Origin of the sequence: Marinobacter sp. (genome assembly GCF_965229985.1) — a bacterium.
Taxonomy (GTDB): domain Bacteria; phylum Pseudomonadota; class Gammaproteobacteria; order Pseudomonadales; family Oleiphilaceae; genus Marinobacter.
Map to the genome: position 1 here is coordinate 2,466,854 of NZ_OZ245935.1, position 230,686 is coordinate 2,697,539.

Consider the following 230,686-nt stretch of genomic DNA (forward strand, 5'->3'; position numbering starts at 1 on the left):
GGGGATGTACCCGCACACTTTCTGGGTCAGCGCATTCGCGGCGCCATTCGGTGGAGCCGTCAGGCCTTTCAGTCCCTGAACGCCAATATCGAGGAGTATGTGCATGAAGAGAGTCGTGCCCTGCCAGGGCGACGGGAACTGGAAGCAACGTTCGAGGACATCGACGAACTGAACTTGCGCACCGAGAGACTGGAAGCCCGGCTGAACCTGGTTGAAAACCGCGGCAAGACTGACGAACCGGAGAACCTGTGACCCGCCTGCAACGCCTGTTTCGAATTGCCTGGGTATTCTGCCGCTATCGGCTGGACACGTTCCTGCCAATCGCAGAACTGCCTGCGCCCCTGAAGGTGTTTTTCCTGCTTGCGCCGTGGCACCTGTTCCCCAAACCCAAGCTGGACAGGGGTGATCGACTGCGGCTGGCCCTCGAGGAACTGGGCCCCGTGTTTGTAAAGTTCGGCCAGATACTCTCTACCCGACGGGATCTGTTGCCAGATGACATGGCCGAATCCCTGAAAAACCTTCAGGACCGTGTGCCGCCGTTTCCGAGCGATGAGGCCCGGGGCATTATCGAAACCTCGCTGGGCGCCCCGGTGTCGGACCTGTTTGCCGAATTCAGCCCGGACCCGCTGGCCTCCGCGTCGGTTGCCCAGGTGCATGCGGCCACGCTGCTCAACGGCCAGAAAGTGGTGGTGAAAGTACTGCGCCCCGGTATCGAGAGGGTCATCCGCCAGGACCTGGCCCTGATGTACCTGATGGCCGGTCTGCTGGAAAAATACTGGTCCGAGGGCAAGCGCCTGCACCCGGTGGAAGTGGTTGCCGACTACGATGCCACCATCCACGACGAACTGGACCTGCAGCGCGAGGCCGCCAACGCCAGCCAGCTGCGCCGGAATTTCGAGAACTCCTCGCTGATCTATATTCCGTTCATCGACTGGGACTACACCCGCAAATCAGTGCTGGTGATGGAGCGCATTCACGGCATCCCCATTGCGGATACCGCCGCCCTGAAGGCCGCTGGCGTCGACATGAAGGTACTGGCGGAAAAAGGTGTGGAAATCTTCTTTACCCAGGTGTTCCGGGACAGCTTCTTCCACGCCGACATGCACCCGGGCAACATCTTCGTGGATACGTCCAACCCGTCGGACCCGCGATATATCGCGATCGATTTCGGGATCGTCGGTACCCTGGCACCGGATGACCAGAGCTATCTCGCCCGAAATCTTCTAGCCTTTTTCCGCCGCGATTACCGGCAGGTTGCGCAGCTACATATCCAGTCCGGCTGGGTGCCACCCGACACGCCAGTGAACCAGTTTGAGGCCGCCATTCGTACTGTCTGCGAGCCCATTTTCGAGAAGCCGTTAAAGGACATCTCTTTCGGCCACTTCCTGCTACGCCTGTTCCAGACAGCGAGGCGATTCAACATGGAAGTGCAGCCTCAGCTCGTCCTGCTGCAGAAAACCCTGCTGAACGTGGAAGGCCTGGGCCGCCAGCTTTATCCGGATCTGGATTTGTGGAGTACCGCGCAACCCTACCTAGAAACCTGGATGCGCAAGCGGATTGGCCCATCGGGGCTGATCAAGTCCCTGCAATCCCATCTGCCCTCCTGGCTGGAACAGTCGCCGGAAATGCCCCAGCTGGTGCACGATGCCCTTCTCCAACTGCGGCAGGCCGGGCCCACCGAGCCCCAGAACCGGGCTACACTGGAGTTGCTCCGCGAGCAGCAGGTCCGAACTGAGCGGCGCTGGCGACGGGCGACACTGGCGGTACTTCTGATTGCCGGAGGTATTCTGGGCACCCAGCCTGAAGGCCGGCAGTGGCTTGAAAACGTGCCGACCTGGAGTTGGGCGCTATTTGCCATCGCCGGCGGAATCATGCTCCGGGGCAGCCGATAACCTATAAAGATTTCAGGATTCACAAAAATGCAAAACAGCTCGGATAACGTCGAGACCCCTGACTGGCTGGATGCCATTCGTTGGACAGAGGACGGCCTGGTGCCGGCCATCGCCCAGGACGCCGAAACCGGCGACATTCTGATGATGGCCTGGATGAACCGTGAGTCGCTCAGGCTGACCGCCGAAGAAGGCCAGGCCGTGTATTGGTCCCGTTCCAGAGGCAAGCTCTGGCGCAAGGGGGAAACCTCGGGGCACCAACAGGTTATTCGGGACATTCGACTGGACTGCGACGAGGACGTCATCCTGCTGAAAGTGGAACAGAAAGGCGGCATCGCCTGCCATACTGGCAGACGCAGCTGCTTCTACCGGACACTGAAAGACGGTCAGTGGGTCAGTGTTGACCCGGTGATCAAGGACCCCGGCACTATCTACGGCAGCAACTGAGCTACGGCAGCAACTGAGGAGCACGGACAGTGAGTGATGTACTGGAAAACCTGGCACGGGTTCTGGAAGCCCGGAAGGAAGCAGACCCGGAAACCTCTTACGTAGCCAGTCTCCACGCCAAGGGTCTGAACAAGATTCTGGAAAAAGTCGGGGAAGAGTGCACGGAAACCCTGCTGGCCGCCAAGGACGCGGAACACTCCGGTGAAACCCGGGACGTGGTTTACGAAACCGCCGACCTGTGGTTCCACAGCATGGTGATGCTGTCGAGACTGGGCCTTGGCCCGAAAGACATCCTGGACGAGCTGGCCAGCCGGTTCGACCTGTCAGGCCTTGAAGAAAAAGCGTCGCGGGACAAGTGAGCGGTAGTACCTCCAAAGGGGTTTCCGCGTAACCGTTCTGGTAACGTACAATGTCATTGAACAGAAACATTAAAACGAGGACCCCGTAATGGGTATCAGCATCTGGCAATTACTTATCGTACTCGGCATTGTCATTCTGTTGTTCGGAACCAAGAAACTCCGCAACATCGGCAGCGACCTCGGTGGCGCCATTCGCGGCTTCAAGAAGTCCATGAGCGATGAGGACTCCAAGACCGAGAACCAGGACTCCCTGGAAGGCAAGGAAGAGGAGCAGCCGCAAAAACAGGCTGCGGCCGAAGACAAGCCCCGGGACAAGTCCCACAGCTGAGACCAGGCTGAATGTTCGATATCGGCTTTCTTGAGCTGCTGATCTGCGGCGTCATCGCGCTGTTGGTACTCGGCCCCGAGCGTCTGCCCACGGCTGCCCGTGCTGCGGGCCGCTGGGTGGGCGGTGCCCGACGCATGGTCAGCCAGTTCACCTCGGAACTGGACCGGCAGCTCAAAGCCGATGAGCTCCGTGAGGAGCTTCGCAAGGCGGGGGATGTTGGCCTGGACGATGTTCAGAAAACCGTGCGCGGCGCCCTGGACGAGGCTAAAAAGTACGAGCACATGATCCTGCCCGAGAACGAGACCCAGAAGCCAAGACCAGCACCGGCGACACGACGTGTCTCTGGCCAGGCAAAGGCCTCCGAGGCTCCGCCACAGGATCAGGCTGATACCAGTGATGCCTCGCAGACGCCGGATACAGGCGCTGCCGGGAAGGAACAACCCAAAAGCGAAACCCCGCAAAGTCCGCCGGATAACCGTTCATGAATGCAAAACCCGACGGCAACCAGCTGCCTCCGGAACAGCAGGAAATGCCACTGATCGAGCACCTGCTCGAATTGCGCAATCGCCTTCTGAAAATGGTTCTTGCGGTGCTGGTCTGCTTCGCTGCCATTTATCCGTTTGCCAACGAGCTGTACCTGTGGCTGTCTGAACCTATCCGTTCCCTGTTGCCCGTTGGCCAGACCATGATCGCAACGGATGTTACTTCGCCCTTCTTCGCACCACTGAAGTTGGCCCTGGTGCTGGCCGTGTTCGCAGCCATCCCGATCATTCTCTACCAGCTCTGGAGTTTCATCGCCCCGGGACTGTACGCCCATGAAAAGCGGCTGGCCTTTCCACTGCTCTTTACCTCGGTAATCCTGTTCTATGCAGGTGCGGCATTCGCCTATTACGTGGTTTTCCCTCTGGTGTTCGGCTTCTTTACCGCGATAGGACCGGAAGGCATCGTCGAATTACCGGACATCACCAGCTACCTCAATTTCGTGCTCAAGATGTTCTTTGCCTTCGGTGTCGCATTTGAGATTCCGATTGCCACCGTATTGCTCATCCTTACCGGGGCCACCACACCGGCGGATCTGGCAGCCAAGCGCCCCTACGTGGTGGTGGGCTGCTTTATCATCGGCATGCTGCTAACGCCGCCTGACATCATTTCCCAGACCCTGCTGGCAGTACCCATGTGGATCCTGTTCGAGATCGGCATCCTGTTCGGGCGACTGGCGAAACGGGAAGTCGCAGACCCGGACAGCGATGAGCCCGCCGGCGAATGAATCTGGCGTTACTGTTTGACGAAGATTTCGTAGCGCCTGACCGGGCCGTCCTGCGTGGCCGGCGTCTGGCTCACCTGCAGTCTGTCATCAAGGTAACTGCCGGCGATACGGTGCCGGTGGGCCGGGCGGGTGGCCAAATGGGAGTCGGCGAGGTCGTCCGGCTTACCGATACCGAGGCGGAACTCAAGGTCACGCTGGACCAGTCTCCCCCTTCACCACTTCCGCTCACCCTGGTGCTGGCCATGCCCCGGCCGAAGATGTTCCGCCGTATCCTGCAAACCTGCGCTGCACTAGGTGTGAAAGACCTCTGGTTGATCAACAGCTACAAGGTGGAAAAAAGCTTCTGGCAGACGCCGTGGCTTTCCGATGAGCAGCTCCGGGAGAACCTCACGCTGGGACTGGAGCAGGCCAAAGACACCCTGATGCCACGGGTCCAGATCCGCAAGCTGTTCAAACCCTTTGTGGAAGACGAGTTGCCGGCACTATTGGCAAACAAGCAGGCCCTGGTAGCGCACCCCGGTACAAACACCCCCTGCCCGGTTCACCTGAACCAGCCGACGGTACTCTGCGTTGGCCCGGAGGGTGGCTTTACAGCTTACGAAGTGGGCAAACTTGAAGAAGCCGGTTGCCAGAGTGTGCACCTCGGTCCCCGCATTCTGCGGGTGGAAACCGCAGTACCGGTCCTGGTCAGCCGGCTGTTTGACGCCTGCCTCTAGAGCCCCGGTCTTCTCAGGCGCTCCTCGCCTGCCACCATCGCGTCAGTGGCGTAATAATGGCGACCAGTAACGCGCCAGCTGCCACACCGAACAGGCCATTGGCTATCGTTGGCACAAGCATCCCAACCACACCACTAAAACCTTCCGCAAAGTGATGAATGGCGTCGTAAACCGGAGTAAAGCCGTGGGTGAGAATGCCACCACCCACCAGAAACATCGCCAGAGTGCCAAGAATGGAGAGCGTTTTCATCAGATAGGGAGCCAGCCACAGAATGCCTGAGCCCAGTTTCTGGAGCACAGGATTGTCTTGCTGACTGAGGTAAAGGCCGCCATCGTCCAGTTTTACGATCCCCGCCACCAGGCCATAAACAACGACTGTGATCATGATAGCGACCACGGCCAGCACCATAAACTGCATGCCGATGGTCTGGGTCGTTACCGTTCCAAGGGTAATGGCGATAATCTCCGCAGAGAGGATGAAATCGGTGCGGATCGCACCCTTGATCTTGTCCTTCTCGATTGCCCGCAGATCGACTTCCGGATTCTTCAGGGCCTCATGCAGCTCCCCTTTGCGCTTCTGATCTTCCTCCCGATGCAAAAACTTGTGCACCAGTTTCTCGAACCCCTCGAAACACAGGAAGGCACCGCCGAGCATCAGCAACGGCGTGACCAGCCAGGGCATGAAAAAACTGATCGCAACAGCCGCCGGCACCAGAATGGCCTTGTTGATCATCGAACCACGGGCGACGGCCCAGACAACCGGTAACTCCCGCGCAGGTTTCACGCCAGTCACCTGCTGGGCGTTGAGTGCAAGATCGTCACCCAGAACACCCGCAGTTTTCTTGGTGGCGGTTTTGGTCATCAGGGCGACATCGTCCAGCACGGTGGCGATGTCATCGATCAGAACCAGAAGACTGCTTCCTGCCATTGTAAAATTCCTTTTCTGTTCAGCCGTTAAGACCCATGGCCTCGGCAGCAATGCGATTTTTGACCGGCCCCAGCTGGTTGAGCCAGCGCAGGCCGGTGTTGCGCAGCCAGCGAACCGGCAGCTCATCACGGCCAAACAACTGTTTGAAACCCTCCATGGCGGCCATCATGGTCAGATTTTCGCCTTTTCGGCGGCGCTGGTAGCGCGCCAGAACCAGTTCATTGGCTGGACTCAGGCCGGTTTTCCTTGCCCGCGAGAGCTCGTCCAGCAGTGCGCGCACATCGCCGTAGCCCAGATTGGCGCCCTGCCCTGCCAGAGGATGGATGGTATGAGCTGCATCGCCTACCAGGGCAAAACCGGGCGCAATGTAGTCTTTGGCGTGGCGCTGGCGAAGCGGAAAGGCGAACCGGTTGGAAACGGCTTCAACCGTGCCAAGCTCACGCTCGATGGCGCGCTCAAGTTCGGCGGCAAACTCACTGTCGCCCAGAGACATCAGGCGCCGGGCTTCCCCGGTATCCTGGGACCAGACAATGGAACAGAAATGCTTATTGCCAGACTCGGTCAACAAGGGCAGGAACGCCAGCGGACCGGTCGTTGAAAACCGTTGCCAGGCGGTAAAACGATGGCTCTGGGCGGTTCGCACCGTGCACACGATAGCCTGTTGATCGTAGTCCCACTCTCGGGTTGGCAGGCCTACCCACTGACGCAGACGGGAGTTAGCACCGTCACAGCCCACCACCAATCCGGCAGATAAGGCTCGGCCATCCTCCAGCTCAACCGTGTAACTTTCAGAAAATCGCTTGCAGCCAGTAATCCTCGCGCCCTCGATGAGCTCAACGGGGCTTTGTTCCAACGCCGTGAACAGCGCCCGCACGATGCTGCGGTTTTCGACAATCGTTCCGAGAGCCCGCGCCTGTAGTTCTGCGGCCTCGAACTGTATACGCCCCGTGCCGTCACCATCCCAGACTGTCATGGTCTGATAAGGACAGTGTCGGCCCGCGGTAACCTCGGACCAGACTCCGAGCTGCTCCAGCAACTGCTGGCTGGCGACCGAAATGGCACTGACCCGCGGCTCGAAATCTGCAACGGTGGTGGCAGGGTCCGGTGCCTGAAGCAGGGTTTCGTGATCAGCCCCCTCCACCAGTGCCACCTGCCAGCCCTGGCGCGAGAGCCCGAGAGCCAGGGCGGAGCCGATCATGCCACCGCCGGCCACAAGAATATCGAAGGTTTTCACTTCACTCATGACCTGGTGCCTCCCGGTTCAGGTTTCCGGGCCGGTCAATCACCGCCCGGCGACCACCCAGGCCCATGGCCTTGCGGGCAAACCAGCGTTTCGCACCCGGCAGCAGGTCAAGGCCCACCAGTCCGGCATCGCGGGCGGCAGTTACCGGCAGCATGGACTGCCCGAACAGGCGAACAAGAGAATCGGAGAAGCGCACCGTCTGCTGCCAATCCTGACGATGCAGGGCCTGGTAGCGCTTGAGCACCTCAAGATCGCCGATGGATCGGCCCTGCTCTTCCGCCAGCCGGAACTGCTCAACCAGTGTCATCAGCCCTCTCAGGGCCAGATTGAACCCCTGGCCTGCTACCGGATGCAGGGCATGGGCGGCATTGCCCACCAGCGCAACCCCGGGGCGCACCGGCTCGTCCACGGTGGTCAGGGTCAGCGGGTAATGATGACAGGCACCGATGCGGGTAAACCGGCCCAGACGCCAGCCAAACCGGTCCTGAAGCCAGCGACATTTCTCGTCGTCTGGCAGCTCCAGAACCTCCTCCAGGGCCTCATCGGATAACGTCCAGACCAGTGCCGACTGGTGCCCGGCACGCGCGGGAGAACCATGGGGCAGGAGCGCCATGGGACCGGCATCGGTGAATCGCTCAAAGGCGGTGAAGCCGTGGCTGTCACTGGTGGAGACATTGGCGATCAGGGCGTTCTGGCCATAGCTGTGACGATCGGCCCTGAAGCCAAGTTTCTCGCGCAATCCTGAGCGACCGCCATCTGCGACCACCAGACAGCGAGCCGTCAGCTCCGGGGCATCCTCGCCATCCTCCGACAGCCGGACCCGGACTCCGCCGGGGATAGGCGTCATGTCCGTTACTTCCGCCGGCGCCCGCCACTGGACGTTGGTGTCCAGAAGCTCACGCATGAGGCACAGACCCATCCAGCGATTGTCCGCTACGTAACCAAGCGCCTGCTGACCATGCTCGGCGGCATGCAGCCGGGTAGCGCCGAAATGCCCCCGATCAGAAACATGAATATGTTCAATGGGCGTGGCATGCTCGGCGAGCCGGTGCCAGAGCCCCAGCTCTTCGAAGATTAACCGGGAGCCCCAGGCCAGCGCGGTGGAGCGGGCGTCGTAGCTGGGCTGGTAGCTCTCCGGCAGGGCATCGGGTGAGAGCGGAAACGCCTCGACCACGGTCACCCGAAGCGACGGCACCATCCGCGCCAGCGCCAACGCCAGGGTTGCTCCGGCAAGGCCACCACCGGCAATGATCAGATCGGTATCAGGCTTGGTCACAGGGTGTCAGTCCGCCATCAGGGCTTCGATTTCGGCAATGGTTTTCGGTACCGCTTCGGTCAGCACACGGCAGCCGTCTTTGGTCACCACCACGTCGTCTTCGATGCGAATGCCGATGCCACGCCACTTCTCATCTACGTCGGTATTATCCGGCGCAATGTACAGCCCCGGTTCAACCGTCAGGGCCATTCCGGGTTCCAGCTGGCGCCAGGCATCACCGATCTTGTAATCGCCCACATCGTGCACATCCAGCCCCAGCCAGTGCCCGGTGCGATGCATGAAGAAGGGTTTGTAGGCTTCGTTGGCAATGGCGTCTTCCAGGGTGCCGGACAACAGCCCCAGATCAATCAACCCCTGGGTCAGCACCTCCAGCGCCGCCTCATGGGGCCGGTTCCAGTGATTTTCCGGCGACACAGCCTCAATGGCCTGGTATTGCGCTGCCAGCACCACCTCGTACAGGGCCCGCTGCTCATTGCTGAACTTTCCGCTGACCGGGAAGGTGCGGGTAATGTCAGAGGCGTAGCACTGGTATTCACAGCCGGCATCGATCAGTACCAGATCGCCGTCTTTCAGCGGTGCACTGTTCTCGATGTAATGCAGGATGCAGCCATTAGCGCCCCCACCCACAATCGAAGGATAAGCCGTTGAGCGGGCGCCATGCTCCATGAAGGTGTGGATCAGTTCGGCCTCAAGGTTGTACTCGAAGCCGCCCTTGCGGGCCCGCTTCATGGCCCGACAATGGGCTTCGGCGCTGATCTGGCCGGCTTTGGCCATGATCTTGATCTCATTGGCGCTCTTGTACAGCCGCAGGTCATGAAGCAGGTGCTCCAGGGCCACGAATTCGCCCGGCGGGTGAGCGCCACTGCGAACCTTGCTGCGAATCATCTTCACCCAGTCCATGACCCGGGCGTCAAAATGATCGTCCTTGCCCAGGGGATAGTAGACCCGGCTGCGACCTTCAATCATGCCCGGGAGGATGTCGTCGATGTCTGCAATCGGAAACGCATCGTCCAGGCCATACCGTTCGATGGCGCCTTCCGGGCCAACCAGGAAACCGTCCCAGAGTTCCTTCTGCGGATTACGCTCCTTGCAGAACAGAACCGATTCTCCGTGCTCACGCCCCGGAATCAGGGCCAGCACAGCCTCCGGCTCACCAAAACCGGACAGGTAATGAAAATCACTGTCCTGGCGAAACGGGTGCAACACATCCCGATTACGGACACGCTCCGGGGCGGCCGGAATGATCGCGATGCTGTCTGGCGCCATACGCTCCATCAGCTTGCGACGGCGCTCGGCAAACTCCTTTACGGGAATCATGGAGTTCATAGTCTCTCCTGCAATCAGGACCCGGCTCAGTGCAGGGTCGGCGAATCAGACTTCGGCGGTTCGGGGGCATTGAATTCGGTAAACACGGCGAGCGCCCCCAGCCGGATGTATTCGGTAATCTCCAGCAACTGCTGCTCGCTCTCGTCGTCCGCTTCTTCCTCTTCGGACAACTGACTGATAGCCACCATATCCTCGATCAGCTCCCGGATCTCGTCTGGCGCCTGGCCAAGGGACTCGCCGGCCGACAATGCCATACCCTCGAGAAATCCGCGAACCCAGGAAACCAGGGCCTCCAGCCGCTGCTCGATGGCGTAGTCATCATCCGGCAATAAAGGGTGGAAACTCATGTCGGCCGATTTCAAGAGCTCCAGGGTCTGCTCATAGGCCTTGTTCATAAAAGGAGCGAGATCGTCAGACTCCTCGGCCGCATCTTCAGCCAGACCCATGTGCTCACACACCATTGCCAGCCACTCCGGTTCTTCAATACGGGATCCGGCCGCCAGGCGGCCACAGAGCGCGCCGTGCAATTCGGATGGGTGGCTGAATGCCTTGTGAGCAGTAAAAACGTTGGCCCAGCGCTCAAATTCTGCTGCGCGGGCAGCACCGGAAGTGTCGGTTTCTGACATGAAACAGGCGGATCCTGTGTTGGTGAATTAAAGGTCTACTTTAGCATTCAGGCGATGCCAAGGCACTGCCTGTTGATTTTTATCCGGGGAGAGAACAATATGTTATAACGTAACACTAGAGACCGCGAGACATTGCCATGACTTCTTCAAAGGTAACCAGCGCCATCCTGGCCGCGACCATTCTGACTGCCGGCTCCACGTTCGCCAGCGACAACCCCGGCGCTCACCAGCACGGTCACGCCGAACTGCAACTTGCCATCGATGGCAACCAGATTGATCTGATTTTCACATCACCAGCCTACAACCTGCTGGGTTTCGAACACCGTGCCCGGACCGAGAAACAGAAAGCGCTGGTCACGGAAACCACCAACTGGCTCGGTGAGACCCCCCTGGTGGACACCGCCGAGGCTGGCTGCGAAGTCATGAATGCGGTGGTGCACCATCAGGCGGGCGGTGACGATCACGGACACGACCATGGTCACGCCCATGACCACGAGGACAAGCATGAGGACGAGAAAAGCTCCACCCACTCGGATTTCGAAGTTACCCAGACCCTGAACTGCTCCGGGCTGGATGCTTCCGAGGAACTCTCTACACCTCTCACAGCGCGCTTTCCCGAGATTGAACACCTGAATGTCGAGTGGGTCTGGTCAGGGGGCCAGGGTTCAGGCCGCCTGGAGCGCGGCGAGACCAGCTTCAGGCCAGGCACCCAATAATGGGGCTCGCCAGCTATTCCTCGTAGGGCTCAACCTCGGTTGCGACCATAGAGTACGAAGAGGTGCCAATGTCGTTCTCGGTACGGTCGATCACCAGCTTGCCTTCGATCCAGACCGGATCGTACAGGGCCTCAAGCGTGAAACCTTCCTTGTACTTGACGTGAATGATCTGATTCGGGGGAGGTGGCGGCACATGAATACAGGCGCCGTAGTAGGGCACCAGGAAAAACTCCAGTATGCGCATATCCTCGGTCGTCTTCAGGGGCACCACGAAGCCGGGGATGCGCCCTTCCACATCGCCCATCTCCGGCACAACCCGACCGGTCATGATCTCGTCCGGCAACAGCGGCGGGCCATCGCCCTCATGCTCAATCTCTGGCATATTCTCCAGCAGCGCCAGATCCTCGGCCGGCATCAGTTCAAGCCAGTCAATCTCCCGGGTTTCGGCTTGGCCAAATGCCGGGAGCAAGAGCACCAGGACAAGCGCGGCAAGAGAGGGCAGCGCAAAGCGCAAACGCGCCGGGGCAAACATCATTGGACCACATACTCCTGATAGTGAAATTCGCAAACCGCCATCATACACCGGGCAGACAGCAACCAACATGACCAGCAAGACAGACTCAACCAGAAACAGTTCCCGGAGCACGGAAACCGCCATCGAAGTCAGCGGGCTTGGTTTTTCCTGGGACCCGGTACAGGCGCCCCTCAGTTTTCCGGATATCGCTCTGAAACGTGGTGACCATCTGTTCCTGCACGGCCCCAGCGGCAGCGGCAAAAGCACACTACTCAGCCTTCTGGCAGGCATGCTTCGCCCGGACACTGGCTCTGTACGGATATTGGATACCGACATCCATCAATTGGGCGCCGGCGCCCGGGACCAGTTCCGGGCCGACCACATGGGTGTTATCTTCCAGCAGTTCAATCTGGTGCCCTACCTGAGCACCCGGGCCAACGTCACCCTGCCCTGCGGGCTTTCTGAGCTGCGCAAAAAGCGAACTGAACCTACAGTCGCAGACGAAGCTGAGAGATTACTTGCCGCCCTGTCGATTCCCGAAGATCACTGGCAGCGGAAAGTCACCAGGCTGAGTATTGGCCAGCAACAGCGGATCGCCGCTGCCCGGGCCCTGATTGGCGCCCCGGGCCTGATTCTCGCGGACGAACCCACATCGGCACTGGATGCTGACAACCGTGACCGGTTTCTGGAACTCCTCCTGAATCTTGCCCACCGGCATAACACCTCGGTGCTGTTTGTCAGTCACGACCAGTCCCTGGCCCGCCATTTTGGGAATCAGCTGGAACTGCGGGGTGACCGGACATGAAAGCACGCCTTGCTCTGACGCTCGCAATGGCCAGCCTGTGGCACCGGAAAAAGGTACTGGCCCTGGTCTGCCTGACGCTCACTCTGAGCGTTTCTCTATTGCTGGGCATCCAGTACCTCCGTACCGAGGTCAAACAGTCCTTCACCAGTACCATCAGCGGTACCGATCTGATCGTCGGTGCCCGCAGTGGCCAGCTGAACCTGCTGCTGTACACCGTGTTTCACATTGGCGATGCCACCAACAACATTCGCTGGTCGACCTACCAGAGCCTGAAAGAGGATACTCGCCTCGAGTGGCTGATTCCGATTTCCCTGGGAGACAGCTACCGGGGCAATCGCGTGGTCGCTACCGACGAGAACTTTTTGAAGCACTTTCGTTACGGCCGCGACCTGCCGCTCGAACTGGCAGAAGGCCAGTGGTTTGAAGGGGTCTTTGATGTTGTGTTGGGCGCTGGCGTGGCACGGTCGCTGGCGCATCAGGTGGGCGAAGAAATTGTTCTGTCCCATGGCGGTGGGCGAACCAGCTTCTCCAACCATGAAGACACGCCGTTTACCGTTACCGGCATACTGGCACCCACCGGGACGCCGGTGGACCAGGCAGTGTATATCGGCCTGGACGGCATGGAGGCCATGCATGTGGGCTGGGAGTCCGGGGTCGCAATACCGGGCCGAACGCTCACCCGGGAACAGGCGGAAGACCGTGATTTCACACCCGATGCCATTACCGCCGCGTTTGTCGGCATCGAAAGACAGGTGCTGACTTTCCGGATACAGCGGGAAATCAACCAGTTTTCCGATGAACCGCTATCAGCCATCCTTCCCGGAGTTGCCCTGAGCGAACTCTGGCGACTGATGGGCCAGTTTGAGAGGGCGCTGCTGGGCATTACCGGTTTTGTTGTGATTACCAGTCTTATAGGGCTGATTGCCGTTCTTCTGACCCTGCAGGCCCAGCGAGCCCATGAAATTGCCGTACTGCGGGCAACCGGTGCCTCTCCGGCACTGATCGCCTCGCTGTATATCCTTGAGTGCGTGGCCCTTGCCCTGGCGGCCTGTGTGCTGGCGCTGGTCATTGGCATGGCCGGCCTCTCATTGGCCAGCCCCTGGCTATTGGCCAACTATGGCCTGCAGATCGCGCTTCGCCCCCTGACTGCAACCGAGTGGGCGCTACTGGCCGCAGTTCCTGTGGCCGCCTTTATAGTGGCTTTGATACCGGCTTTCGGCACTTGGCGCCAAAGTCGCCGACTGGGATTTGGCGAGGCCGCCGATCAGTGATGCGCATCACGCAGGGAACGCAATGACAAGCCTGTAAATTGACCGACTTAGCGTCCACACTTATAGTTAGTTGCAATTACCTCAAACCACTGCTGGGCACGTCATGGAACAGTCCGAAGTACAGGCATTAGCGGACAAGCTGGACAGGCTGATTGAACGCTGTCAGAAACTTGAGCGGGACAACGCCACATTGCGGGAACTGCAGGACGACTGGAACCGGGAACGGGCCCAGCTAGTGCAGAAAAACGATCACGCGAAGCACAAGATCGAAGCCATGATCAGCCGCCTTCGGGCCCTGGAGCATCACTGATGGCACAGCAATCCACCACGGTTGAGGTAAAAATCCTCGACAAGGAATATCTGGTCGCCTGTCCCGAAGAAGAGCAGGAAGCGTTGCTGCGGGCTGCCCGTCACCTGGACAGCAAAATGCGCGAAATCCGCGCCAGCGGCAAGGTTTTCGGCACAGAACGCATTGCCGTTATGGCGGCCCTGAACATCACTCACGAACTGCTCGAGCGCGACACCATGTCAGATGCCACCAGCACTCTGCTGCGTGCCATGGACAACAAACTGGACGGTGCCCTGGGCGATGGCTCCGGCCGATAATTCCGCAGAGAATCTGAGACAGGTGTTGCAATCGGCCCCGACACTGCCCGTATAATGGACTTAACTTCCTGGGCTGTTCGGGATAGTCGGATACGTCCTCGAGCCGATGCGCATTACCCAGGTGGCTACTTCAGGGCATTGTGAGCACGTCCCCGACAGGGGAAAGCCTAATATGTCACAGCGGCCACCGACCTTGAACTTTGGGTTCAAGGGCAACATCCGATAACGGCAGCCCGGGAAGCTTTATTTTGAGCCAGTTTATCGAGCCTCAACCGTTCCAGTCCCATCCGGATACCCTCTCACGCAGTGAACTTCGCAAACGCCTGCGGCAACATCGGCGCGAACTGAATTTTGAGCAACAACAACAGGCTGCCGAGTACCTCGCCCTGAACCTGCTCAAGAATCCGGACCTGCACCGAGCGCGGCACATTGCCATCTATCTGCCCAACGACGGTGAAATTGACCCCCATGTCTATCTCGACATCGCACGTCGCAAGGGCATCCGCTTCTATCTGCCGGTACTGCATCCAATTCATGAAGGCAGATTGGTTTTCAGCCCCTACTACGACGGCGTAGAACTCACCGCCAACCGGTTTGGCATCCCCGAGCCAGCGTTCAGCAAAGGCCTGCGCCGCCCGGCCTGGGCACTGGATGCGGTACTGTTTCCGTTAGTGGGTTTTGACGAACAAGGCGGAAGACTGGGAATGGGAGGCGGGTTCTACGACAGGACCTTTGCTTTCAGCCGGATACGGCCAAGACTGGCCCCGAAGCTGATTGGCCTGGCCCATGATTTCCAGAAGGTTAAGAAGCTGCCAATTGAGCCTTGGGATGTGCCCCTGCACAGCGTGGTAACCGATAAGCGCTGTTACCGGTTCAGCGGCTGATTCATGACCTGAACGGAACCAACCAGATTGGCGGCTCGTGCCTCTTTATCTTCGGAGGCGTGAATGGATGTGAAACCAGTAATCACAAGGCCGATGGCAAAAATCAGCACAATGGCTTTGATGATGTCAGGCTTGCCGCCCATGGCTTCAGTTCCTCAAGATGCAGTTTCAAAAATGTTGGCAAATCAGTGAGCTATTCTTGACTTCAAGAATCAGAGGAAAGATTAACACCTATCCTCATTTTTACAATTTTTGACAGATTAAAATTAGGTAAGCTTTTCGATCGGCGCTCGGCCAGCATCGGGTAGAGGCTTCCAAAACACGCTCCTTGCGGCACATCCATGTGGCGCTTGGGCTCCGCCATCCATGGCTCCGCACAGTTTTGGAAGCCTCTACCCGACCCTGGCCTACTCCGAGTTAACTTGAACGCGCGTTACCCTGACCAAGAAACAGCTGATAAGCCTCGTTGTCCGTCATGTTCTCGTAACGGAAGCCAACCTTATCCAGCATTTTCTCGAAGTCCTGCACTTCGTCGTCCTCCACCTGAGCACCCAAAAGCACCCGGCTGTAGGCCGCACCGTGGTTCCGGTAATGGAACATTGAGATATTCCAGCGGGTACCCAGTGACATCAGGAATTTCAGCAACGCCCCCGGGCGCTCCGGGAACTCGAACTGGAAGACTTTCTCGTTGGTGATGGTCGGCGCGTGACCGCCCACCATGTGGCGAATGTGCTGTTTGGCCAGGTCACTGTCGGTCAGGTCGACCACCGAGTAGCCGCTCTCCCGCAACTCCTGAACCAGGTCCTCGCGGCCGTGACCTCCTGCCGCAATCTGGATACCCACAAAAATCGTGGCATTGGTGGCATCGGCGTAGCGGTAGTTGAACTCGGTGATGCTGCGTTTGTGCAGCGCATTGATAAAGGTCTTGAAGGCACCCGGTTTCTCCGGGATGGTCACCGCCAGGATCGCCTCGCGCTTCTCGCCCACTTCCGTGCGCTCGGAAATGTAGCGCAGGCGGTCGAAGTTCATGTTGGCACCGCTCAGGGTGGCAATCAGGTTTTCGCCCTCTACCTTCTCACGCTCGATGTATTTCTTGATGCCTGCCACGCCCAGGGCACCGGCCGGCTCGGCGATGGAGCGGGTGTCCTCGAAAACATCCTTGATGGCAGCGCAGATTTCGTCAGTGGACACGGTGATCACCTCGTCCACGTGATCCTTGCAGATTTCCCAGGGATACTTGCCGATCTGCTTGACCGCCACGCCGTCGGCAAAGATGCCTACCTCGTCCAGTACCACCCGTTTGCCCGCCTTCATGGCAGCCTGCAGGCAGTTGGAGTCCTCGGGCTCGACACCGATCACCTTGATTTCCGGGCGCAGGTACTTGATGTAGGCGGCCATGCCAGCAATCAGCCCGCCGCCGCCAACACAGATAAAGATCGCGTGGATCGGCTTGCTGAACTGCCACATGATCTCCATGGCCACAGTTCCCTGCCCGGCAATGACATCCGGGTCATCGTAGGGCGGGATGTAGGTATAGCCGTGCTTCTGGATCAGCTCTTGGGCATGGGCTGCGGCTTCGTCGAAAGCGTCGCCTTTCAGAACCACTTTGGCACCATGATCACGGACCGAGCGTACCTTGATCTCGGGCGTGGTCTGGGGCATCACGATCACCGCCTTGATACCCAGGTTCTTGGCTGCCAGCGCCACACCCTGAGCATGATTCCCGGCGGAGGCACAGATCACGCCCTTGGCTTTCTGTTCTTCGGAAAGCTGGGCAATCCGGTTGTATGCGCCACGAATCTTGAAGGAAAACACCGGCTGAAGATCTTCACGCTTGAGCAGAATATTGTTGCCAAAGCGCTTGGACAGACTACGGGCTTCAGTCAGGGGTGTTTCGATGGCCACGTCATAGACGCGCGCATCGAGTATCTTCTTGATGTAGCGTTGCGGCATAACTGTTCCGGCTTCTGGTTGGTTTACGGTCGATGGTCGGCTGAAAAAACCAACAGTGTAGGAAGTTTGCACGGCAGCCGTCTATAAGCAGAGCTCGCTAAAGCGCTATAATGCAGAGAAACCCAACCTGATTTGCATCCGGAGCTTCCAATGAACCAGGACGAACTGAAAAAAGCCGTCGCCAAAGCCGCCATCGACTACATCGCGCCCCGCCTTGATAGCGACAGCATTATCGGCGTTGGCACCGGAAGCACGGCCAACTTTTTCATCGACATGCTCGCCGACCTGAAGACCGACTTTGATGGCGCGGTGGCCAGCTCCGAAGCCACCGCCGAGCGCCTGAAAAGCCACGGCATTCCGGTGTACGACCTCAACAGCGCCGGTGAGCTCGAGTTCTACGTGGATGGCGCCGATGAGGCCAATGAACGCCTGGAACTGATCAAGGGTGGCGGGGCTGCACTGACCCGGGAAAAGATCGTCGCGGCGGTTGCCAAAACCTTCATCTGCATTGCCGATGATTCCAAGATGGTCGGCATTCTTGGCGGCTTCCCGCTGCCGGTGGAAGTCATTCCCATGGCCCGCAGCCATGTTGGCCGGGAAATCGTGAAACTGGGGGGCGACCCGGTTTACCGGGAAGGGGTTGTCACCGACAACGGCAATATCATTATCGACGTCCACAATATGGATATTTCCCAACCGATCCGGATAGAAGAGCAGCTCAACAACATCGTGGGCGTGGTCACCAACGGCCTGTTCGCACGCCGCCGCGCGGATCTTCTGCTGCTGGGAACCAAAGATGGCGTGAAGAGCATCTCGAGCGAAGGCGCCTGACCGCCTCTCTGGCGCTCCTCGACTGTCGAAGCTGGCCTTTCGGGCCAGCTTTTTTATTGCCTGGCGCGCCAACAACCAAGCGCTTGCTTGGTAGCGATATTTGGGCGACACTGCTCTGCATTGATTCCGATCAGAGGGAGCGTCACCGTGTCCGATTACTTCAACGAAACCCACCAGCAGGTCCGCGCGACCGCCCGAAAGTTCATCGAAACCCACGTGCTGCCGCACATCGACGACTGGGAAGAAGCGGGTGAATTTCCCCGGGATCTCTACAAGAAGGCCGGGGATGCGGGTTTATTGGGCATTGGTTTTCCCGAAGCATTGGGCGGCATCGGGGAAGGCGACATTTTCCTCAAAGTGGCTGTCTCCGAAGAGCTGATGCGCTCCACCTCCGGCGGCCTGGTGGCTGGCCTCGGCTCCCTGGATATCGGCCTGCCGCCGGTCGCCAAATGGGCAAAGAAGGAAATCCGGGAACAGATCGTGCCGCCGGTACTGCGTGGCGAAAAGATCGCCGCCCTTGCGGTGACCGAACCCGGCGGTGGTTCCGATGTTGCCAACCTGAAAACCCGGGCAGTCCGGGACGGCGACCATTACATCGTCAACGGCAGCAAAACCTTCATCACCAGCGGCATGCGCGCAGACCACTACACCGTCGCCGTGCGCACCGGTGGCGAGGGCCACGGCGGCATCAGTCTGTTGCTAATCGACCGGGACATGCCCGGTTTCTCCACCGGCAAGAAACTGCGCAAAATGGGCTGGTGGGCCAGCGATACCGCCGAGCTGTTTTTCGAGGACTGCCGCGTGCCGGCTGACCGCCTGATCGGCGCCGAAAATGCCGGCTTCATCGCCATCATGAGCAACTTCCTGTTCGAGCGTCTCAGCCTGGCCATCATGGCCTACATGACCGCCCAACTCGCCTACGAGGCCGCCCTGGACCACACCCAACAACGCAAGGCGTTCGGCCGCAACATTGCCGGTTTCCAGGTGACCCGCCACAAACTGGTGGATATGGCCACCCAGATCGACGTGGCCCGGGAATACACCTACCGCTGCGCCGCCCTGATGCAGGCCGGCAAGAACCCCATCAAGGAAGTGGCCATGGCCAAGAACTTCTCGGTGGATGTCTGCGAAAAAGTCACCCGGGAAGCGGTGCAGCTTTTCGGTGGCATGGGGTATATGCGGGAAACCGTGGTCGAGCGCCTCTATCGGGACGCCAAGATTCTCTCTATTGGCGGCGGCACCACCGAGATCATGAAAGAGCTCATTGCCAAGCAGATCAAGCTTTGAGTCTTGAGTTCTGCGTTAGCCCGCTTGTCCTGACCCAGCCGGCCAGACTTGGGGGCGGGGTCCTGTCAGTAACCTTTCCAAAACACGCTACGAGCACATCCATGTGCGCTTGTTTCGGGCCATCCTTGGCCCTCTACAGTTTTGGAAAGGTTACTGACACGACCCGTTCGAACACTGAGTGATCCGCCTTCTACTGATCTCCCTTATCTATCAGGGATCACCTTTGAGTGTTGCTCAGAGGCTGGGGCGGCTATCTGGCAGGGCTTTCCGAAAACGTGGAGCGCCAGGGATGGCGCGACCGAGCCCTACATGGACGTATTCACGGGCGTTTTTCGGAAAGCCCTGCCAGATAGCCGCTTACACCAAACTTAAAGGCCAAGCGATACCGGCAACCAACCCAAAAACCAACGACCAAGGTTTAGTTTCGAACTGCAGGATACTCCCGTATAATTGCGCCCACTTTTTAACCGCAGTTAAACGTACCTTTAACGTACCAGGAAGGATCGCACATGCAATTCGACAACATCCCCGCAGGCAAGAACCCGCCTGAAGACATCTACGTTGCCATCGAAATCCCGGCCAACAGTTCCCCGGTGAAGTACGAACTGGACAAAGACATGGGCGCCCTGCTGGTAGACCGCTTCATGGCGACCCCCATGTTCTACCCGGCCAACTACGGCTTCATCCCCCACACCCTGGCCGACGACGGTGACCCCCTGGACGTGCTGGTTGTAACCCCCTACCCGATCCAGGCTGGCTCCGTGATTCGCTGCCGCCCGGTGGGTGTCCTGAACATGGAAGACGAAGCCGGTGGCGATGCCAAGCTGGTTGCGGTTCCCCATGACAAGCTGACCACCACCTACCACGACGTCAAGGAAATCGACGATCTGCCCGAGCTGCTGCGCGACCAGATCAAGCATTTCTTCGAGAACTACAAGACCCTTGAGCCAGGCAAGTGGGTGAAGGTGCAAGGCTGGGACAACGCCGACGCCGCCAGGAAAGCCATCGTGGATTCCGTGAACGCCTACAAAGGCTGAGCCGGGCTCTTCTTGGTTTGATGGCATAAAAAAACCGGGCTTCGCGCCCGGTTTTTTGTTTCTGGATAAACCCTGGCTGGCATCAGCCCCGGGACAGCAGATCCCGCATATCACTGATCGCTGAGTTGGCCCGGGAAAGGTAAGCGGCCATGGTCAGTGAATGGTTGGCCAATACGCCAAAGCCACTGCCATTCAAAATGACCGGGCTCCACATTTCACCCTGGGCACCCTCCAGCTCGATGATTACCTGCCGGACACTGGCCATGGCATTCTTGTCCTGGAGCACTTTCCGGAAATCCACTTCAATTGCCCGGAAAATGTGCAGAAGCGCCCAGGCACTTCCGCGAGCCTCGTAAAACACGTCGTCAATTTTGGTCCAGGGCGTTTTCACATCTTCTCCGGTCGCTTCCTCAGCAAGAGGATCACCGGAGTTCATGGTGATCACCGAGTCTGATACCGAGGCCTTGCCAACGCTCTCACCAAGAGTACGGGACAGACTTCCGAGGCGAGTCTCCAGATCCGCCAGCCAGTTGCTCAGGTTATCGGCGCGGGCGAAGAACTGGGCGTCAGCCTGGTCCGGGCTCGACAGCCGATCAAGGTAACGTTTGAGAGCGGTGATGCCCCGACGGTACTCAGCCTCGGTAGACGGAATTGCCCAGCTTTCACTATCAAAGTGGAACTGGGGCTCTGCGATGGTCAAATCTGTATCTTCCGCGGATTGGCTCTGGGACCGGCTGATGTCTTTGCGCATGGCACGAGACAGGTCACGGAGCTGGACCAGCACGCCATATTCCCAGTTGGGCATGTTATCCAGCCACAGTCCAGGCGGGAAAATATCGTTGGAGATGTAGCCACCGGGCTTGTCCAGCAGGGTTTCTGCAATTCTGATCATGGTAACGGTTGTGGCGAATCCGGTAATGGGCTCTCTCTCCATGGAATTGGCAACCGAGCGGGTGTGTTCGCGCACCGAGAAGGTGTCCGGCTCGCTGCTCCAGATCATGCCAAGCACCAACGCCACCAGCAGGTAGACCACAACCAACGCCAGAATCAGTTTACCGATTACACCGCTACCACCAGCATAATCCTGAACATCGTCTTTCTTGTCCTTGAAGTACTGTCTGATTTTGCCTGGCATATGACTTTTAATCCCCTGTCTGTTGGTTGTCAGCGGCAAACGGCCGACCAAGATGGTAACCCATGGCTCCGTCGATACCCAGTTTACAGAGTACCGAGTATTCCGCGGCAGTTTCCACTCCTGTGGCGAACACTTTCACGCCACGGCTGTGTGCGATGGCTACAACGGACTCTATGTAGAAGCGGTTGTCTTCGTGGGTGTCGATATCGTGAATGAAGCTGTTATCGATACGCAGGCCCTGAAACCTCAGATTTCTCAGGTAACTGAATGGCACACCTCCAACGCCAAAGCGGTCGACCAGTACCGGAACACCCAGACGCCCCAGCGCCCTGACCAGCAAGCCCACCGCTATGCGGTGGTGGTGAATGGCCTGTTCTGAGATACCGATCCAGAGATTCCGTGCCAGTGAACCGGCCTGCTGCAGTTGCTCAAGCAAGTCCGTACGGAAGGTCTCGCTGGCGACGGACGCATTGCCGAGCGAGACGGCCAGTGGCTGGTCCGGCAAATCCTTCAAACGATCAAGTACCCGCTGAACCAGCAGGCGATCAATATCGGAAATCAGCCCGAAGCGCTCGGCCATTGGCACAAAGGTGCCTGCCCTCAAAGCGCCTTCGGCGGAATCAATGCGGGAGAAGACCTGATGGTAAACCGGCATGAGCCGGCCTTCGTTGACCATGGGCTGGAGCCACAGCGACAGTGTCTGCTGGCGGATCGCCTGGCTGATAATCACCCGCCAGGTTTCAAGATTGTGATGGCCATCCTTCTCGGGATCGGCCAGGTGACAGCCCGCGCCGTTGCCGCTCTGGGCGGTCCGCAGCGCCTCATCCGCAGCCGCCATGAGATCGCGGGCACCACGGCCTTCCAGCGTTCGGGCCATCCCGGCATGTACGGCAGTATCCATGGGTGAGGCAAGATCCGAATACACTCCGTCGAGGTCATTCACCAGTTGCCGACACCAGACTCCGGCGTCTGCCGGCATCACGCCGGGAAGGAAAACGGCAAACTCGGCACCGGTCCTGCGCCCGGCAAAGGACCCGGAATGCTGCATGACGAAATCGGCAATCACCGTCGCTATCCGCAGCAGCAGCCGGTCCGCTTCGCTCCGGCCATAAGCCTGGTTATAACCGGAAAAATCCGCCAGCTGAATCAGCATGAGAATCCCGGGCGCGGCCTTTTCCTCGGATTCCACTTCCACTTTCAGACGCTGGTCGAAGGCACTCCGGCTGGCCAGCCCGGTGACCGAATCCTCGTTATTGACCCGCCGCAGGTGCTGAATGAGTTTGGCCTGCCCCTCGAAAAGCTGGCCCAAATCATCCGCCATCTGGTTCATGGCGTCGGTCACCTGGTTGATTTCACGGGTCGACTTGATGGAAACCCGCTTCCTGAAATCCCTCTGGCCGAGTGCCTTTGCCTGATCCTCAAGGGCGTGCAGCGGGCGCAGGGTGCGACGAAGCAGGAGGAAAACTGCAAATAGCCCGATACCCCCGATGACAGCCGTACTGGCAGTCAGACCGATGGTGATTCGCCACAGATCTTCGTACGCTCGACCGGGGTGGCTGATTACCTGAACAGTGCCTAGGCGGCTCCAGCCGCGGACCACTTCTGCCTCGGCTACCGGCAGGGGAAGATCCGCAAAAGAACGGAACCAGGAGGGTACAGCCACCTCACTGAGAGTCATGGCTCGCCCTGCAACCTGGTCGCCCTGATGATTCAGGTAGCTGACTGAGAGGTATCGCCCACTGTCGAACACCGCGTCAATCAGTGAGGCCGAGGCAACCGGGTCACGGCCGTCAATGGCGTTGGAAAGGGACAAACCTATGGCCGTTGCCCCGTCACGGGCATGACCGGCCAACTGGTCCGAGACATAATCCCGGAAATACCCGTAGCTGGTAATGAAAACCGCCCCCAGCAGGGTTACGAGCAAACTTCCAGTCAACACCAGAAGCATCGTTCGCAGGGTTACCACGCCCTGCTGCTTGCGCTTTATGGGGATTTGCTTCCGTGCCATGGGGAGCTTCTCCGGATTGGCTGTGAGCCAGCCGGCCAGGTGATTGTGACCTGCACCGCAGAGTTGACAAACATTTACATAGCGCAACCTACGCCGACAACATTAAACACTATAGACTCTGCAAAAGGACTAAGGTTGAAAAATCGTCCGCACCGGGGAAGGACGACCAATAACGAAAAAGAGACAGGCCCGAGCAACATGAACGACGAAAGCCAGAAAGAAAAACTCAGGCAGCATTTCGCACGCCGTGTAACAACCCAGGCCCGGGTTGTTCTCGACACCTGGCAGAAAATTCACGAAGACCGGGACAAGGCCGCTGCCCACCGCAACGAGTTTGCTGCCGCCGCCGATAAGCTGGTGCGTTACGCCCAGCGGTTCGAAATGGACAGCCACGCCAGGGCCGGGCAGACCACGCTGGAACTGATCAAACAGTGGGAACCGGGTTCAGCACTGGACGATACCCTTGAGCGACAGCTGCAGGATGCCATCGAGACTCTATCCCAGAGCACCCTGCGCAGGACCGACCTCAACAGTTCCGAGTCGCCCCACCAGTTCCGCCGCACCCCGGTCTACATCGCTCTGGCCAACCAGGAAATGGCAAGCCGCCTGATCCGGCAACTGGAGTTTTTCGGCTTCCGGGCCTCGGCCTTTGCCAACGCCGATGAACTCACCGAAGCCTGCGCTCTCCATAAACCCGAAACCATCCTGGTGGACGTCAATTTTGGCGGTTCGGCCAACGCCGGCATTACCACCATCGAGCACCTGCAGGAACGCCACGACACGCCCATCCCCATTATCTTCATGAGCGACGAGGACGGCTCCATCGAAACCCGACTGCAGGCCTCACGTTGTGGCGGGGAAGAGTTCTTCTATCCTGCCGTCGACCCCGGCCAACTGATCGAAAAGATCGAAACCTACACCCACGGCAACACCGTGGAGCCCTACAAGGTTCTGGTTCTGGACGACTCCCGGGCCCAGGCCAAGTACATGGAAACGGTGTTGAAAAAGGCAGGCATGACTGCCCACATCATCACCGACCCGATGCAGATTATCCACGCCCTGGAGGAGTTCTCTCCGGAGATCATCATCCTGGATATGTATATGCCCGGCTGCACCGGCATGGAAATCGCCCGGGTGATCCGCCAGCAGGATCGCTTCCACAGCGTGCCCATTATTTACCTGTCGGCCGAAGAAGACGTCAGCAAACAGCTCCATGCCATGAGCCTCGGGGGCGACGACTTCCTGACCAAACCAATCGACCCGAAACACCTGATAGCCACTATCCACAACCGTGGGCGCCGGGCCCGCTCCCTGCTGGCGCTGATGATCCGTGACAGCCTGACTGGCCTGTTCAATCACACCCATACGCTACACCTGCTGGACCAGGAGATTGTGCGGGCTCGCCAGAAAGACCAGCCGCTGTGCTTTGCAATGATCGACATCGACTACTTCAAGAAGGTGAACGACACCTTTGGCCACCCGATTGGCGACCGTGTATTACGAAGCCTGTCGATGTTCCTCAAGCAGCGCCTGCGCAAGACCGATCACATTGGCCGATACGGCGGAGAGGAATTTGCCATCATCCTGCCCAATACTCGCCCGAGCGATGCCCGGAACGTACTGAACGAAATCCGGGAGCGCTTCTCCGAGCTGCAACAGCCGGCCGGCGACCGGGAATTCAACGTCACCTTCAGTTGCGGCATCGCAGCCTGGAATGACGACACCTCCCAGGCATTGTGCGAACGGGCAGACCGGGCGCTCTACAGTTCCAAGGAAATTGGCCGCAACTGCGTGACTCTGGCGGATTCCTGATGCCGGGCCGTCCCGGCCCGCATCCATCTGCGCAAAACTCTCACGACAATTTTCGGTCGGGCATGGCTCAGTCACTGCCCGGCTGCTACCTTTTATGAAACCAACGTCGTATAGAAGTTCGTTCCGCCGTTCACGACAATGATTGTCATCAGCGGAAAGATCCCGTTTCGATTCATTTGCCGTCTTTTTACGACCAATGGACAACAGGGACGATTGTCAAAAAGTGTTGATCTGAACAAAACAAGCACGCACCATTGGGGGAACATGCCGTTAAGTTCGGCGATCCTGTAAAAAGACACCAAGGCAGACAGCACCATGTCGACAATTCTCGTACTCCATGGACCCAACCTGAACATGCTCGGCACCCGCGAGCCGGAGGTCTATGGCTACGAGACTCTGGCGGATATCGACGACCGGCTGCGTTCACAGGCGGCAGAGCGCGGGCACCATCTGCTCCACCTGCAATCAAACGCCGAATACGAACTGATTGAACGGGTTCACGAGGCCCGGGCGGAAGGCGTGGATTTCATCATCATCAATCCAGCCGCTTTCACCCACACCAGCGTTGCCCTGAGGGATGCCATGCTGGCTTCGGGAATTCCTTTTATTGAAGTGCATCTTTCCAACGTGCATGCACGGGAACCGTTCCGGCATCACTCCTATTTCTCGGATATCGCCGAAGGCGTTATCTGTGGGCTGGGCAGCCAGGGGTACGACCTCGCACTCCAGGCGGCCCTGAAACGCATTCACCGATAGACCTGACAAAACGGGACTGGACTGACTATGGATATTCGTAAAATCAAGAAACTGATCGAGCTGCTCGAGGAATCTGACGTCGAGGAGCTGGAGATTCACGAAGCGGACGATTCGGTGCGTATCTCCCGCCGCCGTGAGCCGGCCGCCGGAACCCAGTACGTGAGTCATTACCCGGCCCCGGCACCCCAGGCCGCTGCGCCTTCCGCCCCGGCTCCGGCTGCGGAAGAATCCTCCGCACCTGCCGCCCCGACCGGCCATACCCTGAAATCCCCGATGGTAGGCACGTTCTATCGCTCCCCATCGCCCACTGCCAAGGCGTTCGTGGAAGTCGGCCAGACCGTCAATGTCGGTGATGTAGTCTGCATCGTGGAAGCCATGAAGATGATGAACCAGATCGAGGCGGACAAAAGCGGAACCATCACGGAGATTCTGGTGGAGAACGGCCAGCCGGTTGAGTTTGACCAGCCCCTGGTCGCCATTTCCTGAACGGGGTAATAGTTACTCATGGCCATGTTAGAGAAAGTACTGATCGCGAACCGGGGTGAAATTGCCCTCCGGATTCTGCGCGCCTGCAAGGAACTGGGCATCAAGACCGTGGCAGTGCACTCCCAGGTCGACCGTGATCTGATGCATGTACGCCTGGCTGACGAGTCGGTCTGTATTGGCCCGAACAGTGCCACCGACAGCTACCTGAATATCCCGACCATTATCAGTGCTGCGGAAGTCACTGATTCCGTCGGTATTCATCCCGGCTACGGCTTTCTTGCCGAAAACGCCGATTTCGCCGAGCAGGTTGAGAAAAGCGGCTTCCGGTTTATCGGACCGAAGGCCGACACCATCCGGCTGATGGGCAACAAGGTGTCGGCCATCAATGCCATGATCAAGGCCGGCGTTCCGACCGTACCGGGATCGGATGGCCCGCTGGATGACGACGAAGAACGGACCTTGCGGATTGCCCGCGAAATCGGCTACCCGGTCATGATCAAGGCCGCTTCCGGCGGTGGTGGTCGCGGGATGCAGGTGGTCCACTCAGAGGCGGCTCTGCTGAAAGGTGTCCAAATCACCCAGAGTGAAGCCAAGAATGCCTTCGGTGACCCGACCGTGTACCTGGAAAAATTCCTGGAAACCCCGCGACACGTGGAAGTCCAGGTTCTTGCTGACATGCACGGCAACTGCATCCACCTGGGCGACCGCGACTGCTCCATGCAGCGCCGGAACCAGAAGGTCATCGAAGAGGCCCCAGCCCCGAACATTAACCCGGAATCCCGGGAGCGCACACTCAAGGCGTGCACCGATGCCTGCAAGGAAATCGGTTATGTGGGCGCCGGCACCTTCGAGTTCCTGTACCAGGACGGCGAGTTCTATTTCATCGAAATGAACACCCGGGTCCAGGTTGAACATCCGGTGTCCGAAATGGTGACCGGCGTGGATATTGTCCGCGAACAACTGCGCATCGCCAGCGGCCTGCCACTGCAGTACACCCAGGATGACATACGCATTTCAGGCCACGCCATGGAATGCCGGATCAACGCGGAAGACCCGAAAACCTTCGTTCCCAGCCCGGGCAAGGTTTCCCATTACCACGCCCCCGGCGGCAATGGCGTCCGCGTCGATTCCCACCTTTACAGCGGTTACACGGTTCCACCCTTCTACGATTCGCTGGTGGCCAAGCTGATCACCTGGGGCGATGACCGCGAGATCGCACGACGGCGCATGAAGAATGCGCTGGACGAACTGGTGGTCGAGGGCATCAAGACCAACCAGCCTCTGCATCGGAAACTGGTACGCGATGGTGGCTTTAAACAGGTAGACTTCACCATCCACTACCTTGAGAAACTGATGCGGGATTAATCATGCCCTGGATACAACTCCAGATCCCGGCTGATCCGGACAATGCGGATCAGCTGGAAGATCTGCTCATGGAGGTGGGCTCTGACGCCGTCTCCATGGAGGATGCCGCCGACCAGCCCCTGTACGAGCCCGACCCGGGCACCACCCCTCTCTGGAGCCAGACTACCGTGACCGGATTATTTGATTCCGGCCGGGATATCGAGCAGCTTTGCGCCGATATCCGGGATGCCTGGCACCAGCAAACCCAGCAGGCGCTTCCCGAAATCGAAGTGACACTGGTTGAGGACAAGGACTGGGAACGGGCGTGGATGGACGATTTCCAGCCCCTGAAATTCGGCGAGCGGCTCTGGATTGTTCCCAGCTGGCATGACGCCCCGGACCCCGATGCCGCGAACCTGATGCTGGACCCCGGCCTGGCCTTCGGCACCGGTACCCATCCCACCACAGCCCTTTGCCTGGAATGGCTCGATGGTCAGGACGCTTACGGCAAGCAGGTCATCGATTATGGCTGCGGCTCGGGCATTCTTGGCCTGGCAGCCCTGCTGCTTGGCGCAGACCATGTTATTGGCGTTGATACTGACCCCCAGGCTCTGGAAGCCAGTCGCGAGAACGCCCGACGCAATGGCGTCGACGACAGCAAGCTGGACCTGTTTCTGCCCGAAGACGAACCCGAGACCAAAGCCGACATCATGCTCGCCAATATCCTGGCCCAGCCCCTGATCGGCCTTGCCCCTCACCTTGCATCCCGGACCAGACCCGGCGGCAACCTGGTGTTGTCCGGCATTTTGTCCAACCAGGCCCGGGAAGTGATGGCCGCTTACGAGCCCTGGTTCGTGATGGACGAGCCCGAACAGCGGGAAGAGTGGATACGCCTCACAGGACGGCGCAACGACAGATGACGAAACCGGTCTTAACGACTAAACTCCGACACTCGTAGCCCAGTCGCTTTCAGGAAGAAGCATGACCCAGAGCAGCCTGCAGACACAGTGCCCGAATTGCCAGACCCGATTCCGGGTAACCGAAGAACAGCTTGGCATTGCCAAGGGCAAGGTACGCTGCGGGAACTGCATGAAAGTGTTCAACGCCATCGAACACCAGGTTATCCCCGGCGGGGGCGAAAAAACACGAACCTCACCCGCCCCTGAGAAACCGGCGGACACCCCATCTTCGGCCGACCCTGGCGTAAGTGAGGAAGATTTTGTCTTTGCTGACAACCCGGAAGAGGATGCGGCGGAAGGCCGTTACGCCGGCACCAAGCTGACCTTTTCCGATGACGAGCTCAGCGACAGCTTCCGCAGCTTCGACGAGCGCGACGAAGCGGACTACAAGGACGCTGACACTGACAGTTCCGACGAGGAGGTCGATGAAAGCTGGGCCGAAGCCATTCTGCAGGATGACGAGCCAGCATCAAGGAAACCGTCTGCTGCGAAGCCCCCGGAACCGGCCCCCGAGCCCGAACCGGAAGAACCAGCGCCCGAGCCGGAAACCAGACCGGAACCCGGCCCAGAACTGAGTCTTGAAGAAGAACCAGTGTTCGAGCAGGCAGCAACACCCTCTTCCGCTGGCACCCGGCCGACCAAGGAGTCTGATCCGTTCGATGACTTTGTGGACGAATCCGGTTTCGATTTCGATGAACCGGATCGACCGGCCGACGCCTTCCATGCCGACCCGCCCTTCCGGGACCTGCGTCGCGACCCCGTTGCCGTCGATTCGGGCGGAAGCGGCATCCGGACCATAGTGTGGAGCGTAATTGTGCTGGGCCTGATCGGCGTTCTGATTGCCCAGGTAACCTGGTTCCAGTTCGACCGCCTGTCCGCCATTCCCGAGTTGCGGCCATTCTATGAAAAAGGGTGTGAACTGGCCGGCTGCGAGCTCAAACCGCTGATCAATGTTGAGGCGATACAGAGCCGGAAACTGGTGGTTCGGACCGACCCGGATAACCGCTCGCAACTGGTAGTCGATGCTGTGATCATCAACCGGGCCGACTTCGAACAACCGTTCCCTGCCATTGCCCTGACCTTTTCCAACCTGAATGGCGATGTGGTTGCCCAAAGCCTGTTCACGCCCCAAGAATACCTGGCCGGCGAAGGCAGGGAGCTGGACGCCATGCCCACGGATACGCCCGTGCGCATTGCCATCAACATCCGGGATCCCGGTCGTGACGCAGTGAATTACAACATCCTCTTCCGCCCCCACGCACCCTGATGCAGTAAGGAAGTATTTACTCGACAGCCATTACCGACGGCCATCGCACAGAACAAAAGTCAACCAGAAAGGGCGAAAAATAATCAATTTTTTCACCGCCCTGCCCCTTCAATCATGGTCCACCCGGCGGTATCATTACCGCCCTTCGGATGCTGGATCGGTTACTTATTGAACAACCGCTCAGCCCGACCTTTGCTTAACCCGCTGTGACACGGACTCAGATCATGCTGCCAACGGCAAAAATCGGGCCGTACACCTTGCCCAACCCTTTGATTGTTGCGCCCATGGCTGGCGTAACAGACCGCCCTTTCCGTCTTTTATGCCGGAGGTTGGGCGCTGGCCTGGCGGTGTCGGAGATGGTCATAGCGGACAGCAAACTCTGGCATACGCGCAAATCCCGGACACGCCTTAACCATCAAGGTGAGCCGGAACCCCGCTCGGTGCAGATTGCCGGCGGTGATCCGCAAATGCTGGCCGACGCCGCGCGTCAAAATGCGGAGTTTGGTGCCCAGATCATCGACATCAATATGGGCTGCCCGGCCAAGAAAGTCTGTAACAAGGCTGCCGGCTCCGCCCTGATGAAAGATGAAACCCTGGTTCGCGACATTCTTGAGGCGGTGGTTCAGGCGGTTGATGTTCCCGTCACCCTCAAGATGCGTACCGGATGGGACCGGGACAACCGCAATGCGCTGGTCATTGCCCGGATGGCGGAGGACGCCGGCATTCAGGCTGTTGCCATTCATGGCCGGACCCGTGCGGATAAGTACGAGGGCAACGCCGAGTACGACACCATCGCCGATGTGAAATCCCGCATCAGCATTCCGGTGTTTGCCAACGGGGATATTACATCGCCGGAGAAAGCCCGGGACGTGCTTCACCATACCGGTGCCGATGGGTTGCTGATTGGCCGTGCCGCCCAGGGCAGCCCCTGGATTTTTCGGGAAATCCGGCATTTCCTGGAAACCGGCAGCCACATGGCCGCACCGGAGCTGGATGAGGTCGAGGATATTCTGACCGAGCATCTCCAGGCACTGCACGCCTTCTATGGCGAGACCATGGGTGTGCGTATTGCCAGAAAACATGTGGGCTGGTACTTGCAGTCCCACGATCCGGGTAAACAGTTCCGCAAACGCTTCAACGCCATCGACGATGCGCTGGAGCAGAGAGACACGATTCAACGGTATTTTGCAGGCTTACGAAATGGAGAGGTATTCGCAGCATGAGCGCTGAGACTTTGGCAAACGACAACCTGAGCACCCCGGCCAACGATGATATCCATCAGTTGCAGACGGTGAACAGCAGCGGCAACACCGTCACCCTGCGCGACAGCGTTGAGGTTGCCCTGAAAAACTACTTCGCCCAGCTGGACGGCGCTCCAGTGACCGAGGTCTACCAGCTGGTCCTGTCCGAGGTGGAAGCGCCACTGCTGGAGCAGGTGATGAAATACACCCGCAACAACCAGACCAAGGCCTCCACCATGCTGGGCCTGAACCGCGGGACCCTGCGCAAGAAGCTGAAGCAGTACGGTCTGCTATAATCCAGACACCCTGATTTGAAGAGGGCCTCCCGGACACCATTCGCGAGGCCCTTATTCGTTCATCTCCAGCGAAGAAAGTGACCCATGGCAAACCAGGCTAACACCTCCGTCCGTCGCGCCCTGATCAGCGTGAGTGATAAAACCGGCATCGTCGCATTCGGCCGTGCCCTGACCGAACGCGGCGTTGAGCTGCTCTCCACCGGTGGCACCTACCGGCTCCTGAAAGAAAACAGCATCCCAGTAACGGAAGTCTCTGACTACACCGGTTTTCCCGAAATGATGGATGGCCGGGTAAAAACCCTGCACCCGAAGATCCATGGCGGGATTCTTGGTCGCCGCGGTACCGACGACGCGGTAATGTCCGAGCATGGCATCAGCCCCATCGATATGGTCGTGGTCAATCTCTACCCCTTCGAGGAGACCGTGGCGAAGCCGGACTGCGATCTGCCGACCGCCATTGAAAACATTGATATCGGCGGACCGACCATGGTTCGCGCCGCCGCCAAGAACCACAACGACGTCGCGATCGTGGTGAAGGCCTCCGATTACAGCCGGGTTCTGAAAGAGCTGGATGCCAACGATGGCCAATTGACCTACAGCACCCGCTTCGATCTCGCGGTCAAGGCGTTTGAGCACACTGCTGGCTACGATGGCGCCATCGCCAACTACCTGGGCGGTCGCACGCCGGACAACGACAACGCTGATTTCCCCCGCACCTTCAACGCCCAGTACGTGAAGGTCCAGGACATGCGTTATGGCGAAAACCCGCATCAGCGCGCCGCGTTCTATGCCGAGCGCAACCCGAAGGAAGCCTGCGTGGCCACGGCCAAACAGCTTCAGGGCAAAGAGCTGAGCTACAACAACGTAGCCGACACCGATGCTGCCCTGGAATGCGTGAAGCCCTTCGCGGATCCGGCCTGCGTGATCGTCAAGCATGCCAACCCCTGTGGTGTGGCGATCGGCGCCGATATCCGTCAGGCCTACGACCTGGCCTTCGCCACCGACCCCACCTCGGCCTTTGGCGGCATCATCGCCTTCAACCGTGAGCTGGATGCGGAAACCGCCAAAGCCATCATCGACCGCCAGTTTGTGGAAGTGATCATCGCACCCACCGTTGCTCCGGAAGCCGTTGAACTGGTATCCGCCAAGAAAAACGTTCGTCTGCTGGCCTGCGGTGAGTTTGACGGTGATCGTGCACGCTCCATGGACTACAAGCGAGTAACGGGTGGCCTACTGGTACAGGACCGTGACCTGGGCATGGTGGCCATGGAAGACGTTAAGGTGGTCACAGATCGCCAGCCTTCCGAGCAGGAACTCAATGACCTGCTGTTTGCCTGGGAAGTGGCCAAGTACGTCAAATCCAATGCCATTGTCTACGCCAAGGCCGGTCGCACCATCGGTGTGGGCGCAGGCCAGATGAGCCGGGTCTACAGCGCCAAGATTGCGGGCATCAAGGCCGCCGATGAAGGCCTGGAAGTGAAAGGCTCGGTGATGGCTTCCGATGCTTTCTTCCCGTTCCGGGACGGCATTGACGCAGCCGCAGCAGCAGGCATTACCGCTGTCATCCAGCCTGGTGGCTCCATGCGCGATCAGGAAGTAATTGATGCGGCCAACGAACACGGCATCGCCATGGTCTTCACCGGCATGCGTCATTTCCGGCATTAAGGGAAGGTTTGGGAGTGTCGGATTACGCCGTTGGCTAATCCGACCTACGAACTGAAGCTCGAATACAGTAGGTCGGATTAGCCAACGGCGTAATCCGACAAAACAGGAATACGCTCATGAATATTCTCGTTATTGGCTCCGGCGGCCGTGAACATGCCCTGGCCTGGAAAGCCGCACAATCCCCCAGGGCAGACCGTGTATTTGTGGCCCCCGGCAACGCCGGCACGGCACGGGAAACAGGCCTGGAAAATGTCGATATCGATGTAATGGATCTGGACGGCCTGGCCAACTTCGCCGCCACCAACAATGTCGGGCTTACCATCGTCGGCCCAGAGGCGCCGCTGGTGGCAGGCATCGTGGATAAATTCGAGCAGCGTGGCCTAAGGGTCTTCGGCCCGAGCGCTGGCGCTGCCCAACTGGAGGGCTCCAAGGCCTTCACCAAGGATTTTCTGGCCCGTCAGAAGATCCCGACAGCCGGCTACGGCAATTTCACCGACGTGGACGAGGCCCTGGCTTACGTTCGCCAGCAGGGCGCCCCGATCGTGGTCAAGGCCGATGGCCTGGCCGCCGGCAAAGGCGTGATCGTTGCCATGACCCTGGAAGAAGCCGAAGACACTATCCGCGACATGCTGGCTGGTAACGCGTTCGGTGATGCCGGCAGCCGCGTGGTCATTGAAGAATTCCTTGAAGGCGAGGAAGCCAGCTTCATTGTGATGGTGGATGGCGAGCATGTGCTGGCCATGGCCACGTCCCAGGATCACAAACGGGTTGGTGATGGCGATACCGGTCCCAACACCGGCGGCATGGGCGCCTACTCGCCGGCTCCGGTGGTCACTGCCGACGTGCATCAGCGCATCATGGACGAGGTGATTTACCCCACCGTGCGCGGCATGGCGGCCGAGGGCCACCCCTACAAGGGTTTCCTCTACGCGGGTCTGATGATTGACAACAGCGGTGCCCCAAAGGTGATCGAATTCAACTGCCGCTTCGGAGATCCGGAAACCCAGCCGATCATGCTGCGAATGAAGTCCGATCTGGTGGAACTGTGTGATGCGGCCATCGACGGCAAGCTGGACCAGTGCCCCTCCGAGTGGGATGACCGCGCTTCCGTGGGCATCGTGTTGGCAGCCGGTGGTTACCCCGGCAGCTACAACAAGGGCGACGCCATTTCCGGTCTGCCGGAGACCGAGACCGAGGGCGAGAAAGTGTTTCACGCCGGCACTCGTCTTAATGGCGACCAGGTGGTCACCAATGGCGGCCGAGTGCTATGCGCCACTGCGCTTGGCAACACCGTCACCGAGGCCCAAAAACGGGCCTACGAACTGGCCTCGCGGATCCAGTGGGATGGCGCGTTCTACCGCAAGGACATCGCTTTCCGGGCCATTGCCCGCGAGCAATCCTGACGTCTGGCCAAAACCAGTCCGCGAAAACGCAGCCCGGTCATTGACCGGGCTTTTTTATGGGGTAATGTAAACGCCTCGCAACGGATGCCGATGAGCCGCCCGAAAGGAGCCCCAGATGCAACGCCCCCTATCACTGAACCTTGTTTTCGTTCTGACTATCTCACTCCTTCTGAGCGCCTGCTCACGCCAGGGCATTTACGAGACGGCCATCGGGCTTGAGCGGTCCTCCGCAGGCCTGGAAGCGGACACCGTGGCTGTCGATAACCTGGAGATCGCCTACCTGAGAAATCACCAAGCGGTTAATGGCGACACCATTGTGATGATCCATGGCTTCGGGGCCAACAAAGACAACTGGACCCGTCTGGCCGGTCACCTGACCGACGATTTCAATGTCTACGCGATCGACCTGCCTGGGCATGGTGACAGCAGCAAACCCCTGGATATCGGCTATCGCCTGGAAGATCAGGCAGGGTACGTCGCGCAGATTCTGGAGGCACTTTCCGTCGATGATGCCCATATTATGGGCAATTCCATGGGAGGTGCGATTACTGCACTCTATGCTGCCAACCATCCCGGGAAAGTGAAATCAGCCGTGCTGTTCGATCCTGCCGGCATTCTGGAGTACGAAAGCGAACTGGTGGATCTGGTGATGGAGGGGGACAACCCGCTGATTCCCAAAAAGCCCGGTGACTTCGAGCGGCTCATGGAGTTTGCACTTGAGAAAGAACCCTTTGTGCCCTGGCCTATCATGGGCGTTATGGAAGAGCGGGCCATTGCCAATCGGGAAGTCAACGAGGTCATTTTTGCGGCCATTCGTGATGCCGGGTTCGAGTCAGACTTCCGCAATGCCATTACCCGGATTCAGGCCCCGGTCCTGATCATCTGGGGCAAGGAAGACCGGGTCATTAACTACCGAAACGGCGAGGTGTTCGCGGCAGCAATCCCGAATGCCAGGCTGGAGCTGATGGACGGTATCGGCCACGCACCGATGGTGGAGGCCCCGGCCGAATCAGCAAAGCTGTTCCGGACCTTTATCGGCCAGCCGGCTGACTGATGCCCGTTTAAACAATAGTATCCACATTCCACCTTCAGCGACTACAAGGGCACGGCAAAACAGGGTAGCCTAGCAACCATTGTGCTTTTGACCTCCGAACTGATACCCGATGCCTGAAGCGATCTGGATTACCTTTGCCTTCGGCCTTGGCCTGCTGGTCAAGCTTGTTGGTCTCCCTCCCCTTGTCGGCTACCTGGCTGCAGGCTTTGTGCTCAGTGGCATTGCCGAGGCAACCGGTGTTGTGATTGAGGAGACCGACGTTCTCCAACACATCGCGCACCTTGGGGTGCTCCTGTTGCTATTCACCGTGGGGCTGAAACTTAAGCTCCGCTCCATCGTCAGCCCGGAAGTAATTGGCGGCAGTCTGCTGCATTTCGGAATTACCTGTGCGGTATTTACACCCGGACTGTACCTGCTCATGGATATCGAATGGTCAACAGCCTTCATGCTGGCCATTGCCCTGTCCTTCTCGAGTACGGTACTGGCCGCCAAGGTGCTTGAATCCAAACGGGAACTGCGGGCGTTCCACGGCCGGGTCGCCATCGGCATCCTGATCATGCAGGACCTGATTGCCCTCGTCGTTATGAGCCTTGCGGCCGGGAAAACACCCTCCGAATGGGCGCTGATTGTGTTCGGGCTGCCGTTGCTTCGACCTCTCCTGTTCAGGCTGCTGGATGCCAGTGGTCACGACGAACTGCTGGTGCTCCTGGGACTGCTGCTTGCGCTTGTTGTAGGCGGACTTGGCTTTGAGGCGGTCGGTCTGAGCTCCGAGCTTGGCGCGCTGGTTTTCGGCGCCATGCTGGCAAATCATCCTCGCTCCCAGGAGCTTTCCAAATCGCTTTGGAGCGTCAAGGAAGTGTTCCTGGTGGGTTTCTTCCTGCAAATTGGAATTGGCGGTCTGCCCGATGGGGATGCACTCCTCTTTGCTGTGATCGCCGGGCTGGTCCTGCCGCTGAAAGGCATCTTGTTCTTTTTCCTGCTGCTGGCCTTCCGCTTGCGGGCCCGCAGCGGCTTCCTGAGTGCGCTGGCACTCACCAACTACAGCGAATTCGGCCTGATTGTTGCGAGTGTTGCCTTACCTGAATGGCTGGTGCCTCTGGCGATTTCGGTATCACTGTCGTTCCTGGTCTCGGCACCCATCAACCGATTTGCCCACGGTCTCTATGAACGTTACGCCCAGGGGCTCAGCCGGTTTGAAGGCAGCAAGCATCATCCGGATGAACAACCGCTGTCACTGGGCGACACCCGGGTTCTGATCATGGGCATGGGGCGGACAGGAACCGCCGCCTACGACTGGCTCTGCGATGATCAGCCGAAACTGATGGGGCTGGATTCCGACCCTGCGAAGGCCCTTCAACACCAGAAAGAAGGCCGCAACGTGGTCTTTGCTGACGCCGAAGATGCTTCTTTCTGGAACGGCCTGCACATGCCTGCGGTGCAATCTGTAATCCTTGCAATGGGTGATATCGAGGGCAAATTGATCGCCGCACGAATGCTCCGGAAGCTGGGCTTCAAGGGCTTTATCGTGGCCCATACCATGTACGAGGATGAAGCAAAACAGATCCGGGAAGCCGGCGCCGACGAAGCCTATCTGACCATGAGCGAGACCGGCGTTGCCCTGGCCAGCCACCTGATAGACAAGACACCCGCGAAACCATCCGGGCAATGGGCAAACCCGAGTAATCGGAGCGGCCAGAACAGCCCGTCGGTTACTCCTGTTCAAGCGCGCAGGTCCGGAACCCGGTATAGACATCATTACGCAGGGGCAGGTAAGCCTGCCGGTAGGTGCCCCTTATCAGACAGGATGATGTTGCGCAGCCGCCACCTTTGGTGACTTTGTGATCGCCGAACTGCAGGGTGGACATGAAAGGGTACATATCCACCTTGAAGCCGTCGTAAGGCAGGAACTGGTCGCTGGTCCATTCCCAGACCGTACCGGTCATCTGCCGACAGCCAAAGGGACTGTCACCATCGGGAAAATCAAACACCGGGTTCTGGGCCATGGCGCGCCCGTTCAGATCCGCCAGTTGCTCGGTTGGCGTCGAGTTGCCCCAGGGGAAACGCCGGAAGGGCTCGCCCGGGCGATTCCCCAGGGCCGCCACTTCCCATTCATACTCCGTCGGCAGGCGACGCCCTGCCCATCGACAATACGCCTCCGCCTCCCAGAACGTCACGTGGGTGACCGGTGACTCCGGATTCAGGGGCTGCCACCGATCGAACACCCGCTCCTGCCACTGCTCATCATGCCAGCGCCAATAAAGCGGGTGACGGGGGGCCCGAAACAGCGGTTCTCGACTGCCATGAACAAGGGCCACATCGGATTCAGTCTGAAGCCATTTCTGCCCCCCGAAAGACCAGAGAGCGGGTCGCCGATAGCCACCGTCTTCCACGAACTCCAGGAACTGGCGATTACTGACCAGGCATTTTGAAATGGCGAACGACTCGAGCTTCACGGTAAACCGTGGCTTTTCATTATCAAAGGCAAAGTCTTCACTGGCATACCGCTCCGAGTCACCCGGCATGCCGATGAGCCACTCCCCTGCCGGAATCACCGCGTCGCCGTGATGCGGCGCGCCAGGTGCCGGACGAAACAGATCGGTGCCGGGAGGTGCCGGGTAGCCAACAGTCTGACGGCACCAGATCATCGACTCGATGTGCATGTTCTGGTGGTAGATCGCGTATCGGTATAGATAAAGGGCCTGGTCGGTTAACGGCTCTTTTTCGATCCGCTCGGCCACGCGATCATAGATTAGATTGAAATACTCGAGGGTTTTCTGTCGCCCGGGAAACAACTCCCGATTCCAGCGATCCCGATGCTCGATATGGAACGAATCCCAGAGATCGTCCATGGATGGGTCGTTGCTTGGCGTGCCATCCAGCAGGTTGAATACGAACACCTCGTAGAAGAAAGCAGCGTGGCCCATTTCCCACAACGGCGGATTGACGCCCGGATGGTAGGGAACGTCCAGCGCGACCTCCGGCAGCGAACACACCAGGGTCTCGGCGCGCTTCCTTGTCCATTCAAGCTGATCCAGCAATTCCGCCTTTGCCTGATCGATTTGCTCAATCACTGTCATTGCCAGCCACTCGTAAAAAATACAGTTAACTCAGCATACCAGAGAGTTCAAAGCCGGGTTAAACGGCCTCACCCCCAGACAGCCAGAATGACAGGGACCGCCACCAGGGTCACCAGTAAAGACAGCGGCAGCCCCAGGCGCCAGTAATCGCCAAACCGGTAGCCACCGGGCTCCATTACCAGCGCGTTGGATTGATGGCCCACCGGGGTAAGAAAGGCACAGGAGGCGCCAATCGCTACCGCCATCAACATGGCATCTGCGGCAATGCCCAACTGGCCCGAAAGACTCAAGGCAATAGGGGCAACCAGGATGGCAGCCGCCGCGTTGTTCACAACGTTCGAGAGCAACATGGTACCCACCAGGACAATCGTAACGATCATCCAGGCATCGCCCCCGGAGCCAAGCATCAGCATCCAGGACGCTATCAGCTCCGCCCCACCGGTGGTTTCGAGTGCCTTGCCCACCGGAATCATTGCCGCCAACAGAACGATAACGGGCCAGTCGATCGCCCGGTAAGCTTCCTGGTTGCTGAGTACACCACTGAGAACCATGGCAACGGCGCAGGCAACCAACGCGATCGGTGGCGATAACCAGCCAACGACGATTACGGCGATGGCAGCCACAAACAACCCGCCAGCCAGAAGCGCGTTGCGTTCCCGTCCAAACCGGAGGCCTCTCTCGGCCAGCGGCAGGCAGCCGAGCCCCTGAAGGGTAACTCGCAAGGTTTCCTCCTCGCCCTGGACAAGAAGAATGTCGCCGGCCTGAAACCGAATATCACCCAGGCGTCGCTGCAACCGTTGCCCCTGGCGGGCAACAGCGACAATATTGAGACCATTCTGTTCACGAAGATTGAGCCTGTTAGCGGTTTTCCCGATCAAACCGGATTCTGGTGTGATCACCGCTTCCATCAAGCGGACGTCACCCTCGGACAATGACTTTTCACGCGGTTTTTCCGGGACCTCCTCATCGTCGTCGGGCTCTTCGGAGGAAGACTCCTCCACATTCGCCAACTCAAGCCCGGTGCTGTCCAGAAATTCCTGCAATGCATCGGTATCCGCCTCCACCAATAGCAGATCGCCGCCGCGCAGAACGGAAAACGTCGATGGTGCCAGTGACCGCTTGTCATCCCGGATCAGCGCGAGCACCACCACATCCTTCTCGGCGTCAGCGCGTGTCAGCAGGCCATGCAGTGTTGCGCCAATATGCGAGGAATCGTCCGGAACCCGAAGCTCGGTAACATAATCCCCCACGCTGAACAGCTTGCCGCCGTCATCGGGTTTCCCCCGTCTGGGGGTCAGACGCCACCCGAACAGTGTGATAAAGACAATGCCAGCCACGGTTATTGCCAGGCCCACCGGCGCGAAATCAAACATGCCAAAGGAACCCGTTTCCCGGTAACTGGCAATGATGATATTCGGAGGCGTGCCGATCAGGGTCATGGTCCCGCCCAGCAGGGAGCCAAACGCCAGGGGCATCAGCAGCAGGGAGGGAGACCGCCCGGCTTCCCGGGACATCCAGATCGCCACCGGCATCAGAAGTGCAAGCGCACCGACGTTGTTGATGAAGCCCGAGCACAGGGCCACCACCGAGGTCAGCATCAACACCTGTAGCGTTGGTCGGTGCCCCACTTTACCGAGCAGGCGTGCCAGGCGGTCAACCACACCGCCGTTGACCAGACCCTGGCTGATCACCAGAACCGCAGCCACAGTCACAACAGCCGGGTGGCCAAAGCCATCGAATAACTGATCCGCAGGCACAATGCCGGTGATAGCGACGGCCAGAAGTGCCAGCAGCGACACCAGATCAAAACGGATCCGGTTCCAGACGAACAATACAAGGGCGAAACCCAGTATCAAAAAAACAATTGCCTGACTGGCGCTCACTGTACCTCCATGGCTTCAGCCTCTGCCCATCCGGCTTGCAACCTGTGTCGGCAAACTTTACAGAAAACCCGGGTTGGCAGAAGCCTCTGACCCTAACCTCCTGAAAGGTCGGAAAGTGTATAAACTGGCATACAAACTGAATGTCCGCCAGCAGGAGTTGTTTGCCTGTTTCCCCCAGCCGTATGCGGTCACAGGGCAGTGATCGGATCGAGCAGTTCCGGTATTACCAGCATTTACTGAACGTTCAGCAGTTCGTTTTTTTCAAGGCACATTCTCTGGGAGAGTCGCCATGAAGGAAAAACGACCGCTTGTTTGGTTGTCGGCGGTGTACCCGGCTTTAGCTGCCAGCGGGCCCTTGCTAAGGGACTGGCAGCTTATTCATGTTCCCCCCACAGACAAATCCTGGGCAGGCGAGAGGTCCGGCAGTGGGGCCAGAGTTGGCGTGTTTGATCTGGGCTCCCTGAAACGGGATCAACTGGCCCACTTGCCCGAGTGGCTGGACACGATTCCGGTCCAGCACTGGGTTGCCACCTTGGAACCTCATCAGATCCAGAACCCGGAAATCTGTACTCTGATCAACCGTTACTGTAAGGACTACCATACACTTCCGCTCCAGGCCGACCGACTCAATGGCATTCTCGGCCACCTGTGGGGTATGTCTGAGCTTCAGGCGAAGGCGTCCCGGGCGAAACCCGCCTGTTATCACGACGTTGCTCTTGAGGGTGAGTCGGTGGCGATCCGGCAGGTCAGAGAGTTATTACGGAAATTTGCCCGCACTGAAGAATCCGTACTGATCTACGGCGAGAACGGAACCGGCAAGGAAGCCGCCGCCCGTTACATTCACGACAATTCGCCACGTAGAAACAAGCCGCTGATCGCAGTGAACTGTGCAGCCCTGCCCCGATCTTTGACCCAGAACGAGCTCTTCGGCCACGAAAAAGGGGCATTTACCCATGCCATGAGTGCCCAGAAAGGTCGAATTGAGGCGGCCAATGGCGGCACTTTGTTATTGATCGGTGTCGATGAGCTTTGCTCAGAACAACAATCGGCCATTCTGCGTTTTCTCCAGGAAGGCCTGATCGAGCGCCTGGGCTCCAATCATCCCATCAGCGTCGACACCCGGCTCATTGCGACAAGCACGCAGCCGCTTGAACAGCTGGTCAAGACCGGGGCGTTCCGAAGCGATGTGTTTTACCGGCTTGGAAGCCTGCATGTGTTGTTGCCACCGTTGCGGGAACGCAAGGAAGACATTCCCATTCTGGCCAGTCGGATACTCTCGGCCACACCTTCGGCTAAAGCCACCAGGCGCCTCACTGACGATGCATTGATCTGTCTGGCTGGCCACCCCTGGCCAGGCAACCTGAGGGAGCTGCAGAACCGCTTGCGCCAGGCATTATTACTGGGAGAAAGCCCACAGATCGGGGCCGAAGACATGGGTTTCAACGCCATCCCAACCGACAACCACGACCGCAGCCGAGAACTCTCACTGGACGCTTTTCGATCGAGAGCGGACAGACAGGCAATCTCGGTAAGTCTCGCGCTTGCCCACAACAACGTGTCAGCAGCCGCCCGGCTTCTGAACATTTCAAGGGTTTCGCTCTACCGGCTGATGGATAAGCACCGCGTGCCTCATGGCACATCAATCCGGCCGCAGAAAGACAACTGAAGGAGTTCCCCCATGAAAAAAAACACACTATGGCTCATCCCGCTACTGTCTCTGGGCTACTCCATGTTGGCAGAAGGCGCTCAGGCCGACGAGGATGCCTCGGCCGCCCCGACGAGTGTCCGGGCAACAACTGACGAAGGCCACGACCCGGCAACCGATATTGCCTCCATTACCGCAGACCGGGGCATCGTCACGCGGCCGGGCCGGTTTACCATAGAACCATCGTTTTCCCATGCCCACAGCAACTCAACGGCAGTGGCGATCGAAGGTTACACGGTGATCCCTGCCCTGCTGATCGGACTGATCAACATTTCCGAGATCCAGCGTGATATTTTTGTTGGTGCCATGTCACTCAAATACGGATTTACCAGCAAATTTGAAGCGGCGGTCCGTGTGCCATACCTGAGCATCAATGAGGATCTGAGAGAGCGTGAGGTTTTCCAGGGCACGCCGGTGGATACACTGCGTGAATCCTCCGGCGAGGGGCTCGGTGATGTTGAAGTTTCAGCCCGCTATCAGCTAACCGATGGCCTGGGCGGCTGGCCCTACGTGATTGGCGCGCTGCGGGTGAGAGCGCCAACCGGCGAGGGGCCCTACGACGTTGACCAGAGGGTCATCGAGGATAGTCAGGGCAATCCGATTGGCATCGAACTGGAAAGCCGGCCAACAGGCTCAGGCTTCTGGGCATTCGAGCCCGGACTCTCATTCATTTACCCGACCGACCCGGCCGTGTTGTTCGGCAACCTGAGTTATGTCTGGACCCTTAAAGAGGAGCAAGGCTTTGAAAACGGAGGCACGGTCGACCCCGGCGATATCGTGCGTTTTGGCTTCGGGATGGGGTTCGCCTTTAACGAGCGCACGTCGTTCAGCCTCGGCTATGATCACTCGGTTATCCGAAAAACCACGTTCGAGAGGAACATTGATCTCTTTGAATCCAATTTCGACCGTATTCAGATCGGGTCACTGTCATTCGGGCTGTCCCAGCGCCTGTCGCAGTCCACATCCCTGAGCCTGACGGTGAGCATTGGCGTTACTGAAAACGCGCCTAACAGCGAGATTACACTCAAGCTTCCGATCAGCCTCTAGGGAGGAATCGAGAATCTCTCAGCGGCCAAGCAACTGAATCAGTTGATCACTGAACCGGGCCGGGAGCTGATTCCCGGCACCCAGATTGTTCAGCTCGATATTCAGCTGATGCATATTCTGTATCACAGTGCTATCCAGGCTGTTCTGAACCACCGTCATCCAGCCGTTGGGACCCGCCATATTGCTGGCTACCCGTGCACCACCGCTGCGGTTCGCGCTGATCACCTCCAATACGGTCTCCATCTGGTGATCAAGCAAACGGTCATTGACGGGCTGGTTCAGGTTGGGAATGGTCAATCGATTGATCACCAGGGTGTCACCGTTAATACCAACGATTTGCTCAAGACCAATACTGATCTCCAGGTTATCCATCAGGAAGCCGCCACGATACTCCGAAAGCTCCGTGTCACTGATGGGGTCAACCCCGGGATTCAGTTCAGCCCGGGTAACCGGCGACAAGGTTGTGCAGGCAATAGCCAGCAATGCGACCTTAGGCATCCTGCCCTTCATGATTATCACCATTCCCTCGCGGAGGGCCAGTATGGCAGCGTGTGGCCGAGAGATGGCCCACCGAGGCCTTTTTCCAATGGCGCCCTGGCCACCTGGGGCCAACGACCATCGGCGAGAAAGTGATCGCGCCCCCGATCAAGGTGACTGCGAATTACAAAGGCGGTGCCATCCCAGTACTCGCTGAATTTTGAGTAGGAATAGATTTTCAGACCCCGGGCGGGGTCTCCTATCAACACCTCGTCTTCACTGATGCCCTTGATCAGCACGAAATGACGGAAACCCTCAATGTTCAGCAACACAATCATCGGCAGGCGAACCTTCTCCCTGAGCCCGGCCAAGGGCAAGCGGAATCCATCAGCCTGGTACCCTCTGGATGCCAGGTAGCGCTTCATATCGAGCATGGAGAACCCATGCCGGCGCACCTTTTCCTCATCTGCCAACGCCAGCATTTCAATGAAAACATCGTGCTCGCTGACCTGATCCTCGTAATGAAAGCTCAATAACGAGGCGACCGCTGCGGAGCCACAGCTGAAGTCGTACTGCTGTCGCAGGACACTGTCAAAACGACGGCTTTCGAAACTGTTCACCGTGAGCCGGATATCACCGCCAATACCCGGCACCATGACCGAGCCGGCAAATGCGGTGGACCATAGCAGCCCGGCACTCGCGCAAACCGCGACAAGAACCTTCCTGGTCATGGTCCACCTCCGTCAGTGATTGATCAGTATGTTGATCTGGGTACTGTCCTGAATGACCACCTGATTACCCGTGTTCTGGATAACCGTGGCAACCCCGCTCATGTTGCCGAAAGCGTTGTCGGAAATACTGTTATCTCCGGTGACAACATTTCCGGTCAGCAGGTTGTCGGAGACATTCGCATTCTGCTGGTTATTGTTAACCTGCAATTGCATCGAAACTCCCTGGCGACCACTTGCATCCGCCAACTGATCCTCCGTCAGGGTCATGGCATCCATCCACTGCTCGGCCGAAACAAATCCCGATGTTCCGAGCAATAATGCCAGCAAGGCAGCCTTCAGTTTCCCTCTGATGACGTAACCCATGGCAGTTCTCCCGGAATAACCGGGCCGCACCCGTTTAGATGCGGCCCGGATTCCTTACTGGCCGGTGGACAGGTTGGACATTACACTGACATTCGCCTGCGTAACGTTGCCATTGCCTGCATTCTGGGCAAAGGCGCCAACACCGGTGAAGTTCGCTGAACCGCCAGAGATTTCATTGCGGTTCCGGGCATCGGTGTAGGACGCTCTGCCGTTGGCATCGCCGTAGGTGGTTGAAGCACCCGATACACTGCCGTCCAGATCAGCGTTGTTCAGGAACACATCCAGATCCAGAGCCAATGAGTTATCGGAGCTGTCGTTTCCGCTGTCGGAGATAGTGGTATTCCCGCTATCGGCAATGTTGGTTGAGTTGTCGGAGCTGTCATTGCCACTATCCGAGACGGTGGTATTACCGCTATCGGCTACATTTGTGGAGTTGTCGGAATTATCGTTTCCGCTATCCGCGACGTTCGTGGAATTATCAGAGCTGTCATTCCCACTGTCTGCCACATTGGTGGAGTTGTCGGAGTTATCATTTCCGCTATCGGCCACCGCGGTGTTGCCGCTGTCAGCAACATTCGTGGAGTTGTCGGAATTGTCGTTTCCGCTGTCGGCGACGTTGGTGGAATTATCCGAACTGTCATTCCCGCTGTCGGCGACGTTGGTGGAATTATCCGAACTGTCATTCCCACTGTCGGCCACACTAATAGAGTTGTCCGAACTGTCGTTCGCACTGTCTGCCACATTGGTGGAGTTGTCGGAGTTGTCATTTCCGCTATCAGCCACGGCGGTATTACCGCTGTCAGCAACGTTGGTGGAATTGTCCGAATTGTCATTGCCGCTGTCGGAGATCTTGAACGAATCAGCCACATCGGTGCTGTTGTCGGAATTGTCGTTCGCACTGTCCGCAACATTCGTTGAGTTATCGGAGCTATCCGTGGAGTTGTCGTTGCCACTGTCGGCAATCTTGAACGAATCAGCCACGTCAGTGCTGTTGTCCGAGTTGTCAGTGGAGTTGTCGTTACCGGAGTCAGTGTTGCCAGATTGGTCGTTGTTGGCGGTTGAGGTGTTGTCCGCATTGGTATTCGGATCTCCATCTCCGCCCTGGTCCGCATAGGCAAAACCGGAAACGCCCATTGTCATTGCGATGGCAGCTGCTAGCAGTGTTTTTTTGGTGTTCATGATGTCATTTCCTTTGAAGTTATTGGCTTTTAAGGGATCCGACCCAACCCGCTAGCCTTCGGGTAAGCCAAGGTTCAGACCCGCCAGAACAAAGGAGCGATTCCCGTGCCACAATTGAGAAACTGGAATCAGGTGTATGTTTTGAAAGGGTTTTCTTTTATTCAATCGAAAAACAACGGGCCCTGGCACCGTTGAAACTGTTTCAGGAATGAAACAGGGAGGGCAAACAAAAAGGAGGATAGGTACGTTTTATAGCGTCGTCTCAGACACTTACGTGAAATTCGCAGTGTCAGAAAAACAAAACCCCGCTCTAGGCGGGGTTTTGGGGATTGAAGCGAACCCTCGGGCCCGCTTCAGCAACACCTGAACAGTCTATTAGCCGAACTGGTTCATGGTGTTGTCTTTACCGCCGGCCTTCAGGGCCGCGTCACCAGCGAAGAATTCCTTGTGGTCGTCACCGATGTTGGAACCAGCCATATCCTGGTGCTTGACGGTGGCGATGCCCTGACGGATTTCCTTGCGCTGTACGCCGGCAACGTAGGCCAGCATGCCTTCGTCACCGAAGTAGCCCTTGGCCAGGTTGTCAGTAGACAGGGCCGCAGTGTGGTAAGTCGGCAGGGTGATCAGGTGGTGGAAGATACCTGCTTCGCGTGAACCGTCACGCTGGAAGTTACGGCACCACTCGTCGGCCAGCTGACCCAGCTCGGTGTTGTCGTACTCTTCGCTCATCAGCTTGTCGCGGTCGTAAGCAGAAACGTCCTTGCCCTCTTCCTTCCAGGCGTCGAATACCTGCTGACGGAAGTTCAGGGTCCAGTTGAAGGACGGGCTGTTGTTGTAGACCAGCTTGGCGTCGGGCACCACTTCCTTGATGCGGTTAACCATGGCTGCGATCTGACCAACGTGCGGCTTCTCGGTTTCGATCCACAGCAGGTCAGCACCGTTCTGCAGGCTGGTGATGCAGTCCAGAACAACACGGTCTTCGCCAGTGCCCGGACGGAACTGGAACAGACCGGAAGGCAGACGCTTGGGCTTCATCAGCTTGCCGTCAGACTTGATGACAACGTCGCCATTGTCGATCTGGGAAGCGTCGTCGATGTACTCGCCATCGAGGAAGCTGTTGTACTGGTCGCCCAGGTCACCAGGCTCCTCAGTAACGGCCAGCTTCTGGGTCAGGCCTGCGCCCAGGGAGTCGGTACGGGCAACGATAACGCCGTCGTCCACACCCAGCTCAAGGAACGCCAGACGAACGGCGTTGATCTTGGACAGGAAGTCGGCGTGCGGAACAGTAACCTTGCCGTCCTGGTGACCACACTGCTTCTCATCAGACACCTGGTTCTCGATCTGGATGCAGCAGGCACCGGCTTCGATCATCTGCTTGGCCAGCAGGTATGTGGCTTCGGCGTTACCAAAACCGGCGTCGATGTCGGCAATGATCGGCACAACGTGTGTTTCGTGGCTGTCGATCTGCCTGATCAGCTCTTCAGCTTTGGCGTTGTCGCCGGCTTTCTCAGCTTCTTCCAGGGCACGGAACAGGTGGTTCAGTTCCCAGGCATCCGCCTGACGCAGGAAGGTGTACAGCTCTTCGATCAGGCCGGATACGGCAGTCTTCTCGTGCATGGACTGGTCAGGCAGCGGACCGAACTCGGAACGCAGGGCAGCAACCATCCAGCCAGACAGGTAAAGGTAACGACGCTTGGTGGTACCGAAATGCTTCTTGATGGACAGCATCTTCTGCTGACCGATGAAACCGTGCCAGCAGCCCAGGGACTGGGTGTACTGGGAAGTGTCCTTGTCGTAGTTCGCCATGTCTTCGCGCATGATCTTGGCGGTGTACTTGGCGATGTCCAGACCAGTCTTGAACTTGTTCTGGGCGCGCATGCGAGCGGCGTGCTTCGGGTTGATAGCGTTCCAGGTCGGGTGCTGCTTCAACAGGGAAGCAATCTGGTCAACGTCTTTTGCGTAGGGCATGGTCTCAATCCTTTCTACGTTGGTTTTCTAAGTCGATAGGGAGAAGCGTACAGCAACTTCCGAAGCCAAAAGCCTGCTCACTTTTTGAGCAAAGCGATGACGTTGGTGGTTACTTTAGTGGTTTCAAATTTATAATTGAAATTTATATGATCTATTTTCGGCATTTTTCTGGTGAATGCCGAAAAGGTGCAGGTTTTGAGTTGGATCAACACAGGAACAGTGACTATTGTTACTGTTATTGATGAGCACTTCCTACCGGAACCCACCAGGCGCAAACAGTGTTCTATCTGCGAACTTTCAGCCATTCCCTTGTGCATGCCCTGAAGAACCTGTTTCCGATCATCGCCGTTGTTGTCTTCTTCCAGCTTGTCATTCTCCAGCAAATGCCGGAGAACACACTGGCGATGGCCATCGGGTTACTGATCGTGGCGGTGGGCGTTGCCCTGTTTCTCCAGGGTCTTGAACTCAGCATTTTTCCGGTCGGAAAAAGCCTGTCCAATCAGTTTGCCAGAAAGGGCTCCGTACCGGTTCTGCTTTCTTTCGGCTTCGCCATGGGTTTTTCAGCAGTAGTGGCAGAACCGGCGCTGATTGCTGTGGCCCAGCAAGCGGAAGAAGTCAGCGAGGGCAAAATCAAGGCCCTCACGCTCAGAATCCTCGTGGCCGTATCTGTCGGCCTGGTGGTGGCCCTGGGCGTATTCAGAACCATCTTCGGTTACCCGCTCCACTGGTTCATGATCATCGGCTATATCGTGGTGGTGATCATCACCTGGTTCGCGCCACCTGAAATTGTCGGCCTTGCCTACGATTCCGGCGGCGTAACCACCAATATCGTTACCGTTCCCCTGATTGCAGCTCTGGGCATTGGTCTGGCGGCTTCCATTCGGGGGCGCAATCCGCTACTCCATGGTTTTGGCCTGGTGGCACTCGCTGTAATGGTCCCCATGATCACCGTTCAACTCTACGGGATTGTGGTCTATTCCGGTGACACGGCAGATCCAACGGTGCTGCCAACCCTGACCCAGAATGGAACAGCCGATCAAACACCGGTTCTGCTGGGCATGCTACTCGATCTTGCCGGGATGGTCCGGGATGTCCTGCCAATCATTATCACCATTCTGTTTTTTCAGTATCTGGTATTGCGCCGGGGGCTGACCAATCCCCGCAAGATCCTGTTCGGGTTTGCGCTGGTGGTGCTGGGGCTTTATGCCTTCGTGGTCGGTCTGAAACTGGGCCTGTTTCCAATTGGCACCAGTATGGCCCGGCAGCTGATGAGCATGGAGGGCTTCGTGTTCGTCTATCTGTTCGCGTTCATGATCGGCTTTGCCACCACCATGGCCGAACCGGCATTGATCGCGATCGGGCATCAGGCGGAACAGGCGGCCGCCGGCACCATTAATGGCAATGCAATCAGAATCATAGTGGCCATCGGGGTCGCCGTGGGGATCACCCTTGGGGTCCACAGGATTATCAGTGGCGATTCAATTCACCATTACATCATTGGCGGCTATATTCTGGTAATTATTCTGACCGCGCTGGCGCCCAGGTACATCATACCCCTGGCATACGACCTTGGCGGCGTAACCACCTCAGAGGTTACCGTGCCATTGGTGACCGCTCTGGGTATTGGCCTGGCGAGCAGCATTGAAGGCCGCAACGTGCTGATCGACGGTTTCGGTCTGATCGCCTTCGCGTCCATCTTTCCGATTGTGACGGTGATGAGCTACGCCATCGTTGTTGAAATGCTTGCAAAGCAGAGGAAAACAGACTCATGAAATTTTCGGTACTGGTTGCAATCGTTCCCGAGGATCAGGAGCAGTACTGCGTCGATGTCGCAAGGGATCTTGGCGCCGGTGGCATTACCGTGCTTTCCGGTCGAGGCATCAGTAACACCGCCAAGAAAACCTTCTTCGGCCTGACCTACGATGGCAGCCAGAGCATTCTGCTGATGGTGCTGGAGAAGGGCCTTTCGCTCGATATTCTGAAGGCCATACAGAGGATTCTCATGCCAGACCATAACGATTCAAAGGGCCTTGTGTTCACGATTCCCCTCGAACACCTGGGCGGGATCGATATGTCACAGGTTGCGAAGTTCGAACAACACCTGAAAGATTCACTGTAACCGGAGAACAGCCATGAAACTGGTCAAAGATGTGATGGTGCGGGACGTAGTTACCATCTCTCCGTTTGCCAGCATCCGTGAGGCGCTTTCAAAGATGAAGCAGCATTCTTTGAAGTCTCTGGTGGTGGAAAAGACAAGCGAGCACGATGCCTGGGGGCTGATTACCTATACCAATGTACTGAAAACCGTCATCGCCGAAGACGGCGATATAGATCTTCTGAATGTTTACGACGCCTGCGCCAAGCCTGTGATCAGCGTCGGTGAGAACCTGAACGTCCGACATGCGGCGAGCCTGATGAGCAAATACCGGGTAAAGCGTCTTCTGGTTCTGGCCGACAATGATCTCAAAGGCTTCGTGGTCATGGACGACATCATGGCGGCCCTGCTCGAGAGCATCGACTGATGACCGATCAGGTCAGGCACATCACCACCAGCCGGTCGCCCGGCTGCAACTCCAGATAGTCCTTCCGGGACGGATTCAGTTGCAGGTGACGCCCACGTTCATTGGCCTTGTTGCGAAAGACACCCAGGGCAAGTTCACCTTCTGCTGCCACAGTCTTCTCCAGAACCTGAAAAGTCGCACTGGCGGGCAATGGGTAGTCCGCGGGGTCCCGGAACTGGATCTCGGCACCGCCAACGGTGAACAGCTCATCCAGCACGATCCGAAGCTCCCGCCGCAGGGCAACCTGGGCCAGAACGTGACTCAGAATCATGGGACTGATCAACATTTCACTCTGGTGCCCGTACAAAAGGTGGCGGTTATCCGGGTCACTCAGCTCCATTATCAGCTGGGGCCTTCGGGCAAACTCGGCCAGGATATCCTCAAGCTGGAGGTAACCTACCATCGCCCGAGCATCGGCCTCTTCGCCTGAGGCCAGACGGTCGCTGCTAAGCAGGATCACGGTATCGTAGCCCGCCGGCCCAATCCGGCGCAGCTCACCTTCCACCATGTAATCCGCCTCGATATGCCGACAGGTCAGGCGTTCGGAATTCTCCACGTACTGGGCAATGGCCTGTTCCCGCTCGGCTCTCGGAACCACGGAAACCAGGTCCACTTCAAAATGACGGTGTCCGTAGCTCAGAAATTCCGCGATCAGACTGGGCACCCGCCGGTTCCAGCCCAACACCAGAACCCGGTGATTCGCCTGATCGGCATGCCGGTCGACACGCACCGCTTGTCCTCTCTCCAGCCCTGGCAAGGTTGCCTTTTTGGGATCGGGTTCGGTCTCGGAGTAGTCCCGGGCCATAATGACGACGCGATCGGCCGGATCAATTCGCGAGTCTGAAGGTGCCAGCAGCTGGACGTCCCAGCCTGCATCGCGATGTTTCAGAAGCCCCAACACGATAACCTCGGGCCGTGCCGCGGCCAGCTCACCAAGCGTCATTCCGCCCAGCGATTCTCCGCCCCGGATATAGATTTCGTTGCCCTCGCCGGCCGTGAGCAACTCGTTGTAAACCTCCGACAGCCCGGGATGAAGAATGTTCTGAACCATGAGACGACTGATGGTCGCATCGCCGGCCACGACTTCCACCGCGCCGGGATAGGCCCGTTCAATCACCGGTAACTTTCGGACGTCCTGGATCTCAGCCACGACGAACGGCAAGGAAGCCTGAAAGTGTCTTGCCTGGGCGGCAATGGAAAGCAGCGCCTTAACCGTTTCCACATCCGATGTCACCAGGCTGCCGGCCTCATGGGCTGCGCTGGGAACGATCACGGCCGCTGCATCCAGGCAGGCCACCCGGTGCAGGGCATCCGGCTGGATCGCCGACCCTGAACGCAGGATGATCTGGCGGGCTCGGCGGCCGATACCTGGTTCGCTCCGAAGTTCATGAACCTGAGCCGCAGAGGCGTCCTCCGACAGCACGACAAGGTTGAGCTTCTGGGCGTCATGCTTTTCCAGAAACCGTCTCATCCGGCCGCTGGAACCCAGCAACTCGGAGAGCAGGGGCAGCGTCTGGCTGGTCCAGCCCAACACCACCACATGGTTTTTGAGTGTCACCGGCGTGAGGCCCCGCTCAAGGTCCGCCATTTTGGCAATCAACCACCGTGTCAGGATGGCCACCAGGGTGCCCATAAACACCACATAACCGCTGATGGTCAGTAGGGTTGAAACAAAGCGCTGCCAGGTCCCTACATCATCACCCAGATAACCGGGATCAGTCAGTCTCAGGAAAGCCCACCAGATGGCCGAGCCCGGCTCCTCGAAGTCACCGCCCTGGGGAACCACCAGGAGGCCGCCGATCAGCGATATCAGGCCGATAAACACACCGACCACAAGAAGCTGAAACCCGGCACCCTTCACCAGTTGGCGCTCCAGTATGAATTTCACTCGGTCGATCAGCCGGAAAGGCAGCATGTCATTCCTTTTTTTGGACGGATTCTCATCGCCAAAGGGTAAACCATTCGGAGACTTTAAAAATCAACGTTTTATCCGGAAGACTGATCAGTCTCAGTGCCGGGTCGAGAAATCAGACGCAAGGCTTCGTCCAGGGAGGAAGTATAGCGGCTAACGCCAGCTACCGGCGTAACCCCGGCGCGAGCGAGGGTTCGCAAAGGCTGAAACTGGAGATCGGCAATGACGATCTGAGTGCCGTCCCGTTCACAGGTGGCGATGAGCTTGTTCAGGGCGGACAGCCCGCCGGCATCGAGAATCGTGACGCCGTCCATATAAAGGATGAACCCGCGGGCATTGCGGGACAGAGCCGCCAGCTCACCGAAGATCCGGTCGGCGGCGGCAAAGAACAGAGGCCCGTTGATCTTGAAGACCTGCCAGCCATCGGGCAGTTTGTAGTCAGCAATACGATTGCTCAGGGTGATATCCGTGACCCGGGTCATCTGTGCCATTTCCCGCATGAACAGGACCGCCGCCAGCAAAACGCCGGTGGTGATGGCAATCACCATATCCAGCAATACCGTGAGCGAAAAACAGGTGAGAAAAACCAGAATGTCGCTGCGCGGCGCTGTTTTCAGCAGATGCAGCGACTTGGGCGCCTCACTCATGTTCCAGGCCACCATAATCAGCAAGGCCGCCATGGCCGGCATGGGCAGGTACGCCAGTAGCCCCGCCAGCGACACCAGGGCGAGTAGCACCACCAGAGAATGAACCATTGCGGATACCGGTGACTCGGCGCCGGCGCGGTAATTGGCTGCCGAACGTGCAATGGCTGCGGTCGCAGTAATGCCGCCGAAAAACGGCGTAATGATGTTGCCCAGGCCCTGCCCCATTAACTCGCTGTTGGCGCTGTGACGTTTGCCGGTCATGCCATCCAGTACCACGGCACAGAGCAGGGATTCGATAGCACCGAGCATGGCGATGGCAAAGGCTGCTGGCAGCAGATCCCGGACCAGCGACCAGGACACCCCGATCGGCGCGCCCGCTGCCCCCGCCTGCTGCCAGGGCCAGGCAAATTCCGGCAAAAAAGGCGGAATACCGGCCCCCACTGAACCATCCGGCAACAGATAGCTGAATCTTGAGCCGATAGTCTCAACCGATGCGCCCAGGGCATTCAACCACAGCGCCAGAAGACTCCCGATCACCACGGCCGGCAGGTGGGGTGGCACCGGGGTTTTAAGTTTTGGCCAGAGCAACATGCAGGCGAGGGTGACACCGGCCACAAGCGTGCTCATGCCATCGAACTCCGGCAGCGCTCCTGCCAGCAGCGCGAGCTTGTCCCAGTAGTGTTCGGGCATATCGCCAACCGGCAGGCCCAGAAAGTCCCGGACCTGCAGAGTGGCAATCACCACCGCAATGCCTCCGGTGAACCCCAGGGTGACAGACTCGGGAATATACTCAATGAAGCGGCCCAGGCGCATCAGGGCCATAAGAATCAGCAGAACGCCGGACATCAAAGTGGCCAACAGCAAACCGCCCAGCCCATAGCTCTGGGCGATGGGGTACAGAATGACCACGAAGGCGGCGGTGGGGCCGGAGATACTGAACCGGCTGCCACCGGTCAGTGCGATCACAAACCCGGCGATAATGGCGGTATAGAGCCCGTGCTGCGGCGCAACACCACTGGCAATCGCCAGCGCCATGGCCAGTGGTATGGCAATAATACCCACCGTTACACCGGCCATCAGGTCGCGCAGGAAACGGCGGCCCCGATAGGGTTCATCAATGCAGGCTTCCCGGAATGCGTGAGCCATCCGGAGTGAGAACAGGTGGGCGCGATGCGGCATGAAAGGCTCGTTAATTGCCAAGGTTCAGGAATTGCAACGGATGCCTGTAAATTATATGCTCATTTCATATCCATTCAATGTTAATCTGATTAACATATCTGAAAATCACCAGACGTGAAGAACAACCCTATGGAAAAACGCACTGCCCGCCTGACGCTGCTGATCGACCCGGACAAAAAGGCCGCCTTTGAGGAACTGTGCAAGCAGGAGGATGTAACGCCCTCCCAGAGAGTGCGCCAATTCATCCGGGAATACGTGGAAGAAAGATTGGGGCCGGACTGGCGCAAAGAACGCGAAAAAAGATCCTGACTGTGATCATAACGTAAGGAATACCATGAAAGTTCTCGCGCCCGCCCTGCTATTTGCCTCACTCTCTGCTCTGAACGGATGTACCGCCATGCCTTCTTCAAATGCTCAGGAAGCCACACTGTCGGCACCTCAAACCCAGTACGATGCCCGGATAGTGCGGCCGGAAAACAACACCGTCCTGACTCCGGAGGAGTTGGCGCAGCGACTGGTCAACACGGATGTCGTGGTTGTGGGGGAATACCATGGGCACCACGGTTCCCATCTTCTGCAGTCCCGGCTTCAGGCGGCATTGTATCGGCTGCGGCCAGAGCAGGTTCTTGCCATGGAGCAGTTCAATCTGGACCATCAGGATGAGCTGAATGGGTATCTGCAGGGTGAGATCGGCGAAACCGAAATGATTGAGGATGCCGGCGCCTGGGACAACTACCGCGGCTCCTACCGACCACTGGTGGAATTTGCACGCCAGCTCAATCTGCCGGTGATCGCTGCCAATGCGCCGGCAGACGTTGTCCGCTGTGTGGGCCGGAAAGGCCCTGAGTACCTCGGCAGTGTCTCTGAGACCATAAAGCAGAAGTTACCCGCCGATCCCTTCATGGACACCCCGGCTTACCGGGAAAAGTTCATGGCAGCCATTGGCGCCAGCCATCAGGCTGACGACACCATGAGCCAGCGGATGGAGAACACCTACAAGGCCCAGTTGCTCCGGGACAACACCATGGCCGCCCGCATTCTTCAGGCCCGGGCAGAGTATCCGGGGCACCAGGTCCTGCACCTGACCGGCACCTTCCACAGCGAAGAGGGGCTGGGAACGGTGGCATTGCTGAAACAGCGAGCACCAGAGTTATCTGTTGCCGTTGTCAGTCCGGTATTCTGGCCTTCGGACGTCAACGAACCACCACTGGACCGGAATCGCGCAAAAGGTGACTTCGTTTACTTCATCCAGCCCCTGCCCGACGAATTCCAGGACTCCGAGCGCGAACGCAAAGCCATGCAGGCCCGTTTCAGCCGATCGACCGACAAGACCTGTGACTAGAAATCGCCGCTACCGATCTGCCACGCCCGATTCGTGCTTGAGGGCTTCATCGAATATGGAAAGGTCCTGATCGCTGAACAGGACAAACCGGACAAGGCGAACAGAATTGAGATCCGCCCGGGTGTCGGCGACCGCTTTCATGGCCACGGCGGCTGCATCTTGCAACGGGTAACCAAAAACACCGGTAGAGATGGCAGGAAAGGCAATGGACACCAGCCCATGACGATCTGCCAGCAACAGGGCGTTCCTGAAACAATCCGCCAGCAAACGGTCGGATGGCTCATCAACTCCGTAGACCGGCCCCAGGCAGTGGATGACATACTGGTTCGGCAGGTTATGGGCCGAACTGATTACGGCCTGGCCTGGCCTGATGGGCGCCAGTGCGCGGCATTCCTCTGCCAGCCCCGGGCCGGCAGCACTGTGAATGGCACCGGCCACGCCACTGCCGGGCAGAAGTTCGGCATTGGCAGCATTCACGATTACATCCATATCCTGCTGTGCGGCGATGTTGCCTTTGACACACTCAACTTTCACAGCCGTCATGATTCCTCCCTTTCAGCCTGGGGCGTGAAGCGCTAATCTTGTTCCTGATCTTCAGGATAGCAGCTGTCAAACGGACGCTTTCCGGAACTTTCCGGTTGTGCAACACAGGGAACACTCCATGAAACTTCTCGCCTCACTGATTCTCGGCATCAGCGCCATTATCTCCGCCGCCCTGATCGGCAACGGCCTTACCGACCTGCGCACCGGCGACCGCTATGTCACCGTCAAGGGTGTGGCTGAACGGGAAGTGAATGCAGATCTTGCCTTGTGGCCCATCCGATTTGTTGCGACCGGGGCGTCGCTGAGTGAGGCCCAGGACAAGGCCAGAAGTAGCCGGGATGCGATCATGGCATTTCTGAAGCTGCAGGCCATTGACCAGGATGCAGTCGAGCTCCAGCGCCTGGATGTCACGGATACCAGGGCCAACCCCTACCAGGCCAATAACGGCGAACAGAAATTCATCATCAGCCAGACTCTGATGGTTCGCAGCACCGATATCGACCGGATTCGACAGGCCGCCCAGGGGGTCAGTGAGCTGGTGGACTCGGGGGTGGTGCTGTCTTCGGACTATGGCCCCTCAGGCCCCACCTATCTGTTTAACGGTCTCAACGATATCAAGCCCGAGATGATTGCCGAGGCCACCGCATCGGCCCGGGAAGCCGCCGACCAGTTCGCCCAGGATGCCAAGGCGGAACTCGGAGGTCTGCGCCGGGCCAATCAGGGCGTTTTCCAGATTCTGGCACGGGATCAGGCACCGGGCATCATGGAAGGGCAACAACCGGTGAAAACCGTTCGGGTGGTCTCAACGGTCGAGTATTATCTCCGGTAGCCGGCGAGGCTACTGCGTTGCCACCATCTCATCAGTCACCTGATATTCACCCTCCAACCAGCGCAGGATCTCGTTGGCCGCGGGGTGGTCAAAGGCATCGTAGGTATGCTGAAGACTCTGCCGCTTTTCATCACTGATCCGGCCCAGACCAGCATCCTGAAGCACCAGTAAATCTGAGTGCAGCTGGGCCGCCAGCTCCCTGCCGAGCACTTCCCGGGCTGCATGGCGGAACGCCTGACCGTATTGATAGGAGGGGCCCAGGCGATAGGACTCTGCCAGTGTGATGGCCGGAATCGCCGTTAATGTAGGCTGCAGCGCCGGATTGATTCCGTGGCCGGCCAGGTGCGCCGCATTTGCCGCGGGCCGCCCGGTGAATGCGCGAAGATGCAGGTGTTGAGACATGCGGTCACCATCATTGACCGGGTAGTTATCCCAGAGTACGGGCTTGCGCCCGAGCAGATCCCCGACCCGTTTCAGGTGCCCGGGGGATATTTCCCGGGAACACACCTCCTCGCCGGTCCAGAAGACGTTGACCGAGTGGTCCAGCTTGCGTCCGAGGGTCTCCAAATAATCCGCCGGGCGCTCTCCGAATACCCGGTCCAGCACGGGGTCATCGGAATAGTAACTGGGGCAGACACTAATGTGCCTGATGGCTGTGCGCTCACGAACCCAGTGCACTATGTCTGCCTGGATGCCAGCAAGGTCAGGAGTATCTGAGCGCATGTCATCAAACAGTATGGCCAGCTCATCAATGCCCATGCGTTCAAGCAGTGCGAGTTTTTCTGCCAACGCTGCGCGAGCCTCATCGTCAAAACGGTTGAACACCTCGAACGGGCTCAGACCCACCCCGAAACGCACCCCCTCATGCCGGCAGAAGCGCGAGAATTCCGCCAGTTCCGAAGCCATCGCCGGCGGGTGGGGCTGTTGCCATTTGCGACGGAGGAAGGCATCGGCCTTGGGGGCATAGAGATAAAATCCGTAACCGTGGGGGGCCAGAGTGCGGACCAGCTGCCGACGTTCCTGCCAGGTCCACATGGGGCCGTAGAATCCTTCAATGATGCCGAGTGTCGTTGCCATGGCCAATTTCCGCTCCGCTGGTTCCCGGGTCCGGTACAGGTAACCCATGACCCCTAATTTTGACTAGACTTACCAGTAAAGCCAACTACAAACGATCCGCCCCGGCAAGGAGCAATTCAATGGAGATAAAAACGTTCGAGGACCTTATCGAATGGACCCGGCAACTGCACGCGTATCTTTCACGATGCTTGAAGGAATCCGCCAAACTGAACAACGACGAACGTGCCAGTGCGCTGCTTGATTATCTTGCTGGCCACGAGGCCCTGCTGGAAAAAGCCGTCACTGAATTTGAGAGGCAGGCTGATCCCAAGGCCATGCACACCCGCATGTACGACTATCTGAACCATAAGCCGATCAGGGCCAGCGCCGACTCCTACACTCACTACGCCTCCATGTCGTTCACTGACATCGCCAAAGAGGTATTCCATTTCCACGACCAGGTCATGGACCTCTACGACTCCCTGATCGGAAAGGCGGAAATTCCGGAAGCCAAGTTACTGCTGGAAGACCTTCTGGCCCTGGAAGAACACGAGGCCATGCGTCTCGCCAGCCAGATTGGCCGGATGGAAGACCTCTGATCCGCCTTACGACCAAGGTCGTACACCTGGCGGTTTTTGATTTCGTTTGTTAACGATAATTGCTAACGTGAACTAGCATCAAGAGTGGTTTTTCCCCAAAAGGGGGACCCTCGACCCACAAAAAAGATAAGAGGATAGAAGAGCAATGAAGATCCGTTCTGTTCTTTCCGCGGCTGTGCTGGCTGTGGCAACAACCTTTGCCTCCACACAGGCGCTCGCCCAAGACACCTTTACACTCCGCCTTGCAGAAACCTGGGGGCCAAACTTCCCGATTTTCGGTGATACCACCAAGCGCTTTGCCGAAACCGTAGAGAAAATGTCTGACGGACGACTCAAAGTCCGCATCGACTCCGCCAACAAACACAAAGCCCCGCTGGGTGTGTTTGATATGGTCAAGGCTGGTCAGTACGACATGGGCCACTCCGCATCCTACTACTGGAAAGGCAAGGTTCCCGAGACCCTGTTCTTCACCAGCATGCCGTTTGGCATGAACGCCATGGAACAGTACGCCTGGTTCTACCATGGCGGCGGCATGGAACTGATGCAGGAAGTCTATGAGCCCCACAACATGCTGTCCTTCCCGGGCGGTAACACCGGCGTGCAGATGGGTGGCTGGTTCCGCAAGGAAATCAACTCCCTGGAAGACCTGGAAGGTCTGAAAATGCGCATCCCCGGCTTTGCTGGTGAAGTGTTTGCTGAAGTTGGCGTAAACCCCACCAACATCGCTCCGGGTGAGCTCTATACCGCACTTGAGCGCAACACCATCGATGCGGTTGAGTGGGTAGGCCCAGCTCTGGACCTTCGTCTCGGTTTCCAGCAGATTGCCGACTACTACTACACTGGTTGGCATGAGCCGGCCACCGAGCTCCAGTTCCTGATCAACAAGCGGGTATGGGAGAAGCTGCCGGCGGACCTGCAGGAAATCATGCGTGTTGCAATGCGTACCGCTTCCTACGACATGCTGGTTCATTCCCAGCACGCCAACGCCGAAGCCTGGGCCAACATTCGTGAAGAATACCCGAATGTCCAGATCAAGCAGTTCCCGGATGACATTTTCGACGCGATGTATGCCGCCAACAACAAGCTGCTGAAAGAAGCAGCTGCTGAAAGCGACATGGCTGCCAAGATCATCGAGTCCCAGCAGAACTATCTTGAGCAGAGCCGCGCTTACACCAACATTTCCGAGCGCGCTTACCTCAACACCATGGCCGAAGTCGAGTAAGATATAGGCTGAAACGGAGCCGGGATCGCTCTACGAGTGATCCCGGTTTTGTCGTTTATAGCAACTGAAAAAGCGCCAGCTCTCCTGGCGGGGGATCATCAATGCGGTGGATTATCAAACTGGACGAGGGGCTCTCGCGCCTGTCCACATTCTGTGGCTGGGTTGCCTGTGTCGCGATGATACTTATGGCAGCCAACGTCTTTTACGACGTTGTAGCCCGCTACGCCTTCAATAACGTTTCAATCGGCATGCAGGAAATGGAGTGGCACCTATATTCGGTGGTGTTCCTGCTGGGTATACCCTACGCATTGCGCACGGATGGTCATGTTCGGGTCGACGTTTTCTACACCAAGTGGAGCAACAAGGCCAAGGCCTGGGTAAACCTGGTGGGTGCAATTATTTTTGTTATTCCCTTTGCCTACCTGATCGGCATATATGGCTACGATTTTGCCCTGGACTCCTACAACATGGGTGAAGGCAGTGGCGATCCCGGCGGTCTGCCCCACCGCTGGATTATCAAGTCTGTCATCCCTATCAGTGCAGTCTTCATCGGCATTGCTGGCCTGAATATGGTCACCTATGCGATACGGGTTATGTCGGGAGAGAAAGAATACGAAGGTGAGCACAGCGCAGGAGGCCTCGCATGATCGGTATGATTATGTTCGGTGTCGCCCTGCTGATGCTGATGCTGGGCTTCCCCGTAGCATTCACCTTCGGTGGCGTTGCACTGTTTTTCGGAATATTCGCCGAGGGCATGGACCTCTTTGCCTTCATGCCCTATCGCATCATGAGCGTGATGCAAAATACCGTTCTGATGGCTGTGCCTCTGTTTATTTTCATGGGCGTGGTGCTTCAGCGCACCCGGTTGGCAGAGCAGCTGCTGACCTCCATGGGGCGGCTGTTTGGCGGCCTGCCTGGCGGCCTGGCCATTTCGACGATTCTGGTTGGTGCCCTTCTGGCAGCTTCTACCGGGGTCGTGGGCGCCAGTGTGGTGGCCATGGGCCTGATCTCGCTGCCTGTGATGCTGGCCCACAAGTATGACAAGCGGCTGGCCACCGGGACTATCTGTGCCTCCGGTACTCTTGGCCAGATCGTACCGCCCTCAATCATCCTCATCATCCTGGGTGACGTGCTTGGCCTTCCGGTCGGGGATCTGTTCAAGGCCGCGGTCTGGCCCGGCATCGTGCTGGTCGGACTATATATCGTGTATATCCTGGTTCTGACCAGACTGAAGCCTGAAACTGCTCCGGCCATGCCGGATGAGCCAGGCGTATCCCGCAAGAAGGAAATCTTCAATGCGCTGTTGGCGATCATTCCGCCGCTGGCATTGATTGTGGTGGTTCTGGGCTCGATTTTCACCGGCATTGCCACGCCAACCGAGTCATCCGCCCTCGGTGGCGTTGGCGCTGTGGTTCTGGCGATTATCTACCGGCAGTTTTCTTTCAAAATGGTGTGGGATGCGTCCAAGGACACCGTGAAGGTGACCGCCATGGTCTTCGCAATCCTGATCGGTGCCACCGCATTCTCCATGGTGTTCAGCTACACCGGCGGCGACTACCTGCTGGAAGAGTGGCTGCTCCAGCTGCCCGGTGAAAAGTGGGGCTTTATCATTCTGGCCATGGTGGTCATCCTGGTGCTGGGTTTCTTCATCGACTTCGTTGAAATCTCCTTCATCATCGTGCCGATCCTTGCGCCAGTGGCAGAAGCCATGGGCATCAACATGCTCTGGTTCGCCATCCTGATCGCGATGAACCTGCAAACCAGCTTCCTTACACCACCATTCGGGTTCTCGTTGTTCTATCTGAAGGGGGTCGCACCACCCCAGGTGCGAACAACGGATATCTACAAGGGTGTCCTGCCATTCATCCTGATACAGATGTTTGTGCTGGCACTGATTGTGATTTTCCCGGAATGGTTTGGTATGAGCTCTTCATACTGACCAAAAATACCGGGCCTCAGGGCCCGGTATTTTTTTTACCCTTCTATTTTGTGCGTCGCTATCCTTCCGATAACTCTCTTCTATTCTTGCTCAACCTGACAAAATCTCAGCCTTTTCTATACTGAACGGACAACCGGCGATTCTCAGACTGGTATTCGGGAACCCTGACGTAAATACGTCGACAAAAACATTGATGTTGAGGTTATCAAGGGAGAGCGGAGTCCATGAACCAGAGCACTGCCCAGAAACCCCGTGACAACGGGCAAGAATCCAAAAGCCACGTTCTGACGCTGCCACTGGAAAGCACACACGTTGATCGGTCACCGCACACTTATGAGCGCTGGCTGATTGCCAAGCTCATGCGTATGGCGGGATCACCTCCTCTCCGCTTCCGGCTCTGGAACGGCGATGTCATCGAACCGGAGGGCCAACACGCACAGTTCACTCTGCACCTGACCGACCCCAAAGCCCTATACGCACTGGTAACCAATCCCAACCTGGCGTTCGGCGATCTCTACAGCGCCGGTCGCCTGGAGGTAGAAGGCGACCTGCCTGACCTGATGGAAACCCTCTACCGCTCAGTTCATCGGGCGCGCCAGAAATGGCCGAAATGGCTGGAAGCCCTGTGGCGAAATCACAATCCCCGCTCAACCGGTATCTCCGAGGCCAAGGAAAACATTCACCACCATTACGACCTGGGCAACGAGTTTTACCAACTCTGGCTGGACAGCGCAGAAATGCAGTACACCTGCGCCTATTATGAGAGCCCGGACCTGTCCCTGGAACAAGCCCAGCTGGCAAAGTTGGAACACGTCTGTCGCAAGCTTCGGCTCAAACCCGGCATGACCGTGGTCGAAGCCGGTTGCGGCTGGGGCGGGCTGGCCCGCTACATGGCCCGCAACTACGGCGTCAAGGTGCACTCCTACAACATCTCCAGGGAACAGTTGGCCTATGCCAGGGAAGAGTCCCGCAAACAGGGGCTGGATCATCTGGTGGAATACGTCGAAGACGACTACCGCAATATCAGCGGACAGTATGATGCCTTTGTCTCCATCGGCATGCTGGAACACGTGGGCAAGGAAAACTACGAAGCCCTGGCCGAGCTCATCAAGCGGAGCCTGAAACCCGACGGCATCGCGCTTCTGCACAGCATTGGCCGTAATCGCCCGATGCTGATGAATGCCTGGATCGAGAAACGCATCTTCCCCGGCGCCTACCCACCGAGCATCGGCGAATTCATGCAGATTTGCGAGCACGGTGATTTCTCGGTGCTGGATGTGGAGAATCTCCGCCTGCATTACGCCCAGACCCTGAGCCACTGGATGGAGCGCTTCAACGAGAACGAAGACAAGGTAACCGCCATGTACGATGGCCACTTCACCCGAGCCTGGCGCATGTATCTGGCCGGCTCCATCGCCGCCTTCAGGGCCGGCTCCCTGCAGCTGTTCCAGGTGGTCTTCAGTCACGGCGATAACAACAAGCTGCCCCAGAACAGACAGGATCTCTACAACTTTCCTGCCGCACCCGAGGAGGCCTGATGGACTATTACGACCTGATCATCGTCGGTGCCGGCCCAGCCGGCTCCACCCTGGCCAGCGCTCTTGAGAACAGCGGCAAAAAAGTATTGATCATCGACAAGCAGGATTTCCCACGGGACAAGACCTGTGCAGGCTGGGTGACCCCTGCCGTTATGGAAACCCTTAACATTAACCCCGAGGAGTACGGCAAAGGACGAACAATTCAGCCCATTCGTCGTTTCCGCATCGGCATGATGGGCCAGCAGGCCGTTGAAAACGATCACGGCGAGGTGGTCAGTTATGGCATCCGCCGGTGTGAGTTCGACGATTATCTGCTCGGCCGCGTAAACAGCCCCAAGCGGCTTGCCACGCCGGTGAAATCCATCGTCCGAAGAGACGGCAACTGGGTGATCAACGGCACCTGGGCAGCACCCCTGGTGGTCGGCGCCGGTGGCCATTTCTGCCCGGTTGCACGGTTACTTGGCGACGGTCCGGGTGGCCATGAGACCGTCGTCGCCGCCAAAGAGGTAGAGTTTGAAATGACACCGGAGCAGGCCTCGGCTTGCGAAGCCCGAGGCGATACCCCGGAGCTCTGGTTCTGTCGCGATCTCAAGGGCTATGCCTGGGTCTTTCGCAAAGGCAATTACCTGAATATCGGCCTGGGCCGGGAGGACAACCACAAGCTGACCGGTCATCTCCAGGCGTTTGTCGATGATATGAAGTCCACCGGACGCATCCCGGAGGACCTGCCGGGGCGCTTCAAGGGCCACGCCTATCTGCTTTATGCCCATGCAGAGCGGCCTTTGGTGGACGACGGCATTCTGCTGATCGGCGATTCCGCCGGCCTGGCCTACACCCAGAGCGGTGAAGGCATCCGGCCAGCAATCGAATCGGCGCTGCTTGCGGCGGATGTGATACGGAACGCGCCGGATTATTCAGCGTCTTCATTGCAGGTCTACGGCGATGCCATTGCCGAACGCTTTGGCAACCGCGCAGCGGACACGGATCAGGGCTGGCAGGTTCCGGACTGGGTCAAGATGCCACTGGCCAGCAGCCTGATGCGCTCGCACTGGTTTACCAGAAAAGTGGTGACTGAGAAGTGGTTCCTCCATCAGGAAGTGCCGCCGTTGAAAGTCGCTGTCTGAGGCGGAAAAAAAAACCGGGCGCACCGATAACGATACTCCCGGGTTTCGTTCAGGCCCTGAACTCAGTTCGCAGTCAGTTCAATCACGTCAATACCGTACAGGGTGGTGGTTCCGCTGATTTCATTACCCACTGCCAGCAAGGGCTGCCCATTGGGGCTGTCTTCTGCGGCGATAAAGGCAATGCCCTCCGGTCCAAGATCACCCGCCATTCCGGCCTGAAGATCTGCATCGGACACCGAGAAATCGCGGTTATTCAGGTATTGAACAAATTCCGGATTCTGGGGGTTGGTCACGTCGTAGACCATGATCCCGCCAATCCGTTCAAGACCGATAAACGCGAAGGTCTGGCCGTTGATTGTGCCAACGGTCACCGCCTCAGGCTCCGGACCCTTGTCATCGGATCGGTTGTCGAAATTATTCTCATCGTTGGTAGCGTTGAAGTTGTCTGGCAGCAGACTGGCGGTGATACGTTCGAATTCGCTGCCGCTGTCGAAGACCCGCTTGCCATCGGCGGACCAGATGGAGAAAGACCGCGCGCCATAGGTGTAGATTTCGCTGTATTCGCAGTCGACTTCTGCATCTGTCGCCGGGTCACTGGGGTCACATCCATTGCTGACACCCATGGTTGAAGTCACGTTGATACGGCCAAGGTTCTCCTCCAGCTGAAGATCGGCCGCGTTTGGGAAGGCCGTGGCATCCAGGGTAAGATCTTCAAGCCGGTACTCTTCGGAGAAGCCGTCATAATCCCGGGAATCGCCTTCGTTGGCGGTGATGTAATAGGTCTTGCCGTTGTAGCCATAGCTGGTGATCGCATCCGGCATATACATGCCTTTTACCGGCCAGTTCCGGATGTTGATACCGCTGTCCCGATTGCTGGCGTCCAGCTCATTGCCAATAACGCTGTGGTCCTTGAAACCCAGGGGCAGGATCGCATTGATCACGCCGGCTTCAATGTCCAGCTCGGCAACGGCGTTGGCTTCCTGCAGGGCGACCCAGGCCGTCTTGTTATCCAGAGAGACGGCAATGTATTCCGGCTCCATGTCCTGGGCGACAGTTGCGCCCGGACCAAATACCCGCACCCCGCTCGCTTTCAGGGCTGCCTCATCGGCATTGAAGTCCTCGAATCCTGCCGTGGTTACTGTGGCCCCGGCGACGCCCGCCGACAGATCAATAATGCTGACGGATCCGACCGGATCATTGGTGTAGTCGTCGCTGGGCTCACCTTCGTTCGCTACCAGCACTTTCATGCCGTCTCGGGTAAAGGTCACCATGTCCGGCAGAGCGCCAACCGTGACCTCTCCGACTTTGCCGAGATCTGTGGTGTTGTAGAAAACCACCTTGCCGTTGTCCTGCTTGATGTCTGCCTCGATAGCCACAGCAACCAGATCTCCGTAAACAGCAACACTGTTTGCAGAGGCGCCCTCGGCGGTCGCATCAATGGTCTGCAAAAGAACCGGCTGGGAGGGATCCTGAATATCCAGTACATCCACCGTCGATGCACCGGCATTAACCACGAACAGACGCTGGTTGGCCGGGTCGTGGGCAACAATCTCGGCAGCGCCCACGTCGAACACATCACCCGGAGCCTGGTAGGTGCCCAAAACGTTGAGTTCGATCAGCGATTTACTGGTGCCATTGGCACCATCAGCGCCATCGTCACCGTCATCGGTACAGGCACTCAGGCCCAATAGGGAAGAAAGTATGGTTGCGGAAAGCAGGGTCTTTCGAAACATGACATTGCGCCTCTGGAATAGCTTGATGTAGAGAATCCCTACACACGCTAGGTCAAAGGCGTGACATTTCGGCGTCAGTTTCGAGTCACTACGATTACCAATCGATGAAAATGACAAAAAAATGGCGACCCGAAGGTCGCCATTCATTCAGTTCGCTGAACTCAGTGACCGAGATAACTGCGGTACATCCAGACAGTCTTTTCCTGCTGCGAGATATAGTCGCTCATCAGGGCAACGGTGCCCTCGTCTTCCGCCTCTCCGGCCAGGCTAAGCAATGTGCGCTGTTTGCCGATCAGTTTGGCAAAACTTTCCACGATGTTCTCCATCGCTTCCTTGCCGTCGGAAACATCTTTGCGCTCCGGAACTTCAGATCGCTCTATGTAGGTGCTGTAGGCGTGAGCCGGGCGATGGCCAAGCGTCAGTACCCGCTCTGCGATCTCGTCAATTTTTAGTAGCAGATCGTCGTACAGCTCTTCAAATTTGACGTGGAGCTCGAAGAAGTTGTCGCCCTTGATGTTCCAGTGGTATCCACGAACATTCATGTAAAAGATCTGATAGTTGGACAGCAGATCATTCAGAGAATCTGCAAGTTTTGCCGTTTTCTCGGTATCTAGACCAATAAAATTCTTACCCATAACGCGTCTCCTTGGCAGTTATGTGAACAGGATAAGCTCTAAGATACGCCCGTTGGCCGGACGCCGGGAAGTTTAGTTTGCTAATCTCGGTGATAGCGACGCTGCATAACACTATAGAACCCCCCTAAAAAGATAGCTTGGGACTATCGAAACCCTCAATACAATTCATTTAAAAATCATTCTCAACCGGCGTGTAATGGAAACATGCTCAAACGTCACCGGAGAGAACCATGAGCGCTTTAAAACTGTTCGTACACAACCATGGCACGAATGGCGACCAGTCGCTGATCAAGACGGTGACGTTCGCCCTTACCCACTTTACCGTCGCCTTTACCGTGGCTTACCTGCTCACAGGTGACATCCTCATCGGAAGCCTGATCGCCATGGTGGAACCGGCCATTAATACCGTTGCCTATTTCTTCCATGAAAAGATCTGGGCCCGCCGCCAGCGGAACGCAAGAGCTCCAGAAGGAACGATATCCCAGAGTCAGCCCCAAACCTGTTGATCCCGATCAAGGGCCGGCTCAGACACCCGGCCCACAGTCGGTGCAGCCTTCTTCTGGCGCCGGGCCGATACTGAGATTGCGGTTGAGGTCTTTCAGTGCGGTTCTCAAACCTTCCTCGATGACCGGATGATAAAACGGCATTTCCAGCATTTCAGTGACGGTCAGTCTTCGCTGGGCAGACCATGCAAGCAGATGGGCGATGTGCTCTGCGGCAGGGCCAAACATCTCGGCTCCCATAAAGAGCCCACTACCATGCTCACCGTAAACCCTCAGTAGCCCCCGGTTTTTGCCGATCACCCGACTGCGCCCCTGATCCTCGAAGGACACCTCTCCGACGGCAAAGCAACCGCGACAACGCTCGCCCACCTGGTGAATCGTCAGCCCGACCGTCGCAATCTGCGGATCGGTGAAAACCACCGCCAACGGCGTCCGGCGAAGTCCGGTTCGCACATCCGGGTAAGAAGCCGCGTTGTCGCCAGCTATCCGGCCCTCGTCGGCTGCCTCGTGCAACAGTGGCAGACTGTTATTGGCATCGCCGGCGATAAATATGTGGCTATGGCCACAACGCAGGGTATGGGGATCAAACAGGGGCATGCCCTTTTCATCCAGTTGGATCTCGGCATTCTGGATATCCAGCCCGTCGACGTTGGGCCGACGCCCGGTTGCCGCTAGCAGGTAATCGAAGGTTTCCGTCTTTTCACCAGCATTCCCATCCACGAAAGTTATGGCGACACCGTCATTAACCCGCTCAACGTTCTTTACGTCCGAATCCGGATCCAGCGGAAATTCGTCGTTGAATGTTTTCAGCGCATAGTCGCGAATGGCGTCATCCTGGATCGGGCCGACCGCCCCTCCGACGCCGAACATCCGGACCCGAACACCCAACCTGCTCAGCGCCTGCCCCAGCTCCAGACCAATCACGCCCGGACCGAATACCGCAACCGAATCCGGAAGATCCTGCCATTCGAAAATATCGTCGTTTACCACCAGCCGGTCCCCGGCTTCATTCAGAAAGCCTGGGATATTGGGCCGGGAACCGGTAGCGATGATGATACGCGCGGCCTGTACCTCGAGATTGCCGCCCACCACCAAACGATTCTGGCTGGCAAACCTGGCGTGGCCTTTCAGACGATGTGCTTCCGGAAATTTCTCAACCGAATCAATGACGGAAGAAACAAACCGGTCCCGTTCGGTTCGCACCCGTTCCATAACCCGCCTGCCATCGATCCGGGTGGCACCGGCAGAGACGCCAAAAAGGTCGCCAAGCTGCATCTGGTGGGCGTTGTCGGCGGCCGCTATCAACAGCTTGCTGGGCATACACCCGACTCTGGCGCAGGTGGTTCCGTAATGGTCGCCTTCGATCAACACAACCTTGTCGGTCGCTTTGCGCACACGCTGATATGCCACCATACCGGCGGTACCTGCTCCGATAATGGCAACGTCTACGGCTCGCTTTTCCATACAAAGGTCTCCTGGCAGGCATTCCCGGCAGTGGGGAACAGGGAAGGTTCGAAGGTTGTGATCTCAGTATAGAAGCCATCGCAAGTTTCACCCACAGCGTGAAAAAAGCATGGATTCGGCCTATGCTGTCATACTTTTCAGACCGCGGCAGGCGCAGGAGAGGAGTTGGCAGTATGCAGAGTTACTGGCCGGAATTTCTGACGGTGGCCCTTGTCCACTTGCTGGCAGTGGCAAGTCCCGGGCCGGATTTCGCGGTAATGCTCAGACAGGCGCTCTGCCAGAGCCGCAGAAACGCGCTGCTGACCGCAATCGGTATCGGCGGGGGAATTCTGGTGCATGTCTGTTACTCCCTGCTGGGGATTGGCCTGCTGATCCAGCAATCGATCATGCTGTTCAATGTTCTCAAGGTGCTGGGGGCCCTCTACCTTGCCTGGATTGCGTTGCAGTGTCTTCGGGCCCGGGCCGGTGGCGTTCATGTGGAACAGGACCCGACAGGTGGGCAATCCGGTCTTGCAGCCCTGCGACTGGGCTTCCTGACCAATGCCCTGAACCCCAAGGCAACGCTGTTTTTTGTCTCCCTGTTCTCTGTTGTGATCAGCCCCGGTACGCCCATTGCGCTCCAGGCCGGCTACGGTATTTACATGGCCCTGGCCACCGGGCTGTGGTTTGCCATGGTTGCCGTGTTCTTTACCCTGCCCCGGGTCCGCCGGGGATTTAACCGGTTTGGCCACTGGCTGGACCGGCTGATGGGAGGCGTTCTGCTGGTGCTGGCCGGCCAGCTGCTACTGTCTACAGTGAGCGGATCAGAGCCTCCGACTGGGCCCACCCCAGACATGGATCGGTAATCGAACAGCCGTAACGCAGATCATCACCGTCGTCCTGTCGGCCCGGTTCCAGGAAGCTTTCCAGCATCAGACCACGGATATGGTGGTTGCCGGCACGTTGCTGGGCCATCACTTCACGGGCGATATCCAGCTGTCGCTCAGCCTGCTTGCAGGCATTATCGTGGCTGCAGTCCACCATCACCGCGGTGGACAAGCCGGCATTCCCCAGGGTGCCGACGGCCTGTTCAATACTTGCTGCATCGTAGTTGGTAATACCGCGGCCACCGCGCAATACCAGGTGGGTGTCGGGATTCCCCTGAGTGGTTATCATGACCGGCGCTCCGGTCGCAGACACGCCAAGGTGATGATGAGGATGAGAGGCCGACTTCATGGCGTTGGTTGCCACGGCAATACCGCCATCGGTGCCGTTCTTGAAGCCGGTAGGCATGGGCAGTCCACTGACCATTTCGCGGTGAACCTGAGACTCGGTGGTTCGGGCACCGATAGCAGTCCAGCTCACCAGATCACCCAGGTAATCCATGGCGAACGGGCTCAGGGCTTCGGTTGCCAGCGGCAGTCCCATGGCCGCCAGGTTCAGCAGCAGCCGTCGGGAGCGGCGCAGCCCCTCATTGAGATCGCCTGATCCGGTGCGCTCCGGGTCGTACAAGAGCCCTTTCCAGCCGACCGTGGTCCGGGGCTTCTCCAGATACGCCCGCATAACGATCAGAAAGCGATCGCTGACCTCATCCGCCAGTACCTTCAGTTTCTCCCCGTATTCCAGGGCAGCCACCTCATCGTGAATGGAACAGGGTCCCATCACGATCAGCGTTCTCGTGTCGTTACCTTGCAGAATCCCCCGGATTGCCTGCCTCTGATCTTCTACCTGCCGGACAACAGCATCACTGGCCGGCATTTGAAGCTTGAGCTCCGCTGGCGTTGGCAGAACCACTTCCTGTCGGTGCCGGACTGGAGAATCCGCATCCTGTTGAGTCAGTTCAGTGTTCAAGGGCATGTTCATGTCAGTGTTCCCGTTTCCCTGCGTCAGAATCAAAAAAGCCCCGGCTGGGCTACCAGTCGGGGCTTCTTGAGTCCGGTGGCAGCCTGGGTTTTCTGCCGGGCTGCCTTCCTCGTTATTCGTTCGATGAAGATCCTATGGGCGGCCCCGGCTCTGGCTAAAATAAAAGCCATAACCAAACCACCAGAAAAACACAGCAGCGACCGCAGCCGCCGGCTTGGTGCCGAAAGCTTGCAAAACATTCAATTGACAGGTCGCGTGTGTCGTCTTCATGCTTTTCAATATATACCCCCGGTTTTCAACTTGGCAACCCGTACGCCGGAGTTTTTTCATTTACGGCTGAATGGTTGGGAGCAATCAATGACTGTTTTCCTCCGACGATACCCCCTGATGCTCGCATTGGCGCTTCTGCTCGGGCTGTTTTCCTACTCCGCCCTGGCCCAGGCGGAGTCACGTGCCTATCAGCTTGAAAACCGGCCCGGGGAAGACGTGGCCGTGCAGATTCGCGAGCTTTACCAGGGCTCGCCGGTGACCGTAACTGCCCGGGGCCAACAACTGGTGGTGCGCGGAGAACCAGACTTGCTGGACGAAATCGGAAGGCTTGTCGAGACGCTGGACGTGGCGCCGGTACAACTGCGAATCACCGTTCGCTCCAGAACAGACAGCGGCGGCAAGCGCTCCGGTGCCGGCATTTCCGCGTCCGGAGGCCAGGCCGAAATCTCAGCGGAACGCCGAGTTACCAGTACCGGCAGCGCCCAGGAACGAACACTGGTTATGCAGGATGGCCAGTCGGCGCATATAACTTCGGGTCAGATCCGGACCCTTCCTGTCGCCGTTCGCGGCGGCCGGAACCCGGCGGCCTTCCTGCAACAGGTCGAAACCCGCAGCGGGTTCCTGGTCAGCCCCCAGGTGATTTCCGATCAGGCGGTAGAACTGAGCATTGTCTCGTTCGAGGAGGAGCCGGCAAACATGGACGGTTATGAAACGGAGGCGGTGGTCACCATTCGGCGGGTTGAGCCAGGACAGTGGGTATCACTGGGCAGCACAGCAACCCGTTCCAGCCAGGAGCGCAGTGGCATCACCTACCAGGTGAACAGCAGCCGCTCTGAAAACCGCAGCTTTGAAGTACGAGTAGACATTCTGCCCTGACCTCAGGCGTTTCGCTTGCCCAGGAGAATCTGCTTGGCTTCATTCAGTTTGGCTGCCAGGTAATCATTTCCGCCCCGGTCCGGGTGAAGCTTCTGCATGAGCCGGCGATGAGCCATTACAATTTCCTCTTCGGTGCAGCCGGCTTTCACACCGAGGATATCGCAGGCCTCGCGCTCTGACATCTGGCCCGTGAGATCCGTGCCTGGACCGTATTGGCGGTTCGCCTGCGCCTGCCCTTCTCCCTGCTGCTTTGATCCCATGAACCGGTTGATGGCCGGGGCAAATTTCAGCAAGGCTGGCAGCTTGCGCAACAGGGGAATCACGGCCGCCACCGCCGCCGTAAGGACATGGACGCGCCCGGTCAGCACCATGAATACCAGCAAGGCGCCACCAATCACCAGGACCACCTTCCAGGTGGCCGCCTTTTTCTTTTCGGCGGACAATGCGCCCCACTGTTTCAGAATTACAAACACGGCGGCTGCCAACGCGAGCCCCAGAATCCACTGCATGGTTGATCCTCACCCTGAATACCGTCGTAATTCTGTCACCGACACCTGTTACATTACCAGTGCCCTGCGCGGAAAGCCGCCCGCCACGAAACAGCCATGATGTTTGTCAAATCCGGCAAGCCCGGAGTCTAGATAGAAATACTTACAACCCGGTGACAATAGCGACCCTGATTTTGTAGGATGCTATGCTTCCCAAAATCTGACACAGATCCTCAGGACCCGAACCATGCGCACTGCTTCCCGCTTTTTAATCGTCATTATTTTTCTAGGCGTAGTGCTCGGAGGCATCTTCGGCTACAAGTTCTACCAGTTTGGCCAGATGCAAGAGCAGATGTCCCAGCCTCAGCCACCGGCCCAGATTTCCGCGATTGAGGCCAAGAACGAAGCCTGGACGCCAGCCATCAAGGCTGTCGGCAGTGTTGAAGCCATCAACGGCATTCAGGTGGCCAATGAAGTTCCGGGCGTCATTGAGACCATCAATTTCGAATCCGGTGACGTGGTAAAACGTGGCGACGTATTGATCCGGATTGATGCAGCCATTGATGAAGCAGCTCTGCGCACACGCCGCGCCGAGGCGCAACTGGCCGAGCAGGAGTTCAAGCGGGTGTCCGACCTGCTCCCCAAGCGCGCAGTATCCCAGTCCCAGTACGATGAAGCCAAGGCCAATTTCGACGCGGCCCGCGCAAGGGTGAATGAAGCCGAGGCCCAACTGAGCAAGAAAATCATTCGAGCGCCCTTTGATGGCACGCTGGGTATCCGGATGGTCGACCAGGGCGAGTATATTGCCACCGGCACCCCGATTGTCGAGATCAACATGCTGGATCCGATCTATGTCGACTATACCCTTTCCGAGAAAAACCTGCCGAACGTGAAGACAAGCTATCCGGTAGTAGCCACTGTCGCCGCCGTTCCGGAGCAGGATTTTGAGGGATCTGTCAGCGCCATCAACACCTCGGTTAACCCGGAAACACGGACTGTCAGAATCCGGGCCACACTCTCCAACCCGGACAACCTGTTGCGCCCGGGCATGTTTGCGACCGTTCTGACCCAGCAGCCTGAGGACAACGAGGTTGTGACCGTCCCGCGCACCGCCATCTCTTACAACACCTACGGCGATTTTGTGTTTGTGGTTGAAGAGAATGAAGATGGCAATCTGGTCGTTAACCGTCGCACGGTGACCACCGGTGAAACCCGCAATACCCGTGTTGCCGTTCTGTCCGGCCTGGAAGCCGGCGAAACCGTCGTCGAGAAGGGCTTGCTGCGCCTGCGCGCAGGCCAGCAGGTGGCCATCCAGGAAGAAGACCAGAAGCAGGGGGCATCTGAGTAATGCGCTTCACTGACATATTTATCCACCGTCCCGTACTGGCGACGGTGGTCAGTCTGCTGATTCTGCTTCTGGGTGCCCGGGCGGCCATGGAAATGGAAATCCGGCAGTACCCGGAACTCGAAAGCACCACCGTGACCGTCACGACGGCCTATCCCGGTGCCAGTTCCGACCTGATCAAGGGCTTCATTACCACGCCGCTGCAGCAGGCAATTGCCGAAGCCAGTGGCATCGACTATCTGACGTCCACCAGTTCCCAGGGCACCTCCACCATCGAAGCAAAGATGGTGCTGAACTACGACGCCAACGCGGCCCTGGCAGAAATTCAGGCCAAGGTGGCGAGCCAGCGAAACGTGCTGCCAGCCGAAGCCCAGGACCCGGTGATCACCTCCACGACCGGTGACTCAACGGCCCTGATGTACATCGCTTTCTACAGTAACGAACTGGCGGTGCCTCAGATCACCGATTATCTGACCCGCGTGGTCCAGCCCCGGCTGCAGGCGCTCTCCGGTGTCGGCAAGGCGGAACTGCTGGGCCGGAAATTCGCTCTGCGGGTGTGGCTGGATCCGGAACGTCTGGCGGCGGTGGATATGACGCCTCAGGAAGTGGTCGCAAAGCTTCGCGCCAACAACTACCAGGCTGCCGTCGGCAACACCAAGGGCACCTATACCGAAATCAGCATGACCAGCGACACCGATGTGGCTGATCCGGACGCGTTCCGCAACCTGGTGGTCAAGCAATCCGATGGCACCCAGATCCGCCTGCAGGATATCGCCCGTGTTGAGCTGGGCTCAGAAACCTACGATCAGTTGGCTCTCTATAAAGGCCAGCCGGCCACCTATGTCGCCATTGAACTGGCTCCAGGCGCCAACCCGTTGACGGTCGCAGGCCTGGTGAAGGACGAGCTGCCCGATATCGAAAGCCAGCTTCCGTCCGGACTGGATGTGCGCCTGGCGTACGACGCATCGGACTTTATCGAAGATTCCATCAACGAGGTTATCCAGACACTGCTGGAAGCCATGATTATCGTTCTGGTGGTGGTGTTCCTGTGCCTTGGTTCGGTTCGGGCCTCTATCGTTCCCTCGGTTGCGGTGCCGCTGTCACTGATCGGCGGCGCCTTTATCATGCTGATGTTCGGCTTCTCGCTGAACCTGCTTACCCTGCTATCCATGGTGCTTGCCATCGGCCTCGTGGTGGATGACGCCATCATCATGGTGGAGAACGTTCACCGGCATATCGAAGAAGGCGAATCCCGCTTTGAGGCCGCGATCAATGGTGCCCGGGAGATGGCGGTTCCCATCATTGCCATGACCACCACCCTGGTGGCGGTATACGCTCCTATCGGCTTCATGGGCGGGCTGGTTGGCTCGCTCTTCACCGAGTTTGCGTTCACGCTTGCGGGCACCGTGGTGATTTCCGGCATTGTTGCCCTGACGCTCTCCCCCATGCTTTCGGGCAAGGTACTGAAACCCCATGGCAACCCCGGTAGATTCGAGCAGGTGGTTGAGAAAACGTTCAATGGCCTGGCGGCGAGCTACAAGGCTGCCCTGAGCTCACTGATGCAGACCAAATCGGTGGTGGTTTTCTTCGCCGTGGTGGTGCTGGGCTCCATTTACTTCATGGTTTCCATGAGTCAGAACGAACTGGCTCCCACGGAAGACCAGGGCATTCTGTTCTATCAGGGGCTTGGCCCCCAGACCTCGACCCTGGATTACCTGCTGGAGCACGGCGATGAAATTCAGGAGCGGATGTCTACGGTCCCGGGCTACAACGAGGACTTCATGATCATCGGTATTACCGGCCCCAATGCGGTATTCGGTGGCTTTAAGCTGGCACCCTGGAGTGAGCGGGAGATCAGTCAGTTTGAAGTCCAGCCAAAGCTGGACTCCGAGCTCAAGAATGTAACCGGTCTGCAAACCGCAGTGTTCCCGCGACCGTCCCTGCCCGGCTCCGGCGGTGGTCTGCCGTTCCAGTTCGTGATTACCACCGGCAGCAGCTATGAGCAGCTGGATCAGGTTGCGGATGAACTGCTGGGCAAAGCCATGGGCAGCGGTAATTTCATGTTCCTGCAGAAGTCCATCAACTTTGATCGTCCGATCACACGCATCAACGTCGATCGGGACCGGGTGGCGGACCTGGGCCTGTCCATGCAGGACGTTGGCCAGAGCCTGTCGAGCATGCTTGGGGGCGGTTACATCAATCGTTTCAGCATGGAAGGCCGCTCCTACCAGGTGATTCCACAGGTTGACCAGCAGTTCCGGCTGGACGCCCAGGCGCTTAATGAGTACTACATTCGGGCGGATAACGGCGAACTGGTGCCACTGGGCAGCGTCGTCAGCTTCAGCCAAGATGTTGAGCCGTCCAACCGTACCCAGTTCAACCAGCAGAACTCCCTGACACTCCAGGGTGTGGTGATGCCCGGCGTGGCCGCCGGTACTGCCATGGACTTCATGGAGCAGACCGCGGCTGAGGTTTTCCCTCAGGGCTTCAGTTACGACTACACCGGTCAGAGCCGCCAGCTGGCTACCCAGGGAAGCGCTCTGATGGTGACCTTCTTCCTCTCGCTGCTGGTGATCTACCTGGTTCTGGCAGCGCAGTTCGAAAGCTGGCGGGATCCGTTCATCATCCTGGTGTCGGTGCCCATGTCGGTGGCCGGGGCAATGGCGTTCATCGTGCTCGGCTTCGCCACCATGAATATCTACACCCAGGTGGGCCTGATCACGCTGATCGGGGTGGTGTCCAAGAACGGCATCCTGATCGTCGAGTTCGCCAACCAGTTACAGAAGGAACGCGGGCTTAACAAGGTGGATGCGGTGATCGAGGCGGCGGCGATTCGCCTGCGGCCAATCATCATGACATCACTGGCTCTGATCTTTGCCATGGTGCCCCTGCTGATTGCTATTGGCCCGGGCGCGGAAAGCCGCTTTGCCATCGGCCTGACGATCAGTGCCGGACTGGGTATTGGTACCTTGTTCACCATCTTTGTGTTGCCGGCGTTCTACATCCTGCTGGGCCGGGATCACCACGGTTCTGGCGAAGAGAAAGAGGACCACGGCTCAGAACTCGAAGAAAAGACGGCTCCGTCTCACTGAGGCGGACTGAGGTATCAGGCCCGGCCACGGCAACGTGCGCCGGGCTTTTTATTGCCGGCGGCATTCATGTCGCCACAAGCTCCGCCCGGGAAGCATCGCTGTGCCTCAGCAGATTTCGGCGCCATTGAACGGTTTCGCTGGGCAGCTCCCCAAAATGCTCCCGGTATATGGCGGCAAATCGGCCAAGGTGCGAGAACCCCTCATCCGCGGCGTACCAGGAAATGTGTGGCACCTCACACTGACAGTCAACCAACCGCTCACGAACCCGGGTCAAACGAGCCCTCTGATAGAACCGATAGGGTGTAATACCCGTTTCCCGATTCATCAGATAATAGAGGTTACGCTCGCTAACCCCGGCAAAATTCGCAAGTTCCTTGAGATCAAACTCCCAAACAGGATCCTGCATAATTTTCTCGACCACTCTCTGCAAACGACGATCAAGGGTACGTTCCGAGCACACGGCTGCCTTCCCGGGTGTCCAGGGCGTTTTCATTGAATCGAAAAGACGATTTGTTAATCCTTTCGCTTGGTCATCATCGCGGACAAAGGGCAAACGGTCGAGGTAACAGCCGATCATGACTTGCAAAACGGATAGCCAAGCCCCGGACGATCGCGGTCGCGAATCATCCAGAGCACCATTGCCTGGCTTCAAGATTATGACTTCAGTCTTGGGTGGCAAACGGAGTTCAAACCTGTCCTCGGGACGGGCAAGGAACAGCTGATCCAAGGTGCCCCAGCCTCCGCCTCGAATGTTGATTTCAGGCATGCCGGCCCCCGGAAACAAGAGTACCGGATCCGAGGCCCGGCAGCCGGAAACGTCCATGCTTTTGCCTGCTCTCAGTGAGATCACATGCCCAAGTTCACTCTCAAGCACCGACAGAGCACCGACTCTTCCGCTGCCCGAGTGGAGCCGGCAATGCATGTCATCGCAGCCGGACAACTCGCGCAGGGCGGCGAGCCATTCATCCAAGGAAGCATTGTTCAGTCTCAGGTATGCGCCCAGAGCCGACTTTCGATATGTAGGTCCCATAAATTCCTTCGTGGAAAGCCTGGGTTACTTCTATCCGAGACTGCGCCGTTCCACTAGCCAAATTTTGCAAGACCTTAATCATTGCAGGGTTATTTACTGTTATCTTGATGTTGATCAATCAGATCATCGTTCCATGTGTCCCAGGGAGCCGGCCGAGCCATCAGGTACCCTTGGCCCCGATGGCATTTCAACTCACGCAGTTTCCTATGCTGCTCACTGCTCTCTATACCTTCCGCTACCACCTCCAAATCCAGCGCATCTGCGATCGCCAAAATGGCCGAGACGATACGTGAATCACGGGATTCGCTCCCCAGCCGATGAATGAATTGTCGATCGATTTTCAGCACCTGAACCGGCAGTGTGTGCAGATAGGCCAGAGAGGAATAGCCGGTGCCGAAGTCATCGATTGCGACAACTACTCCTTGTTCACCGAATTCGCGCAGCTTATCCAGGTATTGGTGGGACAGGTTCATCAAATGGGTTTCAGTGATCTCGATTTCGGGCGACCAGCCAACCACTCGAATTCTTTCAAACAGTGGATTTAACAGAGCTTCAAGACGGGAGTCCGTGATTTGTCGGGCCGAAATATTGAGAGCAAGCCGCAGGCCACGGAGAAATGAGTGTGGGAACTCGGAGAGATCCGATTCAATGCGACGTACCAGATGCTCCGTTAGCTCGTGGATATGGCCTCGCTGTTCCGCGATCGGTACGAAATCCGCAGGTGACACGGCGCCGAACTCAGGGTGAGTCCAACGGAGCAGTGCTTCCAGCCCCGCCATCTTGCCGGTATCGAGGTGGTACTGTGGCTGATAAACAACCGAGAACTCCTCGGGCGCCGTTTTCAGTGAAACAATCAACGCCTCGGATAGCAGCTCGGCATGCCGACCTTGCTCGGTGTCGATCGCATCATAGACCCGGAAACAGGCCCGCCCCGCAAGTTTTGCTGCGTACATGGCCCGATCCGCGTTCTGCAGCAGTTCGGATGCCTGACTGCCATGGTTCGGATAAACGGCGGACCCAACAGATGCCGACAAAAAATACTCACGATGATCGACAATCACGGGCGCCCTGAAGCTCTGAACCATCCGCTGACACACGCTCTCGAGGTCATCGTCATTCTGAAGTTCGATAATGGCAGCGAACTCGTCTCCCGATAGGCGGGCCACGACGTCCCCGCGGCGAAGCACGCTCTGGATACACAGAGCTGCCTGCTGCAATACCCGGTCACCACAATCGTGTCCATGCAAATCATTAACGGACTTGAAGAAATCCAGGTCGATATACAGAACCGCGAACGCCCGGCCGTCCTGTGCCCTCTGTGAGACTCGCGCCTTCAGGAATTCCTGAAACAGCGAGCGATTTGGCAGCTCCGTCAACGGGTCGTAATAGGCCAGCGACGCGAGGCGTTCGTCATCAGCCGTCATATCGCCCACATCCATGAAAACGCCCGCGTAAAACTGGTGACTTTCGTGCTCAACCGGATAGATCGTCAACCACTGCGGATAGGTCTCTCCGTTCTTGCGCCGATTCCAGACCAGCCCCTCCCAGCGCCCTTTATGACCAATAGCCTTCCACATAGCTTGATAGAACTCACGGGAGTGAAATCCCGAACTGAGCAGCGAAGGAGACTGACCAAGCACCTCGTCCGACCGGTACCCGGTGACTGAACGGAATTTCTCGTTCACGTAAAGAATCCTGGGCTCCCTGGTTGCCAGCATGATGGCTTTTGGGTGGTTGTCTACGAGAGCCCTGAAATCTTGTTGTTGTAATGCCTGCATGCACTGCTCACTCCTTTTTTAAGCAGCCCCTGAATCATGTCCGACCAGCTCCACTTGTTAGCATAAGCAGTATCTGTCGCTGACCTAGCCACATATTGCAAAAACACGATGGTTACGACCAAAGCACAAGAAAAGATGAAGATACGTTCAATTATTGCAATATCCGGATATCGAACAGACCAGAGTCGGTTAATAGTTAGTCAAGATGACAAGCACCACCACCGAGGCAAGGATACTTCATGCGAATCAATGAACCCGTCAGCCAAAAAGAACGGGGATACCCGGACCACTACCACCTGATCACCACCACCGACCTTCGCGGCAAGATCACCGCCGCCAATGAAGAGTTTGCCGAAGTCGCGGGCTATACGATTGACGAACTGGTCGGCCAGCCCCACAACCTGATACGACATCCGGACATGCCACCGGGAGCCTTCGAGAATCTCTGGCAGACCATTAAATCCGGCGAATCCTGGCGGGGTATGGTCAAGAACCGCTGCAAGAACGGCGATCATTACTGGGTGGACGCCTTTGTCACGCCCATACGCAAAGACGGCGAGATTGTTGAGTTCCAGTCGGTTCGCACCCGTCCCCGACCAGATCAGGTTGCCCGGGCTGAAAAACTCTATGCAGCCTGGAACCAGGGCAAAGTGCCACGACGATACCTGGCGATCAGCCCACCGCTGCCACTGAAACTCGGTTGCCTTTATGGAATGCTGGCATTCGCGCTTCTCTGGTTCGGCCTGTCCGAGCTGACTCTGCCCCACCTGCTGTTATTGCAGGGGCTGGTAATGTCGGTATTCATTGTATTCTTCTGGTTGACGCTGCCGATGATGCGCAGCGCCAGAGCGGCGTGCTGCGAGGCCCATCCGGCCATGCCCTGGGTCTATACCGGCCGTAGGGATGAAGGTGCCTGGATCGAATTCGATCGCCAGAAACGGGACGCCGTCCTCCGGGCAGTGTCTGCCCGCATGCACGCCAATATCGGCAAGCTTCACGGCCGAAAGCAACGCACGGTCGAATGGGTTTCGAATTCAGTGGCCAGCATTCGCAGCCAACAGGATGACATCCAGGACATAACCCGGGCCTTCGAGGAGCTTGCAGAAAGTGTTCGTCGAGTCAGTGAGCTGACTGCCCGTACTCACGAGGCAACAGACGATGCACGCCAGTCAGCCGGTCAGTGTCGCGGCCAGATGACGTCCATGAACCAGTCATTGACGGAGCTCAGTGAGCAGCTCTCTGTCGCCAATGAACGCATGCAGGCCCTGTCTGAAAAGAGCGACGCCATCGGCATGGTTCTGGACGTAATCTCGGACATCGCCGAGCAGACCAACCTGCTGGCTCTGAATGCTGCTATCGAGGCCGCCCGCGCCGGAGAGTCAGGCCGCGGATTCGCCGTGGTTGCCGATGAGGTGCGGGGCCTGGCGCTGAGAACCCACGAATCCACCCGCAAGATCGATGAGATGATCGGAGCCCTGCAAACCGAGACCCGGGAAGTCGTTGAGGTGATCAACAACGGAACGCGCTGTTGCGAACAGACAGCCGGCATCGCCAGTGAAGCCAGCGAAACGCTGGAGGCGACACTCAGGGATGTGGATGTCATTACCTCCTGCACCCATGAGGTGGCCGGGGCTACCGAACAACAGGCCGCACTGAGCGTTCAGGTGGAACGGCAGGCAGCACGGCTTCTGGAGCTCGGTAACCGTTCCGTCCAGAGCAGCGAAAACGCCCGGGAGGAGTCGGAACATCTGGGCAACAACGTGGACCAGGCCCAGTTGCTGACCAGTCATTTCCTGCAGATGCTGTGTGACCGACTGTTGCCGGCACCGGCACCAGAGAAGCGGCAACGATTCCCCGAGCCGACGCAATAAGGTAGGCTGGCGATCAACCCTCTGACCAACCTTGGAAGATCGCTGCAACCGTGACTCTTGGAACCCTGTTCTGGCTGTTCGTGGCCGGATTCGCTGTGTGGTACTGGTGGCGCGCCAAAGCCATCAAGGATTTCGTGCTGCAGGCCGCGCGTCGCTACTGCAAAAGCATGGACGTGATGCTGCTGGATGACGCGGTATTCCTCCGTGGTCTCTGGTTCAAGCGCGACGATCAGGGCCGGATCCGCGTATGGCGCCGCTTCCTGTTCGATTTCACGTCTACCGGCGAGGAACGCTACACTGGCCGCATCATCATGCTGGGCCAGCGCATCCAGCATATGGAACTGGAACCCCACCGGTTTTCCTGAATACGCAGCCTCCCTGTCCTCACCCATTTGGGCGATTCCTGATCACGCATTTCGAACCAATAATCGACAACGCATCGACGACCGTCGGCTGCCTGAAGCAGTCGTCAACAAAAACAACAGGAGTCATAAATGCGTATTCGATTCACCACAGCAGTTCTGCTGGGGCTGGCCTTGCTGTCAGTCTCGTTTTTCAGTCACGCCAGCTATACTCAGACCCGCCATCCGATTGTCCTGGTTCATGGTGTAACCGGATTCAACACCATTGGCGGCCTGGTCAACTATTTCCACACCATCCCCTGGAATCTTGAACGCAGTGGCGCGCGGGTTTACTCCGCCAGCGTTTCCTTCGTCAACAGCAGTGAGCAGCGGGGCCAGCAACTGGCGAACTACGTCAACAGTCTCGGCCATTCCAAAGTCAACCTGATGGCCCACAGCCAGGGCGCGCCTACCTCCCGAGTGACCGCCGCCCTGATTCCCCACCGGATTGCCTCAGTCACCTCCATCGATGGCGTCAACAAAGGCTCCAAAGTAGCCGATGTGGTCCGAGGGATACTTCCACCGGGCAGCTATGTCGAGGGCGGCGCCAATGCCATCGCCAACGCCCTGGGCGACCTGGTCAATGCATTGTCCGGAGCGAACAACCCGCAGAACGGGCTGGCAGCCCTGGAGACCCTCACCACACCCGGCACAACCAGCCTCAACGACGCCCTTGGCTGGAAAGGCGTGAACCGGAATAGCTGCGCCGGCACCAGTGAGGATGTCTGGATCGACGGCAACCGCATCAAGTTCTTCTCCTGGACCGGCCGGGGCGTGTGGACCAATGTTTTCGACATTACCGATCCTTTCCTGGGTGTTACCGCCCTGGCCTTCGGCAGCGAGCCCAACGACGGTCTTGTGGGCGTCTGCTCCACCATGATGGGCCGGGTGATCGGCACCCACTACGACATGAACCATGTAGATGCCATCAACCACCTGCTGGGTGCCCGCTCTCTCTGGACCAACCCGGTCACCCTTTATCGCACCCAGGCCAACCGGCTTAAAAACCGCGGTCTGTGAGGTAACCATGAAACGGACATCCATCGAGCCCCGTCGGTGGCTGTTTCCGGGTGCCCTGTCGGCCATTCTGGCCGGCAGTGGTCTCTGGTACGGTCTTGCCGGAACAGCTCAGACAGAAGCCGAAATAACGGTTTCAGTACCAACGCAATCCGCTACTTCAGCGCATTATCCGACGCGTTCGTCCGAATCCAGCGAAAAACTGGCCACAGACAGCGCTGCCCAGGGCCCGGAGCATGCCACGACTCCGGAGTCACTCGGTCCGCAACCCTTCGCAGCCTCACTTTCAGGTACGGAAATCGACGGCGCCCTGACAGCCAATGGCAAAGGTGAGCTGGTTATCAACCTCCAGGTCCGGGATTTCTTCGATTACTTCCTCAGCACGGTCGGCGAAGTATCTCCGGAAACGGCGATTCAACAGATCGAGGCTATGGCCCGAGCTCATCTACCAGAGCCCGCTTCCTCCCAGGCGCTGACTTTGCTTGATGAATACCTTGCCTATAAGCAGGCGTCACTGCAGGTCATGCAAACGCGCCTCGATCCTGCCCGGGCAGGCAATCCGGGCTACCAACTGGGTGCTCTGGGCGACGCCCTGGCACAGCTGAAACAGCTGCGGGCGGCCACCTTCAGCTCCGAGGCGCACCAGGCGTTCTTCGGGCTCGAAGAGGCCTACAGCGAGTACACCCTGGCAACCCTTGCCATTCAGCAACGCACGGACCTGAGCAATCAGGGCAAGCAGGCTCTCGTCCAATGGCACCGCAACCAGTTGCCCGAACAACTGAGAACAACCGAACAACACCTGCATGCCAGCACCCGACAGCAACAGGCACGGACCGCTGCCATCGAGTCTGCTTCTTCTCCGGAGGCAGCCGGACGTGAACTGGCAGAGCTGGGCGTGAATCAGGACGGTGTCGAAAGTGTCGTGAGTTATCTGAAGCAGCGGGAGCAGTTTGACCAGCGTTTTCAAGACTTCCGGGAAGCGATGGACCAGGCAGACTCGTCAGGATTGGCAGAGGCCGATCTGGAGAAGCAGCGGCAGGCGTTGCTGGAGCGACATTTCCCGCAGGAGCAGGACAGGACCTGGGCACGGCTGAAGATGCTGGGCAACGGCTGACCAGAATGTGCTCGGGTTCCCGAAGAGGCGGGCCAAGGCCAGCTACAATCCAGAGACTTGCCCGCCACTGGACACGGCCATGACGACCGAGCAGATCGAACAGCAGCAGGCCGCTGGTTTTCGCAACCTGCGTTTCGCGCCAGACCTCGAAGAGGCATACCGGCAATCCCGGGCGGGTCTGATCCGGCAGCGGGCCCGGCCGGTCTCGGTAGCCGGGCTGGTCCTGTTTCTGGTCTACGCGGGTATGGATGCGCTAACCCTGCCGCCCGAGCTGGCACAGGTCACGGTATCCATCCGGCTCGCCTTCACCTGCCCGGTCATTGCCGTAGTGGTCTGGCTCGCCCACCGTCCGGTTCCCTCCGACAGTACCTTTGAACGCATCTATACCCTCGCCTACCTCCTGGGCGGTCTCAGCGTTGTGGCAATCATCGCAGCGGCGCGGCAAGTTGCGTTTCCACTGCCCTACGAGGGCATGATCCTGATGCTCATGTTCGGATACTTTGCCATGGGGCTGCCATTTTTCAGCGCGTCCCTGGTCTCACTGGTGCTGGTGATCAGCTACCTGATGATTGAGCTGTGGAACGGGATGTCCGGCTCTGCCATCGCGACCAATCTGTTCTTTCTGACGACGGCCAACATCATCGGCATGGTGGGAACCTGGACCAGCGAATACCGCCATCGCGCGCACTTCCTGGACCGTCAGTTACTGGATCGACTGCATCGGGCGGCCCGGGATGAGAGTCGGCGCAAAACCGAACTGATCACCGCAGCCAGCCATGACCTGCGCCAGCCCCTGAACGTGATCGACATAACGCTGGAAAGCCTGTCGCCCGGCAATAACGACCCTGGAAAGGATCCCGTGATCAGACAGTTAAAGGACATGATCCGGCATCTTCGCCGCCTGCTGGGCACCGTCTTTGACAGCGCCAGACTGAACGAGGGCATGGTGCGTGCCGATATCCGCCCCACGCCACTGGCGCCGATTTTCCAGGATATAAGCGATCTGCTGGCTGATTCTCCGGGCAACAGGAAGGTGAACATCGAGATTGACCACAGCGCTGGCAACCTTATGGTCATGGCGGACCCTTCCCTACTGTCCCGGGTACTCCAAAATCTAATGTTCAATGCGGTGCAACACAGCGGCGGCAATGTTATTAACCTGTCCGCACACAGAGTGGACACGCAGGTGCTGCTGGAGGTCTCGGATAACGGAACCGGTCTGCCACCCGGGCTGAACGATACCCTGTTCTCGCCCTATGTCAGGGGGCATGGCCAGACCGATTACCCGGGTCTGGGGCTGGGCCTGACGATTGTTCGCGAATTCGTTGCCCTGATGCGGGGAGCGTGCGGAGTCGACACCGAGCCTGGCCAGGGTTCGGTGTTCTGGGTACGAATACCTGCAGCCGTCACAGCCACCCGCGTGCACGAGCCAGATTCACGCACTCTGTCCGGTTATGAACACCAAGCTGGTTGAAAATCGCCTTGAGATGGGTTTTTACCGTGTGTTCGGTCAGATTCAGACTCTGGCAGATGCGTTTATTGGGGAAGCCCTGCGCGAGGAGCAGGAGCACATCCATTTGCCTTGGTGTTAACGACAGATCCTGCGCTACGGGTTCAACACCACCCGGGAAGTAACCCTCGCCACGACTCACAAACCGAACCATGCTCACCAACGCCGACCGACCGGCAGATTTCGCCAGAAAGCCACTGGCGCCGGCCGCCCTTGCCGCCCGCACTGTAACCTCATCTTCGCTGCTTGAGATAATCACCACCGGGGGTGGTTTGCGGTAACATGCCAGCCTCGGTAACAGGGCCAGCCCCGTCTCTCCCTGAAGCGCAATATCGAGCAGGATAAGCTGAAAATCGTTCTGGCGGGCCAACAGACTCGCGGCAGCCTCGACGGTGCTGGCCGTGATGACGCATTCGGCCAGCCCCTCCTGCCGGATAAGACCCGCCAACCCCTGGGAGAACAGGGCATGATCATCGACCAGCAACACCTTTTCCAGGGGAAGCGACTGAGTGGGACAACCAACAGGCTGCCCCGGTTCTGATGTGATGGCATCCATGGATGTGCCTCTGCCCGCTGTGTTTATTTTTGTTACGGCGGATGCATCACTATAGGCCAGCCGAGCCTTGCACTCCGCGGACTGCTTAACACTTTTTTACAGATCCTTCCCGGTCACCGCCATGGCGCGCGATCAATGAAACATAATTGTCATATTTCTGAAGCATCCTTCTCGGTTCTCAACCACCTGACTGGTAAAGGTTTTCGTAAAAATGCCGCGACTTACACGGATGACTGCAACACTTTCGGGACTGCTACTACCGGCCTTTCTGGCGTTCCAGGCCCAGGCCTATGATCTGGAAATCCACGGTTCCAATACCGTCGGCGCTACCCTGGCGCCAATGCTCGTTACCGGCTACCTGGAAGAGCATGGCGGCGGGCAGGTTGCAGCCAGGGGCACGGGCGTGGAAAACGAAAAGATCCTGCGAGCGCCTGTGAACAATCGGGCGGCCGAGGTACTGGTTGCAGCGCACGGATCAAGCACCGGCTTCAAGGCGCTGGCCGCCGGCGAGGCCGACATCTGGGCCTCTTCCCGCCCGGTAAAACAACAGGAAGCAGAGCAATTCCAGGCCCGCGCAGACCTCACTGCGCCCGAGAGCGAACACGTGATTGCCATTGATGGACTGGCCATTCTGGTACACCCATCCAACCCCGTCAGCAAGATGAGCATCGAAACCCTGGGCCGAGTGTTTTCCGGTCAGATCCGGAACTGGTCAGAGCTGGACGGCCCGAACCGGCCGATCCACCTCTATGCCAGGGATGACCGCTCCGGCACCTGGGACACCTTCAAATCGCTGGTGCTGGGGAAACAGTTCGAACTGGACAGCAATGCCAAACGCTATGAATCCAACGACCAGCTGTCGGATGACGTTAGCCGGGATCCGTCGGGCATTGGCTTCTCCGGCCTGGCCTCCGTTCGGGACAGCAAACTCCTGGCTATTTCGGAAGGCAATGCACCAGCCCTGCGCCCCAACCAGCTCACCGTCGCCAGCGAGGACTACCCGCTGTCACGGCGTTTGTTCATGTACACGCCGGGAAGCGATGTCCCACCGCTTTCCGCCGGTCTGATCGGATTCGCCCTGGGCCAGCAAGGTCAGGCACTGGTGGCCGAGTCCGGCTTTATCTCTCAGAACCCCATCGCAGTAAAGCCGGAATTCGACGACGCGACGCCCGAGAGTTTTCGCCGCCTGACCGGCAACTACCATCGCCTGACGGTCAATTTCCGCTTCTCAGAAGGCCGGACCAGACTCGATAACAAGGCCCGCAGGGACCTGCAGCGGGTTCAGCAGTACCTGGTCCAGAACGGCCGATCCGCTGACGATCTGCTATTGATCGGGTTTGCCGACACCCAGAGTCATGAATTACGTGCCCAGATGATCTCCGAGCTCCGGGCCCTGGCAGTCCGCAAGGCGCTTCAGGAAGTGGATGTTCCAGACGTGGCCTACACCGGCTACGGCCAGTACATGCCGGTTGGTGGCAGTGGCAGCCCGCGCAATGGTCGCGTGGAAGTCTGGATCAAATCCCGCTAGCCAAGACCAAAGTCTGACGAAAAACTGCGGCAATCACCTATCCGCCACGACATCACAGATATGTTTGGGTTTTCTATACTGACGGGGTCACTTCCAACCAACAGACAGGGACAATGGACATCCAAAACGACCACCGTTACGCGATCAACCTGAACGTTCGGGGCATTCAGCCCTCGGCCACACTTCGCATCAACGAACTGAGCAACCAGCTCAAATCCGAGGGCAAGGACATTATCAAACTCGGGCTGGGGCAATCCCCCTTCCCGGTTCCTGATCGCGTGGTGGAAGCGCTCAAGGAGCACGCCCACGAAAAGGACTATCTTCCGGTCAAAGGCCTCAAGGGCCTTCGCGAAGCCATTGCCGGCTACATCAACCGCAGCGAGCGCATGCGCTGTACCTGGGAAGATGTCCTGATCGGCCCGGGTTCCAAGGAACTGCTGTTCATGTTGCAGCTGGCCTACTACGGCGATCTCCTGATTCCGCGCCCCAGCTGGGTTTCCTACGCCCCGCAAGCCCGGATCATCGGCCGCTCGGTACACTGGCTGCCGACCCATGCCGAGAACAACTGGCAGCTAACGGCGGAAGAACTGGACATCATTTGTCGCGATGATCCCTCGCGGCCCCGGATCCTGATCCTGAACTACCCGTCCAACCCTACCGGGTGCACCTACACCGACGACCAGCTGCTGGCCATCGCCAACGTGGCCCGCAAATACCGGCTGATTCTGCTGTCGGACGAGATCTACGGTGAAGTGCATTTTGAGGGCAAACACAAATCCATCGCCCGCTATTACCCGGAAGGCACCATCATCAGTACTGGTTTGAGCAAGTGGGCGGGTGCCGGAGGCTGGCGCCTGGGCACGTTCATCTTCCCCCGGGAACTTCGACCGCTGCAGGACGCCATGGCGATCATCGCCAGCGAAACCTACACCGCCACCAGCGCCCCCATACAGCACGCAGCTATCGCGGCGTTCAACGGCGGTGACGACATCGAGGAATACCTGAAACAGTCCCGCCGGGTGCTGAAAGTTGTTGGCGAGTACATGCATCGCCGATTGAGTGAGATGGGCGCGGTGGTCCAGAAGCCGGAAGGAGCTTTCTACCTGTTCCCGGACTTCTCCGAATTTCGGGAACAACTGGCCAGGAAGGACATCAAAACCAGCCAGGCCTTCTGCCAGGCCCTGCTGGAAAACACCGGCGTGGCCATCCTGCCCGCCAGCGACTTCGGCTTCGTGCCGGATCACCTGGCGGCGCGCCTGGCTTTCGTCGATTTCGACGGCGCCGAGTCCCTGGAGCTCGCAGGCGGCGACTATGCCGAACAGGAACTGGGCGACGACTTCGTAAAACAGGCTTGCCCAAGGCTGGTCACCGCCATGGACAAGATGGAACAGTGGCTGAACAGCCTCTGATTCTGCCGTGTTAGACTGGCGCCCTCACTCTCTTACGGGATATCAACGGGGGCGCCATGTCTGATTCTGATTCTGTTTCTCTGCTCGAGATTACCGACTTTGCCGAAAACCTGGCCCGGGAGGCCGGCGAACTGATTCGCTGCGAGAGGGACGGCAAGACCCTGCGCACCGACTACAAGCACCAGACCGAACTGGTAACCCACGCCGACGTGATGGCAGACGAATTCATCACCGGAGCCATCCGCAAACGTTTCCCCGGCCACCGAATCCTTTCCGAAGAAACCATGCCCGACCTGAGCCAGGCCGAAGAACTGGACACCCCGCTCTGGATCGTCGACCCCATCGATGGCACCGTGAACTACGCCTACGGCCATCCCCAGGTGGCAGTATCCATTGCCTATGCTGAAAAAGGTCGCGTTCAGGCGGGTGTGGTGCATGCGCCCTTCCCGGGCGAAACCTTCCGGGCAACCCGCTCAGAAGGCGCAACACTGAATGGCCGCCCCATCCGGCACAGTGGCGCCACAGTTCCCAGAGACTCCCTTTTCGCCACCGGTTTCCCCTACACCAAAGACAGCCTTGAGCCGTTGGTCAAACGCCTGGACGCCATGATTCATCAGTGCCGCGACCTGCGCCGTATTGGCTCGGCGGCCCTGGATATCTGCTGGGTGGCCTGTGGCCGACTGGATATCTACTACGAGAACGTCAGCCCCTGGGACTTCGCCGCCGCACGCCTGATCGCCCTGGAAGCAGGTGCCACAGCGGGCCACTTCAGCGAAGTACCTGTGGGCTATCCTGCCGATCTCTGGGGTCGCGATATTCTGATCTCGGCGCCGGCTGTCTGGGAGCCTGTTCGGTCTATCCTCCGGTCTGCCTCTGGGTACGACTGATTGTGCTTGTGATTGCCTTCGGAGGTTGTCACTAGCCTGTTAACTTCGGGGCGGGCACGGGATAGGAACCTGCTCCCCAGAACCGCTACTAGCACATCCATGTGCGCTTGGCGCCGGCCATCCTTGGCCGTCGACATTCCGGGGAGCAGGTTCCCATCCCGTGCCGACATCGCTACGGTGATATCGCGAATTCATCTTGGGAAATTTGGTAGGTCGGATTAGACGAAGTCGTAATCCGACACAGTGAAGGTATTCCCAAAGTGTTTTGTTGGATTACGGCTTCGCCTAATCCAACCTACAGGCTTCGTGATTCTATTATTGGAGAGATATCGGAAAGGCCTGAAAGGCGGAGGCAGGAAGGGCTTTCCCGAAATGTCGGCGGCCAAGGATGGCCGACGCCAAGCGCACATGGATGTGCTCGTAGCGGTTTCGGGAAAGCCCTTCCTGCCTTCGCCTCACCACCAGAACGATCAGGCTACTTAAGAGATAGACTCAGCCCCAAACACCCTCAGCAACCAACCCCCAACTCTCATCGAAGTCAGTAGAGGGCAACCGCGAGAACGACGAGCGGATAAACCGCTGAATCCGGCCTTCGACGAACACCAGGACAAAATCTGCGCCCCGAGCGGACGTGGTTCTGGGCCGCAGGCCCTGGCGGATTTCGCCTTCCTTGAGGGTCTGGCGTACCTGGGTTTCCAGGCGCTCGAAGAACTGGGAAGCACGCTTGCGCAGGGTGTCGTTTTCGCCCATCAGGGCGTCTCCGGTCAGCACACAGCACAGACCAGGGTTACGCTCCGCGAACACCAGCACCAGATGCACCAGTTGCTGGAGGCGAACCCGCACGTCCTCCTGTTCCTGCAGGATCACCTGACAGCGGGAGAACACGGCCTCTTCGGCGAACTCGATAAGCGCCTCGAACATTTTCCGCTTGCTGGGAAAATGCCGATACAAAGCGGCCTCGGTAACGCCAACGGATTTGGCGAGGCCGGCGGTGGTGATTCGGGCGCCCGGATCGGTCTCCAGGAGTTCCACAAGAGCATGAAGAATCGCCTCGCGGCGACTGGGTTTCTGATCAGTCATGGCAGGACAGCAGCGCTCTGATTTATCGTTGTCGGGGCCGGTCGTTCAATGCCGGCCCTCGGTTATCGTTAGTCAGGATTGTGCCCGAGATCAGAAGAAGGTGCCATCAATGGGCGAGGATGCACTGGCATAGAGTTTCTTGGGCATACGGCCTGCCAGGTAGGCTTCCCGGCCAGCCTCGATGGCGAGGCGCATGGCATTGGCCATCTTGATCGGGTCTTTCGCCTGGGCAATGGCGGTATTCATCAATACGCCGTCGCAACCTAGCTCCATGGCGATGGTGGCGTCTGAGGCAGTGCCGACACCGGCATCCACGAGCACCGGTACCTTGGCGTTTTCCACAATCAACCGGATATTGTACCGGTTCTGGATACCCAGCCCGGACCCTATCGGCGCACCGAGCGGCATGATGGCCACACAACCCATGTCTTCCAGGCGTTTGGCCAGCAGCGGGTCATCCGAGCAGTAGACCATCACCTTGAAGCCATCCTTGATGAGTTCTTCGGCGGCGACGAGCGTCTCGGTCATGTTCGGGTAAAGGGTCTTTTCCTCACCCAGCACTTCCAGCTTCACCAGGTCGTGACCATCCAGGAGCTCCCGGGCCAGCTTGCAGGTTCGCACGGCATCTTTCGCGGTATAACAACCGGCAGTATTGGGCAAAATGGTATAGCTGTCCGGGGAAATCACATCCAGCAGATTCGGCTCATCCGGATTCTGGCCAAGGTTGGTGCGGCGCACCGCAACGGTAACAATCTCGGCACCGCTGGATTCGATGGCATGGCCGGTTTCCATCATGTCACGATATTTGCCGGTCCCGACGAGCAAACGGGACTGGTAGACCCGTCCGGCGATTTCGAGCGGTCTGTCTTCTGGAAGCTGGAGTTCGGATGTCTCTGTCATAGTGTTCCTGAATCGTTTGTTACGGGAGGATGGGAACCGCCGTCATGGGTGGGCTGGGCAGACTGTTCAGCCGCCGCCAATAGCGTGAACGACTTCTACACGGTCGCCATCGCTCAGGGTAAATTCCGGGTGCCGGCTTCGTGGCACAATGTCCTCGTTCACCTCAACCGCCAGCCGCTTGCCCGCGAGAGCCATCTTTTCAATCAGCGTGGCAATGGTGGCGCCATTCGGCAGTTCCATTGCATCGCCATTCACCTGAACCTGCATAGTGACTCTTGAACCTCTGTATTCATTACTTGTTCCGGCGGAGACCGGAGGTTATTACCAGCGCCCAGCCCACCATGAAGCACAACCCACCAAGGGGCGTGATCGGGCCGATCCAGCGGATATCTGTCAGCACCAACAGGTAAAGACTGCCACTGAATAACAGGATGCCGGCCAGCAAAAATCCCGCCGACCAACCCAGTAACTTCCTGGAAAGCCCCTGTCCGGCCAGCAACGCCAACAGAACCAGCGCTATGGAATGATACATTTGATATGTGACGGCGGTCTGGAAAACTTCAAGCCCTCGCTCACTGACCAGGTTGCGCAGCCTGTGTGCACCAAAGGCGCCAGCCATCACCGCCAGGAGCGCCAGAAAGCCCCCCGCCACCAGGGGAAACCCAAGGACGCGGCCTGCTGGGTGTTGTACGGACTCAGCAGTCACAGTGGATCTTTTCTCCCGTATCCAGATTCATCATGGTCAAGGTACCACCCCAGACACACCCGGTATCCAGGCCGATAAACCGGTCGCTGCCGGTTTTTCCTTCCAGGGCTGCCCAGTGACCAAACACCACACGGACATCGTCAGTACGAGGGAAATGAAACCACGGTTCGAAACCTTCCGGGGCGCTGTCGACACTCTCCTTGGCCGCCAATTCCAGGGTGCCATCCTCGGCAATAAAGCGCATGCGTGTGAAATAATTGGTAATGATCCGCCAGCGGTCCATACCCTGCAGGGTTTCATCCCACCGTTCGGGCTGGTTGCCGTACATCTGGGTGAAGTATTCCTCGGCGGAACTGCCCCGAATTACAGCTTCCACTTCCTGGGCGCAGGCCAAGGCCTGACTGACCGTCCAGATATGGGGCAGACCGGCGTGGGTCATCACCAGATTCCGGACCGGGTCGTGAACGCAGAGGTTCTGTTGCCGGAGCCAGTGCACCAGCCGGTCGTGATCTGGCGCTTCAAGGATATCGGACAGAGTATCTTTGCGGCGGGTCTGATGGCCGCCCAGCGCCACGGCGAGCAGATGCAAATCGTGATTTCCAAGCACCACCACCGCCGAATCTCCAAGGCTCTCGATATACCTCAGGGTTGCCAGTGAGGACGGGCCACGGTTGATCAGGTCGCCGGCCACCCAAAGGCGGTCACGGGAAGGGGAGAAATCCACCTTGTCCAGGACATCTCTCAGGCGTTCGTAACAGCCCTGAATATCGCCAATGGCGTAGTCAGTCATCACTTGCCTCGTTTACCGGGTTAGCTGTGCCCTTCTCTTCAAAAAGCAGATCGGCAATGGCCACGTAATCGGCCAGGGAGAGGTTCTCCGGACGCAGACCGTCATTGATGCCCAGGCTCTGGAGCTGCTCGGCCGACACCATGCCGCCCAGAGCCTTGCGCAGTGTTTTTCGGCGCGCGTTAAAAGCCGTGCGGACCACAGCCTGGAGCGTCGCCAGATCCTTCGCCGGATGGGGCAGTGTCTTATGGGGCACCAGCCGAACAATCGCCGAATCCACTTTCGGCGCCGGGCGGAAAGCGCCGGAACCCACTTCAAACAGCGGCTGCACCTTGCAGAAATACTGGGTCATGATGCCGAGGCGACCGTAATTGTTGTCACCGGGCACCGCTGCCATCCGCTGTACCACCTCTTTCTGCAGCATGAAGTGCATGTCCTGCACGACGTCCGCCTGCGCCAGCAGGTGGAAGATCAGGGGCGTGGATATATTGTACGGCAGGTTCCCGATGATCCGCAGGGGACGATCCACCATCAGCTCACTGAAATCAAATTTGAGCGCGTCCGCCTCTTGAATCCGGAACTCAGGGTAGTTGAAGAACTTGGTGCGCAGCACCGGAATCAGGTCGCGATCCAGCTCCACCACCTGAAGCCTTGGGTTCACGGCCAGTATCTCTTCGGTCAGAGCGCCCAGGCCGGGACCAATTTCCACGATGGCGTCATCGGGTTTCGGGTTAATGGCGCGGATGATCTGCTCTATGACCCCGGGATCATGGAGGAAATTCTGGCCAAACCGCTTTCTGGCCTGGTGGCCGGCTTTGTTACTCACGAACGGGTCTCTTCAATTGCAGATTTGCGACAACGAGCCATTTGCTCGCCCACTTTCAGGGCCGTATGCAGACTGCCTGCATCAGCCCGGCCGGTGCCAGCCAGATTCAGGGCGGTGCCATGATCCACTGAGGTGCGGACAATCGGCAACCCCAAGGTAATGTTGACGGCCCGCCCGAAGCCCTGAAACTTCAATACTGGCAGTCCCTGGTCGTGGTACATGGCCAGAACCGCATCGGCCTTGTCGAGCCAGTGCGGGGTAAACAGGGTATCGGCAGGTAAAGGTCCGGTCAGAGAAATGCCTTCGGCGCGCAGAGCCTCCAGGGTTGGCTCGATGGTGTCGATTTCCTCCCGACCAAGGTGACCACCTTCGCCGGCATGAGGGTTCAGGCCTGCCACCAGTATCCTGGGCCGGGCAACGCCGAAGAACTTTTTCAGATCAGCATCGAGAATTCGCGTTACCTGAGTCAGGCGCTCCGGGGTAATGGCGGCGGAAACGTCCTTGAGCGGTAAGTGGGTGGTAACAAGCGCAACCCGCAACTCGTCGGTCGCCAGCATCATGACCACACGATCCACCCCGCAGAGCTCCTGTAGGAACTCGGTGTGGCCGCTGAACGAGATGCCTGCCTCGTTGATCACACCCTTGTGGACAGGCGCCGTCACCATGCCATCAAAATCGCCACTCAGGCAGCCATTGGCGGCGACTTCCAGTGTTCTGAGTACATAGGCGCTGCTGCCGGTGTCCAGCGTTCCCGGCTGGTGATTGGCACAACCTTCCACGTGCAGCACCGACAACAGGCCTGCTTCCATTTCTGGCGCCTCGCCGGGCTGCCACGGACGCAGTTCAACCGCCAGATTCAATTGCTTCGCCCGGGCCTCCAGCAGTGGCCTGCTGGCGACCACCACCACACCCCCGGTCCTGGCCTCCAGCGCCAGCTGTAGGCACAGCTCCGGACCAATGCCGGCGGGTTCGCCGGCGGTGAGCGCCAGCACCACGGGCTTAGTCATCAGGAGACCGGCTCTTCTTCTGCAGGTGCGTCCTTGGCGTACTCGCCTTTGAACTCGATAAAGGCCTCATCGCGGATTTCCTGGAGCCAGTTCTGCAATTCGGTTTCGAACTTGCGGCGATAGATGGCCTGGCGGGCCTCGGCGTCGCGCACATCACCGCTGATATCTTTCTGGCGGCGTTCCTGCACCTCCAGGATGTGCCAGCCAAACTGGGAGCGGAACGGCCCGCGCAACTCGCCAATATCAGCCGCCAGCATGGCCTGCTCAAACTCGGGCACCATCTGGCCAGGGCTTACCCAGCCCAGGTTGCCGCCATCGGAACCCGACACCGGGTCATCAGAATACTCCCTGGCCAGGGCACTGAAGCTGGCTCCGTTCTGAAGCTGTTGGTACAGGTCGCGGATCATTGTCTCGGCCTGGTTGTCGGTGGTTGCCTCGGAAGGCCGAACCAGGATATGACGGACACGATGCTGCTGGATCATTTGCTGCTGCTCGCCACCGCGCTTGTCCATCACCATCACCAGGTGGAAGCCGCTGTTGTTTTCCAGAACTTCCGATGGCTCACCCACCGGCAGCTCCGGCACAACCGGGGCCACCAGAGACGGCAGCTGACCCTCGGCACGCCAGCCCATATCCCCGCCTTCCAGGGCGTTACTGGCATCGGACTCGGCAACGGCCACCTCGCGGAAATCACGGCCACTGGCAATCTCATTGCGCAGACGCTGGGCTTTTTCCCGGGCCGCATCCACCTCTGCATCGTCCGACGGATCGTCAACGCTGACAAAAATATAAGCAAGCCGGTATTGGGCGTTGTTGCCACCACGGGCCTCCAGGCTTTCCAGATAGTTTTCCACTTCCCGATCGGTTACCCGAACCCGGTTGCCTACCTGACGCTGCTGAACGCGACTGGTCAGCATCTCCCTGCGGATCTGCTCGCGCGCCTGGTTATAGGTCACACCTTCGGCAGCCAGCTGGTTTTCAAACTGCGCCAGGCTCATGCCGTTGCGCTCGGCGATGTTGGCCATGGTTTCGTTCAGCTCGTTATCGCTGATGCGCATGCCGGCGCGGTCTGCCATCTGCATCTGGATCGACTCGGTGATCAGTTGGTCAAGCACGCGCTCTTCCAGGACCTGCCGCGGCGGCAACGCCGTTCCCTGTGCGCTGAGCCGGCTGGTGATGGTACTGATGCGCGCCTCCAGCTCGGTCTGCAGGATGACATCCTCGTCGACGATGGCCACTACCTGATCCAGCAGCTTACGCTCGGCCTGAACAGACAACGGGGCCAAAACGGCAAGAAGAATCAGTAACGCTTGTACACCATGGCGAAGGGTCGCCTTCATAATCACCTCTGCAAATAGAATTTGAGCTTTTCTGGCGTTTTGGGGGCCTTAGTCCGGGATCCACTCAGGGAGTTCCAAAACGACGACGCTCCCTTTCATCAAAACCGTAAATGGCCTCGGAAATACTCGATGAGGCACCATCGCTGCCGCCGAGCCCCTTCAGCTGGATCTGGAACAGTATGCGGCTATCCAGCTCCCGGTCGTCGGTCAGGTAGTTCTGGTGCACCACCTGAACACTCCAACAGCAGTTATTGTATTCCAGCCCGGCCAGGGATCCGACGGTCCGGTCAAGATTGGAATCATAGACCCAGCGGCCGATCAGACTAACACGGTCCGATACCGGGAAAACCGCCGCAATATCCGACTGTTCCAATTCGCCCCGGCTGTATGTGTGCCCCACGCTTGCCAGGTACCGGTAATCACTGGAGTGGAAGGTCAACTGGCTTCGTCCTTCCTCAGTATCCCCGGTATCAGGATCCCACAGCCCGGAAGAGCGGATTTCGAGGGTATCGAGCGGGTTAAGCACGACCTCGCCCGCCAGCGGTGAACGGCTCCTGGTACCGGCACCTTCACCAAACAGCGTCACCTCGCGATCCTCAAAATACTGGACCTGGCCAATACTGAACCGGGCACGCTCGGCCCCGGTGAGCAGGTCATTGAAACGGCTGGTCAGGGCAACGGTCAACTGGTTGGCATCGCCTACCCGGTCACCGCCGGTGAAGCGGTCCGGTCGAAACAGCTGTTCAAAACGAAAGGTCTGGAGGTCAGTGTCGAAATCCGGGATATCGTTCTGATCCGGATCTGCATCGGCCCAGGCGTAATAGAGCCGGGGCTCCAGGGTCTGGTTGTAGGGCACATCAAAGAGGCTGCTCTGTCGGTCGAAATACAAGCCGTTATCCCATTCGGCAACCGGCACAGTGCGATCAAAGGTACCATCGCCCAGTACGTAGTCATCCAGGTCATAGCGTGTGTAGTCAAGGCTGACCGAAGGCCGGCTGAACCCCCACAATGCCCGCATCGGCAACGCCAGCTCCGGCCGCGCCCGGAAACGCTGGCCGTTGGCCCGGTCGAGACCGGTCAGTGCTTCGTTATCCCGGTAAAAAACTGTGTACTGGCTTTCCAGGTTGGCCTCCACAATCCCCGCACCGGTCTCCCCTGCGTAGATAACTTCCGGCAACTGGGCATAGGGCTTGTCCACGTCGGCAATGCGATCACTGATGGTCTGGTAATCGTTGAGGTAGGCATCGAAATACTGCTTGTCGCTTCGGTAGGCTACCCCGCCCTTTCTCTGCAAATGGGTTGCCTGGTTGATCTCAAGGCTGCGGTTCAGATCGCTGAGATAGTCTTCGTCGCTCACCACGGAAAAATCTCCGTAGCCCCGCCAGCCACGGCCAAAGGCAGCCCGGGTCGTGGCATCCAGGGCCCAGCGCTCACCGGATTCACCGGGATTTTCTTCCTGGAACGCCGAATCATTGCCGATGTACCCGAGCTGCAGGGTAGTTTCCCCGAGAGAACTGAGGTAGCGACCTTCAATTTCGTTGAACAGACCCCGGCCGTGAATGTACTGGGGCGTCAGTGTCGCGTCGTAATGCGGCGCCAGGTTGAAGTAGTAGGGCACGGCGAGAAAACCGCCACTGCCGGCACTGGAGGAGCCGAACTGTGGGTACAGGAAGCCGGACTTGCGGCGATCATCAATGGGAAAGCTGGCCCAGGGCCAGTAGAACACTGGCACATCCAGAACCTCCAGCCGAACATGCTTCGCGGTGCCAAATCCCTCGGCCCGATCCAGTTGGATATCCGAGGCAACAATGGCCCAGTCGTTCTGCTTCGGGCCGCAGGTGGTCAGAAAGCCATCTTCAATAACGACCTGCTCTTCACTGATCCGCGCCAGGCTGCCTGCACGACCGCGCATTTCGGGCCCGTGCAGCAGAAACGTCGCGGTATTGATGTCAAGGCGACCGGTATCGACATCATAATTCGCGTTCTCACCGGTCAGGAGGAAGCCATCACCTCGGCTGACCAGTGGCCCCTGGACTGATACCGCGCCCTGCTGCTGGCTGTACCGGGCTTCTGAACCGGTTACCTGGAAGCCTCCCTGTCGAATCCGGACATCTCCCTGGAGAAACAACTCGCGGTCAATTTCATAACGGGCATTCAGGCCGCTGGCCTCCAGCGGTTGTTCGGCATCAGCGCCATTGGCAAACGCACCGCCGACGCCATTGCTTCTACCGGACGGCAAATAACCACCGTCACAGAAAAGGGGCAACGAAGACCGCACCTCGGCTGGCAATTCCGCCCTGGGCCTCCAGTCAATTTCCGCTGCGGATGGCGCTGTCTGGGCATAACTGGCGGCACCCCCCAACCCTAGAAGCGCGGCCAGCAACACGCGGCCATACCGGCTCTGCCACCGGCTTTCCGGCGATTGCAGTGGGCGTTCGGGACATGGCACGGTGGCTGGATCCTGTTCCGGGTGAATTGGAGGACGGGCAGTATTAACCGCCGCCTAGTTTACACGTGCCCTCCGGGGTTGTTAACGGAAACTCCGCTGCAAAACCGATTTACCCTCTTTATACTCGTCTGCTAACTTTCGCTGTCAGCGACAACTTATTTTCAGGATCGCAACCCGAGCTATGGATACCCGCCTGCAGTTGCTGACCAACTGGGTCAGACAGTTCCCCGGCTTTGAACAGAGCGAAGCCGAACCGGTTTCCGGCGATGCCAGTTTTCGCCGCTATTTCCGGGTCTGGCAGCGCGCCAATCAGGCGACGGCTCCCGGTGACGGCGTGCCCTTTATCGTCATGGATGCGCCCCCGGAACACGAACACTGCGAGCCCTTTGTGGCCATCGCACGACACTGGCACCATCAGGGCATCGCCGTGCCGGAAATCATCCAGGCCGATCTGACGCAGGGCTTCCTGCTGTTGGAGGATTTTGGCGACCAGCTGATGCTTGGCCAACTGAACGCCGATTCCGCAGACCAGCTTTACCGGAACGCCCTTGAGGAATTGACCCTCATTGCCCGCCAGCCCTCCCCAAAGGATTACCCGCTACCGCCCTACGACGCCACCCTGCTCGAGCGGGAAATGGCGCTGTTTCCGGACTGGCTGCTGGAGCAGCACCTGGGCATGAGCCTGGAGAACAGCGAGCGAGCTCTGCTGGAGACCACCTTTTCCATGCTGCGGGAGAGCGCCCTGGCGCAACCGGAAGTGACGGTTCATCGGGACTACCACTCCCGCAACCTGCTGGTTCGCCCCAATGAACCGCGCCCCGGTGTCATCGATTTCCAGGATGCAGTCACCGGGCCGGTCACCTACGACGTGGTGTCCCTCCTGAAAGACTGCTACATCCAATGGCCAGAGGAGCGCATCTGCGACTGGCTGGAGGTGTTTCGCCAGAGCAGCCGGGACGCCGGCCTGCACCGGGCTGATCCGGAAACCTTCCGCCAGTGGTTTGAACTGATGGGCATGCAACGCCACCTGAAGGCCGCCGGGATTTTCGCGCGGCTGTCGATCCGCGATGGCAAGCACGGTTATCTCAATGACATTCCCCGAACCGTGCAGTACCTGATCGTTGCCAGTAGCCGGCAGCCGGCCCTGCGCCACTTCCACGAATGGCTCAGCGACACGGTCATGCCCCGGATCGAGGCGAGCATTGGCCCGGCCCCCTGCCAGGAGCGTCCGCACCCGTGAAAGCCATGATTCTTGCCGCCGGCAAAGGTGAACGCATGCGGCCACTGACTCTGGCCACACCAAAGCCCCTGCTCCAGGCCGCCGGCAAGCCTCTGATCAGCTACCATCTGGACCACCTTCGCCGGGCGGGAATCCGGGACGTGGTGATCAACCATGCCTGGCTGGGTGACCAGATTGAAGAGACCCTGGGCAATGGCGAACAGTTCGGACTGTCCATTCAATACTCCCGGGAAGGCGAGCCCCTGGAAACCGCCGGTGGCATAGTGCGCGCCCTGCCCCTGCTTGCCGATGATAAGTCTGACTGGATTCTGGTGATCAATGGCGATATCTGGAGCGATTTCGACCTGTCACAACTGACACCGCCGGCTGACGCGGACGCCCTGCTGGTTGTTACCGATAACCCGCCACATCACCCTGAAGGTGACTTTCATCTGACCGATCAGGGATGGCTCATTGGCGACGGGCCGGAGAAATTGACCTTCACCGGCATCAGCCTGTTGCACCGGAGTCTGTTCGAAGGCCTGACCGATCGGGCGGGAAAGCTGGGCCCGGTGCTGCGCAATGCCATAGGCAAAGGCCGTGTGAAAGGGCTTTATCACCGGGGACAATGGGTAGACGTCGGCACCCCGGAACGCCTCCAGTCGCTGGACAGGCAACTGGGCAACAGGGAATCCGAAAGCCATGGCAGGGAGTAAACGGCAACCGGTGCTGCCGGCCCGGATGGAAGCCGAGTTCTCCAGCCTGATGCGGGAGCTTTCTGCCTGCGGCCATCAGGCGCCGGCTCTTATCGAGCGCGCCCACCTGCCCCGCTGGTGCAGGCGCCCCCTGTTCTTTTTCCTGGGCTACATCGCCAAGTCAGAGGGGCGGGTGACCGAAGCAGACATTGGCTATGCTGAATCCCTGATAAAAGCCATGAGGCTGTCGAAGCGTCAGCGACGGCGCGCCATTGGCTGGTTCCAGGACGGCAAGTCAGCCGGGCAACTGCCCTTCATCCGCGGGCTGGCCATGCGCCTTTCCCGTCGCCTTTGGCCGGCTCCGGCCCTGAAAACCGCCATCTGCCTATGCCACGCCAGCCAGCTTAACGGCCGGCCCGGCAAACCCAGACGCTACCGCTGCGAGGATGCCATAGACCAGATTGGTCTGCCGGTGAGCGTCAGCGAGGACATCTTCGACAGCTATGCCAGCAAGGTCTGGACCCGGCATAGTGAAAACCTCTCCCGTCCCACCAGTTATCAGCAGGCGTGCGAGCTGTTGGGGGTTACCCGGCGGGATTCACTGGAGATCATTAAACGGGCCTACCGCAAGAAGGTATCCGAGTGCCATCCGGACAAGCTGGCCCAACAGCAGGTCAGCCCCCGCGATCAGAGCCTCGCCAAGGAACGATTGCTTCACTATCAGCAGGCCTGGGAACTGATAAAGCGCCACAACACCGTCCGCTAGTCCTGGCGGGACTCCAGCCAGGCAGCAACGCGGCTGGCGATCCCATCGCCCAGAGTTCCGGGCGCTGGCGTGAACCAGGGAATCGGTTGTCGCTCAAAGCCACTCATCCCGGCCCGTCGCAACCTCATCCCCATACTCCATTTGGTTTGATCATCAACGGCTCCGGACGGATAAAGCTCCAGCAATTCAGTGCTCAGCGACTCCAGACGTTCGGGCAGATCCGGACGATCAACGGGGTAAAACTGGGGGGCCACCCAGATAAGCGCAGCGGCATCAGCCCCCTCCAGTACCTGGTTGGTCACGTGTATGCTGGCTCGCCCGACTCCCAGAACAGCCGGTGTTTCATAGCCCCGCTCAGCCAACTGGGCCAGCCCTGCCTGGAGCGTCTGGCTGATCCGGCTTCGGTAGCGCGCCTCAAGGTCATCGGCACTCTCTGAAGCCATGACATCGATCATTACCGATTCCGGTGCTTCCTGCTCACCCGCCTCCGTTTCCGCCGATGGCTCTTCTGCCACGGGCCGCATCAGGACGTCACTCAGTACCGGTGAGGGCGACTCCAGCCCAAGAGTGAGCACGGCCCAGCCCCTTGAAGCCAGCCCCGCGGCCAGTGCCCCGGTCACGCCGGAAGCGGCGGTTTCGCCCTCGTCCGACAGAACCAGCACCGCGCCGCGGGCCGGCAACCTGGCTTCCGGATAGAACAGCCCCAGTGCCCGATCGCCCTCCTCAAGTTCCAGCCATACCGCTGCCTCGGGAAAGGTCTGGGTCAGGGAGCGCTCGCCGGTGCCCGTCCAGATCAGGGACCGGCTTGCAGACTCCGTAGCCGGCGCCGAATCTTCAGCCCCACTGGCCTGGTCAGCCTCGTCCTGGCCGAAGCTGGTGGACGGCATGGCAAACATCAGGGCCAGGATAAAAAACCAGAACACGACCGGCCGGCAAATCTCGAATCTCTGCACAGATACTGATCCTTTGACTGCGAAAAAACGCCACTGAGCTGTTAGACTAGCAGCCATCCTGAATGTGCGGCAGGGACCGCTGACCAAGCCATTATCCATTGTTGTGAGAGAGCCGTCATGAATCCTTACCTGATTGCCCCATCCATCCTGTCCGCCGATTTTGCCCGCCTTGGCGAGGAAGTCGATAACGTGCTGGCCGCCGGAGCCGACGTGGTGCACTTCGATGTGATGGACAATCACTACGTACCCAACCTCACCATTGGCCCCATGGTCTGCGAGGCGTTGCGCAAGCACGGCGTAACCGCCCCCATCGATGTGCACCTGATGGTGTCGCCGGTGGACGACCTCATCCGTATGTTTATCGACGCCGGGGCCAGTTACATTACCTTCCACCCGGAAGCGACCAACCACATTGATCGCTCACTGCAGCTGATCCGCGACGGTGGCTGCCAGGCGGGCCTGGTGTTCAATCCGGCCACGCCGCTGCATTACATGGATCATGTGATGGACAAACTGGACATGGTGCTGATGATGTCGGTAAACCCCGGCTTCGGTGGCCAGAAGTTCATTCCCGGCACGCTCGACAAACTCCGGGAGGCCCGCAAACGCATCGATGCCAGTAACTACAATATCCGCCTGGAAATCGACGGTGGCGTGAAGACCGAGAACATCCGGGAAATCGCCGAGGCCGGTGCCGACACCTTTGTGGCGGGATCTGCCATCTTTAACACCGACGACTATAAAACCACCATTGATGCCATGCGCGAAGAACTGGAGCAGGCCCGCAGGGTGATCAGCCAATGAGCCTGGCGGGTTTGTTCAATCCCCGCTGGCCGGGCGTTGCCCTGTTCGATCTCGACGGCACCCTCGTGGACAGTGCGCCGGATCTGGCGGCAGCGGTTGATCAGATGCTCGAACACCTTGGCCGCTCTCCGGCCGGCATTGACCGGGTGAGAAACTGGGTAGGCAACGGCGCCAGCGTTCTGGTTCGCCGGGCGCTGGCCGGCCAGGTAGATTGGGAACCGGCTCGGCCTAAAGACGATGCCCTGTTCAAGGATGCCCTGGCGATTTTCTATCACGCCTACGGCACCATCAACGGGCAGCATTCAGTGGTCTATGCCGGTGTCGAGGCCTGCCTCACGCATCTGAAGAACCAGGGCTGCCGACTGGGCATCGTCACCAACAAACCGGAACAGTTTGTGGCGCCATTGCTTGAGCAAATGGGACTGGACCACTGGTTTGATCTGACCGTGGGTGGCGACACCCTCCCGGTCAAGAAACCCGATCCCGCGCCCCTGCTTCATGCCATGGAGGCTTTAGGAGGAACCCGGGGAACTACGGTGATGGTGGGCGACTCCGGGGCCGATATTAATGCCGCACTGGCAGCAGGCATTCCCTGCGTGGCAGTCCGTTACGGATACAATTATGGGCCCGCCGTGGATACCCTCGGTGCCGATGCGGTTGTTGATTCGCTGGCCGAGCTTTTGTAATCTCACAAGGAACTTACATTGAGCATGTCTTTACGGGAGATTCCTGCCGTGCAGGGACTGAATCTGACTGCAGCGCGAGGCATCCTGACTACCCGCGCAACACGATGGTGGCGATGGCGCACCGGCTGAGCAAGCCCGGAGGCTGGCCGGCACCTGCCCGTCGAGCCCGCAGCACCTGACGGAAGCGCAGGCTTCCGTCCACAATGCAGATCAGATTTCAGGAAACCGCACCATGACACCCGAGCAATTCGCCGAGCTCGCCGACGCCGGCTTTAACCGCATCCCTGTGTACCGCGAGGTTCTGGCCGACCTCGATACGCCTCTGAGCACCTATCTGAAACTGGCTAGCGGGCCCTACTCCTATCTGTTCGAATCCGTCCAGGGCGGCGAGAAATGGGGCCGTTATTCGATCATTGGTTTGCCCAGCCACGAGGTGCTGAAGGTCTTTGACCACAAGGTCGAAATCAGCCGCGGCGGCGAGATTGTCGAAACCGAAGAAGTGGACGATCCACTGGCCTTTGTCGAGGCTTACCAGAAGCGCTTCCATGCACCGGATCTGGACGAGCTGCCCCGGTTTAACGGCGGCCTGGTGGGCTACTTCGGCTACGATACCGTGCGCTACATCGAAAAACGGCTGCGCAAGAGCTGCCCCCCGGACAAAATCGGCACGCCCGACATCCTGTTGATGGTGTCCAACGAGATCGTGGTGTTCGACAACCTGCGGGGCAAGCTACACCTGATCGTGCATGCCGATCCCGCCGAGGAAGGCGCGTTTGACAAGGCGCAGAGCCGAATTGATGAACTGGAGAACCGTCTGCACCGGCAAACCGCCGACGCGCCCCGCACGCCCGAACACCTTCGTGGCAAGACCGTGGACGAGAGCGACTTCATCTCCGGCTTTACCCAGGACAAATTCGAAGCCGCGGTGGACAAGATCAAGGGCTACGTGCTCGACGGCGATGTCATGCAGACGGTGATTTCCCAGCGCATGTCGATTCCCTTCGAGGCGCCACCGCTGAACCTGTACCGGTCGCTGCGGGTGCTGAACCCGTCCCCGTACATGTATTTCCTGGACCTGGAGGACTTCCATATCGTGGGCTCCTCCCCGGAAATCCTGGCCCGGGTGGAAGACGAGGAAGTCACCGTCCGCCCCATCGCCGGTACCCGCAAGCGCGGTGCCACCGATGCCGAGGACAAGGCCCTGGAAGCGGAACTGCTGGCCGATCCGAAAGAGATCGCCGAACACCTGATGCTGATCGATCTGGGCCGCAACGATGCCGGCCGGGTGTCGGAAACCGGAACGGTTCGGCTCACCGACAAGATGATCGTGGAGCGCTACTCCCACGTGATGCATATTGTTTCCAACGTCACCGGCCGGCTGAAAGACAACACCAGCTGCCTGGACGTGCTGCGGGCCACCCTGCCCGCCGGCACCCTCAGTGGTGCGCCCAAGATCCGGGCCATGGAAATCATCGACGAGCTGGAGCCGGTCAAGCGCGGCGTCTACGGCGGCGCCGTGGGCTATCTGTCGTTCAACGGCAACGTGGACACCGCCATTGCCATCCGTACCGCCGTGATCAAGGACAACACCCTGCACATCCAGGCCGGCGCCGGCGTGGTAGCCGATTCGGTGCCCCGCCTCGAGTGGAAGGAAACCATGAACAAGGGCCGCGCGATTTTCCGTGCGGTGGCAATGACCTACAACGATTTCGACCACTGAGGCGGAGGAACAGATTATGTTGCTGATGATCGATAACTACGATTCCTTCACCTACAACGTGGTGCAGTACCTAGCAGAACTGGGCGCCGATGTGCAGGTGTATCGCAACGATGAAATCACCATCGAACAGATTGAAGCGATGAACCCGGAACGGCTGGTGATATCCCCTGGCCCCTGCACCCCGAACGAGGCCGGTATCTCCATGGAGGCCATCCGGCATTTTGCCGGCAAGCTGCCAATCCTGGGAATCTGCCTGGGCCATCAGACCATTGGCCAGGTCTACGGCGGTGACGTTATTCGCGCCGGCCGGGTCATGCACGGCAAGGTGTCCCCGGTATTCCACAAGGACACGGGCGTATTCCGTGGCCTGAGCAACCCGCTGCAGGCGACCCGTTATCACAGTCTGGTGATTGACAAGACCACCCTGCCCGACTGCCTGGAAGTGACCGCCTGGACCCGCAACGACGACGGTTCCATCGAGGAAATCATGGGGGTTCGCCACAAGACGCTGCCCATTGAGGGCGTGCAGTTCCATCCGGAGTCTATTATGACGGAACAGGGTCACGAGCTGCTGCGCAACTTTCTGAGAACACAATAAGAGGCCGACACATGGACATGAAAGAAGCTCTCAACCGCATTGCCTCCAACCTGGACCTGTCCCGGGAGGAAATGAAGGACGTGATGCGTATCGTCATGAACGGCGAGGCCACGGACGCCCAGATCGGCGCGTTTCTGATGGGGTTGCGTCTGAAAAGCGAAACCATTGATGAAATCACCGGTGCCACCGAGGTCATGCGCGAGCTGGCCACCAAGGTAACGGTCAAGGCCGAACCTCTGGTAGACATCGTCGGCACCGGCGGTGATGGCGCCAACCTGTTCAACGTGTCTTCCGCCGCTTCGTTTGTGGTGGCCGCGGCCGGCGGCTTTGTGGCCAAACATGGCAACCGGGCTGTTTCATCCAAGAGCGGCAGTGCCGACCTGCTGGAAAAGCTAGGTATCAACCTGAGCATGAAACCGGAGGAAGTGGCCCGCTGCGTCGAGGAAATCGGTGTCGGCTTCATGTTCGCCCCGGCCCATCACGGCGCCATGAAACACGCCATTGGCCCCCGCAAGGAACTGGGCTGCCGGACCATTTTCAATATCCTCGGCCCGATGACCAATCCCGCTGGCGTTAAGCGCCAACTGGTGGGCGTGTTCAACCGGGAGCTGTGTCGCCCGATGGCGGAAGTGCTGCATCGCCTGGGGGCGGAGCACATCATGGTGGTGTGCTCTAAGGATGGCCTGGACGAGATCAGTCTGGCCAGCGCCACCCATGTGGCTGAACTGAAAGACGGCAAGGTCACCGAATACGACATCACCCCGGAGGATCTTGGCATCAAGAGCCAGGCTCTGGTGGGCTTGACCGTGGACACCGCCGACGACTCACTGAATCTCATCAAAGCAGCTTTCGGTCGTGGTCACGACGAAATGGCCGAGAAAGCCCGGGACCTGATTGCCCTCAATGCCGGCGCAGCGATCTATGTCGCTGGTTTGGCCAAGACGCCGAAAGAAGGTGTGGATATGGCCCTCGACGCCATGGGCTCTGGTCTAGCTGCCGGCAAGATGTCAGAGCTGGCTGATTTTTCCCAGTGTTTTTGAGCCTTTCAAAACGAAGGCAATAACCAAGCTCGACGGGTCGGTGGCGGGGACCTTTCCAAAACTGTCGTCAGCCATGGATGGCTGACGCCAAGCCCTACAGGGACGTATTCACGGGCGTGTTTTGGAAAGGTCCCCGCCACCGGCCCAATCACCTGATTTGCAGGCCGCTAATGACTGAACGACATTTGGACAAGACGCCGACGATTCTTCGAAAGATTGTTGATCGGAAGTGGGAAGAGATCGACGAGCGGAAACCGAGGGTTTCCATTGCAGACCTGAAAGCCATGGCTGGGGATCAACCTGCAGCCAGAGGCTTTGCCGACGCTCTGCGCAGCCGAATTGAACAGCGGGCTCCCGCTGTCATCGCAGAAATCAAAAAAGCTTCACCAAGCAAGGGCATTCTTCGGGATCCGTTCGAACCAGCAGTGATTGCCGAGAGTTACGAGAAAGGCGGCGCCGCTTGTCTGTCGGTACTCACCGACCGCGACTTCTTCCAGGGCCACGAGGACTACCTGGTCGCTGCCCGCAGTGCCTGCAGTCTGCCGGTGATCCGCAAGGACTTCATGGTCGCTCCCTACCAGGTCTACGAAAGCCGCGCCATCGGCGCCGACTGCATCCTCCTGATTGCCGCATGCCTGACCAAAGACCAGATGCAGGAGCTGGAAGGTATTGCCCATGAGATCGGGCTAGATGTACTGGTGGAGGTGCACGATGGCGAGGAACTGGATGATGCGTTGACGCTGACGACGCCTCTGGTGGGCATCAACAACCGCAATCTGCATACCTTCGATGTGTCGTTGGACACCACGTTTGAACTGCATGAACGCATCTCACAAGACCGGCTGACCATTACCGAGAGCGGCATAATGACTCGCAACGATGTCGAGGCCATGACCGGCCGTGGCATCTTCGGGTTCCTGGTGGGTGAGTCGTTCATGCGGGCGCCGGAGCCCGGAGAAAAACTCAGTGAACTGTTTTACTGATTCGGGGCGGCAACGGTCAGATTTTCCATGGACGAAGTCAGCAACAGGGAATCCGATAATCCTATTCTGATCGGCCCCTACTGGCCGGTTTTTTTCCGGTATGCCCTGCCCTCGGTAGCCGGGCTTCTGGCGTTGACCACGGCCAATATCGTCGATGGCATCTTTATTGGCAATTTCGCCGGGGCGGAAGCCCTGGCAGCCCTTAATCTGCTGATCCCCTGGTTTACCTTCCTGTTTGGTATTGCCCTGGCACTAGCCATTGGCGGCACGGTTCGGGCCGGTCGCTATCTTGGTGAAGGCCGGCCGGACGCTGCGTCGTCGATGTTCAGCAAATGCCTGATGGCAACCCTGGCCCTGTCGCTGACGGGTGCAATCGCCGGGCTGCTTTTCCACGACCCCATCTACCGGCTGCTGGGCGCTTCTGCCGAAATCTATCCCCTGATGTCCGAGTATTTCCTGGTCATCATCTGGGTGCTGGTGCCCCAGCTGGTCACCATGGTGTTGTATTACTTTGTCCGGGTGGACGGCTTCCCGGTGTTGGCGACCACGGCATTGGTGATTGGTGCCGGTGCGAACATCCTGTTGGATGCCTTGCTGGTGGGCTATCTGGATTACGGTCTAAGGGGTGCCGCCGTGGCCACGGGCCTGGCGCAGATACTGCAGTTCGCGGTTCTGGCCCGCTATTTCCGCAAAGCCGGCCGCAAGCTGATGTTCCAGTTCCGACAGACAAATTGGCGCGAGATCCCCAGAGCCTTTGGCAATGGGGTCTCTGAGTGGATCAACGAGCTGTCCGTCGGGCTGGTGATGCTGCTAATCAACTGGTTGCTGATGACCACACAGGGCGTGGCCGGTGTTGCCGCTTTCACCGTGGTGAACTACCTGATTTTTCTCAGCCTGATGATGTTCTATGGCATATCCGATGCCATGCACGTACTGATCAGCCACAACCTGGGCGCGGGCAATGCCAGGCGGATCCGCGGATTTATGGGCCGTGGAGCCGTCATCATCCTGGCACTTGCGGTCAGCCTGGTGGTCACCGCCTGGCTGTTCGGAAACCAGGTAGTCCGACTGTTTCTCGATACCTCCGCCGATCCGGCAACGGCCCGGCTGGCGGACCAGTTCCTCGAAATACTCTGGCCGCTGTTCCTGGTCAACGGCATGAATGTGCTGCTCTCGGTCTACCTGACGGCCATGCACAAGGCCCTTCCCTCGGCTATGGTCGCCTTTTCGCGAAGCCTGGTGCTGCCTGCACTTCTATTGGTTGCCATCGCCCACTTTGCGCCGGATTGGCCACTCCTTGTGGCGCTGCCCCTGGCGGAATGGCTGACCTTTGGTTTGGCGGTGGCGCTGTTTTTGCGTTTTCGCCCCCATCGCGTCGTGGCCGCCAGCGCCCAATTGTAAAAAATGTAAAACCCTTTCACATGCATTCGATTCTCATTTAGATTTGATCCAAATTTCGGATTTGGAGAGAGGACATGGGACCGTCTGCCCGGGCGATTGCCGAACAGGCCAGTTTTCAGGCCTTCCTGCACTGTTACTTGCAAGAGGTGGATTTCGGGCAGTGGCAGGTGGCCAGCGCCCGAACCGATGACGTGTCCGGGCGGTTCCTCGGCCCCTGGGTCTGTGAGCTTGTCCTTGGCAGCCAGCGCTCGCGACTGGCCATTGATGTTCTGTACCGGTCCGCCGTCGGCCGGCACCGGTATGGCCGGGTCCGGCAATGGTTGGAGGCACGTCACTGCTGGTCCGATATCGAGCCGTTCCATGCCCTCTGTCTTCTGGTGCGGGAACTCTACTCACTCTCTGCCGGCATGGTGCCCGAGCTTCGGAAAAGCAGGGAACTGGAGTTCCTCCATCGGCTCACCGACAGCTATGACGTCATGATCCGCTGTGTCGAGCATCGCAGGGGCGACGCGGCACTGCGCGACAACCGGTTTATTGCCTCGGAACAGTCCCTGCTATTTGGCCACGCCACCCACCCCACGCCGAAAAGCCGCCAGGGCATGGCCGCCTGGCAGCAGGATGCCTACGCACCGGAACTGGCCGGACGCTTCCGGTTGCATTACTTCTTGGTACACACCGCCTGCATTGAGGAGGATTCTGACGCGCCACTGCCCGCCCATACCATGGCGGAAACCCTGCTCAGCCTCGGCCAAGGCTCGCTCAATCTGCCACAGGATCATTACCTGGTGCCCGCCCATCCTCTGCAGACGGACTGGCTGCTGTTGCAGCCGGACGTCATGGCGGCGATGGATCAGGGGCTGATCCAGCCTCTGGGCGCGCTGGGGCCGGAATTCTCCGCCACCTCCTCGGTCCGGACTGTTTACAGCGAGCAGTCGGAATGGATGCTGAAATTCTCAATTCCGGTGAAGGTGACCAATTCGCTCCGGGTGAGCAAGCGCCATGAGCTCAAAGCCGGGGTGGCCATGAGCCGGCTAATCCGCAAAACCGGCTTTGCCAGTACGGAGACAAAGTTCCGGATCATTGAGGACCCGGCCTACCTGACCGTCAAACTGCCGGGGCAGTGCGAAAGCGGCTTCGAAGTCATCTTCCGAAACAATCCGTTCCCACGAGGCCAGGATGCCGGCATTGTCAGCCTGGCGGCGCTGACCCAGGATCCGTTGCCGGGCAGGCACTCGCGGCTGTCCGGCCTGATTGAAGGGCTGGCGCTGAATGAAAACCGCAGCATGACTGCGGTGGCTCGCGACTGGTTTCAACACTACCTTGACTGTGCCATTGGCCCTGCCCTGAGACTGTATGACGACCACGGTATCGCCCTGGAGGCCCATCAGCAGAACAGCTTGCTGGATATCAGCGGTGGCTACCCGCAACTCTGCTTTTACCGGGACAACCAGGGCTACTATCTGTCGGAAAGCCGGCGAGAGGAACTGCTGTCGCTGTGCCCCGATCTGCAGGAGACCCCGGAGCTGTTCTACCGGGATGCCATGATCCGGGATCGCTTCTGTTATTACCTGTTCGTGAACCAGCTGCTTTCAGTCGTTGCCCGACTGGGTGGCGACGGTTTTCTCCCCGAGATCCAGCTGCTTAAAAACCTGCGGCATTTCCTGCGCTCGCAGCGCGCCACGCTCACCGGGCCGGCTCTCGCTCTGGTTACCATGGTGCTGGAAGACAGCCGCCTGCCCTACAAAGGCAATCTCCTTACCCGGGTGCACGATGTCGATGAACTGAATGCCGATCTGGAAATGGCAGTCTACACCAGCATCGCCAATCCACTGTATCGATTGGACCAGTCGAGCCAAACTCCAAGCACGATGAACAACATGGCCGAGGTGGGTCATGATGTCGCCTGATGCCGACACCGCCGGACTGGGTCCAGTTATGGCCCTCAGCGAATCAGCCGGGCAGCGGGTCATGCGCCAATTGCTAGAGGCCCTGATGTTCGAGGGAGTCATCGGCTATGGCCTGACCAGGCCGGGCGCTGCTGGCTGGCAGTGGCTGAGTTTCACTCTGGGCGCCCTGGAGGGGCGATGCCTGGGCCGTGTCCGCGGGTTTGGTCGCCTGCGTCTCGATCTGGACACACTGATGCTAACTGTGAATGGTCGAAGGGCGGCCACCGACCTGTCGACCCTGGCCAGTCAACTACCGACCACCGAGGCCGGCCGGGACCGGCTGCTGCACGAGCTGCTTGCAACCGTCGCTAACACGCGGCGGCTCGATGCCATGCGCCACTCGTATCATTTGGCCAATCGGCGCCAGCTGCACGGCGAGGACCTGGATCGGGCTCTGCATGAGGGACACCCGTACCACCCCTGCTACAAAAGCCGCCTGGGGCTGCACGAAAACGACCTCCTTCGGTACAGCCCGGAGACGAGCGCAGGCTTCAGGCTTCACTGGCTGGCCCTGCCACGGGCCCGCCTGACCCGCCAACTGCCCGTGCCGGAGATGGCCTTCTGGCAGGCCGAGCTTGGTGCGGAGGGAGCCTACCTGTTGCGTGCAGCCTTTCATCGGGCAGGCCTGGATTGGCAACACTATGGCCCTTTGCCCGCCCACCCATGGCACTGGCAGGCGCTGAGCCAGAGTAACCTGGCGCCAATGCTGGCGTCCCTGGATATCCACGGCCTGGGCCCCGTGGGTGATCGTTACCGGCCAAGCCAGTCGTTGCGATCACTGTTCAACATGAGTGATCCAACCCGGGCTTGCATCAAGCTTCCCCTGGGCATCCATAACACTTCCTCCCGCCGGCATTTGGAACCTCACTCGGTGCCCTCGGCGCCGGTGATCAGCCAATGGCTGCAGTCTGTGGTCGATGCCGACCCCCGCTTTGCCCGGGCCTACCCGCTAAGGCTGTTGTCGGAGTATGCCAGCCTTTCCTTTTCCGCAGGGGAACCGTCCTCGCGGGAGGCGCTTGGCCTCGAAGGGGAACTGGCGGCCATCTGGCGCTCCTCCATTGCCACGCGCCTGGCCGAGGACGAGCAGACGATTCCGCTAAATGCTCTGGCGCAGTGGGAGCCGGATGGACTGCCCTTCATCCACCCCTGGGTTGAACTTTACGGGCTGCAGCCCTGGCTGGAGGCGACACTGGCAACAGTGATTCTGCCAGTCTGGCACATGCTGGCAGCCCACGGCATCGGCCTTGAGGCCCACGGTCAGAACAGCCTGCTGGTGGTCCGCAACGGCTGGCCCCAGGCCCTTATTTTGCGGGATTTCCACGACAGTGTGGAATACGCCCGGGATTATCTGCCCTCCGACATTCCGGAACCTGACTTCGGCCCGCGCCAGGGTCTTTATAGCCGGGCCCCGGACAACCAGTTCTACCGCATGTCCGGACCGGAAGCATTGCGGGAGCTGGTGATGGACACCCTGTTTATCTACAACCTCAGCGAGCTGGCGCTGGTTCTGCAGGAGGCCTATGGCTTCGATGAACGCCGGTTCTGGCGCCAGATCCACCGCCTGCTTGCCAACTATGGCGCGCAACACCCGGCATTGCGCCCCCGCCTGGCCAAGCTTGGCTGGGACCGGCCCTGGATCCGGACCGAATCACTGCTGCGGCGAAAGCTGCAAACCGACGCAGCCTCAACCAGCCACCAGGTGCCCAATGCGCTGACGGCTGAGGCGCCCTTAGTACCCAAACCCATCAACGATTACCATCAGGAGAGGTTATCGTGACCGCCACTTTGTTCCATGTCGACAATACTTCCTATAGCCAGACGGATTGTGAGCGGCTGGTCCAGCCGCTGACGACGTTGGATTCGTTTCGGGACACGTCGCGGATGCGACTGGCCGTCTGTCTGCAACGCACCGCCGACTGGCTGGCGCTCTGCCTTTGGCTGAAAGACCGGGGCGCAAGTGTGTTGCCGATCCACCCGGGCACCCCCCGCCACGCTGCACGGGCACTGGCCCTGGATACCGGATGCAACCTGCTGCTGTTCGGCGACGGCCTGGATAGCGCGTTGCCCGAGACGATAAACGACACCCCGGCACCCTCGGTGACCGGCGGCGAATTGATCCAGCTCAGCTCCGGCACCACCGGCAAACCCAAAACCATCGCCCGCTCCTGGCGGGACATAGACCTTGAGGTGAACGCCTACGTCACCCAGTTCATCGAGGCCCGGGGCTTGACCCCCGTGGTGGCCTGCCCGGTGACCCATTCCTACGGCCTGATCTGCGGTGTGTTGGCGTCCCTGGCGCGAGGAGCCCAGCCACACGTAGTCACCAGCCTGAATCCCCGCTTCCTTCTGGCCCAACTGAAATCGGTCCCCGATCATCTACTCTACGCCTCTCCCACTCTGGTGAGCCTGCTGATACAGATGCTGCCCGCGACCGAACGGCTGCATACTGTCATGCTCTCCGGGGCGCCGCTGCCGGCGCCGGTGCTGCGCCAGGTTCAGGGCCGCTGCCAGCGTCTGTGTCAACAGTACGGATGTTCGGAAGCCGGGTGTGTCGCCCTGGCCCCGGCGTTGAACGAACCCGGTCAGCTTGGCCAGCCCCTGCCCCATCTTGCAGTCCAGGCCGGGATTTCCGCCCAGTGCCCGGACGAAATCCAGATCACCGTGGAGGCCACCGGCCAGGAAATTCAAAGTCGAGACCTGGGGTACTTCGATACCCGAGGCGACCTGCATTTCCTAGGCCGCGCCGACGACACCATCAACGTCGCCGGCATCAACGTCTACCCCGGTGCCGTGGAGGACGTGTTTCTGACTTACCCGGGCATCACCGACGCTGTGGCGTTCAAGCAGCCGGACAGCTTTGCCGGGGAGCGCGTGTGCCTGCGGTTCGTGGCAGATGCAGAACTGGAGATTGACCATCTCCGGCAATGGAGCCGGGACCGACTTTCGCCCCACCAGGTGCCCGCGTTGCTGGAACAGGTCGATGCCATCCCACGCCTTGCCAACGGCAAGGTCAGCCGTCGGTTGCTGAGCATTGACGAGCCGACAGCAGCGCGCAAGCAGGAGGTGCCGGCATGACGGCTGCCCGCGACGCCATCAAGATCGTCATCGAACAGCATCTGCCCAACGCCCGCCTGGCGGCGTTCAACGGCAGCGCCCGTCTGAACGGCGATCTGGCCCTGGATTCCATCATGCTGCTGCAGCTGATTGTGCATCTGGAGCTGGAACACGGGTTGTATCTGCCCGAAGAAGCCTTGCTGGCCAATCCACCAGAGACGGTGGCAGACCTCGAGAACCTCCTTGCGGGCTGCCAGAGCGCGGAGGTGTCCCGATGATCAAGGTACACTGCTTCGTCAGTTGCGTTTGCGAGCTGATCAAGCGGACCCCGGGCGTAGACCATCGCCCCTTCTACTTTGGCGTATGGGATGCGGACTTTTCCGTCGACAGCCGGTTCGTGCTGTCCTACCACTCGCCTCATACACGCCATGACCAGTTCCGGGAATGGTACCGGTTGCTATACGGCGTGCGCATCGAGCCCTGGTACGACCATGACCAATCCAAGGAGGCCAACATCCTTCAGTTGGTGTCACTGGTGGAGAACCGACCGGAAGATCGCCAGGTGATGGTCATGCTAGACCTGTTCCGGCTGCCGGAACGGGAGAACAAGTTCCACCAGAATCCCTTCCCGCACTACGTGCTGCTGGAGGCCACCGACGACCCGGACCAGTGGTTCATGTCCGACCCCGACTTTCGCTGGGAAGGGCCACTGCCGAAGGACCGGATTCTGGATTCAGTGCGCTCACCGGCCGCGGCCGGTGGATTCTGGTTCGACGGTCTGGACATTCGCCACACGCCGGCGGAGACTGTGGCCGCCTATTTCGCCCAGTGCATGAAACCTGACACCAACCCGTTTACGGACGCGCTTCGCCAGATCTTCCGGGCCCATGCTGGAGCCCGGGCGGTCCGGCCTCTGGATCAACTGCCCGGTGCGTTTCGGGAAATACCGGTTATGGCCATTCGCAAGTACGCCTACGAACATGCCTTTGCCTGGCTGCTTGAGGATCAGGGTCTAACCGCCGAGGGCGACCCCTGGTTCGAGGCTGTGTGCGAGGACATTGATCGACTTGTGAAAACCTACACCCAGATCCAGTATCGGACCCTAAAACTCGCCATGTCCGGGAATGATGCCTTGCTGGCGGGTGTGGAAGCGCTTCTGGATGAACAGGATGACCGTGAGTTCACCATCAAGGCGCAGCTACTGGCTCTGTTTCGGCACTGGCAGAAGCATGCAGAGTCGAGGCTATGCCCTGGGGTGCCCACCAGAAAGACCGCAGAGGTATTGCCATGATTCGCTTCCACCTCTGTACCATTTCGTTTCGTCACCACCTGGTGTCGCTTCGGGAACTCGCTGCCTGGGCGCAGACGCAGGGGTTCAACGGCATCGAGCTGTGGGGCGTCCATGCCCGCCACCTTGCTGACCAGCCGGAGCTGGACGGCCACTGGCTTCGCTCTCAGGATCTGACAGTGCCGATGGTCAGTGATTACCTCCCACTGGAGGGCAGCGAGGTGGAAGCCATCCGCCACACTCGGGAACTGTGCCGGTTGGCACGTCGCTGGCGGGCGCCCAAGGTCAGAACCTTCGCAGGCCACCTGGGCAGCGCAGATGTATCGCCGGACCGGCGTCGGGGGCTGACCCGTCGCCTTCGGACTCTGGCCCAATGCGTTGCAGATGAGGGCCTTTCCCTGATACTGGAAACCCATCCCGGAACCCTGGCGGATACCGTGGAATCCACATTAGCGCTATTGGCCGACGCCGACCATCCGGCCCTCGGCATCAACTTCGATGTGTTGCACGTCTGGGAATCCGGGGCCGATCCCCGCACCGCCTTCGAGCAGCTGGCGAAGTGGATCCGGCATTGCCACTTCAAGAACATTGGGCATTACAGCCAGTTGGGCGTGTTCGCACCCGCCAACGTCTATTCGCCGGCCGGGTGTCGCGACGGCATGGTGCCGGTTCTTGAGGGCGCCTGCGACTACCGGCCGCTGTTGGCGGCGCTCGCAAACTGGCGGCGACCGGCCGAGTCCAATCCACTGGATATTTCCCTGGAGTGGTTCGGCCCTGACAGTTACCGGGTCGTGGAAAGCGACCTGCGCCAGTTGCGGCGCTTACTTGAAGAGAGTCGCCAGTCTCAGGCCGTAGCCGTCTGCCAATGAACCTCGGCCACCTCATCCCCGGAAAAGCGGATGAGGTGCGAGGCCACCACCTGACCAAGCTCTTCCAGTTCTTTCTCCGTGTCGGACTGACATTCCAGCCGCAGCGCGTTATCAACCGCTGTTAGGCGGCACACCCCAATCGAGAACGTCAGGACGCCGTCGGTTTCGGTCCACTGCGACTCGATCTTGTGGCGGAAATGCTTGGCCAAACGATTGATCAGGCGACCGGGGTTGGCACTGGTGACACGGGCATTCATGGCTGGCATCGCGAACTCCTTGGTGTGAGTGAATAGTGTGTCAAAGGGATTGACGCGCGGCAGACAGCGGATTGTCTGCCAAGACAATGGGGTGGCCCCGGGAACAGCGCTCGATACGGGCTTCGATGCCGTAGGTGTCCGCCAGCAGCCCCGGAGTCAGGACTTGCTCGGGCTCCCCGAGCTCTGCCCGGCCGCCGGGCGACAGCACCAGTGCCTGATCACAGAAACGCAAAGCCAGGTTCAGATCGTGGCTGGCCACGAGGGCGATAGCCCGGTCATTGGCGGTTGCCGCGCGCACCGCGTTCAGCACGTTGAGCTGCCAGTGCAGGTCCAGGGCGCTTGTTGGCTCGTCCAACAGCAGCAGTGGCGTTTGACGCACCAGCACCTGGGCCAACCCGACCATCTGGCGCTGGCCGCCCGACATCTCCGACAGGCGCTTCAGCGCCAGTTCGCGGATGCCCAGGGTTTCAAAGACTGCCTCGATGGCTTGCTCGGTTTCCCGCCGGCTCCAGTCACTCCGGGCCGACCGGCAGGCGCTGAATACGGTCTCGTAGGCCACGAGGGGAATGGCCTGGGGCAGCGGTTGCGGCAGGTAGCCAATCTGGCGGACCCGTTCGCCGGGGCTCTGGCGGTCGAGTTCCTGTCCGCCGAGGGCAATCGAACCGCGGGCCGGCAGAACGCCGGCGAGGGATTTGAGCAGGGTCGATTTGCCCACCGCGTTCGGTCCCACCACCGCAACCAGAGAGCCGGGCGCGATGGCCGGCAGCGAGAGTTCACGGAATACCGGATGGCGGCGGTAGCCGGCGGTCACGTTTGTCAGTTTCAGACTCACAGGGCAAGTCTCCGGCTGCGCCCGACAATCAGGGCAATGAACAGGGGAATACCCACCAGAGCGGTGACAATGCCCACCGGCAGTACCACGCCGGGCACCAGCAGCTTGCTGGCGATGGACGACAGCGACAGCAGCAGGGCCCCGGCCAGGGCGCCGCCTGGCAACAGAAAACGGTGATCCTCTCCGAGCATCAGGCGGGCGATGTGGGGCGCCACCAGCCCGATGAAGCCGATTTCCCCCACAAACGCCATGGCCGCGGCGGTCAGCAGACTGACCCGCAGCAACACCAGCAGGCGCATCCGCTCCACCCGGATGCCCAGGCTGCGGGCCTGCTCCTCGCCGCTGCGCAGCAGGGTCATGGCCCAGGCGTTGCGCAGGGAAAACGGCAGGCAGGCGGCCAGAACGACGGCAACAATCATCACCTTGTCCAGGGACGCCCGGGCCAGGCTGCCCATGGTCCAGAACACGATCTGCTGAACCGATTCGGCATCGGCGACAAACTGGATCAGGCCCACCACGGCATTGATCCCGAACAGCAACGCAATCCCGAACAGCACCACCGCATGAACCGATGCGCCCAGTGTTCTTGAGAGCAACAGAATCAGCAGGGAGGCAGCCGCCGCAAAGACAAACGCCGACAGCGGCAGAAGGATGTGCGCGGCAAGACCGAACAGCGACAGGTTGAACACGATGACGACAGAGGCTCCCAGGGTGGCTGCGGCGCCCACACCAAGGGTGTAGGGACTGGCCAGCGGGTTGTTGAGGACTGTCTGCATTTCGGCGCCCGCCAGGCCCAGGCAGGCGCCGACCACCACCGCCATCAGGGCATAGGGAAGACGTATATCCTGGATAATCACCCGGGTACCGGCATCCAGTGTGTCAGGGTTCAGGAGGCCGTGGACAACATCCATCAATCCAAGCATGGCCGGGCCGGATGCCACATCCACCAGCAGCGCCACTAGACAGCCAAGGGCCAAAGCCACCAGACAGATCACCCGGCGCACCACAAAACGGCGATACTGGCCGGCGAGGGTTTCACCGGGTTCAACCGTCTTCGCGGTTGGCAGGTGTTCCGTTGTGGACGCCAGCGTCATGGCGCCTCTCCCTTGGCGGCCACCCAGTAAGTGCCGTTCAGGGGCAGGGGCTGGAACTGCTCATAGAACGTCGCCAGGGTCTGCTCGGGTGCCAGGTGGCCCAGCTGTTCGGGATGGAACCAGCGCGCCAACGCCTGCACGGCCACCACGTTCAGCGGTGTGTTGTAGAAGTGATGCCAGATCGCAAACGCCCGCTGCTCCTGCACCGCGGTAAGCGCCGACAGTCCCGGACGGTTGGTGATGCGTTGCAGCGACTGCCGGGCGATGGCTTCCGACACGCCGGCACCCAACACCACGTAGGGTTGCTGCTGAATCGGAGTTGCCAGGCCACCGGATCCGATGGCGGTCGCCACGTAGCGATCCGGCTGATCGGCAATCAGGTATTCCAGGTTCAACACACCACTGACACCGGGGATCCGATCGGCGGCAACATTCCGGCCGCCGGCGGCTTCGAGAAACAGGCCCATCATGCCGTGGACCATGGTTTCGCAGCAGCTGTCGTGCAGGCCCACGCGGCTGTGCAGGAACACCGTCGGCCACTGGTCCCGGGGAATCGTTTTCACCACGTCGGTAACCAGCGCCAGCTCGCGTTGGTAGAAGGCGTTAAAGCGCCGTGCTTCAGCCTCCCGGCCCAGCGCCTCACCCAGCACGCTAATGCTTCTGGGGGTATTGACCAGGGGGTCCTGGCGAAAGTCCACGAACACCACCGCCACACCGGCCCGCTCCAGCCGGTCGATCAGCGCCCGGTTGTGAGCGCTGGGACCATGCCCCTCAACACTGAAAATGGCCAGATCCGCGCCCATGGCAAGGACACTCTCCAGACTGAAGCTGTCGGCCGAGGCATGACCCACCCGTGGCACCTCGGCCAGGGCCGGAAAACGGTCCAGATACTGGGCATAGCCCGCCGGATCGGTTTTTTCAAAATCCGGCAGCAGTCCAGCCAGGCGACCCACCACCTGATCGCCCTCGAGAATCGCCAGCGCCGGTATGTATCGACTTTCTCCCAGCACCACCCGCTGGACCTGATCGGGCACGGTGACCGAGCGTCCGGCCAGGTCGGTCACCGTTCTCGCCGCCTGGGCCAGGGATGCAGACAACAGCAAAGCGCCGCCCAACAGGGCGGCATGCAATGGATTCAGACGCATCGGGACCTCAGAACCGCAAGGCCAGACCAAGCCGGATATCCCGGCCGGGTTCGGGCAGGCCAATCACGCCCTCGTAGCCGGGAATGCTCTCGTAGTCCGCGTTGCTGGCGTGGTCGATGTACTGCTTGTCGCCTACGTTCTTGACGGTCAGGGTCAGGCGCAAGTCTTCGTTGCCGGTGGGCAGCCAGTGCACGAACAGGTCGTGTACGCCATAACCGGGCTTGTCGATGGTGCCGACGGAGGTTTCAAGATCGTCGATACCCTGGACAAAGCGGCCCTGCCAGCCGAACTCCAAGTTGCGGTCCCAGCGGTAGGACAGATCCGCCACCCAGGTGTCTCCGATGCTGTTGCCCAGCAGGTTGTGGACGTAGACGGTCAGCGGCTCGCCGTTGACCTCGGCCTCGTTGCTGTGAAAGCTCAGCCCGGCCTGCAGACCCTGCCAGTGATAGCTGGTACCGATGCGGTAGCCATCGGATTCCAGGTCGCCGATGTTCTGGTAGATCACCGGCCCGAACAGCGGATCGGCAATGGCATCCCGGATTTCCGAGCGATAGACCTCACCGGAGAGCGTAAAGTTGCGGTAGATGTAATCAAAACCCACTTCCCTGTTCTTCGCCTTCTCGCCCTTCAGGTCCGGATCGTTCTGGGCCCGGTCGATCTTGAAGGTGTCGTGGGTGCTCGGGCCCCGGAAGGCTTCCGCGTAGCCGGCCCTCAGGGTCAGGCCATCGATCACTTCCCAGGCCACGTTGGCGTTGGGGCTGACGTCGTTTTCACTGAAGCTCTGGTCGTTGTTGTCGTCGAGCTGGTAGTCGTCGTATCGCACGCCGGCGCTCAGCAGAAGATGGTCAGTGAGCCAGTAATCATCCTGCAGGTAGACGCCGGTAACGGTTCCGTTCTCTTCCTCGGCCCGACGATTGGCGGCACCGCCAGCATTGACCCTGTCCTCGCGATAGTCCACCCCGTAGGTCAGAGTATGGCTGCCCAGCTCGGAGCTGTTGCGAAGATCCCCACCGATGCTGCGGGTAAAGCCAAAATAGCGCCCCCAGCGATTGACCACGTTCTGTTCCAGCTCGGACTCGGTGTAATATACGGTCAGGCCCAGGTCCACCAGCGGGTTGGCCGCCGGTTCAAATCCATAGTTCACGGTTGTGGTGTCGCGGCGACCGTCCAGGTTATAAAGCGGGTTGAACCCACTGATCTGCCATTGGGGGCGCTGCGGTCGCTCGCCCTCATCGGTACGAACCTCATGGCTCAGTTTCAGGGTCTGGTCGCCCGGGAGCTGGCCGACGATCTTGGCGAAGCCCAGTTGTTGGCGGGAGTCTGTGCCGGGAATCTCATTGCCGTCGCCGTCCTCGAAGCGCTCATGGTCACTCTGGTTAACTGACACCAACGTGCTCCAGCGGTCACTCAGGCGCCCAAACAGCGTGGTGCTGGCCCGGTAACCGTCGGTGTTCGAGAAGGAACCAAACTTCACCAGGGCGCCCAACTGCTCGCCCGGGCGCAGCAGGTCTTCCGGATCCTTGGTGACAAACCGGATAGCGCCACCGAGAGCACCGGCACCGGAGGTGGCCCGACCCGCGCCGGCTTCCACCTCAACCCGCTTGAGCAGTTCCGGCTCCACCGCCAGACGGCCGGTGTGATGGAACAGCGCGCCGGCCTGGGTGGCACCGTCTATGGTGACGTTCAACAGCGGATCCTCGATACCCCGGACATAGACTTTCTGGGCAATACCGACGGAACCACCCACAGCGACCTCGGGCTGGCTGGCAAACACATCTTCAAGGTCGCTCGCCTGAAACTTTTCAATCTGCTCCTCGGTCACCACGACATCGCTCTCGGCGTTGCGCTCAGCGGTAACTTCGATCGGCTTCAAGGATTCAGTCTCGCTCTGGGCCAGCACCAGAGGGCTCGCCATCAACGTGGCGATCGCCAGGCAAAGCGGCTTGCAGCGGGGTGCAGGACGGGTCGTGGTCCGGATTATATGGGTACTCATGTGCGCTCCGTTTAATGCGACTAATTCCTATTTGGCGCACATTCTTCTTTGAAGCTTTGGTAATGTGAAGAACTTTTACATTTGTTACTAATTCTCACTAGCGTTCATAGGTAGCCATATACGCATCAACAGACCGCCAGAAGACAGATTCTCCGCGCGTATCCAGCCGCCTGTTGCCTCTACCTGGCGCCTGGCCAACGCCAGGCCCAAACCGTAACCGGTCGGCCAGTGATCCCGCGCCTTGGCCGAACGGAAGAAGGGTTTGAAGATGAGATCCAACTGCTCCAATGGTACGCCCGGCCCCTGATCGGCCACTTCGAGGCGATAACCTCGTTCGCTCGCCCTGAGACTGATCCGGACCGTCCCGCCCGCCGGCGTGTAGTTGCAGGCGTTGCGAATCACATTCTCAATGGCCTGGGCCAGTGCCCGATGACTGCTTCCGGCAAGTTCGGCCCCGTCGGGCAACTCCGCATCAATGGTGTGGTCCGGATATTCATACCGGGCATCGTCGAGGATACTGTCCAAGAGATCGATCAGGTCCAGGGTTTCTTCGCTGAGGCTGGGTTTTTCATTCTCCAGCCAGGCCAGCGTCAGGGTGTCTTCAACCAGGTTGCGCATTGTCCCGCATTCACGCTGGATGCGGGGCAGCAGATGCGGGGTATCGATTCCCTCCTGCCCGCAGCTTAAGGCCATTTCAATCCGGGCAAGCGGCGTACGCAGCTCGTGAGAGAGGTCCGCAATCAGGCGACGCTGGGTCAGGATCAGGGTGCCGGTGCGCTCAGCCATTCGGTCAAAGGTCTCTGCCAGTGCCGCAAGCTCATCATTACGGTTACCCAACATCGCCCGGACCCGCACTCCGAGGTTGCCGTCGGTAAACTGACGCGTGGCGAACTCAAGCTGACGCAGGGGGGTCATCAGGTGGCGATAGATCACCAGGCACATGATCACCAGGACCGCCAGCGGCAAGGCCAGTTTCAGCATCAGTTTGATTTCGGGAAGATAGGTTCCCGGTCGCATCCGTTCGGGCAAAAGCACCAGAAAATGTAGAGCCGGATCGGCAAAGGTCACTTCCATGATCGGGTTCTCGACAAAGTAGAGATGGATTTTCCACTCCACACTCCGGCCCAGGCGAAACCCCTCACGAAACCGATCGGTCAGCCGGCTCTCGGCCAGGGGCTGGATATCAGAACGCACCACTGCAGCCCAGGTATTCTCGCGCGCCTGCAGTTCTTCCAGCCAGCGTGCAAGGGCCTGTTCATCCCCTGACTGGTAAAGCCGCTCAGCGGTCCGGCCCCAGGCCTTGATGGTTTGCTGATGCTGCTCCGCAATGAAACTCATCTTCTGCTCGGTCTCGGCCCCCAAAAACGAAATCGTCCAGAACAGTACGAGGGTGCCCAGGGCCAGCGTGCCACACAGTTTCCACAACAGACGATGATTCACTGGAAGCAATACCCTTTGCCGTGCAGGGTTTGCAAGCGATCCGGCTGCATTCCCGCCTCGACCAGTTTCCGCCGCACCCGGCTAAGGTGCATATCCAGGCTTCGGTCGTACCGGCTGAATTCCCGCTCGAGGACCACCTGGTAGAGATAGGGTTTGCTGAGCGTTTCGCCCTGGTGCCGCAGCAGGATCCACAGCAAACGGAACTGGATCTGGGTGAGCGTAACCGGGGTCTCGTCGAAATGCACCGACAAGACTGGACGATTCAGTGTCAACGGCCCAACGGTGAGGGTATCCGGGTCGGCCCGTTGGTCCCTGCTACCCAGGGTGCGCTTGAGCAGCGCCTCAATGCGCAACATCAGTTCGGTAAAGCTGAAGGGCTTAGGCACGTAGTCATCGGCACCGCAGCTGTAGCCGAGGATACGGTCCTCCTCAGCACCGCAGGCGGTAAGCATGATCACTGGTGTCTGGTGAGTCTTGCGAAGGCGGTTTAATACCTCGAATCCATCAAGGCTGGGTAGCAGAACGTCGAGCAGTATCAGGTCAAAACGCTGACTGAGCGCGGACATCAGACCACCCTCGCCCTCGTAGCACTGGTGGGCGCTATACCCTCTCGAAACAAGCAGGCTGGTTATCTGATGATTCAGGGTGGGATCGTCTTCGACAATCAGAACCCGGGGCTTGAAACGTTCGGACGCTCGCATGATATTGCTCTTCGTTCATATGAGAATAATTATCATATGAAAAGAGCAATCATCACAGCAAGCCCCAGGGGAAATGGAGGCTCCGATAATTCTTTGCTTTACCCGGCCAGCGCTTCTTCCATGAGAGCCTGCAGGTGCGCCGGCATGCCTTCCGCCAGCTTTAACGCCGCTTCGTGCCCGCGGGGAGACATCTTGCCCCAGGTCCGGCGCACGATGCGTAACCACTTCTCCCGGTCGTAGTCCGCTTTTTCCTCGTAGAAATCCGCGAAATATCGTTCCAGAAACACCATGCAGGCAACGTCTTCCAGGAGCTGCGTGTCCTCATCCTGCCTCAGTTCACGCTTGGTCAGGATGGTCTCTACCCGCTCACACTCGGCCGGCGGATAACCACACTTTGCCATGATTTCCGCCGCCCGCCCGCCGTGCATCCGGCCACAGGCCTGACGCCACTGGTAATAGGCTTTGCGGCCTTCCGGATAGTCCTTCCGCGGCATGGTCCAACGCTCTATGTGCTGGGCCCGGCAGGCGATCTGCATGCGTTCGGACGGTTCGGATTCAAGCTCGAACAGCCAGCGGGTCATGTGCAGGCTGTAGGCATACTCCTTTGGCAGGAGTTCATCGCCAACCCGCTCCTGGTTCGGGTCGGCCTTATTCGCCAGGTCAATCGCAGCCAACGCGCATAGGAGGCTTGAATCCGTTGTGGTCATTAACGTTTCTCTTCGAGTTCCAAGGTAGCCCGGGCCTCAGGCCTGGGCCGAAGGACGGGCCTTGATGCGGTCGTACCAGGCCTGCAGATTGGTCTGCTCGGGCTGGATGCGGATACCGACGACGCGGGCAAAGGCCACAGTGGTAAAGGCATTGATGTCGGCGGCCGTGAACCGGTCGCAGCAGATGTATTCCTTGCCCTCCAGCTGCTTGTCGAGGAAGTGCATGAACTTCTCCACGTTCTTGCCGCACTCCTCGCCCCACGCCTTGATCGGGTTCATCCGGTCCTTGAAGTAACCGGTGGTGTGCTGGAAACACATGCCGGTGGGCATGAAAAAGTAATACTCGATCCAGCGCAGCCACTGTTCGAGTTGTGCTTTTTCCAGAGGGGTGTCGCCCAGCAGGCTCGGCGTATCCGGGTAGCTCTCTTCAAAGTAACGGCAGATCGCCATGGTCTCAGCAATGCAGGTGCCGTCATCCAGCTCCATGACCGGCACCTTTTTCATCGGATTCCGGGCGGTGTATTCCGGGGTCAGGTTTTCACCCTTCTGCAGATCAATCTCGATGAACTCGGCCTTGTCCAGAAGACCTTTCTCGGCCATGAACATGCGCACGCGGCGGGGGTTGGGGGCGGTTTTGGTTTCGAAGATTTTCATTATTATCGGCTCCGTTCCTTATCAATGACGGCTTTGGCAGTTCAAAACGAGAAGACTGACCGGAAAGAAGAGTTGCGTCAAGCAACCGGCGCTAGCGCGGCAACCAGTTGCGGAGCTGCTGGATAATCCACTCCGGGTCGTCGAGGGGGAGGTCATGCCCTGCATCCGGGTGCAGTTTCATGGTCCATTGCCAGCGTTCTTCCAGCGCCGCACTGCAGCGCCAATGAACAATACGGTCACCCCGGCTGGCCAGCACCAGGGCGTCTGTCAGCGGGCGCTTCTCGCCTGGCTTATAGCGGGCCGCTGCAGTCAGCTGGTTGAGGGCGTTTCGGGGGCTGACAGGGCGCTGCCGCTGGATGCTGTACCACTGTTTTGCCAGTGATAAGGGGATCTCTCGATTGGAGGTAAGCCTCAGGATGTCCCGCTCGCGATCAAACAGCTCCCGGCGCCCCAACAGGCGCAGCACCCTTGGCCAGGCTCCCGGCCGCATGCGCTGCCAGGGTGGGCTGAAGCCGGAACTGGTGTTGATCAGAACCAGATTTTGAATCTGGCCCTCGGGGGCGTGCTGGGCCCAGTCCAGTGCCACCATACCACCCATCGAGAGCGCCAGAATGCTGAAGGGTCCGGGAATATGGCTGACTTGCCTGGAAACCTTCTCCCGGATAGCCGTCACGGTTGACGGGCTGTTTTCCCGATAGTGCACACCCGTGCCAGGCAGATCAACCGTATGGAACTGGTAGTCGGGAAACGCTTCCCGCAGGCAAGACGGAAAATCTCCCCAGTGCGCGTGTTCCCTAGTGAGCCCCCGCAACAGAATCCAGTGCATACAGAAGTTCCGATAAATGGTGCCCAGACCCACTGAATCGCTAGTAAGAATCGCGATACCAGTGCATGATCGCGGCTTCCCTCAGCATGGACTCCTCCTCGCGAACCGGCAACCAGTTTTCGTGGCTGGCGGCGGCGTTGACCAGAAAGTCCATCCAGGCCAGATGGCTACGCAAAACCCGCTTGTGACGATGGGGAACCAGGGGATTGAAAAATCCATCCAGTCTCAACAGCTGACGAGGCCGCTTGCGGATCCATCGCCAGGACCCCATTTCCAGGGTGAGAGGCAGAAAAACACCGGCATTTTCACGATTGACCTGTTTGTAAAAGTAGTCCCATAAATCACCGTGAGTGAGGTAATGCCGGGACTGGGGCTCAAACCGATAGTCGTGGTTGGGATAAGCCTGTTCCCAGATCAGCTTCAGCGCCATAACCGAAGCGATCCGGCGCATGGGTCGTCTCCGGTAGGCATACGGAAACCAGATCTGATCCTGCATACCGAAGCCGGAATGGCAGTCCAGCGCCACACTGAACGGCCGCCCTGGCAGCAATCCCTCGATCACTGCCTCCAGCGCCTGGTTTTCAGGCTCCATGCCCTGTTCGGGGTCTCCGGTGTACCAGGGAAAACGGGGTGAGATCCGCTGCCCGCCGAGCAGGAACGCGCTGCGATCCTGGGCGGTGATTGGCGCATTGCGCATCAGATCCACGCCATTTGGATTACTGCGCTGATTCAGGTACATGCCGCCCGGGTTGAGTATGGGCAACAGGGTAATCCGCACCTTCTGTAACAAGCCCGCCAGATGTTCGTCCCAGGTCACTCTGGCGAGCAGCGACTTCAGCCAGGCCATCACCACCTGGCTGCCAATGCGCTCCAGCCCATGCACACCACCAACAATCAATACCGCCGGCACATCCGGCCGGGATGAGCCGATATCAACCCGGTAAATAGGCAGCAGCAGATCCTTCATGGCGATGCGCTCAACCACTTGTGTGGTTACAAGTTCCGGCGCTTCTGCCAGCAGTCGCTCAAGCCCGACCAGTTCCGGGAGAAAGGTTCGCAACAGCCGGCGCTGGCGACCATCGCGGCTGCCCTGCTCCTGGGAAATCGACGTATGGGGCGTCAGGTCGCGCAGCTCTGTCATGGCGTTCTCCGGTATCAGATCCGCGGAGTGTAACCGTTGATTGCTACAACTTATTGACAGCTCCTTGGAAGCATAACATGTCCTTTTTATAGATACATTTGGAATACGCCCTTGTAACTGAGCTGAGCTTCGTTATCCTTGTTACTAGGTATTAACCGAGATGTTCTGATTTGTTCGACCATGACAGCGACCATAAAACAGCTGTTTTCCCGATCCTTTCGGATCGCGGCCCCTTTGTATCGGCACTAACACCGACAACACCCTCCAAAAATCACAAACCCTGAAGAAGGAGAAGTGACTATGCGAAAGCTCAAGTCTGCTGCACTGCTTTGCGCGCTATCCGTACCCGTCGCGGCCCAGGCCGATTGCGGCGAGGTATCCATCACGGAAATGAACTGGGCGTCCAACACCGTCGTCACCAACGTGGCCACCTTTATTATGGAGCAGGGCTATGGCTGTGACGTCACCATCGTTCCTTCCGATACCGTTCCGGCGGTAACCTCGGTTGCCGAGAACGGTGAGCCCGACATTGTTACCGAGCTGTGGCTCAACTCCGCGGGCGAGGCCTACCTGCGCCTGGAAGAACAGGGCAAGGTTGAGCGCCTGGGCAAAGTGCTGGATCCGGGTGGCGTTGAAGGCTGGTGGATTCCCACTTACCTTGCCGAGAAGCACCCTGAACTGAAGACCATCGAGGGCGTAATGGCCAATCCCGAGCTCGTGGGCGGTCGGTTCAATAACTGCCCGGACGGCTGGGGCTGCCGTGTTGTCAGTGACAACCTGATTCGCGCCCTGGATCTGGAAGAGTCCGGCATTGACGTATTCAACCATGGTTCCGGTGAGACCTTGGCCTCCTCCATGGCGTCCGCTGTCCAGAACGAAGAGCCCTGGTTCGGCTACTACTGGGGCCCGACCGTTCCCCTTGGTAAGTACGACATGACCCGGGTTGACCTCGGTGAAATCAAGCCGGACGTGCACCAGAAAAACCAGACACCGGATGTCGACAACCCGGGTGTTTCCGACTTCCCGGCGGCCACGATCCTGACGTCGGTTACCACCGACTTCAAAGAGCGCGAGCCGGAAGTTGCCGAGATGCTCAGCAAGCTGACGTTTAAAACCGAGACCATGAGCGGCATCCTGGCCTGGATGGACGCTAACAACGCCTCGGGCGAGGAAGCTGCGGTTTACTACCTCACCAATAACAGCGACGAGTGGTCAACCTGGCTCAACGACTCCGCAAAAGAGCGGCTGGCCAACGTTCTTAACTGATCGACCTGCCCCGCCCGGGACACACTCTATCTGTGTCCCGGGCCGTTTTCCGAAAACCGTTCTGATTTCAGACGCGTGCAGGAGAGACTGACCGCCCATGGCAACCTACGACTCGCTTTTTTCATCACTGGGCCTTGAGCAGTGGTGCTCTGAAGGCAAAAGCAGCGGCCCCATGTCGATGGCCGATTTGCTGAATAAGAACAAGGGAGAGAGCGCCGAACCGGCCTCTATATGGGAGCTCCCGTTTCCGTCCATGGACGCCCTGAACGAATCCTGTGCCGCCTTTCCCCAGTCCCGGGAGCTTACCAAGGGCCTGGAACAGGGGTTTCTGGCAATAAAGGACAGCCTGAGTCTGGTTCTCGATCCATTGACCCAGCCGCTCAGCTGGTTCCTGGATGGGGCACTTTACGCCATGCTGAACACGCCCTGGTGGATCGTTATCCCCTTGTTACTGGCGGTTGTTTTCGTGGTCACCAAATCCTGGAAGCTGATGCTGTTCGTAGGCGGCAGTATCGTACTGCTGGCCTTCATCGACCATTATGATTACGCCATGCAAACCCTGGCGATCATTTTTGTATGTGCCTTCCTGTGCGTGTTACTGGGTGTACCCATAGGCATCGCCATGGCACGCAGCAATTCCCTGCAACGCATGATCATACCGGTGCTGGACATGCTGCAGACGCTGCCACCGTTTGTGTACCTGATCCCGCTTATCTTCCTGTTCAGTGTCACCGAGTCAAAGCTGTACGGTATCGCCATCATCCTCTACGCCATTGTTCCTGTGATCCGGCTAACCAACCTGGGCATCCGGCTGGTGGACAAGGACGTGATTGAGGCCGCAGACGCCTTTGGCATGACGCCCCGACAGAAACTCTACAAGGTGCAGATCCCGTTGGCGCTGCCCAACATCATGGCAGGGGTCAACCAGACCATCATGATGAGTCTAGCCATGGTTGTCATCGCATCCCTGGTGTCCGCGCCTGGGCTTGGCGTTCTGGTCCTGCGGGGCATCCGTAATCTGGAACTGGGGGTTGGCCTGGTATCGGGTCTTGGCATTGTGATCCTGGCGGTGATTCTCGACCGGGTAACCAAGGCGTCCCTGGCACGCATCAACGTCTCCCAGAAGCAGTGAGGTAAGCCCCATGGCAAAAGACATCAAGATTTCGATCCGAAACCTTTACAAGATCTTCGGCCCGACCCCGGATGTTGCCCTGGAGTATGTTCGCAAGGGCATGGGCAAAGCCGATCTGCTGGAACAACAGCGACACGTCCTCGGCCTGCGTGATATCAACGTGGATATGCACGATGGCGAGATTACCGTAATCATGGGCCTGTCCGGTTCCGGGAAATCCACCCTGATCCGGCATCTTAACCGGCTGATCGACCCTACAGCCGGTGAAATCCGCGTCGACGGCGAGGACATCATGAGCTACACCGAGGAGCAGCTGCGCAAGCTCCGCCGGGAACGTATGTCGATGGTGTTCCAGAAGTTTGCCCTGCTGCCTCACAAGACGGTGCTCGAGAACGCCGGCATGGCCAAGGACATTCGGGGCTACACAACCTCGGACTTTGAGGCCGATGCCCGTAAATGGCTTGCCCGGGTTGGACTGGAAGGCAACGAATACCAGTATCCGCATCAATTGTCCGGCGGCATGCAGCAGCGCGTGGGTATCGCCCGGGCCCTGGTGTCCGACGCCCCGATCATGCTGATGGACGAAGCCTTCTCGGCACTGGACCCGCTGATTCGCTCCGATATGCAGGACCTGTTACTGGAGCTGCAGGAAGAGCTCAAGAAAACCATCGTATTCATCACCCACGACCTAGATGAGGCCCTGAAGCTGGCCGATCACCTGGTCATTTTGAAAGACGGCGAAGTGGTGCAACAGGGGGATCCCCAGGAGATTCTGCTAAACCCGGGCGATCCCTACATTGTCGACTTCATCAGCGATATCAACCGGGCCCGGGTGCTCAGGGTACGATCTGTGATGAGCCCGCCGGACGATGGTGATTCCGAGTTTGCCGGGGATATTTCGGAAAAAGACAACCTGGAATCGGTACTTCTGAAATCCGAAGGCGACATGTCTTTGAATTTCCGGGTGGTCCGGGACGATCAGCATGTGGGCACTCTGCACATGAAAGATCTGGCCCGTGCACTGGTGCCGACAGCCGCGTCAGCCGACAGGAGCAAAACCGCGGCCTAGCACCATTTTGTTCATTACAAAACCGCCGCCAGGGTCTATGCTTCAGGTAAAGCCGACGGTTTCGGCATTCTGGTTTTATCGCCATGGCAAAACCCCTGGTTCTCTCGATTGCGCTCTTTCTTGCCGCCTGCTCGCAGCCAGAGGACCCGCCATCGCTGGTTCCTGAAACAGTAGCAAAGGCAACGAAGACAGCTCCCGCAGCGCCGGCTCCCACAGAGCCGCGTCAGAGCGTAGTTATTGCCGCTGATCCCTGGTGCCCTCACAATTGTGAAGCCGGCTCCGAGCACGAAGGATATATGATAGATATCGCCAGGGAAGCGTTTGGCCTGGCAGGTATCAATGTGGAATACGTGAATATGAGTTGGGCTCGGGCACTCCAGCAAGCCCGGGACGGCTATGTGGATGCCGTTGTCGGAGCCCTTCCCGGAGATGCACCGGACTTTGTGTTTCCCAAGGCCGCCATTGGCTACTCCAAGATTGCGCTCTACACCCACCCTGACAACAATTGGCAGTTCAGTGGCGTCGATTCACTCAGCCAGTTCACCCTGCTGGCGATCAATGGCTATGCCTATTCACCGGAACTTGATAGCTATATCGCGAAGTATCAGGACAACCCGGAAAAGGTCTGGATACTCTCGGGCCCGGCGCCGCTCAGCCGCGCTATCGAACTCCTGCACCAACGCCGCTCTGACGTATTTCCGGAAGATCGCTACGTGATGCAGTGGCAACTGGAACAGGATGGCAGCGCTGAAAGTCTGAGAATGGCCACGGTGATCCATGAGTCACCGCTGTATGTTGCATTTTCCCCGGTCGGCAGTGACTCCCTCGAGCTCGCAGCGCTCCTGTCGGAGGGAGCCAAAGCCCTGCAGAGCACCGGCCGGGTAGCGGAGATACTGGCCCGTTACGGACTATCATGGTCGGACTGAAACGCCCGCATCGTCCCGCCGTCGGCTGTCGACAGGAGCAACTCGCCGTGTTGACCAATACGAACTGACGTCACCTGACCCAAAAGGGTGAGAAACCGATCCTCCTGATTCATCAGCGCTGGCGCGCAGGCCATCCGGGTTGATGCCAATGGACCGATGGCAACGCCTTCGCCCCTGAGCTGATAGCTGCCGGTATAGCGGTTGCACGAAGCCTGACCCGCCATTCTGTTGTCCTCAAGAAACTCAATGGTGATCCGTGACCGGTCAATAATGCCTGTTCCTGCAAGATCCTCAACAACCCACACGGCGCCCCGCAAGAGGCGTTGACGATCCCCGCCACACCCGGTGAATTCGTCACTGCCAACTACCAGGCGCACCTGCGCCGGGTATTGCGCCCCAGACATACTGTCTTCGCAAAGTTGTCGGGCCACCGTGAGCCTGATGGGCAGATCATCCAGCGTCGCCACATACTCCCGACCGTGGCGATTGGCTGTTCTCAGTTCAACCGGAACACGGCGTGTGCCCTGCTCCTCGAATGGGCGTGTTAACAACAGCTCGCCTCCCTCAAGCGTCGCATGCCAGAAGGGCTCATTGCCACGGGCCTCAAAAGGCATTTCCAGGTCACCCGGCTGTAAACATTCCGGGTACGTTTGCCCCCGTATCGTCAGGGTCGCTTTTTCACCCTTGCTCCAGAAACGAGTCTGGTCATCGCCCGGGGCAACATACAGGGCTCCCGAGGCGCTTTCCTCCGGCTTGAGCAGAACCCGCCGGTCCAGATAATCGACACTGATCAGATCGCTGTCCTCATTACCGGATACGGCTATATCAAGTTGCCCGCACGCATAGCTGCCGGAAACCGGCTGACGGGTATCGGGTAGAGAGGAGCAGGCGGAGACAGCAAAGCCCGCCGCCGCGACGACGGACAGCATCAAAACTCGTCGTGAGTGCATGGTCAGTTCCCTTGTAGGCATGTTTTCGATCTACATTTTAGAAGCCAACGACGGACGAGGCCACCATGAGTATTCGACGAGACTTCTTATACCGCCTCACCGGCAGTATGCTAGAACGCTGAACCGAGGAGACGACCCCATGGCGCTGAAACTTCACCAATTTGCCATTTCCCACTATTGCGAAAAAGTCCGATGGGCCCTGGATTACAAGGGACTCAACTACGAAACGGTCAATCTGCTGCCCGGGCAGCATGTAAAAACCATCCGGAAACTGACTGGCCAGGCCTCGTCAGTACCGGTCCTGGAGCATGATGGCCAGGTGGTTCAGGGCTCAGCGGCCATCCTGGATTACCTGGATCAGACCTTTCCCGAGCACTCCCTGACTCCGAACGATCCGGAATTGCGCGAGCAGGCGCTGGCCTGGGAACGGCGGCTGGACGAGGAAGCCGGCCCCGCCATACGCTGCTACTCCTACCACCACTTCCTTCAGCGCCCCAAAATCGTGGTGCCCATGCTGGCTGCCGGTACGCCATTCTATAACCGGATAATCCTCAGCCTGGCGTTCAGTCGGGTTGATGAAGTCATGCGCCGGTGGATGAAGATCAACGAGAAAACCTCTGAAAAATCCCGGCAGGTAATGGAAGATCTTCTCACCGAGCTGGCAGGCATCTATGCCGGGCGCCCTTTCCTGGTTGGCGACCAGTTCACCCGTGCCGACCTGACGGCCGCGGCCCTGTTTGCGCCCATGTTCCAGCCAGCGCAATACCCGGTGCCCTGGCCAAAACCTGCCCGGATTCCCAGGGACATCAAGACCTGGCTGGACCAGTGGCAACAGCAGATCCGTCCCCTGGAGAAAATCTACAGTGAAAACCGCCAGCCCAACTGAGTCCGCCGGTGTCGGAATTCGTCAGCCAATCTGGCGTGAACCGACATTCCACTGCCCGGGTTACATGCCAAAATAAGCCTGTAGGAACTGGAACCCGGCGGGAACTCTATGGCTTTGACCGACATGATGCTGGCCGTACTGGAAGAAAGCGGTCTGCTTGCCCTGTGGAAGGTGGCGTCGCCCTGGCTGGCGCTGGATGAACGGCAACTGATTTTTGTGGTTGCCACCCCCGTCTTCGTGGCCGTTACGCTGTGGGAATACCTGAAGATCCGGCACAACCCAAAGCTGATGGATACCCGGGAAGCGATCAGGAACTTTGCCCTTGGTGCCGGCTACCAGGTGACCGAGCTGCTCTTCGCCGGCCTGATTGCATTTCCTGCCTACGCCCTCTGTTACCACTACCGCCTGTTCGATCTGGAACTTGATGCATTCACTGCCTTGCTGACCTTCCTGGGCGTGGATTTCTGCTTCTACTGGATGCACCGTTCCAGTCACAGGGTGCGCTGGTTCTGGGCCGCGCACGTGGTGCACCATTCTTCGGAGCGGATGAATTTTTCCACCGCCATGCGCCAGAATGCCACCAACATTTTCAACGGCATGTGGGTGTTCTATCTGCCCCTGGCATTGCTGGGTCTCAATCCTGTCTGGATTGGCGTGGCTTACGCACTGTCACTGGTGTACCAGTTCTTTATTCACACCACACTGATTGGAAAACTGCCCCGATGGGTTGAACTTGTTTTCAACACCCCGAGCCATCACCGGGTTCATCATGGCCGCAATCCCGGTTATATCGACCGTAATTACGGCGGCACGCTGATAGTATGGGATCGCGTGTTCGGCACGTTTGTCGACGAAAATGCCCAGGATCCGCCCGAATACGGAATCACCCGGCCCATCCGCTCCAATAACCTGATTGTGCTATGGACCCACGAATACGTGGACCTGTTCCGCGACATGGCGCAGCCAGGCGGATTATTGTCTCGCCTTACCCACCTATGGAAACCGCCGGAGTGGCAACGCCCCGCCACAGTGAAAAACAACAAGGAAACGGGCCGTGACACTGAACGAACATCCCCTGACGCTGAACGCTGGTGATGGCCACACGATAACCGGGACGCTCTTTACCCCGGCGGCACCGACCGCCATTCTCATTGTCAGCCATGGCATGGCCGAACACGGCGACCGTTACACACCACTGGCGCGCTGGCTCGGGGAAAACCGCATAGCTGTTATCACCTATCATCACCGGGGCCATGGCCCGAGCTGCCCTTCCGGGGACCTGGGGCACTATGCCGACCAGCATGGCTGGACCCGTGTGGTTGACGACCTGCATCAGATGGTTCAACACACCCGTGCCCGATTTCCCGGGCTGCCCGTCAACCTGCTGGGCCACAGCATGGGTTCCTTTATTGCCCAGGCCTACGCCCAGAGCCACGGCGACAAACTGGACACCCTGATCCTCAGCGCCACCAACCGCATTGACCGGGGCCAGCTCCTGGCATCCCGGACCCTGATCGGTCTGATCCGTCTGGTTCGCGGCAAGCGGCACCGCAGCCGTCTGGTGGCCCGAATGACCTTTGAGCAGTTCAATCGCAAGTTCCGCCCGAACCGAACCAATGCCGATTGGCTCAGCCGGGATCCGGACCAGGTGGATCGCTATATTGCCGACCCGCTGTGTGGTTTCGATTGCACGGTTGGCCTGTGGTGGGATTTCACTGGTGGTATGCTGCGCCTTTCGCCGGCTGCCTGGCGCAAAGATCTGCCAGTGCATCTGTTTTCAGGCACTGCAGATGCCGTCGGGGAAATGGGGCGTGGCGTCCGAAGGCACTTCCAGACCATTCGTGAGGCGGGTGTTGAAAACGTCACCCTGAGATTGTTCGAAGGCGGCCGCCATGAGATGCTCAACGAGACCAACCGGGACGACGTCCGGGATTACCTCCGGTCTTTGTGCCTGACCTCAGATTCACCGTCATCGGTCGCGCATCCGGAAATGTCACCACAAACTCAAGCCATCATTGATTGACTCTGTAAGGACGTTGCATGGGTTATCTTCGAGGCCTCAGGCTGTTCCGTACCCTGGGACTGGCTCTGTGCCTGTCTGGCTTCACCATCACCGGGGCTGTTGCTGGCGAGGTCAGTCTCGGGGCCGCCGCCAACTTTACCGACACCGCCCGGGAACTGGCGCAGCATTTTGAAGCCGTAACCGGGCACACCGTGTCCGCAAGCTTCGGATCCACGGGTAAACTCTACGCGCAGATCAGAAATGGCGCGCCCTTCGACGTATTCATGGCCGCCGACGTGCGACGGCCAGCGCTGATCGAGCAGGAGCAGGCTGGCATTTCCGGCACACGGTTCACCTACGCCCGGGGCAAGCTGGCGCTCTGGAGTCCTGCCGCCGGAGCTTTTGAAGATGCCCATAGTTATCTGGCCAGCCAGCCCTTCGCGAGGCTGGCCATCGCCAACCCGAAGACGGCCCCGTACGGCCTAGCCGCGCAGCAGGTTCTGGAGCATATGGGCCAATGGGATGTCCTGCAGCCGAAACTCGTTCGGGGGGACTCCATTGCCCAGACTTTCCAGTTCGTTGTCAGCCGCAATGCCCAGGCCGGCTTCGTGGCTCTGTCCCAGGTACGCTCCTGGGAAGATGATAAAGGCACTTTCTGGGAAGTTCCCCAGAGTTACTACCACCCCATTGATCAGCAGGTTATCCTGCTGAATCGCGGAGCCGGCAACGAGGCCGCCCTGGCCTGGATGGATTTTCTGAAATCAGACGCCGCCATTGCTATTATCCGGAGCTATGGATACGACACCGGAAATGACACGACCAACTGATGTTTGAAACCTACTGGGATCCGGTCTGGCTGACATTGAAGCTGGCCACGACGACCACTGTACTGCTGCTGTTGATCGGCACCCCTATCGCCTGGTGGCTGGCCCGGACCCGACACTGGCTTCGGCAACCGATAGCGGCCGTGGTTGCGCTGCCTCTGGTTCTGCCGCCTACCGTGCTGGGTTTCTATCTTCTGCTGGTCATGGGGCCGGAAGGCTGGGTGGGCCAGATGACGCAGTCCCTGGGTATCGGGCTGCTGCCATTTACCTTCGAAGGCCTGGTGGTGGCGTCGGTCATCTATTCCCTGCCCTTTACCGTTCAACCTCTACAGAACGCCTTCGAAGCAGTTGGTGAAGGCTTCATGGAAGTCGCGTCCACGCTCCGGGCAGCGCCCTGGGACCGGTTTTTGTTCGTCGCCGTGCCCCTGGCCCGGAACGGCTTTCTAACAGCCGCCGTACTGACCTTTGCCCATACCATTGGCGAGTTCGGCGTGATCCTGATGATCGGCGGCAACATCCCGGGCGAAACCAAGGTGCTTTCTGTCGCCATCTACGACCATGTGGAATCGCTGGAATACACCGAGGCCCACTGGCTGTCCGCCGGCATGGTGGTATTCTCCTTCGTGGTGCTGGTGACTCTTTACGCGCTTAACGGCAAAGCCCGCTCTGGAGCGATCAGATGACCGCCTCCAACACCATCCGTGCCCGCTTCCAGTGTACATTCCCCGGCTTCGGCCTCGACGTAGACCTGACCTTGCCAGGCACCGGCATCACCGGCTTGTTCGGGCATTCGGGGTGTGGCAAAACCACCCTGTTAAGGTGCATGGCCGGCCTGCAAAGCGCCCCCGGTACCATGACCGTCCTTGGCGAACCCTGGCAAACCGAGACGTTCATTCGGCCAGTCCACAAGCGGCCTCTGGCCTATGTATTCCAGGAAACCCACCTGTTCCCTCACCTGAACGTGCGCAAGAATCTGGAATTCGGGTACCGGCGCATTCCGGCTGGCGACCGACAAATCGGATTCGACGATGCCGTGCGGTGGCTTGGACTGGAATCACACCTGGACCGCATGCCTGTTGGCCTCTCTGGTGGTGAACGCCAGCGGGTGGCCATTGCCCGTGCTCTGCTGACCAGCCCAAGGCTATTGCTGATGGATGAGCCGCTGTCCGCTCTGGACCTCAACAGCAAGCAGGAAATCCTTCCCTATCTCGAACGGCTGCACGATACCCTGGCTATTCCGATTATCTACGTATCTCATTCAACCGAAGAAGTTGCCCGGTTGGCGGATCACATTGTGATGCTGGAAGAAGGCCGTGTGGTCGCGCAGGGGCCACTGAGGGATACCCTGGCCGGCATCGATAATCCGTTCCGCGTCCAGGACGACGCCGGTGCCTTGCTGGAAGGCCAGATTATCGATCTTGACGACCACTGGCACCTGGCACTTTTCCGGTTCGATGGCGGCCAGCTCTGGCTGCGATGTGACCACCGGCTAAAAACGGGAGACCAGGTTCGGGTAAGGGTACTGGCCCGGGATGTCAGCCTTGCCCTGACCGAGAATCCCGACCAGAGCATCCAGAATCTCGTGCCTGCAGTCATCGACCAGATTGATCCCGATGTGGCGCCCGGCATCAGCCTGGTTCGGCTTCTGGCCGGGCCGACGCCATTACTATCGAGACTCACCTCCCGAGCCGTCGCCCAGCTCGGTCTTGCGCCGGGCATGAACGTCTGGATGCAGATCCGATCCGTTGCCCTGATAGCTTAGCTTCCTGGGCACCGCAACCGGCTACGCTGGCTGAGCAAGGAAAAAGGCCGCTGTTGAAAGCGGCCTTCCGGAAAACAGGGTGATTGGTCAGACTCAGCGGGTGCCGTAAACCACCATGGTCTTGCCCTTGACCCTGACCAGTCCCTGATCTTCCAGGGTTTTCAGTACCCGGCCGACCATCTCCCGGGAGCAGCCAACAATACGGCCGATTTCCTGCCGGGTGATCTTGATCTGCATGCCATCCGGATGGGTCATGGCATCCGGTTCCTTGCACAGGTCCAGAAGGGTACGGGCAACACGCCCGGTGACATCCAGAAACGCCAGGTCTCCGACCTTGCGGGTGGTCTGGCGCAGGCGGGAGGCCATCTGCTCGCCGATGAAGTACAGAACCCGTGGATCCTGTTGGGCAATTTCCCGGAACTTGGTGTAGCTGATTTCCGCCACTTCGCATTCGGTCTTGGCCTTTACCCAGGCACTGCGGGAATCCATGTTGTCGAACAGGCCCATCTCACCGAAGAAGTCGCCGGCGTTCAGATAGGCCATGATCATCTCACGACCATCGTCATCCTCAATAATGACGGTTACCGATCCCTTGACGATGTAGAACAGTGAATCGCTCTTGTCACCGGCATAGATAATTGTGCTCTTGGCTGGATAACGGCGGCGATGGCACTGCGAAAGGAAATAGTCGAGATGCTTGGTTTTCTGCTCAACCGGCTTGACGATAGTGGCCATAATGCGAGTCGTGCCTCCTCAGATACTGGCGGGTCCCAATGTTTGTTATGCACCCGGCTTTCCATGCGGGTTCGTTCTTTTTTATTGCAAAACTCCGCAACTTATAACAAGAAGGTCTGTTGCGGGCAACCGGAAAGAGTATACAACATGTATCCGTGATCAGCCTGCCTGGCGAGGCCGGTTGTGCTAGCATCCGGCCAAAGGTCATCTTTGTCGGGGCTTTGACGTAAGTTGGTCCCGCGCAATCACAACGGAGAAGCATCCCATGAAAGCAACTGTAGACTGGACAGGCAATGCCAGTTTCAAAGCCACCAGCGGCAGCGGCCACAGCGTCCAGCTTGATGGCCCGCCGGACCACGGGGGCGAAAATCTCGGCCCGCGCCCGATGGAAATGCTTTTGATGGGGCTGGGAGGCTGCTCCGCATTTGATGTCATGAGCATCCTGAAGAAAAGCCGGCAGGATGTAACTGCCTGCCACGCCGAGCTTGAAGCCGAGCGGGCCGATGCGATACCGGCTGTATTTACCCGGATTCACCTGCATTTTGTGGTAACCGGAAACAGCCTCAAGGAAAACCTGGTGAAGCGGGCCGTGAGCCTGTCGGCAGAAAAGTATTGTTCAGCATCCATCATGCTGGAACAGGCTGGCGTTGAGATCAGTCACACCTACGAGGTTCACGAGGCCGATTAGCAGGCCGGACAAACCGCTTCAGCGCGTGGCATGCGCCGAATCCCCGGGGTCGGGTGCAGCGGAAATCACGGATGCTAAAATGTCATTGCAAATACTATTCAACATCACTTGCGGTGTGCATAATACGCACCCTCTCCGCCGGTCTGCGCAAAAGGTGAACAACCCGGTCAGTAGTCGGTGGCGGCCTCGGCAGAGCTCAGCAATGCAGCTCTGCAGTCATTCATCTCCACGATCCGGAGGGGCTGAGCATGGAATCAAAACTCCAGCTGCATGGTTTCAACAACCTGACCAAATCCCTGAGCTTTAACATCTATGACATCTGTTATGCGCAGACCGAAGAACAACGCACGGCTTACATCGACTACATTGACGAGATGTATAACGCCGAGCGTCTGACCCAGATTCTGACCGACGTCGTCAAGATTATCGGCGCCAACGTCCTGAACATCGCGCGCCAGGATTATGAGCCGCACGGTGCCTCGGTCACCATGCTGATCGCCGAGCATGAACTGACCCACGGCGAGGAGCCTGATAACGAGGAATCTCCGGGCCCACTGCCAGATACCATTGTGGCGCACCTGGACAAGAGCCATGTCACCGTACATACCTATCCGGAAAGCCATCCCCACGATGGCGTGAGCACCTTTCGGGCAGACATCGACGTATCCACCTGTGGTCTGATTTCACCCCTGAAAGTGCTGAACTATCTGATCCACAGCTTTGATTCCGATGTGGTCACCGTGGATTACCGGGTTCGCGGCTTCACCCGTGATGTGGACGGCACCAAGCACTACATTGATCACGACATCAACTCGATCCAGAACTATCTGACCGAGGATACCCAGAACGCGTATCAGATGATCGATGTGAACGTGTACCAGGAAAACCTGTTCCACACCAAGATGATGCTGAAGAACTTCAACCTCGATAACTATGTGTTCGGGGTGAACGCCGGTGATCTCGACCCCGCCGAAGCACAGTCCATCGAGGACCGTCTGCGCCGGGAAATGCTTGAGATTTTTTACTCCCGCAACGTCGAATGATCGCCTCCTGTGGCGCCCCGCCCGGGGCGTCACGGGTCCTTCAGTTTTTTTGATGTCACCCGCCAGATTTCTGCGTTTTATTCTCTCCTCCTATCCCGTTTAAATAGAGCCAAGAGCTAACGAGAGGAGGACACCATGACCCTGCGTTCCCTGAAACAGATTATTCCAGCCTTGGAAACTTCCGATGGAGCTGGCGTGCGCATCAAGCGCTCCATCGGTCAGCAGCAGAACATTCGCCTGGACCCGTTCCTGATGCTGGACGAGTTCGGTTCCGCCGAGGCCGCCGACTATATCGCCGGTTTTCCATCGCACCCCCACCGGGGGTTCGAAACCGTGACCTATATGATCGAGGGGCACATGCTGCACGAGGACCATCTCGGGAACCGGGGCGATCTGCGCAACGGTGGTGTGCAGTGGATGACCGCCGGCCGCGGCATAATCCATTCGGAAATGCCCCAGCAGGAAGAGGGCGTGATGCGTGGTTTCCAACTGTGGCTGAATCTGCCGGCGGCGGAAAAAATGACGGACGCCGGCTACCGGGACATTCAGCCGGAAGAGATCCCCGAGATCAGCCTCGACGGTGGCAAAGTGAAGCTTATCGCCGGTTCCCTGGAGATCGAGGGCCAGCCCCGCGAGGGGGCCGTGGTGGGCGGCAGTACTCAACCGGTCTATGCTGACATCCATCTGGCACCCAAGGGACGTCTTACCCTGCCGGTTCCGGAAGGTCACAACGCCATGCTGTACCTGTACGAGGGCACGGCCAGCCTGGGTGAAAGCTCATTGCAGCGCAGCGCCGCCAACATTCTGGCTGACAACGGCGATCAGATTGCGCTCAGTGCCGGAGAATCCGGGGCGCGACTGCTGCTGATTGCCGGTAAGCCTATCGGCGAACCGGTGGTCCAGTACGGCCCATTCGTGATGAACACCCGGGAGGAGATTGAGCAGACCCTCCGGGATTACCGGGACGGCCATCTGACCGCCTGACCGATCAGGCGAACGGCTTCCTTGCCATCAGCCGCTGCACCATGGGCCTGACAATCAGGTCCATGGCCAGCGGCATTTTTGTGCCCGGAATAACCAGGGTATCGTGTCGTGACAGACTGCTACCGGCAATCACCTGCAGCAGGTAGGGAAAGTCGACTTCCGACTGGTCCCGGAACCGGATCACCAGCATGCTCTCGTCCTCGGTGGGCACATCCCGGACGACAAAGGGATTGGAGGTGTCCACCAGGGGAATGCGCTGGAAATTGATGTGGGTATGGGAAAATTGGGGAACGATGTCGTGAACATAGTCGTCCATGCGGTTGATGATGGTTTCCACCACCGCTTCCTGACTGTATCCGCGCTTGTGGGTGTCCCGATGGATCTTCTGGATCCACTCGAGGTTCACGATAGGCACCACACCGATCAGCAGGTCCACGTACTGGGCAATGTTGCAGGTCTCGCTGACCACGCCGCCGTGCAACCCCTCGTAGAAAAGCAGATCGGTATCGGCAGGTAAGGGGCCCCAGGGCGTAAAGGTTCCTGGCTTGTGTCCGGCTTCAACCAGCCTGCGATCTTCATCGTGGACGTATTGCCGGTACCGGCCATTACCGGTGTGACCGTAATCGTAGAAAAGCGCTTCCAGCTTGTCGATGTGATTGGCAGCCAGGGCGAAGTGGTTGCGCTCACCGAACTGGCCTTTGGCCGCCAGCCTGGCCATTTGCTCACGATTGTAACGATGGAAACTGTCACCACTGACCATGGCGGCGTTCAGCCCTTCACTAGCGAACATCCGGCTGAAAATCTGGCCGGTCGTGGTGGTTCCCGCGCCGGATGAACCGGTAACCGCAATGATCGGATGGCGTTTTGACATAGGGGAAGACTGCCGGAATCAGGTGAGGCTGTCGAGTAAACGGGGCTTCTCGACCACGAAGCCCTGGGCGTAGTCCACACCCAGTTGCCGAAGCATGTCCAGAACGTCCCGGGACTCAACCTGGGACGCAATCACTTCCCGGTGCATGTAATGGGCCATATCCACCATGGAGCGAACCATCGCCCGATCGGTCTCGCTGGTTGCCAACTGGCCGGTAAAGGCACTGTCGATCTTGATCAGATCCACCGGCAACGAGCGCATGAATTCGAACGAACTTGGGCCGCTGCCGAAGTTGCCCAGACAGAACCGGCAGCCGAGTTCTTTCATCTCAACTATGAAATCGGCCACCGACTGAACGTCGTTGATCGCCGAAGCTTCGGTAAGCTCGAACCAAAGCCGCTCAATGGGCGCATCCTTCTCACTCAGCTTCTCATAGATGAATTCCAGCAGCGACTGATCGTTCATGGAGTAGCCGGACAGGTTAATACAGACACCGCCGAAGTGCCTCGGGTCTGGCGCCTGTTCCCTGAGCCAGTCCAGCATGTGACCGACCACCCAGCGATCTACCGCCTGCATACGGTCATAGCGCTCGGCCATGCGGACGAAGTCCCGGCCAGTGATCAGGGTGCCCTCATCATCGTACATGCTGATCAGCACCTCATACTGCGCCGCCATGGAGGCGTTCGCGTGCAGCGGTATGATTTTCTGGCAGCGCAGCAACATGCGCTCTTCATTCAGGTCACTAAGACTGGCAACCTTGGCGGCGATCTGCTCCTGGCGCGACTGATCTTCAGCACCCAGAGCATACTCCGAAACCTTCCCATGGCCCTGCTGCCGGGACGCTGCCAACGCCTGTTCAGAGGCCCGTAACCAGCGTTCTGCGCTGACAAGTGCCGGCAAAGTGGGAACCACACCGGCACTGGCCGAAAGCCGATAGGCCCGACCACCAAAACTGAACTCGGCGGCCTCCACTGCCCTGATCAGATCCCTGGCCGCATCGCTGGCACTCTCGGAGGGCACCAGCATGGCAAATTCATTGCCTGCCAGTCTGGCCACGGGCATACCATCACCCACGTGGCTGCGCAGAATATCCGCCACCCGTTTGAGGGTCTCATCGCCGGCCTGGTAGCCGGCAGTATCGTTCAGCAGGCGGAAGCGGCGAAGATCCAGGCGCACCAGGGAGCGCTCATCTTCCCGGCGGGCCAGTTGCTGATCCAGCATGCGTTCGAATTCCCGTCGCCCCAGAAGGCCGGTCAGTTCATCATGGGTGGAGGCCCAGGAAAGCTGGTCGTAGACCTTGCGAACCATCCGGTCGATGCTTTCATCCACCAGCGGCCGCTCATACTGGCTGTCGGGAACAATAATCCCCTTGCGCATTTGCCGGGCCAGTGCCTCAAGCTCCAGCTCCACCACACGCATGCCCTGATGGTTCACAAACACGAAACGGCTGAATCCGCGGGCAATCCAGACCAGGCGGATGTACTGGGGCTCGTTGGGGTTTTCCTGGTCCCGGAGCCAATCACCGGTGCGCAATTGCTGAGCCCGGTTGATCCAGCGCTGAAGGCTGCGCTGTTCCCGATCGGACAGCTTCTTCGTGTCCGCTTGCTCCGGCTTGGCCGGCGGCACCTCAACCAGTTCGGGACTTTTTTCCGGGCTGCGGACCAGGAACTGCTTGAGCTCGTCCCGGATTTGCGAAGACGGCATATGGTTGCTGGAAATGGAAGCCAGGCCATCCTGGATGACCCTCAGCAATTCCGGCAGGTTGATGGAACTGTTGGGATCGTCAGCGAAGGACAGCAAGGAATCGATCACCGCCAGATAATCCTGCCAGAGCTGACTGTCCGGTCCCTGCCGGATCCAGGTCAGAGAAAGCAGGTCCCGCCAACCGCCGTCCAACAGACTAAGCACGGCCTTGGGCACCTTGCGCCCGCCCAGTTTCTGATCCAGCACCTCGGACACGGCCTTTTTGGATTCGGCCACCTTCTGGGCGCCTTCTGCCGCCGCTGTAACACGCTCGACGTTCCTGCGATAGACGAGATTCTGACGGTCGATCAGAGTGTCCAGCTCCTGAACCGTATGCTCAAATACTCCGGTGTCCTGCTCAAAATCCGTGGTAATCCGCTGTACCAGCTCATCAACCCGTCGCTGAACCACCGGATTGATACGGCCACCCTTGACTCCCAATTGGGCCAGGCGGTTCATCACCCCCCGAACCGGGCTGTCCTGATCATCAAAGAACGCGGGGTCGCGCATGACAACTTTCAGAACGGGCACTTCCAACTGCCGCATACGCTGCTGTGCGTACTCACTGAGTTTAGGGCTCTCCACCACTGACTTGAAAAAGCGGTCGACCACATCGACCGTTTCCTGCTGCTCCTCATCCAGCCTGTTGTCACCGCTCGCCTTGACCTTCTCTACCACCCGGTCCTTCAACGGCGCGAGCTCTTCACCCGCTTCAACGGTCTGTGACTGCAACTGCTGAAGCTCCCGCTGGAGTTCTCCGGGCGATAGTGGTCTGGCGTTTGGCTGAAACGGCATGGGTTCCGGATCGCCCCGGGCTACACGGCTCGCGCTTAGTGTGTTGAGCAGATTGCGTACGGTTGCGAATGCAGTCTGGGCGGCCTGGGCATAGCCCCGGAATTCGCCGCCCAACATTCCGGGTTTCCGGCGTGGCTGAGCCTGTCTGGCAGGACCCTCATCCGCTTTTGGCTCGGACTTGAACCTCGCAGATGCACTCTCCTCCGCGACGGGCTCTGGCTGAACCTGCTCCTTCGTTTCCTCCGGCTTCGCCTCGGCCTGCTCGCTCAGATACTTGCTGAGATCCAGGTCTGGCAGAACGCCATGGCGAATCAGGATATCGTTCAGTTCTTTATAAAGGGGACCCAGCTGTTGCAGCACTGTCTGTTCAAACACCCGCAGGCAAACCTTCTCCACCTCCCGGGACGCCTTGAGCTGGTTAAGGCCATGGTGGAACGCTTCGCAGACCAGAGATGGCCCGAGGGGGTTGTGGTGGCCCGTGGCGTTGGCGATTCCAAGTTTGTCCAGCCGAAGCTTCAGCTGCAGCAGGTCGCCACGATACTGGGTATCCGCCTTGGTCACCATCACCCGGATGGTCAGCCAGTCCTCGAACTCGCCCTTGTCCACCACCGACAGCTCGGAGCCGGGGAATCCCTTGGGGGCGGGCTTCAACGGCGATTCCAGGCTTCGCGCCATCTGGTGCCAGATCACTCGTTGCCGGGCCTGGATCTGGCCGGAGGCGTCCATGTACTCATTGGCCTGTTGGTCATTCGAGGCTTTCTGGGCTGCCTGCTTCAGGCCCTCCACCATCTGCACGAAACAGGCGTCCATCAACGGCTCGATGAACTGGATCACGGCCTTGGCAGACTGGTGCAGGACGAACTGGACCCGGTCGCTGGGGGCACGGAGAGAGGAGCGATCCTGTCGGCGGGAGCCACCGCACTGTTGCAGCATGGCATCAACCGCTTCCGGGTTCGGACGGCTGAAATTGACCCCCATGGCGCCATCAATACGGCGAACAATGCTGACATGAAGTTCATGACGTCGGGCGCCGTCGAGGCCACGGAAACGCACAATCAGTTCCGGCGGTGTGCCGGAAACAAAAGCCCGGTCCAGCTTCTTCGAGGTTTCACTCGAATAGCGAACGAAAAGACCCTCCGCACAAAAATCGGCGATCTGGCACGGCCAGGCCTCACCGGTTCCCAGATCAATCTGGGCGGCAAGCTTGATAGGTTGGCGGGGGCTGCTACGACGTTCTCTCGGATCCATGAACTACCTGATATCTCGCAAAGCCGGAACAGTCACCGAACACACTGCCCGGTACCGACTCACGTCCCTGAAACGATGGCGGATGCCACCGGCTGCTACTATAGAGACCATGATTGTACTATAGCGGCCTGGCCCCCACAGGCAAACCAATCCACTATAACATCCTGACCCATGAAACAGCTTAGTCAGATCTATCTACTTTTGCTACTGGTAACAATGCTTAACGGCTGTTCGACCATTGGCTACTATTCGCAAGCTGTCAGTGGGCATATGTCCCTGATGATGTCGGGAGAACCGGTGGAGAAGGTCTTCTCAGACGACACAACGCCGGTGGAGCTGCGGGAAAAACTCGCTTTGGCTCAACAGGCCAGGGAATTCGCCGCTCAAAGACTGGCCCTGCCGGTGGGAGACGCCTTCAGCGACTACGTGCAGCTTGAAAGACCCTGGGTGGTGGTAAACCTGGTGGCCGTACCGGAGTTCTCGCTGGAGCCACACCGCTGGTGCTACCCGGTTCTCGGCTGCCAGGCCTACCGGGGCTACTTCAGCCTGGACGATGCGCGTGCCGAGCAGGCGCAATTCCGCGACAACGGCTTCGACACCTTCATTGGCGGCGTGACCGCCTATTCCACTCTCGGCTGGTTTGATGACCCGCTGCACACTGGTTTTACCCGCCTGGAGGAGGACCGCATGGTCGCCCTGATTTTCCATGAACTGGCCCACAGGGTGGTCTACATTGCCGATGACACCGCATTTAACGAGAGCTTCGCGACCGCGGTGGAGCTGGAGGGGCTCAGACTCTGGTTATCGGAACAGGGCAAGCCCGGCCAGTTCCGCGAAGCGTTGGGCCGTCTTGCTCGCCGCAACCAGACCCTTGCCCTGGTGGAGGACTTCAGCGCCCGACTGGAAGCCCTTTACGCCCAAGCAGACAGTTTGCCAGACCAACATCTCCGAGATCGCAAGGCCGCCATCCTCCAAGACCTGGCTATCGCCTATCAGGAACTTTCTGCGGACTGGCCTGAACCCGGACCGTTCGGGCCGGCCCCGGTCAGCCTGAACAATGCCAATCTGGCGCTGTTTCGCCAGTACAACCAGCATGTACCGGCTTTCCGGCAGATGCTTCGGAACGCAGACTACGATTTCCCGGCTTTTTACCAGGCCGTGGAGGCGCTCTCCGAAAAACCCGAACCCCAGAGGTCCGACTACCTGGCTGCCCTGTCACAGCGGTTTGAAGAACACCTTTGAGTTCCGCTGGGTGTTATAGGAGGCCAGCTTGGGCCCCGGCAGGGCCTGGACGGTGGAAGGCTGGAAGCCACGCTCCCGAAACCAGTGCTCGGTCTGGGTGGTCAGCACAAACAGCTTCTGGATGCCCTGCCCCCTGGCCAGCTTCTCGACCATCGCCAGAATCTCATCGCCCCGCCCGGCCCGGCGATAATTCGGATCCACGGCAAAACAGGACAGCTCGCCGGCACCCTCCTCGGGGTAACTGTAGAGGGCGGCACACCCCACGATGGTCCCGTCGCGCTCGGCCACGACAAACCGGTCAATCTCGGTTTCCAGCATCTCCCGGGAACGACGAACCAGAATGCCCTGCTCCTCCAGCGGCTGGATAAGCTCCAGAATCCCGCCGATGTCCTCCACCCGGGCCTGACGAAACTGCTCATAATGATCACCACTGACCAGTGTGCCAGCACCGTCCCGGGTAAAAAGCTCCTTCAGCAACGCGCCGTCGTCCACATAGCTGATGATGTGGGCCCGCCGTACGCCCTTCACACAGGCATCACAGGCCGCCCTGAGGAGGTCGGCATCGTGACCGGTCACCGCGCCGGAAGCCAGACGCTCGGACGCCTGGCGCGCCGACAGCTCCCGGATCAGGGCGCCGTCCTCTTCCTGCAAGCCGGGATCATCAATAAACACCATCAGCTTTTCGGCCTGCAGTGCCGCCGCCACCTGGCTGCCTACATCCTCGTAGGAGAGGTTGAAGGCATCCCCGGTGGGCGAATAGCCCATGGGCGGCAACAAAACAATGTGACCAAGCTCCAGCAGTTTCTCGATGCCAGCCACATCCACCCGGCGCACCTTGCCGGTATGGCCAAAATCGATACCGTCCAGCACACCCACGGGCTTGGCGGCCACATAATTGCCGCCACTCACCCGAATACGGGCATTGTGCATCGGCGAATTCACCAAACCCATGGAAAGGTGGCTCTCTAGGTAGGCACGCAGGCCACCGATGGCCTCCATCACCATGCTGAGGTGCTCTTGCGGTGTAATCCGCAGACCTTTGGCAAACGACGATTCCACGCCGGCGCCGTCCAGCCGCGCCTGGATTTGCGGGCGGGCACCAAAGGCAACGACCAGCCGCACACCAAGACTGCTCAGCAGCGCGATGTCATGGATGATGTTGATGAAGTTCCCGTGCTCAATGGCATCCCCTGGAATGGTCAGCACCACCGTACGCCCGCGGTGGGCGTTGATGTAAGGGGATGAATGGCGGAATCCATGCAGCCAGTCGTTTGATTTCAATTCGAATACTCCAAGCTTTTTTCTTTACGCGGCCCGCAATTCAGTTTGACGAACACTGTCGGGAGCCCTCTCCAAAACCGTGGAGCGCCAGGGATGGCGCGACCGAGCCCTACAGGGACGTATTTACGGGCGTGTTTTGGAGAGGGCTCCCGACAGTGTTCAGCCCCCTATTTGACCCGGACTCCAGCCTAAAGGCAAAACTGTCGGATGAGACCCTGCAGAATCTTCACGGTTGGTTCCAGTTGAGACAGCTCTATAAATTCATCGGGCTGGTGCGCCTGATCGATGGACCCGGGGCCCATAACCAAGGTTTCCAGGCCGAGCTTCTGGAGCCAGGGCGCTTCCGTGGCGAAAGCAACGGCGTGGGCGGTATGGCCAGTCAGTTTCTCACAGGCTTTGACCAGGGCCGCATCGGCCGGGGTTTCGAAGGGCGGTACCCCGTCGAAGAGCGGCTCGAATTCCAGTGACAGTTCCCGGCGTTCTGCGATTGGCTGGACCTTGCTCAGGATGGTCTGGCGCAGGGTCTCCATGTTCATGCCCGGCAACGGGCGCAAGTCAAAGTGCAGTTCGCACTGGGCGCAGATGCGGTTGGGATTGTCACCGCCGTGGATGCAGCCAAGGTTCAGGGTTGGAAACTGCACCTCGAAGTTCGGATTCCGATACTTTTCCTGCCAGCCTGACCGGAGTGCCAGCAATTCGGTGAGCGCTTCGTGCATCCCTTCCATGGCATTGCGGCCGAGGGCCGGGTTGGAAGAGTGGCCGGACTGGCCCTCGAACTTCAGACGCTCCATCATGATGCCCTTGTGCATGCGCACCGGCTTCAGGCTGGTGGGCTCGCCGATGACCGCGTAGCGGGCCTTGGGCTTGCCGGCTTCGGCCAGGGCCCGGGCACCATCCATGGAACTCTCTTCGTCGGCCGTAGCCAGTATGATCAGGGGCTGCTTGAGGTCTTCGCCCACAAAAGCCCTTGCCGCTTCGATGGCCAGCGGGAAAAAGCCTTTCATGTCGCAGGTGCCCAGCCCGTACCAGCGGTTGTCCCGCTCGGTCAGGGTAAAGGGGTCGCTCTGCCAGCGTTTGTCATCAAAGGGCACCGTGTCGGTGTGGCCGGACAGCACCAGACCGCCCGGGCCGCTACCCAGGGTTCCAATCAGGTTGAACTTTCCAGGCATCCCGGGCACTTCCAGGATTTCCACGGTAAACCCGAGAGCCTCCAGCCATTCTGCCAAGGTTCGCACTACGGGCTCGTTGCTGTGATCCCACTTCGCCGACGCGCTACTGATGGAAGGCAGCGATATCAGGCGGGCAAGCATGTCACGAATGCCCGGCACCGCTGCGGATTTGCTATCGGACTGCGACATAGTTTCCTCTCAGATTCCCACTGGAATCATTGTGCACGGCCCCGACGCCAGACTTCAAAGTTGACGATGGCCCGGATCAACATCGGATAGGCGACTTCACCACCGGCAACCACGCGGGCCACTTCCAGCTCCCGTTCGCTGACGCTCACCAGGCGGCCCTCCACGACATTGTCGTTGGATAGCGTTACCCGCACCCGGCGATCGACCCATTGACCGGCATTCTCGAGGTCTGCGGGATACCAGCTTTCAGTCTCTGGATCTTCCCTTGGCACCACCGGCTCAACCGCCACCTCTGGCGTTTCCTGAATAACAGGCTCAGCCTCGGTCAGATAGACGTCTGGCACACCTGCCCCATTATATCGAACCGGCCAGCTCAGGCCCTCGCCATCGTTCTCATCCGCTCTGACGGGAACTCCGAACATGGGCTGATCCGGTTGCAAGCTGACCGTAAGCTCACCGCCCTCGAGCAGCCACTGCCGATAAAGCGCCTTCAACTGGTCGCTGGCTGCAAGGCCCCGGGCTTCAAGTCCAGCGGACAGCGCCTCCACCACGCGCCCGGCCCATACGGTGGTTTCAATGCCGGCTTCGCGGGCGCAATAGGCGGCAACGCGGCGCATCAGGCCCCCATCGCGCAGAGTAAGGCTCATCGGCTCGGCACCTCTGGAAACGGAAAGTTCTGAATCCTGAATCCGGATTCGGGCATCAGACCAGTCCAGTTCAAGACTGCCGGTGCTGATGGTATTCAGCTCCGCATGGAGGTTTCCAGGGGTCTGGCGCACGAACCCGTCTCCGGCGAGTGCTGTGATGCCCATCCGGATCAGATCTCCACTCCCCAATTGCTGGCGGGGATCTGGCGCACAGGAAAGGACAAACAGCGCCGGATCACCATCACTGTTGGCGCCCTCTGCGGTGACCCAGTTGCGAAGCATCGTCGGATCCAGCGTCAGGCCAAGGCCATCGAGTCGCAGGATCCACTGGGCCGGCAGATTGGTCGGATCGACGAGAGCAGACAGCAAGCTGACGGGGGAGCCCGCATCAAACTCCACCCTGGCTATATCCAGCGGCTGGGTAAGCTCGAAATCCTGCCAGCTGGCGTCGTTCAGGACCAACCTGCCCTCAAGGCCGGAACTGATACTGCCCCTATGCAGCACACCATAGGGTTCCAGAGACTGTCTTGCTTCGGCCATGCGCTGGTCTGTGAACCACCAGACACCTGCCTTGAACGCAGCAAAGCCGATCAGAACCAGTATTACCAGCGTCGCAAGCAGGCGCTTCATCTGGAGACTCCTTGTCGGGTGTCGTCAGTTACGGGAAATCAGGGTGCCGACACCCTCATCGGTGAAGATCTCCAGCAGACACGCGTGAGCGACCCTGCCGTCAATAATATGAGAGGTGCGAACGCCGTTCTCCACAGCACTCAGGGCACACCGGATCTTGGGCAGCATGCCGCCATGAATGGTGCCGTCCTCGATAAGGTCGTTGACCTGTTTGGCCGTGAGCCCGGTAAGCACCTTGTCGTCCTTGCTTTTCAGCCCGGACACGTTGGTCAGCAAGATCAGCTTTTCAGCTTTCATGGCCTCGGCCACCTTGCCCGCCACCAGGTCGGCATTAATATTGTAGGAGGCACCGTCGGGCCCCACACCAATCGGTGCAATCACGGGGATCAGGTTGCTGCGGGTGAGCATGTCGATCACGTCCACATTCACACTGGCAACCTCGCCAACGTGGCCGATGTCGATAATCTCCGGCCGTTCCAGCTCAGGTGAACGGTTGACCACCTCCAGCTTGCGGGCGCGGATCAGGTTGGCATCTTTACCGGTAAGCCCCACCGCCATGCCACCATGGGAGTTGATCAGGGACACGATTTCCTTGTTGACCTGGCCGCCCAGTACCATCTCCACCACATCCATGGTTTCGGAATCGGTCACCCGCATGCCGTTGACGAAGCGCGACTGGATGTTCAGCCGCTCCAGAAGCTCGCCAATCTGAGGGCCACCGCCGTGGACAACGATCGGATTGATGCCCACAAGTTTCATCAGCACCACATCGCGAGCAAAACTGCTCTTCAGGTCTTCGTTTTCCATGGCGTTACCGCCATATTTGATGACCACGGTCTTGCCGGTAAATCTTTGAATATAAGGCAGGCCCCGGCTCAGTACCGAAGCCACCTGCATTGCTGTTTCACGATCCAGCGCCATGTTTTCGCCTTGTTAATCCTGAGTTAATACGTGTCTGAAAATCGTCGGTGGACTCAGGGATCAGAAATCCGCCACCAGATCCGGCGCCGCCTTCTGCAGCTGATCCCGGAACACAGACTTGATACGTTCCAGTGCGTCCTCTGTTTCCGCCTCAAAGCGCAGAACCAGAACTGGTGTGGTGTTTGATGCCCGGCAAAGCCCCCAGCCATCGGCGTAGTCCACACGAATGCCATCGATAGTGCTGATGTTGCCGTCACCGAAGTCGCCGGCCTCACCGAGACGTTCAATAATGTCGAACTTGGAGCTTTCGGTCACTTCGACATTCAGCTCCGGTGTGCTGATATCTTCCGGGAAATCCTCGAAGACTTCATCACTGTGCCGGTCTTCGATGCCCAGAATTTCCAGCAGGCGGGCCGCGGAATAGAGGCCATCATCAAAGCCATACCAGCGCTCGCCAAAGAAGATATGACCGCTCATTTCCCCGGCCAGGAGGGCGCCTGTCTCTTTCATTTTTGCTTTCATCAATGAATGACCGGTTTTCCACATGATGGGCCTGCCACCAGCTTCGGATATGACACCTGCCAGCCTGCGGCTGCACTTAACGTCGTAGAGAACGTCTGCACCCGGATTTCGGGACACCACATCCCGGGCGAACAGCATCATCAGGCGATCTGGCCAGATGATCTTGCCGGAATTGGTCACCACACCCAGTCGGTCACCGTCGCCATCAAAGGCCAAACCGATGTCAGCCCCTTCGGACTTAACCCGGGCAATCAGATCGGCAAGATTCGCTGGCTTGCCAGGATCGGGATGGTGATTCGGGAAATCACCATCCACATCGCAGTACAATGGAATCACCTCGCAGCCCAGCTCCTCGATGAGCATGGGCCCGAGTTCACCGGCAATGCCGTTGCCGGCATCGACCACTACCTTAAGCGGTGCAGCTACCGCTATGTCGCCAACAATCCGGTCCAGGTATGCACGACGCACATCCTCGGTGCTCTGACTGCCCCGACCGCTGGCAAAATCCCCGCTCTGAATTCGCTGATACAATTTCTGGATGGCCTCGCCCGAAAGGGTTTCACCACCCAACATGATTTTCAGACCGTTGTAGTTGGCCGGGTTGTGGCTGCCGGTCACCATAACGCCAGAGCCGGTCTGGAGTTCGTGGGTGGCAAAATAGAGTACCGGCGTGGGCACGGCGCCCACATGAATCACGTTGCACCCGGCGGCCATCACACCGCGTGCCAGGGAATCCGCCAGATCCGGGCTGGAGTGGCGGCCGTCATAACCAATGCAGAGGCTGTCGACACCTCGCTCCAGGGCCTCGGAACCAATGGCCCGGCCAATGACCTCCACGCCCTCGGCGGTCAGGGTTTCGCCGACAATGCCCCGAATGTCATAGGCCCGGAAAATATCCTGGGACAGCTCCACCTGAGGCAGGGCCACCTCTTCCACGTCCGGGGTATCACCGGACCCAAAGACCGTATCGTCGCCGCTGCCGAAGCCGAGAACGTCCTCATCGCCATCGAGCATGTCGATGTCGGGCATGTCCTTATCCTGGAACAGCGGCTCATCGCCGCCCTTGGCGGCACTGCCGCCAGACTTGCCGGAACCACCCTGCCTGGGTTTTGCCGTTTCTCCGGCCTTGGCGACCCGTTTTTCAACCACCTGGGACAACCGGTACAGTACTTCGCCGGTTGAGGCCACCATATCCCAACGAAAGGTCGGTAGTTTCACCCGCTCTCCGCCGAACACCTTGTGGGCCCATTGGATCAGGGCCGTCACGTCCTGACGCAACCCCTTCTGGGCACCGCCCAGCAGGACCCAGACGATGATGGCAGCGATCAGCACGGGAACTCCGACCAGAATGGCGATCATCACCGTGTCCACTGGCGCCGCGGATGATTTGGCGGGGGTATAGGTCACCGTCCAGTCAGGATTGGTTAGCCTTCGGGATTCAGCATTCCCGGAGCCACTGCCGCTACTGACCACTGTGCGGGATGAACCGGACACGGTCTGCACCAGCGCCAGCTGGCCACCGAGGCTGGAATTGACCACTTGAAGCAACGGCTGGATCTGAGAGGAGTCAAAGATAATCAGCAGGCTTCCGATGACCGCATTGCTTGTCGGATTACGTACCGGGGTCGCCATCTGGACAAACCAGCGGTTATCCCGTGGAAACGCATCGGGGAAGAGTCGCTGGCCGGTTTCAGCGCGTCGGGCCAGCTCAAGACCCGAGAAGCCCAAAAGTCCCTCATTGCTTGAGGTGCGCGGAATGTCACGGTAAGGAAACAGATGGACCGCCTCAATGCCTGGCAAAGAATCCGCCAGCTGCACCTCGGTTGCCGGTATCGCGTTCCGGCTATTAAGCGCCTGAATCACGTGCGGCTGGGTAGCCAGGCCATCAACGCTTTTCTGGACCTGGTCAAAATATTGGTTCAGGCGAAGCGCTGCGGCATCCGCCTCCAGGACTTTCAATGATTCGAAGCGCTCCTTTGCCGAAGGCTGGACCACCAGAAAATGAAGCAATGCAACAGCAATCACGCCCGCCAGAACCACGACCAGTGACTGGTTTACCGCCACAGAATTAAGCCGCTTGAGTTTGGGCCCCGAGGCACTGGCCTTTTCCTTTTTTGCCGCCTTCTTTGATGGTTTTTCATCAACGGACGCGTCGGCATCTTTCTTTTTACCCAGCTTCATAGTCCATCCTGCAGTTGTAATTTTATCGTCCTGGACAAGCAGTTACCCGCAAAGTATAGACGCCGGCACGCGGTTCTGCGTGGCCGGCCTCCAGCTCACCGCGTACCAGTGGAGCCAAAGCCACCGTCACCACGGGCACTGGCGTCAAATTCCGAAACCACCTCAAAATCGGCCTGGACAACGGGTACCAGCACCAACTGGGCCAGGCGTTCGCCCACGTCCACGGTAAAGCTGGTGCGCCCCCGGTTCCAACAGGACACCATCAACTCGCCCTGATAGTCCGAATCGATCAACCCCACCAGATTGCCAAGGACTATGCCGTGCTTGTGGCCGAGTCCGCTTCTGGGCAGGATCATGGCCGCCAGTGACGGGTCTGCGATGTGGATCGACAACCCGGTGCGGATCAGTTGGGTATCACCCGGCTCCAGGGTCAGCGGTTCGTCCAGGCAGGCCCTGAGATCAAGGCCGGCAGAGCCTTCGGTGGCATACTCGGGAAAGGGAATCTGGTTACCGATACGGTCATCCAGAATACGTACCTGAAGATTTTTCCTGCTCATTGGGGGTCCTGTCGATTGTGGTATCGGGTACGCTTCGCTGAATCAGCGGGCGGCCTGACCAAGATGTTCGCTTATCATTGCCACCAGCGCTCGGGCAATGTTCGTTTTGCTGTCCGGCCCGATAGACGTCTGGCCACCCGGCCAGAACACGGTTACCGCATTATTGTCGCTGTTGAAACCCAAGCCCGGTGCCGACACATCGTTGGCCACGATCATGTTGAGCTTCTTGCGTTGCATTTTGTCGGTGGCGTAGCTGGCCACGTCGGAAGTTTCCGCCGCGAACCCCACGGTAAACGGCGCATCATCACGCCCGGCAATGGTTGCCAAGGTGTCCGGGTTGCGCACCAGCGAGAGCGTCATGGCCTCACTGGATTTCTTGATCTTGTCCCCGGCACAGGTTTCCGGGCGGTAATCCGCGACGGCGGCGGTTGCAATAAACAGGTCGCAACCCTCATCAACGGCAGCCGACGTTTCCCGCAACATGTCCTCCGCCGTCGTCACCGGGCGCACTTCGACACCGGTTGGGGGCGTCAGTGCCACCGGCCCGCTGACAAGTACCACCCGGGCGCCGGCCTTGCTCGCTGCGCCGGCCAGGGCATAGCCCATTTTCCCCGAACTGTGGTTGCTGATATAGCGGACCGGGTCAATGGGTTCGCGTGTGGGGCCCGCCGTAATCACCACTGTCTTGCCAGCTAGTACCCCATCGCTTCCCTGATCAATGAGACCGAAAATCGCCTCTGGCTCCAACATTCTTCCGGGACCAGTATCGCCACAGGCCTGCGCTCCCTGATCGGGTCCCCATAACTCGATCTGGGAATCCTCCTGCAGAAGCCGGATATTTCTCTGGGTACGGCCGTTACTCCACATCGCCTGATTCATCGCTGGCACCACCGCAATAGGCGCTTCGGTTGCACAACAGACGGTGGTCAGCAGATCGTCCGCCATACCCGTGGCCAGACGGGCAATAAAGTCAGCCGAAGCCGGCGCAATCACCACCTGGTCGGCCCATTTGGCCAACTCGATGTGCCCCATGCCCGCTTCCGCTTCAGGGTCCAGCAGGGAGGTCCGAACCGGTTCGCCACTGAGGGCCTGGAAGGTGAGCGGCGTCACGAAGGCTTCCGCTCCCCGGGTCATGACCACTCGCACCTCATGGCCAGCCTTCTTCAGCTGACGCACCAGTTCGGCGCTTTTATAGGCAGCAATACCACCGGTCACTCCCAGGAGGATTCGTCTGGCGGCCATAGGGGCTCCGTTTACGCATAAAATGAAAGGCTTATAAGATAGCATGCTCAGGCCGGAGCGACAGCCTGCCTGGCCCGGCATACGTTTACCGATTGTTACTTTTTAAAGTAACCTTTGTAACCCTGAGATGCCCGTCTCGGTGCAGGAAGCGCCCGGGCAGAACATGACCAACGCAAGGAAGCCAACATGACTGACTCCACCTGGCCCACGGACGAGCGTCCGCGGGAGCGCCTGCTCGCGCACGGGGCGCAAACCCTCTCTGACGCCGAACTGCTCGCCATATTTCTACGCACCGGCACCACAGGCATGCCGGTTATGGCCCTGGCACGTTACCTGATTGAGGAATTCTCCGGGCTTCGGGGGCTGCTGACCGCCTCCCAACGCCAGTTCTGCAATGTCAAAGGCCTGGGGACGGCAAAATATGCCCAGGTTCAGGCGGCCATGGAAATGGCGCGCCGGGTCATGGATGAACCACTGCGCCAGGGTGACCCCCTGCGATCTCCCGAAGATACCCGCCGCTTCCTCACCAGTCGACTCGGAACATATCCCCACGAGGTGTTCGCCGGCCTGTTCCTGGACAATCGCCATCGCGTCATCCAATACCGTGAGTTGTTCCGGGGCACCATCGACGGCGCGGCCGTCTATCCACGGGAAGTGGTGCGACAGGCCCTGGAGGACAATGCGGCGGCGGTCATTTTCGCTCACAACCACCCCTCGGGCGTGGCAGAGCCCAGCCAGGCTGACATTTCCCTCACCCGTCGACTTAAAGAGGCTCTGGGCCTGGTGGATATCAGGGTTCTTGACCATATGGTTGTTGGCCATGGTGAGGTAATATCTCTCGCCGAACGGGGTCTGCTGTAAAGCCTGGCATTTAGCGGTGCACGCCAATGCCGGAAAACTGGCCAAATTCCCAACAATTTTTTGCGTTGGGGGGCGAGTTCTGGTATAAAAGCGTCCCTTTCTGGCGGCGTCTGGCGAGCAGCGTTCAGTTTAGAGGCGCGAATGGGGGCGTAATGGCTCCTTAGCAACCAGAGACGCATTAAAAACGAATTCGTATTATTGAGACCATTGCTCAGGTCGGAGGCAAGTATGTCCAGAGTTTGTCAGGTTACCGGTAAGCGTCCGGTATCCGGTAACAACGTTTCCCACGCGATGAACCACACTCGTCGTCGTTTTCTGCCGAATCTGCAGAACCACCGTTTCTGGGTTGAGTCCGAGAAGCGTTTCGTGAAGCTGCGCGTATCCACCAAGGGCATGCGCATCATCGATAAAAAAGGCATTGACGCTGTGCTGGCCGATCTTCGTGCCCGCGGCGAGAAATTTTAAGGAGCCGCATCATGCGCGAGAAAATCAAGCTGGTTTCATCAGCAGGTACTGGTCACTTCTACACGACCAAGAAGAACAAACGTAACACTCCGGAAAAAATCGAGATCAAAAAGTACGATCCGGTTGTCCGCAAGCACGTTGCGTACAAGGAAGCCAAGATCAAGTAATTCCTGATCCGGCAGCCACAAAAAAGCCCGGCCAATGCGCCGGGCTTTTTTGTGGCTCGCTGTCGCTCAGAACTTCTCCAGATAGCCCTCAGGTAACGCCACATCCATGGCGATAGGCAGGTGATCCGACATCGGATAGCTCACCACCTCGGAGCGACGGATCTCCAGCGAGGGACTTACCAGAATATGATCAAGCGCCTTCTCCGGCCGCCAGCTCGGAAAACTGTGGGCAGTGCCTGGCAAGGGCACCAGATCGGTTTCCTTCAGGGGCGTCTGGGTAAGCAATTGCTCGGCGTGGGCATTCATGTCCCCCATAAGCACAACATGCCGGTAGTCAGCGATCAACTCCCGGATATAGCCCAACTGGCGTTGCTGGGCCGTCTTGCTGAGCGAAAGATGCATCAGCACCAGCACCAGGGGATCATGCTCTGTTCCGTACCTTGCAATGATGGCACCCCGCCCCGGGATCAGGCCCGGCAATTTATGCTCAGTGACGTCCAGGGGGCGGTACCGGCTTAACAGACCGTTGCTGTGCTGGGCAATCTGCCCGAGATTCCGGTTCAGCTGCTGGTACCAGTAGGGAATACCCGCCGCTTCCGCCAGGTATTGCACCTGGTTGATATAGCCACTGCGCAGGCTGCCCCCGTCGCACTCCTGCAAAGCCACCACGTCGTACCCGCGCAGCAGGGATGCAATCCGGTCCAGATTATCGATGCGATTACGGTGAGGCAGTATGTGCTGCCAGCTTCGCGTCAGGTAATGGCGATAGGACGATGTATTGATACCCACCTGGATGTTGAAGGTGAGCAAACGAATGTGTCGCTGCGGCTCGAACTCGGGAACATGCTCAGTCCCGGAGCAGGCACCCCTGGGCCCGCCGGCCGGCTTCAGGATGCCATTCAACTGTTTTCTTATATGCTTGTACATAGTGGCGGTCTCAACCGGCCGGCTGCTTGTTGTACTCGGCTCTGGCGTATTGGCGCGGCCTTACTCCACCTCGCCCCGCTCTTTGGCAACCAGGTAGTCCACCACGTCCAGAACGGCCTCATGGCTGCCGGCCATGGATGCACTGACGGTGTACTTGCCATTAACCAGCATAGTCGGAGTTCCGGTGATCCGCGCACCGCGGATTTTCGACTGGGCTTTTTGCATGCGGGCATTCACACCAAAACTTTTATAGGTGCTGACAAACTCATCCGGATCGACCCCATAATCCGCGACGAAGTCGGCAAGGGCTTCCGGCGTATTCAGGGGGCGGCGCTCGCCAGCAAGCGCATCGAACAGGGCATCGTGCACCTTGTCCAGCTCACCCATGGCTTCCAGGGCATAAAAGGCGTAGGCGTGAGGCTCCCAATTTCTGCCCAGTGCCGCAGGGATCTTCACGTAGTTGACGTAATCAGGCGCATTAGCCGCCCACTCCTCAACCAGGGGCTTGAAGTTGTAACAATGAGGGCAGCCGTACCAGAAGACTTCCGCTACCTCGACACCGGAATCACTGTCGGTTCTTACCGGGTTATCCAGCCGGTTGTAATGAGTGCCTTCTTTCCATTCTGCGGCGTTGGCCAGGCCAGAAACAGACAGCGCCAACAGGAGCAGGAAAGCCGTTCTGAAGGATCGAAACATGAAAAATCTCCGGTTATCTGAATATCGTTTTGGGAGGATTATGACCCAGCGTACCTTAAAAGTTCCACAGGTCAGCAGTTACAGAAACGAAAGGCAACAAAAAACCCCGCACCAGGCGGGGTTTTCGGTACAGTCCGGCGGCTTCAGTTCAGGCCGGAGATGTAGCTGGAGACCGCTTCGATCTCGGCATCGGTCAGCTTTGAGGCGACGTCCATCATGATCGATGCGTTGACACCACTCTGCCGGTCGCCATCGCGATAGGCTTTCAACTGCTTGGCCAGGTACTCGGCGTTCTGGCCACCCAGCGCCGGGTAGCCGGCGGGCTCGTTGCCAACACCTTGCGGGTTGTGACAGCCGGCACAGGCCGGGACGCCCGTTGCCATGTTGCCACCACGGTAAAGTGCCGCGCCCTGATCGACCAGATCCGGATCAGCCTGACCAACCACCATGTCCTGGGCGTTGAAGTAGGCCGCCAGATCCTGCAGATCCTGGTCGTTCATGTTATCCAGAATACCGGTCATTTCCGCGATATTCCGCTCTTTATCCTTGATCAACACCAGTTGGCGATACAGGTATTTTTCGCCCAGACCGGACAGCTTGGGATAGGCTCCCATAATGGGCTTGGCACCATTCTGTCCGTGACAACCGGCACATACCGCTGCGTTCTGTTCGCCTGCTTGAGGATCTCCCGCCCCGTGCGCCATCGCCGTGAGGCCAACACCGAGAACTACTCCTGCGATCAGTTTTTTCATGCTCGCTCCGCTTCTCTCATCTTTTAAGGGTATTCTTCGCTATGCAGCCGGCAGGCGCTGACCAGTCAGGCTCAAAACCGGGGCTGACAGCGGTCGCGCGCAGCGCGCCGCCCGGAATTGGTGTAGCATTATACATTAATCCCTGATAACTGAAATCCAAAGGAAAGCCAACCGCTGTGGACCCTGATCTGACTCAAAAAAGCCTCTCTTTTAACAGCGCCCGATTTCTCATCAGCGCTTCCCGTCTGGATGAGTGCCCGCCAGATTTCGGTGCCGAGGTCGCCTTCGCCGGCCGCTCCAACGCCGGAAAATCCAGCGCGCTTAATGCGATCACCGCTAATGGCAAGCTGGCCCGGACCAGCAAAACCCCCGGACGCACCCGGCTGATCAACTTCTTCTCTCTAAACCGCGAGAATTGCCGAATGGTCGATTTGCCCGGGTACGGCTATGCCAAAGTATCCAGGGACATGAAAGACGACTGGCAACAGCACCTGGGCCACTACCTGAATGACCGGCGCTGCCTGCGTGGCCTTGTTCTGGTGATGGACATCCGCCACCCGCTGACCGATTTTGACCAAATGATGGTGGAATGGTGCGAGCATAACAACCTGCCGTTGATGATTCTGGCCACCAAGGCAGACAAACTGAAGTTCGGCCAGGCCAAAACCGCCATGCTGGGCATTGCCAGGGACCTGAAAACCTATTCCTGCGTCGAACATCTGATCATGTTCTCCGCAACGTCAAAACGGGGCGTGGACGAATGCCGGGAGGCGCTGATCGACTGGTTGGAAGCAGAGTAACAAGGAATTACAGGGTGCCACCGCACTCGATCCGGTAACCGAGGTCAATCACCTGTTGGTCCATGGTCGCGCCGGACAGGCGAGCGATCAGGGCCTCAGCTGCCTTCTGGCCCACCTGCTCACGTGGTGTAATGACACTGGCCAGCGTCGGCACCATGACCTGGCCAACGTCGTGGCCGTGGAAGCCTGCTATCGCAATCTGACCCGGCACTTCGATACCCTGCCGCTGGCACTCGAAGAACGCGCCTATTGCCACGTCGTCGTTGGTGCAAAAGATCGCGTCAGTGTCCGGCGCTTCGATGAGTATGCGTTGCAGCAATGTGGCGCCGACACTGAATGATGAGCGCTGTTCACTACGCAGGGTAACGGGAATCAGCCCCTGCTCCTCCATGGCACGGGTGTAACCTTCCTGTCGCTGCAACGTGCGGGCATCCAGCCGAACAGCCAGGTACACCACATGGCGGCGACCGCGACGAATCATCTCACGCACCATGTCATAGGCCGCTCGAACATTGTCAAAGCCCACAGCCTGCTCGAAGGGCGGCGTGTGGGTGTCCATGATTTCCACCGTGGGCACGCCCGCAGTCCCCAGCATTCGCAGGGTACGGTCGGTGTGCTGGCTTTCCGACAGGATCACGCCATCGACGTTATAGGACAGCAGCGAGGCCAGACTACGCTCTTCCACCTCGCGGCTGTAGCCGTAGTGGGCCAGCATCAGGTGGTAGCCCGCCGGTTCGGTGACTGATTCGATCCCTTTGATGACATCGGCGAAGACCTGGTTGGTCAGCGATGGCAGCAGCACACCGATTGCGTGGCTGGTGGATTTGGATAGCAGATCCGGCGCTCTGTTCGGGATGTAACCGAGCGCCTCGGCCTCGGCGAAAATCCGCTCACGCATGTGTTCAGACACATTATCGCCGCCCCGCAGGCATCGGCTCACGGTCATTTTCGTGGCACCGACCCTATCGGCAATATCCTGCAGTGTTGGGCGCTTCTTTTTAACCATTCAGTTCTTTCGCTTCGGGTCAGGTGTACTCAGCACTGCCAGGCAGCGCTCAACAATCCGGTCGGGCGGTTCGCAGACGTCCACGACAATGACCCCTTCCCCGGGCTCCGGCTCCTCCAGTGTGCGAAACTGACTTTCGAGCATGGAACGACCATTGAAGTAGTGATCTTCCCGACTGGAATGCCGGGACCAGATGGTTTCCATGTCGCCCTTGAGATAGACAAACTGCAGTGACGGATTACCCGCCCTCAGCCGGTCACGGTAAGCCCGTTTGAGCGCGGAACATGCCAGCACCAGGCCGCCGTGCTCATGCTTGACCAGCCCCGCCAGATCATCCAGCCAACCGCTGCGATCGGCATCGGTCAGCGGCACACCGCTGGCCATTTTCGCCACGTTGGCCGGGCTGTGAAAGTCGTCGGCGTCGAAAAACGGCACCTGAAGGCGTTTCGCCAGCCGGGTACCAATCAGGCTTTTGCCGCACCCGGACACACCCATGATGATTATTTTACGGACACTCATATCACTGCCACCACAAGGCCAGTTGCGGGAATGCGATCAACAGGGCCAGAGCAACAATCTGCAAGGCAATAAACGGCAATAGTGACCGGAAAATTTCGCCGAGAGTGATGTCCTTGGGCGTAACCGTTTTCAGATAGAACGCGGCCGGGCCAAAGGGCGGTGACAGGAAGGATACCTGCATATTCATGCAGAACACCACACCGAACCAGATCGGGCTGTAGCCCAGTTCCGTGACAATGGGCACGAAAATCGGCATGGTCAGCAGAGCTACCCCGACCCAGTCCAGGAACATGCCCAGAATCAGAAGAATAAACATCATGAACAGTATGGTGGTCAGCCCATCGCCGCCACTGACTGCAAAAACCATCTCGCGGACGAACTCGATACCGCCCATCAGGTTGTAGACGCCAACAAGAGCGGTGGCGCCGATGCCGATCCAGATGATCATGCCACACACCCGCAGGGTACTGATGGTGGCCTTGCGCACCATAGCCAGAGACAGTTCGCCCCGGATCCAGGTACTGATGGCAATGCCCAGCACACCCAGGGCCGATGCTTCGGTAACTGACGCCACGCCGCCATAGATGCTGCCCAACACGACCACCACCGACAGAATCGGGAACAGCAGGGCCTTGAAGAAGTTCGGCGCCGGGGTGTCCGGCTGGTCCTGGTCGGAGGGGATGGGGGCCATCTCCGGCTTCAGCCAGACCCTGACCAGCACGTAGCCCATGTAGAGTAGCGCCAGGATCAGCGCGGGCAGGAACGCGCCCTTGAACAGGTCACCAATGGAGACGTTTGCGGTCAGGCCATAAATGATCAGGACAATGCTCGGCGGCAACATGGTGCCCAGCGCACCACCGGCACAGGTGGTGCCAATCGCCAGCTTGCGATCGTAACCCAGACGCAGCATCTGCGGCAGCGCCAGGATGCCGAGCAACACGGTTTCGCCACCGATCACCCCCGACATGGAAGCAAGGATCACCGCTACCACCAGGGTCTGGAGGGCGACGCCACCGCGCAACTTGCGGCCAAAGCGAGCCATGGCATCAAACAGATCCCGGGCAATACCGGAATGATCCAGTAGCGACGCCATCAACACGAACATCGGTACCGCCAGGAAAACGTAGTTACCGATAAAGCTGTAAAGACGACTGCTGACAATCGGCAGCGCGTCCGGGCCAAACCAGCCCAGGGCAAAGACCAGGGCCACCAGGCCGGTGGCAAAGGCCAGCTGCATGCCGGTCAGCAACAGTACGATCAGCATCACCAGCATCAGCAGGCTGCCGTAGCCAATTCCGAGGGAAGCAAGCTCAAACATTGTCTTTCTCCCCGGCCGGTGCCGGACCACGCAGATCACGAATCAGGTGCAGGACAAACTGGAGGGTCATGACAGCAATCGCCACCAGAATGATCACCTTCAGAAAGGCGGGAAAAGGCGGATTCCAGGCCGACCCGGAAGTCTCCAGGCGCCAGCCGCCCCAGGGTGCCCAGACAGCGCCCCTGGCCATGAACCAGCTGGCATAGAGCAGCATCGAACAGAACGCCAGCCCGAACAGATGGTGAACCACCCGCAGCCAACGCTGAACGGCCGGGGACACGGCGTCGTAGATCAGCACAATACGCACGTGGCGATCGGTGGCCAGGGCATAGAGCCCACCCAGCACGAACAGGGTGGCACCAGCGAAGGTCACCGTTTCATGCACCCAGAGCGTCGGCGAACCGAACACATATCGGCGGACAATCTCGTAGAAAGACACCAGAACAATCAACGCGAACACAAGGCTCAGCTTTTTTCCCAGCCAGACAATGGCGCGGTCAAGGCGGGTAAATCCGATATCCTCGTCGGTTTCGGGCAGCAGATCACCCTGGCCCGGAGTGCTCTCCGGCCCGGAGGAAAGGTTTGCAGTAGACATAATCAACTCCGCGCACCGGGCAGGCCTTGCCCGCCCGGTTACTGGTTACGGGGCATCGCCTTCAGAGCAGGCCCTGGGATTCCAGATAGCCGGTTACCGACTGATAGACTTTCTCGGCATTGGGGGATTGCTCGGCGTATTTCTTCCACTGGTCCCGGGCAATGGTGCGGAACTTCCGGCGCTCTTCCGCCGACCAGTCATGAACGGTGATATCAGGGTTGTCACGGGCTTCCCTGACGGCCTTCTTGTCCGCCATGGCCAGCTGGGTACTGATATCCTGGGCGAAGTCCCGGGCCGAGACAGTCATGATTGTCTGAATGTCCTCGGGAAGCTTTTCCCAATCTTCCAGGTTCATGGCAATTTCGATCAGCGGCAGGGAGTGGAAGCCCGGGTACACCGGATGCGGGGCAATCTCGTGCAAACCGGCTTCGTGGTTGGTGGAAAACACCGTGTAGTCGGCAGCATCAATAACACCCTTGCTCAGTGCGGTGTATACCTCGGAACCTGGCAGGTTCACTGGCGCTGCCCCGGCGGCGGCAAACACCGACTGCACCAGACCTTCCGGTGCACGCATCTTGAGGCCTTTGAGGTCCTCCACACCGTCCAGCGGTTTCTTCGAAACAAACGACTCCAGGCCAGTGCCTCCACCGCCAACAAACTTCACGCCATAGGGTGCATAGAGCTCGTTCATCAGCTCATAGCCACCGCCATAATTGATGTAATCGATGAGCTGGTCCGGGCTGGACCAGGCGCCCACGGTATTGCCAATTAGCCCGAACGCGGGATCCTTGCCGGAAAAATAACCGGTAACCGATACATGGCCATCCAGGACACCCATATTCATGGCTCCGAGAGTTTCGGTATGGCTTACCACACTGCCCACGGGCAGCAGATCAATGGCAACACGGCCACCGGTCATTTCTTCGACGCGGTCAGCCCATTGTTGCTGAATCTCGAAGTTCTTGACGCCAGAGGGATCGGAGGACTGGAACTTGAAGGTGTAGTCCGCCGCGAAGGCGTTAAAGGCAAGTGCAGCTGACAGTAGGCCAGCCGCGAGTCGGGTCGGGAACATAATCGCGTCTCCTGATTGTTTTTGTGCCGGCATATGTTACCGGTAACATGAGAAGCGTATCGAATTCGGAAACCACTTACAAGGGTGTTTTTTGAACAGGAAACAGCAGGGAATAAAAAACCGGCCTGCCAGATAGCAGACCGGTGAAACGTCAGGGTTTGCGACGTGCTAAAACCTGAGATCGCACTCAGGAGACGCAAGGAATGTCCGAATTCCCAACGTCACCTTTGTGAGTCCGGTATTCGATAAAAGTTCCGGGGCAGATCATTTTTTGATCAGATTTTCGGGTTTCACTTACACAGGGTCGCGTTCAGATCGTCCCTGTCGTGCAATGCTGGCCGATACTTCTCTCTCAGAGCCATCACACGCTCACGATACGCTGGCGTCAGGTAGGGAATTTCCAGGGTGAGCACCTGGTAGATGCCCTGCTTCAGTTCGGTAAGCGTGAGGCAGGCAGATTCCTCGGCCGCATGGGCCGTTTTCAGGAACGCCATCCAGTTGGTAATCACCAGCCACACATTCAATGACATGGCCGATCTCAGGTCTTCTTCCTGGGGTTCAATAATGCCCGCTTCCGCCAGCTTCTCGAAGATGCGACTGATTGATGCCAGGCAGCGGTTGGTGAAATCACGATAGTCCTGCCGCAGCCTCTGGTCGCTGTCCAGAAGGTACTCGAGGTCCCGGTGGAAGAACCGGTAACTCCAGAGACCGTCAAAGACCGACTCCAGATAGAAGGTCATGTCGTCCAGGGTCATAGCCCGGTCTTCCGGAATATCCAGATAGAAATCCACCAGTTTTTCGTATTCCAGGAAGATCTCGTAAATGATGTCGGACTTGTTGCGGAAGTGGTAATAGAGGTTGCCCGGCGAGATGGCCAGGTGTGCCGCAATGTGATTGGTGGTGACGTTGCGCTCGCCCCGTTCATTGAACAGCTCCAGGCTGGAGAGCAGTATCTTGTCTCTTGTCTTCATAGACCCGTCGGCGTTTGTTGTTGTAGAGCTCACAGATGGCCTGATTCGCCATCCGCCTCCGCTTGACTCACTAGAGTATATACTCTAATAATACCCTCAGACGCAAATTGAACACTTTTTCGCCAGTCGTTCAATAACGGAAATAACAGGCCGCCGACGGACTCTGATCGGGGCCAAAGAGGAGAAAGCATCATGGGAGCCACTGTCGTCCAGCTCACCGAGAGCAAGAAGCAGATCCAGCACACCCACCGTGTGTTTGAGGACCAGAAAAAGGCGTTTCGCAACAATCCCATGCCCTCCCTGGCCGAGCGGCAGGAGAATCTGAAACGCCTCAAACGGGTGCTGCTGGGCAACCAGGATCGGCTGCTGGAAGCCATTGATCGCGATTTCAGCTGCCGCTCGAAAGACGAATCCCTGATTGCCGAGGTCATGCCGTCGATCCAGGGCATCAACTACACTCTGAAAAACCTCAGCGGCTGGATGAAGCCATCTAAACGCCACGTATCGGTGCTGTTCCAGCCCGCCAGCAACAAGGTTCACTATCAGCCCAAAGGTGTGGTGGGTGTAATCGTGCCCTGGAACTACCCCTTGTATCTGGCGGTAGGCCCGCTGGTCGCATCCCTGGCCGCGGGCAACCGGACCATGATCAAGATGTCGGAGTACACACCCCATACCTCAGCCCTGTTCAAGGAACTGATCGAAGCCAGCTTCCCGGAAGACCTGGTCTCGGTGATCAATGGCGAGGCCGACGTGGCGGCAGACTTCTCTTCGCGGCCGTTTGACCACCTGCTATTCACCGGCTCCACGTCGGTAGGCAAGCTGGTCATGAAGGCGGCGGCAGAGAACCTGACACCGGTCACCCTGGAGCTGGGAGGTAAGTCCCCGGCCGTGGTCTCGCCGGACGTGCCAATGGAAGACGCCGCCCAGCGCATTGCCTTCGGCAAGGCGTTCAACGCTGGCCAGACCTGCGTGGCGCCAGATTACGTGCTGTGCCCCGCCGACCGGGTACAATCGTTTGTTGACGAGTTCCGCGCCCGCTTTTCCGAGATGTATCCAAGCCTGCGGGACAACGACGATTTCACTGCCATCATCAATGAGCGGCAATACGATCGACTGCAGGGTTACCTTGAGGACGCCCGGCAGAAAGGCGCCGAACTGGTGGAGATCAACCCGGCCCGGGAAAGTCTCAAGGATGGCACCCGCAAGATCCCTCTGACGCTGGTTCTGAAAACCACGCCAGACATGAAGGTGATGCAGGATGAGATCTTTGGTCCGATTCTGCCGGTCGTCAGTTATGGCGGGCTGGACGAAGCCATCCATTACATCAACGACCGCCCGAGGCCGCTGGCCCTGTATTTCTTCGGTTACGACAAGACCCAGCAGCAGCATGTGGTGGATAACACCCACTCTGGTGGCATGTGTATCAATGATTCGCTGATGCACGTGGCCCAAGACGATCTGCCATTCGGTGGTATCGGCGATTCCGGCATGGGGCACTACCATGGCCGCGAAGGGTTCCTGACCTTCTCCCATCACCGGGCGATTTTCACCAAGCAGAAGTTCAACAGCGGCAAGTTTGTCTATGCGCCCCACGGGACGACTGCGCACAAATTGGTTTATAAATTCTTTATCCGCTAAATCCTTTGCCTTCGGTCCTCGGGGCCGGCTGAGGCGGGTAGGGGCTTTCGGGACACGCCGTGGATACGTCCATGTAGGCTTGAGCAAAACATCCCTGTTTTGCACAGTCCCGCAACCCCCTACCCGCCTCAGCCGATCAAGCTTTTTGCAGGCACCAAAATAAAATAATAAGAGACGGATCCATGAATGATCATCCAACTTCTTCCCATTCTCGTGATTTCACAAACATCGACCGCCGAAGCTTTCTGAAAACCGGTCTGGGCGGTGCCCTCTTCCTGGGTACTGTCAGTGTCACCGCAGGGCTGAGTGGTTGTGCCACCGAGCCGGCAGGTCGGCTGAGTGCCGTTGGCACCCGGATGGACGCCAGCTACCAATTCCGGTTTTTGAACGAGGATGACATTGCCCTGTTTGAGGCCCTGCTGCCCGCCATGATTGGCCCGGGCTTGCCAGAGCAACCCCAGGCCAGAAACATGGCGATTGCCGGGACCATTGAACGTATTGATGCCGGCATCCACAAGTTCGGACCGGCCAACCAGAAGGAACTTCGGCAACTCTTTGATCTGCTGAACTTCGGGCTTACCCGGGTGACCGTAGCCCGGGTCTGGTCCAGCTGGCCGAACGTAACCACAGGGGAAGCGGATGCGTTTCTGGAGCGCTGGCGCACCAGCCGCATCGGGCTGTTCAACAATGGCTACATTGCCCTGACCAAGATCAGCAACGTGGCGTTTTACGGCTATCGGGACTTCTGGCACCTGTCCGGCTATCCCGGGCCGCCGCAATATGCAGTCGACGCCTTGCCACAATTCCAAAACGCCTGATTACCAGCTGATCTGACGGAGCCAAGCATGTCATTAACCGATCGTATTGCCCGGGGCCTGGAATCGGGCTGGAAAGTCACCGATGGTGCCCACCTGACGGAAAGCCTGACCACGGAAGCCGACGTTGTTGTTATCGGAACCGGCGCCGGTGGCGGCACCACCGCCGAGATTCTGGCCCGCAGCGGTTTGTCCGTAATCCTCGTTGAAGAGGGCCGGTTGTATTACCAGAAAGACTTCAAGATGGACGAGCAAACCTCCTATGCCAACCTCTATCAGGAAGGCATGAGTCGGGTAACCCGGGACGGGGCGATCGCCATCTTGCAGGGCCGCTGCGTGGGCGGCTCCACCACCGTGAACTGGACCAGCAGTTTCCGCACACCGGCGCCGACCCTGAAATACTGGGCCGACCAGTTCGGACTGGAAGAACTCCGGCCAGACGCCATGGCGCCCTGGTTCGATGGCCGGGAAGAACGGCATTCCATGTCGCCCTGGCAGGCAGATCCCAACGTCAACAATGACATCTTGCGCCAGGGCTGCGAGAAACTGGGCTACAGCTGGCAGATCATTCCCCGCAACGTCAAAGGCTGCTGGAACCTGGGCTATTGCGGCGTCGGCTGCCCGACCAACGCAAAACAGGGCGCCCTGATGACCACCATCCCGGGCGCGCTCGATAACAACGCCCGGTTATTCCACAGCCTACGCGCCGACCGCCTGGTCATGAAACAGGACCAGATCGACCACCTGGAAGCATCTGCGTTTGCCGATGACGGCGTCACCCCAACCGGAATCAAGGTCAACCTCAAAGCCAGACACTTCGTGGTCGCCGCCAGCGCCATCGGCAGCCCCGGCCTTCTGCTCCGCTCCGACATCCCGGATCCACACCAGCGGATCGGCAAGCGCTCGTTCATCCACCCGGTCAACGCCACCGTCGCCCAGATGCCTCAGCGTGTCGATCCATTCTATGGCGCGCCTCAGTCCATCTACTCTGACGAATTCAACTTCCGCAACGGCGTCGACGGCCCGGTTGGCTACAAACTCGAGGTACCACCGCTGCACCCGGGCATGTCCAGCGGCGTCATCCCCGGCCACGGCGAAACCCAGATCAACAACATGGCCGGCCTGCCCCACATGCAGTCCGTCATCGCCCTGCTCCGGGACGGCTTCCACCCCGAAAGCCCCGGTGGAACCGTCTCCCTCCGCGACGACGGCAGCCCGGTACTGGACTACCCGGTCACCGACTACCTCTGGACCGGCATCCGCGAAGCCTTCCACACCATGGCCGAAATCCAGTTCGCCGCCGGCGCCGACAAAGTCCGCCTGATGCACCTGGATTCCGACTGGTACACCAACTGGGCCGACGCCAAAGCCGCCATCAACCAAGTACCCATGGCACCCCACCGGGTCCGGTTGTTCACCGCCCACCAGATGGGCGGCTGCGCCATGGGCAGCAATCCGCAAAACTCGGTCGTCAACGGCTTTGGTGAACACCACCACGTTGGCAACCTCAGCGTCCACGATGCTTCGATCTTCCCGACCAGCATCGGGGCAAACCCGCAGCTGTCGGTGTATGCCCTGGCGGCACGCAACAGTAGTCGGTTAGCGCAAAAACTCTCGCAAACCGCCAGTTAGCAGTGCCCGCTGATGAAGGCCCGGTTTCCGTCGGGGATGCTTACGCGGGACTAGACAGGCTGGCTGGAAGGGCTTGTCCGGGAATGTGAGAAGCCATGGATGGCTTCGCTCAAGCGCACAGGGATGTGCTCGTAGCGTTTCCCGGACAAGCCCTTCCAGTCGGCCCAGCACATAGCCGACATGCACTGCCTGAAGCCCCGGACGCCTACAGAGTCTCCGAAAATGCTGCTATCCTAGGCGCTTGCAAAGAAAGGAGCTGCGCATGTCCAAAGTCATCTACCCGGGCACCTTCGATCCCATCACCAACGGCCACACCGACCTGATCGAACGTGCCGGCAGAATGTTTGATGAAATCGTCGTTGCCATCGCCTACAACCCCAAGAAACAGCCACTTCTCGATCTGGAAGAACGCTGCGAACTGGTCCGCCAGGCGACCGCGCACCTCCCCAATGTCAGCGTCACCGGCTTCAGCAACCTGCTGGCCGATTTCGTCCGTGAACAGGGCGCCACTGTGATCCTCCGCGGCCTTCGTGCGGTTTCTGATTTCGAATACGAGTTCCAGCTGGCCGACATGAACCGCCGGCTCGCGCCCGAAGTGGAAAGCGTTTTCCTGACACCGGCCAATCACCTGTCCTACATCTCCTCCACCCTGATTCGGGAAATCGCCTCCCTGGGCGGCGACGTTTCGGAATTTGTCGATCCAGCGGTAGAGGCTGCCCTGAAAAAGAAGTTCAGCTGAACCTGTTGCCACAAAAAAGCCCCGATCAACGGGGCTTTTTTGTGGCAGTAAACCAGGCTTCAGAGCAACGGGGGCAAAGGGATTTCCACCCCGTTCACGTCCAGCATCAGGTCTTTCATACTGGCATCAAGCACCAGCCGATCACCTTGCTGAACCAGCAATCCCTGTTTGATCAGAGGCGCAAGCTGCAGCTGGAATTCGGGATACTCCTCCGCGAGCGCAAGTGGCAGGCTGAGATCCATTTCGCCGGTCAGCCGCTGCATCACCATCAGCATCTCGCCCTTCTGATCCGCTGTCAGCTCCGGATGGGAAATCCGGGCACTGCCTTCAACCACACCTTCCGGGGTGGTGACGGTCAGTTCCGGGAAACCAATCGAAAAGCCAGCAGCGGCGAGGTCACGCAGGGCCGTGTTTACCTGCTGCATCGCAGCCATCTGCTGTTCGAACTGCTGAGGACCTCCCGAGGCCTGGCTGAGGGCCAGGGTCTGCAGCGATGACAGGCTCTCGGTAAGCCCACTCCAGGCCGCCACATCCAGCCCTGACAATGCGAACACCAGTCGCTGCGGTCCGTATTGTTCATCGGCCGTTGAAACGCCGCCAACCTCGAATGCCATCCGCGAATCCAGACGCTCGCCATCATTGACTGACTCACTGCTGCTACGCACCGAAATCTCCTTGAGCGTAAAGGCCGCGTCCGCAGTCGGTGTCACAGCAACCGAGTCCACCACAATCTCGCCAGAGCCGGTCCAGACCTCACCCGTGAGATGGCTCATGGTCTGCTCGAGGCGGAAGTCACTAACCCGAATATCCACATCCGGACCAGACAGGGTTAAGGCCGGCCAGACCATCAGGGCATCCGCGTGCGAGCCTGCATCACTGATCTCAACTCTTGCCAGACCGCCACTCGAAGCGAGGGTTTCCCCAGTATCCGCGTCAGTTACGCTCATCTGGGGCGCTTCGAGCTCAAGTACTGCAGTGCCCCAGAGTCGGGTTTCCAGGGTCAGTCTTGGCTTCTCGCCGGAAGACCAGTCCAGATCCCCTGAAGACCAGCCTCCCTCGGGCTCAAAATCCATCAGGCTGCCGGTTACCCCATGGGTCACCGTGGCACGATAGGCAAACTGCCGGGATTCTCCGGTTTCCGGGTTCCTCAGGTTGACCGAACCATTGAAGCGGGCACCGAGAATGCCCCTCTGGTAGTTATCAGTTTCCATACGAAGGAACGGTTGGGCACTGTTCACCTCCTCCGTTGCCTGCTGCCACTGCTGTTCAGTGACGTACCCTACGACCCAGGGCAGGCCACCGGCCACAGCCAGCACACCGGCGCCAGCAATCATCCATTTGGCATTCAAACGCGTTCTCCAGTTCAGGAATCAGGTCTTTCCGGTCAGCCTTTCCAGCAATACCAGCTGGGAGGCCAGGCGTTCTTCGTCGTCACCGGGCTGGTTCTGGATATAGCTGCCGTCCGGTTGCAGTACCCAGGACTGGCAGTTATCGGCCAGGTAGGTATCCAGATCTTCCCTGACCCTGGCAGCCAGCTCAGGATCATCCAGGGGAAAAGCGGTTTCAACCCGGCTAAGCAGGTTCCGCTCCATGCCATCGGCGCTGGAACAATACACATCCGGGCGGCCGTTATTGCCGAAGTAGTAGACCCGGGTATGCTCAAGGAAACGTCCGATGATGGACCTTACCCGAATATTCTCGGAGAGGCCCGGCACTTCCGGACGCAGGCAGCAGATACCGCGGATAATCAGATCGATTTTCACACCCGCCTGGGAGGCCCGGTAAAGCGCCTTGATCAGCTGGATCTCGGTGAGCGCATTGAACTTGAGGATAATCCGGCCTTTCTCGCCATAGCCGGCTTCGCGCTCAATCAGGCTGAGCAGACGCGAGTGCAGGGTGAATGGCGAATGGAAAAGTTTTTTGATCTTCAGAGCCTTGCCCATGCCCGTCAGCTGCTGGAACAGCTTGTTGACGTCGTCGCCGATGGACTCGTCACAGGTCATGAAACTGTAATCGGTATAAAGGCGGGCATTACCGGCGTGATAGTTACCGGTGCCCAGGTGGACATAACGACGCAGCCGCCCCTCTTCGCGACGGACAATCAGGATCATCTTGGCGTGGGTCTTGTACCCGACCACGCCGTACACCACGATCACCCCGGCCTCCTGCAGCCGGCTGGCCAGCTCCAGGTTTTCAGCCTCGCTGAAACGGGCCCGAAGCTCGATAACGGCAGTAACCTCTTTACCACGGCGTGCGGCATCTGCCAGGGCTTCCACGATTTCCGAATCTGCCCCGGTACGGTAGAGGGTCTGTCGAATTGCCAGAACCTGGGGATCCTTGGCGGCCTGACGCAGCAGATCGACCACCGGACTGAAATTCTCATAGGGATGCAGCAGCAGGATCGGGCGCTTGCGGATTGCGTCGAACATCGACTCCTTGCTGCGGATCTGCTTGGGAATCGATGGCGAAAAGCCGGAATAGGTCAGATCCGGCCGGTCCACCAGCCCACCGACCGCCATCAGCCGGGTCAGGTTGACCGGGCCATGCACCTGGTAAAGATCCCGCTCAGTCAGGCCGAACTCCTTGAGCAGGAACTGCACCAGTTCTTCCGGGCAGTTGTCAGCAACCTCAAGACGCACCCCATCACCAAATCGGCGGCTGAGCAGCTCACCACGAAGGGCCGAGGCCAGGTCTTCCAGGTCGTCCTCAAGCTCAAGGTCAGCATTTCTGGTCAGCCGGAACTGATAGCAGCCTTTCACCTCCATGCCGGGGAAAAGTTCATCGGCGTGGGCGTGGATCATAGACGACAGGAAAACGAGGTTCTCGCCACCGTTGCAGACATCATCAGGCAGCCGCACCAGACGCGGAAGGGAGCGGGGAGCCGGCACAATCGCCATGCCGGTTTCCCGGCCGAAGGCATCCTTGCCATCCAGTTCAACAATAAAGTTCAGGCTCTTGTTGACCAGGCGTGGAAACGGATGTGACGGATCCAGTCCGATGGGGCTGACCACCGGCAGGATTTCCTCTTCAAAATAGGTTCGCACCCACTCCGCCTGCTCCGGCGTCCACTCCCGACGACGGACGAAATGAATGTTCTCCTGCTCCATCTCGGGAATCAGCACATTGTTCAGTATGTCGTACTGTTCGCGGATGTACTCGTGGGCAACACGGCTGATTTCCGCCAGGGCCTGGTCCGGCATCATGCCATCGGCACCAACCGTTTCGCGGCCGTATTTCATCTGCTGCCGCAGACCTGCCACGCGGATCTCGAAGAACTCGTCCATGTTGCTGCTGAAGATGCAGCAGAAAATCAGACGGTTGATCAACGGGTGGGTCGTATCCAGCGCCTGCTTGAGTACCCGGTAATTAAACTGCAGCTGGCTCAGTTCCCGGTTAAAGTAATTTTCATTGGCATCCAGGTTGATCTCCTCACCAACCGGAGGCACATCTACCGGCGCAGGCACACTCCGGTCATCCCCTGCCGTCTGATTCTTCGCCGTTTCCGTTGTCATGGTTCCTCGATTCCAGTGTGTTCGCCACTACCGGCGAATGATTTGCTTGGCTTATCCGTGCCGCTGATCCCGCATCAATCGCGCCGCGCGCACGGCAAAGTAGGTCAGAATACCGTCGGCTCCGGCTCTACGCATGGCCATCAGGCTTTCCATCATCACCGCATCGCCGTCCAGCCAGCCATTCTGGGCCGCAGCCATGTGCATCGCGTACTCGCCGCTGACCTGGTAAACGAATGTCGGTACCCGCAATTCCGTCTTCACCCGGTGCACGATATCGAGATACGGCATACCGGGCTTGATCATCACCATGTCCGCGCCTTCGGCCAGGTCCATCGAGACCTCATGCAATGCTTCGTCACTGTTGGCCGGATCCATCTGGTAGGTGGCCTTGTTCCCCTTGCCGAGATTGGCGGCCGAGCCCACCGCGTCGCGAAAAGGCCCGTAATAGCTTGATGCGTACTTGGCAGAATAGGCCAGGATCCGCGTGTTCACATGGCCACCGTTCTCCAGGGCTTCGCGAATGGCACCAATTCGCCCATCCATCATGTCTGACGGTGCCACCACATCGGCGCCGGCGTCGGCATGGGAAAGCGCCTGATTGACCAGCGCCTCGACGGTGACGTCATTGAGAACATAGCCGTCGTTGTCGATGATGCCGTCCTGGCCATGGGTGGTGAACGGGTCCAGCGCCACGTCTGTAATCACACCCAGTTCCGGCTGGTTTTTTTTCAGAGCGCGAACCGCTCTCTGTGCCAGACCGTCCGAATCCCAGGCCCCGGAGCCGGACAGGTTCTTCTTCTCAGCCGGCACCACCGGAAACAGGGCAATGGCCGGGATACCCAATTCCACCAGCTCCGCGGCCTGTTCCACCAGAAGATCAATGCTCAGACGCTCCACCCCCGGCATCGAAGGCACCTTTTCCCGCTGGCCCTCACCCTCCAGCACGAACACCGGATAGATCAGGTTGTCCGGCGTGAGCTGGTTTTCCCGAACAAGGCGACGGGAGAACTCACTGGCCCGGTTACGGCGCAGACGGGTGGCGGGAAAAGCACGGGGAGTCGGAATCGGCACTGACAACCTCCTGAATGGCTGAACAAAAAGTCTGATGGACCGTCGCGGCATTCGCCGGGCGCCCTTTGCGCCATCATACACGGCCGACGCCGCTGGTTGCAGACTCCCTCAGCAGGATAAAGCGATTAAATGACAGGCTGATTACCGGATCGAATCCAGCGCCTGGGCACGAATCCGTTCGGTTTCATTGAAGTGGCTGGCTCTGAGCCGCTCCAGCGCTTCCCGGCGCTCCGGCTCGGCCAGCCCAGAGGACAACAACCGGTCCCGCTCGCTGGCGTAGGCCTGCCAACGGCGATCCCAGGCCTTTTGCTCCTGATCAAGCCGGGCCAGCCTTTCCGCCGCGGCCTCACCAAAAGCCTCCTGACGCCAGGCCGCAAGCGCCCCGGGATCATCTGCCAGCGCCCGGCGTACCTGTTCATAGTCCGCAAACCGGCGGGTTTCCTCCCTGGCCTTCCGGAGAGGTTCCGGCAGAGAAGACTCGGCCTGGCGCAAAGCCTCGGCCTTCTGCTCGTCGGTCAGACTGTCGTCGCTTGTGATCCTGAGTTTTTCAATCTGGAAACGGTCCACCGCCTCATCGTCGGCAAAGAAAGCGTCGGCAGTGTCAGCATCCAGCCAGGTCCGGCGCAGGGCCTGGATTTCTGCCATCCTCCGTTGCATTTCCCTGGCGCCAAGTCCGGACACCTCTCCGTAGCTCTGTTCCAGATCAGAAACAGCCAGTTTGTATTCCAGGTAGTTTCCCAGGGTTGCCAGGGCCTGGGATCTCGCCGGCTCTTCCAGGGCCGACAGAGCCGTCTCAATACGCGCCACCAACTGATGCAGCGATTCCTCTCCCAGAGCTGACAGGAAATACTCGAACAGCTGCCGAAGATGGGGGGTCGGAATGAGATTGCCGAGCCGGTCCGTCCGGGCCCAACCGTCCGGGACCGACGTGCCTGCCAGCGAGGCCGGCAACTGCTCGGGAATACGGACTGAAGAGGCGTTGTTGACGAGGTCGGACGGTGCCGCAGCGCCCTCATCCTGGCTTACGGATATCGGGGGCTCGTCAACAGGCGCCGAAGCAACCGGGTCGTCAACGGCGACCGGGTCTGCAGTCATCCTCCAGAAGCTGCCGACAGCTGCTATGATCAGTAGCAAAACAAGGAAAAGACGGATGCGAGGCTTCATTACCAAAGAGGTGTCCGGATTATCGGGTGACTGGCGATTTGCCCAGGCTAACGGCGCAAAATGATAATGAAAGAGGATAAACGACGCTGACAGGTCATACCGAGACAGGGATCAAAAACGGAGCCGGGGCGGAGTGCCCCGGACTGCCGCCTTTACGTTCAGAGGGAGCGGTTGTTAAAACCCACTTCCACCTTGCGCGGTGTATCAGAACGGAAGGAAGTATCCACTTCCTGGATCTTTCCGCCCTGGCTCAGGAACGCTTCAATGTCTGCCTGCAACTGTGCACGAACGCGGGCACGGCCGGCTATGGAATGGTTGTCGTCACTGTCGCTGGTCCAGCTTCCGGACTGCTCCAGGTTGCTTTCGTCGAATTCACTCATAATCTTTTCTCCATCAACGAAAACAGATGGTCGAGTGCTGCGACCCCACAGGGAACCTCACTCCGTATCGACGAACGACCGCCTGCGGCTTCGTCTTGGCGTCTTTATAATCTGCTTTTTGTGACCACGCTATTTACTGGCAACGACTTTTTTGTAAATTTTTGTAACGAACAACAAGCAATTGAATTGCATGCGGAAATTTTATATTCGTCTGTGGCTCAAAAAATTGACACAAAGAATGAATAATGATTCACTACTTATAGGGAGCCGGAATGGCCTATCGAGAAACAGAGAAAATGCGCCAGCGTAAGGCCGAGGCGCGAAAACGGATCGTGGACTGCACCTATCAGTGCGTGGCCGAGGGCGGTTTCAGAAGCGCGCGGGTGACCCGTATCGCCGGCTTGGCCGGCGTTGCCACAGGAACTATCTACCGGCATTTCGAGTCCAGAGAAGACCTGTTCGCCGAAATTTTCCGACTGGCGACCCAACGGGAAGTCGACAAGGTCGCCGAGGCCCTCGCATCCGGCGGAAACGGCGCCGAACGGCTGGAGCGGGCGCTCAGACAATTTGCCGAGCGGGCGCTGAAAGGCCCGCAAATGGCCTGGTCACTGATCGCCGAGCCGGTGGACCCAAAAGTGGAAGAGGAACGACTGGCGTATCGCAAGGCCTACGCCAACCTGTTCGAGAAAGCGATCCGCGAGGGCATTGACGAAGGGTGCATCCCGGATCAGGACGCTCGCCAGAGCAGTACATGCCTGGTCGGCGCCATCGCGGAAAGCCTGGTTGGTCCACTGTCACCAACACAGACCAGCCAGGAAAACAGCGCAACAGAAGACAACAATGACCCGCTGGTCAATTCCATCATCCGCTTTTGTATGCAGGGGTTAACCGGCACCAGGAGGTAGCTATGAACGCGCCGCAGCCCCGGCCAGAGATGCCATCAAACGACCAGGAAGACCGCTACCTGGCCACCACCCACGAGGTCTTCAATCAGCCGCCGGCCCTGGAGAACTACAATCTGTTCGAGCAGGACATTGCCCTGCAGGAAGCCGCCCTGCGGGAAGGTGCCGGTAAAGCCGCCGAGGACCTCAAGGCATTCGGAGCTCTCGCAGGGGCCGCCGAAACCATTGACCTGGGGTTTCGCGCCAACGCCAACAAACCGGTGTTCAATACCCACGACCGGTACGGCCACCGCATTGATGAAGTGGACTTCCATCCGGCCTATCACGAGCTGATGCGGATTGCCTTCGACAACGGCCTGCACAGCAGCCCCTGGAGCCATCCCTGCCAGGGCGCACACGTTGCCCGTGCTGCCAAGTACTACATGCACTCCCAGGTGGAAGCTGCCCACTGCTGCCCGGTCACCATGACCTTCGCGGCCATTCCTTCTATCCGGAAACAGCCGGAGCTGGCGGCGGACTGGGAAGCTCGCATCCTGGCCGACAGCTACGACGCGCGCAACCTGCCGGACAGCCAGAAAAGCTCGGTCACCATTGGCATGGCCATGACTGAAAAACAGGGTGGCAGCGACGTTCGCGCCAACAGCACCAGAGCCTATCCGGTCGGCGCGGGAGGCCCCGGCCAGGCCTATGAGTTGGTAGGCCACAAATGGTTCGTCTCTGCCCCCATGTGCGACGCCTTCCTGGTACTGGCTCAGACACAGGCAGGACTTTCGTGCTTCCTGATGCCCCGCTGGCGTCCGGACGGCACCAAGAACCCCTGGCAGGTCCAGCGCCTGAAGAACAAGATGGGCAACGTCGCCAACGCCTCCAGCGAAGCCGAACTGCGCGGTGCCCTTGCCTGGATGGTTGGCGAAGAAGGCCGCGGTGTGCCCACCATCATTGAAATGGTGGCCATGACCCGCTTCGACTGCATGATCGGAAGCTCCGCCGGCATGCGTCAGGCCATCGCCCAGGCCAGTCATCACTGCCGTCACCGCAGCGCCTTCGGCGCCCGCCTGATCGATCAGCCTCTGATGCAGAATGTCCTGGCCGACCTGGCCCTGGAAAGCGAGGCGGCACTGGCCTACACCATGCGCATTGCCCGCGCCCTGGACAACCAGGACAAGGAGCACGAACGCCTGCTGGCGCGCCTGGCCACCCCTGTCGGCAAATACTGGATCTGCAAACGCACGCCGAACCACGCCTACGAAGCCATGGAGTGCATCGGCGGCAGCGGCGTAATGGAAGACTGCATCATGCCCCGGCTGTTCCGGGAATCACCGGTCAATGCCATCTGGGAAGGCAGCGGCAACGTCCAGTGCCTGGACACCCTGCGCGCCCTGCAAAAAGAGCCGGAAACCCTCGACGCCTTCTTCAAAGAGGCCGCCGAAGCCAAAGGAGCCGACCGCCGCTTCGACCAGTTCCTGGCTCAGCTGCAACACGACTTCGCCGACATCAGCGATTTCCAGTACCGCGCCCGCAACCTGGTCGACCGCATGGCCCTGGCCCTGCAGGGCTCACTGCTGCTCCGCCACTCGGATGCCGCCGTCGCCGACGCCTTCTGCGCCTCGAGACTCCAGTCCAATGGCGGTATGAACTACGGCAACCTGCCCTCGGGCACCGATCCGGCAGCCATTATCAAACGGGCAGCGCCTGTAGTAGGGTAAGTGGTTGCTGTTATCCAGATCTGTCGGATTACGCCTTTGGCTAATCCGACCTACGGTTAACTTTTACCCGGACAGTAGGTCGGATTAGGCGAAGCCGTAATCCGACATCTTTTCGGCCCATTTCAAGCCTGGCGAACCAAACATGTCAGAAGCCCTGAGAAAACTCCTGAGGGAAGGCCAAGCGCCCCAGCAGCCGGTTATCACGCCCCACGTGGGCGTACTGACCCTGCACTTCCAGCTCTATGGCTGCGACGACCTCAAAGCCAAGCGCAAAGTCTTCACCGCCCTGAAGGCCGTCTGGGGCAAAGAACCCGATCTCGCGGTAGCCGAAACCGCCGACCAGGAGGCCCTCGACTGCGCCACCTGGACCATTGCCGCCCTGGGCACCTCCTCCCAGCAGATTACCCAGCGTCTGGACCAGATCGAAAAAGCCATCGAAGAACGCGTGGATGCTGCCATACTGGATATACACCGGGAAATACTCTGACCGGGAAGCAATAACCTGAGCAGCGGCCGTGTGGCGTAACCTGTCGCCACGCCGTATACTACGCCCCCTCAGGGATGCCAGTGCGCCTGCCAGAAGCAGGTGACCAGAAACCAATGCCGGACATGAATGCCGGCCGTATCCGCAGGGCATCCGGAACCGGCCCTTCGGATGACCACTGAATGTGAGTGGCGCCTATGACCGGAAAGAAGAAATCCGCACAGGCCTCGGTAGAGGCCATGTATCGCGTGTTCACGGTGCCCGAGGCACCGGAATCCACGCTGAGCCGGATTGACCAGAACATCTCCCGCAATCTTGCAGGCTTCCTGCAGGAACACATTGTTGCGGTTGAACGGGACCTCTCGGATGTGGAGAAAGACTTCTCCGACTACAGCATTCCCGAGAAGCCCGTCTTCGTATCTGAACAGGCCCAGTTCCTGCTCGACAAACTGGTGGCCAATTCCGTTCACACCGCCTCTCCGGCCTTTATCGGGCACATGACCTCAGCGCTGCCGTACTTCATGCTGCCGCTGTCGAAGATCATGATTGCCCTGAACCAGAACCTGGTCAAAACCGAAACCTCCAAGGCGTTCACGCCCATGGAGCGCCAGGTACTGGGCATGATCCACCGCCTGGTGTATCAGGAAGACGGCGCCTTCTACCGCAAGTGGATGCACGACCCCCGTTATGCCTTGGGTGCCATGTGCTCCGGCGGCACCGTCGCAAACCTGACCGCCCTGTGGGTCGCCCGCAACCGGGCGTTCCCGGCTGAAGGCAGCTTCCGGGGCCTGCACCAGGAAGGCCTGTTCCGGGCGCTGAAATACTACGGCTACGAAGGCGCCGCCATCGTCGTTTCGCGGCGCGGCCACTATTCCCTGCGCAAAGCCGCCGACGTGCTCGGCCTGGGCCGCGAATCCCTGATACCGGTGGACACCGACGACGAAAACCGCATCAACACCGACGCCCTGCGGGACAAGTGCCTGGAATTGCAGCGCCAGAAAATCAAGGTCATGGCCATCTGCGGTGTGGCCGGCACCACCGAAACCGGCAACGTCGACCCCCTGGACGCCATGGCCGACATCGCCCGGGAATTCGGCGCCCACTTCCACGTGGATGCCGCCTGGGGCGGGCCCACACTGTTCTCCCGCACCTACAAACACCTGCTGCGGGGCATCGAGAAGGCCGACTCCGTCACTTTCGACGCCCACAAACAGCTCTACGTACCCATGGGCGTGGGCCTCGTGGTATTCCGCGACCCGAGCCTGGCCAGCGCCGTTGAACACCACGCCCAGTACATCATCCGCAAGGGCTCCCGGGATCTTGGCAGCACCACCCTGGAAGGCTCACGGCCCGGCATGTCCATGCTGATCCACTCCGGCCTGAAAATCCTGGCCCGGGAAGGCTACGAGATCCTGATAGACCAGGGCATCGACAAGGCCAAAACCTTCGCGGAAATGATCGAAGCAGAACCGGATTTCGAGCTGGTTACCAAGCCCGAACTGAACATCCTGACCTACCGCTACTGCCCGGAAAACGTCCAGGAAGCTCTGGCAATTGCCGATCCCCTGCAGGCGGAAAAGCTCAACACCTGCCTGAACCGGATCACCAAGTTCATCCAGAAAACCCAGCGGGAACGGGGCAAGGCGTTCGTGTCACGGACCCGGTTGGAGCCGGCCCGTTACTTCAACTTCCCGTGCATCGTGTTCCGGGTGGTACTGGCTAACCCGTTGACCACCAGGGAAATCCTGGCAGACATCCTTTCGGAACAGAGAGAATTATCACGGGATGAGGGTATCGAGGATGAGATCAGCATCCTGCACCAGATGGCGGATGCAGTCCTGAAGCAGGCTACGCCAAACGCGAGACAGGCCTGAAGGGCCCAAAAGACTTAGCCATGACCATTTTTGGCCACAACCATGGCTCAGGTGAGCCGGGCGGGGGATGGTTCAAAAACTGTGCGGAGCCAGGGATGGCGGAGCCAAGCGTACAGGGACGTATTCACAGCGTGTTTTTGAACCATCCCCCGCCCGGCTCGCTTCTCCCAAGCCTGCAGACAAGGCCTTAGTAAAGCGCCTCTTCATCATCCAGAACATCGTGGATGATATCCAGGAACATCTTGTCCGCCTCACTCCAGTTCTCCGGAATCCGGATATTGGTGCTGGCACTGATCTCCTGTGCAATCAGCTCCTCGGCGTTCGGCTGACCACGATGCTTGCGGGCGATCTCCATGGATTTAACGGCAATGGTCGGATCGCTCAGAACCTTCTTGATAAAGGTCCTCAGCTCATCAATCATCTTCGCCTGACGGCTTTCAACGGATGAACTCATACTTCACTCCATGGACAATTAGGCTTGAGGGGTGAGCCACCCCTTTTTAAAGATAGTATGACCAAACTCGGTTTATACAACCAGCCCGGTCAGATCAACAAGCCCCGGAGCGTAAAGAACAGGATCGCGGCCATGATGGCAGACGCCGGTACCGTGATGATCCATGCCGCCGCAATGCGCACCAGGTGCGAACGTTTCACCATTTCTTCCCGGTAGATCTTCTTCAGGCGCTTGCGCTCGGACTTGGACAAAGGCACCTGCTTTTTCTTCTTGGCCTGCTTGAGAAGGTTCTCCATCTCCTCCACCGAGGCATTACGAAAATCATCCAGGAAGGGTTTGAGACGCTCCTGCTCGGCGGGGTCGTGGTGCTCCATGATCTTGTGCAGCTGGGTCGCATAGTTGGACTTCAGGTACTCCCGGAGGAAGCCAACGCCGAACACGCCGCCTATGGCGATATGGGTGGAGCTGACCGGCAAGCCCAGCTGGGACGCGAGGATCACCGTAAGCGCAGCCGACAGGGCGATACAGAATGCCCGGGTCTTGTCCAGTTCGGTGATTTCACTGCCAACGGTCTTGATCAGGCGTGGCCCGAACAGCATGAGGCCAACGGCCAGGCCCAGGGCACCCACCATCATTACCCACATCGGGATGCTGGCAGACGTCACCACAGAATTCGCGGACAGGGCATCGTTAATTGCCGCCAGGGGACCGATGGCGTTGGCGACGTCATTGGCACCGTGAGCAAAACTCAGCAGGGCGGCAGCAAAGATCAACGGCCAGGTAAACAGGGTATTCACGCCTGCCGAGCTGTTTTCCATGGTCGATGCCATGCGGCCCACCAGGGTGCGCATGACGAAGAACACCACCGCAGCCGCGGCAAGACCGATCAGCGTCGCCTCAAGAAAATCGACTTTGACGATTTTCTTCACACCCTTGATCATCAGATAGGTTCCGAAAGCCCAGGCCATGATTGCCACCAGCCAGGGAACAAAGGTCCTCGCCGCCGGAATGACCTCTTTCCGATAGAGCACAGTCTTCTTGATCGCAAACAGGAACAGGGCTGCCAGAGCACCGCCAAGCACCGGCGAAATCACCCAGCTGGCGGCAATCTTGCCCATCACCGCCCAGTCAGCAATCCCCCAGCCGCCCGCAGCGATACCGGCGCCAAGAACGCCACCAACGATGGAATGGGTTGTAGACACAGGCGCGCCCATCCAGGTGGCCAGATTCAGCCAGAGGGCGCCAGCCAGGAGAGCGGCGGTCATCAGCCACACGAACGCCCTGCTCTCTTCCAGATTGGAGGGATCAATGATGCCACCCTTGATGGTGGAGACCACATCACCGCCGGCGATGATCGCGCCGCCGGCCTCGAAAACGGCTGCGATGAGAACAGCAGCACCCAGGGACAGGGCACCAGAACCCACCGCTGGCCCCACGTTGTTGGCAACGTCATTGGCGCCAATGTTGATCGCCATGTACCCGCCAATCACCGCGGCGGCCATCAGCAACATACTGTTGGGCATTCCCTGGCTGAATGATCCGACAGTCAGCCACACGCCAAGTAAGAAAAGCAGGCTGATGCCGACCCTGTATCGTTCCGTGGTAGGGCTGGTGAGAAGGGTATCCAGGAATCCGCTCGAACGGGCCATAACAGATCAGGTCTCGTTTAGTCTGTGAGGATTGGGGGCGAACACTTTCGCGCGGCAACTATAATTTTTTTGACATGAAAATGAAATAAAACGGTCACAATTCACACAGACTAAACACATCACAGACTCGAGTGCAAAAACGCACTAAATTGACTCATAATCCCGGACATAAGCGCCAAAATTACAAAAACAGCAAAAAAAGGTTCCCATGCCTCATTCAACTTCCTCCGGACAGCTCGCTGCCGGCGAACGGGAAGACGGCCAGGTCTCGCGTCTGCTCACCTGGCTCTCGGCAACCGCTATCGCTTTTCTGGTTGGCATCGGTACCAAGGCCTGGTTCGCCGGACACGAGACCCATGCCTGGGTGCTCTGGTCCTTCATCGGTCTGATTGCCGTGAACATGCTGCACTTTGCCAGCACCGGCAACCGCGCACGCCAGAAAGCCGGAATGATCGTTATTGTCGGCCTGCTTTTCACCTACCTGATTGCTTCCGGCGGAGAGAGCAACACCGGGCCACTCTGGTTCTACGTCTTCCCGCCTCTGCTCTTTTACCTGACTGACCTGAAAACCGGCACGGCGGTGTTGCTGTTCTGCTACCTGGTCGCGGTGGTGGTGTTCCAGTTTCCCGGGCTGCCGCTGGTGTCGGCGGAATACAGCATGGATTTCAAGATCCGCTTTTTTGCGGCCCTGACCTTCGAATCGATTTTCTGTTTCGTCCTTGAGGCCAGCCGGCTGAAAGCACGTAATGAACTTCTGGCACTGGCTGAAACCCATGAGCACGCCGCCCGCACCGACGAGCTCACCGGGCTGGCCAACCGCCGTGAAATGCAGAACCGCCTGATCATGGAGTTTTCCCGCTACCAGCGCTCCGGCCACCACTTCTCCATTGCCCTGATCGATCTCGACCTTTTCAAACAGGTCAACGACCAGTTCGGACATGACGCGGGCGACGATGTCCTGCGGGAATTCGCTGCATTGATGCGAACCGTGATTCGGCAGGCGGATGTCGCGGCCCGATGGGGCGGTGAAGAATTTCTGGTGTTATTGCCTGACACTTCCCTGCTGCAGGCCCTGAGCCTGGCTGAAAGACTGCGGTCTCAAGTTGCCAGGCACCCGTTCCGGTTCAGGGATCAGGCATTACCGGTAACCATCAGCGCCGGTGTCTGCTCCATAGCCAAGGCCCGGTCACTTGACGATCTTCTCAAACAGGCCGACCTGAACCTCTACAATGCCAAGGAATCCGGGCGCAACCGGATAGCACCGCGGGTTCGAAGCCAGGAAAGCGAGCCCTGCCCCAGCCACTCGCCTTGAGGCGAGAAAGCACTCCCGCTATGATCGTGCGCCACCGAACGACCGTATGAACAGTGCCAAGGCAGCGAGCAGATAACCTATGACATCAATCAGAATCCTGGTGGGCAGCGTCTATGGTGGCGCACTCATGACGGCCCGAGCCATCAAGAAGGAACTGGAGAGCGAAGGCCACCACATAACCGTGCTGGAGAACCCGGCGCTGGACGACATCACCTCGAACAACGATCCGCTTCTGGTCTGCACATCCACGACCGGGCAGGGTGAAGTGCCAGCCAACCTGCTGCCCTTCTATCTGGATCTGCGGGACCAACTGCCCCAACAACCGGGTCGGCCGTTTGGCGTCATCGTGCTGGGCGACAGTTCCTACGGTGACACCTTCTGTGGCGCCGGCGACCTGGTTGAGGAAGCGCTATACGAGACCGCTGCTCGCAAGGTGGGAGACACGCTTCGAATTGATGCCCTGGAAACCATGGAGCCGGAAGCCGAAGCCCTGCCCTGGGTCCGGTCATGGCTTGAGCAGATCTGAGTCCTGACTACAAAATTTTGCCAAACAGGTCCTGCCGGTGACTTGAGCCGCCAAAGGCGACACGCCATACTCCGTTGGACAACAACAAGCAAACGGTACTACGTGGCTTCCACTTTCTGGCTTCGTTTACTGATAACGCTCCTGCTGTTATCGGGTCTGGCTGCCCCATCCCTGGGGGCTGAGGATTCCTATGTTCCGCAGATCGAGTATCTGCGCGCCGCCCCGGATGACAGCCTGACAGCCAGTGAGGCCCTGGTCTCCAAAGACTGGCAAACCCTCGAGGAAGAAAGTCCGAATTTCGGCTACATCCGGGACGCCGTCTGGCTCCGGTTTCCGGTGGCCCATCCTGCCACTATCAATCTGCTGGAAGTCCGCTACTCACAGCTGGACAAACTCACCTTCCATCTGCTGGAAAACGGCCGGATTGCCCGGCGCATTGTGACCGGGGATCACGTTCCGTTCGATCAACGCCCGATACTGCACCGGCATTTTCTGTTCCCCTTCGAACAGAGCATCGCCAGCGAGTACGGGATTCTGCTGGAGGTGCGCACCGAGGGTGCCATGCAGATTCCGATAAGGCTGTGGAACGCCGAGGCTTTCTTCGAACACTCCTCCACCGAAGACCAGATGCATGCGCTCTACTACGGCATCCTGATTACGGTGATTTTTTTCAATCTGTTTATCTTTGGCGCTCTCAGAGAGCCGGTGTACCTGCTCTATGTGCTTTCGACACTGGGCTATTTATTGCTGATCGGCAGCCTGAATGGCGCCACTTTTCAGTTTCTGTGGCCGAACAGCCCGGCTCTGCAGAACCAGATAATGTTACTGGCCGTGCCCTTCGCTCTGCTGTTCACACTCGTGTTCTCCCGCTCATTCCTGAAACTGACCTACACAGGCCCGTTACTGAATCGGCTCGTGCTGTTCATGATTTCACTGAACGCCGTGGTTGCCTTGATGACGTTCTTTCTCGATTACAGCACCGGCAGTCGGCTGACCGTAGCCCTGGCAATACCCAGCTGCCTGTTGCTCACCGTTCTGGGGCCGGTGCAATGGTGGAAGGGCAACCCACAGGCCGGTTATTACACGGTGGCCTGGGCGGCACTGACGCTGGGCAGTGCAATAACCGCGGCCAACAAGTACGGCTTGCTGCCCAACAATTTTGTGACCACCTACGGCATGCAGATCGGATCGGCACTGGAAGCCATTCTGCTCACCCTGGCCCTGGCGGCGAGGCTTTACCAGGAACGGCAGGACAAGGTGGACGCCCGGGAAGCCGAACTGAACGCCCTGGCGGCACGGCGGTCAGCGGAGCTGAAGCTGATGGATCATGCCCTGCACAATCCGCTCACCGGACTTCCCAATCGGGGCAGCCTGGAGATGATGCTGAACGACCTGATGTTGCGCAGCCCCGAGCGACGCTATGGCGTCGCCGTCATCCACCTGAACAACCTGCAGTCGGTCACCAAAACCCTCGGGCACCGCAACAGTGACCGGATTCTGGAACTGGCGTCCAAGCACTACAATGCCGTGGCGCGGGAACTGCCGGGCGCGATGCCGGTGGAACAGAGCGACCAGCGTAATTTCTACCTGGCATCACTGGATCCTCAGACATTCGCGTTTATTGTCGACGCCGATGCCACAGGCTCCGTGCCAAGGGCCATTCTCAAGGCCCTGGAAGGCATACGCTACCCGATTGACTATCTGGGCATGCAGATTCCCCTGGACCCCAGGCTTGGGGTGGCAATCTTCCCGGAGCATGGTACGGATGCCAACACCCTGATACGCCGTGCGGTGATCGCCGAAGGATCGGATTCTGCCCGGGAGCGGGGTCTTGCCTATTACAAGTCCAAGAAAGACTCCTACAGCGCCGACCGGCTAACCATGGTGTCGGAGCTTCGACATGCCCTCAACACCAACGAGCTGGCGCTGTTCATGCAGCCCAAGCAGAGCCTGAAAACGGGTCGGATTGTCGGGGTTGAGGTATTGATTCGATGGCCCGGGCGGGCGAAACCGATCCGCGCCGATGAGATTGTCAGCCTGGCGGAACAGACCGGGCTGATCAAACCTCTGACCCGGTGGGTGATTGAGCAATCACTGGAATTGCGCTCGCGATTGCTGGAGCGCGGCTGGCCCCTGAACATATCCATCAATATTTCGCCCAACAACCTGCGGGAGCCGGACTTTCCCATTTTTGTCCAGCGTCTGATGAACAGCTATCACAGCCATCAGGGCTCGATTATTTTTGAGGTAACGGAAACCTCCATGATGCAGGACCCGGGCAACTCACTGAGGGCGCTGAACTCGCTCAGCGCCACCGGCATCCCGGTGTCGATCGATGACTTCGGGTCCGGCTATTCCTCACTGTCCTACATTAAGCAGTTACCTGCGAGCGAGGTCAAGATTGATCGGTCACTGGTCACCGAGCTCACCACCGAGGCGGAAGACCGGGTGATTGTGCAGACCACCATTGATATGTGCCACAGCCTGGGCTATCAGGTCGTGGCCGAGGGTGTGGAGGATGAGGTAACCGCCAATATGCTCAGGGACATGGGCTGCGACATGATCCAGGGTTACCTGCTGACACCGCCGCTGCCGTTCGACGAACTGATGGACTGGCTGGACCGGAACCATCAGCAACCGGACCAGCGCAAGCTGGGCTGACTGCCTAGGACCGTTGACGGATCAGGGCTTCCTGGGTGGTGGATGCCACCAGCACACCGTCCTGGTTGAAGAAATTGCCGCGGTTGAATCCCCGGCCAGCCGACGCACTGGGGCTGTCCTTGTCGTACAGCAGCCATTCGTCCATGCGGAAATCCCGGTGAAACCAGATGGCGTGATCCAGGCTGGCCACCTGCAGCCCCTTGCTCATGAATGTCAGACCGTGGGGGTTCAGTGACGTACCGAGAAACTGGAAATCCGATGCGTAAGTCAGCAGGCAGCGGTGAAGCACGGGATCGTCCGGCAGGTGCCCCTGGGCACGAAACCAGCTCTGCTTGTGGGGCGGGCGCTTCTCCGGCTTCAGGGGATTGACCGGGTTTACCGGACGGATCTCGATCGGGCGGTCACGGGTCAGGATCGGCCGCATTTTTTCCGGCACCTGGGGGGCCAGCAGTTGGCCCCATTCCTGTTCCGAGCGAAGCGTTTCCGGGTCCGGCGCATCCGGCATGGTCAACTGATGCTCGAAACCTTCCTCGGCCACCTGGAACGACATGGAGCCGGTCAGGATTTCCTTGCCATCCTGGCGGGCAATCACCCGACGCACCGAGAAACTGCCACCGTCACGGACTCGCTGGACCTCGTAGTCGATTGGCATATCCTGATTGCCCGGGCGCAGAAAGTAGGCATGGAGGGAGTGACAGAGGCGCCCTTCAACGGTTCGACTGGCGGCCATCAACGCCTGGCCAAGAACCTGACCGCCAAAGACGTTGGGAAAACCCAGATCCTCGCTGTCACCCTGGAAGTGGTCGTCACCGATGGGCGAGAGATCCAGCAACTCCACCAGTTTCTTGGTTACCTCAAGCATGCCTGCTCCTGTGATTTCGTTAGCACACGAAGGAGTTTTCTACCGCAAGCGGCGAAATTTCGCAATGAAAAGCCGTCGCCGGCCATGACAAAACAGCCCCGTGGAACCGGGGCTGTTGAATAGAAGAGGAGCATCAGCCGTGTATCGGCGGCACTTCCTTGGACAGGGCCTGCTTTTCCATGGCAAAGCTGCCGGTTACCGCAAACCCCAGGACATCGCCGCCGGGGCTCTTGAACAGCGCCTTGACGTTGCTGCCATCCTGCTCAACCTCCCAGTTGCCCTCGGCTTCCGACAGTGGAGGGCAAACCGCCGTGGGGCAACAGGGCGTCTTGATCATCACCGGCATGGTGCCATAGCTCACTTCGGTGCGCTCACCCAGTAACGTTTTGGCAAGCGCCCGGGAACAGGCCATCAGCGGCAGGACATAAAGCAGGACGTGACCGTCTACTTCGGCGCAGTCACCGAGTGCGTAGACATCCGGCGCCGAGGTCTCCAGAGCGCGATTGACCACGATGCCCCTGGCAGTCTCAAGCCCCGCAGCGCGGGCGAGATCCGTCCTCGGGCGCAGGCCGACGGCGGACAGTACCAGATCAGCTTCCAGAGTCTCGCCATTGGCCAGGGTCAGACTGACCCCGTCACCACTGCGGTCGATCCGATCAACCACGGTTCCGAGATGAAACCCTACCCCCAGATTCTCCAGCTCCTGCTGGACAGCATGGGCGGCCGCCTCCGGCAGCAGTCCGGGCATCACCTCCTCGGAAGGGGCAATCACATCCACTTCATAACCGCCGTTGCGCAGGTCGTTGGCAAACTCACAACCAATCAGACCCGCCCCCATGATCGCCACCCGCTTGCCCTCGCCCAGCGCTTCCCGGAAGGCGCGGTAATCCATCAGGTCATTGATCGAGAACACATGCTCCTGACCATCACCGTCCAGGCCGAGCCGGATCACATCGGCGCCCCAGGCCAGGACCAGCTTGCTGTAGGCAAGCCGTTCATCACCGAGAATGAGTTCGTGGGCGTCGGCATCAATTCCGGTGACCGTGGCAAAGGTCCGGATCCGGACATTCAACTGCTCCGCCATGGCGTCGGTCCCGCCCTGGGCCAGCCCGTCGGCATCCTTCCCCTTGGTAAAGCCGGTGGACAACATGGGCTTGGAGTAGCTCACGCCGTCGTCGGCTGTCACCATCAGAACCGGGGTCTCTTTGTCCTGCTTCCGGATTTCCCGTGCCAGCGAATAGCCGGATAAACCGGTGCCAACGATAACGATGGGGGCCTGTTCAGTCATAACCGCGTTCCTGTATTTTACGAACCTTGGCGGGTTTCACCTGCCGTGCCGGGTAATATCAGCCGATCTCGATCATTTCGAAGTCTTCCTTGCCGACACCGCAATCCGGGCAGACCCAGTCTTCCGGAACATCTTCCCACTTGGTGCCGGGCTCAATGCCGTCCTCGGGCCAGCCTTCGGCTTCATCGTAAATCAGACCGCAAACCACGCACTGCCACTTCTTCATAGGTTTTCTCCCAATATCATCCGGGCGCAATAGTAATTGTCAGACAATCATGCACGCAAGTGTTTTGTTCGCATTACACATACGAACAACTGTCGAATCAGGCCATCATACCCATCGCCCCGGAATTGACCAATGCCAATGCCGACGGTCCAGTTCTGAGTTTTCTGCCAATAGCCACAATTACAGATCTGACAACAGGGACCGCCCCTCCCTTCTGTTGCGCCTCTCCGGTATAATCGCCCGTTTTACGACAGGACCGACCGATATGACCGATACCGTCGCCGAAATGAACCAGGTAATGGCCGAAGCCGATTGCCTGGTCGATGAACAGCAGGTACAGACTGCAATAGGCAACCTGGCCGACGATATTACCGCCCGATTGAAAGACAGTAACCCCCTGTTATTCAGCGTGATGAACGGCGGGCTGATCCTTACCGGACAACTATTACCCCAGCTCCGGTTTCCGGTCCAGGCCGAATACCTGCACGCCACCCGATACCGTCAGGAAACCACCGGCGGCATCCTTGAGTGGAAGCTCCAGCCCGAGGCAGATATGAACGGCCGCACCATCCTGATTGTCGATGACATTCTTGATGAGGGCACTACCCTGTGCGCCATCGCCGACTACTGCCGTGCCCACGGTGCCAGTGAGGTACTGACGGCAGTTCTGGTCGACAAGCAACATGACCGCAAAGCCCGCCCGAACCTGAAGGCCGATTTCACTGGCCTGGAAGTGGAGGACCGCTTCCTGTTCGGCTACGGCATGGACTACAAAGGCTACTGGCGTAATGCGCCCGGCATCTATGCAGTCAAGGGTCTCTGACATCGACAGTCGCCTGACCATACCTCCGACGGACTGGTATCAATCGCTGACCTCTGCCGGCCTTCGGAACCCCGAGGTTCACGGGCCGGCCCGGTACTGGCTGCAGGTGGAGGGCTCGTTTACCCGCGCACTGCAGAAACAGTGCAGCCGCTCCTTCCACGTTGAGGTCCGCCGCGAGGGGTTTGCAACGCCGACACTGGAAGAGGCCCGGCGTCTGTGCATTCCTCACCGCCAGTACGCCTGGATACGGGAGGTCAGCCTCTGTGGTGACAACCAGCCCTGGGTGTTGGCCAGAACGGTCATTCCCCTGAGATGCCTGGAAGGCGAGGGACGACGGCTGTTGCACCTGGGCAACCGGCCTTTGGGCGCCTATCTGTTCACCAGCCCCCACTGGCAACGGGGCCCACTGGAAACCGGCCTCTGCAAACCGGTTATACCCGCCCAGCCAGAACTGGCGCGGCGCTCCCTGTTCAGTGGCCACAACAGCTCCCTGCTGGTTGGTGAATACCTGCTGCCAGCCCTGTTTCAGCGAAACACGCTTTAACCGGCCTCCTGCGACTGGCTATAATCCCTGCACTTATTCAATTCGAAGAACACCAGACGGACGCACGCCATGCTGCCTGACGCTGTGCCAGAACCTATCCAGCGCCGACTGGCCGATTATGCCAGTCTACTCAGAATCGACCGCCCGATCGGAACCCTGCTCCTGCTGTGGCCGACCTACTGGGCCCTGTGGCTGGCAGGCGATGGCAGCCCCGGGCTCGGCAATGTAATTGTATTCACCCTGGGCGTCTTCTTTATGCGCGCTGCCGGCTGTGCCATTAACGACTTTGCCGACCGCGACTGGGACAAGCACGTCAAACGCACCAAGGATCGCCCGCTCACCGCCGGCCGGGTCAAACCCTGGGAAGCGGTAGCGCTGTTCGCCGGCCTGTGTCTGGTTTCCTTCCTGATGGTGGTTCTGTTCACCAACTCGCTGACCCTGTACCTGTCCTTCGGCGGTGCCCTGCTGGCGTTTATTTATCCCTTCATGAAGCGCTACACCCATCTGCCGCAGCTGTTCCTTGGAGCAGCCTTTTCCTGGGCCATCCCCATGGCCTGGGCGGCGGAAGCGGGCGAACTGAGCCAGCTCACCTGGCTCCTCTTCACGGCCAACGTCCTCTGGACCGTTGCCTATGACACCCTTTACGCCATGGTGGACCGGGACGACGACCTGAAAGTGGGCATCAAGTCCACGGCCATCCTGTTCGGCGATGCCGATAAGACGATAATTGGCATGCTCCAGGGCATGGTGGTGCTGATCCTGATCATGGTGGGCCATCGTGCTGAACTGGGCACGTTCTATTACCTGGGCGTCGTGGCCATGGCCTGCCTGTTCGTCTACCACCAGTATCTGGCGCGTGAAAGGGAACGTGAGGGCTGCTTCAAAGCGTTTCTCAATAACAACTGGGCCGGTTTCGCAGTTTTCGCAGGTCTGGTGATTGACCTCATCATTGGCTGAACCTGTCATATACTTGTAACACTTGGACGTTGTAATGAGGCAGCAACAAACCAAGGTCTGACACAGGTTAAAAGCTCATGACTGGAAAAACTGTCCTGATCGTCGATGACGAGGCCCCGATCCGCGAGATGATCGCCGTGGCTCTCGAAATGGCGGATTATGACTATCTGGAGGCAGCGGACGCCCGGGAAGCCCATGCCCTGATTGTCGACAAACACCCGGATCTCGTGCTCCTGGACTGGATGCTACCCGGCACCAGTGGCGTGGAGCTGGCTCGTCGCCTGAAAAAAGAGGAGGCGACCGCAGACATTCCTATTATCATGCTCACCGCCAAGGTTGAGGAAGACAACAAGATCCAGGGTCTGGAGGTTGGTGCCGACGATTACATCACCAAACCATTCAGCCCACGGGAACTGGTTGCCCGCCTGAAAGCGGTCCTGCGGCGCGCGACGCCGCCGGGCGTGGACAGCCCGATTGAAGTGGAAGGGCTGACTCTGGACCCGGTCGGTCATCGAGTTACCACCCAGGAGGGAGCCCTCACCATGGGTCCCACCGAGTACCGACTGCTTCAGTTCTTCATGACTCACCAGGAACGGGTATATACTCGCTCCCAGCTTCTGGACCAGGTCTGGGGTGGCAACGTCTATGTTGAGGAACGAACAGTCGATGTTCACATCCGCCGGCTTCGCAAGGCTCTCGGCGACAAGTACGACCACCTGATCCAGACGGTACGTGGAACCGGCTATCGTTTCTCGACCAGAGCCGCGTAAGTAACTCCGGCCAGCTGAGCATCAGCCCCGGAACGGACACAAGGCAGTTTTTGATGCAGCACAACTGGTCACGATACCTGCGCTACATTATCGGTGGCCTGATTGGCTCCACCCTGGTTGGCCTTTACTTCGGTGAGCCTGTCTACGGCCTGACCTTCGGGCTGATTGTCTATCTGTGGTGGACTCTGGTGCAGGCACGACGCCTTTACCAGTGGCTGGCCAACCCGAGCGCCACCGACGAAGCGCCCCAAAGCATCGGGCTCTGGGGTGATATCTTCGACAACCTCCACAAACTTCACCAGACCCACCTGAGAACCCAGGACCGATTGCGGGCCCAGATCAACCGGGTGCAGGAGTCTACCAACGCCATGCGTGATGGTGTGATCATGACCGACTCCCGGGGGGCCATGGAATGGTGGAACGGCTCCGCCGAATACTTGCTCGGTTTTCGGCGCAACACGGACCAGGGCCAGTACATTCACAACCTGATCCGCACCCCGGCCTTCAAGACCTACTTCGATTCCCGGAATTATCGGGAGCCCCTGGAAATCCATTCCCCGGCCAAACCGCACATTCACCTGCAGATCCAGATCAGCCTGTTCGGTGACGACGACCGACTGATCGTCGCCAAGGATGTGACTCGTCTGTATCAGCTCGAACAGATGCGCCGGGACTTCGTCGGCAACGTGTCCCACGAGATGCGAACGCCGCTTACGGTCATCAGCGGCTACCTGGAAACCCTGGTGGACAACGCCGCCGACCTGCCACCGAAGTGGCGCCGCGCCATTAACACCATGGCCGCCCAGTCATCCAGGATGGAAGCCCTGATCACCGACCTGATCCTGCTGTCACGAATCGAAACCGGTGAACAGACGGTCAACGACACGCTCACGGACGTGGACCAGCTGCTGGCTCAGATCTGCCATGACGCCCGGGCACTCAGTGGCGAAAAACAGCACGAGATTACCGTGCATATCGGCGACCACCGCCTGCTGAAAGGGGACGAAAGCCAGCTGCGCAGCGCATTCTCGAACCTGATCTTCAATGCGGTTAAGTACACGCCGGCAAACGGTCAGATCAGCGTATCCTGGTCCACCAACCGGGAAGGCGCCCATCTGTCGGTGAAGGACACCGGTATCGGCATTGACCCGGTCCATATACCGCGCCTGACAGAACGCTTTTACCGGGCCGACCCTAGCCGCCACAAGGATACTGGCGGCACAGGTCTTGGCTTGGCAATCGTTAAACACGTCTTGCTCAACCACGATGGCAATCTGGAGATTCGCAGCCGGATTGGCGAGGGCAGTGAATTTATTTGCCATTTCCCCCGGGAACGGCTGGTCGAACGCATCCCGGAGAAAGCGGAAAGCTAGCGCATCCCCGCCCGGAAACGGGCGACGAACCTCGACAAGTCCTCAAGCTTTTTCGGGTCTTCATCAACAAACCGGATGGTGACGCTGACAAAATCAGTGTCCTGGCGTTTGTCCACGGCCTGCAATTGGTGCACGTAGCCATTAAGGCGGGCCATCTGACCCTCGCCTGTCTCAATGTCCACCACCGCCTGGTCGAGAATCCCCGGGAACACCTGATCCCGCTTGGCGATCACCCGCACTTCAGTGAGATTGATATCCTTGACCACCGATTTCAGGGTGCTTTCTGCAAAACGCACGGAGGCAAAACTCATCGAACCGCGGGACGGGGCCTGTTTGGGCGTTGCCACAGGAGCTGCCTGCGCAGGTGACGAAAGGGTTGAAGCGGCAGGGTTCTCCGCCATGGACTCCGGCTTGCGGGTCAGCAGGTTGGCGGACTCCTTGAAGGCATCGGCAGGGCTTGCCATGGACTTGCCGCTCCGGTCCATGGCGTCTTTCAGTTTGCGGCCCATCACCTTGATGATTTTCTTGCTCAGCCCCTCGGGGCTGAACGGTTTACCAAGGTATTCGGAAACGCCTCCCTTCACCGCTTCAATCACATGATCCTTGTCGCCCCGACTGGTAATCATGATAAAGGGCACGTTTTCGTACTGGGGCTGCTGGCGCATCCACTGCAACAGCTCCAGGCCCGACATCTCGGGCATTTCCCAGTCGCACAGTATCAGGTCAAACGCGGTCCGGGACATCAGCGACTGGGCCCGCCGGCCATTCTGGGCATCGGTTGTTTCGATCACCGGAAAACGCTGGCGCACGGTTCGTTTGACCAGATCACGTACAAAGCTGGCGTCATCCACCACCAGCGCTTTCAGCATTGCCATAGTTCAGACCTTCCCCTATCCACAACCCGTTTCTATGGTCCAACTATAGAACAAAGCCCCGCACCAGGAACCTGTCGGCAACAAAAAGACGACAATCGCCTTTTGCCGGGAACCGTCAGGTTAAAGAATTGTCACTCCACCGGGGCCCGGACAGTGTTTCTCCGGCTGAAAAACGCGCTAACATGGGCTCAGGACTATTCCACCACCATCAGCCTGATAGAGGTTTTGTGTGCTGACCAGACCTGCAAGGATTCTTCGCCAGGGCTGCCTTACCCGCGGCTTGTTTTTCTCCGGTTTTCTGTCATTTCTGTCCCTGCCGGCCCTCGCCCAGGACAACCCTGAGGTTGAGCCGGCGGGGTTTGCTGAGTGCAAAGCCCGGCTTCAGGAACAGGCCATTGCCGCCGGGGTCAGCAGCAAGACCGCCAGCGAGGTGATGTCCGAGGTTCAGCATCTGGCACGGGTGATCGAACTGGACCGTCGGCAACCGGAGTTCACCACTACGTTCGCCGACTACCTGAACCGGCGGGTTAACGAGGCCCGGGTCAGCAAGGGCCGTGAACTACTGGAGGAACACCAGGAGCTGCTGGCCAGAGTCACCCGGGAAACCGGCGTGCCCGCGCCTTATCTGGTGGCCTTCTGGGGCCTGGAAACCAATTTTGGCAGCTATTTCGGCAAGATGCCGGTGCCCAGCTCCCTGACAACCCTGGCCTGCGATCCCCGCCGCAGTACCTTCTTTACCGAGCAGCTGATCGCGGCCCTGCGCATCATTGATGAGGGCGCCATACCGGCAGACCAGATGGAAGGTTCCTGGGCTGGCGCCATGGGACACGTCCAGTTCATGCCCACCGTCTTCCTGAAACACGCAGTGGATGCCGACGGCGATGGCCGCAGGGATCTCTGGAACAGCCTGCCGGATGCCATGATGTCTGCCGGCAGGTTCCTGGAATCCATGAACTGGAACGGCGACTATCGCTGGGGGCGTGAGGTGCTTCTGCCCGAGAAATTCGACTATTCCCTGGCGGACGGGCGTCGTCTGCCGCTGTCGGAATGGCGCAACATGGGAATCACAGATGCCTTTGGCAATCCGCTGGCCCGTGAACCGATTGATGCCGCTCTGGTGGTACCCGCAGGACACCGTGGCCCGGCGTTTCTCGCCTATGACAACTTCCGCGTGATCATGGGCTGGAACCGCTCCGAATTCTACGCCATTGCCGTTGGCCATCTGGCAGACCGGATTGCCGGTGCCGGCAAGTTGCAGAACCCGCCGCCCGAGGATGCCCCGGCACTGTCCCGCGACAATATCATCAGTCTGCAGAAAGCCCTTCAGCAACGCGGCTATGAGCCTGGCAACCCCGATGGCATCATGGGCCCGGCAACCCGGTCCGCGATCCGGCAGTTTCAGTCTGCCAACAAATTGGTAGCCGATGGCTATCCCGGTGAATCGGTTCTGGCGGAGCTGGGGATACCTGCTGGCCAGTGATCCACCGGAGTGCCGGCGGCCTACTATTGCAGGTAACTATTTTGACGCGAGACTGATCTGACATGGATTCCATAACCCAGGCCGCCCTGGGCGCCTCCCTGGCCGGCGCCGTTGCCGGCAAGACCCTCGGCCGCTCGGTTTTGCTGACTGGCGCCGTGCTGGGCACCCTGCCGGATCTGGATGTTGTCATCGACTATGGGACGGCGGTGGCCAATTTCACCCAGCACCGGGGTTTCAGCCACTCGTTGTTCATTCTGGCTCCTCTGGCGGTGGCCCTTGCCTGGTTACTCTGGCGCTGGAAGCCGCAACTGGGTTTCCAGCGATGGCTCGCGCTGACTGGCCTGATCCTGATCACCCACCCACTGCTGGACGCCTTCACCACCTATGGCACCCAGCTGTTCTGGCCCATCGGGCCTCCCGTGGCCATCAGTAGCATTTTTATAATCGATCCGCTCTATACCCTGCCCCTCCTGGCCGGTTGCCTGTTTTTTCTTGCCCGACCGCCAGCCAAATCAGCGGTAGTTGCGGGGCTGGTCGTGTCCACCCTGTACCTGGGCTGGAGCGTCCTGGCCCAACAGGTCATTACCCAACGGGTGCAACCGGCGCTCGCAGAGGCAGGACTTGAAAACCCCGATCTGCTGGTTCAACCCATGCCTTTCAACACCCTGCTGTGGCGCGCCACGGCTCTTCAGGGTGATCAGCGGGTAGAGATTGTTACCGGCTTCCTGGACGGTGATACGCCCTTGAATCTTGAATATTTTCCGCGCCGCCCGGATCTGGCGAAGGCAGTCTCGGACCTGCCCGAGGCTCAGCGCCTGGAATGGTTCACCCGGGGCTTCCTGGACTACAACGAGGTCGGCAACCGCATCACGGCTACCGACATCCGGCTGGGCATCCCAGGCGCTCACCCTTTTACCTTTGTTCTGGCGACCCGAAATGGCAGCGGCATCGATCCCACGGCCAGCTTCCGGACTCCACGCCCCGATGTGAACACTGAAGCTCTGGCTTTGCTCTGGTCCCGGATGACTGGAGAAACCCCGGTGCTCTGCCTGGCCAGCCTGAGCTCACCGGCTCCGGGACAACGCTGCTGAATACCATGCGACTGGACCAGTTTATTGCCAACAGCACCGAACTCTCCCGAAAAGAGTCCAAACGGGCCATCAGTCGTGGGGAGGTAACGGTTGATGAACAAACCTGCAAGAGCGCCAACACCCAATTAACCGGCGGCGAACGGGTGGCCTTGGCCGGCGCCCTGCTGGCTCTTCCAGGCGAGCGCTACCTGATGATGAACAAGCCGGCTGGCGTGGTGAGTGCGACAACAGACAGCGATCACCCAACGGCGCTGGACCTGTTGCCTGTGGACATCACCCGAAACCTCCACATTGCCGGCCGCCTGGACGCAGACACTACCGGCTTACTGTTGCTCACCACCGATGGTCAGTGGTCGCACCGGGTCACCTCACCGCGAACCGATTGCCCCAAAACCTACCAGGTCACGCTGAGCGAACCACTGACCGACGCAGCGGCACAACAACTGGAACGTGGGGTGGATTTGCACAACGACCCGAAGCCCACGCGGCCGGCCCGGGTAAAGACTCTGGAAGAGCGGATCATTGAGCTTACAATTTCGGAAGGGCGCTACCATCAGGTCAAGCGCATGCTGGCGGCGGTCGGCAACCACGTCGAGGCGCTGCACCGAGTGCGTATCGGGCAGGTCGAACTGGATAAGGCGCTGAAGCCCGGCGATTATCGGGAACTGACCTGCCAGGAGAAAGACAGCCTGGCCTGAATCAGGTCCGCTCGAAACGTTGTGCCTGCAGGTTCTTGCGCACGGCCCCGGCCTCGAACACTTCGCCATTCATGGCGATGTAGACCCCCGGTGGCAGCAACTGCACCGCGGCCCAGGCAAACCCGACGTTGAACACCGCATCGGTGCGGCGCATGCGGGCCGGCTGCATGGCGCCGGTCAGTACAATGGTTTTATCCTTGAGATTGGCCAACACCGCAGCCGTATCCGCCATGGTATCGGTACCGTGGGTCATAACGATGCGGTCACAATCGCATTCTCTGGCCGCCGCAAATACCAATTGGCGATCCTCATCAGTCATCTCCAGACTGTCTTTGCGCATCAGCTCCCGAAGGCGATAGCCCTCATGGATATTGGATTCCGAAAGCAGCTCAGGCAGCAGGCTGTGCCCCACCTCGAATTCGCTGTTGGCATCGAAATACACCTTGTCGATGGTGCCACCGGTGGTGAAAATCTGGATCATGGCGGGATTCCTTTCAGGGTCAGTTCACACTGACCGTGCTGTTGCCTGCGGTCGCGTAGGCCGCGTTCTTTTCCTGTTCGTAGCGCCGCGCCGCAGCAGCCACGGAACCCCGGGCTCCGGTATCAAGCCAGCGCTTGATCCGTCCGGCATCGCCCATCGGCGAGCGGGTACCAAGGGAATCCAGCAGAACGGTCACCACTTCCTTGCCGTTCATCTTCGAGATCATCACCAGGCAGCGACCGGCCTCGGAGAGATAGCCGGTTTTGCTCAGGGCCACTCCCCAGCTATCCCGATGCACCAGGGCATTGGTGTTCCCGAACGACAGGCTGTAACGGGGCTGCCGGAACTGCCCACGGAAATAACCGGTGGTGGAGTATTCCCGGATTTCCGGATAGTCAGCCGCCGCGTTTACCAGCTTCACAAGATCCGCTGCGGTTGAAAGATTCTCCGATGACAGCCCGGTGGGATCGACAAACCGGGTGCCGGTCATTCCCAGGGCCACGGCCTTGGCGTTCATGGCCTCAATAAAGGCATCGAATCCACCCGGATGGCTGCGGGCCAGCGTGTAGGCGGCAAAATTTTCCGAGGACATCAGCGCAATGCGCAGTACATCTCTGCGACGCATCTCTGAATCAATACGGATGCGGCTGTAGGCGTTGGCGGCGGCGGGCGTATGCCGCTCATGAAAGGTGAGCCATTCATCCAGCGGCTCGCCAGATTCCAGCACGACCAGCGCGGTCATGACCTTGGTGACAGAGGCAATGGGTACGGAACGGTCGGCGTTCTTGCCGAAAATCAGCTCGCTATCACCAGCCACAGCAACCGCGGCATTCACCGACGCAAGTCTGGGTCCATTTTCTGTTTCTGCGGCCCGCTTTTGGGAATCGCCCCCCGTTTGATGGGCCATAAGCGATCCAGGCAGCCAGAGCAACATCAAGATCACGAAAGGGGAAAAGCCGGCGAGTCTCATTTGTACAGATCCTGTGATTTATTCATGCATCGCGCAACCGGTCCGGAAACAGGCTTCTACAGATATGATGGTCAGGGTTAACTATACCAGCGAATGCCTTGTTTGATCAGGTGAAAAGTTTCTTGCGCCAATTTCATATAGCAAATGCAAGGGAGTTGGAAAACCATTAAAATTCGGCCTGATTCATCGAGTCAGAAAACACTTCTTAGTGGGACCGTCGCTTCATATGGATGACAGCACAGATCAGACTGAAAAAGCCGTGCTGTCACAACTCCGAGCCCAATCCGGGCTGACACCTTTTCGACGGTGGCTGCCATTCCTGTTTCTTTTCGCTGCTATGGCATACGGTCTGCTCGCAAGCCTCCTCCATGGACCTGAAAGCCCTCTTTCTCCGCTGTCGCACGTCGACTCGCCCGAGTCAACGTCCCAGTCCTCCCGCATTGAACAGATCGACTACCTGGTTGCCCCTCTGGAACAGATTATAGACGACGAAAACTGGCGGCAGAAAAACTGGCAAGCGGCCCCGTCACAGAACTCCGGCATTGGCTATTACAATGGCCCCGTCACCTTCAAGGTAACCGTGGAAAACCCCAGAACCACAGACGTCGAACAGTGGGCGCTTGTATCTGCGCCTTACATTGATCGGCTCAGGCCCGCCATTCTCGATGAAAACGGCGTTTTCCAGCGTCTTCGCGAAATGGGAGACCTTTACCCGTCCGGTAACAGGTTGATTTCACTACCACCGTGGATCTGGCCGGTTTCATTACCGACGGGCACTTCCATACTGTTGTTCGAGGTTCAAAATGCCGGCCCCACGTTACTGCCCATTACCATTCTGGAACCGAACAACGTTGTAAGCAGCATCGCAGGCACCATGACCTGGAAGGCGTTCATCACCGGCCTCCTGGTCTTCGCGTTGCTGCTGAACCTCAGTTTCATGATGAAATTCAGGCTGCCGGGGCTGGCCTGGCTGGGCGTTCTCACTCTATCCGTTATCCACGTGCAACTTGTTATGGAAGGATTCGGGCTATGGTTAATTTGGCCAAACTTCCCCGAAATTAACGCATTACTAAACATCAGCCTTTGTCTTTGCCTCATCTCACTCTGCCAAATCACGCCAAACTTTATCCACGTCTCCAAACTCCCGAGACTGCTACTTAATGCGACGAGTGTGCTCGCCCTTTTACATTTGCTGGCCATGCCATTGCGGCTTCCGTTGGTCGGTCAGGACTCCTTCCTGATAATCGCCCTGGCAGGTGGTTCGATGATTCTGGGCCTTGCTCTCAAACAGGCCCAACACGAGGTGTATGCCCGCTACTTTGCGTTATCACTGCTCTTCATTCTCCTGGGTACAATTATCTCGGCGGCACGGACTGTCGGCTGGGTCCCGGTGAACAGTTTTACCGATTCCGCATTCTTTATCGGTGCAGCGGTCGCATCTCTGATCCTGACCAGCGGCATTGGCCGTCAGATATTGGAAGAGCGCAAAAAAAGGCTGGCCTCCGATATTCGGGCCCGCCAGGAACAAACGCTGCGATCTCACGTTGAGCAAAATTACAAACAACTCCTCAAAACCCACAGTGTTACCGGCAAACCCAATCGGGCCATGCTGGAGGAGTCACTGGATCAGCTTGATAGCCAACAACAGCCCTACACCGTCGCCATGATTCAATTGATACGGTTTAACGAAATCGAACAGGCTCTCGGCTATCGGACGGCAGAGGATCTGCTCAGAAGTTATCTGTGGGAGCTCGACGGATTCCTGAAACGGATCATGGGTGATCAGTTGATCATGATTGACGGCTATGCGCTCGCCAGCATTGACACCAGCAATCATGCCTTCGCCTTTTACCACAGTGACGCTCCGGACACTTACCCGGAAAAACTGAAAACACTCATGAACTGGTTGGGAGAGAACTTCCGCGAAGGCCGATTCTCGCTATCCTGGAGTTCATCGGTGGGTATCGCCCATGCTCCGGAGCATGGGGTCGACGCGTCAGAAATCCTTTCATCCGCTGGCTTTGCTGCCCTGGATACGCATCAGCCCCTTACGGTTTACGACCCGGCTATCGCGGACTGGCAGTACCAGCAGCAAATGCTGATGCTGGATATCGAAGAGGCACTGGGTGATGGCAGCATTTGGCTGGAATACCAACCAACCGTGCGAATACAGGACGCAAGTATTGCTTCGGTGGAAGCCCTGATACGCTGGCAACACCCGGACTTCGGCACGGTTGCTCCGGATCGATGGATCCCGTTAGCCGAACAGGTCGGGATGATTCACCACGTTACGCTCTGGGTGGTCGACCGGGTCTGCGAAGATATGAGCGCCCTGAAGGCCTGTCACGGGGACCACATTGCCGTTGCGGTCAATATTTCTGCAAACGATCTTACCCATCCGGACTTTCTGGAAAAAGTGAAGGCGATTGTGCAGCACCATGGGGCACAACCTTCCGATCTTATTCTGGAGATTACCGAAACAGCGATGATGGCTGACACAGCCTTGGCAAAAGACGTCATTCGGACCCTGAGCCAAAGTGGCTTCAGAATTGCCGTCGATGATTTTGGAACCGGGCACTCGTCGCTGGGAACCCTTGCCACATTCGAGCTGGACGAGCTAAAAATCGACCGGAGTTTTCTCAGTGACATACTCACGGAACCCGCTCGACAGCGAATATTCCGAGCGGCGCTTGACCTGGGTGAGGCTCTGGACCTGGATGTCGTGGTCGAAGGTGTAGAGGAGGAAGCTATCGCCGCCTGGCTACAGCAGTTCCCCGGCCTGTATGGCCAGGGATACTACTGGGGCAAGCCGGAACAGCTGAAGACATGAGCTCCAGCTCAATCAAGGCAAATCGGTCACTGCCCCTTTTGAGGCAGAACTTACTGTTCGCGAATACTTCGCCAATGTGCCCCGGATGAAACGGGGCGCCGGCTTTTTCCAGGCCTGGCGCCTACGTTCCAGTTCGTCATCGGAGACATCCAGCTCAATCCGGTTGCTGACGGCATCAATGGTGATGGTGTCGCCATCCTCAACCAGCGCAATGGGACCACCTTCCGCCGCCTCCGGTGTGATATGGCCAACCACGAACCCGTGGCTGCCGCCGGAAAACCGACCATCGGTAATCAACGCCACATCGCTACCCAGGCCCTTACCCATAATGGCGGAGGTGGGGCTGAGCATCTCCCGCATACCCGGGCCGCCTTTGGGACCTTCATAACGGATAACCAGCACATCGCCGGCCACCACCGTGCCGTCCAGAATTCGCTCCTGGGCCTCTTCTTCCGAATGGAATACTCGGGCTCGACCGGTGAAGTGCGTGCCTTCCTTGCCGGTGATCTTGGCCACCGCGCCAGTGGGCGACAGGTTCCCGAACAGGATGCGCAGATGGCTGTCCGCCTTGATCGGATTATCGAAGGCGTGAATGATGTCCTGCCCCTCCGGATAGGGCGCAACATCGGCCAGGTTCTCCGCCAGGGTCTGGCCGGTTACGGTCAGACAGTCACCGTGCAGTAGCCCCCTGTCCAGCAGCATCTTCATCAGCGGCTGAATACCGCCAATGGCTACCAGCTCCGACATCATGTAATGGCCACTCGGGCGCAGATCCGCCAGCACCGGCACCCGCTTGCCAATGTCGACGAAATCTTCCAGCTCTAGGTCGACACCGATGGTGCTGGCCATAGCCAGCAGATGCAGCACCGCATTGGTGGAGCCACCCAGGGCGATCACCACGGTGATGGCATTCTCAAAGGCTTTCCGGGTCATGATGTCGCTGGGCTTGATGTCTTTCTCCAGCAGATTCAGCACCGCCGCGCCGGCACCACGACAATCCGCCGCCTTGGTGTCTGACACCGCATTCTGGGCGGAGCTGCCCGGCAGGCTCATGCCCATGGCCTCAATCGCCGACGCCATGGTGTTGGCGGTATACATGCCGCCACAGGAACCCGGCCCGGGGATCGCGGTTTCCTCGATCTGCTTGACCTCAATCAGGTCCAGGTCACCACGGGCATGGGCACCTACGGCCTCGAAAACAGAGATGATATCGGTATGGTTCTCACCGGGCATAATGGTGCCACCGTAGACAAATACCGAAGGCCGGTTCAGGCGAGCCAGCCCCATCATGCAGCCGGGCATGTTCTTGTCGCAGCCACCAATGGCCACCAGGCCATCGAATCCTTCACAGCCGGCAACGGTTTCAATGGAATCGGCGATCACCTCCCGGGACACCAGGGAGTACTTCATACCCTCGGTACCATTGGCAATACCGTCCGATACCGTGATGGTATTGAAGATCAGCGACTTGCCGCCCGCCTCATCGGCGCCGGCGGCCGACTCTTCGGCCAGCTGATTGATGTGCATATTGCAGGGCGTGAGGTTACTCCACGTAGACGCAATGCCGATCTGGGGCTTTCTGAAATCCTCATCAGTAAACCCGACCGCACGAAGCATGGCGCGACTGGCGGATTTGCCAATGCCATCGACCACCGGTGCCGAATATTTCCGGCGCTTGTCCTGATTCTTGTCTTGCGTCATGGGAGTCTCCTTTACAGATGGCTTATCCGACCAGACTCTCAGAAACCATGGCATTCGGCAACGGGCAGGCGAGTGAGCCTGCACGCGGCCGGGTGGAAGGCTCTGCCAAAATACGCTGTAAATACGTCCCTGTACGCTCGGCTCCGCCATCCATGGCTCCGCACGATTTTGGCAGAGCCTTCCACCCACCCGCTCCTCCTGGAGTCGTCCGCAGAAATATGCAGTTTCGACTGATCTGCATCAATGGCCGCTAACAGCGGTGGTTTTAAAATCCACTGACACACTGACACCATGGATGCACATCATGCCATCGCCCATTCAAACAGCACCGGTGGATCACACCGCGTCAGACTGCCCGGATTACCGGCGCTGGTGCGACGGCTATGGCGTCATCCAGCACAACGAAACCACAAAACATCAGGCCAGGATGCTGGCAGAGCACTTGGTTGCCGCCGGGCACCAGCCAGACACCGCCACCGTTTATCGCAGGCTTGCCGATCTTGACCGGCTGACCAGTGCCGGGCTGTGGTTGGTGGTTCATATGACTTACGCCCGCAAGGTCGATGTCTCCGGTCAGCCCCTGGCGCCCCAGGATTTCAAAACCAATCCGGAAGGACACACCGGCGGCGCGCTGAACATGGTGCCGGCTTATGCCGGCTATCTGGCCCTGAACAATCTGACCGGGCGCACACGCAGCTGGCTGATGGGCCAGGGGCACTGCGTGGCAGCGGTAGACGCCCTGAATGTACTCACCGGAAACCTGCATCCGGAACAGGCGGAGCGTTACCGCGGGCCTGACGGGCTGTCCACTCTGGTGGCCGATTTCTACAGTTACCGGCAGAAGCCGGACGGCACAATGGCTGCTCCCCTTGGCAGCCATGTCAATCCGCACACCGCCGGCGGCATTCTGGAAGGTGGTTACCTGGGTTTTGCCGAACTTCAATATGCCCACATGCCTCTGCCCGGCGAATCTCTGATCGCTTTTCTTTCAGACGGCGCCGCCGAGGAGCAGCGCGGCAGCGACTGGATCCCACGCTGGTGGCGCGCCGAGGATTGCGGAGCCGTCATGCCGGTCATGATTGCCAACGGTCGGCGGATCGAACAGCGCACGGAGCTGGGCACCCGAGAAGGTCTCGAGCGTTTTGAAGCACACCTTGAGCACCGGGGCTTCGTGCCCTTTCGTTTTGACGGCCGGGATCCTGCAGCCTTTGTCTGTGCTCTTTACGAAATGGAACAGGCCCTTACCACCAATGGCGAGGCCGCGCTACGAGGTGAAAGCAGCTACCCGGTTCGGGTGCCCTATGGCATAGCAGAAACCACCAAGGGTTACGGGTTCTATGGCGCCAGCAGCAATGCGGCCCACAACCTGCCGCTGCCCGGAAACCCGCGTATGGACGCCCGGGCCAGGGAGCTGTTTAACGAACATGTAGCGAGATTGTGGGTGGCTCCGGACCAACTTCAGAGCTGTATCGCTCAACTGAACCAGCACGCTGGACAATCACGCCCCCTGGAGCGGGATCATGCCCTCGCGACCCGTAATCCGCCGGATCCCGTGATCCCCCGGCTACCGGCCAATCCGGACTGCATTTCCCCAATGAAGGCTGTGGATGACTTTTTCCGGGCACTGGTGGCTAAAAACCCCGGGCTCAGGGCCCGAGTAGGCAATCCGGACGAGCTGGCAAGCAACCGTCTCGGCGGCGTCCTGGGCGACCTGAAGCACCGGGTAAACGATCCAGAGAACGACCAGGAATCGGTCCACGGCAAGATCATCACCGCGCTCAACGAAGAGGCTGTGGTATCGGCATGCCTGGCCAACAAGGCGGGCCTGAATCTGGTAGCCAGCTATGAGGCTTTCTGCGTAAAGATGCTCGGCGCCATCCGGCAGGAGCTGATCTTTGCCCGGCACCAGAAGGAAGTGGGCCGACCGGCGCGCTGGCTTGGCCTGCCGGTTATCGCCACCTCACATACCTGGGAGAACGGCAAGAACGAGCAATCCCATCAGGACACCACCTTCTGCGAGAGCATGCTCGCGGAGATGAACGACGTATCCCGGGTGCTGTTTCCGGCAGACTACAACAGCACCCTGGCGACGCTGCCATCGGTATTCAGTGAGCGGGGCAAGATCACCTGTATGGTGATCCCGAAACGGGAGCGCCCCTGCGTCTTTGACATGCGGGAAGCAGAACTATTAGCCAGGCACGGTGCCCTGGTGGTGGACGAAGACACCTCCGCTGGCGAGCCTTTGCTGCTCATGGCCAATGGCGCCTATCAGCTATCCGAAGCCATACGGGCATGTGAACGCCTGCGGGAAACCGGCACACCCTTCCGGCTGGTCTATATCCAGGAGCCCGGCAGATTCCGCCAGCCGAGAGACACGATGGAAGCCCAGGTCTGCCTGTCGGAATTCGAGAGGGAGCGCCTGTTCCCCCATCGCATTCACCGACGGGTTGCCCTCACGCACATGCGCCCTGAGGTATTCAGGGGCCATCTATCTCCACTGTTCCCGGAACCGTCGCAGGCCCGGGTTCTGGGTTACATCAATCGTGGCGGTACCCTGAATGAAGCTGGCATGCTGTTCGCCAACGGTTGTTCCTGGGGCCATGCCCTGGCCGCCTGTGCCAGCGTCATGGACAAGCCACCGGGAGAATGGCTTTCCAGTGCCGAGCTGGCGGCGGTGGAGGGCCGGGGCGATCCGGCGGTAATTACCCGGGGCCTGCCCTGAGCAGGCGTTTTCTAAACGCCGTTTCTATTTCCAGAATCACCAGAACAGCCACCCCGGCCACAGTTGCGAACCCCAGCATTTCAAGACTCAGCGCCTGTGTGCCGAAGGTTTCGTTAAACCACGGCATATAGGTAAACAGCAACTGCAGCGCAATCACGGTTGCAACCGCCAGAAGCACAATCGGTGTGCCCAGCACCCCCCGCAGGGTGATCGATGCCGAATCCAGGTAACGCACAGCAAACAGGTAGAACATCTCCATGGCGACCAAAGTATTGACCGCCAGCGTTCGCGCCGTATTCTCATCGCCGTAGTGGTGGATGGCCCAATACCAGGCCGCAAAGATCCCCACCAGAAACAGCAAGGAAACAAACACCACACGCCAGACCACAAACCCCTTCAACAGCGACTCATCCCGGGCTCTGGGCATGCGTTTCATGACATCCGGCTCCGCGGGCTCAAACGCCAGCGTCATCGCCAGAACCACCGAACTGACCATATTGACCCAGAGAATCTGCAAGGCAGAAATTGGCAACGTCAGCCCCAACAGCAAGGCCGTGATCAGACTGATGGATTCGCCCCCATTTATCGGCAGCATAAAGGCGATGCCTTTCTTGAGATTGGTATAAACAGTTCGACCCTCTCGCACGGCCGCGGCGATACTGGCAAAGTTATCATCAAGCAACACCACTGAAGATGCTTCCCGGGCCGCCTCCGAGCCTTTCACACCCATGGCGATCCCTACATCCGCCCGTTTGAGTGCCGGGGCATCGTTCACCCCGTCCCCGGTCATGGCCACAACCCCATGCAGTGCCTGGAGTGCGGTTACCAGTCTCAACTTGTGTTCCGGGCTGGTCCGGGCGAAGACATCCACCTCGCCAACCAGATCTCGAAGCTGATTATCATCCAGTTGGTCCAGCTCCTTACCGGTCAGCACCCGCTCGGTATTTTTCAGCCCCAGCTTGCGGGCAATAGCGCCTGCCGTTATCCCGTGATCACCGGTAATCATCTTGACCCGGATTCCGGCATCGTGGCACTCCGAAATCGCCCGAATAGCTTCCTGCCTGGGCGGGTCCAGAAGCCCGACCAGGCCGAGCAGTTCTGCCCCCTGTTCAAGGTCCTCAGTAGCCAGTTCACCGATGCCCCGCTCTGCCGGTTTTCGCGCCAGGGCCAGCACTCTGAGACCATCCGAGGCCATTTCTGTAATGACCTGTTCCCAGAAATCCCGGCGCAGTTCCCCGGCATCCCCTGATTCGCCAACCTCGCTGGCACACATATCCAGAATTCGCTCTGGTGCTCCTTTCAAGTAGATCACGCTATGCCCGTGGTGATCATGGTTCAGCGTGGCCATGAAGCGATTTTCGGTATCAAACGGAATTTCATCTTTCCGGGGCCAGTCGGCGGCACTTTTTTCAACATCAAAACCGGCCTTGCGGGCGAACACCGAAAGCGCGGCCTCCATGGGATCGCCAGTGACCCTGACCCGGCCGGAATCATGGTGGACATGGGCGTCGTTACACAGGGCCGCTGCCCGGGCAAGTTCGTCCAGCAGGACGGAGTCCGTCGAATGCCCCTGTTCGCCACTCACCGAACCATCAAAATCATAGCCTTCGCCGGTCACCTCCAGCCGGACCCCGGACAACACCGCCCGGGTTACCATCATTTCATTGCGGGTCAGCGTTCCGGTTTTATCCGAACAAATCACCGACACCGCTCCCAGGGTTTCGATAACCGGCATTCGACGGACCACGGCCTGACGACGTGCCATCTGGCGCACACCGATGGCCAGGGTAATGGTGAGAATCGCCGGCAAACCCTCGGGAATGGCAGCAACCGTAAGGCCAACCACCGCCATGAAAAGCTCCCGGAATGGCAGCCCACTGAACACGGAACCGCCGACGAAAATCGCTATGCCGGCAATAATAACGACGATGGACAGGATTCGAGCAAACCTGTCCATCTGCTCCAGCAAGGGGGTTTTCAGGGTTGTAGTCTGGGCAAGCAGGCCGGAAATACGGCCGATTTCTGTCCTGGCGCCTGTACGGACCACAACACCGCGACCAGTGCCGGTTGCAACCATGGTGCCGGAAAATGCCATTCCGGACTGGTCACCCAAGGGAGCATCTGCAGTGACCGCCTCTGTCGATTTTTCAACCGCCTCGGACTCACCCGTGAGAATGGCCTCATCGATTTTCAGGTTGTGGGATTTCTCCAGACGAAGATCGGCGGGCACCCGGTCCCCTGGCTCCAACAGCACCGTATCACCCGGAACCAGGCTTGCAGCGTCTATCTGATGCTGGCCATCGGACCGCACCACCCTGGCTTTTGGGGCAAGCATGTGACGAATGGCCGACAGGGCCTGCTCGGCCTTGCCCTCCTGGACAAAACCCACCAGGGTCTGGATAACCACGACGGCGAGAATAACGCCTGCATCTACCCAGTGGCCCAGGCTGGCCGTAATCACGGCGGCCCCCGACAGCACATAAATCAGGAAATTTTTGAGTTGTCGGCCCAGCCTCGCCCACGGCCCCTTTGCACGAGCCTCCGACAGCGCATTAGGGCCATGGCTGGCCAGACGAGCGCAAACCTCATCATCAGACAGAGGCGCCTCTGCTTTCAGGTGCTGCCGGGCATCAGCAGGCTGAAGCACATGCCATTCGAGCTCCAACTGCTGACTTTCGCTGCCTTTTTGTTCCATCGATTCGGCCATACCCTGAAAGCTCCCTGCCGTTGCAACATCACCATTTAACCCCGGAAAGCATCCGGGGTGGTTTGCGCTGCATCAAGGACAGGATAGCTAATGGCCTGCCTGTCGCCCTATACGGCGTTTACAGGCTCCACAGTACGATTGCCCTGTCCGGGCAACACCCTGCGGGAGGCAGTGCGGGCCGCATCGATCTGATAATCCTTTGACTTGATGGTGTCCACGAAATACCAATCCGACCGAGCTTCTTCCGGAGTAAAGGTAACCAACATGTAGCCGCGCTGATTCACATTCAGGTAGTCCAGATCATCCACCAGCAGACTGATGGCCTGTTCAGCGCCCTGAATCATGTCATCCGGGATGCCGAGATACTCCTCCAGACCGGGTGATGTCACCGAGGCTGTGGCGAACTCCACGCCAATCTGGTCGCCCTGGATGTCTTTCAGATTGTTGGCCCAGGCGTTATGGGTATCCCCCGCCAGCACCACCAGGTTCTTGTTCAGCGCCTTGGCAGTACCCAGCACCACTTCCCGTTCATACTGGTAGCCATCCCAGGCATCCAGATTGTAGGGGGCAACTGTATTGATGCGAGCCAATTCCTCTGGGGTCAGGGACGGATCCCCCTGGAGCTCCCGGCCTTTGAGCTGGGCCAGTTCCGCCAGTTTTTCCGGCAGACCGTCAAACTGCTCAGTTGCAATGGCCACCAGCAGCTCCGCGGGCAGATTCATTCGGCCCATCAGTACCTGCTGCCCCAACACCTGCCATGTTGCGGTGGAATAGTTCAGGGAAGACTGCAGCCAGAGCAGCTGCTCTGCGCCCAGCAGGGTGCGGTTCTGACTGCCAACATCCTCAGTAAAGCGGACGGCATCCAGCCCTTCTCCCGTGAAGTAGTCCATGTAGTCCAGTTGCTGGTCGCGCCCAATAATGCGGGTATCCAGCATGTGCAGGTCCACCAGATTGCCGAACCGGAAGGTCCGGAAAATGGCCTCGTCGCTGCCCTCGAACACAGGACGGATCGGCATCCACTCGAAATAGGCCTTGAGGGCATTGAGCTTGCGTTCGGTGAAATCGCCTTCTCCGTCATTATGATTTTCAGCGCCCTCCTCCCAGGTGTCGTTGGCCACCTCGTGGTCGTCCCACACCACGATAAACGGAACCCTGGCATGCAAGGACTGAAGGTCCGGGTCTGCCCGGTACGCAGCGTAGCGCCTGCGATAATCCACCAGTTCAATCAGCTCGAGGTTGTTGTCCTCCGGGAAGGTACGGCCCAGCGCCTGAGCATCCTGTGCCGCATAGCTGCTGCTATCGGAGCTGTATTCGTAGATGTAGTCGCCCAGATGCACCACAGCATCCAGATCAGCCTGTTTACTGATTTCCCGGTAGACGTTGAAGTAACCGGCCGGGTAGTTCGAACAGGACACCACAGCCAGGCGCACCGAGTCGACACTGCCCTCCGGTAGTGTCCTGGTTACGCCCACCGGTGACTGACGGTCCGTTGTCTGGAAGCGGTAATAATAGGTTTGCCCGGGCGCCAGCCCGCGCACATCCACCTTGACGGTGAAATCATGGGCTTCAGCGGCCTCTGCCGTGCCGGAATGCACCAGGTTCTCAAAACCTTCATCCGTCGCCACCTCCCAGGCCACGCCGACAGGGGCCCCACCATTCGCCGGCGCTGCCCTGGTCCAGAGCATGACGCCATCGGCAAGCGGATCGCCACTGGCCACACCGTGAGTGAAGCTGATTGTTCGTTCATCGGAGCTGTCCAGCACACAGCCTGCCAGGCCGGTAGAGACCACCACTGCCCCCATGCCCATGGCCGATGCCTTCAGAAAATCCCGTCGTGTCAGTCGTTTCATTGTTGTGTCTTCCCCTGCGTTCATCCTTCGTAGCCTCGGCACCCTGTGACCTTTGCCGGTACTACTCCAACTGAAGAACCTAGTCGGGCTTCGTTAAGAACGCATTGCCAAATTACGACAGGGGGATGGCAAATCACGACAAGCGCGCGGTAAATGCCAGAATCCATAAAAAAGGGGAGCTCCTGGCTCCCCTTGGCGTTCCGTTTGGATTCTGCCTATCCGCTGATGAATACAGGCCCCACTCCAAAGTTCCAGAGAATGACCGAACCGACCCGTGTGGATACGAGGATCACCAGGGCGACAGTCAGCAACGCACCGGCGTACATGACCGCCCGTTCCTTTTCGATACCCATGACAATCGGCAGCCCGTCATACATGAGGTAAGCCCCGTAACAAGCAGCTACCAGGAAGACGATGGCATTGAACCAGGGCACCGGATACAGCAGGGCAAAACCCGCCAGGAAAAGGGGCGTGCAGGAGTAAGCGGCCAAGGCAATGCCGTTGGAGGGCACATGCTCTTCCTTGGCGCCATAGGTTTTCGCCATCCAGTTGATGGCATAGCCCAGTGCAAAGACGCCTACCAGCATCGCCAGGTAGGTAAGCACACTGAGCTGCATTGCACTGATCTCGGTCAGCTTGATCAGCCGCTCATTGCCCACCGTCCAGCCGAAATAGGCCGTCGAGATGTAAGCGCAGATGGGTGCAATGGCTGCCAGAATCAGCACATAGGCAACATAGACCCGGCGCGGTGTTTCATGTTCTTTTCGTATGGAAGCCCACTCTTCATCAGGATGGGTGAAGAGACCGAACGCATGTGACAGGAGCATGGACAACCCCCTTCTTTGCTGTTGTTGGTATTGTGAAATACGGGATCCGGAGACTGTCAGATCAGCAACCGTTCCTTACTCTTAACTATAGTCAAGAACAGCGATCAGGAAAGGGAAATTGATCAAAATCCAGTCTGGCATTCGGGGCACTCAGTCACAGGCCCTGCAAATCAGCTTTTGACGGCAAGGCATCGAAGGCTCCGAACCGGGTTGCGGCAATGGCACCACACCGGGCTGCGAACTCCAGAGCCCGGTCGAGACTGACGGGTTGGGCAAGCCACGGACCAAGACGGTCCGCTGTTACACCGTGGCTGGCCAACTGATACAGGAGGCCGGCCACAAAGGCATCGCCGGCAGCGGTGGTATCCACCGCCCGCACCTGCGGCGGCACCATTGTCAGCTGCCTTTCACCCGCCCAGGCCTGTAGGGCGTTGGGGCCGTCAGAAACCAGCACCAACTGAACAGTCCGACCACGAAGCTCTTCAACCAGGGCATCACCCTGGTCACCGTAAAGCGCTGTCAGTTCTTCCCGGCTGAACTTGACCAGGTCGGCTTCCAAGGCAAGGGCACGAATCTGTTCAGGTGCCCGTTCCGGATCCGGCCAGAGTGGCTCGCGGTAATTGACATCGAAACTCACCAGGCTACCCGCCTTTCGCGCCCGGGCCACCAGGGCCAGGGTCGTTTCCGCAATGACCGGCTCAGTCAGGGTATTCGAACAGATATGAAAGATGGGCTGGCCGGCGAGAGCGCTGTCCGGCATTTGTTCCGGCTCATACAGCAAATCCGCAGTGGCATTCCGGTAGAAGGTGAAGCTGCGTTCACCGGCTTCATCGAGGGCGACCATGGCCAGCGCGGTATTGGCATTGTTGGTCTGCACCAATTGCGATGTATCCACACCGAACCCGGACAGCGAGGCCAGGATCTGGTTGCCGAACAGGTCGGCACCGACCTGGCCGGCAAACCCGGACCTGCCACCGAGCCTCGCCACACCAACGGCAACATTGGCGGGGGCGCCACCGGGCTGGGGGACAAAACGCAGTTGCCCGTCGACGTTTTCACCGCGCATGTCGATCAGGGCTTCGCCGAAGCAGAGTACGTCAAATGGCATCATTGCGGGCTCTTTTGCTATGTGGAGTGAGCAGGAATCAGGGGCAGCTTTCGCGCACCAACAGACAAGTGGGCAGCAGCACGTTGGCGTCTTCCTGTTCACCCAGGAAAATCCGGGCGGCGATACGTCCCTTCTCCGCACTCTGTTGATAGACCGTAGTCAGCGACGGGTGAATGTTGGCGCCCTCGGGAATACCGTCAAAACCGACGATCCGGACATCCTCCGGCACTCTCAGCCCCATCTGCAGTGCGGCCTGAATGGCGGCCAGGGCGATCCGGTCACTCATGCACAGCAACAGATCCGGTCTGGGGCTGCTGGTCAGTGCTTCCCGTGCCGCCTGGTAGGCGTCCTGATGGGTATTGGTGGGTGTAGACCAGATGCGTTCGGCGGGCACCTGGTAGCCGGCAGCTTCCAGGGCATCGGTATAACCGTGAAGCCGGCGAACGGAAATCGCCCTTGCCTCGTTGAACAGTTCCCGGTCGCGGATCCGACAGACACGGTCCGTGTCCACCAGACGGAGACCCAGAATCGCAACGTTTTCAGGGGGCTGTTGGAGCGCATGCTCAGCGCTGCGGCGGGCACCCTCATAGTTGTCGATGTTGACCCAGGTACAACCTTCCAGATCAAAATCCACCGCCACCATGGTTTTGCCGTGCTGTAGCAGCCGGTCATAGGTCCTGCCTTTTTTCAGCCAGCCGTAGACAATAAATCCGTCCACCATGGATTCCTGAAGCCGGCTCCGATGCTCGTCATCGTCCTGGCTCGATAGCAGCAGCATGTTCATGTGGCGTCGATCAAGAACCTCCGCGAGGCCATGCAGAAATTCACTGGCCACCGGGTCGGTCAAACTGTAGGCCAGGTTATCCGCCAGCATCACGCCAACGTTGCCGGTTCGGCCCGTGCGCAGGCTCCGGGCTGCAGCGTTGGGGCCCATGTAGCCCAGACGCTTGCACTCTTCCAGAATCCAGCGGCGTCGGCCTTCAGACAGCTGATCCGGCCGATTGAAGGCATTGGAGATGGTGGCGGTGGAAACATTCAGCTTCTCCGCCATCAGCTTCACTGTCAGACGCCTGGGCTTCTCTGTCACACTCGTCTCTCCCGCCCTCGGTTTTCGGATTTCACTGGGTTGCCGCCAGCTGTTCAGTCGCCTCAGACTCCGCCTGGAAAGGACCGAGGGCCCGGCCACTGGCATCGAACACGTGCACCAGTTCCGGCTCGGTGGTCAGCGCCACGCGCTGTCCGGTCTGAACCTCACAGGGCACCGGCTGGCGTACAACCATGAGCTCCTGCATGCCGGGCAGCTCGACATAGACATAGGCTTCGTTCCCGAGATACTCGACGTTAACCACTTCCAGGCCGTGATCGGGCCCGGACAACGCCAGACTGAAGTGTTCCGGGCGAACCCCCACGGTCACCGAATCGCCATCCTTCAGGTCGGAGGTCTCACGGTTGACGGTCACTTCTCCCAGACCCCGGATATCAATAGTCGTTGCCGATGCACCGGTTTCCCCTGCGACCCTGCCGGGCATCAGGTTCATTTTCGGCGAACCGATAAATCCGGCCACAAACAGACTGGCCGGAGTTTCGTAAAGTTCGTAGGGCGTACCAACCTGTTCGATATTGCCGCCGTTCAGCACCACAATCTTGTCGGCCAGGGTCATGGCCTCAACCTGATCGTGGGTGACGTAGATCATGGTGGACTGCAGGCGGTCATGAAGCTTGGCGATTTCCGTGCGCATCTGTACCCGCAGACTGGCGTCCAGATTGGACAACGGCTCGTCGAACAGCATGATCTTGGGTTCCCGGGCCATGGCCCGGCCAATCGCTACCCGCTGGCGCTGGCCACCGGACAACTCCCGGGGTTTGCGGTCCAGCAACTTCTCCAGTTGCAGGACTTCGGCCGTTTTTTCCACCCACTCGCGGATCTTGTTCTTTTTGGCCTTGCCCAGCTTGAGGCCAAAGGCGATGTTCTCATACACCGACATGTGGGGATACAGGGCGTAGGACTGGAACACCATGCCCACACCCCGCTCTTTCGGTGACTGGTCAGTGACCACTTCGCCGTCGATCTCGATATCCCCGCTGGTGGGGTCCTCCAGCCCGGCAATCAGCCGGAGCATGGTCGACTTGCCGCAACCCGACGGGCCGACAAAGACCACGAATTCACCATCTTCAATGCGCAGGTTCACGCACGGCAGAATCTCAATCTGTCCAAAGGTCTTGTTTATATTTTTCAGTTCCACGCATGCCATGGTGGAGACTCCTCTGTTAGTCGCCCGATCAGGGCCGGGCGCCGCGAAGTTTTACAACTCTGCAAATAAAGCCTGATAAGGAGGCAGGACAAGGTCGCCGCCATCGATATAGCCGGTAAAGCCATGACCGGTCGCAACCCGGTCAATATCACAGGGCACCGGGATGCGAAGTTCCTCGCCGGTGACATTGAGCGCAACCAGCATGGACTGTTGCTCTGCCCTGCGAACCCAGCAAAGCGCATCGCCCGTGTTTTCGATCAGCTCCAGCTCGCCCTGCACCAGCGCCGGCTGATTCTGCCGCCAGCGGATCAACCGGCGGACGCTATTGAGGGTGGAGTCCGGATTGTCTTCCTGGTTCTGGACCGACAGCTCAAGATGGTGGCGGTCGACCGGAAGCCAGGATGTGCCGGTGGTGAACCCACCGTTGGCTTCCGGGGTCCAGGGCATGGGGGTACGGCAACCGTCCCGGCCCTTGAACTCCGGCCAGAACTCAATGCCGTATGGATCCTGCAAAGCCTCGAAAGGCACCCAGGCTTCCGGCAGACCCAGTTCCTCGCCCTGGTAGATACACACGCTGCCGCGCAGCGAGAGCAGCAGGGCCATAAGCACCCGGGCGTAGGCGTGGGGATCCTCGGCACGCTCTCCCCAGCGGGACACCACCCGCACCACGTCATGATTGCTCAGGGCCCAACAGGCCCAGCCATCGCCGAGACCGTCCTGGAACCGACGCACCACATCGCGAACCCACTCCGGACCATGCTGGTCGGAAAGCAGGTCAAAGGAATAGGCCATGTGCAGGCGGTTGTTGCCCCGGGTGTACTCGGCCATGCGCTCCAGTGGCCGGTCGTCGCCGATCTCACCCACCAGGGTGGTCTCCGGAAACTCGTCCATCAGGCCACGAAGGTCCTCCAGGAACGCCAGGTTCTCCGGCTGACTGAGGTCGTACACGTGGCGCTGATAGGTGTAAGGGTTCACACCCTTGGCCACGAAGGTCTTGTTCTCACCAGCGGGAACGGCGGGATTATTCTCCAGTCCCTGGCTGTGGTAGTAAAAGTTCACAGTGTCCAGGCGGAAACCATCCGCCCCCAGTTCCAACCAGAACCGCATATTATCCAGCTGGGCCTGGCGCACCGCCGGGTTGTGGAAGTTCAGATCCGGCTGGCTGGCCAGAAAGTTGTGCAGGTAGTACTGACCCCGGCGGCTATCCCAGGCCCAGGCGCTGCCACCAAAAATCGACAGCCAGTTGTTGGGCGGGGTGCCGTCGGGTTTGGGGTCGGCCCAGACAAACCAGTCGGCCCTGGGATTGTCCCGGCTGGAACGGCTTTCCTCGAACCAGGGATGGTTTTCCGCGGTGTGGCTGAGCACCTGGTCAATGATCACCTTCAAACCGAGGCGATGGGCTTCGGCCACCAGCGCCCGGTAGTCATCCATGTCCCCGAATATCGGATCTACCCCGCGGTAGTCAGAGACGTCGTAGCCGAAGTCCTTCATGGGCGAGGTAAAGAACGGCGAGAGCCAGATAGCGTCCACGCCCAGGGAGGCGACATAGGGCAGTTTCCGGGTAACGCCCGTCAGATCGCCAATACCATCCCCGTTGCTGTCGAGAAAACTGCGGGGATAGATCTGGTAGATAATGCCACCTTTCCACCAGGGCTGTGACTGGGTCATACAATAACTCCTCAATTAACCTTTCACCGCACCCGCCGTGAGGCCGGATACGATACGACGTTGGAAAATCAGCACCAGCAACACCAACGGCACCGTGACGATGACAGACGCCGCCATCAGGTTGCCCCAGGGCAGCTCGTACTGGGAGCCGCCGGTCAGCAGGGCAATGGCGACAGGCACCGTGCGCTGGTCGTCGGTGAGGGTGAAGGTGAGTGCAAACAGGAACTCGTTCCAGGCGGCGATAAACGCCAGCAGGCCGGTTGTGGCCATGGCTGGCCACATTAACGGGATAAACACCTTGAACAGCGTGGTCATGGGCGAGGCACCGTCAACAATGGCGGCCTCTTCCAGCTCCTTCGGCAACTGCCGCATGAAGGTGGTCAGAATCCAGACCGTGAACGGCAATGTGAAGATGGTGTAGGAGAAGATCAGCGCCAGCGGGTTGTTGTACAGATCCAGGGCGCGGATCACCTCGAACAGCCCGGATAGCACTGCAACCTGGGGAAACATCGATACCCCGAGCACAATCATCAACACCGCACTCCGGCCCCGGAACTGCACCCGGCCAAGGGCATAGGCGGCTGTGAGGCCAAATGCCATAGCAATGATCACCGTGGCGAAGGACACCAGCACCGAGTTCCAGATGCTACCCACGAAGGAGCCGTCGCCAATCACCGACAGGTAATTGGAGAAATCGAACGAGCTCACCCACCAGGTCACATCGAACAGCTCGGAGCCGCTCTTGAACGAGGTCACGATCGCGTAATAGAAGGGGAACACCGTAAACAACAGGATTCCTGCCAGCAGGACAGCGAAACCGGTTTTCGCCGCGATTTTCTTCAGCAGTTTGCGGTTCATGCCTCACCCCCGATCTGTTTGCGGCCAAGGTAGAGATAGCTGATGGTCAGCAGGGCAATGATCAGGAACAGCACCGTGGAAGCCGCCGAACCGTATCCGACATCCTGGAACTCCACCAGCTGCTGTCGGGCGTAAACCGACATGGACATGGTGTCCGCACTGTTGGATGTCAGCACATAGATCACATCAAATACCCGCAGGGCATCAAGCACCCGGAAAATGATCGCGACCATCAACGCCGGCAGGATCAACGGCAGGGTGACCTTGAAAAACACCCGTACCGGATGAATGCCGTCCACTTTTGCCGCCTCATAGCAGTCCGAGGGCAGCATCTGCAGGGCCGCCAGCGTGAGCAGGGCCATGAAGGGCGTGGTTTTCCAGACATCGACCATAATGACCGCCCACATGGACAGATCGGCGTTGGCCGTCCAGTTCAGTGGCTCTGAAATCAGGCCGATGCCCAGCAGCATCTCATTGATGATCCCGAACTGGTCGTGGAGCATCCAGCCCCACATCTTGGCCGAAACAATGGTCGGCACCGCCCAGGGAATCAGGGTGGCAGCCCGGACCCAGCCCCGACCGCGGAACTGGGCATTCAGGGTCAACGCGATGATCAGTCCGAGCACGGTCTCCATGCCCACCGACACCACGGTGAAGAACAGCGTGTTCCACACCGCATTCCACCAGGTCGGGTCGGCCAACACGCCATACCAGGCGCCGTTGTCGTAGACCAGGTAGTTTTCGAAGCCCACCAGGCCGTACTCGCTGATGTTGGCGAAACTGGCATCAGTGAAGCTGAACCAGATGGTTCGCATCAGTGGCCAGCCCGCCACGGCAGCCAGCACCACCAGCATGGGAATCAGGAACAGCCATGCCGCTCGCAGGCGCTGGCGGCGCACCCGGCTGGCTTGCCGTTTGGCGGGAAAGGGCCGGGCCGGCGATTTGCCGGCCGCGGCCGTTTCTGCAGGTGCCGGTGTGGTATGAGCCATGGCCGGTTACCAGCCCCGGCGGCCAAGACGCTGAAGCTGACGCTCCAGACCATTCAACGCCTGCTCTGGCTCCGCCTCGCCAGAGAGCACCTGATGGGTGGCATTGAAGAACGCATTGCTGACCCGGCCGTAGCTTTCACCGGTCACCGAAGAAGGCCTGGGCACACCGTTCTTGAAGGTTTCGAACAGCTCTCCGAAGAAGGGTACCGCCGTCAGGACTTCCTCATCCTCATAGAGGCCGGGAATGGTGGGGTTGTAGCTACCCTGAATCGCCCGCCGTTTCTGCTCCTCGTAGCTGGTCAGGAACCGGACCAGGTCCGCCGCTTCGTCCTTGTTGGCGGAGTAGCGGGAAACAGCCAGCTGCCAGCCGCCCAGGGTTCCGGCATGAGTGCCCTGCTCGCCACCTCTGGGCAGTGCCACGACGCCGACCTTGTCCTTCACCGGACTGTCATCGCTCTGGGCCAGGCTCCAGGCGTAGGGCCAGTTACGCATGTACAGCGCATTGCCGGATTGGAACACGCCCCGCGCCTCTTCCTCGGTGTAGTTCAGCACGCTACGCGGGGAGATGTCGTCAATCCAGGTGCTGGCCAGCGCCAGCGCTTCCCGGGCCTGGGGATTGTTAATGGTGACATTGCCTTCGGCGTCCACCACCGTGCCACCGTTATGGGAGGCAACCCACTCAAGAGCGTTGCAGGTGAGACCTTCATAGGCCCTGCCCTGCCAGACAAAGCCCCAGAAGCGGTCATTACCGGCTTCACGCTCACCGGCCATCACCACGCGAGCAGAGTCGGTCAGTTGCTGCCAGGTTTCCGGAACCTCCTGGTCATACTTTTCCAGGAGATCCTTGCGGTAATACAGCACGCCCGCATCGGTAAACCAGGGCATGGCCACCAGCCGGCCGTCCACGGTGTTGTTCTGGACCAGGGACTCGAAGTGGGTATCCTCGGCACCGTTGGTATACTCCGAGAGGTCCACCAGGTGCTGGGCCAGCATGCCGGGCCAGACCACGTCGATCTGGAAGATGTCGACATCCTCAGATTGGGCCGCCAGCAGTTGCTGATACAGCGAAAGGCGTTCAGTCGCCGAGTTAGGCGTGGAAACCACCTTCACCTCGTGGCCGGTCTGTTCGGCCCAGGCCTGGGTGCCTTCCTCACAAAGCTGCTTCTCGGCACCCACGGCACCACAGGAGATGGTGATAGTCTTGGCCTGCACACCGCCAGCGAAGGCAAACGCCGCCAGGCTGCCGACCATCCACAGGTTACGATTGAATCTGGACATGTTAGTCACCTCGGTTTGTTATTGTCGGTTTCAGAACCAGATTTCCATCTGCGTACCAAAGGTCCACTGGCCGCTGGTGAAGTCGGTGTCGGCCTCGCCCAGGGCGTCGCCGGCGGCATAGCCGTCCAGCTCGTCATCCCAGGTGGAGTAGCTGGCAAACACCCGGATCTCCGGCCGGTTCCAGAAGCCTCCGACCTGAGGTTTGAAAGTGGGCGCCACGGTAAACCGGGAGTAGTCACCGTCAACCGCATTCCGACCGGCATAGCCCAGCGGGGTGATATCCATGGTCTGCCAGGAGGCCTCGTACTGCATTTCAAAGTTGCTGCCGATCTCGTGGGCCAACCGGGCATTGAACGTCAGCCACTGATACTCATCCCCCTTGATGTAGCGGTCTTCGCTGGTTTCCGCCAGGATGGCCGGGGCAATGCGCCAGTTCTCGCTCAGGTAAGTGGTACCGTAAATCCCCAGACGAGTGCTGACCGCATCTTCATGCAGATCGCCGTCCGCACCGATGTTCTTGGCCTCGGCACCCAGGCCCTGGCCATGCATCACTGCCACCTTGAAGTTGCCATCGGACAGGCCGAAGAAGTCACCGCCGTGGTAGGCCAGCATAGTGTGAAAACCGGTGTCTGCCGCTTCCTGTACGCCGCCCACAACCCGGGTCTCGTTATCCTGGGCGTTGATGCCGTTGAGCATCCACTGAACGTTGCCGAAATAGTTGTTGGCGGTCAGGATCAGACTGTCGGTGCTTGAGGTTTCGGTTGCTGTCTGCGGGTCGGACGGGAAGTCAATGAAGCTTCTGCCGTAGAGTGAGAAATTGGATTTCACCGATTCGGTGAACTTCACATCGTAAACGCCCGCACCAAGGCCGGCGAGGAAGATGAAATCGCTGTCGAGCCAGTGAATGTCGAAATTGTCGCGGTCAAACCGTTTACCGGCCCAAATCGCAGAATCCCGGAAGATTCCGGAAAAACCGGCAAGATCACTGAATTCCACGTAGGCCTGACGAACGTTCAGGGCGCCGTCACCGGCCGTCCAGTCGTTACTGGAGGTGGTGGAATCGGCGATCATCAGGCGGTAGTGGGATTTTGTGCCGTTCTCAGCTTCCTGCTTGTAGTTGAGTATTGCCTCAAGGTAAGTGTCGGGCTCGTTTCCCAGTCTGCCTACCGCGCCGCCCACAGAACCGGCGGGCGTCAGGTAGGGGCCGCCCGGGGCACTTTGCAGGTCGCCATTCAGCAACAGACCAGAACGTGCGTAGGTATTGAAAGAAAATCCCTCGGCACCTGTGGCCTGGGGCTCGACTTCGGCGAGCTTTTCTTCCAGCGCGGAAAGGCGTTCTTCCACGCTATCCTGGGCCTGGGCGGCCAGGGGCATCGTGGCCAGCAGGCCCATAGAGACTGCCACGGCCAGGGGATTACGGATTGGTGTCTTACCAGAATTCATTTTGTCGGAACCTCGTATTGTTTTTGTAAGGTCTGTTTTTGATGCAATTTATCTGAAACTTAATGCATTAAGACGGTAGCTCAAAAAAATCGGACCAGGGTCCGGAATGAGCACTTAAATGATTAAGTAATGACCAAAGATAAAAGCACAGAATAGCTTCTGCAACCTTTCAGAAGGCTTAATTTCAACTTAAATTATGAGATAGGCGGCCGACGGTTGCCGGCCGCCCGGAATCAGGAATTGCGGGGATCGGTCTCGGCAACCCACGGGTAATCCCTGTGGCTGTCACGATAGGACAACAGGCTTTCCACACCCGAGAAGTCCACCAGATCCCTGAAGTCCAGCCAGTCCACCAGGCAGTACAGACAGATAGCGGGGTAATTCCAGGTTTCGAACTGACCGTCCTCCACCATCGCCGCCAGCGTGCGTAAGGTGGTCATGATCCGCTCACGCTGGAGGTTGTAGAACATCAGGTCTTCGCCGGTATCAATGCCGGACTTCTCCGAGAGCAGCATGGTAACCGCGGAGTCGTTGGCACCATCTACCATGGTCAGCTGGTTCTCCTGGTCCCAGGTCAGCGGGTCACGGCCCTGCTTGGCACTGATATAACGGGCGATGATCCGGGAATCATAGATTTCCTGGCCGCCGTCTTCGAGCACCGGAATTTTCAGGGTCGGATTATTACGCCGCAGTTCGTCCCGACCTTCACCATAGATATTGAGATTGACGAATTCATAGGGTTCCTCATCCAGCAGGATTCGAATGCGCCGAACGTAGGGTGAAGTGGTGGATCCGATCAATTTCATGGTTTCTCCGAGGATTTCACACTCAGGATCCCAACAGGGATTCAGGGTTTGTGTATGGGTGCCCGGTCGCTTCTGCCACTTCCCTGTAGGTCACCTTGCCGGCAGCCACGTTCAGCCCGGCCCTGAGGTGCGGATCTTCCTTCATCGCCCGGTCCGGACCCTTATTAGCCAGGGCCGCCACAAAAGGCAAGGTGACGTTATTCAGCGCCAGCGTGGAGGTACGCGCCACGGCACCCGGCATATTCGCCACGCAGTAATGTACCACACCATCAACAATATACGTGGGGTCGTCGTGGGTAGTTGCCCGGGAGGTTTCAGCACAGCCGCCCTGGTCGATGGCAACGTCTACGATGACGCTCCCCTCCGGCATGCGGCGGATCATGTCACGGGTAATCAGCTTGGGCGCCGAAGCTCCGGGAATGAGAACACTGCCAACGACTAGATCCGATTCGGTTACCGCCTGGTCGAGGGTCTGGGCCGTGGAAAACAGCGTGGTTATGCGGTTGCCGTAGAGATGGTCCAGGTGTCGGAGTACCTCCATATTTCGGTCCAGAACCGTCACCTGGGCGCCAAGCCCTACTGCCATGGCAACGGCGTTCTGGCCGACGACACCACCACCGACCACCGCGACCCGGGCCGGGCTGACACCGGGCACACCGCCCAGCAGGACGCCGCGCCCACCCATGGCCTTCTCCAGACAGTGGGCGCCGGCCTGGATCGACATACGCCCTGCAACTTCCGACATCGGCGCCAACAGGGGCAAATGGCCCGCACGGTCCGTAACAGTTTCATAGGCTATACAGGTAGCTCCAGACTTCACCAGATCGTCGGTCTGGGCCTTGTCCGGAGCCAGGTGGAGATAAGTGAAGAGGGTGTGTTCCGGCTTCAGCATGGCCCGCTCTTCGGCCTGGGGCTCCTTGACCTTGACGATCAACTCGGCCGTGTCGAAAACCTCCCTCGCGGTATCAATAATCCGGGCCCCTGCCTGGCGATAATCCTCATCAGAAAATCCGATGGCAGCGCCAGCCCCGGTTTCCACAAAAACCTCATGATTGTGGCCACACAGCTCGTGAACCGCAGCTGGCGTCATGCCTACACGGTATTCGCGGTTCTTGATTTCCCTGGGCACGCCGATTTTCATAGACAACCTCCAAACAGTCCGGACTTGCGAGTATCTAGGCTTAGTCTAGTCAACAAAGCTTCTTGGTGCGGCCATCGAGGCTACCGAAAATAACGATCTACCCCATCCCAAAGCTCGAAAGATTCCCGAATCTCCGACAGCCTGTTCCACAAGATCTCGCTGAATTCAGGATACTGCTGGTAAAAGGCTTTCGATAAAACCAAGTAGCTTGATTCCTTGGACACTGATGCCGCCACTTTTCGGATTTTTCCGGCAAACTCGGGCCGATTGTCTATAAGATGATCCGCATGCAACGCGTCTGCCAGAGCCGTTTTCGCATGCCTGCGTAGCAACATATTCAACTGCCGCTCTACACTACCGATAACGTGGCTTTCGAGGCCCTGGAGTTCTTTCAGATTGTCTGTTCCCGATCCCGGAGGTATCGTTATGGGCGGTTGCAGTATGGAAGCATCGGCGAGGTCTTGATTGATCAGTTGAAAAGCCGCCAGATCCCAGGTCATTAAGGCTCGGTCTTCATCAACGTCACCGTCCCGCATCGGGAAAACCCCACGCCTCTCAGTATCGTCACTGTGCGAGATCGCTATAAAACCGTCGACCGATTCCCCAAGCGAATGGACCCCTCGTCGAGTCGGCAAGACCTGGTACTCGAACTCTACGCCCAATTGCCGACTAAGCATGCCCAGAGCATCTATGGCGATTCCGGTGATCCCGGAGTCATCGGCTTGAATAAATGGAAATCGAACCTCGTCAGGAACGGCCACTATCAGAGACTGCGGCTTTGCAATATCTTGATCGACGCCGTCGGTGTCCCCCTCCAAGCCATTCGATTCCGCTAAAAGCCGGCTCCGATTCTTCTGGAGTACCACCATCATGTCTTCGGATAACAGAGGCAGATTGTTTTCATCAATACTTATGGACACACCACCCTGAGCCAGGCCCAATCTTTTGACAGGCGAACGCCATAGTTGCCAGCGTTCACTGATCAACGCCACGTAAACGGCTCTATCCAGATGCTTTACAACAGATGTAAGGACATGACCGGGATACAAACCGTTTTGATTCTGGTCCACTCCAATCGCAAGCTTGTCAGCTTCAGCGGCTGCCGCTAATGCTCCCTTGCCACTGCTACCTGCCGCAGCAAACACGATGTCATGCTCACTGCTGAACAGTTGCCTCCCGAGCTCTTTGGCCTTGCTCTCGTCGTCCCATGGGCGATCGGAATATTCAGACAAATAAAGACTGGTGATCTGACCATCCGGCAGGATACGGTTAAATCCTGCGCGGAATCCAGCCTCCAGCTCTTTTACCGAACGGACCGGAAGCCCGCCCATAAACGCGACTTTCCGGTTCGGACTACGGTAGGCAGCCAGAACTCCGGCAAGATAAGCACCGTCCCACTCCCTGAAAAGGATTGACCGTACGTTCGGCGCATCCGTCTGATAACCAATCGAAATAAAGGTAGTTTCGGGGAATGATGGCGCTATGGCCTCGACAATTGACTGAGTGCCACCCCCCGGGCACGATGATTGGCGAATGCCCCGCCATTGCCAGGGATTCCAGAGACTGGCGGTAAAGAATCGGGTCAGCAGTCGCCATCCGGGTGAAAGGAACGCCTTTCCGTTGTTCGAACTGTTCCATTCCGGCCAGAAGACTCTCGTTGTAAGAGCCGTCAAGAACAATCGCGGAATTAAACAATATGGCAGGTGCGAACGAATCAGAAGGCAAGACATCCGCTGAAAGACCGGGGGTCGCAAGCCACAAAAAAAGGATCCATTGTCTCATCAGTCTTACTCCAATACTGCTCTGCAAGGCCTGAACTATGCAGCGACGCCCCGTCGACAATTCATATGCTTAGCTCGGACTGGATTTCCTTCCAGAGCTTTCTGTAGCTTTGGGCCGGATTGGATCTGGGACTTAAGATTTCGAGGGGTAACCCCTCCTCGCCCATGCGCTCGACGGCGCTTGAATAGGGAATCATCGCTTCCATGTGCCGATCAAATAAATCTGGAGCTTGCTCGCAGAGCTCTCGGTGGAGTTTCTTACGGCGGTCAACAAGAGTAAAAAAAGGTCTCAGTTTTTTCTGGCCAAGCTTTTTATCACGAACAAAATCCCGAAACTGACGCCAGCTATTCATAGAAAGCCAGGTCGGTACCAGCGGTACATAGACAACATCGGCTACCCTCAAAACCTGCTCGGTAAGACGAGACTGACCCGGTGGACAATCAAGGACAACGAGGCTCGTTTCCTCAGCAAGAGGCGCGAGCATGGATTTCAATGGCAATGAACGCTCGTCTTCTTCAATACGGATATCCAGGTTCCGGAAACTCTTGTGGGCTGGGATGAAGTCTAGACCGGGGTATACGTTCTCTTCGATGAACTCCGCAATGGGTACTTTGCCCTCCAGAAGCTTTGAAATCTTTTTTCCTTTCCCAGGCTCACCACCAGAGAGGTAGAAACTTGCAGCACCCTGGGAATCCAGGTCCCAAAGCAACGTCGAGCATCCACTTTCGCTGGCCAGATAGGCAATATTGACGGCGGAGGCGGTTTTTCCGACACCGCCTTTCGGACTATAAAAGGCGATTGTTCTCATACAGCAGGAGCCCTTGGGCAAACCGATAAATACAATTTTTAAATCTTTGCAATTCTACCCCGTCGCCTATTCATTCTCTAAGACTCCCGGGTCGCGCAATAAAAGCTTCATAAAACTGCAACACCACTTATCGACATTGTCTTAATGAACATTCACTGGTCCGTCTGGCTTTTACGGATCATGCCGGTGCCGACGCACCAGCCAGGAGGTTTGGCATGGAAGAGACATCAACCTTGACGCCTTTCGAGATCGAAGAGGTTGGTAGCCTTCTCGATGCCCTTAAACACCTCCGTGATACTGTCACCAAGGACGCTGCCGGTCATCGGAACCAGTTGGAGCACCTGGATCCTGCCTATGTGGCCAGCGCCAAAAACCTGCTCCACTACCTTTCACTCAGACAGCACGACATTCGGCCCCTGCAACAGAGGCTCTCGTTATTGGGTCTGTCGTCTCTCGGCCGCGCTGAGTCATGTGTGCTGCCTACTCTTAATGCAGTAATTCGAGTATTGGGGGCAATTCTGGGACAGCAGACTTGTATTGCGAATGAAGAGAGCGAAATGCCTTCTTCAATCCAGGATGGTTTCCGCCTCCTCAGCGATCACGCCGATCAACTAATGGGGACCTATCAGAGCGGGCGCACTGTTCGCATCATGGTCACAATGCCTACCGAAGCCGGCCACGACCCATCCATAATTCATCAACTGATGGAGAAGGGGATGGATTGCATGCGGATTAACTGTGCGCATGACAGTCCGGAGATCTGGCAAGCCATGATCGGCAACCTTCGAAGCGCAGAGCAGAGTCTGGGCCGAAACTGCCGTATTTTCATGGATCTTGGCGGGCCCAAGATTAGAACCGGAGACATTGAGCCGGGGGCAAAAGTCGTTCATGTTCGTCCCAAAAGGGATGACTACGGAATTACAGTAATCCCTGCCCGGGTTTGGCTTACCTCCTCCGAAAACCCGTCGGTTGCCCCAGAGGACTGTGCAGCCCAATTCCAGGTCTCAGAGAGCTTTTTAAAATGCCTCAATCCTTGTGACGAAATAACACTGACTGACGCAAGGAAAAAATCCCGAAAATGGACCGTGGTGGCTATTACTGAGTCTGGCTGCTGCGTGGAGAGCATTAAGGCTTGCTACATAAGACCCGGCGTAACTATACAACTCAAGAACGGAAGGCAACTCCCTCGGGTGCATACAGAAATCCAGGACTTCCCGCCCCAAGAAGGCGTCTTGCACCTGAAGAGGGACGACGTGGTTCTGGTAACCTCAGACCTGGTTCAGGGACGCAATGAGGAAAGGGACACTGCGGGCAACCTTATTAGTCCGGCAACCATAAGCTGCACAATGCCTGTCGTGGTTTCACAGGTTCGAGAAGGAGAAACCATCTGGTT

The 230,686-nt window shown here is 58.8% G+C and carries 210 protein-coding genes, 1 other RNA gene and 1 pseudogene (2 of these 212 cut by a window edge); 113 read left to right on the plus strand and 99 right to left on the minus strand.

The genetic code is table 11. The features are described from left to right. The 8 genes from ACO06L_RS11350 to ACO06L_RS11385 all read left to right on the plus strand — a co-directional run. Positions 1-252, plus strand: partial view of a ubiquinone biosynthesis accessory factor UbiJ gene (locus ACO06L_RS11350; protein WP_202348180.1) — the end only. It extends 390 nt beyond the left edge of the window; 252 of the gene's 642 nt are visible here — the last part of the coding sequence; the start codon falls outside the window, past its left edge; the stop codon is at positions 250-252. Continuing rightward, positions 249-1,892: a ubiquinone biosynthesis regulatory protein kinase UbiB gene (gene ubiB, locus ACO06L_RS11355; RefSeq protein ID WP_202348179.1), complete on the plus strand. Its 1,644-nt coding sequence runs from the start codon at positions 249-251 to the stop codon at positions 1,890-1,892. The genes ACO06L_RS11350 and ubiB overlap by 4 nt, the downstream gene beginning before the upstream one ends. 27 nt (positions 1,893-1,919) lie before the next feature. Further along, positions 1,920-2,336, plus strand: coding sequence for a phosphoribosyl-AMP cyclohydrolase (gene hisI, locus ACO06L_RS11360; RefSeq protein WP_202348178.1), 417 nt, complete (start codon positions 1,920-1,922; stop codon positions 2,334-2,336). 29 nt (positions 2,337-2,365) lie between these two features. After that, positions 2,366-2,695, plus strand: a complete 330-nt coding sequence (locus tag ACO06L_RS11365) for a phosphoribosyl-ATP diphosphatase (RefSeq protein ID WP_104321840.1) — start codon at positions 2,366-2,368, stop codon at positions 2,693-2,695. Between the two features lie 88 nt (positions 2,696-2,783). Next, entirely contained in the window at positions 2,784-3,023 is a 240-nt protein-coding gene (gene tatA, locus ACO06L_RS11370) for a Sec-independent protein translocase subunit TatA (RefSeq protein ID WP_064229908.1), read from the plus strand. 11 nt (positions 3,024-3,034) lie between these two features. Next, a complete protein-coding gene (gene tatB, locus ACO06L_RS11375) occupies positions 3,035-3,508 on the plus strand; it encodes a Sec-independent protein translocase protein TatB (RefSeq protein ID WP_064229907.1) in 474 nt (157 codons plus the stop codon). After that, positions 3,505-4,290, plus strand: a complete 786-nt coding sequence (gene tatC / locus ACO06L_RS11380; RefSeq protein ID WP_008170984.1) for a twin-arginine translocase subunit TatC — start codon at positions 3,505-3,507, stop codon at positions 4,288-4,290. The genes tatB and tatC overlap by 4 nt, the downstream gene beginning before the upstream one ends. Next, a complete protein-coding gene (locus tag ACO06L_RS11385) occupies positions 4,287-5,006 on the plus strand; it encodes a 16S rRNA (uracil(1498)-N(3))-methyltransferase (protein WP_202348177.1) in 720 nt (239 codons plus the stop codon). The genes tatC and ACO06L_RS11385 overlap by 4 nt, the downstream gene beginning before the upstream one ends. Positions 5,007-5,019: 13 nt before the next feature. On the opposite strand, the gene ACO06L_RS11390 is transcribed toward ACO06L_RS11385, so the two are convergent. From ACO06L_RS11390 to ACO06L_RS11410, 5 genes are read right to left on the minus strand one after another with little or no spacing between them, the layout of a single operon-like run. Next, positions 5,020-5,934, minus strand: a complete 915-nt coding sequence (locus ACO06L_RS11390; RefSeq protein ID WP_202348176.1) for a DUF808 domain-containing protein — start codon at positions 5,932-5,934, stop codon at positions 5,020-5,022. Positions 5,935-5,953: 19 nt separating this feature from the next. Then, positions 5,954-7,177 (minus strand): UbiH/UbiF/VisC/COQ6 family ubiquinone biosynthesis hydroxylase, encoded by a 1,224-nt coding sequence (locus ACO06L_RS11395; RefSeq protein ID WP_202348175.1) that lies wholly within the window; start codon positions 7,175-7,177, stop codon positions 5,954-5,956. Beyond that, positions 7,170-8,453 (minus strand): 2-octaprenyl-6-methoxyphenyl hydroxylase, encoded by a 1,284-nt coding sequence (gene ubiH, locus ACO06L_RS11400; RefSeq protein WP_202348174.1) that lies wholly within the window; start codon positions 8,451-8,453, stop codon positions 7,170-7,172. The genes ACO06L_RS11395 and ubiH overlap by 8 nt, the downstream gene beginning before the upstream one ends. A gap of 6 nt (positions 8,454-8,459) precedes the next feature. Then, positions 8,460-9,779, minus strand: a complete 1,320-nt coding sequence (pepP, locus tag ACO06L_RS11405; protein ID WP_202348173.1) for a Xaa-Pro aminopeptidase — start codon at positions 9,777-9,779, stop codon at positions 8,460-8,462. A 26-nt stretch (positions 9,780-9,805) separates the two neighbouring features. Then, positions 9,806-10,405, minus strand: a complete 600-nt coding sequence (locus ACO06L_RS11410) for a UPF0149 family protein (RefSeq protein ID WP_202348172.1) — start codon at positions 10,403-10,405, stop codon at positions 9,806-9,808. Between the two features lie 137 nt (positions 10,406-10,542). Here ACO06L_RS11410 and ACO06L_RS11415 point away from each other — a divergent pair, with 137 nt between their 5' ends. Continuing rightward, positions 10,543-11,121, plus strand: coding sequence for a ZrgA family zinc uptake protein (locus tag ACO06L_RS11415; protein ID WP_202348171.1), 579 nt, complete (start codon positions 10,543-10,545; stop codon positions 11,119-11,121). A 13-nt stretch (positions 11,122-11,134) separates the two neighbouring features. Here the strand turns inward: ACO06L_RS11415 and ACO06L_RS11420 are convergent, their stop codons facing one another. Then, entirely contained in the window at positions 11,135-11,656 is a 522-nt protein-coding gene (locus ACO06L_RS11420) for a DUF3299 domain-containing protein (protein WP_202348170.1), read from the minus strand. A gap of 67 nt (positions 11,657-11,723) precedes the next feature. On the opposite strand from ACO06L_RS11420, the gene ACO06L_RS11425 reads away from it, so the two are divergent. From ACO06L_RS11425 to ACO06L_RS11450, 6 genes are all read left to right on the plus strand, one after another. Next, a complete protein-coding gene (locus ACO06L_RS11425) occupies positions 11,724-12,440 on the plus strand; it encodes an ABC transporter ATP-binding protein (protein ID WP_202348169.1) in 717 nt (238 codons plus the stop codon). Further along, a complete protein-coding gene (locus ACO06L_RS11430) occupies positions 12,437-13,711 on the plus strand; it encodes an ABC transporter permease (protein WP_202348168.1) in 1,275 nt (424 codons plus the stop codon). Before ACO06L_RS11425 ends, ACO06L_RS11430 begins: the two co-directional genes overlap by 4 nt. Before the next feature lie 103 nt (positions 13,712-13,814). Further along, complete coding sequence (locus tag ACO06L_RS11435) at positions 13,815-14,021, plus strand: TIGR02449 family protein (RefSeq protein ID WP_008170964.1); 207 nt, start codon at positions 13,815-13,817, stop codon at positions 14,019-14,021. After that, entirely contained in the window at positions 14,021-14,317 is a 297-nt protein-coding gene (locus tag ACO06L_RS11440; protein ID WP_064229897.1) for a cell division protein ZapA, read from the plus strand. The genes ACO06L_RS11435 and ACO06L_RS11440 overlap by 1 nt, the downstream gene beginning before the upstream one ends. Before the next feature lie 62 nt (positions 14,318-14,379). Continuing rightward, positions 14,380-14,561, plus strand: a non-coding RNA gene (gene ssrS, locus ACO06L_RS11445) — 6S RNA. Positions 14,562-14,565: 4 nt separating this feature from the next. After that, entirely contained in the window at positions 14,566-15,201 is a 636-nt protein-coding gene (locus ACO06L_RS11450) for a 5-formyltetrahydrofolate cyclo-ligase (protein WP_202348167.1), read from the plus strand. Here the strand turns inward: ACO06L_RS11450 and ACO06L_RS11455 are convergent. Further along, positions 15,183-15,344: a hypothetical protein gene (locus ACO06L_RS11455; protein ID WP_202348166.1), complete on the minus strand. Its 162-nt coding sequence runs from the start codon at positions 15,342-15,344 to the stop codon at positions 15,183-15,185. The two genes, ACO06L_RS11450 and ACO06L_RS11455, sit on opposite strands and share 19 nt — an antisense overlap. A 274-nt stretch (positions 15,345-15,618) precedes the next feature. After that, positions 15,619-17,154: a threonine ammonia-lyase, biosynthetic gene (gene ilvA / locus ACO06L_RS11460; RefSeq protein WP_064229895.1), complete on the minus strand. Its 1,536-nt coding sequence runs from the start codon at positions 17,152-17,154 to the stop codon at positions 15,619-15,621. Positions 17,155-17,304: 150 nt separating this feature from the next. Here ilvA and rpiA point away from each other — a divergent pair, with 150 nt between their 5' ends. From rpiA to ppa, 3 genes are all read left to right on the plus strand, one after another. Further along, on the plus strand, positions 17,305-17,985 hold the full coding sequence (gene rpiA / locus ACO06L_RS11465) for a ribose-5-phosphate isomerase RpiA (protein WP_202348165.1): 681 nt from the start codon (positions 17,305-17,307) through the stop codon (positions 17,983-17,985). 147 nt (positions 17,986-18,132) lie between these two features. Continuing rightward, positions 18,133-19,272, plus strand: a complete 1,140-nt coding sequence (locus ACO06L_RS11470; RefSeq protein WP_202348164.1) for an acyl-CoA dehydrogenase family protein — start codon at positions 18,133-18,135, stop codon at positions 19,270-19,272. Positions 19,273-19,781: 509 nt separating this feature from the next. Continuing rightward, on the plus strand, positions 19,782-20,309 hold the full coding sequence (gene ppa, locus ACO06L_RS11475) for an inorganic diphosphatase (protein WP_008170949.1): 528 nt from the start codon (positions 19,782-19,784) through the stop codon (positions 20,307-20,309). Between the two features lie 82 nt (positions 20,310-20,391). On the opposite strand, the gene ACO06L_RS11480 is transcribed toward ppa, so the two are convergent. Then, positions 20,392-21,444: a DUF2333 family protein gene (locus ACO06L_RS11480; protein ID WP_064229891.1), complete on the minus strand. Its 1,053-nt coding sequence runs from the start codon at positions 21,442-21,444 to the stop codon at positions 20,392-20,394. A 7-nt stretch (positions 21,445-21,451) separates the two neighbouring features. Then, positions 21,452-23,452 carry a bifunctional diguanylate cyclase/phosphodiesterase gene (locus ACO06L_RS11485; protein ID WP_202348163.1) on the minus strand — a complete coding sequence of 667 codons (2,001 nt, stop codon included), beginning with the start codon at positions 23,450-23,452 and terminating at the stop codon, positions 21,452-21,454. Positions 23,453-23,650: 198 nt separating this feature from the next. Here ACO06L_RS11485 and ACO06L_RS11490 point away from each other — a divergent pair, with 198 nt between their 5' ends. The 12 genes from ACO06L_RS11490 to ACO06L_RS11545 all read left to right on the plus strand — a co-directional run bounded on the left by ACO06L_RS11490 (position 23,651) and on the right by ACO06L_RS11545 (position 37,569). After that, positions 23,651-25,264: a diguanylate cyclase gene (locus tag ACO06L_RS11490; protein WP_202348162.1), complete on the plus strand. Its 1,614-nt coding sequence runs from the start codon at positions 23,651-23,653 to the stop codon at positions 25,262-25,264. 315 nt (positions 25,265-25,579) lie between these two features. Next, positions 25,580-26,020, plus strand: a complete 441-nt coding sequence (gene aroQ / locus ACO06L_RS11495) for a type II 3-dehydroquinate dehydratase (protein WP_064229888.1) — start codon at positions 25,580-25,582, stop codon at positions 26,018-26,020. A gap of 27 nt (positions 26,021-26,047) precedes the next feature. Then, positions 26,048-26,506 carry an acetyl-CoA carboxylase biotin carboxyl carrier protein gene (accB, locus tag ACO06L_RS11500; RefSeq protein ID WP_064229887.1) on the plus strand — a complete coding sequence of 153 codons (459 nt, stop codon included), beginning with the start codon at positions 26,048-26,050 and terminating at the stop codon, positions 26,504-26,506. An 18-nt stretch (positions 26,507-26,524) separates the two neighbouring features. Further along, a complete protein-coding gene (gene accC / locus ACO06L_RS11505) occupies positions 26,525-27,871 on the plus strand; it encodes an acetyl-CoA carboxylase biotin carboxylase subunit (protein WP_064229886.1) in 1,347 nt (448 codons plus the stop codon). Between the two features lie 2 nt (positions 27,872-27,873). Beyond that, a complete protein-coding gene (prmA, locus tag ACO06L_RS11510; protein ID WP_202348161.1) occupies positions 27,874-28,770 on the plus strand; it encodes a 50S ribosomal protein L11 methyltransferase in 897 nt (298 codons plus the stop codon). 61 nt (positions 28,771-28,831) lie between these two features. Then, positions 28,832-30,076 carry a DUF3426 domain-containing protein gene (locus ACO06L_RS11515; RefSeq protein ID WP_202348160.1) on the plus strand — a complete coding sequence of 415 codons (1,245 nt, stop codon included), beginning with the start codon at positions 28,832-28,834 and terminating at the stop codon, positions 30,074-30,076. A 224-nt stretch (positions 30,077-30,300) separates the two neighbouring features. Continuing rightward, positions 30,301-31,299, plus strand: a complete 999-nt coding sequence (dusB, locus tag ACO06L_RS11520) for a tRNA dihydrouridine synthase DusB (RefSeq protein WP_202348159.1) — start codon at positions 30,301-30,303, stop codon at positions 31,297-31,299. Beyond that, entirely contained in the window at positions 31,296-31,613 is a 318-nt protein-coding gene (gene fis, locus ACO06L_RS11525) for a DNA-binding transcriptional regulator Fis (protein ID WP_008170934.1), read from the plus strand. The genes dusB and fis overlap by 4 nt, the downstream gene beginning before the upstream one ends. A gap of 84 nt (positions 31,614-31,697) precedes the next feature. After that, positions 31,698-33,278 (plus strand): bifunctional phosphoribosylaminoimidazolecarboxamide formyltransferase/IMP cyclohydrolase, encoded by a 1,581-nt coding sequence (gene purH / locus ACO06L_RS11530; RefSeq protein ID WP_202348158.1) that lies wholly within the window; start codon positions 31,698-31,700, stop codon positions 33,276-33,278. A 116-nt stretch (positions 33,279-33,394) separates the two neighbouring features. Then, positions 33,395-34,681 carry a phosphoribosylamine--glycine ligase gene (gene purD, locus ACO06L_RS11535; protein WP_202348157.1) on the plus strand — a complete coding sequence of 429 codons (1,287 nt, stop codon included), beginning with the start codon at positions 33,395-33,397 and terminating at the stop codon, positions 34,679-34,681. Between the two features lie 115 nt (positions 34,682-34,796). After that, complete coding sequence (locus ACO06L_RS11540) at positions 34,797-35,735, plus strand: alpha/beta fold hydrolase (protein WP_202348156.1); 939 nt, start codon at positions 34,797-34,799, stop codon at positions 35,733-35,735. Positions 35,736-35,844: 109 nt separating this feature from the next. Continuing rightward, positions 35,845-37,569, plus strand: a complete 1,725-nt coding sequence (locus ACO06L_RS11545; RefSeq protein WP_421845711.1) for a cation:proton antiporter — start codon at positions 35,845-35,847, stop codon at positions 37,567-37,569. Here the strand turns inward: ACO06L_RS11545 and ACO06L_RS11550 are convergent. Continuing rightward, positions 37,520-38,812, minus strand: a pseudogene (locus ACO06L_RS11550) (SUMF1/EgtB/PvdO family nonheme iron enzyme); the annotation flags it as partial. The gene ACO06L_RS11545 and the pseudogene ACO06L_RS11550 overlap by 50 nt on opposite strands. 68 nt (positions 38,813-38,880) lie before the next feature. Further along, positions 38,881-40,695, minus strand: coding sequence for an SLC13 family permease (locus ACO06L_RS11555; protein ID WP_202348153.1), 1,815 nt, complete (start codon positions 40,693-40,695; stop codon positions 38,881-38,883). 289 nt (positions 40,696-40,984) lie between these two features. Between ACO06L_RS11555 and ACO06L_RS11560 the strand changes: the two genes are divergently transcribed. Together ACO06L_RS11560 and ACO06L_RS11565 are read left to right on the plus strand one after the other, a co-directional pair. Further along, positions 40,985-42,361 carry a sigma-54 dependent transcriptional regulator gene (locus ACO06L_RS11560; protein ID WP_202348152.1) on the plus strand — a complete coding sequence of 459 codons (1,377 nt, stop codon included), beginning with the start codon at positions 40,985-40,987 and terminating at the stop codon, positions 42,359-42,361. 12 nt (positions 42,362-42,373) lie between these two features. Then, positions 42,374-43,447: a transporter gene (locus ACO06L_RS11565; RefSeq protein WP_064229876.1), complete on the plus strand. Its 1,074-nt coding sequence runs from the start codon at positions 42,374-42,376 to the stop codon at positions 43,445-43,447. Between the two features lie 18 nt (positions 43,448-43,465). Here the strand turns inward: ACO06L_RS11565 and ACO06L_RS11570 are convergent, their stop codons facing one another. From ACO06L_RS11570 to ACO06L_RS11590, 5 genes are all read right to left on the minus strand, one after another. Further along, positions 43,466-43,945: a hypothetical protein gene (locus ACO06L_RS11570; RefSeq protein ID WP_202348151.1), complete on the minus strand. Its 480-nt coding sequence runs from the start codon at positions 43,943-43,945 to the stop codon at positions 43,466-43,468. Positions 43,946-43,962: 17 nt separating this feature from the next. After that, positions 43,963-44,655, minus strand: a complete 693-nt coding sequence (locus ACO06L_RS11575; protein ID WP_202348150.1) for a C39 family peptidase — start codon at positions 44,653-44,655, stop codon at positions 43,963-43,965. A gap of 12 nt (positions 44,656-44,667) precedes the next feature. Then, the gene (locus tag ACO06L_RS11580; protein WP_227716083.1) at positions 44,668-45,018 is read right to left on the minus strand and encodes a hypothetical protein; all 351 of its coding nucleotides are present in this window, start codon (positions 45,016-45,018) and stop codon (positions 44,668-44,670) included. A 54-nt stretch (positions 45,019-45,072) separates the two neighbouring features. Beyond that, entirely contained in the window at positions 45,073-46,197 is a 1,125-nt protein-coding gene (locus ACO06L_RS11585; RefSeq protein ID WP_064229873.1) for a hypothetical protein, read from the minus strand. A 375-nt stretch (positions 46,198-46,572) separates the two neighbouring features. Further along, the gene (locus ACO06L_RS11590; protein WP_202348149.1) at positions 46,573-48,165 is read right to left on the minus strand and encodes an isocitrate lyase; all 1,593 of its coding nucleotides are present in this window, start codon (positions 48,163-48,165) and stop codon (positions 46,573-46,575) included. Between the two features lie 278 nt (positions 48,166-48,443). On the opposite strand from ACO06L_RS11590, the gene ACO06L_RS11595 reads away from it, so the two are divergent. The 3 genes from ACO06L_RS11595 to ACO06L_RS11605 are packed head-to-tail and all read left to right on the plus strand — an operon-like array spanning position 48,444 to position 50,687. Beyond that, positions 48,444-49,937 carry a DUF1538 domain-containing protein gene (locus ACO06L_RS11595; RefSeq protein ID WP_202348148.1) on the plus strand — a complete coding sequence of 498 codons (1,494 nt, stop codon included), beginning with the start codon at positions 48,444-48,446 and terminating at the stop codon, positions 49,935-49,937. Beyond that, positions 49,934-50,284 (plus strand): transcriptional regulator, encoded by a 351-nt coding sequence (locus ACO06L_RS11600; RefSeq protein ID WP_202348147.1) that lies wholly within the window; start codon positions 49,934-49,936, stop codon positions 50,282-50,284. The genes ACO06L_RS11595 and ACO06L_RS11600 overlap by 4 nt, the downstream gene beginning before the upstream one ends. A 13-nt stretch (positions 50,285-50,297) precedes the next feature. Further along, the gene (locus tag ACO06L_RS11605) at positions 50,298-50,687 is read left to right on the plus strand and encodes a CBS domain-containing protein (protein WP_064229869.1); all 390 of its coding nucleotides are present in this window, start codon (positions 50,298-50,300) and stop codon (positions 50,685-50,687) included. A 7-nt stretch (positions 50,688-50,694) separates the two neighbouring features. Here ACO06L_RS11605 and ACO06L_RS11610 read toward each other — a convergent pair whose 3' ends face one another. Both ACO06L_RS11610 and dauA read right to left on the minus strand, forming a co-directional pair. After that, positions 50,695-52,641, minus strand: a complete 1,947-nt coding sequence (locus tag ACO06L_RS11610; protein ID WP_064229868.1) for a CASTOR/POLLUX-related putative ion channel — start codon at positions 52,639-52,641, stop codon at positions 50,695-50,697. A gap of 71 nt (positions 52,642-52,712) precedes the next feature. Then, positions 52,713-54,464, minus strand: coding sequence for a C4-dicarboxylic acid transporter DauA (gene dauA / locus ACO06L_RS11615; protein WP_202348146.1), 1,752 nt, complete (start codon positions 54,462-54,464; stop codon positions 52,713-52,715). Between the two features lie 129 nt (positions 54,465-54,593). On the opposite strand from dauA, the gene ACO06L_RS11620 reads away from it, so the two are divergent. After that, positions 54,594-54,773, plus strand: coding sequence for a CopG family transcriptional regulator (locus ACO06L_RS11620; RefSeq protein WP_202348145.1), 180 nt, complete (start codon positions 54,594-54,596; stop codon positions 54,771-54,773). A gap of 25 nt (positions 54,774-54,798) precedes the next feature. Beyond that, positions 54,799-55,806, plus strand: a complete 1,008-nt coding sequence (locus tag ACO06L_RS11625; protein ID WP_202348144.1) for a ChaN family lipoprotein — start codon at positions 54,799-54,801, stop codon at positions 55,804-55,806. A 9-nt stretch (positions 55,807-55,815) separates the two neighbouring features. On the opposite strand, the gene ACO06L_RS11630 is transcribed toward ACO06L_RS11625, so the two are convergent. Next, positions 55,816-56,349: a macro domain-containing protein gene (locus ACO06L_RS11630; RefSeq protein ID WP_064229865.1), complete on the minus strand. Its 534-nt coding sequence runs from the start codon at positions 56,347-56,349 to the stop codon at positions 55,816-55,818. A gap of 118 nt (positions 56,350-56,467) precedes the next feature. Between ACO06L_RS11630 and ACO06L_RS11635 the strand changes: the two genes are divergently transcribed. Then, positions 56,468-57,178, plus strand: coding sequence for an SIMPL domain-containing protein (locus ACO06L_RS11635; RefSeq protein ID WP_202348143.1), 711 nt, complete (start codon positions 56,468-56,470; stop codon positions 57,176-57,178). Positions 57,179-57,187: 9 nt separating this feature from the next. On the opposite strand, the gene ACO06L_RS11640 is transcribed toward ACO06L_RS11635, so the two are convergent. Next, the gene (locus ACO06L_RS11640) at positions 57,188-58,255 is read right to left on the minus strand and encodes a beta-N-acetylglucosaminidase domain-containing protein (protein ID WP_202348142.1); all 1,068 of its coding nucleotides are present in this window, start codon (positions 58,253-58,255) and stop codon (positions 57,188-57,190) included. Between the two features lie 119 nt (positions 58,256-58,374). Here ACO06L_RS11640 and ACO06L_RS11645 point away from each other — a divergent pair, with 119 nt between their 5' ends. From ACO06L_RS11645 to ACO06L_RS11670, 6 genes are all read left to right on the plus strand, one after another. Then, positions 58,375-58,833 (plus strand): ATPase, encoded by a 459-nt coding sequence (locus ACO06L_RS11645; protein ID WP_202348141.1) that lies wholly within the window; start codon positions 58,375-58,377, stop codon positions 58,831-58,833. A 145-nt stretch (positions 58,834-58,978) separates the two neighbouring features. Beyond that, entirely contained in the window at positions 58,979-60,055 is a 1,077-nt protein-coding gene (locus ACO06L_RS11650; protein ID WP_064229861.1) for a TRAP transporter substrate-binding protein, read from the plus strand. Between the two features lie 101 nt (positions 60,056-60,156). Further along, a complete protein-coding gene (locus ACO06L_RS11655; RefSeq protein ID WP_064229860.1) occupies positions 60,157-60,702 on the plus strand; it encodes a TRAP transporter small permease subunit in 546 nt (181 codons plus the stop codon). Further along, positions 60,699-61,994: a TRAP transporter large permease gene (locus tag ACO06L_RS11660; RefSeq protein WP_064229859.1), complete on the plus strand. Its 1,296-nt coding sequence runs from the start codon at positions 60,699-60,701 to the stop codon at positions 61,992-61,994. Before ACO06L_RS11655 ends, ACO06L_RS11660 begins: the two co-directional genes overlap by 4 nt. A gap of 224 nt (positions 61,995-62,218) precedes the next feature. Continuing rightward, a complete protein-coding gene (locus ACO06L_RS11665; protein ID WP_202348140.1) occupies positions 62,219-63,532 on the plus strand; it encodes an SAM-dependent methyltransferase in 1,314 nt (437 codons plus the stop codon). Then, a complete protein-coding gene (locus tag ACO06L_RS11670; protein ID WP_202348139.1) occupies positions 63,532-64,656 on the plus strand; it encodes an NAD(P)/FAD-dependent oxidoreductase in 1,125 nt (374 codons plus the stop codon). Before ACO06L_RS11665 ends, ACO06L_RS11670 begins: the two co-directional genes overlap by 1 nt. Positions 64,657-64,718: 62 nt before the next feature. Here ACO06L_RS11670 and ACO06L_RS11675 read toward each other — a convergent pair whose 3' ends face one another. Both ACO06L_RS11675 and ACO06L_RS11680 read right to left on the minus strand, forming a co-directional pair. Then, a complete protein-coding gene (locus ACO06L_RS11675; RefSeq protein ID WP_202348138.1) occupies positions 64,719-66,389 on the minus strand; it encodes a choice-of-anchor I family protein in 1,671 nt (556 codons plus the stop codon). Positions 66,390-66,550: 161 nt separating this feature from the next. Beyond that, positions 66,551-67,024 carry a Dps family protein gene (locus ACO06L_RS11680; RefSeq protein WP_064229855.1) on the minus strand — a complete coding sequence of 158 codons (474 nt, stop codon included), beginning with the start codon at positions 67,022-67,024 and terminating at the stop codon, positions 66,551-66,553. A gap of 230 nt (positions 67,025-67,254) precedes the next feature. Between ACO06L_RS11680 and ACO06L_RS11685 the strand changes: the two genes are divergently transcribed. Then, entirely contained in the window at positions 67,255-67,530 is a 276-nt protein-coding gene (locus ACO06L_RS11685; RefSeq protein WP_064229854.1) for a DUF2061 domain-containing protein, read from the plus strand. Between the two features lie 18 nt (positions 67,531-67,548). Here the strand turns inward: ACO06L_RS11685 and ACO06L_RS11690 are convergent, their stop codons facing one another. Further along, positions 67,549-68,991, minus strand: coding sequence for a dihydrolipoyl dehydrogenase (locus ACO06L_RS11690; RefSeq protein ID WP_202348137.1), 1,443 nt, complete (start codon positions 68,989-68,991; stop codon positions 67,549-67,551). A gap of 173 nt (positions 68,992-69,164) precedes the next feature. Here ACO06L_RS11690 and ACO06L_RS11695 point away from each other — a divergent pair, with 173 nt between their 5' ends. Next, positions 69,165-69,836 carry a LysE family translocator gene (locus tag ACO06L_RS11695; RefSeq protein WP_202348136.1) on the plus strand — a complete coding sequence of 224 codons (672 nt, stop codon included), beginning with the start codon at positions 69,165-69,167 and terminating at the stop codon, positions 69,834-69,836. On the opposite strand, the gene ACO06L_RS11700 is transcribed toward ACO06L_RS11695, so the two are convergent. After that, positions 69,781-70,833 (minus strand): 3-deoxy-7-phosphoheptulonate synthase, encoded by a 1,053-nt coding sequence (locus ACO06L_RS11700; RefSeq protein ID WP_202348135.1) that lies wholly within the window; start codon positions 70,831-70,833, stop codon positions 69,781-69,783. The genes ACO06L_RS11695 and ACO06L_RS11700 overlap by 56 nt on opposite strands. Positions 70,834-71,190: 357 nt before the next feature. Between ACO06L_RS11700 and ACO06L_RS11705 the strand changes: the two genes are divergently transcribed. Then, positions 71,191-71,979 carry a secretin N-terminal domain-containing protein gene (locus ACO06L_RS11705; RefSeq protein ID WP_202348134.1) on the plus strand — a complete coding sequence of 263 codons (789 nt, stop codon included), beginning with the start codon at positions 71,191-71,193 and terminating at the stop codon, positions 71,977-71,979. A gap of 2 nt (positions 71,980-71,981) precedes the next feature. Here ACO06L_RS11705 and ACO06L_RS11710 read toward each other — a convergent pair whose 3' ends face one another. Continuing rightward, a complete protein-coding gene (locus tag ACO06L_RS11710) occupies positions 71,982-72,488 on the minus strand; it encodes a DnaJ domain-containing protein (RefSeq protein WP_064229849.1) in 507 nt (168 codons plus the stop codon). A 226-nt stretch (positions 72,489-72,714) separates the two neighbouring features. Between ACO06L_RS11710 and ACO06L_RS11715 the strand changes: the two genes are divergently transcribed. Further along, positions 72,715-73,815, plus strand: coding sequence for an efflux RND transporter periplasmic adaptor subunit (locus ACO06L_RS11715; RefSeq protein ID WP_064229848.1), 1,101 nt, complete (start codon positions 72,715-72,717; stop codon positions 73,813-73,815). After that, positions 73,815-76,904: an efflux RND transporter permease subunit gene (locus ACO06L_RS11720; RefSeq protein ID WP_064229847.1), complete on the plus strand. Its 3,090-nt coding sequence runs from the start codon at positions 73,815-73,817 to the stop codon at positions 76,902-76,904. Before ACO06L_RS11715 ends, ACO06L_RS11720 begins: the two co-directional genes overlap by 1 nt. Before the next feature lie 64 nt (positions 76,905-76,968). On the opposite strand, the gene ACO06L_RS11725 is transcribed toward ACO06L_RS11720, so the two are convergent. Next, positions 76,969-77,934, minus strand: coding sequence for a helix-turn-helix domain-containing protein (locus tag ACO06L_RS11725; protein WP_064229846.1), 966 nt, complete (start codon positions 77,932-77,934; stop codon positions 76,969-76,971). Between the two features lie 89 nt (positions 77,935-78,023). Then, complete coding sequence (locus ACO06L_RS11730; RefSeq protein WP_064229845.1) at positions 78,024-79,712, minus strand: putative bifunctional diguanylate cyclase/phosphodiesterase; 1,689 nt, start codon at positions 79,710-79,712, stop codon at positions 78,024-78,026. Positions 79,713-79,951: 239 nt separating this feature from the next. On the opposite strand from ACO06L_RS11730, the gene ACO06L_RS11735 reads away from it, so the two are divergent. From ACO06L_RS11735 to ACO06L_RS11755, 5 genes are all read left to right on the plus strand, one after another. Further along, positions 79,952-81,583 carry a methyl-accepting chemotaxis protein gene (locus tag ACO06L_RS11735; protein WP_202345994.1) on the plus strand — a complete coding sequence of 544 codons (1,632 nt, stop codon included), beginning with the start codon at positions 79,952-79,954 and terminating at the stop codon, positions 81,581-81,583. A gap of 50 nt (positions 81,584-81,633) precedes the next feature. Continuing rightward, positions 81,634-81,948: a DUF3301 domain-containing protein gene (locus tag ACO06L_RS11740; protein ID WP_008173344.1), complete on the plus strand. Its 315-nt coding sequence runs from the start codon at positions 81,634-81,636 to the stop codon at positions 81,946-81,948. A gap of 129 nt (positions 81,949-82,077) precedes the next feature. After that, positions 82,078-83,004 carry an esterase/lipase family protein gene (locus tag ACO06L_RS11745; protein ID WP_202345995.1) on the plus strand — a complete coding sequence of 309 codons (927 nt, stop codon included), beginning with the start codon at positions 82,078-82,080 and terminating at the stop codon, positions 83,002-83,004. Between the two features lie 7 nt (positions 83,005-83,011). Next, complete coding sequence (locus ACO06L_RS11750; protein ID WP_202345996.1) at positions 83,012-84,115, plus strand: lipase secretion chaperone; 1,104 nt, start codon at positions 83,012-83,014, stop codon at positions 84,113-84,115. Positions 84,116-84,194: 79 nt separating this feature from the next. Continuing rightward, positions 84,195-85,589, plus strand: a complete 1,395-nt coding sequence (locus ACO06L_RS11755; RefSeq protein ID WP_202345997.1) for a sensor histidine kinase — start codon at positions 84,195-84,197, stop codon at positions 85,587-85,589. On the opposite strand, the gene ACO06L_RS11760 is transcribed toward ACO06L_RS11755, so the two are convergent. After that, entirely contained in the window at positions 85,522-86,181 is a 660-nt protein-coding gene (locus ACO06L_RS11760; RefSeq protein ID WP_202345998.1) for a response regulator transcription factor, read from the minus strand. The two genes, ACO06L_RS11755 and ACO06L_RS11760, sit on opposite strands and share 68 nt — an antisense overlap. Positions 86,182-86,410: 229 nt before the next feature. Between ACO06L_RS11760 and ACO06L_RS11765 the strand changes: the two genes are divergently transcribed. From ACO06L_RS11765 to ACO06L_RS11775, 3 genes are all read left to right on the plus strand, one after another. Then, positions 86,411-87,709: a substrate-binding domain-containing protein gene (locus tag ACO06L_RS11765; RefSeq protein WP_227715764.1), complete on the plus strand. Its 1,299-nt coding sequence runs from the start codon at positions 86,411-86,413 to the stop codon at positions 87,707-87,709. 113 nt (positions 87,710-87,822) lie between these two features. Continuing rightward, complete coding sequence (locus ACO06L_RS11770) at positions 87,823-89,118, plus strand: pyridoxal phosphate-dependent aminotransferase (protein ID WP_202345999.1); 1,296 nt, start codon at positions 87,823-87,825, stop codon at positions 89,116-89,118. 56 nt (positions 89,119-89,174) lie between these two features. After that, on the plus strand, positions 89,175-90,005 hold the full coding sequence (locus tag ACO06L_RS11775; RefSeq protein WP_202346000.1) for an inositol monophosphatase family protein: 831 nt from the start codon (positions 89,175-89,177) through the stop codon (positions 90,003-90,005). Between the two features lie 492 nt (positions 90,006-90,497). On the opposite strand, the gene slmA is transcribed toward ACO06L_RS11775, so the two are convergent. The 9 genes from slmA to ACO06L_RS11820 all read right to left on the minus strand — a co-directional run bounded on the left by slmA (position 90,498) and on the right by ACO06L_RS11820 (position 99,037). Continuing rightward, complete coding sequence (slmA, locus tag ACO06L_RS11780; protein ID WP_008173360.1) at positions 90,498-91,085, minus strand: nucleoid occlusion factor SlmA; 588 nt, start codon at positions 91,083-91,085, stop codon at positions 90,498-90,500. A 90-nt stretch (positions 91,086-91,175) separates the two neighbouring features. Beyond that, positions 91,176-91,985 carry a thiazole synthase gene (locus ACO06L_RS11785; RefSeq protein WP_202346001.1) on the minus strand — a complete coding sequence of 270 codons (810 nt, stop codon included), beginning with the start codon at positions 91,983-91,985 and terminating at the stop codon, positions 91,176-91,178. 66 nt (positions 91,986-92,051) lie between these two features. After that, positions 92,052-92,252, minus strand: coding sequence for a sulfur carrier protein ThiS (gene thiS, locus ACO06L_RS11790; protein WP_064229836.1), 201 nt, complete (start codon positions 92,250-92,252; stop codon positions 92,052-92,054). A gap of 25 nt (positions 92,253-92,277) precedes the next feature. Beyond that, entirely contained in the window at positions 92,278-92,637 is a 360-nt protein-coding gene (locus ACO06L_RS11795; protein WP_202346541.1) for a DUF423 domain-containing protein, read from the minus strand. Positions 92,638-92,680: 43 nt separating this feature from the next. Further along, complete coding sequence (locus ACO06L_RS11800; protein WP_202346002.1) at positions 92,681-93,481, minus strand: symmetrical bis(5'-nucleosyl)-tetraphosphatase; 801 nt, start codon at positions 93,479-93,481, stop codon at positions 92,681-92,683. Then, positions 93,474-94,304, minus strand: coding sequence for a 16S rRNA (adenine(1518)-N(6)/adenine(1519)-N(6))-dimethyltransferase RsmA (gene rsmA / locus ACO06L_RS11805; RefSeq protein ID WP_202346003.1), 831 nt, complete (start codon positions 94,302-94,304; stop codon positions 93,474-93,476). The genes ACO06L_RS11800 and rsmA overlap by 8 nt, the downstream gene beginning before the upstream one ends. Then, positions 94,301-95,311, minus strand: coding sequence for a 4-hydroxythreonine-4-phosphate dehydrogenase PdxA (pdxA, locus tag ACO06L_RS11810; protein ID WP_202346004.1), 1,011 nt, complete (start codon positions 95,309-95,311; stop codon positions 94,301-94,303). The genes rsmA and pdxA overlap by 4 nt, the downstream gene beginning before the upstream one ends. Beyond that, positions 95,311-96,651, minus strand: coding sequence for a peptidylprolyl isomerase (locus ACO06L_RS11815; protein ID WP_064229832.1), 1,341 nt, complete (start codon positions 96,649-96,651; stop codon positions 95,311-95,313). The genes pdxA and ACO06L_RS11815 overlap by 1 nt, the downstream gene beginning before the upstream one ends. A gap of 64 nt (positions 96,652-96,715) precedes the next feature. Next, the gene (locus tag ACO06L_RS11820; RefSeq protein WP_202346542.1) at positions 96,716-99,037 is read right to left on the minus strand and encodes an LPS-assembly protein LptD; all 2,322 of its coding nucleotides are present in this window, start codon (positions 99,035-99,037) and stop codon (positions 96,716-96,718) included. A 244-nt stretch (positions 99,038-99,281) separates the two neighbouring features. Between ACO06L_RS11820 and ACO06L_RS11825 the strand changes: the two genes are divergently transcribed. Genes ACO06L_RS11825 through ACO06L_RS11835 form a run of 3 tightly spaced genes read left to right on the plus strand, consistent with a single transcriptional unit; the run spans position 99,282 to position 101,780 of the window. Next, positions 99,282-100,340 (plus strand): aminoglycoside phosphotransferase family protein, encoded by a 1,059-nt coding sequence (locus tag ACO06L_RS11825; protein WP_202346005.1) that lies wholly within the window; start codon positions 99,282-99,284, stop codon positions 100,338-100,340. Continuing rightward, positions 100,337-101,035: an N-acetylmuramate alpha-1-phosphate uridylyltransferase MurU gene (gene murU / locus ACO06L_RS11830; RefSeq protein WP_202346006.1), complete on the plus strand. Its 699-nt coding sequence runs from the start codon at positions 100,337-100,339 to the stop codon at positions 101,033-101,035. Before ACO06L_RS11825 ends, murU begins: the two co-directional genes overlap by 4 nt. Continuing rightward, the gene (locus ACO06L_RS11835; protein WP_227715763.1) at positions 101,022-101,780 is read left to right on the plus strand and encodes a DnaJ domain-containing protein; all 759 of its coding nucleotides are present in this window, start codon (positions 101,022-101,024) and stop codon (positions 101,778-101,780) included. Before murU ends, ACO06L_RS11835 begins: the two co-directional genes overlap by 14 nt. Here the strand turns inward: ACO06L_RS11835 and ACO06L_RS11840 are convergent. Next, positions 101,777-102,733, minus strand: a complete 957-nt coding sequence (locus tag ACO06L_RS11840) for a DUF3530 family protein (protein WP_202346007.1) — start codon at positions 102,731-102,733, stop codon at positions 101,777-101,779. The genes ACO06L_RS11835 and ACO06L_RS11840 overlap by 4 nt on opposite strands. A 117-nt stretch (positions 102,734-102,850) precedes the next feature. On the opposite strand from ACO06L_RS11840, the gene rpe reads away from it, so the two are divergent. The 13 genes from rpe to ACO06L_RS11905 all read left to right on the plus strand — a co-directional run bounded on the left by rpe (position 102,851) and on the right by ACO06L_RS11905 (position 117,122). Beyond that, positions 102,851-103,537 carry a ribulose-phosphate 3-epimerase gene (rpe, locus tag ACO06L_RS11845; RefSeq protein WP_008173385.1) on the plus strand — a complete coding sequence of 229 codons (687 nt, stop codon included), beginning with the start codon at positions 102,851-102,853 and terminating at the stop codon, positions 103,535-103,537. Further along, a complete protein-coding gene (locus ACO06L_RS11850) occupies positions 103,534-104,223 on the plus strand; it encodes a phosphoglycolate phosphatase (RefSeq protein WP_064229827.1) in 690 nt (229 codons plus the stop codon). Before rpe ends, ACO06L_RS11850 begins: the two co-directional genes overlap by 4 nt. 232 nt (positions 104,224-104,455) lie before the next feature. Then, positions 104,456-105,943: an anthranilate synthase component I gene (gene trpE / locus ACO06L_RS11855; RefSeq protein WP_202346008.1), complete on the plus strand. Its 1,488-nt coding sequence runs from the start codon at positions 104,456-104,458 to the stop codon at positions 105,941-105,943. A 16-nt stretch (positions 105,944-105,959) separates the two neighbouring features. After that, positions 105,960-106,541, plus strand: coding sequence for an aminodeoxychorismate/anthranilate synthase component II (locus ACO06L_RS11860; RefSeq protein ID WP_202346009.1), 582 nt, complete (start codon positions 105,960-105,962; stop codon positions 106,539-106,541). A gap of 11 nt (positions 106,542-106,552) precedes the next feature. Further along, positions 106,553-107,581, plus strand: coding sequence for an anthranilate phosphoribosyltransferase (trpD, locus tag ACO06L_RS11865; RefSeq protein ID WP_064229824.1), 1,029 nt, complete (start codon positions 106,553-106,555; stop codon positions 107,579-107,581). 170 nt (positions 107,582-107,751) lie between these two features. Then, positions 107,752-108,564: an indole-3-glycerol phosphate synthase TrpC gene (gene trpC, locus ACO06L_RS11870; RefSeq protein WP_064229823.1), complete on the plus strand. Its 813-nt coding sequence runs from the start codon at positions 107,752-107,754 to the stop codon at positions 108,562-108,564. 27 nt (positions 108,565-108,591) lie between these two features. Then, a complete protein-coding gene (locus ACO06L_RS11875) occupies positions 108,592-109,965 on the plus strand; it encodes an MATE family efflux transporter (protein WP_064229822.1) in 1,374 nt (457 codons plus the stop codon). A 74-nt stretch (positions 109,966-110,039) separates the two neighbouring features. Further along, on the plus strand, positions 110,040-111,872 hold the full coding sequence (locus ACO06L_RS11880) for an IucA/IucC family protein (RefSeq protein ID WP_064229821.1): 1,833 nt from the start codon (positions 110,040-110,042) through the stop codon (positions 111,870-111,872). Further along, the gene (locus ACO06L_RS11885; RefSeq protein WP_082905166.1) at positions 111,859-113,688 is read left to right on the plus strand and encodes an IucA/IucC family protein; all 1,830 of its coding nucleotides are present in this window, start codon (positions 111,859-111,861) and stop codon (positions 113,686-113,688) included. Before ACO06L_RS11880 ends, ACO06L_RS11885 begins: the two co-directional genes overlap by 14 nt. Continuing rightward, positions 113,685-114,986 carry an AMP-binding protein gene (locus ACO06L_RS11890; protein ID WP_064229820.1) on the plus strand — a complete coding sequence of 434 codons (1,302 nt, stop codon included), beginning with the start codon at positions 113,685-113,687 and terminating at the stop codon, positions 114,984-114,986. The genes ACO06L_RS11885 and ACO06L_RS11890 overlap by 4 nt, the downstream gene beginning before the upstream one ends. Then, the gene (locus ACO06L_RS11895) at positions 114,983-115,243 is read left to right on the plus strand and encodes a phosphopantetheine-binding protein (protein ID WP_064229819.1); all 261 of its coding nucleotides are present in this window, start codon (positions 114,983-114,985) and stop codon (positions 115,241-115,243) included. The genes ACO06L_RS11890 and ACO06L_RS11895 overlap by 4 nt, the downstream gene beginning before the upstream one ends. After that, the gene (locus ACO06L_RS11900) at positions 115,240-116,256 is read left to right on the plus strand and encodes a DUF6005 family protein (RefSeq protein ID WP_227715762.1); all 1,017 of its coding nucleotides are present in this window, start codon (positions 115,240-115,242) and stop codon (positions 116,254-116,256) included. Before ACO06L_RS11895 ends, ACO06L_RS11900 begins: the two co-directional genes overlap by 4 nt. Then, complete coding sequence (locus ACO06L_RS11905) at positions 116,211-117,122, plus strand: sugar phosphate isomerase/epimerase family protein (RefSeq protein ID WP_227715761.1); 912 nt, start codon at positions 116,211-116,213, stop codon at positions 117,120-117,122. The genes ACO06L_RS11900 and ACO06L_RS11905 overlap by 46 nt, the downstream gene beginning before the upstream one ends. Here ACO06L_RS11905 and ACO06L_RS11910 read toward each other — a convergent pair. The 11 genes from ACO06L_RS11910 to ACO06L_RS11960 form a co-directional block, all read right to left on the minus strand. Next, a complete protein-coding gene (locus ACO06L_RS11910) occupies positions 117,098-117,388 on the minus strand; it encodes a DUF2218 domain-containing protein (RefSeq protein ID WP_064229817.1) in 291 nt (96 codons plus the stop codon). The genes ACO06L_RS11905 and ACO06L_RS11910 overlap by 25 nt on opposite strands. A 31-nt stretch (positions 117,389-117,419) precedes the next feature. Further along, positions 117,420-118,211, minus strand: coding sequence for an ABC transporter ATP-binding protein (locus tag ACO06L_RS11915; protein WP_064229816.1), 792 nt, complete (start codon positions 118,209-118,211; stop codon positions 117,420-117,422). Beyond that, on the minus strand, positions 118,208-119,305 hold the full coding sequence (locus ACO06L_RS11920) for a FecCD family ABC transporter permease (RefSeq protein WP_064229815.1): 1,098 nt from the start codon (positions 119,303-119,305) through the stop codon (positions 118,208-118,210). Before ACO06L_RS11920 ends, ACO06L_RS11915 begins: the two co-directional genes overlap by 4 nt. Then, complete coding sequence (locus tag ACO06L_RS11925) at positions 119,302-120,450, minus strand: ABC transporter substrate-binding protein (RefSeq protein ID WP_064229814.1); 1,149 nt, start codon at positions 120,448-120,450, stop codon at positions 119,302-119,304. Before ACO06L_RS11925 ends, ACO06L_RS11920 begins: the two co-directional genes overlap by 4 nt. A gap of 7 nt (positions 120,451-120,457) precedes the next feature. Further along, complete coding sequence (locus tag ACO06L_RS11930) at positions 120,458-122,443, minus strand: TonB-dependent receptor domain-containing protein (protein ID WP_202346010.1); 1,986 nt, start codon at positions 122,441-122,443, stop codon at positions 120,458-120,460. Positions 122,444-122,530: 87 nt separating this feature from the next. Beyond that, positions 122,531-123,883 carry a sensor histidine kinase gene (locus tag ACO06L_RS11935; RefSeq protein ID WP_064229813.1) on the minus strand — a complete coding sequence of 451 codons (1,353 nt, stop codon included), beginning with the start codon at positions 123,881-123,883 and terminating at the stop codon, positions 122,531-122,533. Beyond that, positions 123,880-124,584 carry a response regulator transcription factor gene (locus ACO06L_RS11940; protein WP_064229812.1) on the minus strand — a complete coding sequence of 235 codons (705 nt, stop codon included), beginning with the start codon at positions 124,582-124,584 and terminating at the stop codon, positions 123,880-123,882. Before ACO06L_RS11940 ends, ACO06L_RS11935 begins: the two co-directional genes overlap by 4 nt. A gap of 98 nt (positions 124,585-124,682) precedes the next feature. Beyond that, positions 124,683-125,291 (minus strand): DUF4202 domain-containing protein, encoded by a 609-nt coding sequence (locus tag ACO06L_RS11945; RefSeq protein ID WP_064229811.1) that lies wholly within the window; start codon positions 125,289-125,291, stop codon positions 124,683-124,685. Positions 125,292-125,327: 36 nt separating this feature from the next. Beyond that, positions 125,328-125,945, minus strand: a complete 618-nt coding sequence (locus tag ACO06L_RS11950) for a glutathione S-transferase family protein (protein WP_064229810.1) — start codon at positions 125,943-125,945, stop codon at positions 125,328-125,330. A 91-nt stretch (positions 125,946-126,036) separates the two neighbouring features. Next, positions 126,037-126,771, minus strand: a complete 735-nt coding sequence (locus tag ACO06L_RS11955) for an alpha/beta fold hydrolase (protein WP_064229809.1) — start codon at positions 126,769-126,771, stop codon at positions 126,037-126,039. Between the two features lie 40 nt (positions 126,772-126,811). Continuing rightward, complete coding sequence (locus tag ACO06L_RS11960) at positions 126,812-127,912, minus strand: M14 family zinc carboxypeptidase (RefSeq protein ID WP_064229808.1); 1,101 nt, start codon at positions 127,910-127,912, stop codon at positions 126,812-126,814. A gap of 300 nt (positions 127,913-128,212) precedes the next feature. Here ACO06L_RS11960 and ACO06L_RS11965 point away from each other — a divergent pair, with 300 nt between their 5' ends. The 4 genes from ACO06L_RS11965 (at position 128,213) to ACO06L_RS11980 (ending at position 132,305) form a co-directional block, all read left to right on the plus strand. Continuing rightward, positions 128,213-129,178, plus strand: a complete 966-nt coding sequence (locus ACO06L_RS11965; protein WP_064229807.1) for an ABC transporter substrate-binding protein — start codon at positions 128,213-128,215, stop codon at positions 129,176-129,178. Positions 129,179-129,275: 97 nt separating this feature from the next. Continuing rightward, positions 129,276-130,310, plus strand: a complete 1,035-nt coding sequence (locus ACO06L_RS11970) for an ABC transporter permease (RefSeq protein WP_064229806.1) — start codon at positions 129,276-129,278, stop codon at positions 130,308-130,310. A 10-nt stretch (positions 130,311-130,320) separates the two neighbouring features. Continuing rightward, the gene (locus tag ACO06L_RS11975) at positions 130,321-131,379 is read left to right on the plus strand and encodes a quaternary amine ABC transporter ATP-binding protein (RefSeq protein ID WP_064229805.1); all 1,059 of its coding nucleotides are present in this window, start codon (positions 130,321-130,323) and stop codon (positions 131,377-131,379) included. A 296-nt stretch (positions 131,380-131,675) separates the two neighbouring features. Beyond that, positions 131,676-132,305 carry a substrate-binding periplasmic protein gene (locus ACO06L_RS11980; protein WP_265103072.1) on the plus strand — a complete coding sequence of 210 codons (630 nt, stop codon included), beginning with the start codon at positions 131,676-131,678 and terminating at the stop codon, positions 132,303-132,305. On the opposite strand, the gene ACO06L_RS11985 is transcribed toward ACO06L_RS11980, so the two are convergent. Beyond that, complete coding sequence (locus tag ACO06L_RS11985; RefSeq protein ID WP_227715760.1) at positions 132,281-133,255, minus strand: META domain-containing protein; 975 nt, start codon at positions 133,253-133,255, stop codon at positions 132,281-132,283. The genes ACO06L_RS11980 and ACO06L_RS11985 overlap by 25 nt on opposite strands. Before the next feature lie 139 nt (positions 133,256-133,394). On the opposite strand from ACO06L_RS11985, the gene ACO06L_RS11990 reads away from it, so the two are divergent. The 6 genes from ACO06L_RS11990 to modC all read left to right on the plus strand — a co-directional run bounded on the left by ACO06L_RS11990 (position 133,395) and on the right by modC (position 138,729). Beyond that, complete coding sequence (locus ACO06L_RS11990) at positions 133,395-134,141, plus strand: glutathione S-transferase family protein (protein ID WP_202346012.1); 747 nt, start codon at positions 133,395-133,397, stop codon at positions 134,139-134,141. Positions 134,142-134,249: 108 nt separating this feature from the next. Next, positions 134,250-135,236, plus strand: a complete 987-nt coding sequence (locus ACO06L_RS11995) for a sterol desaturase family protein (RefSeq protein ID WP_202346013.1) — start codon at positions 134,250-134,252, stop codon at positions 135,234-135,236. After that, a complete protein-coding gene (locus tag ACO06L_RS12000) occupies positions 135,196-136,164 on the plus strand; it encodes an alpha/beta hydrolase (RefSeq protein WP_320407623.1) in 969 nt (322 codons plus the stop codon). Before ACO06L_RS11995 ends, ACO06L_RS12000 begins: the two co-directional genes overlap by 41 nt. 17 nt (positions 136,165-136,181) lie before the next feature. Beyond that, positions 136,182-136,970: a molybdate ABC transporter substrate-binding protein gene (modA, locus tag ACO06L_RS12005; RefSeq protein ID WP_082905165.1), complete on the plus strand. Its 789-nt coding sequence runs from the start codon at positions 136,182-136,184 to the stop codon at positions 136,968-136,970. Next, the gene (gene modB / locus ACO06L_RS12010) at positions 136,970-137,650 is read left to right on the plus strand and encodes a molybdate ABC transporter permease subunit (RefSeq protein ID WP_104322602.1); all 681 of its coding nucleotides are present in this window, start codon (positions 136,970-136,972) and stop codon (positions 137,648-137,650) included. Before modA ends, modB begins: the two co-directional genes overlap by 1 nt. Beyond that, positions 137,647-138,729, plus strand: a complete 1,083-nt coding sequence (gene modC, locus ACO06L_RS12015; RefSeq protein WP_064229799.1) for a molybdenum ABC transporter ATP-binding protein — start codon at positions 137,647-137,649, stop codon at positions 138,727-138,729. The genes modB and modC overlap by 4 nt, the downstream gene beginning before the upstream one ends. A gap of 93 nt (positions 138,730-138,822) precedes the next feature. Here the strand turns inward: modC and crp are convergent, their stop codons facing one another. Continuing rightward, positions 138,823-139,464, minus strand: a complete 642-nt coding sequence (gene crp, locus ACO06L_RS12020; protein ID WP_007153756.1) for a cAMP-activated global transcriptional regulator CRP — start codon at positions 139,462-139,464, stop codon at positions 138,823-138,825. A gap of 265 nt (positions 139,465-139,729) precedes the next feature. Between crp and ACO06L_RS12025 the strand changes: the two genes are divergently transcribed. The 3 genes from ACO06L_RS12025 to ACO06L_RS12035 all read left to right on the plus strand — a co-directional run bounded on the left by ACO06L_RS12025 (position 139,730) and on the right by ACO06L_RS12035 (position 142,179). After that, positions 139,730-140,152 (plus strand): OsmC family protein, encoded by a 423-nt coding sequence (locus tag ACO06L_RS12025; RefSeq protein ID WP_064229798.1) that lies wholly within the window; start codon positions 139,730-139,732, stop codon positions 140,150-140,152. Positions 140,153-140,400: 248 nt separating this feature from the next. After that, entirely contained in the window at positions 140,401-141,195 is a 795-nt protein-coding gene (gene speD / locus ACO06L_RS12030) for an adenosylmethionine decarboxylase (RefSeq protein ID WP_202346014.1), read from the plus strand. A 135-nt stretch (positions 141,196-141,330) separates the two neighbouring features. Then, on the plus strand, positions 141,331-142,179 hold the full coding sequence (locus ACO06L_RS12035) for a pirin family protein (protein ID WP_064229796.1): 849 nt from the start codon (positions 141,331-141,333) through the stop codon (positions 142,177-142,179). Positions 142,180-142,183: 4 nt separating this feature from the next. Here ACO06L_RS12035 and ACO06L_RS12040 read toward each other — a convergent pair whose 3' ends face one another. Both ACO06L_RS12040 and ACO06L_RS12045 read right to left on the minus strand, forming a co-directional pair. Continuing rightward, entirely contained in the window at positions 142,184-143,050 is an 867-nt protein-coding gene (locus ACO06L_RS12040; RefSeq protein WP_064229795.1) for a phosphoribulokinase, read from the minus strand. Between the two features lie 18 nt (positions 143,051-143,068). Then, complete coding sequence (locus ACO06L_RS12045) at positions 143,069-146,836, minus strand: DUF1631 family protein (protein ID WP_202346015.1); 3,768 nt, start codon at positions 146,834-146,836, stop codon at positions 143,069-143,071. A gap of 171 nt (positions 146,837-147,007) precedes the next feature. Here ACO06L_RS12045 and ACO06L_RS12050 point away from each other — a divergent pair, with 171 nt between their 5' ends. Further along, positions 147,008-148,078 (plus strand): aminopeptidase, encoded by a 1,071-nt coding sequence (locus ACO06L_RS12050; RefSeq protein WP_064229793.1) that lies wholly within the window; start codon positions 147,008-147,010, stop codon positions 148,076-148,078. Here ACO06L_RS12050 and argA read toward each other — a convergent pair. The 7 genes from argA to coaBC form a co-directional block, all read right to left on the minus strand. Further along, entirely contained in the window at positions 148,052-149,359 is a 1,308-nt protein-coding gene (argA, locus tag ACO06L_RS12055) for an amino-acid N-acetyltransferase (protein ID WP_064229792.1), read from the minus strand. The genes ACO06L_RS12050 and argA overlap by 27 nt on opposite strands. A 188-nt stretch (positions 149,360-149,547) precedes the next feature. Next, positions 149,548-150,717: an acetylornithine deacetylase gene (gene argE / locus ACO06L_RS12060; protein WP_064229791.1), complete on the minus strand. Its 1,170-nt coding sequence runs from the start codon at positions 150,715-150,717 to the stop codon at positions 149,548-149,550. Positions 150,718-150,743: 26 nt separating this feature from the next. Continuing rightward, positions 150,744-151,994, minus strand: a complete 1,251-nt coding sequence (locus tag ACO06L_RS12065) for a hypothetical protein (protein ID WP_064229790.1) — start codon at positions 151,992-151,994, stop codon at positions 150,744-150,746. 24 nt (positions 151,995-152,018) lie between these two features. Beyond that, positions 152,019-152,915, minus strand: coding sequence for an acetylglutamate kinase (gene argB, locus ACO06L_RS12070; RefSeq protein WP_064229789.1), 897 nt, complete (start codon positions 152,913-152,915; stop codon positions 152,019-152,021). Positions 152,916-152,975: 60 nt separating this feature from the next. Further along, positions 152,976-155,618: a phosphomannomutase/phosphoglucomutase gene (locus tag ACO06L_RS12075; protein WP_320407622.1), complete on the minus strand. Its 2,643-nt coding sequence runs from the start codon at positions 155,616-155,618 to the stop codon at positions 152,976-152,978. Positions 155,619-155,713: 95 nt separating this feature from the next. Beyond that, entirely contained in the window at positions 155,714-156,175 is a 462-nt protein-coding gene (gene dut / locus ACO06L_RS12080; protein WP_064229788.1) for a dUTP diphosphatase, read from the minus strand. A 42-nt stretch (positions 156,176-156,217) separates the two neighbouring features. Continuing rightward, positions 156,218-157,417, minus strand: coding sequence for a bifunctional phosphopantothenoylcysteine decarboxylase/phosphopantothenate--cysteine ligase CoaBC (gene coaBC, locus ACO06L_RS12085; protein WP_064229787.1), 1,200 nt, complete (start codon positions 157,415-157,417; stop codon positions 156,218-156,220). Between the two features lie 186 nt (positions 157,418-157,603). Here coaBC and radC point away from each other — a divergent pair, with 186 nt between their 5' ends. The 3 genes from radC (at position 157,604) to rpmG (ending at position 158,910) form a co-directional block, all read left to right on the plus strand. Beyond that, positions 157,604-158,278 (plus strand): RadC family protein, encoded by a 675-nt coding sequence (radC, locus tag ACO06L_RS12090; protein ID WP_064229786.1) that lies wholly within the window; start codon positions 157,604-157,606, stop codon positions 158,276-158,278. A gap of 228 nt (positions 158,279-158,506) precedes the next feature. Beyond that, positions 158,507-158,743, plus strand: a complete 237-nt coding sequence (gene rpmB / locus ACO06L_RS12095; RefSeq protein ID WP_008173462.1) for a 50S ribosomal protein L28 — start codon at positions 158,507-158,509, stop codon at positions 158,741-158,743. 11 nt (positions 158,744-158,754) lie between these two features. Then, positions 158,755-158,910 (plus strand): 50S ribosomal protein L33, encoded by a 156-nt coding sequence (rpmG, locus tag ACO06L_RS12100; RefSeq protein ID WP_008173465.1) that lies wholly within the window; start codon positions 158,755-158,757, stop codon positions 158,908-158,910. A 66-nt stretch (positions 158,911-158,976) separates the two neighbouring features. Here the strand turns inward: rpmG and ACO06L_RS12105 are convergent, their stop codons facing one another. The 3 genes from ACO06L_RS12105 to ACO06L_RS12115 all read right to left on the minus strand — a co-directional run bounded on the left by ACO06L_RS12105 (position 158,977) and on the right by ACO06L_RS12115 (position 161,285). Then, a complete protein-coding gene (locus ACO06L_RS12105; protein WP_064229785.1) occupies positions 158,977-159,837 on the minus strand; it encodes an endonuclease/exonuclease/phosphatase family protein in 861 nt (286 codons plus the stop codon). Positions 159,838-159,897: 60 nt separating this feature from the next. Then, the gene (locus tag ACO06L_RS12110; protein ID WP_064229784.1) at positions 159,898-160,533 is read right to left on the minus strand and encodes a thiol:disulfide interchange protein DsbA/DsbL; all 636 of its coding nucleotides are present in this window, start codon (positions 160,531-160,533) and stop codon (positions 159,898-159,900) included. Between the two features lie 143 nt (positions 160,534-160,676). Continuing rightward, positions 160,677-161,285, minus strand: coding sequence for a c-type cytochrome (locus tag ACO06L_RS12115; RefSeq protein ID WP_064229783.1), 609 nt, complete (start codon positions 161,283-161,285; stop codon positions 160,677-160,679). 176 nt (positions 161,286-161,461) lie between these two features. On the opposite strand from ACO06L_RS12115, the gene yihA reads away from it, so the two are divergent. Continuing rightward, on the plus strand, positions 161,462-162,085 hold the full coding sequence (yihA, locus tag ACO06L_RS12120; protein ID WP_202346016.1) for a ribosome biogenesis GTP-binding protein YihA/YsxC: 624 nt from the start codon (positions 161,462-161,464) through the stop codon (positions 162,083-162,085). A 7-nt stretch (positions 162,086-162,092) separates the two neighbouring features. Here the strand turns inward: yihA and gntR are convergent, their stop codons facing one another. The 6 genes from gntR to ACO06L_RS12150 form a co-directional block, all read right to left on the minus strand. Next, positions 162,093-163,091 (minus strand): gluconate operon transcriptional repressor GntR, encoded by a 999-nt coding sequence (gene gntR / locus ACO06L_RS12125; RefSeq protein ID WP_064229781.1) that lies wholly within the window; start codon positions 163,089-163,091, stop codon positions 162,093-162,095. Next, a complete protein-coding gene (locus tag ACO06L_RS12130) occupies positions 163,092-163,610 on the minus strand; it encodes a gluconokinase (protein WP_064229780.1) in 519 nt (172 codons plus the stop codon). It abuts the gene before it with no gap. A 1-nt stretch (position 163,611) separates the two neighbouring features. After that, the gene (locus ACO06L_RS12135) at positions 163,612-164,928 is read right to left on the minus strand and encodes a TRAP transporter large permease (protein WP_053113177.1); all 1,317 of its coding nucleotides are present in this window, start codon (positions 164,926-164,928) and stop codon (positions 163,612-163,614) included. Beyond that, entirely contained in the window at positions 164,921-165,523 is a 603-nt protein-coding gene (locus ACO06L_RS12140; RefSeq protein ID WP_202346017.1) for a TRAP transporter small permease subunit, read from the minus strand. Before ACO06L_RS12140 ends, ACO06L_RS12135 begins: the two co-directional genes overlap by 8 nt. A 61-nt stretch (positions 165,524-165,584) precedes the next feature. Next, positions 165,585-166,595, minus strand: a complete 1,011-nt coding sequence (locus tag ACO06L_RS12145; protein WP_202346018.1) for a TRAP transporter substrate-binding protein — start codon at positions 166,593-166,595, stop codon at positions 165,585-165,587. Positions 166,596-166,885: 290 nt separating this feature from the next. After that, the gene (locus ACO06L_RS12150; RefSeq protein WP_064229778.1) at positions 166,886-167,566 is read right to left on the minus strand and encodes a TetR/AcrR family transcriptional regulator; all 681 of its coding nucleotides are present in this window, start codon (positions 167,564-167,566) and stop codon (positions 166,886-166,888) included. 192 nt (positions 167,567-167,758) lie between these two features. Here ACO06L_RS12150 and ACO06L_RS12155 point away from each other — a divergent pair, with 192 nt between their 5' ends. The 4 genes from ACO06L_RS12155 to coaD all read left to right on the plus strand — a co-directional run bounded on the left by ACO06L_RS12155 (position 167,759) and on the right by coaD (position 172,390). Beyond that, positions 167,759-169,204 (plus strand): coniferyl aldehyde dehydrogenase, encoded by a 1,446-nt coding sequence (locus tag ACO06L_RS12155; RefSeq protein WP_064229777.1) that lies wholly within the window; start codon positions 167,759-167,761, stop codon positions 169,202-169,204. Positions 169,205-169,386: 182 nt separating this feature from the next. Then, positions 169,387-170,022 carry a hypothetical protein gene (locus tag ACO06L_RS12160; protein ID WP_202346019.1) on the plus strand — a complete coding sequence of 212 codons (636 nt, stop codon included), beginning with the start codon at positions 169,387-169,389 and terminating at the stop codon, positions 170,020-170,022. A gap of 27 nt (positions 170,023-170,049) precedes the next feature. Further along, positions 170,050-171,651, plus strand: a complete 1,602-nt coding sequence (locus tag ACO06L_RS12165) for a GMC family oxidoreductase (protein ID WP_202346020.1) — start codon at positions 170,050-170,052, stop codon at positions 171,649-171,651. Between the two features lie 262 nt (positions 171,652-171,913). Next, entirely contained in the window at positions 171,914-172,390 is a 477-nt protein-coding gene (gene coaD, locus ACO06L_RS12170) for a pantetheine-phosphate adenylyltransferase (protein ID WP_008173494.1), read from the plus strand. Between the two features lie 59 nt (positions 172,391-172,449). On the opposite strand, the gene ACO06L_RS12175 is transcribed toward coaD, so the two are convergent. The 5 genes from ACO06L_RS12175 to ACO06L_RS12195 form a co-directional block, all read right to left on the minus strand. After that, a complete protein-coding gene (locus ACO06L_RS12175) occupies positions 172,450-173,739 on the minus strand; it encodes a DUF945 family protein (protein WP_202346021.1) in 1,290 nt (429 codons plus the stop codon). Positions 173,740-173,760: 21 nt separating this feature from the next. After that, complete coding sequence (ppk1, locus tag ACO06L_RS12180) at positions 173,761-175,902, minus strand: polyphosphate kinase 1 (protein ID WP_202346022.1); 2,142 nt, start codon at positions 175,900-175,902, stop codon at positions 173,761-173,763. A 51-nt stretch (positions 175,903-175,953) separates the two neighbouring features. Continuing rightward, the gene (gene hemB, locus ACO06L_RS12185; RefSeq protein ID WP_202346023.1) at positions 175,954-176,973 is read right to left on the minus strand and encodes a porphobilinogen synthase; all 1,020 of its coding nucleotides are present in this window, start codon (positions 176,971-176,973) and stop codon (positions 175,954-175,956) included. Positions 176,974-177,114: 141 nt separating this feature from the next. Beyond that, positions 177,115-178,068 (minus strand): lipase secretion chaperone, encoded by a 954-nt coding sequence (locus tag ACO06L_RS12190; protein ID WP_227715758.1) that lies wholly within the window; start codon positions 178,066-178,068, stop codon positions 177,115-177,117. Positions 178,069-178,295: 227 nt separating this feature from the next. After that, positions 178,296-178,517 carry a hypothetical protein gene (locus ACO06L_RS12195; RefSeq protein WP_064229770.1) on the minus strand — a complete coding sequence of 74 codons (222 nt, stop codon included), beginning with the start codon at positions 178,515-178,517 and terminating at the stop codon, positions 178,296-178,298. A gap of 272 nt (positions 178,518-178,789) precedes the next feature. Between ACO06L_RS12195 and ACO06L_RS12200 the strand changes: the two genes are divergently transcribed. The 4 genes from ACO06L_RS12200 to panP all read left to right on the plus strand — a co-directional run bounded on the left by ACO06L_RS12200 (position 178,790) and on the right by panP (position 183,483). Next, positions 178,790-179,422: a TetR/AcrR family transcriptional regulator gene (locus ACO06L_RS12200; RefSeq protein WP_202346025.1), complete on the plus strand. Its 633-nt coding sequence runs from the start codon at positions 178,790-178,792 to the stop codon at positions 179,420-179,422. Between the two features lie 2 nt (positions 179,423-179,424). Beyond that, on the plus strand, positions 179,425-181,125 hold the full coding sequence (locus tag ACO06L_RS12205; protein ID WP_202346026.1) for an isovaleryl-CoA dehydrogenase: 1,701 nt from the start codon (positions 179,425-179,427) through the stop codon (positions 181,123-181,125). 142 nt (positions 181,126-181,267) lie between these two features. Beyond that, positions 181,268-181,612, plus strand: coding sequence for a DUF503 domain-containing protein (locus ACO06L_RS12210; RefSeq protein WP_202346027.1), 345 nt, complete (start codon positions 181,268-181,270; stop codon positions 181,610-181,612). 194 nt (positions 181,613-181,806) lie between these two features. Then, on the plus strand, positions 181,807-183,483 hold the full coding sequence (panP, locus tag ACO06L_RS12215; RefSeq protein WP_202346028.1) for a pyridoxal-dependent aspartate 1-decarboxylase PanP: 1,677 nt from the start codon (positions 181,807-181,809) through the stop codon (positions 183,481-183,483). Positions 183,484-183,670: 187 nt separating this feature from the next. On the opposite strand, the gene ACO06L_RS12220 is transcribed toward panP, so the two are convergent. Next, positions 183,671-183,937 (minus strand): hypothetical protein, encoded by a 267-nt coding sequence (locus tag ACO06L_RS12220; protein ID WP_069182143.1) that lies wholly within the window; start codon positions 183,935-183,937, stop codon positions 183,671-183,673. Positions 183,938-184,026: 89 nt separating this feature from the next. Further along, entirely contained in the window at positions 184,027-185,586 is a 1,560-nt protein-coding gene (locus tag ACO06L_RS12225; protein WP_064229765.1) for an inorganic phosphate transporter, read from the minus strand. A 208-nt stretch (positions 185,587-185,794) separates the two neighbouring features. Here ACO06L_RS12225 and ACO06L_RS12230 point away from each other — a divergent pair, with 208 nt between their 5' ends. From ACO06L_RS12230 to ACO06L_RS12240, 3 genes are all read left to right on the plus strand, one after another. Then, positions 185,795-186,898, plus strand: a complete 1,104-nt coding sequence (locus ACO06L_RS12230) for a GGDEF domain-containing protein (protein ID WP_202346029.1) — start codon at positions 185,795-185,797, stop codon at positions 186,896-186,898. Positions 186,899-186,977: 79 nt separating this feature from the next. Next, positions 186,978-187,424: a flavodoxin gene (locus ACO06L_RS12235; RefSeq protein WP_202346030.1), complete on the plus strand. Its 447-nt coding sequence runs from the start codon at positions 186,978-186,980 to the stop codon at positions 187,422-187,424. A gap of 102 nt (positions 187,425-187,526) precedes the next feature. Continuing rightward, complete coding sequence (locus ACO06L_RS12240; protein WP_202346031.1) at positions 187,527-190,085, plus strand: EAL domain-containing protein; 2,559 nt, start codon at positions 187,527-187,529, stop codon at positions 190,083-190,085. 4 nt (positions 190,086-190,089) lie between these two features. Here the strand turns inward: ACO06L_RS12240 and ACO06L_RS12245 are convergent, their stop codons facing one another. From ACO06L_RS12245 to ACO06L_RS12255, 3 genes are all read right to left on the minus strand, one after another. Beyond that, a complete protein-coding gene (locus ACO06L_RS12245) occupies positions 190,090-190,947 on the minus strand; it encodes an acyl-CoA thioesterase (protein ID WP_092030536.1) in 858 nt (285 codons plus the stop codon). A 133-nt stretch (positions 190,948-191,080) separates the two neighbouring features. Next, positions 191,081-192,235 carry an NAD(P)/FAD-dependent oxidoreductase gene (locus ACO06L_RS12250; RefSeq protein ID WP_202346032.1) on the minus strand — a complete coding sequence of 385 codons (1,155 nt, stop codon included), beginning with the start codon at positions 192,233-192,235 and terminating at the stop codon, positions 191,081-191,083. 58 nt (positions 192,236-192,293) lie between these two features. Continuing rightward, on the minus strand, positions 192,294-192,461 hold the full coding sequence (locus ACO06L_RS12255) for a rubredoxin (protein ID WP_008173532.1): 168 nt from the start codon (positions 192,459-192,461) through the stop codon (positions 192,294-192,296). Positions 192,462-192,726: 265 nt separating this feature from the next. Here ACO06L_RS12255 and ACO06L_RS12260 point away from each other — a divergent pair, with 265 nt between their 5' ends. The 5 genes from ACO06L_RS12260 (at position 192,727) to phoR (ending at position 196,928) form a co-directional block, all read left to right on the plus strand. After that, on the plus strand, positions 192,727-193,284 hold the full coding sequence (locus ACO06L_RS12260) for a hypoxanthine-guanine phosphoribosyltransferase (protein WP_202346033.1): 558 nt from the start codon (positions 192,727-192,729) through the stop codon (positions 193,282-193,284). Then, positions 193,250-193,828: a chorismate--pyruvate lyase family protein gene (locus ACO06L_RS12265; RefSeq protein ID WP_421845747.1), complete on the plus strand. Its 579-nt coding sequence runs from the start codon at positions 193,250-193,252 to the stop codon at positions 193,826-193,828. The genes ACO06L_RS12260 and ACO06L_RS12265 overlap by 35 nt, the downstream gene beginning before the upstream one ends. Positions 193,829-193,897: 69 nt before the next feature. After that, entirely contained in the window at positions 193,898-194,785 is an 888-nt protein-coding gene (gene ubiA, locus ACO06L_RS12270) for a 4-hydroxybenzoate octaprenyltransferase (RefSeq protein ID WP_064229757.1), read from the plus strand. Positions 194,786-194,862: 77 nt separating this feature from the next. Continuing rightward, a complete protein-coding gene (gene phoB / locus ACO06L_RS12275) occupies positions 194,863-195,555 on the plus strand; it encodes a phosphate regulon transcriptional regulator PhoB (RefSeq protein WP_064229756.1) in 693 nt (230 codons plus the stop codon). 53 nt (positions 195,556-195,608) lie between these two features. Then, positions 195,609-196,928 carry a phosphate regulon sensor histidine kinase PhoR gene (gene phoR, locus ACO06L_RS12280; RefSeq protein WP_202346035.1) on the plus strand — a complete coding sequence of 440 codons (1,320 nt, stop codon included), beginning with the start codon at positions 195,609-195,611 and terminating at the stop codon, positions 196,926-196,928. Here the strand turns inward: phoR and ACO06L_RS12285 are convergent. Then, positions 196,925-197,803, minus strand: coding sequence for a response regulator (locus ACO06L_RS12285; RefSeq protein ID WP_202346036.1), 879 nt, complete (start codon positions 197,801-197,803; stop codon positions 196,925-196,927). The two genes, phoR and ACO06L_RS12285, sit on opposite strands and share 4 nt — an antisense overlap. Positions 197,804-198,032: 229 nt before the next feature. Between ACO06L_RS12285 and ACO06L_RS12290 the strand changes: the two genes are divergently transcribed. From ACO06L_RS12290 to ACO06L_RS12300, 3 genes are all read left to right on the plus strand, one after another. Then, the gene (locus ACO06L_RS12290) at positions 198,033-199,283 is read left to right on the plus strand and encodes a lytic murein transglycosylase (RefSeq protein WP_202346037.1); all 1,251 of its coding nucleotides are present in this window, start codon (positions 198,033-198,035) and stop codon (positions 199,281-199,283) included. A gap of 62 nt (positions 199,284-199,345) precedes the next feature. After that, positions 199,346-200,374, plus strand: a complete 1,029-nt coding sequence (locus ACO06L_RS12295) for a metal-dependent hydrolase (protein WP_064229752.1) — start codon at positions 199,346-199,348, stop codon at positions 200,372-200,374. A 5-nt stretch (positions 200,375-200,379) separates the two neighbouring features. Then, positions 200,380-201,072 carry a pseudouridine synthase gene (locus ACO06L_RS12300; protein ID WP_202346038.1) on the plus strand — a complete coding sequence of 231 codons (693 nt, stop codon included), beginning with the start codon at positions 200,380-200,382 and terminating at the stop codon, positions 201,070-201,072. 1 nt (position 201,073) lies between these two features. On the opposite strand, the gene ACO06L_RS12305 is transcribed toward ACO06L_RS12300, so the two are convergent. Continuing rightward, on the minus strand, positions 201,074-201,553 hold the full coding sequence (locus tag ACO06L_RS12305) for an asparaginase domain-containing protein (protein ID WP_064229750.1): 480 nt from the start codon (positions 201,551-201,553) through the stop codon (positions 201,074-201,076). 19 nt (positions 201,554-201,572) lie between these two features. After that, the gene (gene pbpG / locus ACO06L_RS12310; protein WP_227512840.1) at positions 201,573-202,460 is read right to left on the minus strand and encodes a D-alanyl-D-alanine endopeptidase; all 888 of its coding nucleotides are present in this window, start codon (positions 202,458-202,460) and stop codon (positions 201,573-201,575) included. Positions 202,461-202,749: 289 nt separating this feature from the next. On the opposite strand from pbpG, the gene ACO06L_RS12315 reads away from it, so the two are divergent. Next, on the plus strand, positions 202,750-205,353 hold the full coding sequence (locus tag ACO06L_RS12315; protein WP_202346039.1) for an EAL domain-containing protein: 2,604 nt from the start codon (positions 202,750-202,752) through the stop codon (positions 205,351-205,353). A 12-nt stretch (positions 205,354-205,365) separates the two neighbouring features. Here the strand turns inward: ACO06L_RS12315 and ilvD are convergent, their stop codons facing one another. Next, complete coding sequence (ilvD, locus tag ACO06L_RS12320) at positions 205,366-207,054, minus strand: dihydroxy-acid dehydratase (protein ID WP_202346040.1); 1,689 nt, start codon at positions 207,052-207,054, stop codon at positions 205,366-205,368. A 304-nt stretch (positions 207,055-207,358) separates the two neighbouring features. Between ilvD and ACO06L_RS12325 the strand changes: the two genes are divergently transcribed. Beyond that, complete coding sequence (locus tag ACO06L_RS12325) at positions 207,359-209,776, plus strand: xylulose 5-phosphate 3-epimerase (RefSeq protein WP_202346041.1); 2,418 nt, start codon at positions 207,359-207,361, stop codon at positions 209,774-209,776. Here ACO06L_RS12325 and ACO06L_RS12330 read toward each other — a convergent pair. From ACO06L_RS12330 to ACO06L_RS12400, 15 genes are all read right to left on the minus strand, one after another. Next, on the minus strand, positions 209,757-212,483 hold the full coding sequence (locus ACO06L_RS12330; RefSeq protein WP_202346042.1) for a cation-translocating P-type ATPase: 2,727 nt from the start codon (positions 212,481-212,483) through the stop codon (positions 209,757-209,759). The two genes, ACO06L_RS12325 and ACO06L_RS12330, sit on opposite strands and share 20 nt — an antisense overlap. A 107-nt stretch (positions 212,484-212,590) precedes the next feature. Continuing rightward, positions 212,591-214,333 carry an alkaline phosphatase D family protein gene (locus ACO06L_RS12335; protein WP_202346043.1) on the minus strand — a complete coding sequence of 581 codons (1,743 nt, stop codon included), beginning with the start codon at positions 214,331-214,333 and terminating at the stop codon, positions 212,591-212,593. Positions 214,334-214,548: 215 nt separating this feature from the next. Then, positions 214,549-215,160 (minus strand): Yip1 family protein, encoded by a 612-nt coding sequence (locus tag ACO06L_RS12340; protein ID WP_064229743.1) that lies wholly within the window; start codon positions 215,158-215,160, stop codon positions 214,549-214,551. A 154-nt stretch (positions 215,161-215,314) separates the two neighbouring features. Next, positions 215,315-216,271, minus strand: coding sequence for a carbohydrate kinase family protein (locus ACO06L_RS12345; protein WP_227715755.1), 957 nt, complete (start codon positions 216,269-216,271; stop codon positions 215,315-215,317). A gap of 34 nt (positions 216,272-216,305) precedes the next feature. Continuing rightward, positions 216,306-217,355 carry a LacI family DNA-binding transcriptional regulator gene (locus ACO06L_RS12350; RefSeq protein WP_227512838.1) on the minus strand — a complete coding sequence of 350 codons (1,050 nt, stop codon included), beginning with the start codon at positions 217,353-217,355 and terminating at the stop codon, positions 216,306-216,308. Positions 217,356-217,386: 31 nt separating this feature from the next. Next, positions 217,387-218,520 (minus strand): ABC transporter ATP-binding protein, encoded by a 1,134-nt coding sequence (locus tag ACO06L_RS12355; RefSeq protein WP_202346044.1) that lies wholly within the window; start codon positions 218,518-218,520, stop codon positions 217,387-217,389. Between the two features lie 51 nt (positions 218,521-218,571). After that, positions 218,572-220,188 (minus strand): alpha-amylase family glycosyl hydrolase, encoded by a 1,617-nt coding sequence (locus ACO06L_RS12360; protein WP_202346045.1) that lies wholly within the window; start codon positions 220,186-220,188, stop codon positions 218,572-218,574. A gap of 15 nt (positions 220,189-220,203) precedes the next feature. Further along, entirely contained in the window at positions 220,204-221,046 is an 843-nt protein-coding gene (locus tag ACO06L_RS12365) for a carbohydrate ABC transporter permease (RefSeq protein WP_202346046.1), read from the minus strand. Further along, positions 221,043-222,035, minus strand: a complete 993-nt coding sequence (locus ACO06L_RS12370) for a carbohydrate ABC transporter permease (protein ID WP_202346047.1) — start codon at positions 222,033-222,035, stop codon at positions 221,043-221,045. The genes ACO06L_RS12365 and ACO06L_RS12370 overlap by 4 nt, the downstream gene beginning before the upstream one ends. Before the next feature lie 6 nt (positions 222,036-222,041). Then, positions 222,042-223,286, minus strand: a complete 1,245-nt coding sequence (locus ACO06L_RS12375) for an ABC transporter substrate-binding protein (protein WP_265103079.1) — start codon at positions 223,284-223,286, stop codon at positions 222,042-222,044. Positions 223,287-223,343: 57 nt separating this feature from the next. After that, positions 223,344-224,756, minus strand: coding sequence for a carbohydrate porin (locus ACO06L_RS12380; protein WP_202346049.1), 1,413 nt, complete (start codon positions 224,754-224,756; stop codon positions 223,344-223,346). A gap of 233 nt (positions 224,757-224,989) precedes the next feature. After that, on the minus strand, positions 224,990-225,562 hold the full coding sequence (locus ACO06L_RS12385; RefSeq protein WP_064229735.1) for a glutathione S-transferase family protein: 573 nt from the start codon (positions 225,560-225,562) through the stop codon (positions 224,990-224,992). Positions 225,563-225,584: 22 nt separating this feature from the next. After that, positions 225,585-226,703, minus strand: a complete 1,119-nt coding sequence (gene ald / locus ACO06L_RS12390) for an alanine dehydrogenase (protein ID WP_202346050.1) — start codon at positions 226,701-226,703, stop codon at positions 225,585-225,587. Positions 226,704-226,783: 80 nt separating this feature from the next. Further along, entirely contained in the window at positions 226,784-228,433 is a 1,650-nt protein-coding gene (locus ACO06L_RS12395; protein WP_227715754.1) for a BMP family ABC transporter substrate-binding protein, read from the minus strand. Between the two features lie 113 nt (positions 228,434-228,546). Next, positions 228,547-229,293: a ParA family protein gene (locus tag ACO06L_RS12400; protein WP_202346051.1), complete on the minus strand. Its 747-nt coding sequence runs from the start codon at positions 229,291-229,293 to the stop codon at positions 228,547-228,549. Between the two features lie 215 nt (positions 229,294-229,508). Between ACO06L_RS12400 and ACO06L_RS12405 the strand changes: the two genes are divergently transcribed. Further along, a protein-coding gene (locus ACO06L_RS12405) for a pyruvate kinase (RefSeq protein ID WP_202346052.1) crosses the window boundary here: on the plus strand, positions 229,509-230,686 show its 5' portion. 703 nt of this gene lie beyond the right edge of the window; 1,178 of the gene's 1,881 nt are visible here — the first part of the coding sequence; its start codon is at positions 229,509-229,511; its stop codon lies off the right edge, out of view.

Bases quoted from the DNA above. Each gene is read 5' to 3' on its own strand.
- dusB (WP_202348159.1), top strand. From the start codon at position 30,301: ATGCTGCCAACGGCAAAAATCGGGCCGTACACCTTGCCCAACCCTTTG.
- ACO06L_RS12385 (WP_064229735.1), bottom strand. From the start codon at position 225,562: ATGAAATTGATCGGATCCACCACTTCACCCTACGTTCGGCGCATTCGA.
- pbpG (WP_227512840.1), bottom strand. From the start codon at position 202,460: ATGGCCCATCAAACGGGGGGCGATTCCCAAAAGCGGGCCGCAGAAACA.
- ACO06L_RS11630 (WP_064229865.1), bottom strand. From the start codon at position 56,349: ATGACGGCTGTGAAAGTTGAGTGTGTCAAAGGCAACATCGCCGCACAG.
- ACO06L_RS11970 (WP_064229806.1), top strand. From the start codon at position 129,276: ATGGCAACCTACGACTCGCTTTTTTCATCACTGGGCCTTGAGCAGTGG.
- ACO06L_RS11835 (WP_227715763.1), top strand. From the start codon at position 101,022: ATGGCAGGGAGTAAACGGCAACCGGTGCTGCCGGCCCGGATGGAAGCC.
- ACO06L_RS11735 (WP_202345994.1), top strand. From the start codon at position 79,952: ATGCGAATCAATGAACCCGTCAGCCAAAAAGAACGGGGATACCCGGAC.
- ACO06L_RS11575 (WP_202348150.1), bottom strand. From the start codon at position 44,655: ATGACCAGGAAGGTTCTTGTCGCGGTTTGCGCGAGTGCCGGGCTGCTA.
- ilvD (WP_202346040.1), bottom strand. From the start codon at position 207,054: ATGACGCAAGACAAGAATCAGGACAAGCGCCGGAAATATTCGGCACCG.
- ACO06L_RS12245 (WP_092030536.1), bottom strand. From the start codon at position 190,947: ATGCTTGAGGTAACCAAGAAACTGGTGGAGTTGCTGGATCTCTCGCCC.
- ACO06L_RS12285 (WP_202346036.1), bottom strand. From the start codon at position 197,803: ATGGCAATGCTGAAAGCGCTGGTGGTGGATGACGCCAGCTTTGTACGT.
- ACO06L_RS12105 (WP_064229785.1), bottom strand. From the start codon at position 159,837: ATGTACAAGCATATAAGAAAACAGTTGAATGGCATCCTGAAGCCGGCC.
- ACO06L_RS11695 (WP_202348136.1), top strand. From the start codon at position 69,165: ATGCAGAGTTACTGGCCGGAATTTCTGACGGTGGCCCTTGTCCACTTG.
- fis (WP_008170934.1), top strand. From the start codon at position 31,296: ATGAGCGCTGAGACTTTGGCAAACGACAACCTGAGCACCCCGGCCAAC.
- ACO06L_RS12205 (WP_202346026.1), top strand. From the start codon at position 179,425: ATGAACGCGCCGCAGCCCCGGCCAGAGATGCCATCAAACGACCAGGAA.
- ACO06L_RS11885 (WP_082905166.1), top strand. From the start codon at position 111,859: ATGATGTCGCCTGATGCCGACACCGCCGGACTGGGTCCAGTTATGGCC.
- ACO06L_RS12045 (WP_202346015.1), bottom strand. From the start codon at position 146,836: ATGGATCCGAGAGAACGTCGTAGCAGCCCCCGCCAACCTATCAAGCTT.
- ACO06L_RS11955 (WP_064229809.1), bottom strand. From the start codon at position 126,771: ATGCACTGGATTCTGTTGCGGGGGCTCACTAGGGAACACGCGCACTGG.
- rpmB (WP_008173462.1), top strand. From the start codon at position 158,507: ATGTCCAGAGTTTGTCAGGTTACCGGTAAGCGTCCGGTATCCGGTAAC.
- trpC (WP_064229823.1), top strand. From the start codon at position 107,752: ATGACTGAACGACATTTGGACAAGACGCCGACGATTCTTCGAAAGATT.
- ACO06L_RS11980 (WP_265103072.1), top strand. From the start codon at position 131,676: ATGATAGATATCGCCAGGGAAGCGTTTGGCCTGGCAGGTATCAATGTG.
- ACO06L_RS12380 (WP_202346049.1), bottom strand. From the start codon at position 224,756: ATGAATTCTGGTAAGACACCAATCCGTAATCCCCTGGCCGTGGCAGTC.
- ACO06L_RS12365 (WP_202346046.1), bottom strand. From the start codon at position 221,046: ATGAACCGCAAACTGCTGAAGAAAATCGCGGCGAAAACCGGTTTCGCT.
- ACO06L_RS11945 (WP_064229811.1), bottom strand. From the start codon at position 125,291: ATGACCACAACGGATTCAAGCCTCCTATGCGCGTTGGCTGCGATTGAC.
- ACO06L_RS11605 (WP_064229869.1), top strand. From the start codon at position 50,298: ATGAAACTGGTCAAAGATGTGATGGTGCGGGACGTAGTTACCATCTCT.
- accC (WP_064229886.1), top strand. From the start codon at position 26,525: ATGGCCATGTTAGAGAAAGTACTGATCGCGAACCGGGGTGAAATTGCC.
- ACO06L_RS11910 (WP_064229817.1), bottom strand. From the start codon at position 117,388: ATGCCAGCCATGAATGCCCGTGTCACCAGTGCCAACCCCGGTCGCCTG.
- ACO06L_RS11730 (WP_064229845.1), bottom strand. From the start codon at position 79,712: ATGCAGGCATTACAACAACAAGATTTCAGGGCTCTCGTAGACAACCAC.
- ACO06L_RS11725 (WP_064229846.1), bottom strand. From the start codon at position 77,934: ATGGGACCTACATATCGAAAGTCGGCTCTGGGCGCATACCTGAGACTG.
- ACO06L_RS11590 (WP_202348149.1), bottom strand. From the start codon at position 48,165: ATGCCCTACGCAAAAGACGTTGACCAGATTGCTTCCCTGTTGAAGCAG.
- ACO06L_RS11965 (WP_064229807.1), top strand. From the start codon at position 128,213: ATGCGAAAGCTCAAGTCTGCTGCACTGCTTTGCGCGCTATCCGTACCC.
- ACO06L_RS11570 (WP_202348151.1), bottom strand. From the start codon at position 43,945: ATGCCTAAGGTCGCATTGCTGGCTATTGCCTGCACAACCTTGTCGCCG.
- ACO06L_RS11775 (WP_202346000.1), top strand. From the start codon at position 89,175: ATGTCTGATTCTGATTCTGTTTCTCTGCTCGAGATTACCGACTTTGCC.
- ACO06L_RS11485 (WP_202348163.1), bottom strand. From the start codon at position 23,452: ATGGCACGGAAGCAAATCCCCATAAAGCGCAAGCAGCAGGGCGTGGTA.
- ACO06L_RS11540 (WP_202348156.1), top strand. From the start codon at position 34,797: ATGCAACGCCCCCTATCACTGAACCTTGTTTTCGTTCTGACTATCTCA.
- ACO06L_RS11435 (WP_008170964.1), top strand. From the start codon at position 13,815: ATGGAACAGTCCGAAGTACAGGCATTAGCGGACAAGCTGGACAGGCTG.
- ACO06L_RS11580 (WP_227716083.1), bottom strand. From the start codon at position 45,018: ATGGGTTACGTCATCAGAGGGAAACTGAAGGCTGCCTTGCTGGCATTA.
- crp (WP_007153756.1), bottom strand. From the start codon at position 139,464: ATGGCCACTATCGTCAAGCCGGTTGAGCAGAAAACCAAGCATCTCGAC.
- modA (WP_082905165.1), top strand. From the start codon at position 136,182: ATGGGTTATCTTCGAGGCCTCAGGCTGTTCCGTACCCTGGGACTGGCT.
- speD (WP_202346014.1), top strand. From the start codon at position 140,401: ATGGAATCAAAACTCCAGCTGCATGGTTTCAACAACCTGACCAAATCC.
- ACO06L_RS11925 (WP_064229814.1), bottom strand. From the start codon at position 120,450: ATGCGTCTGAATCCATTGCATGCCGCCCTGTTGGGCGGCGCTTTGCTG.
- ACO06L_RS12330 (WP_202346042.1), bottom strand. From the start codon at position 212,483: ATGGCCGAATCGATGGAACAAAAAGGCAGCGAAAGTCAGCAGTTGGAG.
- radC (WP_064229786.1), top strand. From the start codon at position 157,604: ATGACTGACTCCACCTGGCCCACGGACGAGCGTCCGCGGGAGCGCCTG.
- ACO06L_RS11620 (WP_202348145.1), top strand. From the start codon at position 54,594: ATGGAAAAACGCACTGCCCGCCTGACGCTGCTGATCGACCCGGACAAA.
- ACO06L_RS11420 (WP_202348170.1), bottom strand. From the start codon at position 11,656: ATGATGTTTGCCCCGGCGCGTTTGCGCTTTGCGCTGCCCTCTCTTGCC.
- ACO06L_RS12375 (WP_265103079.1), bottom strand. From the start codon at position 223,286: ATGGTCGGCAGCCTGGCGGCGTTTGCCTTCGCTGGCGGTGTGCAGGCC.
- ACO06L_RS12325 (WP_202346041.1), top strand. From the start codon at position 207,359: ATGCCATCGCCCATTCAAACAGCACCGGTGGATCACACCGCGTCAGAC.
- ACO06L_RS12395 (WP_227715754.1), bottom strand. From the start codon at position 228,433: ATGTCTTGCCTTCTGATTCGTTCGCACCTGCCATATTGTTTAATTCCG.
- ACO06L_RS11660 (WP_064229859.1), top strand. From the start codon at position 60,699: ATGATCGGTATGATTATGTTCGGTGTCGCCCTGCTGATGCTGATGCTG.
- ACO06L_RS12160 (WP_202346019.1), top strand. From the start codon at position 169,387: ATGAATGATCATCCAACTTCTTCCCATTCTCGTGATTTCACAAACATC.
- ACO06L_RS12040 (WP_064229795.1), bottom strand. From the start codon at position 143,050: ATGTCAAAACGCCATCCGATCATTGCGGTTACCGGTTCATCCGGCGCG.
- ACO06L_RS12305 (WP_064229750.1), bottom strand. From the start codon at position 201,553: ATGATCCAGATTTTCACCACCGGTGGCACCATCGACAAGGTGTATTTC.
- ACO06L_RS12140 (WP_202346017.1), bottom strand. From the start codon at position 165,523: ATGTCTACTGCAAACCTTTCCTCCGGGCCGGAGAGCACTCCGGGCCAG.
- ACO06L_RS11875 (WP_064229822.1), top strand. From the start codon at position 108,592: ATGGACGAAGTCAGCAACAGGGAATCCGATAATCCTATTCTGATCGGC.
- ACO06L_RS12115 (WP_064229783.1), bottom strand. From the start codon at position 161,285: ATGAAAAAACTGATCGCAGGAGTAGTTCTCGGTGTTGGCCTCACGGCG.
- ACO06L_RS12195 (WP_064229770.1), bottom strand. From the start codon at position 178,517: ATGAGTGAATTCGACGAAAGCAACCTGGAGCAGTCCGGAAGCTGGACC.
- ACO06L_RS11950 (WP_064229810.1), bottom strand. From the start codon at position 125,945: ATGAAAATCTTCGAAACCAAAACCGCCCCCAACCCCCGCCGCGTGCGC.
- ACO06L_RS11715 (WP_064229848.1), top strand. From the start codon at position 72,715: ATGCGCACTGCTTCCCGCTTTTTAATCGTCATTATTTTTCTAGGCGTA.
- ACO06L_RS11645 (WP_202348141.1), top strand. From the start codon at position 58,375: ATGGAGATAAAAACGTTCGAGGACCTTATCGAATGGACCCGGCAACTG.
- ACO06L_RS12295 (WP_064229752.1), top strand. From the start codon at position 199,346: ATGGATTCCATAACCCAGGCCGCCCTGGGCGCCTCCCTGGCCGGCGCC.
- ACO06L_RS11880 (WP_064229821.1), top strand. From the start codon at position 110,040: ATGGGACCGTCTGCCCGGGCGATTGCCGAACAGGCCAGTTTTCAGGCC.
- ACO06L_RS11860 (WP_202346009.1), top strand. From the start codon at position 105,960: ATGTTGCTGATGATCGATAACTACGATTCCTTCACCTACAACGTGGTG.
- ACO06L_RS12075 (WP_320407622.1), bottom strand. From the start codon at position 155,618: ATGAAGCTGGGTAAAAAGAAAGATGCCGACGCGTCCGTTGATGAAAAA.
- ACO06L_RS11650 (WP_064229861.1), top strand. From the start codon at position 58,979: ATGAAGATCCGTTCTGTTCTTTCCGCGGCTGTGCTGGCTGTGGCAACA.
- rpmG (WP_008173465.1), top strand. From the start codon at position 158,755: ATGCGCGAGAAAATCAAGCTGGTTTCATCAGCAGGTACTGGTCACTTC.
- coaBC (WP_064229787.1), bottom strand. From the start codon at position 157,417: ATGGCCGCCAGACGAATCCTCCTGGGAGTGACCGGTGGTATTGCTGCC.
- ACO06L_RS11765 (WP_227715764.1), top strand. From the start codon at position 86,411: ATGACTGCAACACTTTCGGGACTGCTACTACCGGCCTTTCTGGCGTTC.
- ACO06L_RS12335 (WP_202346043.1), bottom strand. From the start codon at position 214,333: ATGAAACGACTGACACGACGGGATTTTCTGAAGGCATCGGCCATGGGC.
- ACO06L_RS12265 (WP_421845747.1), top strand. From the start codon at position 193,250: ATGCGCCCGGCATCTATGCAGTCAAGGGTCTCTGACATCGACAGTCGC.
- ACO06L_RS11705 (WP_202348134.1), top strand. From the start codon at position 71,191: ATGACTGTTTTCCTCCGACGATACCCCCTGATGCTCGCATTGGCGCTT.
- ACO06L_RS11710 (WP_064229849.1), bottom strand. From the start codon at position 72,488: ATGCAGTGGATTCTGGGGCTCGCGTTGGCAGCCGCCGTGTTTGTAATT.
- ACO06L_RS11920 (WP_064229815.1), bottom strand. From the start codon at position 119,305: ATGACGCTGGCGTCCACAACGGAACACCTGCCAACCGCGAAGACGGTT.
- prmA (WP_202348161.1), top strand. From the start codon at position 27,874: ATGCCCTGGATACAACTCCAGATCCCGGCTGATCCGGACAATGCGGAT.
- modB (WP_104322602.1), top strand. From the start codon at position 136,970: ATGTTTGAAACCTACTGGGATCCGGTCTGGCTGACATTGAAGCTGGCC.
- ilvA (WP_064229895.1), bottom strand. From the start codon at position 17,154: ATGCCGCAACGCTACATCAAGAAGATACTCGATGCGCGCGTCTATGAC.
- ACO06L_RS11770 (WP_202345999.1), top strand. From the start codon at position 87,823: ATGGACATCCAAAACGACCACCGTTACGCGATCAACCTGAACGTTCGG.
- purD (WP_202348157.1), top strand. From the start codon at position 33,395: ATGAATATTCTCGTTATTGGCTCCGGCGGCCGTGAACATGCCCTGGCC.
- ACO06L_RS11785 (WP_202346001.1), bottom strand. From the start codon at position 91,985: ATGACAGAGACATCCGAACTCCAGCTTCCAGAAGACAGACCGCTCGAA.
- ACO06L_RS12230 (WP_202346029.1), top strand. From the start codon at position 185,795: ATGCCTCATTCAACTTCCTCCGGACAGCTCGCTGCCGGCGAACGGGAA.
- tatB (WP_064229907.1), top strand. From the start codon at position 3,035: ATGTTCGATATCGGCTTTCTTGAGCTGCTGATCTGCGGCGTCATCGCG.
- ACO06L_RS11960 (WP_064229808.1), bottom strand. From the start codon at position 127,912: ATGACAGAGCTGCGCGACCTGACGCCCCATACGTCGATTTCCCAGGAG.
- ACO06L_RS12260 (WP_202346033.1), top strand. From the start codon at position 192,727: ATGACCGATACCGTCGCCGAAATGAACCAGGTAATGGCCGAAGCCGAT.
- ACO06L_RS12050 (WP_064229793.1), top strand. From the start codon at position 147,008: ATGAAACAGCTTAGTCAGATCTATCTACTTTTGCTACTGGTAACAATG.
- ACO06L_RS12145 (WP_202346018.1), bottom strand. From the start codon at position 166,595: ATGTTCCCGACCCGACTCGCGGCTGGCCTACTGTCAGCTGCACTTGCC.
- ACO06L_RS11415 (WP_202348171.1), top strand. From the start codon at position 10,543: ATGACTTCTTCAAAGGTAACCAGCGCCATCCTGGCCGCGACCATTCTG.
- ACO06L_RS12155 (WP_064229777.1), top strand. From the start codon at position 167,759: ATGGGAGCCACTGTCGTCCAGCTCACCGAGAGCAAGAAGCAGATCCAG.
- ACO06L_RS12300 (WP_202346038.1), top strand. From the start codon at position 200,380: ATGCGACTGGACCAGTTTATTGCCAACAGCACCGAACTCTCCCGAAAA.
- ACO06L_RS11585 (WP_064229873.1), bottom strand. From the start codon at position 46,197: ATGAACACCAAAAAAACACTGCTAGCAGCTGCCATCGCAATGACAATG.
- ACO06L_RS12200 (WP_202346025.1), top strand. From the start codon at position 178,790: ATGGCCTATCGAGAAACAGAGAAAATGCGCCAGCGTAAGGCCGAGGCG.
- ACO06L_RS11900 (WP_227715762.1), top strand. From the start codon at position 115,240: ATGATCAAGGTACACTGCTTCGTCAGTTGCGTTTGCGAGCTGATCAAG.
- hisI (WP_202348178.1), top strand. From the start codon at position 1,920: ATGCAAAACAGCTCGGATAACGTCGAGACCCCTGACTGGCTGGATGCC.
- rpe (WP_008173385.1), top strand. From the start codon at position 102,851: ATGAATCCTTACCTGATTGCCCCATCCATCCTGTCCGCCGATTTTGCC.
- gntR (WP_064229781.1), bottom strand. From the start codon at position 163,091: ATGGTTAAAAAGAAGCGCCCAACACTGCAGGATATTGCCGATAGGGTC.
- trpD (WP_064229824.1), top strand. From the start codon at position 106,553: ATGGACATGAAAGAAGCTCTCAACCGCATTGCCTCCAACCTGGACCTG.
- ACO06L_RS12255 (WP_008173532.1), bottom strand. From the start codon at position 192,461: ATGAAGAAGTGGCAGTGCGTGGTTTGCGGTCTGATTTACGATGAAGCC.
- ACO06L_RS11745 (WP_202345995.1), top strand. From the start codon at position 82,078: ATGCGTATTCGATTCACCACAGCAGTTCTGCTGGGGCTGGCCTTGCTG.
- ACO06L_RS12035 (WP_064229796.1), top strand. From the start codon at position 141,331: ATGACCCTGCGTTCCCTGAAACAGATTATTCCAGCCTTGGAAACTTCC.
- argB (WP_064229789.1), bottom strand. From the start codon at position 152,915: ATGGCGCTGGATCGTGAAACAGCAATGCAGGTGGCTTCGGTACTGAGC.
- ACO06L_RS11995 (WP_202346013.1), top strand. From the start codon at position 134,250: ATGGCTTTGACCGACATGATGCTGGCCGTACTGGAAGAAAGCGGTCTG.
- ppk1 (WP_202346022.1), bottom strand. From the start codon at position 175,902: ATGACAACGGAAACGGCGAAGAATCAGACGGCAGGGGATGACCGGAGT.
- ACO06L_RS11990 (WP_202346012.1), top strand. From the start codon at position 133,395: ATGGCGCTGAAACTTCACCAATTTGCCATTTCCCACTATTGCGAAAAA.
- ACO06L_RS12135 (WP_053113177.1), bottom strand. From the start codon at position 164,928: ATGTTTGAGCTTGCTTCCCTCGGAATTGGCTACGGCAGCCTGCTGATG.
- ACO06L_RS12250 (WP_202346032.1), bottom strand. From the start codon at position 192,235: ATGACTGAACAGGCCCCCATCGTTATCGTTGGCACCGGTTTATCCGGC.
- ACO06L_RS11975 (WP_064229805.1), top strand. From the start codon at position 130,321: ATGGCAAAAGACATCAAGATTTCGATCCGAAACCTTTACAAGATCTTC.
- ACO06L_RS11635 (WP_202348143.1), top strand. From the start codon at position 56,468: ATGAAACTTCTCGCCTCACTGATTCTCGGCATCAGCGCCATTATCTCC.
- ald (WP_202346050.1), bottom strand. From the start codon at position 226,703: ATGAAAATCGGCGTGCCCAGGGAAATCAAGAACCGCGAATACCGTGTA.
- ACO06L_RS11515 (WP_202348160.1), top strand. From the start codon at position 28,832: ATGACCCAGAGCAGCCTGCAGACACAGTGCCCGAATTGCCAGACCCGA.
- ACO06L_RS11940 (WP_064229812.1), bottom strand. From the start codon at position 124,584: ATGCGAGCGTCCGAACGTTTCAAGCCCCGGGTTCTGATTGTCGAAGAC.
- ACO06L_RS11720 (WP_064229847.1), top strand. From the start codon at position 73,815: ATGCGCTTCACTGACATATTTATCCACCGTCCCGTACTGGCGACGGTG.
- ACO06L_RS12360 (WP_202346045.1), bottom strand. From the start codon at position 220,188: ATGACCCAGTCACAGCCCTGGTGGAAAGGTGGCATTATCTACCAGATC.
- panP (WP_202346028.1), top strand. From the start codon at position 181,807: ATGACCGGAAAGAAGAAATCCGCACAGGCCTCGGTAGAGGCCATGTAT.
- ACO06L_RS11455 (WP_202348166.1), bottom strand. From the start codon at position 15,344: ATGGGCGGCAAGCCTGACATCATCAAAGCCATTGTGCTGATTTTTGCC.
- ACO06L_RS12225 (WP_064229765.1), bottom strand. From the start codon at position 185,586: ATGGCCCGTTCGAGCGGATTCCTGGATACCCTTCTCACCAGCCCTACC.
- thiS (WP_064229836.1), bottom strand. From the start codon at position 92,252: ATGCAGGTTCAGGTGAATGGCGATGCAATGGAACTGCCGAATGGCGCC.
- ACO06L_RS11395 (WP_202348175.1), bottom strand. From the start codon at position 7,177: ATGAGTGAAGTGAAAACCTTCGATATTCTTGTGGCCGGCGGTGGCATG.
- phoB (WP_064229756.1), top strand. From the start codon at position 194,863: ATGACTGGAAAAACTGTCCTGATCGTCGATGACGAGGCCCCGATCCGC.
- tatC (WP_008170984.1), top strand. From the start codon at position 3,505: ATGAATGCAAAACCCGACGGCAACCAGCTGCCTCCGGAACAGCAGGAA.
- ACO06L_RS11825 (WP_202346005.1), top strand. From the start codon at position 99,282: ATGGATACCCGCCTGCAGTTGCTGACCAACTGGGTCAGACAGTTCCCC.
- ACO06L_RS11850 (WP_064229827.1), top strand. From the start codon at position 103,534: ATGAGCCTGGCGGGTTTGTTCAATCCCCGCTGGCCGGGCGTTGCCCTG.
- ACO06L_RS12150 (WP_064229778.1), bottom strand. From the start codon at position 167,566: ATGAAGACAAGAGACAAGATACTGCTCTCCAGCCTGGAGCTGTTCAAT.
- ACO06L_RS11905 (WP_227715761.1), top strand. From the start codon at position 116,211: ATGCCCTGGGGTGCCCACCAGAAAGACCGCAGAGGTATTGCCATGATT.
- ACO06L_RS11815 (WP_064229832.1), bottom strand. From the start codon at position 96,651: ATGAAGGCGACCCTTCGCCATGGTGTACAAGCGTTACTGATTCTTCTT.
- ACO06L_RS11425 (WP_202348169.1), top strand. From the start codon at position 11,724: ATGACCAGCAAGACAGACTCAACCAGAAACAGTTCCCGGAGCACGGAA.
- ACO06L_RS12065 (WP_064229790.1), bottom strand. From the start codon at position 151,994: ATGAAGCGCCTGCTTGCGACGCTGGTAATACTGGTTCTGATCGGCTTT.
- ACO06L_RS12235 (WP_202346030.1), top strand. From the start codon at position 186,978: ATGACATCAATCAGAATCCTGGTGGGCAGCGTCTATGGTGGCGCACTC.
- ACO06L_RS11610 (WP_064229868.1), bottom strand. From the start codon at position 52,641: ATGCTGCCTTTCCGGCTGATCGACCGAGTGAAATTCATACTGGAGCGC.
- ACO06L_RS11985 (WP_227715760.1), bottom strand. From the start codon at position 133,255: ATGCACTCACGACGAGTTTTGATGCTGTCCGTCGTCGCGGCGGCGGGC.
- ACO06L_RS11545 (WP_421845711.1), top strand. From the start codon at position 35,845: ATGCCTGAAGCGATCTGGATTACCTTTGCCTTCGGCCTTGGCCTGCTG.
- purH (WP_202348158.1), top strand. From the start codon at position 31,698: ATGGCAAACCAGGCTAACACCTCCGTCCGTCGCGCCCTGATCAGCGTG.
- ACO06L_RS12190 (WP_227715758.1), bottom strand. From the start codon at position 178,068: ATGACTGCAGACCCGGTCGCCGTTGACGACCCGGTTGCTTCGGCGCCT.
- ubiA (WP_064229757.1), top strand. From the start codon at position 193,898: ATGCTGCCTGACGCTGTGCCAGAACCTATCCAGCGCCGACTGGCCGAT.
- ACO06L_RS12210 (WP_202346027.1), top strand. From the start codon at position 181,268: ATGTCAGAAGCCCTGAGAAAACTCCTGAGGGAAGGCCAAGCGCCCCAG.
- ACO06L_RS11680 (WP_064229855.1), bottom strand. From the start codon at position 67,024: ATGGGTAAGAATTTTATTGGTCTAGATACCGAGAAAACGGCAAAACTT.
- ACO06L_RS11690 (WP_202348137.1), bottom strand. From the start codon at position 68,991: ATGGAAAAGCGAGCCGTAGACGTTGCCATTATCGGAGCAGGTACCGCC.
- ACO06L_RS11640 (WP_202348142.1), bottom strand. From the start codon at position 58,255: ATGGCAACGACACTCGGCATCATTGAAGGATTCTACGGCCCCATGTGG.
- ppa (WP_008170949.1), top strand. From the start codon at position 19,782: ATGCAATTCGACAACATCCCCGCAGGCAAGAACCCGCCTGAAGACATC.
- ACO06L_RS12315 (WP_202346039.1), top strand. From the start codon at position 202,750: ATGGATGACAGCACAGATCAGACTGAAAAAGCCGTGCTGTCACAACTC.
- ACO06L_RS11685 (WP_064229854.1), top strand. From the start codon at position 67,255: ATGAGCGCTTTAAAACTGTTCGTACACAACCATGGCACGAATGGCGAC.
- aroQ (WP_064229888.1), top strand. From the start codon at position 25,580: ATGTCGACAATTCTCGTACTCCATGGACCCAACCTGAACATGCTCGGC.
- ACO06L_RS11800 (WP_202346002.1), bottom strand. From the start codon at position 93,481: ATGACTGACTACGCCATTGGCGATATTCAGGGCTGTTACGAACGCCTG.
- ACO06L_RS11560 (WP_202348152.1), top strand. From the start codon at position 40,985: ATGAAGGAAAAACGACCGCTTGTTTGGTTGTCGGCGGTGTACCCGGCT.
- ACO06L_RS11385 (WP_202348177.1), top strand. From the start codon at position 4,287: ATGAATCTGGCGTTACTGTTTGACGAAGATTTCGTAGCGCCTGACCGG.
- ACO06L_RS12355 (WP_202346044.1), bottom strand. From the start codon at position 218,520: ATGGCATGCGTGGAACTGAAAAATATAAACAAGACCTTTGGACAGATT.
- modC (WP_064229799.1), top strand. From the start codon at position 137,647: ATGACCGCCTCCAACACCATCCGTGCCCGCTTCCAGTGTACATTCCCC.
- ACO06L_RS11565 (WP_064229876.1), top strand. From the start codon at position 42,374: ATGAAAAAAAACACACTATGGCTCATCCCGCTACTGTCTCTGGGCTAC.
- coaD (WP_008173494.1), top strand. From the start codon at position 171,914: ATGTCCAAAGTCATCTACCCGGGCACCTTCGATCCCATCACCAACGGC.
- ACO06L_RS12400 (WP_202346051.1), bottom strand. From the start codon at position 229,293: ATGAGAACAATCGCCTTTTATAGTCCGAAAGGCGGTGTCGGAAAAACC.
- ACO06L_RS11755 (WP_202345997.1), top strand. From the start codon at position 84,195: ATGACGACCGAGCAGATCGAACAGCAGCAGGCCGCTGGTTTTCGCAAC.
- ACO06L_RS12110 (WP_064229784.1), bottom strand. From the start codon at position 160,533: ATGTTTCGATCCTTCAGAACGGCTTTCCTGCTCCTGTTGGCGCTGTCT.
- ACO06L_RS11490 (WP_202348162.1), top strand. From the start codon at position 23,651: ATGAACGACGAAAGCCAGAAAGAAAAACTCAGGCAGCATTTCGCACGC.
- trpE (WP_202346008.1), top strand. From the start codon at position 104,456: ATGACACCCGAGCAATTCGCCGAGCTCGCCGACGCCGGCTTTAACCGC.
- ACO06L_RS12220 (WP_069182143.1), bottom strand. From the start codon at position 183,937: ATGAGTTCATCCGTTGAAAGCCGTCAGGCGAAGATGATTGATGAGCTG.
- ACO06L_RS11675 (WP_202348138.1), bottom strand. From the start codon at position 66,389: ATGTTTCGAAAGACCCTGCTTTCCGCAACCATACTTTCTTCCCTATTG.
- ACO06L_RS11665 (WP_202348140.1), top strand. From the start codon at position 62,219: ATGAACCAGAGCACTGCCCAGAAACCCCGTGACAACGGGCAAGAATCC.
- ACO06L_RS11430 (WP_202348168.1), top strand. From the start codon at position 12,437: ATGAAAGCACGCCTTGCTCTGACGCTCGCAATGGCCAGCCTGTGGCAC.
- accB (WP_064229887.1), top strand. From the start codon at position 26,048: ATGGATATTCGTAAAATCAAGAAACTGATCGAGCTGCTCGAGGAATCT.
- ACO06L_RS12165 (WP_202346020.1), top strand. From the start codon at position 170,050: ATGTCATTAACCGATCGTATTGCCCGGGGCCTGGAATCGGGCTGGAAA.
- ACO06L_RS11655 (WP_064229860.1), top strand. From the start codon at position 60,157: ATGCGGTGGATTATCAAACTGGACGAGGGGCTCTCGCGCCTGTCCACA.
- pdxA (WP_202346004.1), bottom strand. From the start codon at position 95,311: ATGACTAAGCCCGTGGTGCTGGCGCTCACCGCCGGCGAACCCGCCGGC.
- ACO06L_RS11600 (WP_202348147.1), top strand. From the start codon at position 49,934: ATGAAATTTTCGGTACTGGTTGCAATCGTTCCCGAGGATCAGGAGCAG.
- ACO06L_RS11440 (WP_064229897.1), top strand. From the start codon at position 14,021: ATGGCACAGCAATCCACCACGGTTGAGGTAAAAATCCTCGACAAGGAA.
- argE (WP_064229791.1), bottom strand. From the start codon at position 150,717: ATGTCGCAGTCCGATAGCAAATCCGCAGCGGTGCCGGGCATTCGTGAC.
- dauA (WP_202348146.1), bottom strand. From the start codon at position 54,464: ATGCCGCATCGCGCCCACCTGTTCTCACTCCGGATGGCTCACGCATTC.
- ACO06L_RS11625 (WP_202348144.1), top strand. From the start codon at position 54,799: ATGAAAGTTCTCGCGCCCGCCCTGCTATTTGCCTCACTCTCTGCTCTG.
- tatA (WP_064229908.1), top strand. From the start codon at position 2,784: ATGGGTATCAGCATCTGGCAATTACTTATCGTACTCGGCATTGTCATT.
- ACO06L_RS11670 (WP_202348139.1), top strand. From the start codon at position 63,532: ATGGACTATTACGACCTGATCATCGTCGGTGCCGGCCCAGCCGGCTCC.
- slmA (WP_008173360.1), bottom strand. From the start codon at position 91,085: ATGACTGATCAGAAACCCAGTCGCCGCGAGGCGATTCTTCATGCTCTT.
- pepP (WP_202348173.1), bottom strand. From the start codon at position 9,779: ATGAACTCCATGATTCCCGTAAAGGAGTTTGCCGAGCGCCGTCGCAAG.
- ACO06L_RS12130 (WP_064229780.1), bottom strand. From the start codon at position 163,610: ATGAGTGTCCGTAAAATAATCATCATGGGTGTGTCCGGGTGCGGCAAA.
- ACO06L_RS12025 (WP_064229798.1), top strand. From the start codon at position 139,730: ATGAAAGCAACTGTAGACTGGACAGGCAATGCCAGTTTCAAAGCCACC.
- ACO06L_RS12370 (WP_202346047.1), bottom strand. From the start codon at position 222,035: ATGGCTCATACCACACCGGCACCTGCAGAAACGGCCGCGGCCGGCAAA.
- ACO06L_RS11480 (WP_064229891.1), bottom strand. From the start codon at position 21,444: ATGCCAGGCAAAATCAGACAGTACTTCAAGGACAAGAAAGACGATGTT.
- ACO06L_RS12345 (WP_227715755.1), bottom strand. From the start codon at position 216,271: ATGATGCCATTTGACGTACTCTGCTTCGGCGAAGCCCTGATCGACATG.
- ACO06L_RS12340 (WP_064229743.1), bottom strand. From the start codon at position 215,160: ATGCTCCTGTCACATGCGTTCGGTCTCTTCACCCATCCTGATGAAGAG.
- rpiA (WP_202348165.1), top strand. From the start codon at position 17,305: ATGAACCAGGACGAACTGAAAAAAGCCGTCGCCAAAGCCGCCATCGAC.
- ACO06L_RS11760 (WP_202345998.1), bottom strand. From the start codon at position 86,181: ATGGATGCCATCACATCAGAACCGGGGCAGCCTGTTGGTTGTCCCACT.
- ACO06L_RS11410 (WP_202348172.1), bottom strand. From the start codon at position 10,405: ATGTCAGAAACCGACACTTCCGGTGCTGCCCGCGCAGCAGAATTTGAG.
- phoR (WP_202346035.1), top strand. From the start codon at position 195,609: ATGCAGCACAACTGGTCACGATACCTGCGCTACATTATCGGTGGCCTG.
- ACO06L_RS11930 (WP_202346010.1), bottom strand. From the start codon at position 122,443: ATGAGTACCCATATAATCCGGACCACGACCCGTCCTGCACCCCGCTGC.
- ACO06L_RS11700 (WP_202348135.1), bottom strand. From the start codon at position 70,833: ATGAACATGCCCTTGAACACTGAACTGACTCAACAGGATGCGGATTCT.
- ACO06L_RS11750 (WP_202345996.1), top strand. From the start codon at position 83,012: ATGAAACGGACATCCATCGAGCCCCGTCGGTGGCTGTTTCCGGGTGCC.
- ACO06L_RS11895 (WP_064229819.1), top strand. From the start codon at position 114,983: ATGACGGCTGCCCGCGACGCCATCAAGATCGTCATCGAACAGCATCTG.
- dut (WP_064229788.1), bottom strand. From the start codon at position 156,175: ATGAGCAGGAAAAATCTTCAGGTACGTATTCTGGATGACCGTATCGGT.
- ACO06L_RS11390 (WP_202348176.1), bottom strand. From the start codon at position 5,934: ATGGCAGGAAGCAGTCTTCTGGTTCTGATCGATGACATCGCCACCGTG.